Origin of the sequence: Dietzia sp. Die43 (genome assembly GCF_024519835.1) — a bacterium.
GTDB lineage: Bacteria > Actinomycetota > Actinomycetes > Mycobacteriales > Mycobacteriaceae > Dietzia > Dietzia kunjamensis.
Window position 1 is genome coordinate 1 of sequence record NZ_JALJRF010000010.1, and the last position, 163,139, is coordinate 163,139.

Genomic DNA, 163,139 nt, shown 5'->3' on the forward strand with positions numbered 1-163,139 from the left:
GCTTGAGACGCTCGATGAGCTCCGAACACGCCGCGAACGCCTCGGCCCGATGCGGCGCCACGGCGACCACCACCACCGCGACCTCGCCCACCGGCAGAACGCCCACGCGGTGGACGGCCGAGACGCGGACCGTACGCCCGGAATCGGACGCCGAGGTGTGCTCGACCGCGACCTCGTCGCAGAGCCGGGCGAGAGTGTCCCGGGCCGTGGGGGGAGCGGAGTGTGACCTCGAGCTGCTCGAGAGCCGTACCCTCGACGGCCGGATCCAGGAGCTGATCTACCGGCCCACCCTGCACGCCCCACCCGGCTGACCACCCTGAAATGCAGACCAGGTCAGTGGCTCGGAAGCCACTGACCTGGTTGCTGAGCTCCCCCAATTGGACTCGAACCAATAACCCTTCGATTAACAGTCGAATGCTCTGCCAATTGAGCTATGGGGGATCACTGCTGGCGCCCGGCGGTGATGCCGGATACCGAGAACTCACCTTAGTGCGCCGCAGGCCGACGAACCAAATCGGCTGGTCAGGCGATATCCGGAGTAGCGCCGACCGCCTGGTTCAACAGGCCGCGCCGGTACTCCTCCAGAGCCACCAGATCACCGAACAACGCGGAATAACCCTCCGGGTCCTCGGCGGGGCTCATCCGCTGCACCTTGGACTTGAGGTCCGCGATCTGACCCGAGACCCACACCTCCTGCAGACGCGCCAGGACACCGGAGATGTAGCGGGGCAACGCCTCCTCGGACACGCGCAGCGTCTCCACCGCGAGGCTCCCGACCAGTCGGCGCAGCCCGTCGTCGCCCAGCCCCTCGGAGACCTCGGAGACCCAGTTCGCGCCGCTCTTGCCGGCCGCGCACCCCCCAGCCTTCGACAGCGCCTGCGCGATCGTGGCATAGGCGGGGTGGGTGTAGCACTCCTCCGGCAGCGAGTCGAAGAGCGGCCCGGCCAGCCCCGGGTACTGCAGGGCCGCCTTCACGGCCTCCCGCTGGGGCCACAGCACCGGGTCCGCGGCGGCGGGGATGGGCACGCCCGCCGGCACCTCCGGCGTCTGCGGAGCTGCGCGGCCGCCGGCCTCGTCGTCGTCGTATCCCCCACGTCCACGACCCGCGCCGCCCCCACGCTCGGCGGTGTCCCACCCCGGTCGGGCTCCCCCGCCCGGTCCACCGGGGGCACGCTTGCGCAACCCGGGACCCGACCCTGCCGACCGCGCGCGGCCCTTCTTGCGCGCCTCCTCGCGGACGCGGCGCACCACCGTCGCCGGGTCGTCCCAGCCGACCCAGCCGGCGAGCTGGCGAGCGTACTCGTCACGCAGCGTCGAATCGCGGATGTCCGCCACCACCGGCACCGTGCGACGCAGTGCCTCCACACGCCCCTCGGCGTGGTCGAGGTCGTAGTCCTCGAGCATCGAGCGGATCGCGAACTCGAACATCGGCACCCGCGCGGACACGAGATCCCGCACCGCCGCGTCGCCCTTGTTCTGACGCAGGTCGCACGGATCCGTCCCCGGCGGGGCCACCGCCACGAACGTCCGGCCGGAGAACTGCTGATCCCCCGAGAACGCCCGGAGCGCGGCCTTCTTGCCGGCCTCGTCACCGTCGAAGGTGTAGATGATCTCGCCGCGGAAGTAGTTGTCGTCCAACATCAGGCGCCTCAGCGTCGACAGGTGGTCCTCGCCGAACGCGGTGCCACACGCGGCGACCGCGGTCGTGACGCCGGCCGCGTGCATGGCCATGACGTCAGTGTACCCCTCGACCACGACCGCGCGGCGCTGCGAGGCGATCTCCCGCTTGGACAGGTCCAGACCGAAAAGCACCTGCGACTTCTTGTAGAGCATCGTCTCGGGCGTGTTCATGTACTTGCCCAGCGTGTCGTCCTCGAACAGCTTGCGCGCGCCGAACCCGATCACCTCACCGCCGAGATTGCGGATGGGCCACAGCAACCGGCGGTGGAAACGGTCGATGAGGGTGCCACGCGAACTCGTCTTGGACAGCCCGGCCGCCTCCAGCTCCTTGGGCTCGAACCCCTGGCGCATGAGGTGCTTGCTCATGGTGTCCCAGCCGGCGGGCGCGTATCCACAGCCGAAGTGCTGGGCCTGGGTCATGTCGAACCCGCGGTCGGTGAGGAAGGTGCGCGCCGTCTCCGCCTCCGGGTCCTGCGCCAACCGCTCGGCGTAGAACTTCTGCGCGGCCGCGTTGGCCTGCGCCAGCCGGGACCGCGTGCCGCGATCGCGCTGGATGACCTGCCCGCCACCCTCGTAGGAGATGCGGTAGCCCAGCCGGTCGGCCAGCTGCTCCACCGCCTCGACGAAGCTGATGTGCTCCATCTTCATGAGGAACGCGAAGACGTCGCCACCCTCACCCGTCGAGAAACAGTGGAAGTAGCCGTGCTGCGGACGCACGTGGAACGAGGGGGTCTTCTCGTCCTTGAACGGGGACAGCCCCTTGAGCGAGTCCGCGCCACCTGGTTTGAGCGCGACGTACTCGCCGACGATCTCCTCGATACGGGTGCGTTCGCGGATCGCGGCGATGTCCTGCTCCGGAATCCGCCCTGCCATGACGCCCAGAGTAGCCGCCTCCGGCGAGGACCGGCGTGCCCCCTGTTCGGGGCCGATACGCTGGGGCCATGATCGCCGCCCAACTCCCGCCCGCCGCCGCCCGGCGACCCCGTTCCCGGTTCAGCCAGGCCCCGGTGACAGCGCTCGCGACGGTGGTCGCGTTCCTGGCCTTCGCGCTGGTGTGGGCCGCCCCCGGCGCCTCCGCCGAGCCCCCGTCGAACCTGCAGCAGCAGCTCACCGACTCCGCGGGGGTCCTCGGCGGCGACACCCCCGAGGTGGAGAGCAGACTGGCCGAACTGCGCTCGACCGACCAGATCCAGCTGTGGGTGACGTTCGTCGACACCCTCGACGGCATCCCGGTCGAGCAGTGGACGCAGCAGACCCGGGAACTGTCCGACCTGGGCGCGTCCGACGCACTGCTCGTGGTGGCCGTGGACGAGGGCAGGTACTGGTTCGAGTTCGACGACCCCGAGGCCTCGCCCACTGCCGATCAGCTGACCGCGCAAGAGATCGCCGACCGCGACATCGAACCGCGCCTCGCCGCCGGCGACTGGGCCGGCGCCGTCACCGGCGCGGCCGACGGGCTCGAACGCCAGGGCTCCGGCTCGGAGATCTCGCCGTTCGCCATCCTGGCCATCATCGTGGTGATCATCGCCCTCGTCGCGGCCGTGGTCCTGTTCGCCCGCCGGCGCCGCGCCACGCGGACGGCCAGGCAGGCCGAGGACGCCCGCGACATCCCCGGCGACGACACCGCCCGAATGTCCGCCCTGCCGGTGGAGGTCCTCGACGCGCGCGCCCGCTCCGGGTTGGCCGATGCCGACCAGTCGGTGGACGCCTCCACGGACGCCCTCGAGACCGCCGCAGGCGAGTTCGGCGAGCTGCGTACCCGGCCGTTCCGCTCCGCGCTCGACTCGGCACGAGCCGAGGTCGCCGCCGCGCACGCACTCGTCCAGCGGCTCGACGACGACATCCCCGAGACGCCCGACCAGCGCAAGGCCATGCTGCTCGAGGTGGCCGCCCGCGCCGAACGCGCCGAACGCGGCCTCGAGGGACAGGCCACGGCCTTCGCCGAGATGCGCGACCTGCTCATCAACGGCGCCGCCTCCGTCGACACGCTCACCCGCCGCGCGGTCTCCCTGCGCGCCCGGCTCCCCGAGGCCGAGAAGACCATGGCGGACCTGCGCGAGCGGTTCCCGTCGGCCGTGCTCTCCTCCATCTCCGACAACCTCTCGCTGGCCGGTGAACTGCTCGACGCCGCGGAAGGCGAGACCGTCCGCGCCCGCGCGGCACTGGCCCGGCCGGTGGGCGAACAGGGCGAGGCCGTGGACGCCATCACCTCCGCCGAAGGCGAGCTGTCCCGGGCCGAGAAGCTGGTCAACGGCGTCGAACACGCCGCCGACGACATCGCGACCGCGCGCCGCGACCTCGACCCGCTGATCGAGGAGGTCGAGGAGGAACTGACCATGGCCTCGCGGCTGCTGGCGTCGACCGACGTCAGTGACACCTCCAGCCAGACCCTCACGCAGGTGGCCGCCGCGGCGCGCGAGGCGGTCGACGCGGCCCGCCGCGACGGTCAGACCGATCCGCTGGGGACCTTCTCCCACCTCATCGACGTGGACCGCGACCTCGACGAGGCCCTGGCCGCCGCCGGGCACGAGGCCGAGGCCGCCAACCGCGCCCGTGCCGCCCGCCGGGCCGCGATCACCCGCGCCGCGGGGGCGGTCCGCGAGGCCGACGACTTCATCGGCAGCCGCTCGTACGTGATCGGCCAGGCCGCCCGCACGCGCCTCGCGGCCGCGAAGAGCTCGCTGGCGACCGCCGAGGGCACGGTCGGCCCGGCCGCGTTCCCTGCCGCCGAGCGCGCGCTCAACCTCGCCCGCGAGGCGCTCCGTCTCGCGCAGAGCGACGCCTCCCGGCCCCAGTACTCCGGCGGCTACGGCGGGTACGGCGGCCGGGGCGGCCCGTACGGACGCGGCGGACGGCGCGGGTCCAACACCGGCGCGATGGTCGGCGGCATGGTCGCCGGCGCGCTCATCCAGGGGATGCTCCGCGGCGGCGGTGGCGGTTTCGGATCCGCCCGCGGCTTCGGCGGCGGCGGCCTCGGTGGCGGATTCGGCGGTGGCTTCGGAGGCGGTGGCGGCGGCTTCGGCGGTGGCGGCGCGGGCGGGCGGTTCTGACCCCATGACACGTCGTCGGAAAGTTCTCATCGCGGTGGTCGCGGTGGTCGCGCTCCTCGTCGCAGCCGTGGTCGCGGTGGGCGTCTGGTACCGGCCGATGCTGCTCACCGGCACCGGGTACGCCGCCCACAACGCCTGCGCCCTGCACTACCTCGTGGGCCGCGAGGACTACGACACCGACCTCCCGCCCAATCCGCTGGTGCCCGTCATGCGGACATCGGTCGACGAGGAGGCCGGGACCGCGACCGCCTCGGTGCTGGGGGTGGGCTTCCGGCAGACCGCCCACGTCTCCGAGCACGGCTGTGCCCTCGGTGACCGCGCGGCGGGATCGCAGGGCAGTGAGCCGCCCCCGCCGCTGCGCGGGGATGGCCCTCAGGGCATCCGCCTGGCAGAGGCGTCCGACGCACCGGACGAGGTCTCGTCGGCACTGGATGAGGCCGCGGCGCAGGAGGGGACGCGGGGCCTCGTCGTCGTCCATCGCGGCGAGATCCTCGGCGAGCGGTACGCCGACGGTTTCGGCCCCGACACCCGCCAGCTCGGCTGGTCCATGGCCAAGAGCGTCGCCGCCACCCTGGTGGGGCGCGCGCAGGTCGAGTTCCGCGACGCCGACCTCGACCCCGCCACCACCGGCCTGCGCCCCGAATGGACCGACGAGCGGTCGCAGATCTCGCTGGACCACCTGCTGCGCATGACCTCCGGCCTCGACTGGGACGAGGAGTACGACCTGGGCACACCCATCACCCGGATGCTGTTCCTCGAACCCGACATGGCCGCCTTCGCCGCCTCCCAACCGGCCGCCCACGCCCCCGGCGAGTTCCGCCAGTACTCGTCCGGCACGAGCAACATCGTCTGCGACCTGCTGCACGAACGCACCGGGCTGGGGCCGGAGATGGCCGCGGAACTGCTCTTCCGCCCGCTCGGGATGCGCAGCGCCGTCCTCGAGGCCGACGCCTCGGGCGGGTCGGTGTGTAGTTCGTACCTGTGGGCGAGCCCGCGCGACTGGGCGCGGTTCGGTCAGTTCGTGCTCGACGACGGCGAGGTGGACGGACAGCGGCTGCTGCCCGCGGGGTGGATGGATTACGCGACGACCGGGGTCCCGGCGGGCGGCGAGCCCGAACCGTACGGCGCCCAGTGGTGGCTGAACACGGCCGGTGACGGGACCCCGCTCCGGTTCACGGACATGCCGACCGACGCGTTCTGGGCCTCCGGGCACGACGGGCAGTACGTCGTGGTGGTCCCCTCGGCCGATCTCGTGGTGGTCCGCACCGGCTTCTCCCCCGGCTCGACCCTCGACGCGGTGGGCGTGGACCGGCTGGTCGGCGAGGTCGTGCGCGCGGTCGGTTGACGGGCGCCGAGGGCGGGCGGCTCAGCCCCAGGCGGCCTGGATGCCGGCGCTCGCCCGGTCGACCCGCTCGAGCCGGCTCTCGGTGTACAGGGCGATCTGGTCGACGATCACCCGCATCCGCGCGGCGTCGTCCGGCGCCGAATCCCACAGCGGGCGGAGGACCGGGTCGAGGCCCGCGGGCGCGGACTGGGCGAGGAACTCCGCCACCCGATGGATCCGGTCCCGCTGGCGGTCCTGCCGGAGGCGGTGGCCGGGGTCGCTCATGACGTAGCGCACCGCCATCGTCTTGAGCATCACCACCTCGGCCTCGACTTCCACCGGCACCTCGAGACCCGCGCTGTAGCGGCCGTGCGGCCTGGCCCCGTGCACCTCGCGGGTGGCGTGGATGGCGGGCATGACGAACCGGCCCACCAGCTCACTGGTCAGGGCCTTGAGCGCCACGAACCCGGTGAAGCTCTCGGAGAACGGCTGCACGGCGCGGACCACCTCGAGCGCACCGAGACGCCCGGCGGCCTGCTCCAGCTGATCGGCGTCCGGACCGCGGAACTCCTCCGCGCCCAGTTCCGCGAGCGCCGCGACCTCCGACCGGTCGGACAGCGAGCGCAGGTCCAGCCGGCCGGCGACGATCGCGTCTTCGACATCGTGGACCGAATAGGCAACGTCGTCGGAGAAGTCCATGATCTGGGCCTCGAGGCACCGGGTGTCCCCGGGAGCGCCCTGCCGGATCCACGCGAGGGTGTCCGCGTCATCGGCGTAGGCGCCGAACTTCCGCGTCCCCTCCCGCGGCAGCCACGGGTACTTGGTGGCCGCGTCCAGCGCGGCGCGGGTGAGGTTCAACCCCACCCCACGGCCGGAGGCGTCGACGACCTTGGGCTCGAGCCGCGACAGGATCCGTACGGTCTGAGCGTTGCCCTCGTAGCCGCCGAACCCGCGCGCGACCTCGTCCAGCGCCCGCTCGCCGTTGTGGCCGTAGGGCGGGTGTCCGATGTCGTGGCTCAGGCCCGCCAGGTCCGCCAGGTCCGGGTCGCTCCCCAGCCCGGCCGCGATACTGCGGGAGATCTGGGCGACCTCGAGCGAATGGGTGAGGCGGGTCCGCGGGGTGTCGCCGTCCCCGGGGCCGACCACCTGGGTCTTGTCGGCGAGTCGGCGCAATGCGGCCGAATGCAGGACGCGGGCGCGGTCCCGGTCGAACGGGCTGCGTTCGCTCGCCTTCCCGCGGGCGCGGCCGGAACCCTCGTCGACCCGGCGCTCGGCGTCCGCGGCGTCGTACGCGTATCCCGTCATCCACTTCTCCTCCGGGCGTCACCGCCCCGTCATCCCTGCGGCAGGCCGCATCCGCACGCGCGACCCGCCCCGGCGGTTCAGTCCGGGAAGTCCACACTGCTCCCGGCGAGCCGGTGGTACTGGTACCAGAGCACCGCGCCCGTCTCCCGGATGATCCCCATGATCTGGTTCTCCCGGGTCCACACCGCCGGCCCGTGGCGGGTCGGCGAGGTCCACGCGTCCAGCCCCGCGTCCCGCGCCATCATGCGCGAGCGATACGAGTGCGTGGGGTCGCTGACCAGCACCACCGACTGCCCGCCCTGGTCGCGCACGGTCTGGGCCGCGGCGTCCAGACTGCCCTCGGTGTTGGTCCCGGTCTCCACCGCCAGGATCACCTCCGGGGGCACGCCGAGGCGGGTCAGATAGGCCCGCCCCGACCCGGCCTCCGTGTACAGGTCACCCGGCTGGCTACCACCGACCGTGATGACCTGGGGCGCGACCCCCTCCTCGAAGAGCAGGGCCGCGTGCTCCAGCCGGGCCTGGAACACGGGGGTGGGGATGCCGTTGTACTGCGCCGCGCCCAGCACCACGATCGCGTCGGCCGGAGATCGATCGTCGACACGCGCCACGGACCACACCCGGAACGAGATGAATCCGGGTATGACCAGGCACAACAGCAGTGCGATGGCCAGGAGCCAGCCGACGGCCCTGGACACCGCACGGAGCGGGGACCGGGTTGTTCTTCTCACCCGACCAGTGTGCCAGGGGAGTCCGTCAGCACCCGATCAGGCGCTGGGCGAGGTACCCCTCGACCTGGTCGATCGCCACGCGCTCCTGCGCCATGGTGTCTCGCTCACGGATGGTCACGGCCTGGTCCTCCAGGGTGTCGAAGTCGACCGTGATGCAGAACGGGGTGCCGATCTCGTCGTGGCGGCGGTAGCGGCGACCGATGGCCTGGGCGTCGTCGAAGTCGACGTTCCAGTTCTTGCGCAGCTGGGCCGCCAGATCACGGGCCTTGGGCGACAGGTCCGCGTTGCGCGACAGCGGCAGCACCGCGGCCTTGACCGGCGCGAGCCGGCGGTCGAGCTTGAGCACCGTCCGGGTGTCCACTCCGCCCTTGGCGTTGGGCGCCTCGTCCTCCGTGTAGGCGTCCACGAGGAACGCCATGAGCGAGCGGGTCAGGCCGAAGCTCGGCTCGATGACGTAGGGGATGTACTTCTCGCCCGAGGCCTGGTCGAAGTACTGCAGGTCCTCACCGGAGTGGGTCTGGTGCTGCGTGAGGTCGTAGTCCGTGCGGTTGGCGATACCCATGAGCTCGCCCCACTCGTTGCCGGAGAACCCGAACTTGTACTCGAAGTCGATCGTGCCCGCCGAGTAGTGGGCGCGCTCGTCCTCGGGGACGTCGAAGCGACGCAGGTTCTGCGGGTCGATCCCCAGGTCCACGAACCAGTCCCAGCAGTCCTCGACCCACGTCGTGAAGTACTCGTCCGCCTCGTCGGGCTTGACGAAGTACTCGATCTCCATCTGCTCGAACTCGCGGGTGCGGAAGATGAAGTTGCCGGGGGTGATCTCGTTGCGGAACGCCTTGCCGATCTGGCCGATACCGAACGGCGGCTTGCGACGCGCGGTGGTCATGACGTTCTTGTAGTTGATGAAGATGCCCTGCGCGGTCTCCGGACGCAGGTAGTGCAGGCCGGTCTCGTTGTCCACGGGGCCGAGGAAGGTCTTCATCAGGCCCGAGAACAGCTGGGGCTCGGTCCACTGGCCCTTGTTCCCGCAGTTGGGGCAGGCGATCTCCGACATCGGGGCCTCGGTCGGGTGATCCAGCTTCTTCTTGGCGGCGTACGCCTCCTGGAGATGGTCCTGACGCAGCCGGGTGTGGCAGGACCTGCACTCGACCAGGGGGTCGGTGAACGTCTCGACGTGGCCGGAGGCCTGCCACACCTGGCGGGGCAGGATGATCGACGAGTCCAGGCCCACCACGTCGTCCCGGCCGGTGACGAAGGTGCGCCACCACTGCTTCTTGATGTTGTCCTTGAGCTCCACACCCAGGGGGCCGTAGTCCCACGCCGAGCGCGTACCGCCGTAGATCTCGCCACACTGGTACACCAGTCCTCGGCGCTTGCAGAGGTTGACGACGGTGTCGATGACGGAAGCTGAGGCTGCCACGTCGGGGGTTCTCCCTTGGTGAGTCGGTTGGCGGAGGCGTCGGATGGACCACCTCGGCGCGGGCCGGCGCCCGGGCACTTTCACCAGGGTATCCGGTCGGGCCCCCGGGTCTGGGATACTGGGGTCCCCTACCCGATACGACGCCGGCGGCGACCGAGCCCGGGAGCGAGCCCGGAAGGTGGAGACGATGCACAGCGGACCCCGATCGACCGGATCCGACCCGGTCACGGACGTCCACGACGCCGACCACCGGGCCTCCCCGGTCCCCCTGCCGCCCGAGCGGGTGGTGTCCGCGGCCGGGGAACTGCTCCGGGCCCTGTCCGCCCCGCTGCGTATCGCGATCGTGCTGCAGCTCCGGGACGGTCCCCGGTGCGTGCACGAGTTGGTCGACGCACTCGGCGTCACCCAGCCGCTGGTCAGTCAGCACCTGCGCATCCTCAAGTCCTCCGGCGTGGTCTCCTCCCACCGGCAGGGTCGGGAGATGCGCTACGAACTATTGGACGAGCATCTGCTCGACATCGTCGAGGCGGCCGTCGGGCACGCCGGGGAGCAGTAGATCCATGACGACACCGGACAAGCCGATCGGCGTGCGGTCGACCCGACAGCGCAGCGCGATCTCCGCTCTGCTCGACGAGTCCAAGGGCTTCCGTTCCGCCCAAGACCTGCACGCCGAACTCCGTGAGCGCGGGGACACGATCGGGCTGACCACCGTGTACCGGACCCTGCAGTCGATGGCCGACGCGGAGGCCGTCGACGTGCTGCGGACCGACTCCGGGGAACTGATCTTCCGCAAGTGCTCCGACTCGCACCACCATCACCTGGTGTGCCGCGTATGCGGGTTCACCGTGGAGGTGGAGGAGCCGGGGGTCGAGGTGTGGGCCCACCGCGCGGGCCGGGCACACGGGTTCACCGACGTCAGCCACACCGTCGAACTGTTCGGCCTGTGCGCGGAGTGCGCGGCGGGCCAGGCGGGCTGACTGACCGGGCGTCCGAGTGTCAGGGGCTGGTGACGCCGCCGAAGCGCCGGTCACGCTCGGCGTACTCCAGGCACGCCGCCCACAGGTCGCGGCGGTCGAAGTCCGGGAACAGCGTGTCCTGGAAGACGAACTCGGCATAGGCGGCCTGCCACAGCATGAAGTTGGACGTGCGCAGCTCCCCGGACGGCCGCAGGAACAGGTCCACGTCCGGCATGTCCGGCTCGTCGAGGAACTGGGAGAAGTTGTCCTCCGTCAGGTCGTCGGGCGAGAGTTCGCCGGCGGCCACGCGGCGGGCGAAGTCGCGGGCGGCGTCGACGATCTCGGCGCGACCCCCGTAGTTCACGCACATGGCCAGGGTCATGACCGTGTTGTCGCGGGTGAGCTCCTCGGCCTCCTCGAGTTCCGAGATCACCGACCGCCACAGCCGGGGTCGCTGCCCCGCCCACCGGACCCGCACCCCCAGCGAGTGCATCTCGTCCCGGCGGCGGCGCAGGACGTCCCGGTTGAAGCCCATGAGGAATCGGACCTCCTCGGGACTGCGCTTCCAGTTCTCGGTCGAGAAGGCGTAGGCGGACAGGTACGGGATACCCATCTCGATACAGCCCTGCACGACGTCCATGAGCACGGCCTCGCCGCGCTTGTGCCCCTCGGTGCGGGGCAGACCGCGCTCCTGCGCCCAGCGGCCGTTGCCGTCCATGACCAGCGCGACGTGGCGCGGCACGAACTCGGCCGGGATGGCCGGCGGGCGGGCACCCGACGCGTGCGGGGTGGGTGGCCGGACCGTGGTCGACCGCGGGGCGGGACGCTTACGAAATCTGGGTAGTCCGGGCACGGGACTCCTCTACTGGCTCGACGGGGCCGACCGTGCCGCGGTCGACCAGGGGCAGGCTGCGCAGGTCTCGTTCGAGATGCCACTGCAGGTGTGCGGCGGCGATGCCGGAGGCCTGCCGCACGACGGCGGGCGAGGACACCCCGACGGCGTCCCACTCCCCCGCCAACAGCGCGGACAGGTGCTCGGCGACGCCGGGTGAGAGCATCGCGCATCCCTGCGGGCGGCAGTGCACGCACACGGTCCCGCCGGACGCGACGTGGAAGGCCCGGTGCGGGCCCACCACGCCGCAACGCACGCAGCAGTCCAGGACGGGCTCCCAGCCGGAGGCGGACATGGCGCGCAGGAGGAACGCGTCGGCCACCAGGCCCGGCTCGCGGCGGTGCTCGGCCAGGGAGCGCAGGGCGTTCACGGCGAGGCCGAGCAGCCGCGGGGTGGGCGCCCCCTCCTCGCCCGCGAGGCGCTCGGCGGTCTCCAGGACCACGCACCCGGAGGTGTACGCCGGGTAGTCCGCCACCAGCGGACGAGCCAGGGACTCACGACTGCTGGCCTGGCGGACGGTCCCGAGCCCACTGCGACCACGGCCCGGGGCGATCTGCACCTCCACCACCGCGAACGGCTCGAGGCTCGCGCCCATCCGGGACCGGGTGCGGCGTACGGCCCGGGCGACGGCGCGGACGAGCCCGTGCCGCTCGGTCAGCAGGGTGACGATCCGGTCGGCTTCCCCGAGGTCGTAGGTGCGCACGACGAGGCCCGTGTCGGTGAAGGGATGCATCCGGGCCTCCTTCCGGGGCGATGTCCGGGCGGGCGCGCACGCGGGTGCGTGCGCGCTCAGGTGTCCAGTGTCCCACGGGCCAAGAGCCGTGGAGAGGCTAGAAGCCCAGGCGTCCCAGCATCTTGGGGTCGCGCTGCCACTCCTTGAGGACCTTGACGTGCAGGTCGAGGTAGACCTTGGTGCCGAGCAACTTCTCGATGCCGGCCCGGGCGGTGGTGCCGACCTCGCGCATCCGCGAGCCGCCCTTGCCCAGGACGATCGACTTCTGGCTCTGTCGTTCCACGTACACGGTGGCGTGGACGTCCACCATGTCGTCGCGGCCCTCGTGCGGCAGGATCTCCTCGATCGACACGGCGATCGAGTGGGGCAGCTCGTCGCGGACGCCCTCGAGGGCCGCCTCGCGGATGAGCTCGGCCATGCGGCTCTCGTCGGACTCCTCGGTGATGATGTCGTCGGGGTAGAACTGGGGCCCCTCGGGCAGCAGGGTCGCGATGACGTCGGCCACCACGTCGACCTGCTCGCCGGACGCGGCCGACACCGGGACGACCTCCGAGTCCGGTCCGAGGAACTTCGATACGGCCACGAGCTGCTCCATGACCTTCTTCTTGGAGACGGTGTCGATCTTGGTCACCAGCCCGAGCACCGGCGTGGTGGGGCACAGCTTGCGGACCTGCTCGAGGATCCAGCGGTCCCCGGGGCCGATGCGCTCCCCGGCGGGGATGCACAAGCCGATGAGGTCGACATCGGAGTAGGTGTCCTCGACCAGCGCGTTGAGCCGCTCGCCGAGCAGGGTGCGGGGGCGGTGCAGTCCGGGGGTGTCGACCAGGATGATCTGGGCGTCCGGCCGGTGCACGATCCCGCGGATCGCGTGCCGTGTGGTCTGCGGCCGCGAGGAGGTGATGGCGATCTTCTCCCCCACGAGCGCGTTGGTCAGGGTGGACTTGCCCGTGTTGGGTCGGCCCACGAAGCTGACGAACCCGCTACGGAAGTTCTCGGGAGTGCTCATCGGTTGTCCTCGCGCTGGGGGTCGTCGTCGTTGTCGTCGTTCTTCTCGGTCCGCTCGGCCACCACGGTGACCACCTTGACCCGTCCGCGCCGGTCGTGGCCGCCCTCGGCGCGCAGGTCGAGCCCGGTGGACGCGACGTGCGCGCCGGGCAGCGGGACGCGCCCGAGCTCCAGGGCGAGCAGCCCGCCCAGGGTCTCGACCTCCTCGGTCACCTCGTCGGCGAACTCGACGTCGAACAGCTCGGCCACCTCGTCCAGTCCGAGCCGGGCGGACAGGCGGTAGCGCCCGTCACCGAGATCCTCGACGGGCGGCACCTCGGTGGTGTCGTACTCGTCGACGATCTCCCCGACGATCTCCTCGAGGATGTCCTCGATGGAGACCAGCCCGGCGGTCCCGCCGTACTCGTCGACGAGGATCGCCAGGTGGTTGTGGTCCCGCTGCATCTCGGCCAGCAGGTCGTCGATCCGCTTGGCGTCGGGCACGAACACCGCGGGGCGCATCACGTCGGCCACCGGGGCGGCGCGCCCGTCCGGGTCGTCGAGCCGGGCGACGATGTCGCGCAGGTAGACGACGCCCACCACGTCGTCGGAGTTGTCCCCGTCGACCACCGGGATACGCGAGTACCCGGACTTCACGGTGAGCCGCGCGGCCTGGCCGACCGTCTTGTCCGACTCGATCCACACCATCTCGGTGCGCGGGGTCATCACCTCGCGCGCGGTGGTGTCACCGAGTTCGAACACCGACTGGATCATGCGGGACTCGTCGTCGGCCACGACCCCGCGCTCGCGGGCCATGTCGACGATCTCGAGCAGCTCGATCTCGGAGGCGAACGGTCCGTTGCGGAAACCGCCGCCGGGGGTGACGGCGTTGCCCAGGCCGACGAGCAGGGTGGCGACGGGGCCCAGGACGAACCCGGTCACGGTCAGCGGGGTCGCGGCGCCCAGGGCGAGGGAGTAGGCGTGTTGTCGGCCGAGGGTGCGGGGTCCGACCCCGGCCACGATGTAGGCGGCGACGGTGGTCACCACGACGGCGACGGCCAGCGCCCAGCCCGTGGAGTCGATGAGGTCGTTGAACACGACGGTGAACAACACCGCCGCGGCCACCAGGCTCAGCATGTGGAGCAGGACGGTGACGTTGATGTACCGCGGCCGGGTGGCGAGCATCTTCGACAACCGCGTCGCGCCGTGACGGTTCTCCTTGTCCATCTCCTCGACGCGGGCCACCGAGACCGTGCTCAGGGCGGCGTCGAGGGCGGCGAACAGTCCGGCGACGGGGATGAGCACCACGGCCGCGACGGCCGTGAGGATGGTGGTGTCCACGTCTCAGGCGTCCACTCTCGGGGACTCGTCGCGGTGGTCGTACCACTCGCCCAGCAGTTCGTTCTGGAGGCCGAACATCTCCCGCTCCTCGGCGGGCTCCGCGTGGTCGTACCCCAGCAGGTGCAGGCACCCGTGGACGGTGAGCAACGCGAGTTCGTGGGCGAGGGGGTGCCCGGAGCTGGCGGCCTGGTCGGCGGCGAACGCCGGGCACAGGACGATGTCGCCGAGCATGGCCGGTCCGGGTTCGGGCAGGTCGGGTCGGCCTCCGGGCGTGAGCTCATCCATGGGGAAGCTCATGACGTCGGTGGGGCCGGGCAGGTTCATCCACGTCACGTGGAGATCGGCCATCGTGTCCTTGTCGACGAGGGTGATCGACAGTTCGGCGGCCGGGTGGACGTCCATCCGGGCGATCACGAACGCGGCCACGTCGATGAGTTCTGCCTCGTCGACCTCCACGCCCGACTCGTTGGCGACCTCGATGCTCATCGGCGGCGCTGCTCCCTGTTCTTGTGGATGGTGGGTCGCTCGCCTCGTTCGAGGCGCGCTTCGTGCTTGGCGTAGGCGTCGACGATCCGCCCGACCAGCGCGTGGCGGATGACGTCGCGGGAGGTGAGTTCGGAGAAGTGGATGTCGTCGACCCCGGTGAGGATGTCGCGGACGACCTTCAGGCCCGAGCGCTGCCCGCCGGGGAGGTCGATCTGCGTGATGTCCCCGGTCACGACGATCTTCGAGCCGAAGCCGAGCCTCGTGAGGAACATCTTCATCTGCTCGGGCGTGGTGTTCTGCGCCTCGTCGAGGATGATGAACGAGTCGTTGAGCGTCCGCCCGCGCATGTACGCCAGCGGCGCCACCTCGATCACCCCGGCCGCCATGAGCTTCGGGATGGCCTCGGGGTCCATCATGTCGTGCAGCGAGTCGTACAGCGGCCGCAGGTACGGGTCGATCTTCTCGTGCAGGGTGCCGGGCAGGTAGCCCAGGCGTTCACCGGCCTCGACCGCGGGCCGGGTGAGGATGATGCGGCTGACCTCCTTGGCGCGCAGCGCGGCGACGGCCTTGGCCATGGCGAGGTAGGTCTTGCCGGTGCCGGCGGGGCCCAGTCCGAACACGATCGTGTGGTCGTCGATGGCGTCGACGTATCGCTTCTGGCCGAGGGTCTTGGGCCGGATCATGCCGCCGCGGCGCGACAGGACGTCGGTGCCGAGCACCTCCTCGGGCGTGAGCGGCCCCGAGTCGGCGAGGATCTCCACCGAGCGGCGCACCGAGGCGGGGGTGATCTCCACTCCCCTGCGGGCCTGCCGCAGCAGGTCGGACACGACCCGGGAGGCACGGTCCACGTGGGGCGGATCGCCCGAGATGGTCATGGTGCCACCCCGCACGTGCAGGTCCGCGTCGAGCAGGTCCTCGAGGGCGCGGAGGTTGGCGTCGGCGGTGCCGAGCACCGCCATCGCCAGGTCCGGGTCCAGCTGGACGGCCGTGCGGGCGGAGGAGTCGCCGGTGTCGCGTCGGACGCCACCGGTGTCGGTGGCCGTGGCGGGATCCCGGTCGTTCCCGGTGGGACGGTCGTTTCCGGTGGCGCTGTCGCTTCCTGCGGTGCTTACGTGGATCACTTCCCGTGTCATGGTGAGGTTGGATCGAGTGTAGACCCCGCGGGCGACCATCTCGGTGTGAGAACGCCGAGTGCGGCCAGCGCCACGGTGGCGGCGGTGGAGGTGCGGAGCACCTCCGGGCCCAGGACGACGGGCCGGGCGCCTGCCGCGGTCAGTGCGTCGAGTTCGGCGTCGGAGACCCCGCCCTCGGGGCCGACGACGACGAGGACCCGCGTCGCCGGCGGGCCCGCGGTGACCGCGTCGGCGAAACCGGCGGCGCCGTCCTCGTGCAGGACGAGTACGCGGGCACCTGCGTCGACCTCGGAGGCGACCAGGGCGGCGAGGGCGGTCGAGTCGACGAGGTCGCCGATCTCGGGCTCCCACGCCCGCCGCGACTGCTTGGCTGCGGCGCGGGCGGCGTTGGTCCACTTGGTGCGGCCCTTGTCGACCTTGGGGCCGGTCCAGCGGCTCACGCAGCGGTCGGCCTGCCACGGCACGATCCGGTCGGCTCCGGCCTCGGTGGCCAGCTCGACAGCCAGCTCGGACCGCTCGGACTTGGGCAGGGCCTGCACGACGGTGACCTCCGGGGTGGGGCGTGGGACGTCGACCCGGGTGACGACCTCCGCCTCGACCCTGCCGGAACTCGTCGTCATCACCACACAGTCCGCCACCACTCCCCGACCGTCACCGACCCGGACGGCCTCCCCCACCCGGACGCGGAGCGCGGATCCGGCGTGCCGGCCCTCCGGCCCGTCGAGCACCAGTGTCTCGCCGACACCGGGGACCGTCCCGGCCCGGAACAACGACGGGGTCACGGGCGCCTCAGTGCCCCGCGACGGCGTCGCGCAGGCGGGAGAACAGGCCACCGCGGCGGGCGGTGTCCTCGTTGACGACCTCGGCCGAGTCGCCGTCGAGGCGGCGCAGCTGCTCGACCAGGTCGCGGCGCTTGCGGTCCAGCTTCTCCGGGACCACGACCTCCATGTGGACCGTGAGGTCGCCGGCGCCGCCGCCGCGCACGCGGGGCATCCCACGGCCGGTCAGCGTGACGGTGTGACCGGGCTGGGTACCGGACGGGATGTCGATCGTCAGGGGCTCGCCCACGACGGTCTCGAGTTCGACCTCGCCGCCCAGCATGGCGTCGACGACGGGCACGCGGACGGTGCAGTGCAGGTCCTCGCCGTCGCGGACGAACACCGGGTGGTTGCGCTCGTTGACCTCGATGTACAGGTCGCCGGCGGGACCGCCACCGGGACCGACCTCACCCTGCCCGGACAGGCGGATGCGCATGCCGCCGCCGACGCCGGCGGGGATCTTGGCCGAGACGGTGCGGCGCTTGCGGACGCGGCCCTGGCCGGTGCACTCACCGCACGGGTCGGTGATGATCTCGCCGGTGCCCGCGCAGGTGGGGCACGGGCGGCTGGTCATGATGTTGCCGAGCAGCGACCGCTGGACGGACTGGATCTCGCCCTGGCCCTGACACATGCCACACGTGGCTGGCGGCGTGTCCGTGGCCGACCCCTTGCCGTGGCACTTCTCGCACAGCACGGCGGTGTCGACCTGGATCTCCTTGGTGACTCCGGTGGCGCACTCGTCCAGGCCCAGGGTCACGCGGATGAGGGCGTCCGAGCCGGGCTGCACGCGGCTGCGCGGACCGCGGCCGCCGCCGCCTCCCCCGCCGCCGCCGAAGAAGGCCTCGAACACGTCACCGAGGCCGCCGCTGCCGAAGCCACCACCGAAGCCGCCGCCGCCGTAACCGGCGCCGGGCGAGGAGTCCAGCGGGTCGCCGCCCATGTCGACGACCCGGCGCTTCTCGGGGTCGGTGAGCACCTCGTAGATCGCGGTGATCTCACTGAACTTCTCACGCGCCTCGTCCGACGGGTTGACGTCGGGGTGGAGCTCCCGGGCGAGCTTGCGGTAGGCGCGCTTGATCTCGGATTCCGAGGCGCCCCTATCGACCCCGAGGGTCCCGTAGTAGTCGCGTGACACGTGTGGCCTTTCGTCGAGAGGAAGTTCTGGCTCCGGGAAGGAGCGTACGGACGTCAGCGCCCGGTGATGAGCTCGCCCACGTAGTGGGCAACAGCGGCGACCGAGGCGATTGTTCCCGGGTAGTCCATCCGTGTGGGCCCGAGCACCCCCATCCCACCGAATGTCTGGCCCTCCGCCCCGTACTGCGAGGACACCACGGAGGCGCCGCGGATCTCGGCGGCCTGGGTCTCCGCCCCGATCTGGACGGTGACACCCCCCGGCCCTCCCCGGCCCACCGAGTGGGCCGCGGTGAGCAGTCGCAGGATCACGACCTGCTCCTCGAGCGCCTCGAGGACCGAGCGCAGGGAGCCGTCGAAGTCGGCGGCGCTGCGGGTGAGGTTGGCCGTGCCGCCGAGGACGATCCGGTCGTCGGGATGTTCGACGAGCGTGCCGACCAGGACCGCGACGCAGCGCTCGACCGCGTCGCGGATCTCGGGACGGGCCCGGTCGCCCGTGGAGGTCAGGGCCTCGGAGGCGTCGGGCAGGCGTTTGTCGGCGACGGCCTCGGACAGCAGGGTCCGCAGTTCCCCGAGGAGCTCGTCGGTCAACGGCGCGGCCAGCTCCACCGTCCGTTGATCGACGCGGCCGGTGTCGGTGATGAGGACCAGCAGCAGGCGGGTGGGGCTCAGGCTCACCACCTCGAGGTGGCGCACCGTGGAGCGACCGAGGACCGGGTACTGGACGACGGCGACCTGACGGGTGAGCTGGGACAGCAGCCGTGCGGCCCGCCGGAGGACGTCGTCCAGGTCGACGGCGCCCTCGAGGAAGGCCTGGATCGCCCGGCGTTCCGCGCGCGACAGCGGGGTGATCTCCTCGATGGAGTCGACGAAGTGCCGGTAGCCCTTCTCCGTGGGGACCCGACCGGAACTGGTGTGGGGTTGGACGATGAACCCCTCGGCCTCGAGCACGGCCATGTCGTTGCGGATGGTGGCGCTGGACACGCCCAGTGAGTGCCGGTCGACGAGGGCCTTGGACCCGACCGGTTCGTGGGAGGCGATGTAGTCTGAGACGATCGCGCGTAAGACGTCGGTCCTACGATCGGCCGTACTCGACATGCTCGCTCCTCCCTGTCCTCGTCGTGGCGATTCTATGCCACTTCCCGGGCCGACGGTTCAGACGAGGACGTCGCGCACGACCCCGTCGGCCAACAACCGGCCCGCCTCGGTGAGCGCGTAACCGGGGCCCGCGGGATCGCCGGCCGGCCGTCGCCGGAGCAGTCCGGCCGCCACCTGGGTGTCGGCGCGGGTCCGCTCGTCGGCGGTGAAGGCGCCGTCGCCGAGCCCCTCGGCCAGTCGGAGCCCGGTCATGATGCGCTCGATGTGGCGGTCGGTGTCGGTGAGGAGTTCCCCGCCGTCCACGGGCAGCCGGCCCGCGTCGCACTCGGCGGCGTAGCGGGCGGGATGCTTGACGTTCCACCACCGGGCCCCGGCGACGTGCGAGTGCGCGCCCGGCCCGATGCCCCACCAGTCGCCGCCGCGCCAGTAGCCCATGTTGTGGCGGCAGTATCCCGAGGAATCGGTGGCGAAGTTGGAGACCTCGTACCAGTGGAACCCGGCGCGGGCCAGACGCTCGGCCACCTGCTCGTAGCGGTCGGCCAGGACGTCGTCGACCGTGCCCGGCATCTCACCGCGGCGGATGCGGCGGGCCAGCGCGGTACCGTCCTCCACGATCAGCGAGTAGGCGGAGACGTGGTCGACCCCGGCGTCGACGACCGCGTCGAGCGTCCGCGCCAGGTCGTCGTCCGTCTCCCCCGGGGTGCCGTAGATGACGTCGAGGTTGACGTGCTCGAACCCGGCCCGCAGGGCCTCGGCCACCGCCTCCTGCGGTCGTCCGGGGGTGTGGGTCCGGTCGAGGACGCGCAGAACGTGGGCGGCCGTCGACTGCATGCCCAGGGAGATGCGGGTGAATCCGCCCTCACGCAACCGGGCGAAGAACTCCGGCGAGGTGGACTCCGGGTTGCTCTCGGTGGTGACCTCCGCGCCGGGCGCCAGTCCGAACGCCGAGTCGATGCGCTCGAGCAGGCCCACGAGGACGTCCGCGCCGACCAGCGACGGGGTGCCGCCGCCGATGAAGACCGTGTCGACTTGCGGGGGCGTGCCCGTCGCGGCCAGGGCCTGCGCGGCCCGGTCGATCTCGATAGCCGCGGCCCGTTCCCAATCGACCGGGGAGGTCGCCGAGCCGAGTTCGCCGGCGGTGTAGGTGTTGAAATCGCAGTATCCGCACCGGGTGGAGCAGAACGGCACGTGGAGGTAGATGCCGAAGGGCGCCCGCGGATCGCGGGTCGGGGGCGCACTCGCCAGTGTGGCGGGGTCGTGGGGCGCGGCGGTCACACCTGACCGGTCTGGGTGTCCGATGAGGTCTCATCTCCAGTCGGGTCCGGGGCGGGCAGGGTCTCGATCGGCGGGGTCGGCGTCGCCGAGATCTCGTCGTCGCCAAGGACTGTAGCCGCGGGCGCGCTGTAGGTCGGTGCCTGGGCGGCATCGTCGGGGGTACCCGGTCCCGCGGGAGCCTCCGGCGCGGTTGTCCGACGATCGGGCCCGGCCGCGGTCTGCGTGGGCGCGGTCTGCGTGGGCGCGGTCTGCGAGGTCGCGGCCGGTGTGGAGGCTGCGGGCTTGGACCCGGTCGGCTTCGCCGCGCGCTTCTGCTGCGAACTCGTCGTGGCCGGGGTCTTTCTTGCCGAGGTCTTTTTTGCCGGAGCCTTCGTCGCCGGTGCCTTTTTCGCGGGCGCCTTTTTCGCGGGCGCCTTCTTCGCGGGAGCCTTTTCCGCCGAGACCTTCTCCGCGGGCGCTTGCTTCGCGGCCGCCTTCTTGGCCGGGGCCTTCTTCGCGGGCGCCTTCTTGGCCGGAGCCTTCTTCGCAGGCGCCTTCTTCGCAGGCGCCGTCGTGGCACCCACCTCTCCGGCGGCGGGCCGCGAGGCCGCGTCCGCGCCGGACTCGTCCTGCGTGGCCTCCCGGGTCGAAGCGCGCTCGCGCCCGGTCACCGCCGTGGCCTTGGACCCCGATTTCGCGGACTCCTTGGACGCCTGGCGGGCAGCACTGCGCTGCTCCTTTCGCTCCTGCGCCAACTCGCCCGCCGATTTGCGCGCGGCGGTGGGGGTGCCGCTTTTCTCCCGCTCCTCCGCCGCGACCACGAACTCCGCCAGAGCGTCCTCGACCGCGTTCGCCAACGGCCAGGGATCCGGGACGAGGTCACGACACCCGATGAACCCGAAGTGCAGACTGCCGTCCAGCGACATCACGGTGCAGTTGAGGCCCGCGCCGTGGAAGACCGGGCCCAGGGGCAGCATCTTCTCGATCTTCGCGCCGAGGAAGTACAGCGGGAAGTTGGGGCCGGGCACGTTCGAGATCACGAGGTTGTGCACCACGGGGTGGCGCTCGGAGAGCCGTAGGCGCGAGTACATCCGGACCGCGGAACCGAACACCGAGGGCGCCGCGAACTGCGCCCAGTCGGTGAGCAGGTTGGCGTCCAATGCGTCGGTGTGGTCCTTGGCGACGGTGTTGGCGTCGCGGATCGCCTCGAGCCGGCCGACCGGATCGTCGATGTCGGTGGCCAGCGACATGAACATGCCCGAGACACGATTGGTGCCGGGGCGGGACTCCGCGGCGTGCACGGACATCGGGACCATGGCGATCAACGGCTTGCGCGGCAGTGCGTCCCGGTCGTCGAGGTACTTGCGCAGGGCGGTCGAACAGACCGCGAGTACCACGTCGTTGACCGTGGTGCCGAACGCGTTCTTGACCCGCTTGATGTCCTCCAGGTCCACGCTCGCGTAGGAGATCGACCGGTGCCCGGTGATCGTGCGGTTGAACGGGGTCCGCGGGGCGGTGAACGGTGCGGGCATCGCCAGACCCTTGCGGGCGCGGTTGATCCACGACGGGAGCACCCCGACCGTCCCCGGCAACAGGGAGGCGAGTCGCCATGGCGTGGCCAGGCGCGACAGGGCGCCGCCGACGGCGAGTTCCAGGGCGCCGGACCCACCGGCGGTCTCCTCGACCAGCTCCTCGTCGAGCTCCGGCTCGTCCGGTGAGAGGGTGCACAGCTGCGACAGCATGTTCGCGCCGGTGACGCCGTCGACGGTCGAGTGGTGCATCTTGGCGAAGACCGCGACCCGACCGTCCGGCAGTCCCTCGATGACATACATCTGCCACAGCGGCATCGACCGGTCGATCGGCTGACTGCCCAGGTGGGCGCACAGTTCGGCGAGCTCGTGGTCCCCGCCGGGCTCCGGTATACCGACGCGGTGGAGGTGGTGGTCGATGTCGAAGTCCTCGGCCTCGACCCACACCGGATGGTCCACGTTGAGCAGCGAGTCGTGCAACTTGCGCCGGAACGGTGGCATGGCGGTGATCCGACGTCGGAGCTCGGTCCGCAGGGCCTCGAAGGAGTACCCGTCCTCCATTCCGGAGACGTCCAGGACGATCAGCCCGCACACGTGCAGGAGCTGGGACCTGGTCTCGAAGTAGAGAAAGCTGGCATCGAGCCCACTCAAGCGCTGCATGTCGAGGAGTGTACGGCCGGACGGCGCCGCGTGGCGGTGGTTGGAATTCCGCGGCGATCGCGGAAATGTCGCCGTGGAACGGGGGTCAGAGCACCTCGACGAGGACCCATGCGATCACGACGAGCGCGATCAGCAGGACCAGGGCGAGTGTCACACGCGACCGGGGCATCAACGGACCTCCTTCCGGGTCTCGACGGTTCTCGGGGCGACGAGCGCCCGGAACCGGTGGACGAGGACATCCGCGGCCTTCTCGACCGCCACCGCGACGAGGAAGAACAGCGGGAGCCCCATCACGAGCAGGATCATCACCTGCAACGGGAACGGCAGGGTGGCGAGCCAGAGCTCGACTCTGTCCCAGAACTGCAGGAACGCCGTCACGTCCCGATCCTACGACCGCCCGGCGGTGGCGGCCCCGTGGCCTCCCACCACCGAGGAGTCGAGCCCACGCCGACGCAGCAGCGCGGCGGTGCTCGGCTCCGACCCCCGCATGCGGCGGTAGGCGTCGAGGAAGTCGATGGCCCCGCCCCGCGACAGCACCTCGCGCCGCATCCGCTCGCCCGAGGACCGCGTCAGGCCCCCGCTCTCGACGAACCACTCGGTGGCGTCGGCGTCGAGCACCTCGGCCCAGAAGTAGGAGTAGTACGCGGCGGAGTACCCGCCCGCGAAGATGTGCTGGAAGTACCGGGACCGGTAACGCGGCTCGATGCCGGGGACGTCGAGACCTGCCTCGGCGAGGACCCGGGCCTCGAACTCGTCGACGTCGGTGACGGCGTCGGCCTCCTCCGGCGACAGGGAGTGCCAGGCCAGGTCGAGCAGTGCCGCTCCGAGGTACTCCACGGTCGCCTGCCCCTCACCGAAGCGCTCGGCCTCCCGCATCCGCTCGACGAGGTCCTCGGCGATCGGTGCCCCCGTCTCCACGTGCCGGGCGTAGTGCGCGAGCATCTCCGGTCGACGCGCCCACATCTCGTTGACCTGGGAGGGGAACTCGACGAAGTCCCGGGGCACGGAGGTGCCGGAGAACACCGGGTACTCCACGTCCGACAGCAGCCCGTGCAGGGCGTGCCCGAACTCGTGGAACATCGTGGTGACCTCGTCCATCGTGAGCAGCGTGGGCTGCCCCACCGCGGGACGGGCCAGGTTCATGACGTTGACGACGACGGGCCGCGAATCCAGGAGCCGGGACTGGTCGCGGAACGAGCTCATCCACGCACCCCCGCGCTTGGTCGGGCGGGCGTAGTAGTCCAACAGCAGGAGACCCACGCCGGCGTCGGGCTCGGCCCGCTCGTCGTCGAACACCTCGATGACCCGGACGTCGGGGAGGAAACCGCGCAGGTCGTTCCGCTCGGCGAAGCGCAGCCCGTACAGCTCGGATGCCGCGTGCATCACCCCGTCACGCAGCACCCGCTCGAGCTCGAAGTAGGGACGGACGGTCGCGTCGTCGACCTGGAACCGCTCGGCCCGCAGCCGCTCGGACGCCCAGGCCCAGTCGGCCGGGTTCAGGTCACGGTCGTCGCCGCCGAGCAGGTCCTTGGCCTCGTTGCGGGCGTTGGTCACCGCCGCGTCGACCACGTCGAGCAGCAGCCCGCGAGCCGCCTCGGGCGATCCGGCGGTCTCCACCGCGAGGACATGCTCCGCGTGGCATCCCAGACCGAGCAGCCGCGCCCGCTCGGCGCGTAGGCGGACGATCTCCAGCACGACCGGGGTGTTGTCGTGGCCCGGCGTCGCGCCCCGACCGAGTGAGGCCTCCATGACGCGGTGTCGCAGACCGGCGTCGTCCAACAGGGCGCTGATCGGCTGCACGGTGGGAAGCCCCAGTGGAATCAGCCACCCCTCTCGCCCCGACTCGGCGGCGACCGCGGCGAGCGTGGACCGCATGGAGTCCGACAGTCCCGCGAGTTCGGCCTCATCGGTGACCGGGACGGCCAGTTCCGTGGTCGAGGCCAGCAGGTTCTCGCCGAACTCGGTGGTCAACTCGGCCAGCCTGGTGTCGATGGCGGTGAGTCGGGCCCGGCCGGCTTCGTCGAGGGCGGCGCCCGCGCGCAGCAGGTCGCGGTGGTGGCGGCGCACGAGCCGCTCCGTCTCGTCGTCGACCTCCAACTCCCCCGCCTCCAGCGCGGAGAGCACCGCGTCCACCCGGCCGAACAGGACCGGGTTGGTCATCACCGCGGAATGGTGCGCGGCCAGCAGCGGCGAGACGACCCGGTCCACGTCGAGGCGCGCCTTGGTGGCGTCCGGGCCGAGCAGGCCGTAGAACACCGAGAGCACCCGGTCCAGGGCCAGGCCCGAGCGCTCGAGCGCGACCACGGTGTTGTCCACGGTCGCCGACTCCGGGTTGGCGACGATCGCGGCGACCTCGGCCGCGTGGTCGTCGATCGCGGTCCGGATGGCCGGCTCCAGATCCTCCTCCCGGATGGCGGCGAAGTCCGGCAGGCCGTACGGCAACGGCGACTCGTCGAGCAGCGGATGACGGGAGGCCTCGGGGGTCGGAAGGGTCATGTGCGGGAGTCTACGTCCGCCGGCGGTCGCGTCGGCGCCCGCCGCGGCGGGCCCCGGGGTCACAGCCACTGCGTGGCGGTCTCCCAGGCCAGTCTCACCGCCAGGATGCTGATGACCACGAGGAACACGGTGCGGATGAACTCGTTGCCGTGCCGCATCGCCATCCGCGCCCCGAGGAACCCGCCGGCCAGGTTGGCCAGCGCCATGCACCCACCGATGATCCACAGCAGTTCACCGTGGAGGCCGAACACCAGGATCGAGGCGATGTTCGTGGTGAGATTGGCGAGCTTGGCCGCCACGGTGCCCTGGAGGAACCCGAACCCCAGGAACGCGACGATCGCGATGACGAAGAACGACCCCGTCCCCGGGCCGAGCACCCCGTCGTAGAACCCGATCACCCCACCGATGAGCGCCGAGCGCCACGTCCGCGACCAGCCGGTGTGCCGTTCCTCGTGGACCCGCCCCATGGTCGGCGTGAAGTAGGTGTAGGCGCCCACCGCCACGACGGCCACCAGGACGATCGGCGTGAGGAGCTCCTTGGGGATGAACCGGGCCACCGAGGACCCGGCCGCGGATCCCGCGAAAGCCGCCACCACCAGTGGGAGCACCATCGCCACCGGCACACGGATCTTCCGGAGATAAGTCAGGGTCGCGACCAGGGTGCCGGCGACCGAAGACAATTTGTTGGTGCCGAGGATCTCCGGCGTCGAGGCCTCCGCCGGCAGTGCGATCACCAGCGCCGGCAGCTGGATGAGCCCTCCCCCGCCGACCACCGAGTCCACCCACCCGGCGACGAACGCCGCCAGGACGAGCGCGGCGAGCACCCAGACGGACACACCGAGTGCGGGGAACGCGGCGACGGCCGCGAACGATGAGGGCATGCCGATCACTGTGCTGTAATCGGTTTGTGTATATCAACCCTTACGGGGCCGATCCGGTCACCCTGGCCGCCGACCTGGCCAATCGCCGCCCCCGCACCACCCGCGAACTGGTGGACCGCTGTCGCGAGGCGGGGGTGACCATCGATCGGAGCGCCTCGGACGCGGACCTGGACGAGGTCGACACCTTCCTGGACGCGTGGCTCGTCGTCGTCGACACCACTGCGCCGCACGGGCGCGCCGACGCCCTCAACGCCCTCCTGGCCGAGCACTCGGCACCGCCGCGCCTGACCGACCACGACGGCCACTGGCACGTGCACTACCGCGCCGACGACGTCTCCTTCGCGCGCCTGCTCACCGCCATGTTCGCGGTGGGCACCGCACTGCACCTGACCTCGCGGGGCATCGACCGGCTCGCGCGGTGCGCCGCCGACGATTGCGACGCCGTCTTCGCCGACACCACCCGCAACGGACGCAAGACCTACTGCTCGACGCGGTGCACCAACCGGTGCGCCGTCCGCCGACACCGCGCGCGGACCTGAGTCACGCGCACGGTGCGGGGACCTACTTCTTGTCCGCGCTCGAATCCGCCGACAGTGCCGCGACGAAGGCCTCCTGCGGCACGTCCACCCGCCCGATGGACTTCATCCGCTTCTTGCCCTCCTTCTGCTTCTCCAGCAGCTTGCGCTTACGGCTGATATCGCCGCCGTAGCACTTGGAGAGCACGTCCTTGCGGATCGCGCGGATGTTCTCGCGGGAGATGATCTTCGCGCCGATCGCCGCCTGGATCGGCACCTCGTACTGCTGACGCGGGATGAGCTCCTTGAGCTTGCCCGTCATCTTGTTGCCGTAGGCCTGGGCGTAGTCGCGGTGCACGATCGCGCTGAACGCGTCCACGGCCTCACCCTGCAGCAGGATGTCGACCTTGACCAGATCGGAGACCTGCTCGCCGGCCTCCTCATAGTCCATCGACGCGTAGCCCTTGGTGCGGGACTTGAGCGAGTCGAAGAAGTCGAAGATGATCTCGCCCATCGGCATGACGTACCGGAGCTCGACGCGGGTCTCGGACAGGTAGTCCATGCCCTTCATCTCGCCGCGCTTGGACTGGCACAGCTCCATGACGGTGCCCACGTACTCGCTGGGCACGATGATCGTGCACTTGACGATCGGCTCGTAGATCTCGCGGTGCTTGCCCTCGGGCCAGTACGACGGGTTGGTGACCTGATGCTCGCTGCCGTCCTCCGCGACCACCCGGTACACCACGTTCGGGGCGGTGGAGATGAGGTCGAGGTTGAACTCGCGCTCCAGCCGGTCCCGGGTGATCTCCATGTGCAGCAGTCCGAGGAAGCCGCAGCGGAAGCCGAACCCGAGCGCGACCGAGGTCTCCGGCTCGTAGTCCAGCGAGGCGTCGTTGAGCTGGAGCTTGTCCAGGGCGTCGCGCAGGACCGGGTAGTCGGACCCGTCGATCGGGTACAGCCCGGAGAAGACCATCGGGTTGGGCTCGGCGTACCCCGCGAGCGGCTCCTCCGCCCCGCCGCGGGCGGTGGTGATGGTGTCGCCGACCTTGGACTGGCGGACGTCCTTGACGCCGGTGATGAGATAACCGACCTCGCCGGGCCCGAGCCCCTTCGTCGCTTTGGGCTCCGGCGAGATGATGCCGACCTCGAGCGCCTCGTGGGTGCTGCCCGTGGACATCATCCTGACCTTCTCGCGCGGGTTGAGCGAGCCGTCGAACACCCGGACGTAGGTGACCACACCGCGGTAGGTGTCGTACACCGAGTCGAAGATCATCGCGCGGGCCGGCGCGTCCGGATCACCCACGGGCGCCGGGATCCGCTCGCACACCCTGTCCAGCAGCGCCTCGACGCCCATGCCCGTCTTGCCGGAGACCCGCAGCACGTCGTCCGGCTCGCACCCGACGATGTGGGAGATCTCCTCGGCGAACCGGTCCGGGTCCGCCGCCGGCAGGTCGATCTTGTTGAGCACCGGGATGATCTCGAGGTCGTTCTCCATGGCCAGGTAGAGGTTGGCCAGCGTCTGGGCCTCGATGCCCTGCGCGGCGTCGACCAGCAGGATCGCACCCTCGCACGCCTCGAGCGCGCGGGAGACCTCGTAGGTGAAGTCCACGTGGCCCGGGGTGTCGATCATGTGCAGGACGATCTCCTCGCCCTGGTGGGGGCCGGACCGCGGCACCCACGGCAGGCGGACGTTCTGCGCCTTGATGGTGATGCCGCGCTCGCGCTCGATGTCCATCCGGTCGAGGTACTGGGCGCGCATGAGCCGCTCCTCGACCACGCCGGTGAGTTGCAGCATGCGGTCGGCGAGCGTCGACTTGCCGTGGTCGATGTGGGCGATGATGCAGAAGTTCCTGATCCTGGCGGGATCGGTGAACGTCGTCTCTGCGAAGTTGGGAATCTCGATCACTCCTCGGGCGGGCCCGGGCGTGGCTGGGTGCGGTCCGACCGGGCGATCACCCCATTGTCACACGCCCGCGCCGGGAACTCCCATCACGTACCGCCCTGTGGGGACGGCGTCCACCGTGCCGTCGTCGAGGAACCGTCCGGTCGAGGCGGTCATGGCCTCGATGTTGGCCGCCATGCGCGCGTCGTCACCGCCGGCGTCGAAGAACACCCCGAGGTCCTTCGCGGCCTCGATGGGGAAGACCTCCTCCACGATCCCGTCGATCACCGGTGCGTCGGCGGTCAACGCGCGGACCACCACGTGCTGGGTGTAGGCGGTGGTGGACTGGGTGTCGATCGCGACCTGCGTGTGCTCCTCGAGCCAGGTGCGCAGCCACTCCTCCCGGCCGATGCGCTCCGGCCGCCGCAGGAACGCCAGGTTGGCCATCCCCTCGCACCGGCCGTCCGGCCCCGGTCCGGCCGCGGGCAGCGGCTCGGAGGCGGTGACCGACCAGGCCGACACCGGCCCCAGCTCGCGCAGTGCCTCCATCAGGTCGGCGCACGCGGAAGCCGAGGCGACCGGCACGCGGGCGCGCAGCGCCGCCAGCACCGGCCGCGGCGTGACCCGGACGTCGATCATCGCGCCCGAGACCGCCTCGTCGCGCACGTTGAGCAGGTACTCGTCCACCCCGAGGGCGGCCAGCGGCCCCTCGACGGCGTCCGCGATCCGTGCCCGCAGGCCCGCGGCGTCCGCAGGATCCACCGGGACGTCGTCGTCCGCCCACACCACTGCCAACAGCATGTCCATGTCGAGATCATAGGGCGGTTACGCTGACGCCCATGGCTATCGACTGGGCCCGGGTGGGTCGAACGGCGGTCCGCGTGGGCCGCAGGTATGGACCGACCGTCGCGCGCGAGGTACGCAGGCGGCTGGACGACCGTGGGGTCTCCCCCGCCCTGTCCCCGGAGGTCGGCGGCGGGGGACGGCCCGCCACCACCGGCACCGCCCCCACCTCGAGCCGGGCCCGCAGGATCGCCTACGCGCCCGACCTCGACGGCCACGCCGACCCCGGCGAGATCGTGTGGACCTGGGTCGAGTTCGAGGAGAACGACGGTCGCGGCAAGGACCGTCCGGTCCTGGTGGTGGGTCGGGACGGGGACCGTCTGCTCGGCCTCCAGCTCTCATCGCAGCACTCCAGGGACGACGACGAGGGGTGGCTCGGGCTCGGATCGGGCCCCTGGGACCCCGAGGGCCGACCGAGCTGGGTACGCCTCGACCGCGTGCTGGACGTTCCCGAACAAGGCATCCGTCGCGAGGGCGCGATCTGCCCGCGGCCGAGGTTCGAGGCTGTCGCCGATCGGCTCCGCGCCGACTACGGCTGGCGCTGACGTCGATAGTCGCGGGCCGAGAGCCCGAGCGTGGACCGGAAATCGGCCGCCAGGTGCGACTGGTCGGCGTACCCGAGTTCCGCGGCCACGCGCGCGACGGTCAGCCCGGGGTCCTCACGCAGGCGCAGGGCCGCCTCCTGCAGCCGGTAGCGCCGGATGATCCGGAGCGGTGACAACCCGACGTACTGCTTGGACAGTCGCTGCAGTGCCCTGGTGGACATGCCCATCTCGCGGGCCAGCTGCCCGACCCCGACGATCGCCGGATCCGACTCGACTATCCCGATCATCCGATCGGCGAGCACCGCCCCCTCGGGGATCGGCTCCCCCCAGCGCGCGTCGATCCCGGCCAGCCACGCGGACATCACGCGCGCGGCAGACCCGCTGTCGCCCGCGGCCATCAACTCGGCGACCCCGGTCGCCAGGGCGGGATCGGGGAAATCGACCTCCTCGTCCACGATCTCCGCAGGAGCGGACCCGAGCGCAGCCGACCCCGCCGCCCGGAGCAGTACCCCGAACGCCCAGCCCCGACCCGTCAGATCCCGGCCGGAGGCGGCGGTCGTGGGCCCGGACAGGGTGATCCCGTCAGGTCCGACGACGAGGTTCGATGCGGGGAACGGCAGCAGCGACTGCGTGGACACCAGTCCGTCGGGCAGGTCCCACTGCGCTATCCAGTACCACCGGGCGAGGTGGGCCGACCCGGCCTGCACCTCACGCCGATGGAACCTCGGGAGCGCGTCGGGGAAGAGGAGGCCGCGCGCGTCGTCGAGATCACCCATCCCGTGCCCCGATCCGTCGGTCGACTCCTGTCGCGAATCTACAAGTCGCCGCCGGGATCGCGCTCCTAACGTCATCCCCGTGACCACATCGAACGGAATGACCACATCGAACGGACCGGCCGGCGCGACCGGCGAGCACACGACCGACGGCATCCCGCACGGACGGACCAGCCTGACCCCGTTCCTGGCGCTGCACGACCCGGCCGGGGCACTCCGCTTCTACGCCGAGGCGTTCGGAGCGCGGATCTGCGGGGTGACCGAGATGGGCGGGACCGTCGTCCACGCCGAACTCGACTTCGGCCACGGGCGCCTGCAACTCGGCGCCGTCAACCCCTCGTACCGTCTCGTCCCCCTGCCCGATGGCGACGACGACTGTTACTCCCTGGGTCTCTACTGCAGCGACGTCGACGATGTCGTCACCAGGGCCGTGGCCCTGGGCGCCACCATCCGCGAGGAGACCGCTACGTTCGTCTCCGGGGATCGCTACGCGTCTCTTCGGGACCCATTCGGCGTGCGGTGGTCCGTGATGACCCGCGTCGAGGATCTCTCCGACACGGACAGCGACCGCCGGGTGGCGGACTGGGCGGCGTCGCAGTAGCGGCGGAGGCGTCGTCGCACGTTTTGGCCGGTGACACCCCCGCTGGTAAAGTGGGCCGTCGGTGTCCACCGGAGCACGTTGTGCACGTGTCCGCGCGGACGAGACGACAAGACATCCGATCGGCGGGATCCCCTCGTGGAGCCGTCGACACACGACAAAAAGGTGTGACGAGTGGCCAACATCAAGTCCCAGATCAAGCGGAACCTCACCAACGAGCGCAACCGCCTCCGCAACCAGTCGACCAAGTCGGGCCTGCGTACCGCCATCCGCAGCCTGCGTGAGGCCACCGCGGCCGGTGACAAGGAGAAGGCCGGCGCCCTGCTCGTCGCCACCTCCCGTCAGCTCGACAAGGCCGCCAGCAAGGGTGTCATCCACCCGAACCAGGCCGCCAACAAGAAGTCGGCGCTCACCAAGGCTGTCAACAGCCTCTGAGCACCCCGGTCCCTCCCCTGACCGGGAGGCACCCAGCCCCACGTCTGCTCGCCTGACGTGACGAGGCTCCGAGGGCCCACCCCGCACCACGTGCGTGAGGTGGGCCCTCGTCGTATGGGTGGCTGTCGTGTGTGGGGCCTGCGTGTGAGTGGCCGACGTGTCCCCGATGCGGGTCCGCTCACGTCCCCGCTGTGCGGGCCCGGTCAGCCGGCGGACGCGAGCGTTCCGACCGCGCGGACGGCGCGCTCGAGGGCGTAGGACGTGTCCTCCGCCCCGCCCTTGACCTCGCCGTTGAGGGTGGCGACGACCTGCAGCGCGCTGCCCAGGGTCTCGATGGACCAGTACCGGGTCTGGGCGGTGACCTTCTTGACCTTCCACGGCGGCAGGCCCTGCCGGGCCAGGTCGGCCGGCGGCACGCCCCGCTGGGTACCGACCAGGGCGATGGAGTTCACCGCGTCGGCCAGGGCATCCGCGAGCACGACATGCGGGACGCCGGTGTGCATGGCCCACTCGAGTGCCTCGATCGCGCCGGCCACGTCCCCCGTGACCGCGCGTTCGGCCACGGTGAACCCGCTGACCCCCACGACCCCCGAGTGGTAGCGCCGCACCGCCTCCACGTCGACCTTGCCGCCGGTGTCGGCCACGAGCTGCCCGCACGCCGACGCCAACTGCCGCAGGTCCGTGCCCACCGCCTCCACCAGGGCCTCGCAGGCCTCGGGCGCGACCCTCACGTCGAGTGTCCGGAACTCGGACCGGACGAAGCCGACCACGTCCATGTGCCGGGTGAGCTTGCCGGCCGCGTGTTCCTCGGCCCCCGCCTTGCGCAGGTCCGCCACCAGGGCCTTGGCGCGGCCGCCACCGGTGTGCTGGACGACCAGAACCGTCTCGGGGGGCAGATCACGGGCCGCGCCGAGCACCGCGGACTGGGCGTCCTTGCCGAGCTCCGCCGCGCCGGTGATCACCACGATGCGGGCTTCACCGAACAGGGACGGCGAGAGCAGTTCGAACAGCTGCGGGGCGGTGACCTCGGGCCCACCGAGCCTCGAGACCACCGGCGGGTCCTGCCCGGCCGGGGTCGTCGCACGCACCGTCGAGACGACGCCCGTGGTGGCGCGTTCGGTGAGGAACTCGTCCTCGCCCAGCACCAGGTGCAACACAGCCGGTGCGGACCCCGGTGCCATCTGCGCTCCTCGTCGTCGTCGTTGTTGGTGTCGTCGTTGTCGTCTATCCCAGTCATCGTGCCACGCCGCGCCGACAGGCCCGCACCACCACCGCGCCCGACCGGTCGACCCCGCCCGCTCCCGCACGTATTTTCGGGGCCACGAGCCAATCCGACCGCGACGCCGACGCGAAGCGCCACCATGCGCGGTGTCCGGGCATCGAAGGGAACGACATGAGCGAGAACCAGGACGCCGACACCGAGACGACCGACCAGCTGACGTTCCAGAACCCGGCGAACCGCTACCCCTCCATCGAACCGCCGGTCCAGCACCAGGACGAGCCGGGATTGGACGCCGACCTCGAGCCCAAGGCCGACCTCGGCGAGCACTCCTACCGCGGGACCGGTCGGCTCACCGGCCGCAGGGCGCTCATCACCGGCGGCGACTCCGGCATCGGGGCCGCGGTGGCGATCGCCTTCGCCCGCGAGGGTGCCGACGTGGCCATCCACCACCTGCCCGACGAGGAACCCGACGCCCGCGCCGTCGCCGAGATCATCGAACGCGAGGGCCGCACCGCCGCGCTCATCCCCGGCGACCTCACCGACCGCGCGTTCTGCGAGAGCCTCGCCGACACCGCCGTCGAGCGGCTCGGAGGCCTCGACATCCTCGTCAACAACGCCGGCAAGCAGGTGGTCTCACCCGCGCTCGAAGACCTGCCCGACGAGCAGCTCACCGACACCTTCGAGGTCAACATCGTGGGGATGTTCCGGGTGACCAGGGCCGCGTTGCGCCACCTGGAGCCCGGGTCCACGATCATCAACACGACCTCCGTGGTCGCCTACATGGCGCCGCCGAACCTGCTGGACTACGCGTCCACCAAGGCCGCGATCAACAGCTTCACCAAGGGGCTGGCCCAGCAGCTCGCCCCCAAGGGCATCCGGGTGAACGCCGTGGCACCCGGCCCCATCTGGACACCTCTACAGGTGTCGGACGGGCAACCCAAGGACGAGCTGCCCGAGTTCGGGCACTCCACCCCGCTCGGCCGTGCCGGGCAGCCCACCGAGTTGGCACCCGCCTACGTGTTCCTCGCCTCGCCCGAGTCCAGCTACGTGATCGGCGAGACGCTCGCGGTGACCGGCGGCATGCCGACGCCCTAGCCGTCGGGGATACTGGACACGTGGATCTGCTGCTCGAGGTCGTGTGCCGTCGGCGCCGGGACGGTGGGCCCGGTACCGGCCTCGACGCGTCCGCGCCCCGATGACCGGCCTGGTCCTGGCAGCGGGCGCCGGCAGACGGTTCGGTGGCCCCAAGGCCCTCGTCGACTTCCGCGGTGTCCGCCTGGTGGACCGCGCGGTGTCCCTTCTCCACGCGGGCGGTTGCGACCGGGTTGTGGTGGTCAGCGGCGCGGTCGAGCTGGAGGTGCCCGGCGCCGAGGTGGCGCACAACCCGGACTGGCCCACCGGCATGGGCTCCTCCTTGCGCGTCGGGCTCACCGCGGTCGGGGACGAGGACGTGGTGGTGGTCCCCGTCGACATGCCGTGGCTGGGACCGGAGTCGGTCCGCCGGGTCCTCGCCGCCGAGGCGTCACTGGCGGTCGCCACCTACGGCGGGACCCGTGCGCACCCGGTCCTCCTCGGTGCGCCACACCTCCCCGGGATCATCGCCACGGCGGCCGGAGACGCGGGCGCCCGTCACTACCTGCGGGCACACCCCCACCTCGTGACCGAGGTGCCGTGCGACGACACCGGGTCACCGCGCGACATCGACCACCCCGGCGACCTGGATGCCCCCGACGGCCCACCCCGGGACGGTTGAGCGGCCGGTGGGTGCGAGCACGACCAGCCGGGGGCGCGTCCGGTGGGACCACCCCGCCTGGTGCGCTTACGCTCGACGATCCGGGACCATCCCACCGCGGGCAGCCCGACCGCGACTCGAGAGGACGCACACGTGACGACGACCCGGGCCGAGGCCACCGATCCCCACGAGGTGGCGCGCCGCGTCTTCGGCTGGGACGACCTGCGCCCGCTGCAGGCCGAGGCGATCGAGGCGGCGGTGGGTGGTCGCGACGTGCTGGCGGTGCTGCCCACCGGCTACGGCAAATCGGCCATCTACCAGCTCGCCGGGATCATGGCGGACGGGCCGTGTGTGGTGGTCTCTCCGCTCATCGCGTTGCAGAGCGACCAGTGCGAGGGGCTGAACTCGATGGCGGACTCCGCGCCCACCCGGTCGCTGGCGATCAATTCCTCGATGGGCGTGCGACAGCAGGCGGAGGCCTGGGACGAGGTCGTCGCGGGGCGCGTCCACTTCGTGTTCCTCACCCCCGAGCAGCTGGCCAAACGCGAGGTCCTCGAACGGATCCGTGCGGCCGGGCCGAGCTTCCTCGTGGTCGACGAGGCGCACTGCGTCTCCGCCTGGGGCCACGACTTCCGGCCCGACTACCTGCGGCTGGACGCCGCCCGCCACCGGATGGGGTCCCCCACCGTCATCGCGCTCACCGCCACCGCCTCGACCCCGGTCCGCGAGGAGATCGTCGACCGACTCGCCATGACCGACGCCCTGGTGCTGGCCGGCGGGTTCGACCGGTCGGAGCTGCACCTCGCGGTGAGAAGGCACGTCGAGGACGACGGCAAAAAGGACGCGGTCGTGGAGCGGGCCGTCGAACTCGCCGGCCCCGGCCTGGTCTACACCGCCACCCGCCGGTCCACCGAGGAGTACGCCGAGCGGATCGCCGCACGAGCGGCCGACTCGGATCGCCCGCTGAGGGTCCGTGCCTACCACGCCGGCCAGAAGTCGGCCGACCGGGAGGAGACGCTGGGCGCCTTCCTCGACGGTGGCCTCGACGTGGTGGTGGCGACGAGTGCGTTCGGGATGGGGATCGACAAGGAGGACGTGCGGTTCGTCCTGCACGCCGACATCCCCGACTCACTCGACACGTACTACCAGGAGGCGGGACGGGCCGGACGCGACCGCGAGCCGGCGACGATCGAACTCCACTACCGCAGCGAGGACCTCGGCCTGCGCAGCTTCTTCTCGTCGCACAGTGCCGACGAGGAGGTCATCCGCGCGGTCATCAAGCACCTGCGTCGCGCCGACGGCCCGGTACGGCTGACCCGGTTGAAGAAGTCCCTCGACTTCGGCCCGAGGCGTGTCACGGGCGCGGTCAATCTGCTCGAGGCAGCGGCCCTCGTCGAGTCCGGCCGGAAAGGGCTGGAACTCGTCGAGGACGTGCGGCCCAAGGAGGCGGTCCGGCGGGCCGAGGAGACCTCGGAGATGTTCGAGCGGATCGATCGCTCGCGGATCGGGATGATGCGCGGATACGCCGAGACCGACGGGTGCCGGCGCCAGTTCCTGCTCGGCTACTTCGGCGAGGAGCTCGCGGACCCGTGCGAGAACTGCGACACCTGCGACGCCGGCACCGCGGTCGACCTCACCCACGACGCTGCGGACTTCCCCCTGCAGTCCGCGGTCGTGCACCGCGAGTGGGGATCCGGGATCGTCATGAGCGTCGACGACGACCGGCTCACCGTGTTCTTCGAGGAACAGGGCTACCGAACGCTGTCGCTCGACCTGGTGCGCGACCAGGAGCTTCTCACCCGGGCATGACGGGTGGCGAGCCCGGCAGCCCGGCAGCGATGTCGGCGACGGTCTCGAGCCACCACAGTGCGGGGGCGCAGGCCGCGGCGAGCAGGACCGCACCGCCCTCCCACACCGGACCGAGCGTGGCCGCCGCCGTACCGAGCACGGTGATTAACGGGACGGCCGGAGCGACGGCGATGTTCGCTGGCAGGGCCCACGGCCCCTGACCCAGCCCCGAGGCCACGAGCACCGGAAGCGTCGCCAGGTGGGCGACGACGCAGACCGCCAGGATGTCGGCGACCGGGCCGGGCATCCACGGTCGACGGATCCGCAGGGCCACCGGCCTCGCGGCCAGTACGAGAGCGGCGGTCGCGGTGACGGACAGGACGAAGCCCGTCCCGGTGGCGGTGGCGGGATCGAGGAGGGCGACGACGAGGACCACCGCCGCCAGGGCGGCCAGCGGGCGGCCGGTGCGGTGGGCGCCCAGCGCCGCCAGACCGATGGCCCCGGTGCCGGCGGCCCGCAGAACGGCCGGCTCCGGGCCGACCACGGCCACGAACCCGCCCAGGGCGAGTCCTGCCGCCACGATCCGCCCGCGTCGCCCCACCCCGAGGGCCGCCGCGGCGAGCAGGACCGCCCCCACGACGTAGGCGGTGTTGGCGCCCGAGACCGCCGCGAGATGCGCCAGCCCCGCCGCTCGGAACTCGTCCCGGGTCCGGGCGGAGACTCCTCCCTCGTCGCCCAGGACGAAGGAGGGGAGCAGCCCGGCGGCCTCTCCCTCGAGTGCGCGGCCGGAGACCTGCCGGAGCCGCTCCCGCACCGCCGCCGGGATCCGTCCGGACCATCCGGGTGGGCCCGTCACGCGGGGCGGGGACAGCGCCCGGAGTGCAGGTGGTTCTCCCGCGGATCGCGGCTCCACCACCGCCACCGATGCCTCCACCCGGGTCCCCGGCGGGAGCCCCCGCCAGCCGTCGCGGGCCAGCAGCACCACGTCGAGTTCGGCCTCGCGCGCCGAGCTCCCCGACCCGGTGGACTCCACCCGGACCGGCACCATCACCCCGCCGCCGCGGATCGGCCGGTCGAACCCGGTCACCACCGCCTGTACCCCTGTCCGCGCGCCCACCAGATCGTTCAGCGGGTGCGCGGACAGGGCGTGCACCCGGGCGGCCTGTACCCCCGCCGCGACCGCGCCCGTCGCGCACACCACCGCGAGGACGCCCAGCGCGGCGCGGTCGAGTCGCTCACGCACCCCGTGCCCGGAACCGGTCGACCCGCCGACGGACCACAGCGCGGCGACCACCGCGGTCGCCGCCAGCACCACCGCGACGGCGGCGGCGAGAGCCGGGCGGACACCGCCTGTTGCGGCCGTGGCCGCGAACACGGCGAGCGTCGGCACGACCAGCCGCAGATCCCGCGCCGAAGGGATCCGGCGCCGTGACGTGTCGACCGGGTCGCTCACACCGTGACCAGCGGCCGGAGCCGTGCCAGGGTCGCCGGCCCGATACCGTCGACCTCCACCAGCTGGTCGACGCTGGTAAACGACCCGTTCGCGGCCCGCCACGCCAGGATCGACGACGCGGTCACCGGCCCCACGCCGGGCAACGACTCGAGCGCCGCTGCGTCGGCGGTGTTGAGATCAACCAGACCCCCGCCTGTTCCCGGATCCGGTGTGCCGCCCGCTGGCGCGCCGGTCCCCGCCGTTCCCGGCCCCGCACCAGAACCCGGCCCCGGGCCGGGGCCCGGTCCGATGATGTCGCTGCGCGGACCTCTCGGTCCGTCCGGGCCGGGGGCCGACCCGACGAGGATCTGTTCGCCGTCGGAGACCTTGCGCGCCAGGTTGAGCCCGTCCCGGTCCCCGCCTTCCAGGACACCTCCCGCGCTGTCGAGCGCGTCGGCGACGCGCGCGCCGGGCGCGAGGGTGACCAGTCCGCTGCGGCCGACCAGCCCGACGACGGAGACGACGAGCGGTTCCCCGGCGGTACCCGCTTCCCCGCTCCCCGACCCCGGGGACGGCGGGGCGGGCCGGGTCGAGGCGCCGCCCTCGTCAGTGGCCGCGTCGGCGGGATCGGCGGGATCGGCGTCAGGCTCCCCCACCTGCGCCAACGGGAGGTCGGGCACCGCAGGCCCCTCGGGGACGGACGAGATCAGACGGTGCACGGAGAACGCGCCGAGACCCAGCACGAGCATCACCAGGGCGATCCCGGCGAGCCGGTCGGGCGCCCACCGGATGCGACCCCACCACGGCGGGTCGGCCCAGGCGGCCGCATCCGGGTACTGCGGCGGGATCCGCTCCGGCCGGTCACCTGCGGGGTCGAGGTCGGCCCACGGCACCGCGGCCGGCCGGCCGGGCCCACCACCGGTTGCCGGAGGGGCGTCGCCCGGGGCCGGACGTTGATCGACCGCGGCAGGACGGTCGGCGTCCGGCGGCGAGAGTGCGCTGGCGAGTCGGTGCAGGGCGGCCGCCCGCGCAGGGTCCCGGTGGGAGTCGACGGGGCCGCCGGATCGTGCCGGGGTCTCGGTTCGCATGGCGCGAAGCTAGCCCGGCACATCCCCCGCGGTGGCCCCGATCGCGGCCGTCAGTCCGCCGGCTGTGGAGAGGGGGGAAGGATGGGGAATTCGGTGTCGACCAGGTCCGTCACCGAGACACCCACTGTTCCCGGCCCCAGGTGCCAGGCGAGGACCTCGTCGAATTCGACGATCATGACCCGCTCCGGGAACTGGGTCTCCTTGCGGATCTCGGTGGCCATCTCCTCTGCCCGCTCGCGCGCCTGGTGGTGGTGGACCACCACCAGCACGTCACCGCGCGCCACGTCGTCGCGCAGCAGGGATCGCAGTCGCGCATGCGCCTTGGTGGTGGTGCGGGCCTTGGCCGCCAGGTCCACCGATCCGTTGCGCAGCACGATCACCGGGCGCATGGCCAGGGCGCTACCGAAGAGCGCGGCGAGCGCACTGATCCGGCCGCCTCTGCGCAGACTCTCGAGTGACTCCAGTGCGGCGTACGTCGAGGCTCCCCGGCAGAGCCGCTCGGCGAGTTCGTAGGTCGCGGACAGACCGAGCCCGTTTCCCGCCGCCCACGCGCACTGCGCGACGGCGGCCCCGAACGCCATGCCCGCTCCGCGGGAGTCCGAGACCAGCACCCGGCCCCCGAATCTGGTCGCGGCGTCGGCCGCCGACTGCCAGGTACGCGAAAGCTCGCGGGACAGGTGCACCGACACCACCCCTGTGCAGTCGGGATCCGCGAGCAGTTCCTCGTAGATCTCCGCCAGTTCGTCGGGCGTGACCGCGGCCGTGGACACCGCGCGGTCGTTCTCCTCCACGACGTGCAGACCCACCACCGTGATGCCGAACTCGCGGACCCACTCGGCCGGCAGGTCGGCACTCGAGTCGGTGACCAGGCGGATCGTCATGACGAGCCCACCGGGGGCGTGATGCCGGCGTTCCACTGGTCCAGGCGCCACAGGACACCTCGGGCGGCCTCGGTGGTGGGGCCGACCTCGGGCTCGGGAAGCTGCGCGGCCGTGCCCTCGGGGCGGACATGCGCCGACAGCTGCACCCAGCAGGTGTTGCCGAGTCCGTTGAACACCGAGTACTGCTCCACCGGCAGCTCGAGCAGCGACGCGGTCAGGGCCGCTATCGCGCCGCCGTGGGCGACGATCACGGCGGGGTGCTCGCTCCAGTCGGGCGACGCCTCGACCAATTCGTCGACGACCTCTCGGGTCCGCCGCGCCACGTCCAGACGGCTCTCGCCCTCCGGCGGTGACCACCGGGGACTGCTGCGCCACCGGACCCGGGCGTCGGGCCACTGCCCGTCGACCTCCGAGTGGCTCATGCCCTGCCACGTGCCCAGGTGCGTCTCCCGCAGCCGCGGGTCGGTGCGGACGTCCAATCCCACCTCGGTGGCCAACGCCTTCGCCGTCTCGTGCGCCCGCTGCAGGTCCGAGGACAGGATCGTCCACGGGCGACGCGGTGCCAGCACGCGGCCGACGGCGTGGGCCTGCCGCTCACCCAGCTCACTGAGCTCGGTGTCCAGCTGTCCCTGCATCCGCAACGAGGCGTTGTAGTGCGTCTGGCCGTGACGCAGGAGGATGAGACGTCGGGTCACCGGGTGGTTCAGAGCTCCTGATCCCGCTGTGGCTCCTCCGGCGCGAGCGAGTCGTCGGCGTTGCCGGCGTCGTCAGCGGACCGTCGCGACGTCTCGACGCCCTCGATCTCGACGACCGGGCAGTCCTTCCACAGGCGGTCGAGCGAGTAGTAGTCGCGCTCGTCGACGTGCTGGACGTGCACGACCAGCTCGTTGTAGTCGAGCAGCGCCCACCGGCCCTCACGGGTGCCCTCACGACGCAGCGGCTTGTGGCCGGCCTCGCGCAGCTTGTCCTCGATCTCGTCGACGACGGAGTTGACCTGCCGCTCCGTGTCGGCGGACGCCAGGACGAAACAGTCGGTGATGATGAGCTGGCCGGAGACGTCGATGACGACGATGTCGGTCGCCAGTTTGTCGTCGGCGGCGCGGGCCGCGATGGCGGCCATCTCAAGGGCCTCGGGGCTTGCGGTCACTGGGGATTCTCCTCGGGGTGGGGTTCGGTGGGGACGGGCACCCGGTGTACCGGGGCCGTCGCTGCGGGGGTGCCGTCCAGGCGGGTCGAGCCCTCGGGCCGGTAGAGATTGCGTTTCGCGATGTACTGCACGACACCGTCCGGCACGAGATACCACACGGGCGCGTCCTCGGCCGCCCGGCGGCGGCACTCCGTGGACGAGATGGCCAGCGCGGGGATCTCGAGCAGGTGGACCCGCCCGTCCCGGATCTCGGTGAGGTGCGTGTCGGACAGTTCGAACCCGGGCCGGGAGACCCCGACGAACGTGGCGAAGTCGAACATCTCCTCCCACCCGCGCCACGTGAGGATCTTCTCCAGCGCGTCGGCGCCCGTGATGAAGTACAGATCGGTGTCCGGGTGCTGGCGCAGCAGGTCCTTGAGCGTATCGAGCGTGTAGGTCGGCCCGTCGCGGTCGATGTCGACGCGACTCACCGAGAATCGCGGGTTGGAGGCCGTGGCGATGACCGTCATCAGGTACCGGTCCTCGGCCGGGGACACCTCCCGGCCCCGTTTCTGCCACGGCTCGCCGGTGGGGACGAACACCACGTCGTCGAGACCGAACCGGTGGGCGACCTCGCTGGCCGCGACGAGGTGACCGTGATGGATGGGGTCGAAGGTCCCGCCCATCACTCCGATACGGCGTCGAGCGCCGTCGGTGGTCCCCGTCGTGGTCATGGTCGGTGAGTCTATCGGTCGGGGGTGGCGCCCAGTCGTCTGCCGCGCCCCGCCGCCGCGATCACTCACACGGGGAGCAGGCTCGCGACGACCGTCGTGAGCTGTTCGACGTTTCGGCACTCGTGCATGGGGACGTACTGGGAGTACAGCCTGGCGGCCGAATCGCCGGTCCCCCACTGCCGCTTGGGCTCCGGGTTGAGCCAGTGGGTGTGTCCGACCCGCTCGCTGACGAACTCGAGTGCCTCGACGGACGGATCCCGGTAGTTGTTGCGGCCGTCCCCCAGGATGAGCAGCGACCCCGTCCTGGTCAGGGTGTGGGCGTACCGGTCCGCGAAGCCCGCCAGCGCGTGACCGTAGTCGGAGTGACCGTCATAGGTGACGATCTCGGCCTCGCGGACCATCCGGCTCATCGCGGAGCCGAGGTCCGACCCGGTCTCGAAGAACGAGGTCACCTCGTCGGTGGTGTCGACGAACGCGAACACCCGCACCCGGGAGAACTGCTCACGGAGCGAGTGCACCAACTGGAGGGTGAAGTGGCTGAACCCGGCCACCGAGCCGGACACGTCGCACAACACGACCAGCTCCGGCCGTGCCGGGCGGGGCTTGCGCAGCACCAGTTCCACGGGGACGCCGCCGGTGGACATGGACCGACGCATGGTCTTGCGCATGTCGATCGCACCGTGCCGGTGACGACGTCGGCGGGCCGCCAGGCGGCTGCCCAGCTGCCTGGCCAGCGGACCCACCCTGCGGCGCAGTGCCTGCAGGTCCTGGTCGTTGGCCCGCAGGAAGTCGACCTGTTCGGCCGCGGGCCCCACCGCGTACTGTGCGACGCGGTCGCGGCCCACGGTCTCGGCGGTACGGCGGCGGGTCTCGTCGGCGACCTCCCGCAGGAAGCCGCGGACCAGGTCGGCGGCCGAGTTGGCGGCCGCCGTCTTCTCGGCGTGCCGCTGGGAACCGTCCGGGTCGAAGGGGTCGGCGCCGAGCAGCCCGTCCAGGATCCGCTGCATGATCGAGTTGGTGTCGAGCGGGCTCAGTGCCTGGTAGGCGGAGTAGCGCGGTCCGTTCACCGAGTCGTATGACCCGAGCTGCTCGACCAGGAGTTCCGCCAACGCCCGGGCCTTGGCCCGCGACTCCTCGGTGTCCTCGAGCAGGAGCGACGCGATGAGCTCGTTCAGTGCGTCCGGATCCACCTTACCGTCGTCGTCGGTCGGGATCTCCACCTCGAGCGTCACCGCGTCGCCCGCGGTGTGGGACCCCACGGCGGCCGGGAACCACAGGTCGAAGAGCTGGTCGAATACCCCACGGTGCGTGGACTTGTGCAGGATCGTCGAGGCCAGCGCCTCGCGCAGCGCGGCGCGGTCGAGCAGGTCGACGTGCACCATCGCCGCGGCGGCGTCCACGGCCTCGCTCGGGCCGACGGGGATGCCCTTGCGGCGCAGTGCGTCGACGAAGTCGACGAGGTGACCGGACATCCCGCCCGGGGCCCTCTCGGTCATTCCACCCACCTCCCTGTCCCCCACGGCCCTAGTTGAGCCGGAGCTCGGCGGCCGCGCGCAGCTGGTCGGACTGGTGCTTGAGCACCACGCCGAGCGTCTGCAGGACCACCTCGTCGTCGATGGTGTCCAGGCCCAGCGCCACGAGCGTGCGACCCCAGTCGATCGTCTCCGACACGCTCGGCACCTTCTTCAGCGCCATCGCGCGCAGGACGCCCACCACGCGTACGAGCTGCTCGGCCAACCGGTCGTCGAGTTCCGGCACCCGGGAGGCGAGGATCTTGCGCTCCAGCTCGGGCGTCGGGAAGTCCAGGTGCAGGTAGAGGCACCGCCGCTTGAGCGCCTCGGACAGCTCGCGGGCCGCGTTGGAGGTGAGCACCACGAACGGGCGTCGGGTGGCCTCTATGGTCCCGAGTTCGGGGATGGTCACCGCGAAGTCGCTGAGGACCTCCAGCAGCAGGCCCTCGATCTCGATGTCGGCCTTGTCGACCTCGTCGACGAGCAGGACGGTGGGCTCGCTGCGCCGGATGGCGGTGAGCAACGGCCGGGACAGCAGGAACTCCTCGGCGAACACGTCGTCGCGCGTGGAGTCCCACCCCTCGCCCTGCCCGGCCTGGATCCGCAGGATCTGCTTGGCGTGGTTCCACTCGTAGAGCGCACGGGCCTCGTCCACGCCCTCGTAGCACTGCAGGCGGATGAGTTCGGCCTCCGTGGCGGCGGCGACGGCCTTCGACAGCTCCGTCTTGCCGACACCGGCCGGGCCCTCGATGAGCAGCGGTTTGCCCAACCGGTCGGCGAGGTAGACCACCGTCGCGGTCGATCGGTCGGCCAGGTACCCCTGTCCACCGAGGGCCTCGATGACGTGGTCGATGCTCTCGAATGCGGGTCGCTGGGCGGTGCGGGCTCGGTCCATCGGGTGGGTCCTTTTCGGTTCGGGGTCGTCGGTGGCGGGCCGGCGGGCGGCGCGGGCGCGAGTGCCTCTACGGCCGCACGTGCCCCTTGCCGTGGGCGATCCACTTCGTGCTGGTCAGTTCCTCGAGCCCCATCGGGCCGCGGGCGTGGAGTTTCTGGGTGGAGATACCGATCTCGGCGCCGAAGCCGAACATCTCCCCGTCGGTCCAGGCGGTGGAGGCGTTGACCATCACCGCCGCCGCGTCGACGCGGGCGCAGAACCGGTCTGCCACGTCGATGCTGCGGGTGGAGATGGCCTCGGTGTGTCCGGAGGACCAGCGGTCGATGTGCTCGATCGCCTCGTCCACCCCGTCGACCACCTTGAGCGCGATGTCCATGCTGAGGTATTCCTCGCCCCAGTCGACGTCGTCGGCGGGGACGAGGCCCTCGCGGTCGCCGTGGACGGTGACGCCGGCCGTCCTCAACGCCCCCACGACGCGGTCCACGGCCGCGTCGCCGAGGGCGGAATCGAGCAACACCGTCTCGGTGGCGTTGCAGACGCTGCAGCGACGGGTCTTCCCGTTGAGCAGCAGGCTGATGGCCTCGTCCAGGTCCGCGTCTCCATGGATGTAGAGGTGACAGTTGCCGGTGCCGGTCTCGATGGCCGGGACCTTGGCGTTCTCCACCACGGTCTGGATCAGACCAGCGCCGCCGCGGGGGATGACGACGTCCACCAGACCGCGCGCCTGGATGAGGTGGGTGACCGACGACCGGTCATCGGACGGCAGGAGCTGGGCCGCGTCCACGGGCAGGCCGTGCTCCGCGAGGACACCGCGCAGCACCTCGACCAACGCCTCATTGGAGTTGCGGGCCGAGCGCGACCCCCGCAGCAGTGCTGCGTTGCCCGATTTGAAGGCGAGCCCGAACGCGTCGACGGTGACGTTGGGGCGACCTTCGTAGATCATCCCGACCACCCCGAGCGGGACTCGGACCTGTCGCAACTGCAGCCCGTTGGGGCGGGTTGAGCCACGCGTGACGGTGCCGACGGGGTCCGCCAGACCGGCCACCTGACGCAGGCCGCCGGCGATGCCCTCGATCCGCTCGGCGGTGAGCCTCAGCCGGTCGAGCATGGCCTCGCCCATACCGGCCTCGGACTGCTCGGCGAGGTCCCGGGCGTTGGCCTCGAGGATCGTCGACTCCGCCACCACGAGGGCGTCGGCGGCCGCCTGCAGCAGTGCGTTCTTGCGGTCCGCGGTGAGCAGGGCCAGTTCGCGCGAGGCGGACCGGGCCCGGCGGGCGGCGTCGTGAACGGCGTCGCGGGTCGGGTCCGCGGCGGGCCCGGCGTCCGTCTGGCCAGTGAGGTCGGAAGCGTCGAGGTGGCTGGCTGTCATGCGTTCCAGCTTACCGATGCGGCCGGCGGGGCCACTTCCGACGAGTCAGACCGTCGGGACGGCCCCGGTCTCGCGCACGGCGAACTCCCGGAATCGGCGGGCCAGGTCCGGGTCCCCGGCAGGGCCCGATCGCTCGCCGGGTCCGGGCGGGCCCGCGATCTGTCGGAAACCCGTCGGTCCGATGTACGACGCCGGCGGCAGATCCTCCGTCGCCGCGTACAGCAGCGGGCGTGCCCCATCGGCGGCCGTGGGCACGATCCGCCGGCCGAGCAGGTTGAGCACGGCATTGACCGGCGGGAACGAGGTCGGGTCGAGGATCGAGGTGGCGGCGAACCCGGGGTGCGCGAGCTGTACGTCCACCGCGGAGCCCGCGGCGGCGAGACGGGTCTGCAGGTCGAGTCCCCAGAGCATGCACGCCAGCTTCGACTGCGCGTACGCCGCCGCCATCGAGTAGGGGCGCTGTCGGAAGTGGGGGTCGGCGAAGTCGATCCGCCCCTTGGCGTGGGCCATGGAGGCCGTGATCACCACCCGCTCCCGGATTCGGGGCAGCAGGAGTTCGGTGAGCAGGAACGGCGCGAGGGCGTTGACCCCCAAGTGCAGCTCGAAGCCGTCCGCAGTCTCCCGCCGGGTCTTGCTCATCAGACCGGCGTTGTCCAGCAGGATGTCGACGGGGTCCGTGTACGAGCTCGCGAACTCCCGCACGGCGTGCAGGTCACTCAGGTCCAGCTCGTGGACCTCGGTGGAGCCGCCGATCTCCGCGGCCGCCGCCTCCCCCTCGGCGCGGGTGATGGACGGGAGCACGACGTGGGCGCCCCGGCGCGCGAGTTCACGCGCGGCTTCCTTCCCGATGCCGCTGGTGCCGCCCGTGACCACGATGGTCTTCCCGGTCAGGTCGGGCAGGTCGTCGACGGTCCACGCCGCGGAGCTCACGAGGCGGCCCCGTCGCTGCGCACGAGGACGGTGACCATGAAGCCGCTGTCGTCGTCGAACGGCAACAGATCCCACGTCGACCAGCGCTGCTGCACCCGCAGCCCGGCGCGGTCGGCGTCGCGGTCGAACTCCTCCCGGGTCCAGCCCCGGTCGAGCCCGAAGCCCACGACCAGGCGGCCGGCCCTCCCCTCGGCGCCCTCGTCCGCCGTGGCGAGGCGGGCGGCGAGGTTGGTGAGCACGGCGCCGCGGCTGGCGGGGTCGACGAAGGCCAGGACGTTGCCCGCCGACACGGCGAGGTCGAACGGCCCGCGGGGCCAGCCCTCGTCGGCCAGGTCCGCGACCTCCCACGACGCTTCGGGGCACAGCTCCCGCGCGCGCTCGATCAGGTGCGGGTCGAGGTCGACGCCGGTGACGCGGTGTCCACGCGAGTGCAGGTAGGCGCCGGTGCGCCCCTGACCACAGCCCACGTCGAGGATCCGGGCACCGCGCGGGACCATCGCGTCGATCAGCCGCGCCTCGCCGTCGATGTCCACTCCCTCGGCCACCATGTCGTCCCACCGTCGGGCGTACCGCCGGGAGTGCTCGGGGTCTGCCTCCACGATCTGCTTCCATGTCTGAGCCATGCGGCCCAGTATGGCCGCAGGGAGCGACATATGTCGCGGAGGACGACGACGACGAGGGCGGCCGCCGCCGGGCCGGCGGAACGCGGCGGTCACGGGCCGATGGCGCGGAGGAGGCGGAAGGTGGGCAGATCGGCTCCCCTGGTCTGGTTGACGAGGGTGACCGCAAGGGTCCCGCCGACGGTGTCGACGACGGCGATCGACCGGAACCCGCCGGTGCCGCCGTTGTGCCACAGGGTGCCCGGGCCGGCGCGATGCCACCCGAGCCCCATCCGTTCGGGCCCGGACGGCGGCGTGGCCTGCGTGAGTCGGACGGCGTCCTCGAGGTCGGTGGTCGACGGATCGAGGTGCGCGGCGAGGAACCGCGTCATGTCGGCCGCCGTGGAGCGCAGCGCTCCCGCGCCCGGCATTCCGCGCAGCGGCCACGGTTCGGCGCCGCGGCGGCGGCTGCGGTGCCCAAGGGCCGTCCGCCGCCGCTGCTCGTCGGTCATCTGATCCTCGGTCACGGTGTCGGGCATGCCCAGTGGTCCGCAGATCCGGTCGCGGACGAGCGCCCCGAAGTCGGCCCCGGTCGCGCTGGTCATCGCGATGCCGAGAAGGCCGGAGCCGAGATTCGAGTACTTCGGCGTGCCCTGCCCCGGGTGCCGACGCGGGCGGAGGCCACGGAGTCCGGCGAGGACGTCCGATTCCGTGAGGTCCGCATAGGGATCCGCACCCGTGCGCACGTAGGCGAGGTTCTCCCGGAGCCCCAGCCGGCCGGGCGTCCTGGGGAGCCCGGAGGTGTGGGTCGCGAGGTGCTGCAGCGTGATCGGGTCGTCGTCACCACCCGGCAGGTCCGTGCCGGTGGGGAGCAGGTCCCGGACCGGGGTGTCCAGCCGCCACTGCCCCCGGACGACACCGTCGGCCAGCAGAAGGGCGGTGAACACCTTCGTGATGGAGCCGATCTCGAAGAGCGTGTGGGCGTCCGGGGTGGCGCCCCGACCGGTGTCCCCGCGGGTGGCGGTGTGGACACCGCCCGGTGGCCCGGCAGCCATCACGACCCCGACCCGCCGCCGCGACAGTCGGTCCGTCGCCCGCTCGACCTGCCCCGCGATTCCCTGCCCACCACTGGTCACGGGACCGAGTAAACGCTCCCGGGCTCCGCTCCGCAGGGGAGCTGTCGGAGCGGTGGGGCACGATGGGCCCATGACCTCGACAGCGGACCGTCCCTCTTCCGACGACCCGGCCACCGGGGACCGGGCCCCCGGTGACCGGGCCGCGCTCCGGGCCCGCGCCGACGAACTGCTCAGCGCTCTCGCCGGGGCGGGCGCCGTCCTGCGCGAGGACCAGTGGGTCGCCATCGAGGCCCTGGTGGCGGACCGGCGGCGCGCGCTGGTGGTCCAGCGCACCGGCTGGGGCAAGTCGGCGGTGTACTTCATCGCCGCCCGGTTGCTCCGCGAGCTGGGATCGGGCCCCACCGTGATCGTCTCGCCGTTGCTCGCGCTCATGCGGAACCAGGTCGAGGCCGCCGCCCGGGCCGGGGTGCGGGCGGCCACCATCAACTCGGCCAACATGACCGAGTGGGACGAGGTCCGCTCGGCGGTCCGGGCCGGTGAGGTCGACGTACTGCTGGTGAGCCCGGAGCGTCTCAACAACCCCGATTTCCGCGACACGGTCCTGCCCGCGCTCGCGGCGGACGCCGGCCTGGTGGTGGTGGACGAGGCCCACTGCGTCTCGGACTGGGGTCACGACTTCCGGCCGGACTACCGGCGTATCCGCACGCTCCTCGCCGATCTGCCCCAGGGCGTGCCGGTCCTGGCCACCACGGCCACGGCCAACGACCGGGTGGTCCGCGATGTCGCGCAGCAGCTCGGGGTCGGTGAGTCCGCCTCGGAGGACACCCTCGTCCTGCGAGGCGGACTGGACCGCGAGTCGCTGCGGCTGTCGGTGGTGGATATCGACGACTCGGAGAAGCGCGCCGCCTGGCTCGTGGAGAACCTCGAGTCGCTGCCGGGCAGCGGCATCATCTACAGCCTCACGGTCGCGGCGGCCGAGGACATGGCCGAACTGCTCACCTCGGCCGGGCACCGTGTCAGCTCCTACACCGGTCGCACCGACGCCGGTGAACGCGAGGAGCTGGAGCGCGCGCTGCTCGACAACGAGGTCAAGGCCCTGGTCGCCACCTCCGCGCTGGGCATGGGGTTCGACAAGCCGGACCTGGGCTTCGTGGTCCACCTGGGTGCCCCGCCCTCCCCCATCTCCTATTACCAGCAGATCGGCCGCGCCGGGCGTGCCGCCGACCGCGCCGAGGTGGTCCTGCTGCCCGGGCCCGAGGACCGCGCGATCTGGAATCACTTCGCCTCCCTGGCGTTCCCGCCCGAGGACGTGGTGCGGCGGGTCCTCGACGCGCTGGAGCCCGACCGACCGCAGTCCACGCAGGCGCTCGAACCCGCAGTCGACCTCGGCCGCAACCGGCTCGAGATGGTGCTCAAGGTCCTCGACGTCGACGGCGCGGTCCAGCGAATCCGGGGTGGCTGGGTGGCCACCGGGCGGCCGTGGCACTACGACGCCGAGCGGTACGCGGGGCTGGCGGAGGCACGGCAGTCCGAGCAGCAGGCGATGCTGGAGTACCAGCGCACCGGGTCCTGCCGCATGGAGTTCCTCCGCGGCCAGCTCGACGACCCCACCCTCGACCCGGCCTCCGACGGCTGCGGTCGCTGCGACAACTGCACGGGTCAGCGCCGCACCACGGACGTCGACTCCGGGGCCCTGACCCGCGCCCGCGAGGCCCTCGAACGGCCCGGCGTGGTCCTGCCGCCCCGCCGCCAGTGGCCCACCGGCCTCGCCAAGCTCGATGTCCCGCTCAAGGGCAAGATCGCCGACGGCCCCGCCGAGGGCCGGGCTCTGGCCCGCCTGACCGATCTCGGCCTGGGCCAGAAGCTGCGCGCCCTGCTCGCCGAGCCCGACCAGGACGCTCCGGATTGGCTCGCACGCGCGTGTATTCCCGTCCTCCGCGAGTGGGGATGGGCCGACCGGCCCACCGGCGTGGCCGCCCTCCTCACCGGCGAGCACCCGCAGCTGGTCACCACTCTCGCCCATGCCCTGGCGCAGATGGGTCGCATGGAACATCTCGGGGAGATCTCCCGCGATCCGGCCCTTCCCGCGGTGACGGCCCAGAACTCCGCGTACCGCGTGGCTCAGTTGTGGGGCACGTTCTCCGGCCCGTCGACACCGTCCGAGGGCCCCGTCCTGCTGGTCACCGACCTGCTCGGGACGGGGTGGACGATCACCGAGGCGGCCCGGCATCTCCGCTCCTCCGGGGTTCCCGCCGTCCTGCCCCTGGCCGTGGCCACATCCGGCTAGGTGTGATGTCCGGCTAGGTGTGATGTCCAGGGAGGTCGCCGCCCGCGCATCGACAGACCGGAGTCCGGCACGGGATCATCGACCCATGGGTAACTCAACGAGACCGTCACCGTCGGCCGGGCCGGGGTTCACCACGATCCGGTCGGACCCGTCATGAGCGCCCTCACGGTGCTCGCTCTCGCGGTGGGATTCGTCCTGCTCATCGGCGGCGGCGAGGTGCTGGTGCGAGGCGCCGGCGGTCTGGCCGCGACCCTCGGGATCTCCCCGCTGGTGGTGGGACTCACCGTCGTCGCCTTCGCGACCTCCGCGCCGGAGTTCGCGGTGAGCGTCGACGCCGCGCTGAGCGGATACCCGGGGTTGGCCGTCGGCAACGTGGTGGGCAGCAACATCGCGAACATCCTGCTCATCCTTGGACTGACAGCGATCGTTGCCCCGCTGGTGGCGACGTCCCGCATCGTGCGGGTCGACATCCCCATCATGGTGCTGTTCTCGGTGGTCGCGCTGCTGGTGGCACTCGACGGCACGATCAGCTTCCTCGACGGTCTGCTGTTGTTCGCCGGCCTCGTGGCGTATGTGGTGGCGACGATCGTCATCTCGCGCAAGCAGGATGGAGGCCGGGTCGCCGCGGCACCGGAGGACCCGGTCGCTGACGGCCCCGGTGGTGGCGACGCCGCCGTCGACGGCGCGGGTGATGGCGACGCGGGTGGCGCCAGCGCGGGCGAGACGCGGTCGTCCGGCGTCGCGTCGTCACACCCGGTTCTGGTCAGCAGCGTCTTCGTGGTCGTCGGTGTGGCTCTGCTGGTGGTCGGCGCGCGACTACTCGTCGCGGCGGCGAGTGATCTCGCGTCGGCATGGGGAATGAGTGACCTGGTCATCGGTCTCACGGTGGTGGCGGTCGGGACGTCGCTACCGGAGCTCGCCACGAGCGTGGTGGCGGCGATCCGCGGCGAACGGGACCTGGCCATCGGCAACATCGTCGGTAGCAACATGTTCAACATCGGTGCCGTTCTCGGGATGACCTCGCTCATCACGCCCATCGACGTCGCCCCCGGGGCCGTCCGCTTCGACCTGCCGATCATGCTCGCCGTCTCGCTGGCCCTGCTCCCGATCGCCTTCACCGGTATGGCGATCAAGCGGTGGGAGGGACTGCTCTTCACCGGCTTCTACGCCGCGTACGTCGTCTACGTGGTGCTGCAGGCGGCCGACCACGACGCGTTGGATCCGTTCAGCGCCGCCATGCTCTGGTTCGTCATCCCCATCACCGCGCTGTGGCTCATCGTGCTGGCCACCTATGAACTCGGCGTACTGCGGGGGCGCCGACAGGCGCGGGAGCGGCGAGTCGCGGCGGGGGCGCGCGTAGCGGACGAGGAGGACCCGACGGAAGGGGTGACCCGCGACGGGTGAGCGCCCTCGCCGGGCCCGTTCGCCGAGGACCTCCGGTTCACACGGTGAGTCGGAGGCTCCGGAGGCGACGGACCAGAAGACTCTGGTGCCATTCGGTCCGCGAGACGTCGATCTCGAGGTCCCCTCCGATCTCGAGGAGGAAGTCGAGTGCGGCGCGGGATTCCATGCGCGCCAGGGCCGCACCCAGGCAGAAGTGGATGCCGCGCCCGAACGACAGGTGCGAGCCCTCATCGCGGTCCGGTCCGAACCGGTCCGGGTCCCCGTACCGGTGGGGGTCCCGGTTGGCGCTTCCCCAGAGGAGGAAGAGGTGGGTGCCCGCGGCGAGAGCGGTCCCACCGAGTTCGGTGTCCGTGGTGACGTGGCGGCAGTGCCCCCGGAAGGGCGCATCCGTTCTGAGGGTCTCCTCAATGAACGACGAGCGGCGCCCCGGGTCCGACCGGAGTCTGTCGAGGTGCTCCGGGTGCTGCCCCAGGCGCCGAACCAGGGTGCCCAGGTGGCCCACGGTGGATTCGATACCCGCCGCCACGAGCTGGACGAGGACCTGCACCGCGGCGTCGTGGGAGATCTCGCCACGCTCCAGCTCACGGGCGAGTGCCCCGAGCACCGAGGCGCCCTGCCCGGCCTCCGCCGCGGTCACAGCGGCGGAGAGGTGGTCGACCAGCTCCCCTGCCGACCGGAGCGAGTCGTCGAGCTCGTCGGCCGTGACCATCCCGTCCAACATCCTCGTGCTGGCGAACGCCCACTCCCACAGGCGGTCGGCATCCTGTGGCGGCAGTCCCATGAGTTCCGCGATGACGGCGGGCGGGAGACGTTCGGCGATGTCCGCCACCCAGTCGATCCCGCCGTCTCGCCAGCCGTCCGCCCACAGTTCGCGCAGTCGGCGGTCGACGAAGGGCCGCCAGGCTCGCAGTGTGCGCGGGGAGAGGGACGACGCGACCACGCTCCGGTGGGCCCGGTGCACCTGCCCGTCAGCGGTTGCCAGCGCGTGGACGGGGGATCCGAGTTCGGCGACGGGGAACTCGGTCACCTCCCCGCCAGGGCCCACCACCATCGTCGCGGTGAGGTTGGACGAGAAGTCCTCGACCCTGCTCGCGGCCTCCACGATCAGGTCCCATGACCGGACGGCGTAGAAGCCCGAGTCCCCCACCCGCTCGATTCCCGGCGAGGTCCTCGAGGGGTCGAACAGGTCCATGATCTCGTGCGCATCCCGCATACCCGCCACACTCGCGGACCGGTACCCGGCCCACATCGGAATCGCAAATTCCGGTGGTCACTCGGCGGGCGCGGGCGACCGTCGTGGGGCTCCGGGGGCCCGGAGCAGCACGACACCGCTGACCCCCGAGACCGCGGCGGAGGCGAGCAGTAGTGCACCGAGGCCCAGGGACGGTATGACGGCCCCGGCGAGCGCCGGCGCGATCACGGAGCTCACGGCGCCCACCACCAGGCACGCCGTGAACGCCGCCCCCGCGCGATCGTGGGCCAGCTCCGCCGTCCACACGGCGAGGACCGCCGAACCGGTCATGTACCCCACACCGAAGACGCAGGCGGAGATCACCGTCGCGACCAGGGAGTTCCCCGCCTGACCCAGCAGCGCCAACGAGACCGCGACGGTCACCAGGCACATCGCCGCGACCCGGGCACTGCCCCACCGTTGCGCCATGGCGCCGGTCGCCAGTGCCGTCAGGCCACTGGCACCGATCAGGACGTAGGCCACCGGGACGGCGAGCTCCGGCAGGTCCGTGCGGTCGAGGACGTCGGAGGCGTAGGTGAAGTAGATGATGACGACCGCGAAGTAGACGACCGAGTAGCCGGCGGGCACGGGCAGGACCCTGGCCAGGTCCGCGAGCCCGCGCTGACCCCGCGGGCGCGCCACCGGGTCGGTCCGCGGTACCAGGCGCAGGTTGACGACCGCGGCCGCGGCGACCCCCGCCCACACCAGACGCCAGGATCCCTGGACGGCGAGGACGGCCAGCCCGCCCAGGGCGATCAGCCCGACGCCCGTGCCGGTGGTGATCATCGCCAGGGCCCTGGGCTGGTGGCGGGCGGTCACCGTCCGGGTGACTATGTCCGAGTACGGCGCCCAGACCCAGCCACCCGCGCTGCCGGCCAGCACCGGGCCCACCGCGAGCAGCCACGGCGACTGCGCGGTCACCACGATGGCGGCACCGAGCGCGCCGCAGACCCCGCCCACGGTGGTCGGTGCGCGCGGTCCACGCCGGGCCGCCAGGGGTCCCGCGAGCAGCAGGCCGGCCAGGTAGCCGACGAACGTGGCGCTGGCGACGAGCCCGAGCACCAGCTCCGGCAGACCGCTCCTCGCCGCCGCCCGCGCCGATCAGGCCTCCCGCGTCATCGCCCGGCCCGCCTTGAGCCCGGAGAAGATGCACCCGCCGAGGAACGTCCCCTCCAGCGAGTTGTACCCGTGCACGCCGCCGCCGCCGAAGCCGGCGACCTCGCCCGCCGCGTACAGGCCCGGGAAGGGCTCGCCGTCGCGGGTCAGGCACTGGGAGTCGAGGGTCGTCTCGATGCCGCCGAGCGTCTTGCGGGTCATGAGGTGCACCTTGACCGCGATGAGCGGGCCGCCGGAGCCGGCCGCCGAGCCCGTGCCCTGCCCCGAGTCCCTGAGCAGCCGGTGTGGCTTGGCCATCCGGGTGAGCTTGTCGGTGAGGACGCGCCGGGCGTTGTGGATGGCCTGTACCTGGGCGTCCTTGGCGAACGGGTTGTCCATCTGCCCGTCCATCGCCAGGACGAACTCGCGCACCCGCTCCACGTCGAGCTCCGGCTCCCCGTCGCGCAGCAGCGAGTTCATGCCGGCGACCATCTCCTCGAGGGTGTCCGCGACCACCCAGTCGACGCCCTTCTCGGCGAACTCGGCGATCGACGGCGGCAGTCCGCTGCCGGCCTTGGAGGCGAACTTCTTGATGCTCTTGTCCGTGAGCTCGGGGTTCTGCTCGGAGCCGGAGAGGATGAACTCCTTGCCGGCGATGGCGGAGTCGAGGATGAACCAGGAGTAGTCCCGGCCGGTGCGGCGGATGGCCTCGATGGACGCCGTGGTGTGGAACCCCGGGAACAGCGGTACCGGCATCCGGTCGCCGTTCGCGTCCAGCCACAGGGTGGACGGCCCGGGGATGATGCGGATCGCGTGCGAGGGCCACACGGGCGCGTAGTGCTCGACGCCCTCGGTGTAGTGCCACATCCTGTCCCGGTTGATGAGGTTGGCCCCGGCCACCGCGGAGATCTCCAGGATCCGGCCGTCCACGTGCTCGGGCACCCCCAGGATCAGGCGCTCGGGAGCGTCGCCGAGCCGGTCCGCGGGCCAGTACCGACGAACGAGGTCGGGGTTGCCGCCGATACCGCCGGAGGCGAGGAGCACCGCCCCGGCCCGGAACTCGAACGCGCCGGTCTCCTCGCGCGGAGAGGCCACACCCCGGTCGTGGTCGCAGGGCACGAGGGTCGCGCCGCGCACGCCGACGGCGCGACCGTCCTCGACCACGATCTCGTCCACCCGGTGACGTACGGCGAAGCGCACGAGCCCGGCCCGGGCGGCCTCCAGGACGGGTTCCTCGAACACCCGCACCACCTCGGGCCCGGTCCCCCAGGTCACGTGGAAGCGCGGGACGGAGTTGCCGTGCCCGGCCACGTCGCCGCCGCCGCGTTCGGCCCAGCCGACGGTGGGGATGATCCGCAGGCCCAGGTCGTGGAGGTACCGCCGCTTCTCCCCTGCGGCGAACTCGACATAGGCACGCGCCCACTGCCGCGGCCAGTGGTCCTCCGGCCGGTCGAACCCGGCGGAGCCGAGCCAGTCCCGCCACGCCAATTCGAGCGAGTCGGAGATCCCGATCCGCCGCTGCTCCGGGGTGTCCACGAGGAACAGTCCGCCGAGGGACCAGAACGCCTGACCGCCGAGGTTCTTCTCGTTCTCCTGGTCCACCACGAGCACCTTCTTGCCCGCGCGGGTCGCCTCGTGGGTGGCGACCAGTCCGGACAGACCGTGCCCCACGACGATCACGTCCGGGGTGAAGCCCGGCTCCGGCGCGGGAAGCGGTCCGGTGTTGGCCGCCCGTGACGCCGATGGCGGCTGCCACTCCGGGTAGACGGGGTGGACGGGCCGGGCCTCGCCGGTGGTGCGGTGCGTTCGGGACTCAGAGCGGCTCATGCGCCCCAGTGTGCCCGGTCACTCCAGCAGGTGGCGCAGATACCGTTCCGGCGCGTCGAGATAGCGCCGGTGGTGGTCGACCATCGCCAGATCCTCCCAGCGGGTCCGGTGCATCCCGGCGTCGGAGAGCTCGTACACCGCGGCGCCGGGCACCGAGGCCAGGATCGGCGAGTGGGTGGCCATGAGCACCTGCGCCCCGCGCCGGTCGGCCAGCTCGAGCAGCAGGGCGACCAGCCTGAGTTGGGCGTCGAAGGACAGCCCCGCCTCGGGCTCGTCCAGCACGAACAACCCGCCGCCGGAGAACCGCGAGGTGGTGACGATGTCCCAGAAGGCCTCGCCGTGGCTTCGCGAGTGGAAGTCCTGCTCCGGGCCCGAGGACTGCAGGTAGGTGAACATGCCGTGCATGGTCTCGGCGCGCAGGAAATACCCCCACTTCGACGCGCCCCCGCCCCGGACCAGCCGCAGTGAGTCGTGCAGCGGGGACTCCGACTCCCAGGTGACGTCACGGCCGTTGACCGACCCGCCCTCGGCGCCGAGTCCGTACGCCATGGCGACGGCCTCGACAATCGTCGACTTGCCGGCGCCGTTCTCGCCCACGAGCACGGTGAGATCATCGAGTTCGAGTCCCTCGCGCAACAGCTGGGCCACCGCCGGGATCGAGTACGGCCACCGCCCCGCCCCGGCCGCCACGGGATCGACCCACTCGGCCACGCCCGCGTCGCGCTGCCGCTCGACGCGGACCACCGGTCGTGGATCGAGCACTCCACCTGCGGCCATGCCACGCACCCTACCGTCGGTCGGTACCGTTTCTCCCATGCGGATCCACCAGCTCAACTGCGGCACGATGGGGGGCCTCGTACCGACGCGCGTCCTGCTCGTGGAGGCCCCGGACGGGCTCGTGCTGGTGGATTCCGGGATCGGGTTGCAGGACATCGCCGATCCGGCCGGCCGCCTCGGTGCGATGCGTCACGCGCTGCGCCCGGCGCTGCGCACCGGCGAGACCGCGGTCCACCGCATCGAGGCGCTGGGCCTGGATCCGCGGGACGTGCGGCACATAGTGCTGACCCACATGGACGCCGACCACATCGGTGGGCTCGCCGACTTCCCGGAGGCACAGGTGCACGTCGCCGCCCAGGCGCTGACGTGGGCGGTGCGCACGCCGCGGTTCGTCGAGCGCCGCCGGTACCGCCGCCCCCAGTGGTCGCACGGGCCGCGGTTCGTCGAGTACTCCTACGGGACCGACCGGTGGGAGGGCTTCCGGGCGCACCCCCTGGACCACGTCGCCGAGGGGATGATGCTGGTGGACCTGCCGGGCCACGCGGTGGGTCACGCCGGGGTGTTCGTGCCCGGCGGCGGCCGCGGCGGTGGTGGCGGTGACCACGGCCGCGTCCACGGCAACGACGACGACAAGGACCTCCTCCACGCCGGGGACGCCTTCTACCACCGGGGACAGATCGGTCCGACGGGTCGCGTGCCGCGGCCGATCCCCGTCCTGGAACGCGCCCTGGCCCTGGAACCGGGCGCGGTGTCCCTGACGCACGCCAGGCTCGCCGGGTTGGCCCGGCGTCGCCGCGACACCCTCGACGTGGTGTGCGCGCACGACCCCTCGGGGCCCGGGGGCCTGTAGATGGTCAGGATCCGTGAGACCGCCTGGACGCCGGCCGAGCGCACGGAGGCGGATCCGGACCTGCCCGACCGCGCGGCCGCACTCGCCGAACTCCTCCGGGGCCGGCGGGCGGTGGCGCTCACCGGCGCCGGCATCTCGACCCCGTCGGGCATCCCCGACTACCGCGGGCCCGATTCGCCCGGCCGGACCCCGATGACGTTCCAACAGTTCGTGGGCGACCCCGCGTTCCGTCGGCACTACTGGGCGCGCAATCACCTCGGTTGGCGGCACATGGAGGCCGCGCGGCCCAACGCGGCGCACCTCCTGCTCGCCGACTGGGAGCGGCGCGGCCTCGTCACCGGGGTGATCACCCAGAACGTGGACCTGCTGCACCTCAAGGCGGGCAACCGCCGGCTCGTGGACCTGCACGGGACCTACGCCGTGGTCATCTGCCTGGACTGCGGCCTGCGACAGAGCCGGTGGGCTCTGCACGAACAGCTCGAACGCCTCAACCCCGGCTTCATCGAACGCGTGACCTCCCGCGGGGCGATCGAGGTGGCGCCGGATGCCGACGCCGTCCTGGCCGAGACCTCCGACTTCCGCATGGTCGATTGTCGGGCCTGCTCGGGAGTCCTCAAACCGGACATCGTCTACTTCGGAGAGAACGTCCCCGCCTCCCGTGTCCACGCGGCGAACGACCTCGTGGACTCCTCTGACGTCCTCGTCGTCGTCGGCTCCTCCCTGACCGTCCGGTCCGGATACCGGTTCGTACGACGTGCGGTGACCACCGGCACGCCCGTCGCGGTGGTCAACCGCGGCCGCACCCGCGCGCACGGCGAGGCCACCCTGACGATCGACGGCGACTGCGTGGAGGTCCTCGAGCTGACAGATGCGGCCCTGCCGCACCACGGGTGAGCGTCGAGGAGCAAAATAGGGCCATGCAGATCGCAAAGACACCGGAGACCGTACTGGCCCGACTACTCCGCGGCAACGCCCGCTACGTGGCCGGGGAGAACCTCAACGAGCACAAAGACCCCTCTCGGCGCACCGAGCTCGCCGGCCAGCAGAATCCGTTCGCGCAGGTCTTCGGCTGCGCCGACTCACGGGTGCCCGCCGAGGTCGTCTTCGACCAGGGGCTCGGCGACCTGTTCGTGATCCGCAACGCCGGACACATCGTGGACTCGTCGGTACTCGGGTCGATCGAGTTCGGGATCGAGGCCCTGAACATCCCGCTGACCCTCGTGCTGGGACACACCTCGTGCGGCGCGGTGGGCGCCACGATCACCGCCATCGACACGCACTCCACCCCGTCCGGTTACCTGCGCGACGTGGTCGAGCGGATCTCGCCGGCCGTGTTCGAGGCGCGGCGCGACCCGGACGCCGGGTACGACGACGTGGTGGTGGAGAACGTCCGCCACACCGTCACCGCGATCCGGCAGAAGTCGGCCGTCGTCGACCGCGCGATCACCGAGGGCCGCACCGCGATCGTCGGCGCGATCTACAACCTCGAGGAGGGGACCGTCACCCCGGTCCACACCGAGGGGACCGTCACGGACGGCTGAGCGAGGGCCGACCGGGGCCGCCGGCCGGACCAGCGCTGGTCAGACCGGGACGAGGTCGTCGGCGTGCACCAACGGGCGCCCCTGACCGGAGCCGGTGCCGCCCGCCGCCCGGTCGGCCAACCGGGCGCGGACCTCGACCGAGTCGTACTGGGCGATCCCGCGGGCGACCACCCGGCCGTCGACGTCGTGCATCTCGATGACGTCGCCGAAGTGGAACAGCCCGTCCACCCCGGTCACCCCGGCCAGCAGCAGGGAGCGCCGCGAGCCGGTCACCGCCCGAACCGCTCCGTCGTCCAGCAGGACCGCCCCGCGCGCGTCCGCGGCGTGCCGGACCCAGAAGCGCCGGGCGGTCATCCGCTCGGGCCGGGCCGCGAAGACCGTGCCCACCGTCGGGTCGGTGGCGAGGGCCTGCGGCGCCAGCTCCGCGGCCGTGAGCAGGACCGGGATACCCGCGTCCGCGGCCAGACGGGCGGCGGCGAGCTTGGAGGCCATGCCGCCGGTCCCCAGGGCCCCGCCGGCACCGGCGATCACGCCGTCGAGGTCGCCCTCGCCGCCGACCATGGTCACCGCGCTGGCCCCGCCCTTGCGCGGGTCGGAGTCGTACAGGGCGTCGACGTCCGAGAGCAGGATGAGGGCGTCGGCGCTGATGAGGTGCGCGACCAGCGCGGCGAGCCGGTCGTTGTCGCCGAACCGGATCTCGTTGGTGGCCACGGTGTCGTTCTCGTTGATCACCGGAACCGCGTGCAGGGTGCGCAGGCGGTCGAGGGTCCGCTGGGCGTTGGCGGCGCTGTCCCGCCGGCCGATGTCGGCGGCCGTGAGCAGGACCTGGCCAACCACGCGGTCGAAGCGGGCGAACGAGTCGCCCCACGCGCGCGCCAGCTCGAGCTGGCCGACGCTGGCCGCGGCCTGCTTCGCGGACAGCGTGCCGGGGCGGGTGGTCATCCCCAGAGGGGCCATGCCGGCGCCGATCGCACCGGAGGAGACGACGAAGACGTCCGACCCCGCGGCCATCCGGGACTGGCAGACGTCGGCGAGTGCGTCGAGTTCGGCCCGCCGGATCCCGCCGTGGAAGCTGGTGATGGCCGACGAGCCGATCTTGACCACCACGCGGCGGGCCGCGCCGATACGACGGCGCAACTCCCGCTCCGTGGTCACTCCAGGATCTCCTCGTCCGGGTCGATCAGGCCGCGGCGCACCCGTTTGCGGTACTTGCGCTCGGTGGCGCCGATCCGCTCGTCGGACTCGAGCCTGATGTCGGTGCCACGCCCGGTGCGCATGAGGTCGACGCCGGCCGGGGTCTGCGGCTCCCACTCGAACGAGACGTCACCGATGGTGACGGTGCAGCCCTCCGTGGCGCCGGCCTTGATGAGTGCCTCCTCGACCCCGATCCGGGCCAGCCGGTCGGCGAGGAAGCCCACGGCCTCGTCGTTGTCGAACTCGGTCTGGCGGATCCACCGCTCGGGCTTGGCCCCGGTGACGATGAACGCGCCGCGGTCGGCGGGATCCGGGCGGACGCGGAACTCCTCGACGTCCACCGCCTTGGGGCGGATGACGATCCGCTCGGGCGCGGCGGGCGGGTTGGCTTTACGGTGTGCCTTGATCAACTCGTACAGGCCGTACCGCAGCTCGTCGAGCCCCTTGTGGGCCACCGCGGAGATCGCGTAGACGGGCCACCCCTTGGCCTCGAAGTGCTCGCGCACCATCTCCGCCATGTCGGCGGCGTCGGGCACGTCGATCTTGTTGAGCACGACCACGCGGGGGCGGTCTGCCAGGTCGCCGATCCCGGCGTCGGTGAGTTCGGACCGGTAGGCGGCGAGCTCGGCCTCGAGGGCGTCCACGTCGGAGATCGGGTCCCGGTCGGACTCGAGGTTCGCGCAGTCCACCACGTGGGCCAGCACGGCGGTGCGCTCGATGTGACGCAGGAAGTCCAGACCCAGGCCCCTGCCCTCGCTGGCGCCGGGGATGAGGCCGGGCACGTCGGCGATGGTGAAGGTGTCGTCGCCGACCGAGACCACGCCGAGGTTGGGTGCCAGGGTCGTGAAGGGGTAGTCGGCGATCTTGGGCTTGGCCGCCGAGAGCACCGAGACCAGGGAGGACTTCCCGGCGGACGGGAAGCCGACCAGTCCGACGTCGGCCATGGACTTGAGCTCGAGCGTGAGGTCGCGGACCTCGCCGGGCTCACCGAGCAGCGCGAAGCCGGGGGCCTTGCGGGCCCGGGAGGCCAGGGCGGCGTTGCCCAGCCCGCCCTTGCCGCCCTCGGCGGCAACGAAGCGGGTGCCGACACCGGTGAGGTCGGCCAGCACCTCGCCGTCCTCGTCGAGCACGACGGTGCCGGGCGGCACCGACAGCACGAGGTCGGCGCCCTGGGCTCCGTTGCGGTTGGCGCCCATACCCGGCTGGCCCCGGCCCGCGCGGGCGTGGGGCCGGAAGTGGAAGTCGAGCAGGGTGTGGACCTGGGGGTCCACGACGAGGACGACGTCGCCGCCGTGCCCGCCGTTACCGCCGTCGGGGCCGCCGAGGGGCTTGAACTTCTCGCGGTGCACCGAGGTGCAGCCGCGGCCGCCGTCCCCCGCTGCGAGGTGGAGCACTACGCGGTCGATGAATCTCGACATGGTGGGGACTCCTCCGGGTGACGGGTGGTGACGGGCGGGGTGGTGCAAATACTCTCGGGGGCCGGGTGTGAGGTCTTGACGACCCCGCCCGGCCCCCGAGGGCTGTTCATGAAAGTGGTCGGCTGGGAGGCTCAGGCCTCGGCGCCGGCCGGCACGATGTTCACGGTCTTGCGACCGCGCTTGGTGCCGAACTCCACCGCACCGGCGGAGAGGGCGAACAGGGTGTCGTCGCCACCGCGGCCGACGTTGACGCCCGGGTGGAACTTGGTGCCGCGCTGGCGCACCAGGATCTCACCGGCGTTGACCTCCTGGCCGCCGAACCGCTTGACGCCGAGGCGCTGTGCGTTGGAGTCACGACCGTTACGGGTGCTGGATGCGCCCTTCTTACTTGCCATGTCCGAGTCCCTCCTTCAGGGAGCACGCCCGAGGGCGCTGAGCTGGTGGCCTGAGCGGCCGGAGATGGATTACTTGATACCGGTGATCTTGACGACCGTCAGCTTCTGACGGTGGCCCTGACGCTTGTGGTACCCGGTCTTGTTCTTGAACTTGTGGATCCGGATCTTCGGACCCTTGGTCTGCTCGACGATCTCGCCGGAGACGGTGACCTTGGCCAGGGCGTCGGCGTCGGAGGTGACGGCCGAGCCGTCCACCACGAGGATCGGGGACAGCGACACGGAGGTTCCGGCCTCGCCCTCGATCTTCTCGACCTTGACCTGGTCCCCTTCGGCGACCTTGTACTGCTTGCCGCCGGTCTTGACGATCGCGTACATCGAGGGCTTCCCCTTGCTTCTCGGGTGTGCGGCCGCCGGGGCGACCGCACCTGGTGTGCGGTGTTCTCTCATGCTCGCCGGCTCACGCCGGTCGGAGGTCGTCGGCCACGCCGGTCCGTGTGGACCGGGCCCGCGACTCCTCGCGCGGCGACATAGCGCCGCGACGAGCGACCTGTCAAGGTTACGGTCCGGCGGCGCAGCAGGTCAAACCGACCGTGCCGCCGGCCCGCGGCCAGGTGCGTCAGTCGCCCGCGGGGGCGGTCGTCGTCCTGGTGGCACGTCGCCTCGCGGGCCGCGTGCGCGGCTCGGCGACCACGGTGGTGGGTGCCTCCGCCAGGGGCGCGGCCTCGACCTTCGCCACCGGATCGGCAGGTGCGGCCTGCGGCGGGGTATCGGCCCCGGCGGCGCCCGCCTCGCGGCGGGTGGACCGCCTGCGGGGGCGACGCCCGCCCGGGGCCTGACCCGTCGGCCCGGAGTCCGGACCCGCCGTGTCCGGACCCGCCGTGTCCGGACCCGGGGTGGAGACCTGCTCCACGACGGTCTCCGCCTCGGCCACCACGGCGGCCTCGGACTGCGGGGTGTCGGTCACCTCGGCCGCAGCGGCGTCCTCGGCCGCTGTCGTCGGCGCCAGAGCACTGCTCGTGGCCCGCCTCGCTGCCCGGCGGCGACGCGCCGGCCGCGTGGTCCCGGCGGCGTCCGCCGAGTCGGGCTCGGCGGTCCCCGGCGTCGGCGTCGGCTCGGCGGTCTGCTCCGCGGTGGGAGCGGTCGGCGTCTCCGCGGTCGGCGCGGTCACGACCTCGGGGGTCGCGGCCCCCCTGGCATCGGCTGCCTCGGTCCCGGCTGCCGGGGTCTCGGCTGCCCGGGTCTCGGGCGCCGCGCCACGGCCCCCGTCGGTGCGGGTGCCACCCTCGGCGTGCGACCCGGCCGCGCTGTCCGCGTCGGCGTCGGCCTCGCCGTTCTGCCGTGAGATCGCGAGCGCGGCCGGGTGCGCGGCCGGCGCGGGGCCGTCCTTGCGCGGGGCCTGCTTGGGCGCGGGCGCCTCTGACTCCCCTGAGCCCTTGCCGTTGCCACCCTTGCGACGGCCGCGGCGGCCACCGGGCTCATCGGCGTTGTGCGACTCGGTGTGCAGCGGGTCCGCGTGCACGATCAGCCCGCGGCCCTGGCAGTGCTCGCACGGGGTGGAGAACGCCTCGACCAGCCCGGTACCGAGCTTCTTGCGGGTGAGCTGCACCAGCCCCAGCGACGTGACCTCGGAGACCTGGTGCCGGGTGCGGTCGCGCCCCAGCGCCTCGGTGAGGCGCCGCAGCACGAGGTCGCGGTTGGACTCGAGCACCATGTCGATGAAGTCGATGATCACCATCCCGCCGACGTCGCGCAGGCGCAGCTGGCGGACGATCTCCTCCGCGGCCTCGAGGTTGTTCTTGGTGACGGTCTCCTCGAGGTTGCCGCCGGACCCGGTGTACTTGCCGGTGTTGACGTCGATGACGGTCATCGCCTCGGTGCGGTCAATCACCAGGGAGCCGCCGGAGGGCAGCCACACCTTGCGGTCGAGCGCCTTGGCCAGCTGCTCGTCCACACGGTAGGTGGCGAACACGTCCACATCCGGGTTGTCGTACCGCTCCACGCGCTCCGTCATCTCGGGCGCGACCCGCGAGACGTAGTCGTGCACCGTGTCCCAGGACGTCTCGCCCTGGATGACGAGCTTGGAGAAGTCCTCGTTGAACAGGTCGCGGACGACCTTGACCAGCAGGTCCGGCTCCTCGTACAGCGCCACGGGCGTGCCGGCCCCGGAGCCGGTGCGCTTGGCGGCCGCCTCCGAGATCTCGGTCCACTGGGCGGCGAGACGCTCGACGTCGCGGCCGATCTCCTCCGCGCTGACGCCCTCGGCGGCGGTGCGGATGATCACGCCGGAGCCCTCCGGCACGACCTCCTTGAGGATCGCCTTGAGGCGGCGACGCTCGGTGTCGGGCAACTTGCGCGAGATGCCGGTGGAGTTGCCGTCCGGCACGTACACGAGGAAGCGCCCGGCCAGCGAGATCTGCGTGGACAGGCGGGCACCCTTCTGCCCGATCGGGTCCTTGGTGACCTGCACCAGCACCATGTCGCCGGACTTGAGCGCCTGCTCGATCCGCCGGGCCTTGCCACCGAGCCCGGCGGCCTCCCAGTTGACCTCGCCGGCGTACAGGACGCCGTTGCGGCCGCGCCCGATGTCGACGAACGCCGCCTCCATGCTGGGCAGCACGTTCTGCACACGGCCGAGGTAGACGTTGCCGACCATCGAACGCGCCGATTCGGTGGTGACGAAGTGCTCCACGAGGACCTTGTCCTCGAGTACGCCGACCTGGGTCATGACGCCCTTGCCGTCGCCGCGCTGCTTCTCGCGGACCACCATGACGCGGTCCACGGCCTCGCGGCGGGCGAGGAACTCGGACTCGGAGAGGATCGGCTGGCGACGACGACCGGCCTCGCGGCCGTCGCGGCGGCGCTGGCGCTTGGCCTCGAGCCGCGTGGAGCCGGTGATGCCCTGGACCTCGTCGGACGACGTACCCGGGCCCTGTCCCCCGCGTCCGGAGCGACGGCGGGCCTCGCGTTCGTGGACCTCGGTCTGGGGCGGGTCGTCGTTGGACGTCTGGGTGTCGTCGGAGCCGGAGCTCCCACTGCGACGACGACGACGGCGACGGCGCCTCGAACCCGACGGACCGTTCCCCGAGTCGTCCGAATCGTCACCGTCGGCGTCACCCGGACCGGACTGCCCGTCGGAGTCGTCGGCGGACCGGTCGTCGGTCTCGGCGGCGGAATCGGGACGGGCGTCGGAGCTCCCGTCATCGCTGCCGGAGGTCTCGTCCGGGGCGTCGTCGCGCTGGTCGCTGTCGCGCTGGTCTCCGTCGTCCGACGACTCGGTCCCGGTGTTCTCGCCGTTCTGGTCGTCGCCGGCCTCGCCGCGACCGCGCCCACGCCCACGACGGCCCCGACGGCGACGACGGGCCCCGCCGTCACCGGAGTCGGACTGGTCCGTGGCGCGGCCGTCGTCGGATCCCTGCTCCTGCCCGTCCTGCTCGACCTGCGCGTCCTCGGCGGGAGGGGTGGGGGCGGTGTCGGGGGCGGTCTCGGTGCGGGCCCGGCCCTGGGTCTGGCCCTGGGTCTGGCCCTGGCCGCGGCGGCCGCGGGGCTCGTCGCCCGAACGGGTGTCCGCCTGCGTCTGCGCGGGAGCCTCGTCGGGCGAGAGGAACAGTGGAGAGAACGACGGGGTCGCGGTGGACCGACGCCGACGGTTGCCCGACTCCTCCGACCCCACCTCGCCGGTGACGATCGCGATCTCGGGCAGCGCCGGGCGGTTCCGACCGCTCGTCCCGCCTCCCCCGGTCCCTGCGGACTCGTCCGCGGAGCCCTGCACGGACTTCTTCCCGGTCCTCGTGCCGGACTTCTCCGCGGACCTGGAGGCGGACTTCTCGGCGTCCGTGGCCTTCTCGGCGGTCTTCTCGGCTGTGGTCTTGCGCGCCGGGCTCTTCCTGCCGGACGCCTTCTTCGCGGGAGCGGTCTCCGTCGCCGACTCTGCAGCAGGCGCCTCGGCCGGCGTCTCGGCCGGCATCGTCTCAGCGGCGGTCGGCTCAGCCGACGCCGGGTCGGCGGGCACCTCTGCGGTGGGGGTCTTCCCGGCGGTCTTCCCGGCGGGCGCCTTGGCCGCCCTCTTGGCGGCGGCCTTCTTCGCCGGGGCCTTCCGGGCGGGGGCGTCGGTCGCGGACGCCTCGGCCGCCGGCGCCTGGGCACCGGTGTCCCCTGCCGGCGCGACACCGGACGCCGTCCCCGTGTCCTGCCCGCGGCTGGTGAACCAGTCGAACAGCACCTGCCTGGTCACCCCGGACTGGGCGCTCTTGATCTCCACGCCGATCCCGGCCATGGCGGTCAGGAATTCCCTGCTGCTCATGCCCACGGCCCTGGCGGCCGCGTGCGCGCGCATCCTCTCGGGAAGCGCGTTGATGTCGTCGATTGTCAGGTTCGGATCCGACACGTGTCTCCTCCGGCCGGACTCCGGGCGCGATCACGTCACCGGATACCGGTGACCCACGCCGCCGCACGGGGTCGGGCGTCTTCTTGTCTGGGCCCCACCGGGGTGGGGCGACGTCTTGTGGTCCGCGGCACCGGGACGAACCGGGCCACGGGTGGCGGGCGCCCGTTCCGGGGCGGACTGGTGGTCCACTCGCCAGGATGGGCTTCGACCATTCTCCCACACCCGCCGCCGAAACGTCGTCGCCCGGCACCACCGAACGCAAACGCGCCCGCCGGGCCTCAGGGCCGACGGGCGCGCGCAGCTCGATCACTGCGGGAGGACGGGGGATCTACAGACCGGGGAACCAGAGCGCGATCTCACTGGCGGCGGACTCCTCGGAGTCCGAGCCGTGGACGAGGTTGAACTGGGTCTCGAGACCGAAGTCGCCACGGATGGAGCCGGGCGCGGCCTTCTCCACCGGGTCGGTGCCCCCGGCGAGCTGACGCCACGCGGCGATCGCCCGGGGCCCCTCGAGCACGCCGGCGACGACGGGACCGGAGGTGATGAACTCGAGCAGGTCCCCGTAGAACGGACGCTCGGAGTGCTCGGCGTAGTGCTCGGCCGCCGTCTCCCGGGACACCTGACGCATGTCCATGGCGACGATCTTGAGGCCCTTGGCCTCGATACGGGCCAGGATGGTCCCGGTCAGCGCGCGCTCGACACCGTCGGGCTTGATGAGGAAGAAAGTTCTCTCGGTCACGAGGGCGATCCTACAAGCCCGGTGTCCACGCCGACCGTCCGGAGCCGTCAGTCGTGCTGGCTGGGCAGATAGCCACCGGCCATCCGGCGGGTCAGGTCCCGGCGCAGGTACAGGATGTACGCCCAGACCGCGGCGAACATCAGGCCGCAGACCCCCATCGACCAGTGCACGGCCCAGCCGGCGACGGCCAGACCCGCGAGCGTGAGGTTCAGCGGGATCGCCCAGGGCTTGCGCTGGAGTCCACTGGCCACGAGCATCGCGACCGCGAGGAGGCTGACGAACCACACCTTCCACGGCTGGAAGTGGGCGCCGCCGTCGAGCCGGGCGATGACCGTCAGCACCAGACCGATCACGATCGCCTCGAGCACGAGGGTGCCGGCCATGATGCCCCGCAGCCCCTTCCACGGGTCCACCGAGGGCTCGTGCGCGGCGCCCCGGGGGCCGGGGGTCGGGTCGGTCACTGTGCGTCCTTTCCGAACAGGCTGCGGGCGGCCCCGGCGGTCACCACGGAACCCGTGATGAGCACGCCGACGCCCGAGACGTCGTCGTCCGCGGTCGGATCCGGGACCCCGACCAGGTCGAGGGCCGCGCTGACCGCGTCGGGCAGGGTGTCCACCACGTGGACGCGCTGGGCGGTGAACCGTTCCTCGGCGATGCGTGCGAGGTCGCCCGGGTCCATCGCGCGAGATGAGGCGGCCCGGGTGACGACGACCTCCTCCACCACCGGCTCGAGTGCGGCGAGAAACGCGTCGGCGTCCTTGCCGTCGAGCATCGCGACCACGGCGACCAGCCGCTTGAAGTCGAACTCCGAGGTGACAGCCTCGGCGAGTGCGCGTCCTCCGTGCCCGTTGTGGGCGGCGTCCACCAGGACGGTGGGGCTGGAGCTGAGCCGCTCGAGGCGCCCGGGATTGTCGACCGCAGCGAAGCCGGCACGGATGAGTTCCGGGTCCAGGGCCCTGTCCGGGCCCGCGCCGAAGAACGCCTCGACGGCCGCGAGCGCGGTCGCGGCGTTCTCGGCCTGGTGCTCCCCGAACAGCGGGAGGAACACCTCGGGGTACTCGCCACCGAGGCCCCGCAGGGTGAGCTGCTGGCCGCCGACGGCGACCCGCCGCTCGACCACGTCGAACTCCGAACCGAGGCGGGCGACGACCGCGCCCACCTCCACGGCGCGACGCAACAGGACGTCCATGGCCTCGGGCTCCTGGCGCCCGATCACGGCGATCGGGTCCCGCGGCAGCAGATCGTCCTCCGGGCCCGGCTGGATGATCCCGGCCTTCTCCCCCGCGATCGTCGCGAGGTCCTCGCCCAGGTAGTCGGTGTGGTCCAGGCCGACGGGGGTGATCACGGCGACGGCGGGCCGGACCACGTTCGTGGCGTCCCACGTCCCGCCCATCCCCGTCTCCACGACCGCCACCTCGACCGGTGCGTCGGCGAACGCGGCGAACGCCATCGCGGTCAGCACCTCGAAGTAGCTCATGCGTGGGCCGCCGGCCTCCTCGGACCGCTGGTCGACGAGCTCGAGATAGGGCTGGAGTTCGCGGTAGGTGTCCACGAAGGTGCGGGCGGTGACCGGCTCCCCGTCGAGCGCGATGCGCTCGGTGACGCTCTGAAGGTGGGGGCTGGAGTTGCGTCCGGTGCGCTGGTGCAGGGCCCGCAGCAGCGCGTCGACCATCCGCGTGACCGATGTCTTGCCGTTGGTGCCCGCCACGTGGACCACGGGGTACGCGTGTTGCGGGTCGCCGAGCACGGACATCAGCTCGGCGATCCGGTCCAGGCTCGGCTCGAGCCGGGACTCCGGCCAGCGGGTCGTCAGTTCCTCCTCGACCGCGGCCAGGTCGGCCGCGTCGGCCTGCCATTCGGGGCTGCCGACCTCGGGGACCGGGCGCGGCGGCAGGTGATCGTCGCCGTCGCCGTCCTCGTCACCCGGGATCGGACCACCGAGCGGGACGCCCGAGACGAGGCCGTCCTCGCCGAGCATCTCGGCGACGTCCTCCTCGGTCGGGGTGTCCCACCCCTCGCTCGGGTCGTGCGGTGGGAGCCACTGTCGATCGCTCACGCGGGGTCACTTCCTACCGGCATCGACTCGAGCCGGGCGGTGATCCGGGCGACCTCGGCCTCGGCGAGGTCGCGGCGACCGCGGATCTTGTCGACGACGTGGTCGGGCGCCTTGCCCAGGAACGCCTCGTTGCCGAGTTTGGCACCGGTGGTCTCGAGTTCCTTGCGGGCGGCGACGAGATCCTTCTCCAACCGGCGTCGCTCGGCGGCGAGGTCGATCGTCCCGGAGGTGTCGATCTCCACGTCCACCGTCGACAACCCGAGCCGGACCTCGAGCGAGGCCGTCGCGGTGAAGTCCTCGGCGGCCGGGGTCAGCCGGGCGAGTGCGCACACCTGGGCGAGCAGGTCCGCCGGCAGGTCGGCGGCGTCGACGCCGGAGATCCGTGCCGGCACCCGCTGACCGGGCTTGAGGCCCTGGTCGGAGCGGAACCGCCGGATCTCCGTGACGAGGGTCTGGGCGTCGGCCACGCGGCGGACCGGCTCCGTGGCGTCATCGGCCGGCGCCACGTCGGTGGGCCAGTCCGCGACCACCACGGACTCCCGCTCGGTCAGTGCCGTCCACAGCGTCTCCGTGACGAACGGGATGACCGGGTGCAGCATCCGCATGAGGACGTCCAACACGTGTCCGAGGACGAGTCTCGTGTTCTCGGCCCGCTCGGACGCGCGCGCGGCGTCGTCCGAACCGAACTGGACCTTCGCGAGCTCGAGGTACCAGTCGCACACCTCGTCCCAGGCGAAGTGGTACAGGGCCTCGCACGCCTTGGAGAACTCGTAGCGGTCCAGCGCGTCGTCGACGCCTACCCGCACCTCCCCGAGGCGGTGCAGGATCCACCGGTCGGCGTCGGTGAGCGCGGACGCGGCGGGCAGCTCGCCCACCTTCGCCCCGTTCATCAGCGCGAAGCGGGTGGCGTTGAACAGCTTGGTGGCGAAGTTGCGCGACGCCTGGGCGGCGTCATCCCCGACCGACAGGTCGCCGCCCGGGCTGGCCCCGCGGGCCAGGGTGAAGCGCAGGCCGTCGGCGCCGAAGCGGTCCACCCAGTCGAGCGGGTCGATGCCGTTGCCCTTGGACTTGGACATCTTCTGGCCGTGCTCGTCGCGCACGAGGCCGTGGAGGAAGACGTCGGTGAACGGAACCTTCCCCGGAGCGGCCTTGTCGCCGGTGAGGGTCCGGCCCACGAAGGTGCCGAACATCATCATCCGCGCCACCCAGAAGAAGAGGATGTCGTACCCGGTGACCAGGACGGACGTCGGGTAGAACCGCTCGAGGTCGGCGGTGCGATCGGGCCAGCCCATGGTGGAGAACGGCCACAGTCCGGAGGAGAACCACGTGTCGAGCACGTCGGTGTCCTGGGTGTATCCGGCGGGCGGCTCCTCGCCTGGTCCCACGCAGACCACGTCGCCGTCGGGGCCGTACCAGATCGGGATGCGGTGACCCCACCACAGTTGGCGGGAGATGCACCAGTCGTGCATGTCGTCGACCCAGTCGAACCAGCGCGGTTCCTGGCTCGTCGGGTGGATCACCGTGTCACCGTCGCGCACGGCGTCCCCGGCCATCCTCGCCAGTTCCTCGACCCGCACCCACCACTGGAGCGACAGCCGCGGCTCGATCGGCTCGCCGGACCGTTCGGAGTGGCCCACCGAGTGCAGGTACGGACGCACCTCCTTGACGATGCGCCCCTGCTCGGCGAGGTCCTCCCGGACGGCCTTGCGGGCGTCGAAACGGTCCATGCCGTCGTAGCGGGTCCCGGTCCCGGTGATGTGGCCGGTGGCGTCCATGATCGTGGGCATCTCGAGGCCGTGACGCTGGCCGATCGCGAAGTCGTTGGGGTCGTGCGCGGGCGTGACCTTCACCGCGCCGGTCCCGAACTCGGGATCGACATAGTCGTCCGCGACCACTCGCATGGTCCACCCGTCCCGGAACGGGTGCGGGATCTCGGTGCCCACCAGGTGCGCGTAGCGCTCGTCGGAGGGATGGACGGCGATCGCGGTGTCACCGAGCATCGTCTCGAGCCGGGTCGTGGCCACGACCAGGTGCGGCTCGGAATCGTCCATCGAGCCGTAGCGGAAGCTCACCAGCTCGCCCTCGACGTCCGCGTACTTGACCTCGATGTCCGAGATCGCGGTCTGCAGGGTGGGCGACCAGTTGACCAGTCGCTCGGCGCGGTAGATCAGACCGCTGTCGTAGAGCTCCTTGAAGATGGTCTGCACCGCGCGCGACAGTCCGTCGTCGAGGGTGAACCGCTCACGCGACCAGTCGACACCGTCGCCGAGGCGACGCATCTGCTCCCCGATGGTCCCACCGGACTCGCGCTTCCATTCCCAGACCTTCTCGATGAACGCGTCGCGGCCGATCTCGTGGCGGTCGATCCCCTCGTCGCGGAGCTTGCGGTCCACGAGGGTCTGCGTGGCGATCCCGGCATGGTCCATGCCGGGCAGCCACAGGACCTCGAAGCCCTGCATGCGCTTGCGCCGCGTGAGCACGTCCATGAGGGTGTGGTCGAGCGCGTGGCCCATGTGCAGGCTGCCCGTGACGTTGGGCGGCGGCAACACCACCGAGTAGGCGGGCTTGTCGCTGGACGGGTCGGCCTCGAAGTAGCCGGCCTCCACCCAGCGCTGGTACAGCCCGCCTTCCACCTCACCTGGGTTCCAGGAGGCGGGCAGGGCGTCCGCGCGGTCGGTGTTCGGGGAGGCAGAAGCTGGAGTCGTCACCCGACCATCCTAGGCCGTGGACGCCGGGGCCCGGCACACGCCGTCAGCCCCGGTGCACCCGAGGTCAGTCGGCCAGTCCCAGTCCGTGAACGGCGTCACGCTCCGAGACCAGCTCCGCCACCGACGCGTCGATGCGGGCTCGTTGGAAGTCCCCGATCGCCAGTCCTTCGACGACCTCCCACTCCGCGCCGCGGCTGCGGCAGGGCAACCCCGTCACCACACCCGGCACGGTGCCGTACTGCCCCTCCGACGGCAGTGCGACCGTGGTCCAGCTCTCCCCACTGGTGCCGTGCACCCAGTCGCGCATCTGGTCGACCGCCGCGCCGGCGGCCGAGGCGGCCGACGACGATCCGCGCACCGAGATGATCTCGGCTCCCCGGTTCGCGACCCGTGGGATGAACGTGTCGGCCAACCACTCCTCGTCGAGCCCGGAGGTGACCGGCTCGCCTCGTCGCGTCAGGTACGACACGTCGGGGAACTGGGTGGCCGAGTGGTTGCCCCAGACCACCACCCCGTCCAGGTCGGCGACCGGCGCTCCCAGCCGGGTGGCGAGCTGGCTGAGCGCGCGGTTGTGGTCGAGCCGCATCAGGGCGGTGAAGCGACCGGCGGGGACGTCGGGCGCGTGTCGGTGGGCGATGTAGGCGTTGGTGTTGGCGGGGTTGCCCACCACCACCACCCGCACGTCGTCGGCGGCGTGGGCGTTGATGGCGCGGCCCTGTTCCCGGAAGATCGCCCCGTTGGCGGTGAGCAGGTCGGCGCGCTCCATCCCCTTGCCGCGCGGCCTGGCGCCCACCAGGAATGCCGCGTTGGCGCCGTCGAACGCGGTGTCCACGTCGTCGGTGATCTCGATCGACTCGACCAGCGGGAGAGCGCAGTCCTCGATCTCCATCGCGACGCCCTCCGCCGCGACCACGGCCGACGGGATGTCGAGCAGACGCAGGCGGACCGGGGTCCCGGGCCCGAACACCAGCCCGGAGGCGAGACGGAACAGCAACGAGTAGGCGATCTTTCCGGCGGCGCCGGTGACGGTCACGGTGGCCGGGGTGGCGGTGACCGGGGTGGAGGTGCTCATGTGGGACGGACCTTCCGGGGACGACGACGGGGTCGGTTCCCACAGTAGTGAGAATCCGACCCCGCCTCCCGCCTCCGCGGGCGGTGTACACCTGACGTCCACCCGAGCGTCGACTCAGGCGTGGATCTCGGCGCCCGTCTTCCGGCGGACCTCGTCGATGGTCACGTCCGGCGCCAGTTCGACGAGTCGGAAGCCCTCCGGCGCGATGTCGAGGACGCACAGGTCGGTGACGACCCGCTGGACGCAGCCCTTGCCCGTGTACGGGAGCGTGTTCTCCTGCATGAGCTTGAGGTCGCCCTTGCGGGTGACGTGGTCCATCATCACGATCACGCGGTCGGCGCCGTGGACGAGGTCCATCGCACCGCCCATGCCCTTGACCATGGCGCCGGGGACCATCCAGTTGGACAGGTCGCCGGACTGCGAGACCTGCATAGCGCCGAGGACGGCGACGTCGACGTGACCGCCGCGGATCATGGCGAAGGACTCCGACGACGAGAAGAACGCCGCCCCCGCCTCGGCGGTGATGGTCTCCTTGCCTGCGTTGATCATCTCGGGGTCGAGCTCGTCGTCCGTCGGGTACGGCCCGACGCCGAGGATGCCGTTCTCCGAGTGGAGGGTCACCTGCACACTCTCGGGAAGATATCCGGGGATGAGGGTGGGCATACCGATACCGAGGTTGACGTACTGGCCGTCGGTGAAATCCGCGGCGATGCGAGCCGCCATCTGCTCGTGGGTCCAGCTCATGGCTCAGGCCTCCCTGGTGGTGCGGATCTCGACGCCGGTCTCCTGGCGGCCGACCTCGACAATCCGTTGGACGAAGATGCCGGGGATGTGGACGTTGGCCGGGTCGATCCCGCCCGGCTCGACGACCTCCTCGGCCTGCACGATCGTGATCCGACCGGCCATGGCCACGTCCGGGTTGAAGTTGCGAGCCGTCCCACGGAACTGCAGGTTGCCCACGGTGTCGGCCCTGTGGGCGTGGACCAGGGCGAAGTCGGTGACGATCCCGCGCTCGAGGACGTACTGTTCGCCGTCGAAGACCCGGACCTCCTTGGGCTCGGACGCCTTGGCGACGCCCCCCTCGCCGTCATAACGCAGCGGCAGGCCCCCGTCGGCGACCATCGTGCCGACGCCGGCCGGGGTGTAGAAGGCGGGGATGCCGGCGCCTCCGGCCCGCATGCGCTCGGCGAGCGTGCCCTGCGGCGTGAGCTCCACCTCGAGCTCGCCGGAGAGGTACTGGCGGGCGAACTCCTTGTTGGCGCCGACATACGAGGCCGTGGTCCGGGTGATCCGGTGCGATTCCAGAAGCTTGCCCAGGCCGAAACCGTCGGTGCCGCAGTTGTTGCTCACCGTGCTCAGGTCGGTGGCGCCCTGCTCGAGGAGCGCGTCGATGAGGACGGCGGGGATGCCGACCAGACCGAACCCGCCCACGGCCAGGGAGGCACCGTCGGGGATGTCCGCGACCGCGTCCGCGGCCGACGAGAAGATCTTGTTGGTCATGTCACGAACCCTATCCGGTGTTCGCATCTTGTACAAGTGTTCGCCCTTCGCACGATCTCCGCGTATCGTGGTCCCGAACCGGAAACCAGACGCACGAGAGGACCGACACCATGCCCGCCACCCTGTCCCACGAGGTCAGCGGACCCCGGTCCGCCGACACCCCCGTCCTCGTCCTCCTCGGATCACTCGGGTCCGACCGTTCGATGTGGGACGCGCAGGTCCGGGACCTGTCCCGCGACCACACCGTGGTCGCGGTGGACCACCGGGGCCACGGCACGTCCGAGGTCGTCCCCGGGCCGTGCACGATCGCCGACCTGGCCGCCGACGTTCTGGCCCTGCTCGACTCGCTCGACGTCGACCGGTTCCACGTGGCCGGGTTGTCGCTCGGTGGCGCGGTGGCCCAGTGGCTCGCCGTCCACGAGCCCACCCGCGTGCTCTCCACCGCCCTCCTGTGCACCGCCGCGAAGTTCGGTGAACCGTCCGGCTGGGCCGATCGCGCCGCCGCGGTCCGCGAGGGCGGGACGGCCGCGGTCGCCGACGCCGTCGTCGCACGGTGGATCACCGCCGCGCGGGCCGAGGCCGAGCCCGAGCTGGTCGCCGGGCTCCGTGAGATGGTCCTGGGCACCCCGGCCGAGGGATACGCCTCCTGCTGCGACGCGCTGGCCGGCTGGGACAACCGCGCCGAGCTGGGTCGGATCTCCTGCCCCACCCTCGTGCTCGCCGGGGAAGAAGACCCCTCCACTCCCCCGGAGGTACTGCGCGAGATCGCCGACGGGGTGCCCGGAGCGGACTTCGTCGTCGTCTCCCCGGCGGCCCACGTGCCCACCGTCGAGATCCCGGACCGCATCACCGACGTGCTCCGCCGACACCTCGACGCCGCACGGAACACGGGCGCGGCGTGACCCGCCCCGACGTGGTGTCGACCCCGGCCGGGTCCGTGGACGACGGCGGGGACCGCCCGGCCTCCCCCGACTTCGTCCAGTCGCTCGCGCGCGGCCTGGCGGTCATCCGGGCATTCGACGCCCGCCAGCCCCGCCAGACCCTCAGTGACGTCGCGCGCAACACCGGCCTGACCCGGGCGACCGCCCGCCGCTTCCTCCACACCCTCGTCGAACTGGGCTACGTGGACACGGCCGACTCTGTCTTCTGGCTCACCCCCCGGGTCCTCGACCTCGGGTACAGCTACCTGTCGGCGCTCCCGCTGACCGATCTCGCCCAACCGCACCTGGAGAAGCTCAGCTCGCGGCTCGGCGAATCCTCGTCCGTGGCGGTCCTCGACGGCCCCGACATCGTCTACGTGGGGCGCGTCCAGGTGCGTCGCATCATGACCATCGGCATCACCATCGGAACCCGGTTCCCCGCCTACGCCACATCGATGGGGCGGGTCCTGCTCGCCTCGCTCCCCGCCGAGGACCTCGACGCCTACCTCGCCGCGACGGACCTGCGGGCGCTCACCCCCCACGGCCTCGCCGACGAGTCAGCGCTCCGCGCGGAGCTCTCGCGGGTGGCCGAGCGCGGGTGGTGCGTCGTCGACCAGGAACTCGAGCCCGGCCTGCGCTCGGTGGCCGCCCCGGTCCACGACCGCCACGGCGCGGTCAGCGCCGCCCTCAACGTCTCCACCCACGCCGCCCGCTACTCCCCCACCCAACTCGACGACGAGGTCATCCCCGAACTGCTGGCCACCGCCCGCGCACTGTCGGCGGACCTCGCCATAGTCAACCGCTGAACCCGAACGAAGGAACCCCATGCGTGACGTCGTCATCTGCCAACCCCTGCGCACCCCCGTGGGACGCTTCGGCGGGGTGTTCCGCGACCTGGACGCGAACACCCTGGCCACCGACCTGCTCACCGCCCTCGTCGAGCGCACCGGCCTGACCGGAGCCGACGTCGACGACGTGGTGCTGGGACAGGGCTCCCCGAACGGCGAGGGGCCCGCCATCGGCCGCATCGCCGCACTCGACTCCCCCCTGGGGATCGACGTGCCGGGCATGCAACTCGACCGGCGCTGCGGCTCCGGACTCCAGGCGATCATCACCGGCGCACTCCAGGTCGCCTCCGGCGGCATGGACCTCGTGGTCGCCGGCGGCGTCGAGTCGATGAGCCAGGTGGAGTTCTACGCTTCCCCGAGCCCCCGCTGGGGCATCCGCGGGGACGGGATCTCGCTGGTCGACCGTCTCGGCCGGGCTCGCACGACCGTCGGCGGACGCTCGCACATCATCGACGGCGGGATGATCGAGACCGCCGAGAACCTCCGTCGTGAGTACGGCATCAGCCGGGACGAGCAGGACCGGTTGGCCGTGCAGTCCCACCAGCGGGCCGTGGCGGCGCAGGAGTCCGGGGCGTTCGCCGAGGAGATCGTCCCGGTGACCGTTCCGCAGCGCAAGGGTGAGGACCTCGTCGTCGACACCGACGAGCATCCCCGTGCCGACAGTTCCGTCGAGGCGCTGGCGCGCCTGCGACCCATCATGGGCCGCACCGACCCCGAGGCCACCGTGACCGCCGGGAACGCCTCCGGCCAGAACGACGGAGCCGCGATGTGCATCGTCACCACCGCGGACAGAGCCGCCGCCCTCGGACTGACCCCGCTGGTCCGCCTCGCCTCGTGGGCCGTCGCGGGCGTGGCACCGGAGACGATGGGCATCGGGCCGGTCCCCGCCACCGCCAAGGCGCTCGACCGGCTCGGCCTCACGCTCGCCGACATGGACGTCATCGAGCTCAACGAGGCGTTCGCCGCGCAGGCCCTGTCCGTGATGCGCGAGTGGGACATCGACCCCACCTCCGAGCACCTCAACCCGCACGGCTCCGGCATCTCCCTGGGCCACCCCGTCGGCGCCACCGGGGCGCGCATGCTCGCCACCCTGTCGCGCGAGATGGTGCGCCGCGACGCGCAGTGGGGCCTGGAGACCATGTGCATCGGAGGCGGCCAGGGGCTCGCGGCGGTGTTCGAGCGCGTCTGACCGACCACCAGCCGCGCCACGAGGCCGCCCGCCCCGATCGGGGCGGGCGGCCTCGTCTTCTTCCGCGGGACGGGAGTTCCCGGGCGGTCAGTCCGGCGCGATCACTCGATCCGCGACGGGTGCCGAGTCAGGGCCATGACCTCGATGTCCATGTACGGGAACAGCGGCAGCCCCTGGAGGATCTCGTGCAGTTCGTCGCCGGACCCGACATCGAAGATGCTGATGTTCGAGTACTGGCCCACGATGCGCCACAGCTCCCGCCACGTGCCGGAGCGCTGCAGCTCCTGGCTGTAGGCCTTCTCACGGGCCAGGGTGTCGGCGCGGACCTCGGGGTCCAGGTCATTGGGGATGGTGACGTCCATGCGGACGTGGAACAGTGCCATCGTCGGACTCTCCTTCTCGTGTGGTGCCGCGGTCAGCGGCGGGTGAACTTGTCGACGGCGTCGTGGTCGAGCTCGACGCCCAGCCCGGGCCCGGACGGCAGATGGACCCGGCCGGCCTCGTAGCGGATCGGGGTGGTCACGTAGGTCTCGGCGAGCAGCAGCGGCCCGAAGAGCTCCGAGCCGTAGTTGAAGCCGGGCTCGGCGCACGCGAGATGCAGCGAGGCGACGGTCCCGATCGGCCCCTCGAGCGACGTGGCGGCGTGGCAGGCGATCCCGGCCGCGCGGGCGATCGCCACGACCTCCTTGCCCCGGGTCAGTCCACCGAGCTTGGTGGTCTTCACCGCGATCACCCCGGCCGCGTCCCGGCGTGCCACCTCGAGGGCGTCGTGCGGGGATTGGACCGACTCGTCGGCCATGAGCTGCACCGGCAGCGAGCGGTTGAGCTCGGCGAGCACCTCGATCTGCTCGGTGGGGGTCGGCTGCTCGATCAGCTCGATGCCGGCCTCGACGAGCGCCGGGAGGTGGACGTTCGCGGTGAACCGGTCCCAACGTGCGTTGATGTCCACCCGCAGGCCCGCCCGCCCGTCGAGGCGCTCGGCCAGCGCCGCGATGCGGGCGACGTCCTCTGCCGGGTCCAGGGCGCCCATCTTCAGCTTGAACGTGCGGTGCCGGTCCGCGGCGAGGAGCTCGTCGATCTCCTCGACCATCTCCTCGAGCGGCATCGCGCCCAGGGCCCACGTGCACTCGATCGAGTCGCGGACCGCTCCGCCGAGCAGCGAGCGCACGGGTACGTCAAGCGACCGGGCCCACGCGTCGAACATGGCGATCTCGAGGGAGGCCTTGGCGAAACGGCCGCGGGCCACCACGCCCTCCATCGCCTCGAGGACGGCGGGGATCTCGTCGACCCGCCGACCGACGGCCACGGGGGCCAGGTACTTCTCCACCAGGACCTGCATGGTCTCGGCGGACTCGCCTCCCCACCAGGGGCCGCCCGGTGTGACGCCTTCGCCGTAGCCCACGACCCCGGACTCGGTGGTGACCGCCACGAGCAGGATCGACTGGGCGGTGGCGGTGGTGGTGGCGAACTTGTGCGGCCTGATGAGCGGCACGTCGAGGATCCGTGTCTCCACGGAACGGATGGTCAGGTCAGACATCGTCGAGCCCTTCGTGTTGGTGGTCCGGCCGGATCGACCGCCGACGCCCCGGCCGCTCGTGGCGGCCGGGGCGGGCGGGGATTGCAGACGAGGTCGTCGCCGGTCAGGCCACGAAACGCTTCTCGGAGACGGGGTCCAGGACGAAGTCGTAGACGACCTCGTCGATCCCGTCCGCGTTGGGCTTCGGGTCCAGGATCAGCTCGGGCTTGACGGCCCCGGCCACGTCGTCCTCGACCCACTTTCCACCCTGGAAGTACAGCTGGGTGGTGATGAGGCGCTTGCCCGGGGCGGTGACCTTCAGGTGCAGGTGCGCCGGACGCCACGGGTGGCCACCGTAGCTGGCGATGAACTCGCCGGTCGGGCCGTCGTGCGGGATCTGGTACGGCGCCGGCTGGACCGTGGTGATGTGGAAGTTGCCCTCGGCGTCCGTGGTGAAGGTGCCGCGCAGGTTCCACTCCGGGATGCCCATGCCGTCGTCGAACTGCGAGTAGTAACCGTCGGCGTCGGCGTGCCACAGCTCGACGGACGCGCCCTCGATGCCCGTGCCGTCCAGGTCGCGGACCTGGCCCTTGAACACGAACTGCGTGCCCTTCTCGTCCTCGCGCATCGGCATGACGCCCACGGCGCCGAGGTCCGGGGCGTTCGGCACGTAGTAGGGGCCCTCGATGGAACCCTTGGTCCCGTTGAAGATGCGGCTGTTGGAGTCCTCGATGAAGTGCTCCAGGAAGACGTCCAGCCAGAGCGGCCACTCGCCACCCTCGCCGACCTCGATGAGCCACTGCTTGAGGACGCGGTACTCGTCGTAGGTGACCTCGTGCTCGAAGATCACCTCGGACAGCTTGGTGAGCACGTCCTTGTAGATGGCGGCCGCACGCTCGGTGCTCGTGTCGGACGTGAAGCGGCTGCCCTTGAACTTGTCCGTCGCGGCGGAGCCGGAGCCGGCGGCGGTGGGCACTGCGGTGCTGGTCATGACGCTCCCTCTGGTGGGGTCGGGGTGGGGGTCGGATCGGACCGGTGGGGCCCGGTCGATGTCCCTACTGTGCGCCGGATTCGATGTGCCGTCAATCACCGCACACAACGTCTGTAGAGGACCTTTCGTGCGCGAAGCGAACACTTTTCAGGCAATAGCGCAGGTCTCGCGCCTGATGCCTCCACAGTGTTCGCATTGCGAACGCAACACACCTAGGTATGACTAGGAGGTGCCCTAGTGTGATCGAACCCACAGTAGGGCACCGTGGAGGAACACCGGCAGCAGGCCGCATCGTCGCGGCCGGAACCGACCCCACGCTAGGAGCCCTCGATGTCAGATCGACTCGACCACGTCCAGGCCACCCTCGAGACCGCACTCGAGGATCGGCCCGCGGACGGCATCATCCGCGCCAACCGTCGCATCTTCACCGACGAGGAGATCTTCGAACTCGAGATGAAGCACATCTTCGAGGGCAACTGGGTCTACCTGGCGCACGAGAGCCAGGTCCCGGAGGTCGGCGACTACTTCACCACCGACATCGGCCGCCAGCCCGTCGTGATCACCCGCGGCAAGGACGGGCAGCTCAACTGCCTCATCAACGCCTGCTCCCACCGCGGCGCGATGCTCTGCCGGCGCAAGACCGACAACCGCACCACCCTGACCTGCCCGTTCCACGGCTGGACGTTCTCCAACTCCGGAGAGTTGCTCAAGGTCAAGGACCCGCGGGACGCCGGGTACCCCGAGCAGTTCAACACCGACGGCTCGCACGACCTGCGTCGCGTGGCCCGCTTCGAGAGCTACCGCGGGTTCCTGTTCGGTAGCCTCAACCCGGACGTGCTCCCGCTCGAGGAGCACCTGGGAGACAGCCGCACAGTCATCGACATGCTGGTCGACCAGTCCCCCGAGGGACTGGAGGTCCTGCGCGGCTCGTCCACCTACACCTTCGACGGCAACTGGAAGCTCCAGGCCGAGAACGGGGCCGACGGTTACCACGTGTCGGCCACCCACTGGAACTACGCGGCGACCACCGCGCGCCGCTCGTCGGGTGAGTCCAAGAACGAGACCAAGGCGATGGACGCCGGCACCTGGGGCAAGCAGGGCGGCGGCTACTGGTCATTCGAGCACGGCCACCTGCTCCTGTGGATGTGGTGGGGCAACCCCGAGGACCGGCCGCTGTGGGACCGCCGCCAGGAGCTCGCCGACCAGATCGGCACCAAGAAGGCCGAGTTCATGGTGGGAGCCTCCCGCAACCTGTGCCTGTACCCGAACGTGTACCTGATGGACCAGTTCTCGAGTCAGATCCGCCACTTCAAGCCCGTCTCGGTGGACAAGACCGAGGTGACGATCTACTGCATCGCCCCCAAGGGTGAGAGCGCCGAGAACCGCGCGGCCCGGATCCGACAGTACGAGGACTTCTTCAACGCCACCGGGATGGCGACCCCGGACGACCTGGAGGAGTTCCGGTCCTGCCAGAAGACCTACCTGGCCGACGTTGCGCCGTGGAACGACATGACCCGCGGCAGCACCCACCAGATCACGGGCCCGGACGAGACCGCCCGCGGCCTGGGCATGGAGAACGTGTTGTCCTCCGGGGCCAAGACCGAGGACGAGGGGCTGTACCCGATCCAGCACGCCTACTGGCTCGAGACCATGCAGCGCGCGCTCGAGGCCGAGACCGCCGCCCGTGATGCCGCCGAGGCCCGCGCCCGCGAGGACGACGAGCGTCGGGCCCGGCAGCGCACGACCGTCCCGGCAGACGCCTGACCCGGCCCGAGTCGACCGCACGCCCCACCCCCGCCCCACGAAAGGCCTGACCATGACCGCCCCCGCCGTGGCGTCGATCTCCGTCGACGAGATCTCCGCTTTCCTGTTCCGCGAGGCACGACTGCTCGACGACCGCCAGTTCGAGCAGTGGATCGAGTGCTACCGCGAGGACGCGATGTACTGGATGCCCGCCTGGGACGACGACGGTGAGCTCACGACCGACCCGTACTCGGAGATCTCGTTGATCTTCTACCCGAACCGGGCCGGTATCGAGGACCGGGTGTTCCGCATCCGGACCGAGCGCTCCTCCTCGACGTCACTGCCGGAACCGCGGACGAACCACCTCATCAGCAACATCGAGGTGCTCGACCGCCGGCCCGGAGAGGTCGACATCCGCTTCAACTGGCTGTCGTCGTACTTCCGGTACAACACCACCGACCAGTACTTCGGCACGTCCTTCTACACCCTCGACGTCACCGGTGAGTCCCCGCTGATCACCTACAAGAAGGTGGTCCTGAAGAACGACTACATCCACCATATCGTGGACGTCTACATGGTGTGATCCCACACCCACGCCGGCGCCCGCCCAGGGCGCCGGCACCCACCCGGTCGCGTGCGCGGCCGACACCGCCAGCGACCTGGAGTGAGACCCCATGAGCTATTCAGTGGCACTGGCCTTCGAGGACGGCGTGACGCGCTTCGTCAACTGCGGTCCGATGGAGACCGTCGCCGACGCCTCGTACAAGGCCCGGATCAACATCCCCCTCGACTGCCGCGACGGAGCGTGCGGGACGTGCAAGTCCCTGTGCGAGTCCGGCGACTTCGACGGCGGCGACTACATCGACGACGCCCTCACCGAGGACGAGGCCGCGGCCGGATACTGCCTGCCCTGCCAGATGGTCCCGCGATCCGACCTGGTCGTGCAGATCCCCACCACCTCCGACGTGGCCAAGACGGCCGCCGCGGCGCACCCGGCGACGGTCATGGCCGTCGAGCGCCTGGCCGAGGGTGCGTTCGCGCTGTCGGTCGAGTTGGATGACCGCGACGCCCTGGCGTTCCTGCCCGGCCAGTACGTCAACATCGCGGTTCCGGGTACCGACCAGACGCGGTCGTACTCGTTCTCCACCGGAGCGGACTCGCGGCACCTGTCGTTCCTCATCAAGTACGCCTCCGGCGGCGCGATGTCGGAGTACCTGGCCCAGCGCTGCGCCGTGGGCGACCGCCTCGAGCTGACCGGTCCGATGGGCAGCTTCTTCCTCCGCGAGTCCAGCCGCCCCCTGCTCCTGCTGGCGGGCGGCACCGGCCTGGCGCCCGTGCTGTCGATCCTGGAGACCCTCGCCGCCGCCGGCACCACCGACCGGCCGGTCCACCTCATCTACGGCACCTCGTTCGACACCGACGTGGTCTACACGGACCTGCTGGACGAGTTCACCACCCGGATCCCGGGCATGACCTGGGACCTGGTCGTCGCCGACCCGGCCACGACCCACCCGAACAGCGGGTACGTCACGGGGCTGATCCGCCCGGAGCACCTGCATGACGGGACGACCGACATCTACCTGTGCGGGCCTCCCCCGATGGTCGAGGCGGTGCGCGGATTCCTCGACGACGAGGGCCTGCAGGTGACGCACTTCTACTACGAGAAGTTCACTCCCGCGACCGCGGTGCCCGACCAGTCCGCCGAGCCCGCCGCGGAATCGGCGGAGCCGACGGAGGAGGCCGCCCTCGTCGTCGACACCTCCCCCTCCACCCCGGAGACGGAGCCCGCGGCACCCGCCGCGGCCACCACGGCCCCGGCCGCACCACACGGGCCGGCCCGGATCATCTCGCGCCGCCCCGGGGACCCCGTGCCGGCCATCGAGGCCCGACCGGTCGGCTACACCCCGCCCGCCCCCGGCGGACACACGGCGCCCGCCACCCGGACCGCCGAGCCGGTGACGAACATCGCCGCGCGCCCGGTCGGTTTCACCCCGCCGACCCCGGGCGGGCACGCCGTGCCCGCCGACCGCGCGACCGAATCTCCCGCGCCCATCGCCGCACGCCCGGTCGGTTACGTCCCGCCGCAGGTCACGCTCGCGCCCAGGTCACCCGCACCCACCGCGGGCACCACGACCACGGTGTCCCTGGCCGGCGGGAACCGCTCCGAGACCATCACGTCGGCCCCCGGCGTCGTCAGTGGCGAGGTGCATCCCGCGATCCGCCACTCCGACGCCCAGTTCGACGCCCGCATGGCGCTCGAGCTCGGCGTGATCGAGCTGACCATGGGACGTCTCGACGGCGCCCGCCTCGCCGAGTTCCGGATGCTCGCCGAGTCCGCCAACCAGTACATCGAGGGCGATCGGTTCCTCGACCCCGAACGGTTCACCGCCGCGAACGCCCAGTTCCACGAGTTCCTGTTCCGCTGCACCGGTAACGACTCGCTGCTGCAGGCCTACCGCATGCTGGAGGTGACCCAGGTGATGAACAGCGTCCTGCCCGACGCCCGCTGGGTGTCCGAGGACATCGTCCCCGAGCACCTGGAGATCGTCGCGGCCTTCGAGACGGGCGACCGCGACGCCGCCCGGTACCTCATCCGTCGGCACAGCGAACACGCCAAGGCCACCATGCGTACCGCACTGGACCAGAAGGCCGTGGAGGCGGCGTCGTGAGCGCGCCCGTCGGCGAGTACGACCCCGTCCCGCCCGTCGTCTCCCCCGGTCGCTTCGCCGGCCGGTCGGTGCTCATCACCGGCGCCGTCCAGGGGATCGGACGCACCGTCGCCGACCGGGTGGTCCGCGAGGGCGGGCTGGTCACCGTGGTGGACCGGGCCGACCTCATCACCACGGTCGCCGGGGAGCTGACCGCGGTGTCCCCGGACGGCCACCGGGTCGTGCCCGTGGAGGCCGACCTGGGGACGTTCGAGGGTGCCGAGTCGTCGGCCCGTGCGGCGTTGGACGCCCACGGCCGGATCGACGTGCTCATCAACAACGTCGGTGGCACCATCTGGGCCCGGCCGTACCACGAGTACTCGGCCGAGCAGATCGAGGCCGAGGTCCGCCGCTCCCTGTTCCCCACGCTGTGGATGTGCCGGGCGGTCCTGCCGTCCATGGTCTCGGCGGGCGCGGGCACGATCGTCAACGTCTCCTCCGTCGCCACCCGCGGCGTCAACCGTGTCCCCTACGCCGCGTCCAAGGGCGGCGTCAACGGCCTCACCTCGGCGTTGGCGCTGGAAGCCGCGCCGCACGGGGTGCGGGTGGTGGCCACCGCCCCCGGCGGAACCCTCGCCCCCGAACGACGGATCTCCCGCGGCGGCGACGCCCGCACCGACCAGGAGAAGACCTGGTACTCGGAGATCGTCGAGCAGACCGTCGACTCGACCGTGATGGGCCGCTACGGCACCCTCCACGAGCAGGCCGCGCCGATCTGTTTCCTCGCCTCCGACGAGGCCTCCTACATCACCGGATCCGTCCTCCCCGTCGCCGGCGGCGACCAGGGCTGAACCGCCTGCCACCCCGGGGCTGACCGCCCTGCCACCCCGGGGCTGACCGCCCTGCCACCCCGGGCTGACCGCCCACACCTCTCCCCACCCCCCACCGAACGGAGCCCTTCCGTGTCCTCGAGCACCCCTGTGCCTTCCAGCCGCCCCGTCCCCTCCAGCCCACCCGGGACGACCGCCCCCGCCTCCGAGGTGTGGGAGTCCCCCGCCCACCGCCGCACGGTCTACGGTGTCCTCGCCGTGGTGGCGCTCGCCATCCTCTTCGACGGCTATGACCTCGTCGTCTACGGCGCCGTCCTGCCCACCCTCATGGCCGACCCCACCCAGATCGGCGCCCTCGGCGCGGCTCAGGCCGGCGCACTCGGCTCGTACGCCCTCGTCGGAGTGATGATCGGCGCCCTCACCGCCGGCGCGGTCGGTGACCGCATCGGCCGACGCCGGATCATGCTCGGCGCCATCGCCTGGTTCTCCGTCGGGATGGCCGCCACCGCGTTCGCCCGCGACATCACCACGTTCGGCGTCCTTCGCCTGCTCACCGGGCTGGGGATCGGCGCCATCGTCGCCACGGCCGGTGCGATCATCGCCGAGTTCGCCCCCGCCGGGCGTCGCAACCTTTTCAACGCGGTCGTCTACAGCGGGATCCCCGCCGGCGGTGTCCTGGCCTCCGCGCTGGCCATGGTGCTGCGGGACCACATCGGATGGCGCGGCCTGTTCCTCATCGGCGCCGTCCCACTGGTGCTGGTCCTCCCCTACGCCTGGTTCGCGCTCCCCGAGTCCCCGCGGTGGCTGGCCTCCCGCGGCCGCACCCGCCAGGCCGCCGAGGTGTGTGCCAGCAGGGGCCTGCCGCTCGAGATGGCCGCGGCGCCGGGCGCGCCCCGCACCGCCGACACGACGCCTCGCGATGACCGCAACGACGACAAGGTGGCCGCCCGCACCGGCTTCGCCGCCCTGCTGTCCCCCGCCTACCGCCTCGGCACCCTGCTCCTGGGGTTCATGAGCTTCGCCGGCCTGCTGCTCACCTACGGCCTCAACACCTGGCTGCCGACGATCATGGAGAACTACGGCATCGACGCCAAGAGCTCCCTCGGCTTCCTGCTCGTCCTCAACGGCGGCGCGATCGTGGGCGGTCTCGCGGCCTCGTGGCTCGCCGACCGGCACGGGCCGCGCGTGATCGTCGCCTGCTCGTTCGTCCTGGCCACCCTGGCCCTGGTCGCCATCACCGTGTCCCCGCCGTTCGTCCTGGTCGTCGCCCTCGTCGCGGCTGCCGGCATGGGCACGATCGGCACACAGGTCCTGCTGTACGGGTTCGTCTCCAACTACTACGAGACGGGCGCACGCGCCGCGGGTGTGGCGTGGTGCGCGGGGTTCGGACGCCTCGGCGGCATCCTCGGTCCCGTGATCGGCGGCTTCCTCGTCGCGGCCGGACTGGAGGCGGACACTTCCTTCCTCGTGTTCGGCGGGATCGCCCTCGCCGGCGCCGCCCTGACCCTGGCCGTGCCCCGCTCGCCCGCCCAGTCCGAGCCCGTCGCGGTCCCCGACGAGGTCACGCCGCTGGACTTCGACCCGCCGGCCGCCGCGGTGGCCGGGGAGCCCGTCGCCGCGGAACCGGTCGAGCACGCCGGGTCGGATCTACGCTGACCGCATGACCTTCGCCCACCCCGTCCCCCGCTACGGTCACCACCGCGCCGCGGATCGTCTCCATTCGATCCACGACGCGGTGGCGGGCAAGCGGTCGACGACCGTGCTGGTCACCGCCGCCGACGGTGGGGGCAAGAGCCACCTCGTCGACTCCGTGGTCGCCGAACTCGCCGGGGTCACCTCGGTGCTCGTGCGGGCGCTGCCGTGGGAGAAGGACACGAAGCTCGTCGTGGCCGCCCGGGTCCTCGAGCGCCTGCCCCGGCCCGACGCCGAACCACCACGTCGCGCCGCGGCCGCAGAGACGGCCGGGGTCGCGGGGGTCGCAGAGACGGCCGGGCCGGTCGGTGACGTCGTGCTCGTCGAGGCCCTGGCCCGGGCGTTCGTCACCGCCGGCCCCGGCGCGGTGGTGGTGATCGACGACGCGGAGTACTCCGATCCCGACTCCCTGCGTGTCCTGGCCTCCGCCGTGGAGGCGGCCGGCCGGGCCTCCGTCATGCTCGTGCTGACCCTCGGCAGCCCCGCGCACGGCCCCTCCGCCGAACTGTGCGCGGAGTTGGCCCGCGAGACCGTGCGGCTGGGAGCCCTGGACCAGTCCGAGATCCGGAGGCTCGTCGCGACCCGGACCGGGCGCGAACCGTCCGCGGCGGCGGCCCGGCGTCTACTGGACTACACCGGCGGCGAGGCGGGTGCCGTGGCGACGGTGGCCGATCAGGCGCCCGGCTCGTGGTGGATCGCCCCCTTCTCCGTCCCGCCGCTGCCCGCCTCCGTCGAGCGGGAGACGGCGGCGCTGCTCGACGCGATGGAGCCCGGGCAGCGGGAGGTCATCGAGGCTGCCGCCGTCCTGTCCCCACCGGTCACGCTCGAGTCGCTGACCGCGCTCATCTCCGCGCGGGGCGGGGTCGTACCCGGCCCCGCGCTCGTGTCCGCCGCCCTGGACGCCGCCCACACGGCGGACCTGGCCCAGGTGGACCTCTCCCCCGGCGCCGCGACCGTCCGGTTCCGCTCCCCACTGTTGCGGACGGCGGTCCTTCGCGGGGTACCGCCCAGCGAACTGCTCCACCTGCATACGCTGGCCGGCCGCGTCGCCGAGGCCGCCGACGACGTCGACGGCGCGCTCGACCACCGCGCCTCCGCGTCGACGGGGCCCGATGCGGACCTGTCCGAGACGCTGCGCGCCCGCGCGCTCGTGCACGCCCGCGCCGGTCGATGGAGCTCGGCCGGCCACGCCTACCTCACCGCGGCGGCGCTCACCCCTGACGGCGACCGCGCCCGCGACCTGCACATCGACGGGGTCGACGCACTCATCAACGCGGGCCGCATCAGTGAGGCCCGATCACTGGCCCAGGGACTGGAGCGGGTGCGGTCGGATCCCCGGCGGGACGCCGTACTGGGATCCCTCGCGGTGCACCTCGGGCACGCCGGAGAGGCCCAGGTCCTGCTCGACCGCGCCCTCGCCGCCCGCGAGGGCGGCGTCCCGGGTTCTCCCGCCGCGGACCCGGTCGCCCTGGCCCAGAAGTTCGTCGTCCACTCCCTGTGCGAGTGGCGACCGACCCGCATCCGCCACTGGACACGGGTGGTCACCGGCAGCGGGCGCCCGGACCAACCCGAGGTCGAGGAGGCCCGGGCCATCGAGATGCTGGGCCGCGCGATCGAGGGCGGCCCCGACGCGTCCCCCGCCGTCGAGGACCGGCTCGCCGGTCTCGCGCCGGCCGTGGCCCAGCGCTTCGAGATGGCATCGGGGTGGATCGCCCTGGCTCGCGACGACCTGGAGACCGCCCGCCGGCACCTGGGGTCCGCGGTCCCCACGGCGGACGTCTCGGGCTCCGCACGCATCTCCATCTGGGCCCAGGCGTGGCTCGCCCGCACGCTCCTGCTGCGCGGCGACTGGGATGACGCCCTGCGGGTGGTGGACACCGCCGCCCGCAGGGTCGACGACCTCGAACTGGACCTGCTCGCCCCGGTCGTCCACTGGCCCGGCGCCGTCATCCGGTCGATGCGGGGAGACCACCTCGGGGCGGCCGCCCACCTGCGCAATCTGACGACCAGCACCGACGCCTACCCGGTCCAGGTCATCCCGTCGGCGATGGCGCGGATGCAGGTGGCGGCCTCGTCCGGTGACTACACGTCCGTGCGTCTGGCCGCCGAGCCCCTGGTGGCCCTGTCCCGTGAACTCGACATCGATCAGCCCGGGTACTGGCCGTGGCACGACCTGTACTCCCACGCACTCGTCCTCGCGGGTCGGCTCGACGAGGCGGAGGACCTCATCGGTCCCGCCGAGGCCCGCGCCGAGCGCCGGGGCCACCGTTCCACCCTCGCCCGGCTCGGAGCGGTGCGCGCCCGTATCGCCGCGGTGCGCGGGGACGTCGACGAGTGCAACCGGATCTTCCGGCGCAGTCTCGACCACCTCGACGGCCTGGCCATGCCCTACTACTCCGCGCGCATGCACTTCGGCTACGGGCAGACCCTGCGCAGGGCCGGCCGACGCCGGGAGGCGCACCTCGCGCTGGGCACCGCCCGCGACATCTACGAGCAACTGGGCGCCCGCGCCTACGTGGAGCGGTGCGATCGCGAACGACGCGCGGGCGGTGTGGACGTGGCCAGGACGGGGGGCAACAGCACCCTGACGCCTCAGGAGAGTGCGGTCGCGACGCTCGTCGCCGCGGGCCGGACCAACGCCCAGGCGGCCGAGGAGTTGTTCCTGTCGGTCAAGACCGTCCAGTACCACCTGACCCGCATCTACTCGAAGCTCGGAGTGAGCGGTCGCACCGAGCTGGCCGCACACGTCTCCCGCAGCAGCGAGCCCTTCCGTACCGACTCGCCCCGTATCGATTCAGCGCGTACCGACCCCGACCCCACGGGAGACCTATGAGCAACGGAACCCCGGACGACACCACCGTCCGCCCCGCCGTCCGCCCCGCCGACCCGACCGCGACCGGCCAGCCGCCCGCGCGCGGCCGCCGACGCGACTCCGCCCCGGTGGCGCGCCCCTCGCCCCGCCGGGTCCTCGCCGACCTCGGCCCCCGCGAGTTCGCCAACGCGCTGATCGCGCTCGTGTTCTCGGCGACCGGCCCCGTCGCCGTCATCCTCGCCGCCGGCGGGCAGGGCGACCTGTCCCCCGCACAGTTGTCCTCGTGGATCTTCGGCGTGTTCTTCGCCAACGGACTGCTCACCATCCTCATGAGCTGGGTCTACCGCACGCCGCTGGCGTTCTTCTGGACCATCCCGGGCACCGTGATCGTGGGCAACTCACTCGGGCACCTGCGGTGGTCGGAGGTCCTGGGGGCCTACGTCGTGACCGGGGTGCTGATCCTGCTGGTCGGGCTGACCGGCCTGGCCCGCCGGCTCATGGACTGGATCCCCATGCCGATCATCATGGCGATGGTCGCCGGGGTGTTCCTCCGGTTCGGGCTGGGACTGGTCGAGGCCGTGTGGGCCTCCGTCGCGGTGGCCCTGCCGATGGCGATCGCGTTCCTCGTCGTCGGCGCCGTCCCCCGCCTGGCCAGGGTGGTACCGCCCATCCTGGCCGCGATGGTCGTGGGGATCGTCGCCGTGGTCCTGTCCGGCGGGCTGTCGCGCGGCGTCCTCGACGACGGACTGATCGCCGCCCCCATGCTGCAGGCCCCGGAATTCACCCTCCGGGCGATCGCCGAGCTGGTCGTCCCACTGGCCATCACCGTCCTCGTGGTGCAGAACGGTCAGGGCATCGCGGTCCTGCGCGCGAAGGGCCACCACCCCCCGGTCTCGGCGTGCGCGGTGGCATGCGGCGTCTGGTCTCTGCTGGTCTCGGCGGTCGGCGCGGTCTCGACGTGCCTGACCGGACCGACGAACGCCCTGCTCGTCTCCTCAGGTGAGCGCGACCGCCACTACGCCGCCGCGATCGGCAACGGCGGCCTGGCCCTGGTGGTCGGCGTCTTCTCCCCGGCCTTCGTCGGGCTCATCCTCGGCACGCCCGCAGCGTTCATCGCCGCCCTGGGCGGGTTGGCGATGCTCGCGCCGCTGCAGTCGGCGTTCGTCACCGCGTTCCGGACCGACCGGGCACTCGGACCGCTCGTGTGCCTGCTCGTCACCGTCGCGGACGTGTCGTTGCTCGGGATCTCGGCGCCGTTCTGGGGCATCGTGCTGGGGATGGCCGTCTCGGCGCTGCTGGAGCGGCGCGCGGCGGCCTGACCCGGCGCCCGCCCGGGCCGGAGCCGAAGGAAGGCCCCCGCCGAGTGGCGGGGGCCTTCTCGCGGGTCCGGTGTCAGGCGGAACGCTCGCGCAGCTCCTCGTCGGAGAAGGGGACGATCGTCGGCAGGACGTTGTCGCGGACCGTCTCACCGGTGACCACCACGCGGGCGACGTCGTCGCGCCCGGGGATGTCGTACATGACCGGCAGGAGGACCTCCTCCATGATGGCGCGCAGGCCACGGGCACCGGTCCCCCGCAGGATCGCCTGGTCGGCCACGGCCTCGAGGGCGTCCTCGGTGAACTCCAGCTCGACGCCGTCCATCTCGAACAGCCGGGCGTACTGCTTGACCAGCGCGTTCTTGGGCTCGGAGAGGATGTTGACCAGGGCCTCGCGGTCCAGGCTCGTCACGGTCGCCACGACGGGCAGGCGGCCGATGAACTCGGGGATCAACCCGTACTTCACCAGGTCCTCCGGCATGACCTCGCTGAAGTTGTCGGTCGTGTCGAGGTCCTTCTTGCTGGCGACCTCGGACCCGAAACCCATCCCCTTGCGACCCACGCGGTCGCCGACGATCTTCTCCAGGCCCTGGAAGGCACCGGCCACGATGAACAACACGTTGGACGTGTCGATCTGGATGAACTCCTGGTGCGGGTGCTTGCGGCCGCCCTGCGGCGGCACCGACGCCTGCGTGCCCTCGAGGATCTTCAGCAGCGCCTGCTGGACGCCCTCACCGGAGACGTCCCGGGTGATCGACGGGTTCTCGGCCTTGCGGGCGATCTTGTCGACCTCGTCGATGTAGATGATGCCCATCTCGGCACGCTTGGTGTCGAAGTCCGCGGCCTGGATGAGCTTGAGGAGGATGTTCTCCACATCCTCGCCCACGTAACCGGCCTCGGTCAGCGCGGTGGCGTCCGCGATCGCGAAGGGCACGTTGAGCATCTTGGCCAACGTCTGGGCGAGGTAGGTCTTGCCACAGCCGGTGGGGCCCAGCATGAGGATGTTGGACTTGGCCAACTCGACACCGTCGCCGCGGCCGAGGGAGGCCCCCACCCGGATGCGCTTGTAGTGGTTGTAGACGGCCACCGCCAGGTTCCGCTTGGCGGCGTCCTGCCCCACCACGTACTCGTCCAGGAACGCGTGGATCTCGGACGGCTTGGGCAGCGTGTCCGGACCCGTCTCCTGCGCATCGTCGACCTCGGACTCGATGATCTCGTTGCACAGCTCGATGCACTCGTCGCAGATGTAGACGCCGGGACCGGCGATCAGCTTCTTGACCTGCTTCTGGCTCTTCCCACAGAAGGAACACTTCAACAGGTCGCCGCTCTCACCTACACGCGCCATGAGTTCTACGTCCTCGCATTCCGGGGGCGCCGATGTCACGCCCCGTAGTCGACGGTACGCGGTGACGGCCGTAAATCCGACCCCGCGTGATCAGTTCATTGCACCCGACGGCGCACCGCTACCCCCAGCGGCGCGCCGCCGTCGGCTCAGTTGCTCGTCGACAGTTTGCGGTAGTCGAACACGGTGTCGATGATGCCGTAGTCCTTGGCCTCCGCGGCCGTGAGGATCTTGTCGCGATCGGTGTCCTTGCGGACCTGATCGGCGGTGCGCCCGGTGTGCTGGGCCAGCGTGGTCTCCATGAGGCGACGCATCCGCTCGATCTCCGCGGCCTGGATCTCGAGGTCGGAGACCTGGCCCTGGATGCCGCCGGTGGCCGGCTGGTGGATGAGCACGCGGGCGTTGGGCAGCGCGGCCCGCTTGCCCTTGGTGCCCGCCGCGAGCAGTACCGCGGCGGCCGACGCGGCCTGGCCGAGGCAGACCGTCACGATGTCCGGCCGCACGTACTGCATGGTGTCGTAGATCGCCATGAGCGAGGTGAACGAGCCACCCGGCGAGTTGATGTACATGGTGATGTCGCGGTCCGGGTCCTGACCCTCCAGGACCAGCAGCTGGGCCATGATGTCGTTCGCCGAGGCGTCGTCGACCTGGGTGCCCAGGAAGATGATGCGCTCCTCGAAGAGCTTGTTGTAGGGGTTGGACTCCTTGACGCCGTAGCTGGAGTGCTCGACGAAGGACGGCAGGATGTATCGGGAGGTCGGCATTGAGGTCATCGGTGACTCCGTGGTGGTGTGCGGGGCTGGGTGGGCTGCGGGAGCGCTCCCGTGGGCGGAGGGCTCGATCACGACGGCGAGGTCCCGCCCGTCTGGGACGCACGCGAGATCACGTGGTCGACGAACCCGTACTCCTTGGCCTCCTCGGCGGAGAACCAGCGGTCACGGTCGGAGTCCTCGGTGACCTGCTCGAACGTCTGGCCCGTGTGAAAGGCGATGAGCTCGGCCATCTCACGCTTGGTGGCGGCGTACTGCTCGGCCTGGATGGCGATGTCGGCGGCCGAACCACCGACACCGGCCGACGGCTGGTGCATCATGATCTTCGCGTGCGGCAGGGCGTAGCGCTTGCCCTTGGTGCCCGCGGTCAGCAGGAACTGACCCATCGAGGCGGCCAGGCCCATGCCGTAGGTGGCCACGTCGCACTCGACGAACTGCATCGTGTCGTAGATCGCCATGCCGGCCGTCACGGAACCACCGGGCGAGTTGATGTACAGCGCGATGTCGCGGGTGGGGTCCTCCGCCGCGAGCAGCAGGATCTGCGCGCAGAGGCGGTTGGAGATGTCGTCGTCGACCTGGGAGCCCAGGAAGATGATCCGCTCCTGCAGGAGGCGCTCGTACACGGAGTCGCCGAGGGTGAGTCCGTGCGACCCCGGCGAGCTGAGTGCGGGCTGCGTCGAACCGGGCTGAGCCGCTGAACCGTTCTGGGCCACGGGGAACCTACCTTCGCTCATCGTCTTCACCGCTAGCGCGGCGCCCGGCCGACCGGTGGCCGGGGAACCGTTACGTCAAACACTAACCAACACCGACGACGGAACCGTCCCGCCGGGGCGGGTGTTCGCTCTCAGCGTCGGGCCACCAGCATCGTCCGCGGGGGCCACGACGACAGGGCCGGGGCCGCGTGGTGCGGTCCCGGCCCTGTCGGGGGTCGATCAGGGGACGATCAGGCGTCGGAGTCCTTCTCGTCCGCTGCCGTCTCGACGACGTCGGACCCGGCCTCATCGGCGTCCTCGGCGGAGTCCGCCTCGACGGTGCCGAAGAACTCGCTGGTGTCGACGACGTTGCCCTCGGTGTCCTTGACGGTGACCTTGCCGATCACGTCGGCCAGGGCCTTGGACCGGCGGACGTCGGAGAACAGCGAGCCGAGCTGACCGGCCTGCTGGATCTGCTGCACGAACTGGTTGGGGTCCATGCCGTAGCGCTGGGCCTGGAACAGGATGTGCTGGGTGAGCTCCTCCTGCGAGACGTCGGTCGAGTTCTGCTCGGCGACGGCGTCCAGCAGCAGCTGGCTGCGGATGGCGCGGGCGGCGCCTTCACGGGTCTCGGCCTCGAAGGTCTCGCGGTCGGTGCCCTCGGCGGCCAGCGCCTGGTCCAGGATCGACGCGTCGCCACCGAACTGGTCGATGAGCTGGTGCATCTGGGCGTGGGCCTCGGAGGCGACGACCGCCTCCGGGGTCGGGACGTCGGTGGCCTCCATCAGCGCGTCGAGGACCTTGTCGCGGATCTCGCCCGCGAGGCCGGCCTTGGCCTGCTGCGCGACCTTCTCGGTGAGGTCTGCCTTGAGCTCGTCGAGAGTGTCGAACTCGCTGGCCATCTGCGCGAACTCGTCGTCGGCCTCGGGCAGCTCGCGCTCCTTGACGGACTGCACGGTGACGGTGATGACCGCCTCCTTGCCGGCGTGGTCACCGGCGACGAGCGAGGAGGTGAACTCCTTGGACTCGCCGGCCTTGAGACCCGCCGCCGCGTCGTCCAGGCCCTCGACGAGGGTGCCCGAGCCGAGCTCGTAGGACAGGCCTTCGGTTGAGGCCTCGTCGACGGGCTCGCCGTCGACGGTCGCGGCCAGGTCCACCGAGAGGAAGTCGCCCGTGGTGGCGCCGCGCTCGACGCCCTTGAGGGTGCCGAAGCGGGCACGCAGGTTGTCCAGCTCCGCGTCGACGGCGGCCTCGTCGGTCTCGGGGGCCTCGACGGTGACCTCGAGGTCCTCGAAGGTCGGCAGGGTGATCTCCGGGCGGATGTCGACCTCGGCGGTGAACTCGACGACGTCGTTGTCCTCCAGCTTGGTCACCTCGATCTCGGGCTGGGCCAGCACGACGAGCTCGTGCTCGTCGACGGCCTGGCTGTAGCGCGACGGGATCATGTCGTTGATGACCTGCTCGAGGACCGCCGGGCGACCGATCCGCGACTCGAGGAGCTTGGCCGGGGCCTTACCCGGGCGGAAGCCCGGGATGTTGACCTGGCCGGCGAGCGACTTGTAGGCCTTGGCGAAATCCGGCTCGAGCTCCGCGAACGGCACCTCCACGGTGATCTTGACCCGGGTCGGGTTGAGCTGCTCGACAGTGCTCTTCACGGTGATGTTCTCCTAGGAAGTCATGTGGGGTTCGTGTCTTTCGGCTCCGCTGGTCGGGATGACAGGATTCGAACCTGCGACCCTCCGCTCCCAAAGCGGATGCGCTACCAAGCTGCGCCACATCCCGGTGAGTCGCGCGGCCGACCATCCCGCGATCATGCACAGGACATCCGCCGGGCCGCAAACCAACTCGGCCAGTGTACGACAGGGCCATCCGCCCGCCGATTCCGACTTGTCGGACCGGGAGTTGGGAGCGCCGCCAGGGTCCGGTAGTGTTGTCCGGGCGTGAGCGTGACCGTGGATGAAACGCCAGGTCAGGCCGCCGACGCGGGTGTAGCTTAATGGTAAAGCCCCTGCCTTCCAAGCAGGCTACGCGGGTTCGATTCCCGTCACCCGCTCCACCGGATGCCCTGCCCCGTCAGACACTGACGAGGCAGGGCATCGTCGATTTCCCGGCCGGAGTGCCCACGGACGGCGACTCGCGCGAGCGCCTGTCCGATCAGCCCGCGGCCTCAGCGCGGTCGGCCCGCCTGGCACGTCGGGCACCAGAAGAGCGTCCGGGCGTCCATCGTCTGCAGGGCGATCTCGTCCCCGCACACCCGGCACTCCCAGCCGTCGCGTTGGTAGACGTAGTTGCGCGGTCGATCGGCGCCCCGGCGGGGCACGTCGCCGTGGTCGTGCTCGGGCCGGATCGTGTGGATGGCGCCGGTCTCCACCCCGACCTCCATCAGCTCCACGAGGTCGTCCCAGAGCGCCCGGTACTGACCCTCGCGCAGCTCCACCCCGGGGAGGAAGGGGTTGATCCCGTGCCGGAAGAGCACCTCGGCGCGGTAGACGTTGCCGACGCCGGCCAGCACCTTCTGGTCCATGAGCAGCGCGCCGATCGCCCGCGAGCTGCGACTGATCCGCGCCCACGCCCGTACCGGATCGGCACCGGGATCCAGCGGATCCGGGCCCAGTCGATCTCGTACGTCTGCGACGCCCGCCTCGGCGATCACCTCACAGCGGGTCGGGCCGCGCAGGTCGACGACGTGGGCGGGCCCCTCCCCCGCCGTCGCGCGCACCCGCATCCGCACCTGCCCGACCGGGGCGGGCGGGTCCTGCCCCTCGGGGACGAGGTGCGTGTCGAAGAACCCGTACAACCCCAGGTGGACGTGGACCGCGAGGCCGCCCTCGTAGTGGTGGAAGAGGTGCTTGCCGACGGCCGTCGCGCGGTCGAGGTGCCGTCCGTCGACGATGACGTGGTCGGCGAACCGCCCCTGCGGGCTGGACACACGAACGGGCCCGCCTACGAAGTACTGGGTGTGCAGGCGGGCCAGCCGGTGAAGGGTGTGCCCTTCAGGCACGGGGACTCAGGCGCCGGGGACGGGCGGGGCCTCGTGGGTGGCCTCGTACTCGGCGAGGATGTCGATGCGCCGCTGATGGCGCTCGACCCCCGACCACTCCTGGTCGAGGAAGGCGTCGACGATCGCGAGGGCCTCCTCCTCCGAGTGCATGCGGCCCCCGATGCCGATGAGCTGGGCGTTGTTGTGCTCACGCGCCAGCCGCGCGGTCTCGACGCTCCACGCCAGCGCGCAGCGGGCGCCGGGGACCTTGTTGGCCGCGATCTGCTCGCCGTTACCGGAGCCGCCGAGCACGATCCCGAGGCTGCCCGGGTCCGCGACGACCTTGGCTGCCGCGTCGATGCAGAAGGCCGGGTAGTCGTCCTCGGCGTCGTAGGTGTGGGCGCCGCAGTCGACCACCTCGTGCCCGGAGGCCTTGAGGTGCTCGGCGATGGCGTTCTTGGTCTCGAAGCCGGCGTGGTCCGCCCCCAGGTAGATGCGCATGACCGCGATTCTGCCACGCGCGACCGCGACCCCACCCCCGGGTCTCAGTCGAACTGCGGGTCCTCGGTACGGCTGCGCTTGAGCTCGAAGAAGTACGGGTAGTCGGCGAGCATGGCGGCGCCGTCGAAGACCTTGCCGGCGTCCTCGCCCCGGGGGATGCGGGTGAGGACGGGACCGAAGAACGCGGTGCCGTCGACGTGGAGGACCGGGGTCCCGACCTCGTCGCCCACCGGGTCCATGCCACGGTGGTGGGAGGCGCGCAGCTCGTCGTCGTACTCATCGGTCCCCGCGGCGGCGGCGAGGTCGGCGTCCAGGCCTGCGGCCTGGAGCGCCTCGGTGATCACGGTGGGGTCCTCGATGCCGCGGCCCTCATCGTGGATGCGGGTGCCCAACTCGGTGTACAGCGTCCCGAGGACCTCCGGACCGTGGAGCTTCGCCGCGGCGATGGCCACGCGCACCGGCCCCCAGCCGCGCTGCATCAATGCCGTGTACTCCTCGGGCAGATCGCGGCCCTCGTTGAGCACGGACAGGCTCATGACGTTCCACGTCAGAGAGATGTCGCGGACCTTCTCCACCTCGAGGATCCAGCGGCTGGTGACCCACGCGAACGGACACAGCGGGTCGAACCAGAAGTCGACGGAGCGGGTAGCGGACCGGGTAGTTGATGTCATGACCCCATCCTCCCCGTCTCCGGCGGCCGCCGCCACTGCGGCCGCCTCGGCTCCCCACCGGGTGGTAGGACTGGTGCGGTAGCCGAACCCCCCACCGAACCGAGGTCCTCACCGATGCGCTCGCTCAACCTCACCCGCGCCGACGCCGCCGCCCGGTCGGAACTGCTCGCCGTCGAGTCGTACGACGTGGAGATCGATCTCACCGACGGCCACGGCGGGCCCGGGACCGACACCTTCCGTTCGCGCACCGTGGTGCGGTTCTCCTGCTCGCGTCCGGGTGCGGAGACCTTCATCGACCTCCGCGCGGCCGTGATCCGGTCGGCGACCCTGAACGGCCGGGAACTATTCCCGGCCCCCGGCGACGAGCGGTACGACGACGAGCGATACGACGACGAGGACGGCATCACCCTGCCCGACCTGCAGGCGACGAATGAGCTGATCGTGGACGCCGATCTGGCGTACACCACCACCGGTGAGGGCCTGCACCGGATGGTCGACCCGGCCGACGGGGAGGTCTATCTCTACTCGCAGTTCGAGACGGCGGACGCCAAGCGCGTGTTCGCCTGCTTCGACCAGCCCGACCTCAAGGCCCGCTACACCCTGACGGTGACCGCGCCCGAGCAGTGGGTGGTGGTGGCCAACACCCCGGCCGAGGAGTCCCCGGCCCCCGGCGGTGGCGTGGTGCACCGCTTCGCGCCCACCGAGATCATGTCGACGTACCTGGTCGCCCTCATCGCGGGCCCGTACCACGTGGTGGAGGACGCCTACACCGACGAGCACGGCACCATCCCTCTACGCCTGCTGTGCCGGGCGTCGCTGGCAGAGTTCCTCGACTCGGAACGCCTGTTCGCCGAGACCAAGGAGGGCTTCGGCTTCTACCACCGTGAGTTCGGCCTGCCGTACGCGTTCGGCAAGTACGACCAGATCTTCGTCCCCGAGTTCAATGCCGGTGCCATGGAGAACGCCGGTGCCGTGACGTTCCTCGAGGACTACGTCTTCCGCTCCCGGGCAACCGGCTACCGCTACGAGCGGCGCAACGAGACGATCCTGCACGAGATGGCCCACATGTGGTTCGGCGACCTGGTGACCATGTTCTGGTGGGACGACCTGTGGCTCAACGAGTCGTTCGCCACGTTCGCCTCGGTGCTGGCCCAGGTCGACGCGACGCAGTACACGGACGCCTGGACGACCTTCGCGATCGTGGAGAAGTCGTGGGCGTACCGCCAGGACCAGCTGCCCTCCACGCATCCCGTCGCCGCGGACATGACCGACCTGGAGACGGTGGAGACCAATTTCGACGGGATCACCTACGCCAAGGGCGCCTCGGTGCTCAAGCAGCTGGTGGCCTACGTGGGCCGCGAGCCGTTCCTGGCCGGTCTGCGCGCGTACTTCGCCGAGCACGCCTTCGGCAACGCCCGGTTCGACGACCTGCTCTCCGCACTGGAGACGTCGTCGGGGCGCGATTTGTCGGGGTGGGCCGACCAGTGGCTGCGCACGACCGGCATCAACCCGATCTCCGTCGAGGTCACGACCGGTGGCGACTCCCGCACGATCGACGGCCTGACCGTGGTCCAGGGCCCGGCGTCCCCGGGCGCCGGCGAGCTGCGCACCCACCGGCTCGGCGTGGGCCTGTACAGCCGCGACGAGTCCGGTGCGATCGTGCGCACCGAACGGGCCGAGCTGGACATCTCCGGCGAGCGGACGCCCGTCTCCGCGCTCGCCGGGCAGCCCGTGCCCGATCTGGTCCTGCCCAACGACGACGACCTGACCTACTGCTCGGTCCGGCTCGACGAGCGGTCCCTGGCCACCGTCCTGGAGTCGCTCGAGGACGTCGCGGACCCGCTGGCGCGGACGCTGTGCTGGTCCGCGCTGTGGGAGATGACGCGGGAGGGGCGCCTGCCGGCCCGCCGGTTCGTCGAGGTCGTGGCCCGGGCCGTGCCGCGTGAGTCCCACATCGGCGTGGTGCAGAGGGTGCTCACCCAGGCCCAGACCGCGCTGGCGCGCTACGCCGACCCGGCCTGGGCCGCCGCCACCGGCTGGAAGACGTTCTCCGCGGCCATGCTCACCGCGGCCCGCGACGCCGAGGCCGGGTCCGATCACCAGCTGGCGTTCCTCACCGCCCTGTGCGCCTGCCCGGTCGGTGTCGATCAGGGGCGCGTGCTCGCCACGCTCCTCGACGCCGGAGCCGACGAGGCGGGACTGCCCGGCCTCGTCGTCGACACGGACCTACGCTGGACCGTGCTCACCGCGCTGGTCGCCGCCGGCGCCGCGGACACCGACAGCATCGAGGCGGAACTGGCCACCGATGACACCGCCGGCGGAGCCCGGCGGGCTGCCACCGCGCGTGCCGCCCGCCCCACCGTCGGAGCCAAGGAGGAGGCAGAGCAGCTGCTGCTGGAGACCGGCGCCGACGCCCCCACCAACGCGATCGTGCGCGCCACGCTCCTGGGTGTCGACCTGCCCGGTCAGGAGCACCTGCTCAGCGGGCTCTGCGAGCGCTACCTGGATGACGTCACGGCGCTGTGGAGGGCACGACCCGGCGATCTCGCCCAGACCGTCGCCGAGGGGATCTTCCCGTCCTGGGCGGTGGACCGCGACACCGTCGAGCGCTTCGAGCAGGTCATCGCGGACGAGACCCACCCGTCGGCCCTCCGGCGGATCATCGCCGAGCAGACCGCCGACATGGTCCGGGCCCTGGACGCCCGCGCCGTCGACGCGGCCGAGGCCGGCTGACCGGCCGCCACTGAGACCAGCCGCCGCCGAGACACGCCGACACCGACACTCCACCCACTCCGACACGACAGCGTCTCCAACTGCCCCGATAAGTGGACTCACATCGGCGTCGTGGAAGAATTCCCGGTCTGAGTGTCGGCGCAGTCGTGCGGGCCGTGAGTGACGGGATGGCCTGTGAACGACAACCGACCTGAGGGGCGCTCCCGCCGGGGACCCGTCGCGGTGATGGCCGCGGCCGCCGCCCTCGTGCTCCTGGTGAGTGGGTGTTCCGCCGACGCCGAGCCCGCCGACGCCGCCGGGGACCGCGGGGCTCCGGGTCCCGAACCGGTGCTGGTGGGCGAGTTGCTCGCCGATCCGAGTTCGATCGCCGTGCGGCCCGGCACCGCGGAACTGTGGATCACCAACGCCGCCGACGACTCTCTGACCGTGGTCGACCCGGCCGACGCCTCCTCGGCGCGCACGCTGCGGGACGGGTACGGGGAGCACTTCACGGCCAGGCCCTCCGGGATCGCCTTCAACGAGGACGGGGCGTTCTTCGCCGTGTCAAACGACTCCAACAACGAGGTGCGCGACATGGAGTTCGTGCTCAACCCGGAGCGCGATACGCATTTCCGCGACAACAACTTCATGGGCCCCTCGCTCTTCTCCCCGGAGACCTTCGCCCTGGCGGGCCAGAACAAGCCCTATCTCGCCGACTGGCCGCAGCCGGGGTTGAGTCACGATCCGCCGGACGAAATCCCCGAGCACCAGTGCCCGGCCGAGTACTGGTCGGACACGATCTCGCGGTGCGTGTGGCCCCGTCAGGGCAGCCACCTGGACATGCTGCACGGCAACCCGCTGAGCACCGGGATCCTGCACGACGCCGTCAACGCGTACTACGTCCTCGACGGCTGCGGGGTCGGTGACACCGAGGGCGGGTGCAGCGGGCCGGGGCACGTGGCCCGCGTGGACTTCAACCGCGACCACCAGGAGGGCAACGGTTTCCACGGGGACGGCACCACCCGGCGTTACATCGACCTGCCCTACGAGCGCGTCGAGGGCGTCCCGAGCGGGATGATGGCCCACGGCGGCTGGGTCTACTACGCCGACACCGGCGCGGGCGTGGTCCGCAGGTTCCAGCCGGACAGCGGGCGCACCGAGGTCATGGTCTCCAACTGGAACGGCTCCCCCGCCGGCCACGGCGAGCACGGCCCCGGCGTGATCGACTGGAGCCACCTCCCCGGCGGCCCCGGCGACGGCGACGACCCGGAGACCGTCCGGACGTGGGTGGACGAGCACGGGAACCGCGACGCCATAGACGCCGCCGGGGACCGCTGGATCATGCCGCGCGAGACCCTCGCCGAGTACTCCTACGTGTGGGACGCCGCCGTCGAGGACGCGGGCCCGGCCATCGCGGAGCGCCCGTCGGGGCTGGCGGCCGGCGCCGACTCCTGGTTCGTCGCCGACAACGCCACCGGCCGGGTCCTCGAGTTCGCCTGGGACGGCTCCCCCGGCCGGGTCTTCGAGACCGGCATGGCCGGTGTCACCGGGCTGGCGGTGTCCGAGGACGGGCGCACCCTGTATTTCGCCGACACCGGATCCGACGGGGTCTACAGCCTCGCGCTCGGCTGACCCCGGCGACGGGGGCCCGATCGCCTCAGGCGGCGTCGAGGTAGAGGTAGTCCTCCCAGTGCGGGCCGATCTCCCGCAACTGGGACACCAACCGCCAGGTCCGGCCCCGCGGGGCGGCGAGGGGCACCCGCAGCTCCCAGCCGAGCTCGGAGAGCAGCTTGTCGGCCTTGCGGTGGTTGCACGGCGCACAGGAGGCCACGCAGTTCTCCCACCCGTGCGCTCCCCCGCGGCTGCGCGGGATGACGTGGTCGACGGTGGTGGCCTTGGCGCTGCAATAGCCGCACCTGTGTCCGTCGCGGTGCATGAGCGCCGCGCGGGTCATGGGGACCTGCGAGCGGTACGGGATCCGGACGTATTCGCGTAGCCGGATCACCGACGGCACGCGGATCGCGGTGTCCACCGAGCGGACCAGGAGCTCGACCGGGTGGTCATGGACCACGTCGGCCTTACCGCCGATCAACATCACCACCGCGCGGCGGGCGGGCAGGGCCGTCAGGGCCTCGTAGCTGGCGTTGAGCAGCAGGACGCGCGGGGCGGACGCGAGCGGGACGTGCCGGTCCGGGACCGGTTCCAGCCGGGAGGGGGATCGTGAACCCCGTTGTCGGTACTCCGTGTTCTCGCGCACTGCAGTGCCCATGGTCGGTCTCCGCTCGTCTGCCCCGAGCCCAGTGCATCAGCCGTGTCCGGGCTCGTCGTGAACCTCGCCTGCCACGATGATGCACCTTCGGTGAACACTTCGTGCGGCTAACGCGTAGCAGAAGGTGGCCGACCCCGCCGGTTCGGCCCGGCGGGCGGGCGGATCCGGGTCGCCGTCGCGGGATCTCGTCGTCGTCGTCCCCTGGGGGGTCCGGCCACCACCGCCCACCCGTCACCACCTGCCCAGGGGCCCCACGAGCGCCTGGGCAGGCATGATGGGAGGCATGAGCAGCAGCACCTTTTATGACGAGATCGGTGGAGCGGAGACGTTCCGGAAGATCGTCCACGAGTTCTACCGCCGGGTGGCGGGCGACCCCGTGCTGCGCCCGATGTACCCCGAGGAGGACCTGGGGCCGGCCGAGGACCGCCTGCGGATGTTCCTCGAGCAGTACTGGGGAGGGCCCACCACCTACTCCGAGCAGCGCGGGCACCCGAGGCTGCGGATGCGGCACAACCCGTACGTCGTCGACCGCGCCGCCCACGACGCCTGGCTCACCCACATGCTGGCCGCCGTGGACACGATCGACCGCGAGACGCTGGACGACGAACACCGGGCCGCGCTGGTCGACTACCTCACCCGCGCCGCGGCAATGATGGTCAACACCGCGGAGATCGGGTGAGGCCTCCCTCCCACGCGACGCGCCGGTGGGAGGACATGGTCCTCTACCAGATCTACCCGCGGTCGTTCGCCGACTCCGACGGCGACGGCGTCGGTGACCTGCAGGGCGTGATCGACCGCCTCGACCACCTGGACCATCTGGGCGTCGACGGGGTGTGGTTCTCCCCGATCATGCGCTCCCCCGGCGCCGACCACGGATACGACGTGTCCGACCCGCGGGACGTGGATCCGCTGTTCGGCAGCGTCGACACGCTGCGTGAGCTCCTCGGGCGGCTCCACGCCGCCCGCAAGGTGCTCATCATGGACCTGGTGCCCAATCACACCAGCATCGAGCACCCCTGGTTCGCCGCCGCGGTCGCCGCCGGACCGGGCAGCCCGGAACGCGCGCGCTACCTCTTCCGGGACGGCCGCGGCGAGGACGGCTCCGAACCGCCGAACAACTGGCCGTCGGTGTTCGGCGGACCCGCCTGGACCCGCGTCACCGAGCCCGACGGCACGCCTGGCCAGTGGTACCTCCACCTCTTCGCCCCCGAACAGCCGGACCTGGACTGGACGAATCCCGAGGTCGCCGACGATCTCGAGCGGACCCTGCGGTTCTGGCTCGACCTGGGGGTCGACGGCTTCCGGATCGACGTGGCCCACGGGCTGGCCAAACCCGACGACCTGGCGGACCTACCCGACGACGTGGAGATCGCCCAGCTCGTCGTCGACCCCCGCGACGCGCGCTGGGACCGACCCGGCGTCCACGACATCCACCGACGGATCCGCCGCGTCCTCGACGACTACCCGGGCGCCGCCACCTTCGGCGAGGTGTGGGTGGGACCGACCGACCGGTTCGCCCGCTACCTCCGACCCGACGAGCTGCACTTCGCGTTCCACTTCGCCCTCACCGGCGCCCCGTTCGACGCGCGCGCCCTGCGCGAGGCGATCGACTCCACGCTCGAGGCCGCACGGGTCTCGCGGGCGGCACCCACATGGGCGCTGTCGAACCACGACGTCGTCCGCGAGGTGACCCGCTACGGCAACGGGGCCGTCGGTACGGCCCGGGCCCGCGCCATGCTCCTGGTGACGCTGGCGCTGCCGGGGATCGCGTTCCTCTACAACGGTGCCGAGCTCGGCCTGCCCAGCGATTTTGCGATCCCCCACCATCGACTCACCGACCCCACCTGGGAACGGACCGGCCACGCTGAGATGGGCCGTGACCACTGCCGCGTGCCGATCCCGTGGGAGGGCGACCGGCCCCCGTACGGGTTCTCGACCGCCGACGGCACCTGGTTGCCGATGCCCGAGGGATGGTCACACCTCACGGTCGCCGCCCAGCGGGAGGACCCCGACTCCGTGCTGTCGCTGTACCGGACGGCGATCGGGATCAGGCAATCCTGGCCGACGGCGGACACGGAAGCGATCGTCTGGGAAAGTGAACTTGACGGGTGTCAGGCGTTTCGGCGCGAAGGCGGCGGGATCCTGTGCATGATCAATACATCCCCTCGGACGGTGCCCCTGCCCGACGGCGAGATCCTCCTCGCCTCCGGCCCACTCGACGGGAGGGATCTGCCACCGGACACCGCCGTGTGGCTGCAGGACTCCTGAAGGGCTTCGACGTGCGACTTTCCGACAAGACCGCGATCGTCACCGGCGGTGCCGGCGGGATCGGCCGCGGCATCACCCGTGCGTTCGTCAAGGAGGGCGCCAACGTCCTCGTGGTGGACATCAATGACGACGCCGGGGACGCGCTCGCCGCCGAGCTCGGTGAGCAGGTGCGCTACCTCCACTCGGACATCTCGTTCGAGGCCAACGCCGCATCGATCGTCGCGGCCGCCGTGGAGGCGTTCGGGCACCTGGACGTCCTGGTCAACAACGCCCACGCCTCCCGACAGGCGCCACTGCTCGAGACCACCGGCGACATGATGGACCTGTCCTTCTCCACCGGCTTCTACCCGACATTCTGGCTGATGAAGGCCGCACACCCGCATCTGGCAAGGCGGGACGGGTCGGTGATCAACTTCGCCTCCGGCGCCGGCATCGACGGCAGCCCCACCCAGGCGTCGTACGCCGCGGCGAAGGAGGCGATCCGCGCGATCAGCCGGGTGGCCGCCAACGAGTGGGCGCGCGACGGGATCAACGTCAACGTCATCTCCCCCCTCGCGCTCACCGAGGGCGTGGAGGCCTACATCGAGGCGAACCCGGGGATCGAGAAGCGGCTCCTGTCCGGCACCCCGATGCGCCGTTTCGGGGACCCCGAGTCCGACATCGGACGGGTCGCGGTCTTCCTGGCCAGCGACGACGCGTCGTACATGACCGGCCAGACGATGATGGTCGACGGCGGCGGGCTCATGCTCCGCTAACCGTCGTCAGAGCCGACTCGCAACCTCGGCACCAGCACGTCGCGGACCGTCTCGGGGTTGCGTTCGACCACCACCCAGCGCCGGCCCAGCGCACGAGCCGCGACCGCCGTGGTCCCGGACCCGGCGAACAGGTCCACGACCAGTTCGCCGGGGTCGGTGGCCAGTTCGACGACCCGCCGCATCAACGCCTCAGGCTTGGGGGTGCGGAACCCGTCGACCCCGGCCGCCCTCAGTTCGGCTCGCGCGGTGTCCGTCGAGCCGACCTCCTGGGACAGCCAGATGGTCTTGAGCTTCTTGATCCGACCCGCCTCGAACCGGTCCCGTTGGTAGATGTCCACCCGGGGGCCCGAGCGGCCCTTCACCGTCCGGCACACCAGGTCGCCGACGCGTTCCCGCGCCCGCTCTCGCGACCACCGCCACACCGCAGGGGTGAGATCGCCGAACACCGGGAGGACCTCTTCCAGTCCCTCGCCCGGCTCCACCGACACCTCGCCGGTGCCCGGGTCGCCGTAGAGCGGGTACGTCATGGTGGGCGTGGTCCGCGGGTTGAAACGCTTGTTGGTGTTGCGCAGCGGCAGGAGCCGGTAGCTGACCCCGTCGATGCCCCGGTGCGGGAAGTCCGCCGGATCGACCGCCGAGGCCACCCCGCCCGCCAGCCGTACCTGCTCGGGGTCACGGGCGTACACCATCAGCCGGTCGTGGGAGCCCGCGAAGAAGCGGTCCAGTTGCCGACCCTTGGGGTTGCTCTCCACCGTGAGGTCCGCGATGAACGCGTCGGCGCCGAAGATCTCGTCGAGCAGGCAACGCACCCGGTGGGCCTCGGCGTCGTCGAGGTGTACCCACACGGTGCCCGTCTCGGCGAGCAGGTCGCGGGCCACCACGAGCCGCGCCTCGATGTAGTCGAGCCACTCGTGGCGCGGCATGTTGTCGTGGTAGGCGTCGAACCGGCCCCCACGGTTGTACGGCGGGTCGAGGTAGACCACCTGCGCGGCGCCGCACGGCGCGAGGCCGTGCGCGGCCAGTGCGTCGTGGGCCTCGGCGATGCGCGCGCCGTCACCGACCAGCACGGCCCCCTCGGCGACGAACCCGGCCCCGTCGGCGCGATCCGCGTCGCCGGTGACGAGGGCCTCGATCCGCGGGACCGGGCCGTCGGCGCCCGGGGCCGCGGCGCGGCCCCGCCCGGGCCAGGAGATGGAGAAGTCGGGAGCGGTCACCGCAGTGGTTCGAGGGTGAGTGAGTCGGTCCGCCTGAACACAGTGCCGTACCGGGCGTCCAGACGGAGCCAGGCGCCGCGTTCGCTCACGCGGACCGGCTCGCCCTCCGGGGCGGAACCGGCCTTCTCCGGCACGAACCCGCACATCACCATGGAGAACACCGTCCGCATGTCCACGCCGACGGGGTGGGCGGTGTCCGCACGGACGGTCAGGGCCACCTGGTCGAGCAGCGACGGCGGCAGGCCGGCGGGGCCGGCGTTCTCCCGCGCGGCCTCCCGACCCGACCGGGTGAGGTCGAGCAGCACCTGGGCCGGCACGTCCTCGACGGGCTGGAACCCGTCGGTGGGCGGCAGCAGTCCCTGCCATGCCGAGAGCAGTGGCATACCGGGGTCGATCCGACCGTCGATGTCTCCGCGCGGCAGGACGTCGAGTTCGGTGAGCAGATGGTCCGCACCTGCAACGACGTCGCCGCCGGGGCAGTCGCCGCCGAGTCCGCGGACGACCAGTGCCCCGAAGGGAGTGCGGGCCCACACGCGCATCCGGCCCCCGGCCCCGGAGGTCAGCCGCACCACGGCGGCCTCATCGAGGCGGAGGATGCGGCGGAGGAGGGTGCGCAGGTCGTCGCGGTCGGCGGGGTCGGGCACCCGGATCATCCCGGCGTCCGAACCCGGTGCCGTCACGCCGGGTCCTCGTGCCGGAACTCCAGCAGATAGTCGCGCTCGGCGCGGGTGAACCGACGCGGGCGCTGGGTTGCCAGGTCGAACGCGGCGATGGTGGCCGTGCAGTCCACCGCGGGCGACGCCGAGTCCGGGGTGGTGCGGCCGCGGACCTCGTGCCGGGCCACGAACATCGCTCCCCCGACCTTCTCGCACCACATGCGCACGCGGATGGGGCCGTCGGCGTGCTTGACCTGGCCCCGGTACTTCACCGACAGGTCGGTCATCACCGCTCCCGCGGTGAGCGTCGCGGTGGGCATGCCCTCGGAGAAGAGCCACGGGATCCGCGCCTCCTCGATGAGCGTGATCATCCGGGCGTGGTTGACGTGATGGTAGAGGTCCTGGTCCGACCACCGGACCGGCATCGCCGAGGTGAACACCCGGCGACCCGGCTGTCCGGACACGCCCAGGGGGCCGCCGGTCTCGTAGACGAGCTGGTCGGTCACGTGGCGGGCCCCTGGTCGGTGATCGCCGCCGGCTGTGTGGCCGCCTCCAGCACGTTGCGGACACCGGAGGGAATCTCCACCGCGGTCGAGGTGGAGGAGTCGTAGGCGACCATGACCACCCGCAGCGTGCAACAGATCTCGCCCGCCGCGTCCAGGATGGTCTGGCGGATCTGGTACGACGTGGTCCCGACGTGTTCGACGTCGATCTCCACGTCCACCGAGGTGGAGTCACGCAGGACGGGCCGCAGGTGGTCGATCTCGGTGCGCCGCACCACCTGGGGCAGGTTGCCCAGGCCGAACGGCCCGAATCGGCTGCGGATGAACAGGATCCGCGCCTCCTGCGCGTACTCGAGGTACTTGATGTTGTTGACGTGGCCGTACTGGTCGAAATCCGCCCACCGCACCTGCAGGGTGCAGCGGAACGTTCCGGCGTCCACGGCGTCGCGCATGGTCATCCCGCCTCCTCCCGGTCCCCGAGCAGCGCCGCGCGCTCCTCGGGGGTGATCTCCAGTGTCGTGGTCTCGTCAGCCGCGGTCACCACCATCACGGTGTCGACCACCGCGCAGGGCTCGGAGCCGGTCGACTCGGAGCCGATCAAGGTCCGCATCGTGAACGAGGTGCGGCCCACCCGCACCACCTGCACGTCCACCCACACCTCGGGCACGCCCATGGCGATGGTGCGACGGAAGTCGATCTCCATCCACCGCGCCAGCGCGCTCGGCACCCGGGAGCCCGGCACCCCGAACTTCTCGCGGAACCACATCAGGCGGGCGTCCTGCGAGAACTCCTGGAACCGCACGTTGTTGACGTGCATGCCCACGAAGTCGGAGATGCGCAACGGGATCCGGACCCGGTGCACGGCCCCCGCCACGGTGGCGGCCCCGGGTGAGGTTCCGGTGGTCGGGGCGTCCGAGCCCTGGGTGGTCGGCGTGGCCATCTGCGGTCAGTCCCTGGTGAGCTTGCGGTGCGTGACCCGGTGCGGGCGCGCCGCGTCGGGGCCGAGACGCTCGACCTTGTTCTTCTCGTAGCCCTCGAAGTTGCCCTCGAACCAGTACCACTGCCCCTCGTCCACGTTGCCCTCCCAGGCGAGGATGTGGGTACAGGTGCGGTCCAGGAACCAGCGGTCGTGCGAGATGACCACGGCGCAGCCCGGGAAGTCCTCGAGTGCGTTCTCCAGGCTGCCCAGCGTCTCGGTGTCGAGGTCGTTGGTGGGCTCATCGAGGAGGATCAGGTTGCCGCCGACCTTGAGCGTCAGCGCCAGGTTGAGGCGGTTGCGCTCACCACCGGACAGGACGCCGGACTTCTTCTGCTGGTCCGGGCCCTTGAAGCCGAAGGCGCTGACGTAGGCACGCGAGGGCATCTCGTTCTGGCCGACCTCGATGTAGTCGTTGCCCTCGGAGACGACCTCCCACACCGATTTCTCCGGGTCGATGTTGGCGCGGTTCTGGTCGACGTAGCTCAGCTTCACCGTGTCGCCCACCTTGACGGTGCCGGAGTCCGGCTCCTCCAGGCCCACGATGGTCTTGAACAGCGTCGTCTTACCGACGCCGTTGGGGCCGATCACGCCGACGATGCCGTTGCGTGGCAGCGTGAACGACAGGTCCTTGATGAGGACGCGGTCGTCGAAGCCCTTGGTGAGCTTGTCGACGTCCACCACCACGTTGCCGAGCCGCGGCGGCGTGGGGATCTGGATCTCCTCGAAGTCGAGCTTGCGGTGCTTCTCCGCCTCCGCGGCCATCTCCTCGTACTTGGCCAGACGGGCCTTGGACTTGGACTGGCGCGCCTTGGCACCGGAGCGCACCCACTCGAGCTCGGCCTTGAGCCGCTTCTGCAGCTTCTGGTCCTTCTTGCCCTGGACCTCGAGGCGCTCGGCCTTCTTCTCGAGGTAGGTGGAGTAGTTGCCCTCGTAGGGGTGCAGCTGACCGCGGTCGACCTCACAGATCCACTGCGCGACGTGGTCGAGGAAGTACCGGTCGTGTGTGACGGCCAGGACGGCGCCGGGGTAGGCGGCCAGGTGCTGCTCCAACCACAGGACGGACTCAGCGTCCAGGTGGTTGGTGGGCTCGTCGAGCAGCAGCAGGTCGGGCTTGCTCAGCAGCAGCTTGCACAGCGCCACCCGACGCGCCTCGCCACCGGACAGGTTGGTCACCGGCGAGTCGCCCGGCGGGCAGCGCAGGGCGTCCATGGCCTGCTCGATCTGGGAGTCCACGTCCCAGGCGTCCACGGCGTCGAGCTGCTCCTGCAGCCGACCCATCTCCTCCATGAGCTCATCGGTGTAGTCGGTCGCCATCTCCTCGGCGACCTCGTTGTACCGACGCAGCTGCACCATCGTCTCGCCGAGGCCGTCCTCGACGTTCTCCTTGACGGTCTTGGACTGGTCGAGCTCCGGCTCCTGCAGCAGGATGCCGACGGTCGCCTCGGGATCGAGGAACGCCTCGCCGTTGGAGGGCTGGTCGATCCCGGCCATGATCTTGAGGATGGAGGACTTGCCGGCGCCGTTGGGGCCCACGACGCCGATCTTCGCACCGGGATAGAAGGACATCGTGACGTCGTCGAGGATCACCTTGTCCCCGTGCGCCTTGCGTACCTTCTTCATCGTGTAGATAAACTCGGCCATTCTACCCTCTCACCTGCGCAGACAGTTCACTTCGCCGCGGGTCGGCCGCGGGCACGACCCCCATGTTACGTGTCCGCCCGCGGCCCCGGCGTCCGCGGCGGACGCCGGCCCCACCCCCGGGAGCATCAGGCGCCGGCCGCCCCCACGAACTCGTCCGCCTCGCTCTGCTCGGACCCCGGCTCATCCGGGTCCAGCGACCCGAGCGCCATGGCGTCGGAGTCCTCGGCCGCTCCCCGCAGGCCGCCCTCGTCGACGCCCGCCCCGTCGACACCCGCCCCGTCGACGCCGGCCCCCTCGGCCGGCGCGTCCGTCCTGGCGCGGCGCACGGTGACGTCCATGCGGGACAGGTCGGGCCCCACGGCGCTGACCCGCATCTCCAGGTCGCGCATGATGCGACCGTCGCGTTCGTACTCGTTGGTGAGCAGCCGGCCGTGCAGGATCACGCCGTCGCCCTTGCACAGCGCGCCGGACGCCCGTTGCCCGAGGCGTCCCCAGCAGTTGGCCGAGAAGTACAGCGTGCCGCCGGTCTTCCACTCGCCGGTGAGCCGGTCCTGGTAGCGGCTGTTACTGGCCACCCGGAAGGTGAAGACCTGGTCGTCGCCCACCCTCCGGGTGGTGGGGTCGGTGATCACGGTTCCGCGGACGGTCGTGTGGGTCTCGTTCATGGGCTCACTCCTGTCACGTTCGGCCGACCGTGCGTCGGCCTCGTGACTTGCAGCGTGCCTCACCTCGTCGTCGTCACCCCTCGTTCCCACCGCCCGCGGTGGCCGCCCTGTGGAGGGGGGCGGGGGGTGTGGAGAACCGGCGCCTGTGACGACGACGAGGTGTTCGGTCTCAGGGCCGGCGGTCGGCGCGGGACATCTCCCGGAGCATCTCGTTGTAGGCCTTGAGCTCGGCATCGTCGTCGCGGTCGGCCTGCCGCTCGCCGCGCCGCGCCTCGCGCATGTCGCTCTGGTACCACTGCCACGCCAGGGCCAGCATGACGATCACCAGCGGGATCTCCCCCGCTGCCCACGCGACGCCACCGCCGACCTGCTGGCTCTGCAGCAGATCCGGGATCCACGGCAGGCCGATGCCCGAATACCAGGGCTCGGCCAGCACGGTCTTGGTGTTCATGAGCAGGATGCCGAAGAACGCGTGGAAGGGCAGCGAACTCAGCAGGACCATGAGCTTGTACATCGGCGAGAAGTGCCGCGGCGCGGCGTCCACGCCGATGATCACCCAGTAGAACAGGTAGCCGCTGATGAGGAAGTGCACGTTCATGAACATGTGGCCCAGGTGCTCCGAGGCCAACGTCTGATAGAACCCGCCGAAGTAGATGAGGTAGAAACCGGCCACGAACTGCACCGACGCCACGATCGGGTGGGTGAGGAAGTGCGAGAGCGGGTTGTTGATGAACTCGACCAGCCACTCGCGGGGCCCGGGCGGGTTGCCGCGGCCGGCGGCCGGGAGTGCGCGCAGGGCCAGTGTGAACGGGCCGCCGAGCGCGAGGAGGACCGGCACCAGCATCGAGATGAGCATGTGGCCCACCATGTGGCTGGCGAAGTCGGCCATCATGTACATCCCCATGCCGGAACTGGTGGTGAGGAAGAGGATCACGCAGCCCGCCACCCAGAACGCGGTGCGGCTCAGGGGCCAGGCGTCCCCGCGGCGGCGCAGGCGCACCAGGCCCCAGAGGTACAGGCCGAGCAGGATCACCGCGGCCAGCCCCAGGACCAGGTCGAAGCGCCAGGTGCCGAAGACCGTTCCGAACGCGAAAGGCCCGGGCAGCTCGAAGCCCAGTAGCGCCTCCTGCCTCGTGGGCACGTACAGCGGCGCCGGCGGCGGGGTACGGCCGAGCGAGACCGACAGACCCAGCGTGCCGGCCATGACGACGGCCTCCACCACGATGATCCGCAGCAGCGTGGGCCGGTCGACCGGCGCATTGGCCCCCGTCGACTCGATCTTGACGATGATCCGGCGGCGGATCGCCAGACCGAACAGCGCCAACAGGCACAGCGCCAACGCCTTGGACACGACCAGCAATCCGTAGGTGGAGGTGAGAAGGTCACCCGGGTGCAGGCGGACGAGCGCGTTGATCACGCCCGTGAACCCGAGGGCGACGATCGCGACCGTCGCCACCACCGAGTAGCGGCGCAGGGCCAGGGCGACGCGCGAGCCGCCGCGCCACGTGTGGATGATCAGCGCGATGAGCCCACCCACGTAGAACGCGGCGCCGAACAGGTGGATCATCAGCGAGTTGGTGGCCAGGTCGTGCGCGGTGCTGCCGGACGCGTGGCCCGTGGCCGCCACCGGAAGCAGCGAGAGGGCGGTGACGCCGAGCCAGATGACCGACCAGCGCCAGCTCAGCGTGAGTCGCTGCCCGATCCCGGCGACCAGCGCGATGATCGCGGCCCACCGCCACGAGGACGCGATGTCGATCTGGTTGATCGCGACCAACCACTGGCCCGGCGGGAGCGACTGGAGGAAAGTGCGCCCGGAGACGTCCGACAGGGTCAGCGGGATGAGCAGTGCCGCGGCGATCGCCCAGGCGATGTTCGCCCACGACGAGATCTGCTGCATGCGGTAGCCGTCGACGTCGAGGGTCTTGTCCTTCTGCGGCGGGGTGAAGAACGCCGCGAACAGCGCCGCCCCCACGGCCACGGCGGCGAGGAGCTCGGCGATCGACCGGAGCGCCGGGAGGCCGGCCGTGGTGAGCGGACCCGGATCGGGCACGCCCACCAGCTCGAGCGCCACCTCGGCGGACATGGCCGACAGTGGGATCACCACCGCGGCCGCCACCGCCGCCAGGAGCAGTACCAGGGCGACGATGTTGCGGGTTCCGAACCGCCCGGCGGTGGCGGGGGCGGTCTTCGACGACGTCATGACCACCATCGTAGGAACCGCGGCGCCCCCGGGCCGATTCGCCACTGTCGGACCCACCCCCCGGATCGGTTACCATTCTCCCGGCGACGCCCCACGCGCGCGTCGCCAGGCCTCCGTAGCTCAGTGGATAGAGCATCCGGTTTCTACCCGGCTGGTCAGGGGTTCGAATCCTCTCGGGGGCGCACTCACGCCGACACGGGCCGGCAATCCGCTCTCCACTGACGGCGGCCCGCCCGCGCCTCGCTCCAGCCATGGACGCACATCAGATCCCGAGACGTGCCGGTGGTACGTTCGGACTTCGAGCTGATTCGCAAGATCAGCTTCGATGACACGGGGTGCCCCTACCGAACGGGGCTGAGATCACACCCGCTGAACCTGAACTCGTTCACACGAGCGGAGGGATGTCAGATGCGCTGGCATGGGCTTTCGTGAGCCGCCCAGGAACCACGGCAGTGGCGTTAAATGGATTGGGACACACCTATCCGGGCGCGCTCCGCCCGGTTCTCGCAGACCTCAACCTGTCCGTTCCGGTAGGCGAGCACATCGCCGTTGTCGGACGCAGCGGATGCGGTAAGTCGACGCTGCTGTCGGTGATCGCCGGCCTCGTCGAACCGACCACCGGGACCGCCGCCGTCCTCGATGACCGCCGGCCCGCACGACGCCTGGAGACCTGCGCGTTGATGCCCCAGGGCGACAGCCTGTTGCCCTGGCTGTCCCTGCTCGACAACGTCGCGATCAGTCTCCGCAACCAACGAGTGCGCCGGCGCGTGGCCCGATCCGAGGCCCAGCGCATGCTGGACCGTGTGGGACTGGGCGCCTGGTCCGATGCCCGTCCCTCAGCCCTCAGCGCGGGCATGCGCCAGCGCGCCGCTCTCGCGCGGGCTCTGCTGGCGCGCAAACCCGTGCTGCTGGCCGACGAGCCGCTCGGTGCGCTCGACGCGATCACCCGTGCGGAGGTCCAGCAGTGGCTCCGCGACACCATCACCCACACCTCGGCCAGCCTCGTCATGGTCACGCACGACGTCGATGAGGCGCTGCTCCTCGCCGAACGCGTGGTCCTGTTGGCACGAGACCAGGCCGACGCCCCGGCGCGTGTGGTCCGCACCTGGCCGGGATGGTTCGGCGACGACCGCCCCCGAGAGGTCCTCCTCGGCGACGAGGCGTTCGCGGCAGCCCGCAGGGAAGTGCTCCGGGCACTGGCCCGGGAATCCCACCTGACCGGAGGCGGCACCGCCCCATGACCGTGCGATTCCTCCGCTCCGCCGGCCCTGCCTGCGTCACGCTCCTGCTGGTCCTCGCCGCGTGGATCACGGTCACCACGCTCGAGCTCGTGCCCGAGTACGTCATTCCCTCACCCCTCGCCGTGCTCGACTCGCTCGTATCCACCTGGCCCGACCGGCTGGGCTCGGCCACATTGCTGACCGCCACGGAGACCGTCGTCGGGGTGGTCCTCGGAGTGGTCGTCGCGGTGACCGTGGTCGTCATCAGCGGATTCGTGCCCGCCGTCGGTCAGGCCATGACCCCCCTGCTGGTCGCCTCCCAGGCCATCCCGGTCATCGTGATAGGCCCACTGTTGACGATCTCCCTCGGCTACGGCATGGCGCCGAAGGTCATCGTGGTGGCCCTGCTGTGCTTCTTCCCGGTCGCCCTCAATCTCCTCTCCGGAATCCGCTCGGTCGACGCCCGGATGATCGACACCCTGCGGAGTCTGCACGCCACCAGGTGGTCGCTCTTCTGGCGGGTGCGTCTGCCCTTCGCCGCGCCTCGCGGCTTCGCCGGGCTGCGCGTCTCGGTCACCTTCGCGCCGGTGGCCGCCGTCTTCGCCGAGTACACCGGCTCCACCAACGGCCTGGGCTACCTCATGCTCCAGGCGATCCCCCGGCTCCAGACCGATTTCGTCTTTGCCCAGGTGGCGGTGCTGACGATCATGTCCAGCGTCCTCCTCGCCAGCGTGACCATGCTCGAACGCCTGATCTGCCCGTGGAACACACCCACCCGGGAAAGGAACCCATCATGACGGAAACACGACCCAGCAGGATCCGACGCCGGACTCTCACGCGCCCCGGCGCCCGCATGCTCGCGATGGTGGCCGCAGCCGCGGTGGCTCTGACCGGCTGCCAGGCATCCTCGGACAACGCCGAGCCAGGCGAGACCGGCGCCGCCCCAGTCAGTGTTCTGCTCGACTGGAGCCCCAATCCCGACCATGTGGCCCTGTACACCGCGCAGCACACCGGCACCTACGCCGACGCCGGCGTGGACGTGACGTTCACGACGCCGTCCAACACGGCCGACGCCGCCCGGGAGGTGTCCCTGGGGCGGGTCGACCTGGCCATCTCCTACGAGCCCGACACGCTCATCGCCCTCGAACAGGGACTCGACGTGATCTCGGTCGCGGCACTGATCCCGACGTCCTTGACCTCCCTGATCGCCAGGACGGAGTCCGGCATCACCTCCGCAGCCGATCTGGAGGGCAAGACCGTGGGGTTGTCGGGGCTGGCCTCCCAGGAACCGACCCTCGACTTCATCGCCCGTGAGGCCGGAATCGATCCTGACTCGATATCCACCCCCAATGTGCAGCAGAGTCTCAACCAGTCGCTGCTCACCGACCAGGTGGACGCGATCTTCGGGGCGTTCCGCAACATCGAAGGCGTGGAACTCGGCGCCCGGGGCGATGTCGAGATCATGCCGGTCACCGAACTCGGGGTGCCCGACTACGCGGAATTGGTGATCATCGCGAACCCGAACCGGCTCGCCGGCGACGCCGACTATGCCGAGCGCGTGGGCGACTTCCTCACCGGAACCGAGGCCGGGCAGCAGGCCGCGTTGGCGGACCGCCGGATTGCCCTCGAGTCCCTCACCCCGGTGACCGAGGGCTCCTACGAGCCCGACATGCTGGAGAAGATGATCGACGCCACGCTGGCGCTTCTACCCGAGGAGGATTTCGGGCGGCAGACAGCCCGGGACTGGGCGGCCTACGCGTCGTGGATGCATGGCAACGGACTGCTGGAGACCGAGGTCGACGGCGCCGCAGCCATGACCAACGACTACCTGCCCCTGTCCGGCGGCTAGATGGTCTGGTCACGCAGATCGTGGCCATGACGTCTGCGGCCGCGTTCCGCACCGGGCAGGCGCCGTTCCTACCGGTCGGGACGCGTCCGCATGGTCCGGGGCGACGGGCCTGGTGGAACTCACTCCTGCGCCTCCCCGAACCGGGCGCGGTAGGACGACGGTGTCGTCGAGTACTTCCTGTCGAAGTTCTGCCGGAACGTCACCGCGCTGCCGAACCCACAGTCGCGGGCGATGTCCTCGATCGAGCGGGTCGTGGTCTCGAGCAGCGTCCGCGCGTGGTCGAGCCGGCGCGACAGCACCCATCGCCCGGGGCTCGCGCCGGTGGTCGCCCGGAACTTCCGGGCGAAGCTGCGTCTGCTCATGCAGGCGTGTCCGGCGAGGTCGTCCACCGAGAGCGGCCGGTCGAGATTGGCCAGCGCCCAGTCGATCGTCTCCCCGATCTCCCCGTCGTCTCCCCCGTCGGGCACCGGCAGTTCCACGTACTGCGCCTGGTCACCCTCGCGGTGCGGCGCCACCACGATCCTGCGGGCCAGCACGGCGGCCTTCGCGGCACCGAGCCGGGATCGGACGATGTGGACGCACGCGTCGAGCGAGGCGGCCGTCCCCGCGGAGGTGATCACATCCCCGTGGTCGATGTACAGGTCGGACGAGCGGACGTCGACCGCCGGGTACCGCAGGGCGAGCTCCGCCGCACCCTCCCAGTGGGTGACGACGGTACGACCGTCCAGCACTCCGCTCGCGACCACGGGATAGGCACCGAGGCACAACCCCGCCACCAGGCTGCCCCGGGAATGGGCGCCACGCACGATCGATAACAGGCACGGATCCCGGTCGGGGAGTTCCGGAGACCATGAGGGGAAAACCAGTATGTCGGCCTGCTCCGCCGTCGCGGGCCCGTCGAGGTCGCCGAGCACGATCCCCTCGGCGGTGTTGACGTCTCCGCCGTCTGTGCTCCAGGTGTCGACCTGCCACCCGTCCGCGAGTCCGAGCCGGGTCACCTCGCCGAAGACGAGGAGGGGCGCCGCGAGGTGGAACATCGTGATGCCGTCGAAGACGTGAACGGCGATACGCACAGGTTGGCCCATTTCCATCGAAAGTGTTCCTTTGTGCCGCTCACGGTAGCGCAGTCGGTCCGCGAGGATCGGGGTAACGGCCGAGTTCCCGGCCGTACCGCCTATCCGGAGGATCCACATGAGTTCGCAGAATCGCGCGTTGATCGTCGTCGACGTACAGCAGGAGTACTTCGACGGTCCGCTCGAGATCCAGTACCCACCCCGTGACGAGTCGCTCGCCCAGATCGTCCGTGCGGTCGACGCGGCGAGCGAGGCCGGCATGCCCGTGGTGGTCGTCCAGCACGACCTGCCGGAGGGCGCTCCGGTGTTCGCGAACGGCAGCGCCGGGTGGTCCCTGCACGCGGACCTCGAGAGCCGCCTCCAGCCGCAGTGGAAGCGCGTGACCAAGAGTTATGCCAGCGTCTTCGACGGCACCGGGCTGGTCGACTGGCTTCGGGAGCAGGGCGTCGACCGGGTGACGCTCGTCGGCTACATGACCAACAACTGCATTCTCGGCACCGCCGTGACCGCGGAACCGCTGGGCATCGCCGTGGAGGTCCTCTCCGACGCCACCGGTGCGATCCACATCTCCAACTCCGCCGGGTCGGTCCCGGCACAGCAGGTCCACGAGACGCTGATGGCAGTGCTCAACTCGAATCTCGCCGCGGTCGCCACGACCGACGCCTGGGTCGAGTCCGTCTCGTCGGGGGCCGAGCTCACCGGCAGCGATCTGGGCAGTTCCGCCATGCAGGGCCGCGCCGAGCACTGACCGCGGGACGTCGCGAAGGGCCCGGCCGACCGAGGCACTCGCCCCGGCCGGCCGGACAGCCACTGCGTGGCCCCGCGATCAGCCCGCGGCCTCCCGCAGCCGCGCCAGCAGCGGCTCGGCCGCCTCCTCGAGGAACCGGTCGAGGGTGGAGTCGCCGATCTGGATCAGCGCGATGTCGGTGTACCCGGCCTCCCAGTAGGGCCGCACCTTCTCGACGATCGCGTCGAGGTCGGGCCCGCACGCCAGCTGCTCCCCCACGTCCTCGGGGCGGATGAACTGGGTGGCGGCGGCGAACCCGGCGGTAGTGGGCAGGTCGGAGTTCATGGCCCACCCGCCGGCGAACCACCGGAACTGGTCGTGCGCGCGCTCGACGGCGGCGGACTCCGAGTCGGGGTCCCAGCTGATGGGGATCTGTGCGATCGCGCGGGCGCCGTCACCGATCCGGGTCTGGCCCTCGAGGCCGTTCCACTTCTCGATGTAGCTGCTCTCGGGCTCGGTGGCGATGAGGTGGTCGCCCAGCGGTCCGAGGTGCGCGAGGGCCTTCTCGCCGCCGGCGGCCACGCCGATCGGCACGCGCTTATCTGGTAGGTCCCACAGTCGGGCGGAGTCCACGCGGAAGTGCTCGCCCGAGTAGGTGACCAACCCGCCGTCGAACAGTTCGCGGATGATCTCCAGCGCCTCGACGGTCATCTCGTGGCGCTCATCCACCGACGGCCAGCGCTGCCCCACGACGTGCTCGTTGAGGTTCTCCCCCGCGCCGATGCCGAGCATGAACCGGCCGTCGGACATGATCTGCATCGTCGCGGCCTTCTGCGCCACCACGGCCGGGTGGTAGCGCAGGATCGGGCAGGTCACGTAGGTGCACAGGTCGACCCGCTCGGTAACGTGCGCGACCGCTCCGAGCACGCTCCACACGTACGGCGCGTGCCCCTGCGAGCTGAGCCAGGGGAAGTAGTGGTCCGAGGCCACCTCGAAGTCGAACCCCGCCTGCTCGGCCTTGGCCGCGTAGCGCACGAGTTCCTTGGGGCCGGACTGTTCGGTCATGAGGGTGTATCCGAATCGCGTCATGCCTATCGATCGTGCGCGCGGCCGTCCCGCGATGCCACCGGTCCCCGCGTCGGATCGACGCCGCCGCACGTGCCTGGCTCCCCACACCCCCAAGCGGTTGCCGCCCGGCCCGGGGCGCGGCACCGTCGAACACATGACTACCCAGCGCGCTCTTCTCCTCGACGTCGACGGCACTCTCGTGGATTCGACCTACGTGCATGTCTGGACCTGGGTCCGCGCTCTCGCCGAGGCCGGTGCGCCGGTGCCGTTCGTGGACGTCCACCGTCGGATCGGCAAGGACGGTTCGACGATCGTGGAGGAGCTGCTCGATATCGCGGGGATCGACGACGACGAGGAGCGCGAGAGCATCGCGGGCCGGGCCAAGGACCTGCACGGTGAGTACTACGCCGAACAGGCCGAGTCGCTGCGAGTGCTCCCCGGTGCCCGCGACCTCGTACGCGGCGCCAAGGAGCAGGGGTGGATCACTGTGCTGGCCACGTCCGCGCCGCCGTCGGAGTTCGCCGAGGCCCGCGAGTTGCTCGACATCGACGACTACGTGGACGCCGTGACGACCGGTGAGGACGTCGACCGGGCCAAGCCCGATCCCACGATCGTCGAGATCGCCCTGGAGCGCTCCGGTGTCGACGCCGCGGATGCCGTCATGGTCGGCGACGCGACCTGGGACGCGATCGCGGCGACCAAGCTGGGCATACGTTCGGTCGCGGTGCGCACGGGCGGCATCGGCGACTCCGAGTTCCGCGCCGCCGGGTTCTCGGAGATCGTCGACGACGCCGCCGCGGTGCTGGACCTGCTGAATGCCGGCCGGCTCTGACCGCACTCCCCGGCCCTTTCAGCGTGCGGGCTCCGCGTCCTCCCAGGTGCTCTCCGCCTCGGCGCGGCTCGGGGTGCGCACCGGCAGCAGCAGGAGTAGCCCCACCAGCAGTACCAGCCCGATCCCCGCGATGCCCGCGCGGTCGGCCGAGAAAGCCCACGTGAACAGCCCGAACAGGGCGGGTGCGAGGAACGAGACCGCGCGCCCGGTGGTGGCGTAGAGCCCGAACATCTGGCCGTCGCCGCCGGGCGGGGCGAGCCTGGCCAGGAACGACCGGGACGCGGACTGCGCGGGCCCCACGAACAGGCACATCAGCAGCCCGAAGATCCAGAACATGCCCGTGCCGTCCACGACCAGCAGGACGGTCATGGTCGCGATCATCGCCACCAGCGACCCGATGATCACCGCCTTGGGGCCCACCGTGTCGTCGATCAGTCCCGCGACAGCCGCCCCCAGCGCCGCGACGACGTTGGCCGCGACGCCGAAGATCAGGACGTCCCCCGGGGCGAGTCCGTAGACCGTCACGGCCAGGATCGCCCCGAAGGTGAACACCCCCGCCAGCCCGTCCCGGAAGATCGCGCTCGCGAGGAGGAACCTCACCGTCCGCGGATCCCGCCGCCAGAGAGCCTTGAGGTCGCGCCAGAGGATGCGATACGACTCGAGGAAGCCGGGCTCGTCGTCGTCGCTGTCGAGGGCGTCGTCGTCGCTCCTCCCCGCCCCCGGGCGGTGCTCGGGCACCGACCGCAGCACCGGTAGCGCGAAGAGTGCGAACCACACGGCGGCGACGAGGCAGACCAGTCGCACGTTGAGTCCGCCGTCGGTGGTGACGCCGAATACGCCGCGCACAGGGCCGTCACCGTAGATGAAGCCGACGAACGCCGCGAGCAGCAGGAAGATCCCGCCGAAGTACCCCATCGCCCAGCCGAACCCGGACACGCGGCCGACGGTGGACGGGGTGGAGACCTGCCGCAGCATCGCGAAGTACGCGACCTCGGCGAATTCGAACGTGATCGACCCGACCGCCAGCAGCACCAGGCCGACGAAGAACCACGGGTACGGCGAGTCGGCGTCGACGAGGAACATCAGCGCCGTGAGCAGGACCGTCGCATACGTCCAGAGGCCCAGCGCGCGGCGACGCCGGCCCCCGCGGTCGGCGCGCTGCCCCATCACCGGCGCGGTGAGCGCGATGACCAGCCCGGCCACGGCGATGGAGATCGACAGCCACGTGGCCGCCGAGAACGGCCCGTCGAGATCCGCGCCCACCGAGTCGGTCAGGTAGACGGAGAAGACGAAGGTGACGATCACCGCGTTGAACGCCGCCGACCCCCAGTCCCACATCCCCCACGCCAGGACCTGCCCGCGGGCGACGCCACGGCGCGATGGTGACGACGAGGTGGTCGCTGACGGGGGCGGTGTTCCGATGCTGCTCACGCCGATCAGGCTAGGACCTCCACCACGCTCCGGAGGGCGGCACGCGGGTAAGGTCAGCGCTGCCACACCCGCCGTACGCGGGCGAGCCGAGTGGAAGACCCGAGGAGCCCTATGTCCCTGCCCACGCCCACCGCGTCGAACCGAGCAGTCGTCACCGGCGCCTCCTCGGGGATCGGCATGGCCCTGGCTACCGAACTCGCCCGGCGTGGGCACTCGCTGGTCGTGGTGGCCCGACGCGAGGCCGTGTTGCAGAAGCTGGCCGCCCGGCTCGAGGGCGAGTTCGGCGTGACCGTGGAGGTCCGCGCGTGCGACCTCGCCGACCCCGCCGCACGGCAGCCGCTGCTGGACGAGCTGGCCGGGCGCGAGATCTCGGTCCTGTGCAACAACGCCGGCATCGCCACCTTCGGCCCCGTCGCCTCGCTGGACCCGCAGTACGAGAAGCACCAGGTGCAGGTCAACGCCGTGGCGTGCCACGACCTGGTGCTGGCGGTGCTGCCCGGGATGGTCGAGCGGCGCTCCGGGGCGATCCTCAACGTCGGCTCCGCGGCCGGCAACATGCCGATCCCCAACAACGCCACCTACGCCGCGTCCAAGGCGTTCCTCAACACGTTCTCCGAGTCGCTGCGGGGCGAGCTCAAGGGCTCCGGCGTCAACGTCACGCTGCTCGCGCCCGGCCCGGTGCGCACCGAGGAGATCGCCGAGGAGGAGAAGACCTTCGTCGACCGCCTCGTCCCCGACCGGCTCTGGGTGGACACCGAGTACACCGCCCGCGTGTCGCTGGATGCGCTCGCCCGCAACAAGATGCGCATCGTCCCCGGCCCGCTGAGCCAGGCGATGTCCGTGGCCGGGAACTACACGCCGCGCGGGATCATGGCTCCGATCGTGGGCAAGTTCTACGCCAAGCTCGGCGAGGGTCAGCAGGAGGGCTGATCGTCCCGCGCGGGGGCCGCGATCCTGCGGCGATATAGTCGAGTGATGCCAGAGCCGACCTCCGCCGAGACCCCTGCCCCCACGTCCTCGCCGACGCCCCACCAGGAGTCCAAGAACGACCGCATCGTCTGGATCGACTGCGAGATGACCGGCCTCGACACCTCGTCCGATGCGCTCGTGGAGATCGCCGCGCTGGTGACCGACTCCGAGCTCAACGTGCTCGGCGACGGGATCGACATCGTCATCCACGCCCCCGACGCCAAGCTCGACGCGATGGTGCCTGTCGTGCGCGACATGCACGCCTCCTCCGGCCTCACCGAGGAGATCCGCGAGTCCACGGTGACGATCGCCGAGGCCGAGGAGCAGGTCCTCGCCTACATCCGCGAGTGGGTCCCGGTGGCGGGGTCCGCTCCCCTGGCGGGCAACTCGATCGGCACCGACCGCGGGTTCCTCGCCCGGGACATGCCAGAACTCAACTCGTACCTGCACTACCGGATGATCGACGTCAGCTCCATCAAGGAGCTGTGCCGCCGCTGGTATCCGCGCATCTACTTCGGCCAGCCGGAGAAGGGCATGTCGCACCGCGCGCTGGCGGACATCAAGGAATCGATCCGCGAGCTGGCGTACTACCGGGCGACCGCGTTCGTGCCCCAGCCCGGCCCGACCAGCGACGAAGTCAAGCGGGCCGCCGCCGATCTGCCCGCGGTCGACTGACCCCCGCCCGGCCCCTCACGACCGACCCCACCTGCGGATTTCTCGGCGACGGGGCCCACGGGGTAAAGTCGTCAGCGCTGTCCGCAAGGACGGCGGTGGTGGCTGTAGTTCAGCTGGTAGAGCACCAGATTGTGATTCTGGATGTCGCGGGTTCGAGCCCCGTCAGCCACCCCGAGCGCAGGGCCCGGACCTCACGGTCCGGGCCCTGCTCCTTTCTGCCGATTCGCCTCACGTTCTCGAGGGTATCGCCGCTCCGGCTGCTACCAGCGGTTGCGGGACTGCTCCGCCCAACCGACCAGCCCGTCTAGCGAGACCTGCGACCCGTCGTCCAGCACCCCGGTTCCGTGCCAGACGCCGAACGCCTGGTGCGTCTTCACCGCCAGCACTCCGAGCTCGGTGATGTCGCGGCGTAGATGGAACGGCGTGAGCGTCGCGTCGAGGCGCTCACCCCGCACCCGCCAGGGCCCCGCCGGATCCGTGAGGTCGTAGCTCCACCGCAGGTCCTCGCCGAGCTTGTGCATCCGGCCGTCCACCAGGATCCCGTTCTCGGTGGACCCTGTGCCGTCCGTCCACTTCCCACCGACCTGGATCGCGCGTGTCGAGCCGTCCACCACCCCACTGCCGGCGCCCCAGTTCCAGGTGGTCGCGTAGCGCCAGCGGCCACGCCCGCGGTCCAGGACCGCCCACCCCGTGCCGAGGTCGTGCGTCGTGCCGTCCAGGGTCACCGTGCCGGTGACGGGATTGGCGAGATCCTTGAGCGTGTACTGGAACCGGCGCTCACTCCACGGCACCACCACCGCGAGACTGTCATGGCCCGCGCGCTCGACCTCCAGGCTCACCTGCAGTCCCCGCGCCTGCACACGGATGGAGGTGCGCCCCTCGTCGTCGTCGTCGACCTCGATCCCCACGCGCCCCGCACCCACGCCGGCCGACGCGTGAAGGGTCCCGTCACCGGGGTCGTCGCCGAAGCGGGGCCGGTGCAGGGGCCGGATGCCGCTGCGGGTCGTCTCCACGCCCGTCCGGCGGTCCAGCACATAGACCGCGCAGTTGGCCAGGTAGTCCAGACCCGCCACCGTCAGCCCCACCACGAACCGGTCGGTGACGATCCCCCAGTACTCCCAGCGCTTGGTGCGGCCCCAACCGGCGATCCGTGTGCGGTGCACGGGCGACCGGGACCACCCCACCGCCTCCGGGTTGAGCCGGCGGCCGCAGGCCAGGTCGACGGGCCGGGTGATCTCGCGCTCGGTCATGGGATCACTCTTGCAGGTGCCTGCGCCGCGACGGGCGGAGGGCACGGATGCGGAAGCGCCCGGGCTCTCCTATGGTGCGGGGTGATCCGACTGACCCGGGGAGGAACCGTTGTCCACGCTCGATGTGTTGCTGGCGATCGTCGGGGCGCTCGGGGTGGTGATCGTGGCGTTCTCCGCACGACTACGCCAGTGGCCCGTGACGGAGCCACTGCTCGCGCTCGTCGCCGGGATCGTCCTGGGGCCGGCAGTCCTCGGGGTGCTCGACGTGCCCGACATCGTCGCCGAACATTCGACCCTCCACCACGGCGCGGAGATCCTCCTGGCCATCTCGGTGATGGGCGTGGCCCTGCGGTACCCCTTCTCGGCGATCAGGACCCACTGGCGTCGACTCGCGTTGCTGCTGGTGCTCGTCCTGCCCGGGATGGCGCTCGTCTCCACCGGGCTGGCGATGTGGGTGCTCGGCATCCCCTTCGCACTCGCCCTGCTGTTCGGAACCGCCATCTGCCCCACCGACCCCGTCCTCGCGTCGAGCGTCGTCACCGGAGAGGAGGCCGAGGAGGACCTGCCGGAGCACGACCGCCAACTACTGTCGCTCGAATCGGGCGCGAACGACGGACTCGCCCTCCCCCTCGTCCTGGTCGCCCTGGCGGTCGCCACCCCGCTCACCGCCGGGCAGGCGGCTGGTGAGGCCGCCTGGCAGATCGCGGGCGCCCTCGTCGTAGGGATCATCGCGGGCGTGGCGGCCGCCACAGCGCTGCACTTCTCGGAACGACACCACGACACCGAGACCGGGCCGATTCTGCTGTACACACTCCTCCTGGCGCTGCTCGTCCTGGGAGTATCGGGCATCATCGGGGTCAACGGCATCTTCGGCGCGTTCGTCGCCGGACTCGCGTTCAACGTCACCAGCTCCGGCAGTGAACGTCGGACCGAGGTCGAGATCGACGAGGCCGTCAACCAGTTCGCGGTGATCCCCTTCTTCGTCGCCCTCGGCGCGATGATCCCGTGGGTCGAGTGGGGCCGGCTCGGATGGGGCGCGGTGTGGCTCACGGCCGCGGTGCTGCTGCTGCGCCGGCCGCCACTGATCCTCGCCGTGATGAAGCCGCTGGGGCTGAAGCCTCGGGGCGCCGCCTACCTCGGCTGGTTCGGGCCCGTCGGCGTCGCGGCGGTCTTCTACCTGACGGAAGAGGCCTCCCGCGCGGGCGCGGACCCGGTGCTCCTCGGTGCGGGCACGCTGATCGTCGTGGCCAGTACCGTCGCGCACGGCCTCACCGCCGCACCCGGACGCGCGCTGTTCCGGGCGGCCGCCGAGCGCGATCCGAGTTCGCCCACCTCGTCGTCGTCGTCCTGAAGTTGTCCTGAACCCCGCCACGGGGCTCTCACCCCTGCCCTCGGGGCCCGCCGGTCACCCGGCGGCTCTACTCGAGGTCCCGGCCGTCGTCGGTCCCCGCGTCGAGCTCGTCACCACCCGGGCCGCGTGACTCGCGATGAGCGGCCTCCACCGCCCAGATCATGACACCGACCGACGGGCCCAGGGCCACGCCCAGCCCGATGTTGTCCAGCGCGGCACCGAACGCCACGCCGATCCCCATCCCGATGCCGATCCACAGGCCCAGCCGGGAGGAATCCATCGGCTCAGGCCGCGCCCTGATCGGCGTTGCCGGCCTTCCAGGTCTCCCACGGGACGTTCCAGTCGCCCAGGCCGTCCCATCCCGGCAGCGTGTCGCCCACCGTGCCGGTGACCTCGAAGACGTCGCCGCGCTTGGCGTTGTCGTAGAACCACTTCGCGTCCGCCGTGGTGACGTTGAGGCAGCCGTGGCTCGTGTTCTGGCTTCCCTGCGCCCAGACCGACCACGGCGCGGCGTGGACGAAAATGCCGCTGTACGACATCCGGGTCGCGTACTGCACCGGGGTGCGATACCCCTCGGCCGAGTCCACGGCCACGCCGTACGTCGACGAGTCCATGATCATCGAGGCGTGCTTCTCACCGATCACGTAGACCCCGTTGGGGGTCGGGGTGGCGGCCTTGCCCATCGAGGTGGGCATGGTCTTGACGACCTCGCCGTTGCGCTCGATGACGATCTGCTTGGTCGAGTCGTCCACCCGGGAGATCACGGCGTCGCCGATCTCGAAGCTGCTCTGGGCGTCCTGCTGGCCGTACATCCCGCCACCGAGGTCCTGGCCGTAAATGTCGACGTGGACGTCGATCTTGGTGCCGGGCGCCCAGTACTCAGCCGGACGCCAGCGGACCTCCTGGTCGGAGACCCAGTAGAACGCGCCCTCGACCGCGGGCTCGGTCGTGATGTGGATGTTGTCCTGAGCCGCCCGACGGTCCGCGATCGGCTCGTCGAACATCACCGCGACCGGCTGCCCGATACCCACCACGGATCCCTCACCCGTGGTCAGGTAGGCCGCCGTCATGATGTTGGGCGTCAGCGTGGAGAAGCTGGCGTTCCTCCGGGTGACCAGGCCGGCCTCGTCCGTGGCGGTCGACTCCAGCGTGTACTGGCGGCCGTAGCCGAGCTCCTCGGTGGTGCGCCACTCGGTGAACTCGGGATTGAACTCGCCCTCGACCTGTTGGCCCTCGGGATTGCGCATCACCACCGAGTCGAACCGGCCGTCCCGCGCAGTGAGCACGATGGGCTCGACCGGGTTGGCGTCGGTGGAACCCTCCGCCACCGACAGGTCGATCACGGCAGAGGGCTCCGCAGGAGCCTCCGCGACCTGCGTGTCCTGCGGACCGCCGTCGCCGATGGTGCAGCCCGTGAGCAGGAGCGTCCCCGTGAACACCGCGGCCAGTCCGAGGCGGGCCTTCGACCGGATTCCGGTTGCTCGCCGCCCCGTCCGATCCGTTGTGCTCACGTTCACTGATGCCCCTTCCGACGTGCGCTTCCCCCCGGACGCAGCCGCGGCCGAGAAGATGTCCCCCCCAGTATGCCTGGTCACATCGCCGCACTCCATATCGAAACACCAGGGCAGGCAGTGTCCACAACCCCGATTCACCCCTCGTGAACAGGCGATTTCGTGAACCGACTCGGCTGCTGTTACTGTTTCTCTCGCACCAAGCAAGCGCCATTAGCTCAATTGGCAGAGCAGCTGACTCTTAATCAGCGGGTTCGGGGTTCGAGTCCCTGATGGCGCACAACAGAGAAAGCCCCGGGTCCACGACCCGGGGTTTTTTCGTGCGCCGGGCCGCCTGAGGCGCGCCGGATCGCCTCGCCAGAGCGGGACTCGACTGGTGCCCGGTCGGACGGGGCGATGCGGGTAGCCGAACGGAAACGACGAGAGCGTCCCGCACACGCCCCCGGTGACGGGGGTGGGCGGAACGCTCTCGGGAGTCGGGCGGGGATGCCCCTGCCGGGCAGGGTCCCCGGGCGGGGCTCCGGACGCCCGGGGGAGGCCAGTCGCCTCAGAGGGCGCGACGGGCCGCCAGGTAGGCCTCGATGCGCTGACGCTCCTTGCGCTTGTTGACCATTGACACGGTGATCCCGCCGACGACCAGCGTCGCGATACCCCCGAGCACCGCCAGGACGCGCGGGTCCTTGAGTGCCGCGGTGGCGCGCTCCTTGCCCTCGGACGCGAGGTTCTTCGGATTCACCCGGTCGATGATCTCGTCCAAGGTCGTCGCGAGATCGTCACGCGCCTTGGCGATGTCGCCTTCGATGCTGTCGTAACTCCTGGACACGAGACCTCCGTCGATCGCTCGTCCGCGGGGCGCCCCGCGGGTTCTTGACCCCGCCCACGCTACTGCACCCGGCGTGGATCCGCGCCCGTGCACCGAAGCATCGGATAGGTTGGGATGGTCCGCCGCCCCGACCCGACCCCCAGGAGCACCGGTGACCGCACCACGGCTCGAGGTGGGCCAGACGGCCCCCGCCTTCACCCTCCCCGACGCCGACGGCACACCCACGTCGCTCCGGGAGCTCCTCGACGAGCACGGGAAGGTCCTCGTGTACGCCTACCCGGCCGCGATGACACCGGGCTGCACCACTGAGACCGTGGACTTCGAGAACGCGCTGCAACAGTTGAACGACGCCGGCCTCGGCGTGGTCGGCGTCTCCCCCGACGCCCCCGAGAAGCTGGCGCGGTTCCGCGACAAGTACGGCATCACGTTCCCCCTCCTGTCGGATCCGGACAAGACGATGCTCACCGAGTGGGGAGCCTTCGGCGAGAAGAAGAACTACGGCAAAACGGTGATGGGCGTGATCCGCTCAACCTTTGTCGTCGACTCCGACGGCACCGTGTCGATGGCCCGGTACAACGTCCGTGCCAAGGGTCACGTCGCGATGGTCGCCAAGCTGCTCGAGATCGAGTTGCCCGAATCCGATCCCGCGGAGGGCTGACCCACCCATGACCACCGACCCGTCCGAACGCGCGCAGGAGCCGCCGCAGGATCCCACCGACGAGGCCGTCCAGGACGAACCGAACATCCTCGTCCCCCGCCGCCGGCCCATCCAGGAGCGCAGCCGCAAGAAATTCCAGGCGCTACTGTCCTCGGCCCGGGAAGTGCTGGTCGAGGTGGGATTCGACTCGTTCACCTGCGAGGAGGTCGCCTCACGTGCGGGCGTTCCGATCGGGACGCTCTACCAGTTCTTCGCCAACAAGTACGTGCTGGTGTGCGAGCTGGACCGCCAGGACGCCCACGGGGTGATCGAGGAGGTCGAGCGGTTCGCCCAGAAGATCCCGGCGCTGGACTGGCCCGAGCTGCTCAACGATTTCCTGGACCACCTGGCCGACCTGTGGTTGCGCGACCCCTCCCGTCGGGCGGTCTGGCTCGCGACGCAGGCCACTCCCGCCACCCGCGCCACGGCGGCGGTGAACGAGCGCGAGATCGCCCGGATGATCGCCAGCGTGCTGGCACCGCTCATGCCCGCCACCGAGCGTGAGCGCCGCGCGTTCATGGCAGAGGTCCTGGTCCACGTGGCGTACTCGATGCTCAACTTCTCGGTCAGCGCCGGCCACGTCCCCCCGGGCCCCGTCACCAGCGCGGACCCCGGGGATGGCAGCGGGGTCTCCTCCGGCGCGAGCAGCGGTTCGGCCGGTGGCGAGGACATCCACGACGCCACCGTCACCGAGCTCAAGCGGATGCTCACCGCCTACCTCTGGCTGGCGGAGAAGGAAGCAGCCCAGAGCGACTGACCCGCCTGGCGGCGGCCCGACGGGCCTGTTCCCGCGGGTGGGCGCTACCGACCCGGTGGCGTCGCACCGACTCCACCGACAGGTGCGCGCCCGGAATGGATTATTCAGAGCGCACGGCCCCTCCATCTGCGAGCAGACCGGACGCACAAGCCGAAGAGGACGCGTTAGTCGCCGGCGCGGCGGTGGCCGGGCGCAGGCGGTGGCCGGGCGCAGGCGGTGGCCGGACGCAAACGGCAGCCCGGCGCGCACAGCGGCTGGCGGCCGCGCTACTAGCCGCCCGGGCCCTCGAGCACCACGAACGCGATCGCCGATCCACCGTCGTGACTGAGTGAGACGTTCCAACGAGCGCCCTCGCCGATTGTCGCGGCCACCTGACGGGCCACCTCTCCCCCGAGCCGCACGGAGGGTCGACCCCAGTTATCGCACACGGTCTCGATCTCGGACCACCGCAGCAGGTCCGGAGCAATGGGCGGGGGCTCGCCATAAAGCGCCGCCGACCATGCCTTGACGACCGCCTCCTTCGCCGCCCAGCGGGCAGCGAGGTGACGCGCCAGCGGGTCCTCCCGGCGGGCGGGCGCCGGCCCCGAGGTCGCTGGCGCCGAGGTCCCAGGCGCCGAGGCCCCCGACGCACCTGACGACGACGACACCGTGGCCTCCCCCGGTCTCGCCCCGCGGGATTCGGCGCGTTCGCGGCACTGCCTGCGCTCGGTGGCCGAGAACGCCCTGGTGAGCCGCGTGCCGGGTTCGGCCAGAGACGCGGCGAAGGCGCCGAGGTCGACGATGTCGACCCCGACGCCTCTCACCCCGGTCGTCACTGCTCTGCCGTCACTGCCCGGCCGTCACCGGCCGGCGGTCTGCGCAGACGCGGCTGTCTCCGCGGACCCGGTGTCCGTGGACCCCGCAGCGGCGAGGATGCCGTCGGCGTCGAGTCGCGCGGCCGGATCGAGCAGGACCGCGGCCTCGCGCTCCTTGACCTCGTCGGCCGAACCCTCGCCCAGTCGACGCGCCTCGGGACGGGCGTAGAGCGCCTCCCCGCCGTAGATGGCATCGGTCAGGCGACGGGCGCCCTCACGCTCGCGCCGCAGGCCGGCCTCGCGGATGCGCTCGGACTCGTCCTGCCCGTACTCCGCGGCGACCGCCCGGTGGAAGGCCTCCGGGTGGGCGACGGCGATGAGGCCCGAGACGTGGCCGAAGCCCAGCGAGGTCAGCAGACCGGCCTTGAGCGGCAGGTCACCGCCAAGCTGCAGGGTCTCCCGCAGCCACACCAGGTGGCGGTGGCGGTCCAGGACGTCGTCGACGCAGTCCAGGGCGCGGTTCGGCGGCAGCGTGCCCGACCGCAGCATCTGGGTCAGCCCGATGAGCTGGAATGCCGCGGCGCCACCCTTGGCGTGCCCGGTGAGCGACTTCTGCGACACCACGAACAGCGGGTTGCCCTCCGACCGACCGATCGCGGCGGCGAGCCGCTCGTGCAGGTCGGACTCGTTGGGGTCGTTGGCCTTGGTCGAGGTGTCGTGCTTGCTCACCACGGCCACGTCGTCGGCGGTCAGGCCGAGCTGCGCGAGCCCGCGGGCCAGCGGCGAGCGCTGCCCACCGCGACCGGCACCGAGCGCACCCAGGCCGGGGGCCGGGATGGAGGTGTGCGCACCGTCCGCGTACGACCCGGCCCAGGCCACGACGCCCGTGACCGGCAGGCCCATGCGGGCCGCGACGTCGCCGCGCGCCAGCAGGATCGTGCCGCCGCCCTGCGACTCGACGAACCCGCCGCGCCGCCGGTCGTTGGCCCGGCTGTAGTGCCGCTCGTCGATCCCCTTGGCCGCCATGGCCGCGGAGTCGGCGGTCGCGGACATGTCGGCGAAGCCCTGGATGCCCTCGGTGGACAGGTCGTCGAACCCGCCGGCCACCACGAACTCGGCCTTGCCGGCGCGGATCTTGTCGAAGCCCTCCTCGACGCTCACCGCGGTGGTGGCGCAGGCCGCCACCGGGTGGACCATCGAGCCGTAGCCGCCGACGTAGGACTGCATGACGTGCGCGGCCACGACGTTGGGCAGCGCCTCCTGCAGCGTGTCGTTGGCGCGGCTGCGGCCGAGGATGCCGTCGATGTACAGCGAGCGCATGCTCGTCATGCCGCCCATACCGGTGCCCTGCGTGTTGGCGACGTCGGCCGGGTGGACGTGGGCCAGCAGCTCCGCCGGGGTGAAGCCCGAGGAGATGAAGGCGTCCACGGTGGCGACGAGGTTCCACGCCGCCACCCGGTCGATGCCGGAGACCATGTCGGCCGGGATGCCCCACGCCGTGGGGTCGAAGCCGGTGGGGATCTGCCCGCCGACCACCCGGGTCAGGGTGGCGCGGCGCGGCACCCGGATCTCGGTGCCGGCCTTGCGGGTGACCGTCCACTCGCCGTCCTCGCTCTGGGTGACGACGGTGTTCTCCGGGTCGTCGGACTGGTAGGCGCGAGCCTGGGCCTCGTCGTCCACCACGAAGGACAGGTCCTCCGGCAGGAACACCGAGGTGAGCTGCGGCGAGGTGTTATCAAACATCTCCGCCCGCGAATCGTTGGCGTAGGTGCGCACGCCCACCCGGGCGAGGACCTCGTCATGGAAACGCTCGGCGATGTCGGCCTCGTCGATCGGGTCACCGGAGGAGGTGACCGTCCAGCCGGCGCGCGGCGAGTCCTCCCAGGTGATGAGCCCGGTCGACCAGGCCAGCTCGACCACGCCGGCGGCGGTGAGGTCGCCGGTGGTCTCCACCTCGAAGCGGGTGCGGGCACTGCCGTAGGGGCCGACCTCGCCGGCGCCCACCATCACGACCATGTCCTCGAGCTGCTGGGTGACCTCGCCCCACTCGGGACGCTCATCGGCGGTGACCGTCGGCAGCGAGGGCAGCGCGGCGATCGTGCCCGCGGCGTCCTCGGTCGAGGCCTCGGTGGGGGCGGCCGGACGGTCCGCCGCGAGGGCCGACATGTCCAGGTCGGCCGTGCCGAGTCCGCCGGTGAGGTCGACGGTGACGGGGGCGTCACCGGCCGCGGAACGGAAGTCCGGGGTGCACCAGCGCAGCAGCTCGGCAGCCATCTCGGCCGTCGACCAGGTGGACACGCCCGCGGCCTCGACGGCCTCGACGAGCGGGTCGTTGTGACCCATGAGTCCGGTGCCACGGACCCAGCCGATGATGGCGTGGACGAAGGTCACGCGCTCCGACCAGGACTTCTCCGAGCCCCACTTGGCGATCATGGCGTCCAGCGCGGCCTTGGCCTCGCCGTAGGCGCCGTCGCCGCCGAACATGCCCCGGTTGGGCGAGCCCGGCAGGACCACGTGCAGTCGGGAGTCGACGTCGGTGTCGGCACCGATCGCACCGAGTCCGGCGACGAGCTTCTCCACGCCCCACAGCAGGACGCGCATCTCGGTCTCGGCGCGCGGGCCGGCGTCGGCCATCGAGCCCTGGACGCGGGGGGCCGCGAACGGGAACAGCAGCGTCGGGGTGAGGGCCGGCTTGAGCACGGTGGTCTGGCCACCGGCCGATTCGGCGTGCTCGGATCCGACCCACTCGACCAGCGCGTCGACGTCCGAGTAGGAGGTCAGGTTGGCCGGCAGGACCCACAGCGCCGCGCCGCCACGGGCGTTGCTGCGGTACAGGTCCTTGAAGAAGGCCAGCTTGGACTGGTCCAGGTTGGAGGTGGTGGCCACCACGGTGGCGCCGCCCGCCAGGAGGCGTCCGGTGACGGCGGCGGCGATGGAGCCCTTGCCGGCGCCGGTGACGACGGCGACGTCACCCGCGTACTCGCCGACGAACTCCTCGGCCGCGACCTCCGAGATCTCCCGGTAGGCGCTCGCCAGGGCGTCGCGGCGGGCATCGGTCGCCCGGGCCGCCCACCAGCGGGCCTGCTCGGCGACGATCTCGCCGGCACCGCGGAAGGCGTCCGCCGCGTCGGCGGGCACGTCGGACCGGGTCCACAGGCGGGCCAGGTCCTCGCGGGCCGAGGCCCAGCGGTCGTCCATGAGGACGGCGCGGCCGGCGTCGAAGGCCGGGGCCACCACGCGGCGCCAGTCGGCGCCGAGTTCTGCGGCCACGAGGTCGGCCAGCTCGGAGTCCGGGTCGGCCTCGGCGAGCAGGTCGACGGTCTCGGGCTCGAGGTGTCCGAGGCGGGTGAGCACGCCGCGTGCGGCGCGGGCCAGGACACCGTCGACGCCGGTGATCTCGTCGGCGAACTCGGTCAGCGCGGCGGAGTCGACGACTCCCCCGCCTCCGGCGCCGGACGACGGCATCGCGACGGCCACACCGTGCGCGGCACCGACGGCCGACACGGCGGCGTCGATGAGCGAGTCCAGGCCTGCCACGTCCTTGACGCCCGAGGCGTCGAGGGTGGCCAGGTCGCCGCCACGGATGGAGGCGCCGTCCCGGGTGCCCAGCGCGATCTCGGCGATCACGTGCTGGGCCCAGCCGGAGCCGAGCTCCCAGGGGCCGGTCACGCGCTCGGTGATGTAGGCGGCCCGCTTGCCGGTGCGGCCGAGGACCGCGCGCAGCGCCTCGCCGACCGCGTCGGACAGGACGGGGCCGAACGGGGCGTACCCGCGCGCCAGTCGTGAGACCTGGTCGGCCAGGGTCGGGAAGTCCGCCTCGGCGGCGCCGTCGATGGCGCCCAGGCTCAGCTCGGTGCCCAGGTCCAGCAGCAGCTGGTTGCGGCGCGAGGACACGCCGTCGCACAGCGTCTCGATGGAGTCGCCGGACGCGATCTGCTCGGGACGGACCTTGGTGCGCAGCGCCACCAGCATGCGGGTGGCGGCGGGCGCGCCGAACTCGAGGTCGTCCGGGCGGGGTGCACCGGGGGCGGCGGTCGCGGCCGGAGCCGCGTCTGATCGGTCCGCACCGGCCGTGCCGGGGGTGTTGACGGCCGGTGCGGGGTCTGTGGGGGCTGCCTGGTCGGCAGCCGCGGTGTTGGTCGAACCAGTGGTGGTGGATCCGGTGGAGGCGGAGCCGTCGCCGGCGTCCAGCTCGTCGTCGTCGACCTCCACGCTGGGCGGCAGGGTGCCGTACAACGTCGCCGCGTCGCGCTCGACGTTGATCACCTGGGCCCGGGGGCCGCGGTGCGTGGGCAGGTCGAGGGTCTTGGAGGCGAGGTTCGCGACGGTCGGGGCGTTGGAGACACCGACCTCGATGAACTGCTCGATACCGAGTCCGCCACGCTCTACGGGCGTGAAGAACAGCTCCTGGGTCTCGATCCACCGGACCGGGCTGGCGAACTGCCAGGCCAGCAGCTCCACGAGCAGCAGGCGACCCAGTCGCGTGGGGGTGGCGGCCCACTCGTCCCAGTTCGCGAGGACCTCGGCCAGCGACTCGGCCGGCACGAGATCGGCGATCTCCTGCACGAAGTCGCGCTCGAGGCTGAACAGGCGCGGCACGAGGTTCGGCACGTAGCGACCCACGAGCACCGAGATGTCGATGTCGTGCGGGATCAGCTCGTCGAGGGTGGCCCGGAAGTCCGGGACGCCTCCGCGCAGGACGGTGGAGTGGAACGGCACGTCGATGCCGGGCACCAGGATGAAGGCGTTCTTGCCGCCCGAGACCGCGAGCTCCCGCTCCACGGCCTTCTCCAGTGCCTTGCACCCGGCGACGGTCCCGGCGAGCGCGTACTGCGAGCCCGCCAGGTTGTAGTTGACGATCTCGATGAACTCGCCAGACTCGCGGGACACGCCGGCCACCCAGTCGGCGACCTCGTCATCCGAGATCCCCATCTGGGACGGACGGATCGCGGCCATGCGGTAGTCCGAACGGCCGTGGGCGTCACGCGGCACCAGCTGGTGCATGGTCGACCCGCGCTGGAAGACGATCTCCAGCAGCGGCTCCAACGCCAGCACGCCGGAGATGGCGGCCAGGGCGTCGTACTCGCCGATCGAGTGACCCGCGAAGTAGGCGTCCTCGATGAGCAGGCCGTCGGCCTCGAGCTCGGCGCGCTGCGCCACCGCCAGGCAGGCCATGGCGACCTGGGTGAACTGCGTCAGGTAGAGCACGCCGTCGGGGTGCCGGTGGACCTCACCGCGGACGGTGACCTCGGTGGGGTTCTCGCGGACGAGCGCCAGGATCGAGAAGCCGAGGGCGGAGCGGGTGTGCTTGTCGGCACGGTCCCAGATCTCGCGGGCGGCGGGGCAGCGGGTGCGGCCCTCCATCCCCATCCCCTTGGCCTGGATGCCCTGGCCGGGGAAGGCGTAGACGGTGCGCGGGGCCTCGGTCAGCGCGGTGGCGGCCATGACGGTGGCCCCGTCGACCGTGCACGTGACCTCGAGGACCTGGCCGCCGGCGTGGCGGCCGGTCTGCACGGCACGGACCTTGATGTGGTCGCCCGGGCGGACCGGGGCGAGCATGCGGGCGGTCCAGCCGGCGATCCGCAGGGCGGGGGTCTTCCCGTCGGAGGCCTGTACCGCGTGCTGCGCGGCGGCCGAGAGCCACATGCCGTGGACGATCACGCCGCCCAGTCCGGCCAGTTCGGCCGCCGTGTCGGAGACGTGGATCGGGTTGTGGTCGCCCGAGACCAGAGCGAACGCGGTCATGTCGTGCGGCGCGGTGATCGTGGTGGACACGCGCGCCTGGCGGGAGGTCTCGGCGGGCTCCGCGGCCCCACCGGACGCGGTGACGAGGGCGCCGCCGGCGGGGCGGGGGTCGCCCACCTCGGCGCGGCCCGTGCGGCCGCGGATCGCGAACCGCTCGGACAGGGTGCACAGCGGGGTGCGGGTGCCGTCGGACTCCTCCGCGGCCACCTCGACCGACACCTCGACCACCCGACCGAGGTCGGTGTCGCGGACACCGCCGGACCGGGCGACGACGACGAGGTCGGTCTCCTGCTGCGGCAGCGCCGCGTGCATGCGGACGCCGTGGTCCAGGTGGACCAGATCGAGCAGCCCCTCGACGACCGTGCCGGTGCCGCGCGCGCGGCGCGTCTCACCGAGTACGGCGAACACGGCCGGCCACGCGGCGCCCACGAGGGCGTCCGGGACGCCGGCGGACGGCACGACCGAGGTCGGCAGGCTGCCCGCGGTGACGCCCGTGTGGTCGATTGCGAGGGTGGGCTCGAAGGTGAAGCGGGCCGTGGCGATGTTGCCGTCGACCTCGGGGAGGGCGTCGATCGCGGCACCCCCCGCACCGCCGCGGCCGACGCCGGCGGCGGTGGCGAGCAGGGTACGCATGGCCGCCTCGGCGGCGGCGTCGGTGACGACCGGCGCGGCGCCGGTGGCCACGGCGTCGCCGAGGGTGATGGTGATGGTCATCTCGGTCGGGCCGATGGGCAGCGTCAGGTCGACGGTCTGCCCGTCGGCGGCCGGGGTGAGCACGGCGCCGGAGACCGGGTGGCGGCCGACGCCGTCGGCGTCGATCTCCCAGGCGTGGAGCACGCCGAGGCGGTGGACGGGGCTGATGACGAGACGGCCGGCCCAGGTGACGTCGGGGCTGTTGAGCACGTCCGCGACGGGCCCGGAGGCGGTGGTGACGATCCCGCGGCGGCGGCTGCTCACGGCCTCGGTGGAGGGCATGTAGCCGGACACGCGCTCGGCGGTGGCGGCCTCGAAGCGGTCGAGGAGGTCACCGACCGGCTCGTCGACGCGGGTGATGCCGGCGACGGCGGTCGTGCCGGGGATGATGCACACGGCGTCGGCGTCGTAGCGCGGATCGTGGGCCTGCCACAGCGAGTCCGAGCGCCACCAGCGGCGCACGTCACCGTCGATGACGGGCACGAACGGCACGGGCTTGCCGGGCATACGGCAGATGTCGAAGAACTCGGCGGCGTCGGCCGGGTGCAGCACGGCGTCGGCGAGCCCGGGGTACCGGGCGGCGAGGGCGGCGATCACCTCGGCCGGGCGCTCCATGGACTCCTCGCGAGGGAACGCCGAGACGATGCGACCGGTGTCGGCGGCGTCGAGTCGTGCCTCGGTGCGCTGCACCATGCGGTGGAAGCGCTCGCGGATGGTGGGGTCGAGCCACACCGAGCGGGTGCAGTCGGCCACGTCGCCGCCGAAGTCGGCGCCCAGGTCGAAGTCGTCCGTGGTGTGGGTGCTCGACCCGTCGACGGAGGCGCCGGGGGCGAGGGAGAGCTCGACGAAGCGGCGCAGCCACTGCTCGTAGGTCATGGAGTCGAGGTCGCCGAAGTAGGGCTTGGCGGTGCCGTTGATCGCGGCGATGATCTCGTCGCGGCGGGCGGCGACGGCGTCGGCGTCACCGGCGACCTCGTCGAGGAGGCGCCCGGTGCGCGCGGCGGTGTTGTCGATCTCGTGGATGTCCGCACCGAGCTGGCTGCGGCCGGAGGCCATGCCGCCGTCGGCCTGGCCGGCACCGACCCAGGCGTCGACGCCCACGGTGTCAACGAGCATCTGCTTGACCTGGGGGCTGGTGGTGGCCTCGAGGGTGGCCATGGCCGCGGTGCCGACGAGGATGCCGTCGACGGGCATGGCCGGGTAGCCATGGGCGTTGGCCCAGGACCCCGTCAGGTAGTCGGCCGCCCGCTCGGGGGTGCCGATGCCGCCGCCGACGCAGAGGACGACGTTGGGCCGCTCGCGCAGCATGGCGTAGGTGGCCAGCAGGAGGGCGTCGAGGTCCTCCCACGAGTGGTGTCCGCCGGCGCGGCCGCCCTCGACCTGGACGATCACCGGCATGTGGGGGACCTCGGCGGCGATGCGCACGACCTGGCGGATCTGGGCGACGGTGCCCGGCTTGAAGCTCACGTGCCGCAGTCCGGCCTCGGTGAGCTCCTCGATGAGGGCGACCGACTCGTCGAGCTCGGGGATGCCGGCGGTGACGATCACGCCGTCGAACGGCACGCCCGCGGCGCGGGCACGCTGGACGAGGCGCTTGCCGCCGACCTGCAGCTTCCACAGGTAGGGGTCGAGGAACAGGGAGTTGAACTGGGCGCTGCGTCCGGGCTCGAGGAGCTCGGTGAGGCGCTGGGTGTTCTCGGCGAAGATCGCCTCGGTGACCTGGCCGCCGCCGGCGAGCTCGGCCCAGTGGCCGGCGTTGGCCGCGGCCGCGACGATCGCGGGATCCACGGTGGTGGGCGTCATTCCGGCGAGAAGGATCGGCGAGCAACCGGTGAGGCGGGTGAAGGAGGTCTCCACGTGGACGCTGCCGTCGGGCAGGGTGACCAGCTGCGGCTGGAACGCGGTCCACGGCCGCTCGATCGGCGGGGTCGCACCCGGGGTGAAGAGGTTGCGCAGGCCGCCGCGGGTGGCGGCGGCGACCACGCCGACGCCCTGGCCGCGGATCACGGAGCGGTTGAGGCGGGTCAGCGCCTCGCCCGGGCCCATGTCGAGGATCCATTGGGCCCCGGCGTGCAGGGTCTCGGCCATCTCCTCGACCCAGTCGACCGGCTCGGCGAAGACCTGGCGGGCGAGGTGGGCGGCGCGGTCGGCGTCCAGGCCACAACGCTCCGCCCAGCGGGAAACGACGTCGACGGCCGGGGCCATCGCGGGGTGGTGGAACCCGACCTCGACGTCGAGCGGGTCGAAGACGGGGGCGAAGATCTCGCCGCCGGTGAGCTTGGCCTCGCGACGACGACGCGACTCGGCCTCGAGGTCGGCGCAGTGGCGACGCAGCTCCTCGAGATCGTCCGGTCGACCGACCACGACGTGGCGGCGCTGCGCGTTGCGGATGGAGACGGTGGGGCGGATCGTGGCGTCGACGCCGGCGAACAGCTCGTCGACCAGCGTGCGCAGGTCCTCGCCGTCGATCCCCGACACGCCCACCATGGGGCTCGCCTCGCCGCGGCGGAACAGACCGACGCGCCGTCCGACCAGGGTGGCGGCGGCGCCGATGAGCTCGGCGACGGCCAGCAGCCGGTCGTCGATGGACCCGAAGGTCTCCACCGACTCGACGGCGAGGATGCCCTGGGAGTGGCCGACCACGGCCGCGGGGGTCGTGTCATTGACGTCGAAGCCCTCGGCGGCAAGAGCCCGCAGGGCACCCATCTGCGTGAGCAGCACCGCGGGCAGCGAGACCGCGGCAGCGGAGAGGGAGGCGTCGTCGGGCAGGTCCGCGCCGTCCTCGTCCTCACCGGTGGTGGTGTTGGCCCACTCGATGGGCCGGAAGCCGTGCGTGCGGACGACGGCGATCTCGTCGTGGACGGGCTCGGTCAACGCGACGGAGGCGTCGACCAGGTCCTGGAGCTCCGGTCCGATACCCGTGCCGTCGATGAGGTCGCTCAGCGCGTCGCGCCACGCGATGCCCTGTCCACCGAAGGCGAGCGCGTAGGCCGTGCCCTCACGGAGCTCGTCTGCGAGAGCGGGGGCGCCGCGGCGGGCGGCGAAGCCGGTCTCGAGCGGGCGGGGGGTGAGGTCGCGGTCATCGATCGTCACGTGGGGAACTCCTTGGGCACTGCGTCAGGGACATCGCGTCGGCCGGCCAGCGGTTACGGCGCAGGACACAGATTGCCACACGAACTTGAGGGGTTCCTCAGCTTGAGGGGGTACGCGCGACCGAAACACGCGACCCGGTGACCGCGCGCCATGTGATCCGTGTCACATCCGGACATGACGCGAGCCTCATATCAACAGGTGAGGGGGGCCTCAGGTTTGCCGACGGTCCCGTTACCTGATCGTTATCTCGTTCTCAGGCGTTCCTCGACCCCCCACGGCGTGTCGCGGACGCCCCCCACGGCGTGTCGCGGACAGCGACCGGTTGCGTCAGGCGCCGCAGCGCAGGATCGCCATGGCGACCGCGTCGAGGCCTTCCGTGGGACACAGATCGGCGGAGAGGCGTCGCGGCCCCGACGTCCACTCGACATGCGCCGTCCGCACCGGAGCGCCGAAGGCGATGGTCACCAGTCCCCCGATGCCCGGTGTCCCGTCCGGCCCCAGGGCGCCGGCGCCGACCGTCTCGACACCCACCACTTCTGCGACGGTGGCGGGCCCCGGAGCGGGGATGAGGCTCACGTCGATCCGGGTCCCGTCGAAGGCCCCGACCCACACCGCGAAGGTTCCCGTCCCGTCCGCGCGAAGATCCAGGGTGTATCCGTGCGCGAACCACGACCCCGTCTCCTCCACGAGGTCGGCCGGCACCGGGACCGGCGCCACCACGGGATCCTGCGCCGCAACGGGGGCCGGTGAGCCGGCCGGGCCTGTCGGGCTCGGAGCGGAGGCGATCGCCGGATTCACCGCCCCCACCGCGAGGACACCGGCGACGACCGCCGACGCCACCGCGCGGAATGCAGACGTGCGATTTTCCGCGCTTCGTGTGCCGATATCGGTCCTCATGGGCTTACCGTATTCCCACGAGTCACACATCTCGATGCAGCGATTGCGTCGATCCGGTCACCAACACGCAACGGCCGGGCTAGAAGTTGGTACACGCCGGGGACGCACGCACCGTCCCATGACAGGACCGCGCGGGCCCGCGGGCCCGCCCGTCGACAAGGAGTCGTCCCATGACACGACCAACCACCCGAAGCGGGGTGAAGCCGCGGGAGACGTTCTCCCGTCGCTCCGTCTTCGTCTTCGCCGCCATCGGCTCCGCCATCGGCCTGGGCAACATCTGGCGCTTCCCGTTCGTCGCCTACGACAACGGTGGCGGCGCCTTCCTGCTGCCCTACCTGGTGGCACTTCTCACCGCGGGTCTCCCCCTGTTGTTCTTCGACTACGCCATCGGTCACCGCTTCCGCGGATCCGCCCCGTTGAGCTTCCGGCGGATGAACCGGTTCGCCGAACCCATCGGGTGGATCCAGGTCCTGGTCTCCTTCGTCATCGCGGTCTACTACGCGGTCATCATCGCCTGGGCCGCCAGCTACGCCTGGTTCTCCGTCGATGAGCGGTGGGGCTCGACCTACGAGGAGTCCGCGACCTTCTTCGCCGAGGACTTCCTCCGCGCGGGCAGTGGGTTCGGCATCGATTTCGTGCCGGGCATCGCCATCGTCCTCGCGGTGGTCTGGATCGTCACCCTCGGCGTCCTCCTCGCCGGCGTGCAGAAGGGCATCGGACGAACCGCGATGTTCTTCGTCCCGCTCCTGGTCGCTCTGTTCGCGGCCCTGGTGGTCCGCTCCCTCTTCCTCGACGGCGCGCTCGAGGGTCTCAACAACTTCTTCACGCCCGACTGGGGCGTCCTCACGGAGCCGTCCGTGTGGATCGCCGCCTACGGTCAGATCTTCTTCTCCCTGTCGGTCGGCTTCGGCATCATGCTGACCTACTCGTCCTACCTCAAGCGCAAGACCAACCTCACCAGCTCCGGTCTGGTCGTGGGCTTCTCCAACTCGGCGTTCGAGGTCCTCGCGGGCATCGGCGTCTTCGCCACCCTCGGCTTCCTGGTGACCACGTCGGCGGGAGCCGGCTGGGACGATGTCGGGGGCGGCCCGGGCCTGGCGTTCATCGCCTTCCCCGCCCTCATCTCGCAGATGCCGGGCGGGCCGATCTGGGGCGTCGTGTTCTTCGTCTGCCTCATCCTGGCGGGCCTCACGTCCCTGATCTCCATCACCGAGGTGGTCATCTCGTCCTTCCAGGACAAGATCGGGTCCTCGCGCACCGCGGCCACGCTGGCGGTGGGTGTCCCGATGGCCGCCATCTCCCTGCTTCTCATGCCCACAGAGACCGGCCTGCAGAATCTCGACATCCTCGACAAGTTCGTCAACAGTCTGGGCATCGTCGGCATCTCGCTCATCGCGTTGGTCGTGGTGATCTTCGGCATGCGCCTCGCCCCGCAGTTGCGTGACCACCTCAACTCGGTGTCCTCGTGGAGGGTGGGCACGTTCTGGATCGTGTGCCTGGCCGTCATCACGCCGCTCGTGCTCGGCTACTCCCTCATCCGCGAGATCATGACCCTGATCTCCGAACCGTACGAGGGGTACGAGGCATCCGTCCTCGGCGTCTGGGGTTGGGGCATGATCGCCACGATCCTCGTGCTGTCGGTGGTCCTGTCCCTCCTGCCGTGGCGCGGGTCCCGTCAGCTCGACGGCCCCCCGACGGTCGACGACGATCCGAGCGACTTCGCCTACGAGGAGGGCCTCACCCCTCCCGCCGCCGACCGCCCGTCCGGTGCGACGGCGTCCCCCCGCAAGACCAAGGAGGCCTGAGCAATGGATGCTCCCGCGATCATCATGATGGTCCTGTTCCTGCTCGTGATCTGGGGCGGACTCGTCGCCAGCATCGTCCACTACGTGAGCCACCCCGACGGGGTCGACGAGGGTGCCGTCCGAGAAGCGGCGGAACGCGGCAGGGGCTGACCCCGCCCAACCGCAGCTCCCGGCCCCGGTTCCGCCCACGGACCCGGGGCCGGGTCATTCCCGGCGGTCGCCCACCGCCGGGCCGTCGGAACCCGCCTCGTACTCCTCGAGCGGGACCCCGCCGGCCTCCCACGCCTCGATCACCGGAGTGAGGATCCGCCAGCACTCCTCGGCCACGTCACCGCGGACCGTCAGCAGTCGGTCGCCGTCGAGGATGCGTCCGAGGACCTCCCCGTACGGCAGCAGCTCGCTGTCCCCCAGGTCAGCGGCCAGGCGGGTGCTCTCGAGCGTGAACCGGTCGTCGGCCGCGTTCGTCGCCAGGTCGAGGGACACCCGGTCGGGCGCGATCCCGATCGTCAGCCGGGTCGGCGGAACACCCCCCGAGAACGCCCCGGGCACGTGGCGCGGCGGCCGGAACGCCACCGTCACCCGCATCGAGTCCTCACCCAGCGCCTTGCCCGACCGCAGGAACACCGGCACCCCGGCCCACCGCTGGTTCCGTATCTCCAGGACGACCTCGGCGAACGTCTCGGTCCCCCGAGCCGGGTCGACGCCGTCCTCATCCGCGTAGGACACCACGTCCCTGCCACCCGCCCGCCCGGCGGTGTAGCGGCCCCGGCGCGAGGAGACGAGCGGATCGCCATCCCACACGCGCGTCGCACGCAGCGTGGTGACGATGAGGTCGTGGAGTTCGGTGGCGTCGAGGCGCGCGGGTGCATCCATCGTCGCCAGCGCCATCACCAGCAGCAGGTGGGACTGGAGCATGTCGACGAGCGCGCCCGCGGAGTCGTAGTACCCGGCGCGGCCCTCGAGGGCGAGCGTCTCGTCCGCGACCACGTCGATGCGCTCCACGTGTTCCGCTGTCCACACCGGCTCCATGATGCGATTGGCGAACCGCATGCCGAGGATGTTGAGCACGGTCGCCTCCCCGAGGAAGTGGTCGACCCGGTACACGCGGTCCTCGGGCACGAGGTCGGTGAGCAGTGCGTTCACCCTGCGCGCCGAGGCGAGGTCGTCGCCGAACGGCTTCTCCAGCGCGAACCGCACGTCGTCGCGCAGTGGGCGCCCGCGCAGGCCCTCACACGCTGCGGCCGTGACGGCCGGTGGGAGGGCGAAGTACAGCACCACCGGTCCGTCCAGCCCGTCGATGAAGTCGGAGAAGGCCTCGGCGTCCGTCACGTCCAGTTCGACGAACCGGGTCGAGTCCACGATCCCGTCGACCTGCTCCGGGGAGCGGTCTCCGGCGCGCAACGCACCGCGGACGAGGTCGCGCCAGTCACCGTCGTCCATCCCGGAACGCCCGGAGCCGATGACGGTGACGTCACGGTCGGGATCCGTGGCGAGCAGGGTCCCCAACCCGGGGAGCAGGAGTCGCTCGGTGAGGTCGCCACCGGCTCCCAGGATCGCGAGGGTGGGACGGTCGGTCGTGGTCGGCGACATGCCGCAGACGCTACCCGCGGGGCGGCGCCGCAGTAGCGTGTGACCATGGACACCAACAGCCCCGATGTCACGACCGACGCCCCCGCCGCCGCGCCCGCCGGGCAGGCCCCCGAGGAGATCCGTCACCTCATCCAGCAGTGGAAGCGCCTCGACGAACTGCTCGCCGGGCTCAAGAGAGACGACTGGATCGCACCGACCCCTCTGCCGGGGTGGACCGTCCGAGATGTCGTGGCACACGTGGCGGGCACCGAGCACATGCTCGCCGGTGAGGCGGTCCCGGACATCGAGTTGCCCGCCTCCGCCCGCGAGTACGTGCTCAACCCGATCGCGGAGCTCAACGAGAAGTTCGTCCAGGAGGCGCGCCCGCTGGCTGTCGAGGACGCATTCGAGGACTTCCGCGACGTCGTCGCCGAGCGCACGGAGCAGCTCTCCGAGATGAGCGCCCCAGACCTCGAGGCCGAGACCGACTCCCCCGTCGGCCGCGTCCCGTTCCGCCGCTTCATGGGTGTGCGGGTCTTCGACTGCTGGATCCACGAGGACGACATCCGGCAGGCCATCGGGATGCAGCATCACCTCGGCGGCGACATCGGCCGGTTCGCGGTCGGGGAGATCGTGACTGCCCTGCCCCGCATCGTCGGCAAGAAGGCCGCCGCGCCGGACGGCTCCCGGGTCCGGTTCCGCGTCACGGGTGAGGCGGGCACCGATCTGCCGCTGGCCACCGATGTCGTCGTGGACGGACGCGCAGCCCTCGCCGACGTCGACGACACCGCGCAGCCCACCGTGGAACTGGTCTTCGACACCCCGACCTTCGTCCGCGCGGCGACCGGCCGGATCGTCGCCGAGCCGGGCAGCGGCGTGGAGATCAGTGGCGACGAGGATTTGGGCCGGACGATCCTCGGGTCGCTGGCCTTCACCATCTGACGCCGTCGTCGCCCGTGTCCGGACCTCACATCGTCGTCATGGGCGTCTCGGGCGCCGGGAAGTCGACGGTCGCCCGTGTGATCGCCGAACGCCTCGGTGCGCCGTTCCTCGACGCCGATGACGTGCATCCGCCCGCCAACCGCCGGAAGCTGAGCGCCGGTGAGCCCCTGACCGACGATGACCGCGCGCCCTGGCTGGCCGCGGTCCGGGACGGCATGCGGGAACGCGACCGGTCGACGGGCAGCGGCCCGGGGCTCGTCGTCGCGTGTTCGGCGCTGCGACGTGCCTATCGCGACACGCTGCGGCAGGTGGAGCGCCCGGTGTTCTTCGTCGAACTCGGCACCGACCCCGAGCTCATCGCGGCCCGACTCGCCGCCCGCCGGGGGCACTTCGCGTCCCGGCGAATCCTCGAGTCCCAGCTGAGCACCGTGGAGCCACTCGAGGCCGACGAGAACGGGCTCGTCTGCCCGATCACGCTGCCGGCGTCCGAGATCGCGGACGAGGTCCTCGCCGCTCTCTGACCCCTGTTCTGGCCCGCTGGCGCGCCCCCTCGCCGGCGGGTCAGTCCGCGTCGCGTCGCGGCCACCCCGGGACGTCGTCGAGAACGGAGCCGTTGCCCAGCTGCGAACCGGTGATGACGCTCCTGCTCCCGTCGCTCTCCAGGATGACGGCGACGGCCTCGCCGAGGTCCCCGATTCCCGAGGAGCGGAGGGTCTGGCGGATGTCGGCGTGCGTGAGCCGGTGCCGCGCCAGCTGGTCGTCGAGGATGACCCCGTCGCGGACGAGCAGAGTCGGCTGTGCGGTCAGGGCCTTACGCCCGCCCGGCAGTCGCCTCAGCTGGGAGACGACGTACTGCAGCAGGACGAGCAGCGCCAGTGCGACCGCGCCCTCGGCCCACGACACGTCGGAGCTGAGGATGATGGTCGCCAGCGTCGAACCCAGCGCGACGGTGACGATGAAGTCGAAGGCGTTGAGTTGCGCGAGGGTGCGCTTGCCGAACGCCCGGATCGCCACCACGAGGAAGATGTACGCCGCGGTGCCCACGAGGAGTATCCGGAGGATGTCGGACCAGTTGTCGAACCACATGCCCGAACCGTACCGACCACGACGGTTCCCTCTACCTCTCCGACATCGGAGTGGCGAAGTGCTGGACGTAGAGATGAGCCTCCGGGAGACCCTGGTACGCGGCCGTCCGCAGGCAGACACCCACGCGGGTGAGGTCCGGGTCGAGGATGTTCTCCCTGTGGCCCGGGCTCTGCATCCAGTTGGCGACCGGATCCGGACCGCCCGTGGACGAATAGAACAGATTCTCGGCAGCTCTGGAGTAGTCGACACCGGCCTCCCGGAAGAACGTGGACGGGCCGCCGCTGCCGTCAGGCGCGGTGTGCCCCCAGTAGTCCCTCGCGATCATGTCGTCCGCTTTCGCACAGGCGCTGTCGCGGAGCCTCTCGCTGGCGTCCAGGGGCGGAAGGCCGTTCTCGCTCCGCTGTACGTTCGTCTCCGCTTCCACCGGGGACGGCTCCGCCGGGGGCTCGACCGCAGCCTGATCCCCGGGGGCCTTCGACGAGAGGCCCCGGTCCACCGCGACATCCACCTGCGCGCAGCCGGCCACCGCCATCGAGACCGCCAGGATCAGCGACGCGGCCGCTGCTCTCGCGGCCATCCGGTTCCTCATCCTGATCACCCGATCCGAGTGGAAAGACCAGTGCGCCCGGGGAGACTTGAACTCCCACGTCCGTAGACACTGGAACCTAAATCCAGCGCGTCTGCCAATTCCGCCACGGGCGCGTCACCCGGGGGTACCGGGCGAGATGAGTTTACCGTGTGGTCAGCGGTACCGTGGAGGCGTGTCCGACACCCTTGGCTCCCACGCGACCGGAAGTGCCACGGCTTCCGGCGACCCGGCGCGGACCAGGGTCAAGCACCGCCCGGCGTGGATCGCGTTCGTCGTCCTGGGGGCGATCTTCTGCATGGGCATGGGGCTGTGGCAGCTCGCCCGCTACCAGGAGGCCACCGGGACCGCGCAGAACCTCGGGTACACGTTCATGTGGCCGTTCCTCGCCGGGTTCCTCGTCTACGCGTACCTGAAGTACGTGCGCATGGAGGCCGACGAGGGTGACCGGATCGCCGCCGCGGACGGCGTCGACGGGGGTCACCGCGCGGGGGACGACGCGGAAGACGACGAAGACGGCGACGACGAGGTCGGCCGGCCCTCAGGGGTCACTGCGACCACCGGGAAGAACCGAACCGGCCGGCGCCGCGGCCCCGTCATGACGGAGATCCCCTCGGACCTGCTGCCGACGCGTCGACCCGCCCGGGACGAGGCGGTCCGGGACGAGGGCCTGGACGCCTACAACTCTTATCTCGCCGAACTCGCCCGGAAAGACCGGGCCGACAGCACCCATCAGGAGAAGCCTGCTTCATGACCGCCGCAGCCACCCAGCAGACCGACAACCGCAAGCCGGATCCCGGCGGCAAGATCGCCGGGGCGCTCAAGCGCTACCGCGTGCTGGCCTGGATCACCGGTGTCTGGCTCCTGGTGCTCACGGTGGAGATGATCTACAAGTACCTGATCCTGGAGAACTCGTCGGACGCCCCGGACTGGTTCACCTACATCGGGCAGGCGCACGGCGTGTTCTACATCCTGTACCTGTTCATGACGCTCGACCTGGCGATCAAGGCCCGTTGGCCCGCGTCGCGCACCCTGCTCACCGCGCTGGCGGGGACGATCCCGTTCCTGTCGTTCTGGTTCGAGAACAAGCGGACCCGCGACGTCCACGCCGAGTACGCGGTCTGATCCGCCCGTGATCTGACGCGATGCCGACCAGCCGTGACCGTGACCTCAGATGACGGTGCTGGTCTGACATGCCTGTGATCGCCGCGGCCAGGCGCCTGCCCGGGACTACGGTGCAGCGCGTCGGCCTGGCGCTCGCCGTCCTGGTCCCGGTCGCGGTGTTGTTCGCCGATCTCCCGGGCCTCGACCCGCCCGCCCAGCGCATGCTGGCGGTGTTCTCCGTGGCGGTCATCCTGTGGGTCACCGAGGCGATCCCCCTGGTCGCCACGGCGGTCCTGGTGATCTTCCTGCAGGTCCTGCTCATCTCCGACGAGGCTCTGGTCGGCTTCGGTGACACCGCGTTCGAGGCACCCACGGCGGAGTCGATCTACGCCACCCTGGCCCACCCCGTCATCATCCTGTTCCTGGGCGGCTTCCTCCTGGCTGACGGCGCCGCCAAATACCGACTGGACCGCAACCTCACCGCGGTGATGCTGCGGCCGTTCCGCGGCAACCTCCGGCTCACCGTGTTCGGACTGATGTTCATCACCGCCGTGCTCTCGGCGTTCATGTCCAACACCGCCACCACCGCCACCATGCTCGCGGTCCTCATCCCCGTCCTGGCGGTGTCCCCGTCCCCCGCCGCCCGTGCGGGGCTGGCGTTGAGCATCCCCGTCGCCGCCACGGTGGGTGGCCTGCTCACCCCGGTCAGTTCGCCGCCCAACGCGATCGCGGTGGGCACCCTCGCGGACCAGGGCATCCGCATCACCTTCGTCGACTGGCTGCTGGCGACCGGACCGTTGGTCATGGTCCTGCTGGTCGTGGCATGGGCCGTGTTGTCGGTCCGCTACCTCGACCGTGGCGTGGCCGTGGACATCGACGTGCGAGTGGACCTCGACACGCGTCCCCGGGCGGTCCTGTTCTACGTGGTCGCCGGACTCACCGTGGTGCTGTGGCTCACCGAGGCCGCGCACGGTATCCCGGCGGCGACGGTGGCGTTCCTGCCCGTCACCGTGCTGCTGGCCACCTCTGTGATGACCGGCGAGGACCTGCGGCGCCTGCAGTGGCCGGTGCTGTGGTTGGTCGCCGGCGGGATCGCGTTGGGCAGCGGGGTCGCCGCCACGGGGCTCGACGAGTGGATGATCGGGCTGGTCGACTGGGCGACCCTGCCGGGGCTGGCAGTCACACTGGGATTGCTCACCCTGGCCCTGCTCCTGGGCACGCTCATCTCGAACTCCGCCACGGCCAATCTGCTCATCCCGCTGGTGCCGGGCCTGGCGGTGACCGTCGGCTCGGATTCGGTGATCCTGGCCGTGGCCCTGGCCGTCGTCTGCGGCCTCGGTATGGCTCTGCCGGTGTCCACCCCGCCCAACGCGATCGCCTACGCCACCGGCGAGATCCGTACCAAGGACATGGCCGCGATCGGCATCGTCGTCGGCGTGGTCGGGTTGGTGCTGGTGGCGTTCGTCATGCCCGCCTGGTGGTCCCTGACAGGCCTGACATGACCGCCCGCGACACGACCCCGCCGCGCCCGATCACCCGTGACGAGGGCCGGCCCCTCCGGCCGATTCTGGTGGTGGGCCACGGCCCGGTCGCCGCCGCCGTCGCCCGCGAGATCGACAGCGCGGCCAGCGCGGCCAGCGCGGGTACGGCCAGCCCGGCCGGCGCGGATGCGGCCGAGGTGATCGTCCACCGCGCCGACGATCCCGCGGCCGCGTCCCGGCTCGTCGCCGCGCTCGGCGGCACCGCCGCCGGTCCGGAGGTGGTGGTCGCGGTAGGCGACGAGCACCATCCCGACGCGATCCTCAGCGCGGTCGTCTCCGCCTCCGGGCCGGAGGATCCGCCGCCGCGACTGCTCGTGGTCACCTCCGGCGCCACGGTCACCGGGATCGAGCGGGCGGTCGACGCGGGCCTGCTCGACGGCGTCGTGGCGGTGCCGTGGGCGCCCGGCGAACTGGGCCCGCGGATCCTCACCTGGTGGGCCAGGCTGGACGTCGGGCGCCGCCGGGACGCCGAGGGCGGGCCCGAGCACGCCGCCCTGCGCCACCGCGCCCCCACCGGGATACCCGGAGTGCACCCGCGGGCCGCCGAACTGCTGCCGTCGCTGCGGGGCTCGCGGCGGACCGCCGTCGCCGAACTCGTGGACGCGCTCGAGGAGTCCCTCGGCCCCCGCCCGCGGATCGAGCTTCCGCCCGGCGTCGTCCTGTCCCGCCGCGACGCCCGGCTCGGTGGGCTCTACATCCTGCTGCGCGGCGAGGTCGAGGTCCTCATCCCGGGCCGCCCCTTCCCCGAGGGCCAGAACCCCTACCGTGGCGGCCCGTTGATCGGGCTGCCGGGCCTCGTCGGCGACCGCACCGCCCTGCACACCACCCGGACCCTCACCGACTGCGCGCTCGTGCACCTGTCCGAGGAACAACTCGTCACCGCCCTGACCCGCAGCCCCCGCGTCGGGACCGCACTGGGCGTGGCCGCCGTCCACGGACTCGACGACCGGCTCCGCCACGCCGAGTCACAGCGCCTCACCGAGACCGAACTCGCGGTGCGCCTGCACGAGGAGCGCGAGCGGCTCGCCGACGCCCTCGACGCCCTGTCCGAGGCCCGCGTCGAGCTCATGAGCCAGGCCTCCGCCGCCGCGATCGGACAGATGGCGGCCGGGCTGTTCCACGAGCTCAACAACCCGCTGGCCGCCCTCGAGGGCGCCCGCGACCACCTGCTGGCCGACCTCGAGACCCTCGTCGCCCGCGGCGGGGACGCCGAGCTGGTGACCAGGGCGCTCCGCCGCGCGCGGACCGCGAAGGCGCGCCCCACGGCCGAACTGCGCAGCGCGCGCCGGCGGGTCCGTGCCGTGCTGCCGGACGCCGAGACCACCCGCAGGGTGGTGGCCGCCGGATTGGACGACGACGAGACGCTCCGGGCCCTCTCGTCGTCGTCACCCGGTACGCGCGAGGCCGTCGTCACGGCGGCGGCGATCGGCTCGGCGGCCCGCAACCTCGACCTCGCGGTGGATCACATCGCCGACCTCGTGTCCTCGCTGCGCTCGTCCATGCGCCCGCTCGACGCCGCCTACGTCCCCACCGACGTCGCCACGACCATCGACGACGCGCTGCGCATCACCGCCCACCGTCTGCCCGGGGTCCAGGTGGTCCGCGACATCGCCGAGGGCCTGCCGGACGTCACCGCCCACCCAGGCCAGCTGACCCAGGTGTGGATCAACCTGCTCACCAACGCCGCCGACGTCCTCACCGGCCCGCAGGCCCCGCCCGACCCCCGGGTCCGGATCGGTGCCGGGGCCTCGAACGGCGGCGAGGTGATCGTCACCGTCACGGACAACGGCCCCGGCGTGCCGGACGAGATCAGCGACAAGATCTTCGAGCCCCACTTCACGACCAAATCCGGACGCATACGCTTCGGGCTGGGCCTGGGGCTGGGGATCAGCCACCGGATCGTGCTCGACCACGACGGCGTGATCGACCTCGACTCCCGGCCGGGGCACACCGCATTCCGGGTGACCCTGCCCGCCGCCGACCACAGCGAGGAGCCCCTGACGTGACGCACGCCCGATCCGCCCGAGCCGTCCCCGACCCGCGACTCACGATCCTGGTCCTCGAGGACGAACTCGAGGTCCGCGAGGCACTCGAGGCCGATCTCGCGCCGTTCGCCGACATCGCCCGCGTAGAACCCGCCGAGGACGTGCCCGACGCCCACGCCGTGCTGGACGAGGTCGCGGCTGACGGCGACGTGCTCGCGTTGGTCCTGGCCGACCACCGGCTGCCCGGACGCTCCGGGACCGACTTCCTCGTGGAGCTCATGGCCTCGGGCCGGCACCCACACGTGCGGACCGTGCTGGTGACCGGCCAGGCCGACCACGCCGACACCATCCGCGCGGTCAACGAAGGCGGGCTGGACTATTACGTCGCCAAGCCGTGGAACCCCGACGACCTACGAGCACTCGTACGTCGGCAGCTCACCGAGTACGTCCTGTGGTCGGGCGCCGACCCGGTCCCCCACCTGCGCGTGCTCGAGACCGAGCGGGCACTGGAGGCCGTGCGCGGACGCAGCGAGCTCTAGTCGGCACCGGCATCCGACCGGCGCGCGTCGGCCAGCGTGCGCCGGTCGGATGCCGCCGTCAGGCCCGCTCGGCGAGTACCCGCAGCGCCGGCACCAGGGCGCGCAGGGCCCGGCCACGGTGCGAGGCCGCGTCCTTCTCCTCCGGGCTGAGCTCGGCGGCGGCGCGGTCGGACCCCTCGGGCATGAACAGCGGATCGTACCCGAACCCGCCTTCACCACGCGACTGCCGCAACACGCGGCCCGGCCAGCGGCCCTCCTGCACGATCTCGCCCACCCCGTCCTGAGCAGCAGGCGAGCCCGCAGCGTGCGGGACGCCCTGACCGACCAGCGCGCACGCCGAGACGAACGCCGCTCCCCGGCGCTCCTCCGGCACATCCGCCAGCTGCGCGAGCAGGAGCGCGTTGTTCGCGGCGTCGTCGCCGTGCCGCCCGGCCCAGCGCGCCGACAGGACCCCGGGCATGCCGTTGAGGGCGTCCACCGCCAGTCCCGAGTCGTCCGCCAGGCACGGCAGGCCGGTCGCCTGCGCACCGGATCGGGCCTTGATCAGCGCGTTGTCCGCGAAGGTGGCGCCGTCCTCGGGCTCCTCCGGGTACTCCGGCACCTCGTCCAGTCCCACCGGCTCGATGCCGACGATCCCCGCCGACTCCAGCACCCGGCGCAGCTCGGCCAGCTTCTTGGCATTGCGGCTCGCGACCACCAGGCGAACGGTCACGACTACCGCCCTCGGTTCCGTGCAGCCGGCGGCGACGGCAACTCGCCCGGGTAGGGCGCCGCGAGGGCCTCGCGCTGCATCTCGAACAGTCGCTCGCAGCCGGCCTGCGCCGAGTCGAGCATCGCGTCCAGCAGGTCGCGGCCGAACGCCGCGCCCTCGGCGGTCCCCTGGACCTCGATGAGCTTGCCGCCGTCGGTGCACACCACGTTCATGTCCACCTCGGCCCGCGAATCCTCCTCATAGGGCAGGTCGCACAGGACGCGGCCGTCGACGACGCCGACGCTCACCGCGGCGACCGCCCCGGTGAGCGGGTTGCCGGTGACCGCGCCCTTGGCCTGCAGCCACGTGATCGCGTCCGCCAGGGCCACGTACGCGCCGGTGATCGCCGCGGTCCGTGTCCCGCCGTCGGCCTGCAGGACATCGCAATCCAGGGCGATCGTGTTCTCCCCCAGCGCGGACAGGTCGATGCAGGCCCGCAGGGAGCGGCCCACCAGGCGGCTGATCTCGTGGGTGCGTCCGCCCACCTTGCCGCGGACCGACTCCCGGCCCGAGCGCTCGTGGGTCGCGGCCGGCAGCATCGCGTACTCCGCCGTCAGCCATCCCAGGCCCGAACCCTTGCGCCACCGCGGCACGCCCTCGGTGACGCTGGCCGTACACATGACGCGGGTCTGCCCGAAGGTGACGAGGACCGACCCCGCCGGGTGCGAGGTGAACCCCCGCGTGATGGTCACGTCCCGCAGGTCGGCGTCGCCGCGTCCGTCTGCTCTGCTGCTGTTCGATGAGGTCACGACCGCCGATCCTAGCCGCGCCGCCCCCCCCGTCGACCGACTGCTAGACGGTGATCCGCAGATCCGGCTCCGCCAGCAGGATCTCCCCGCCGAACTCGACGGCCGCCTCCGCGCGGACCGCCTCGCGGTCCACCCACGGCGGGATGTGGGTCAGCACGAGACGACCCACGTCGGCGCGGTGAGCGGTCAGGCCCGCCTCCGCCCCCGACATGTGGATGCCCGGCGGGCGCCCCTCCTCGTGCGTCCAGGACGCCTCACAGAGCAGGACGTCCGCGCCGACCGCCAGCTCGACCAGGGCGTCGCAATAGGCGGTGTCCCCGCTGTACGCCAGGACCCGGCCGCTACGGGAGGTCAGGCGCATTCCGTACGACTCCGGAGGATGCTCCACCCGGTCGGCCCGCACGCTCAGGGCCACCTCGTCGTCGTCGCCCCTCATCTCCACCTCGGGCGCGACGTCCCACGTGGCCACGTCGAACGTGTCCGACAGGTCGTCGACCGTCCCCGGCTCCTCCGCCGACGCCACCCCGATCCGGTAGGCCGTCCCGGACGGCCCGACCAGCGGCACGCGGCCCGCGCCCTTCGCACCGGGGCCGAAGCGCCGCAGGACCAACAGACTCGGGACATCCAGGCAGTGGTCGGCGTGGAGGTGGGACAGCAGGACGGTCGCGTCCTCGGGGGCCACGTGTCGTTGCAGTGCGCCGAGGACACCGGGCCCCATGTCGATCACCACGGGGGCGAGACCGTCGACCTCGACCAGATACCCGGACGCCGGCGAGGTGGGTCCACCGATACTTCCCGAGCACCCGAGGACAGTCAGAAACATGGGCGCCATCGTGCCACGCCGCACCGCGTGTCGTGGTGTTCGCGGTTGTGCCCGCGATGCGTGTCACCGTCCATCAGTCCGACTCCGCCCGCCCGACGGTCACCAGACCGGGGCCGAGGAACCGTGACGCCACCCGGCGGAAGGCGTCGGGATCACCGGTGACGAGGTACTCGTGGGTCGCCGGCTCGGCCGCATCGTGTGGCCTCAACAGGTCCTGCGCGGTGAGTACCCGCAGCACGTCCTTGGCGGTCTCCTCCGCGCTCGAGACCAGCGTGACGTGGTCCCCCGCCGCCAACTGCACCACACCGGACAGCAACGGGTAATGGGTGCACCCCAGCACCAGGGTGTCGACGTCGGCGTCGCGGATCGGGGCGAGATACCCCTCCGCCAACCCGAGCACCTGACGGCCACTGGTGATGCCGCGCTCGACGAACTCGACGAACTTCGGACACGCCACCGACGTCAGCTCGATCCCGACGGCCGCGGCCACCGCGTCGTCGTACGCCCGCGACGCCACTGTCGCGCGGGTGGCGATGACCCCGATCCGGCCCGAGCGGGTGGTGGCCACCGCGCGCCGGGCCGCCGGCTGGATGACCTCCACGACCGGTACCGGGTAGCGCTCGCGGGCGTCGCGGAGCATCGCCGCCGACGCCGTGTTGCACGCGATCACCAACACCTTGACCCCGCGGTCGACGAGTTGGTCCGCCACCGCGAGGGCGTGCGCCCGGACCTCGGCCAGCGGCAACGGACCGTACGGCCCGTTGGCGGTGTCACCGACGTAGACCACCGACTCGTCGGGTAGCTGGTCCACGATCGCCCGGGCCACCGTCAGACCGCCGGCGCCGGAGTCGAACACCCCGATGGGAGCCTGCGGGTCGGGGTGCGTCACCTCCGCGGTCCGGCGGACCACCGCGGCTGCGTGGCGAGCTGCCGCTGCTGCGGTTTCCGGTCGCGCTTGAGGCCGTACGCCGACGCCACGCCGCCGATCGCGCCCCCGAGATGACCCTGCCAGGACACCCCGTCCAGCATCGGCGACAGGCCCGCCAGCGCCTCGAGCCCGTAGTAGAAGCCGATGACCAGTCCGATCACCAGGTGCAGGATGCGCCGGGAGAAGAAGCCCCGGACGATGACGTAGAAGATGTAGCCGAACACGATCCCGGAGGCCCCGATGTGGACGGTCCCGGTGCCGCCGAGCAACCAGGACACCACTCCCGAGATCAGCCACGACACGAGGGTGACGCCGACCAGCGGTCGGATCCCGGACAGGGCGATGATCGACCCCAGCACGAGCAGTGCGATCGAGTTACCGATCAGGTGCGCCCAGTCCCCGTGCAGCAACGGCTGGAACACGATGCCGAGGAGCCCGTCCGTCGCCAGCGGCTGGACCCCGTAGCCGTCGAGCACCTGGGGCTCCCCGGTGACCCGCAGCAACACCTGGTCCGCCGCCTCGACCACCCACATCAGGGCGACGAACGACCACAGCAGGACCAGGGCCGGCCAGCGCCGCGGTCCCGGGTCCGCCGGGCGGGTCGGTCCGGCGCCGGTACCCGGCCACGGCGAACGGGGGTCTCGGTTCACGATGTTCTCCTCATAGCCCGTCGTCTCACAGCCCGTCGTCTCACTGCCCGTCCAGGGCCGTGCACAGGGAGTCCTGCATGAAGGTCAGCCAGTGGTACACGTCCAACTGGGCGGACCGGGGGTCATCGTCGGGCACGTACTCGGGGATATCGGTGGCGGCGACCCCGTCGGACGAGCCCGCCTCCAGCAGGACCGCGCCCAGCCCCAGTCGCACATCATTGAGACACCGCATCCACGAGTTCGCCTGCTCGAGGGTCAGCGACACCGTCCCGCCCCGCGACGGCAACGAACGCAACACCACGCCCGCGCAGCCGAGTTTCGCGTCGATGATCGCCGGCTCGTGGATCATCCGCATGCCCGAGTTGTGGGCCCGCGCGACGGCCGCACCGTCCGTGTCGGACCCGTCCGCACGGTCGGCCGCCTCAGGGCGGTGGAAGTCCGGCAACAACCGCGCCAGGGGCGCCTCGGCGGGCACCTGCGAGTGGCCACTGCGCATCCCCGTGATCTCGGCCAGCTCATCGCGCGGGGCGGAGTCCCGGCGCTGTTCGAGCATGTCCACCACGTTGGAGACCAGGGCGTGCAGGATCTGCACCTCATGGTTCTCCATGACCGACTTGATGCGCGCCCCACCGAGGGACGCCTTGCGCTGCCACGCCTTCACCGCCTCACGCATCCCGCTGCATCGTGGCCCACAGTCCGGCCTCCTGCAGCTTGCGGACGTCGTTCTCGACCTTGTCGCGGCTGCCGGACGACACCACCGCCCGACCGTCGTTGTGGACCTTGAGCATCAGGCCATGCGCCTTCTCCCTGCTGTAGCCGAACACCCGCTGGAACACGTACGTCACGTAACTCATCAGGTTCACCGGGTCGTCCCAGACCACGGTGAGCCAGGGGCTGTCCACCCCACCGTCGAGGTCCGCGTCCGTGGACTCCACGGGCGCGGCCGACGGCATCGCCATCACCGGGGCGGTGCTCCGGACGGCCGCAAGCGGTGTCGTCACAGGGTGCATGGAACCCAGGATACGGGTTCCCGCCGGGTAGGCCACGCCGTAGAGTCGCCCCCGTGACCCCGCCGACTCCCTCCCATGTCACGCCCCCCACCGGGCGACCGTCCACCGCCCTGCTCACGGACAAGTACGAGCTCACTATGATCCGGGCGGCCCTGGCGGACGGCACCGCCGACCGGCCGTGTGTGTTCGAGGTCTTCGCCCGACGCCTGCCCTCCGGCCGTCGGTACGGGGTGGTCGGAGGCACCGGTCGGCTCCTCGAACGCGTGGCGGACTTCCGGTTCGACGACGAGGAGATCGAGGCGCTGTCGGATTCGCTCGACGAGCGGACCACCGACTGGCTCCGCGACTTCCGCTTCACGGGTGACGTCGACGGCTACGCGGAGGGCGAACTGTTCTTCCCCGGCTCGCCCGTGCTGAGCATCCGGGGCGGGTTCGCGGAGTGCGTCGTACTCGAGACCCTGGTCCTGTCCGTGCTCAACCACGACAGCGCGATCGCCTCCGCCGCCGCGCGGATGACCTCCGCGGCGTACGGCCGCCCCATCATCGAGATGGGGTCCCGCCGCACACACGAGGAAGCAGCGGTCGCCGCGGCCCGGGCCGCCTACCTCACCGGGTTCGACTCCACCTCCAACGTGGAGGCGACGCGCCGGCACGGCGTGCCCTCCGCCGGGACGTCCGCCCACTCGTTCACCCTGCTGCACACCGGCCCGCAGGGTCCGGACGAGGCGGCCGCCTTCCGCTCGCAGGTGAAGACCCTCGGTGTGGACACCACCCTCCTGGTGGACACCTACGACATCGCGACGGGCGTGGCGACGGCGATCGAGGTCGCCGGGCACGGACTCGGCGGCGTCCGTATCGACTCCGGCGACCTGGGGGTGCTCGCCCGGCAGGTCCGCAGCCAGCTGGATGCCCTCGGCGCCCGCAACACCCGGATCGTGGTCTCCGGGGACCTCGACGAGTACGCGATCGCCGCTCTGCGCGCTGAGCCGGTCGACGTGTACGGCGTCGGCACCCGGCTCGTGACCGGCTCGGGCGCCCCGACCGCCGGCATGGTCTACAAACTCGTCGAGGTCGACGGGATCCCCGTGGCCAAACGCTCCGCACAGAAGGAGTCCCTGCCCGGAGCCAAGCGCGCGGTCCGCCACCACCGCCGCTCGGGCACCGCCGTCGAGGAGTTGCTGCTGCCGTGGTCCGGGGACGCCCCCGAGGAGCCCGGTCTCGAGACGCGCGATCTCATGGTCCCGCTGATCCGGGGCGGCGAGACCGTCCCCGGGCTCCCGACCCTCGAGCAGTCACGCGCCCACCACGCCGCCGTGATGGTGTCCCTGCCGTGGGAGGGGCTCGCGCTGAGTCAGGGCGACCCCGCCATCCCCGTGAGGGTCATCCCCCCGGCCACCCGCTGAGCGGAGCTGTCGGTCGTCCGCCGACGCATCCGGGTGGGCCTCGAGCCGACCGGGTCTGCCCCCGAGCCGGCCAGGTCTGCCCCCGAGCCGCCCGGCGGCCCGGGCCACTGTCCGGTGCGGCCGCTAGGGTATCCGCGTGACCGACTCGCTCCCCCCCGTCTCCGACCTGCTCGCCACCGCGGTCGCGGGCCTGGGCGGCAGCGAACGCACGGGCCAGGTGACGATGGCCGAGGCCGTGGGCAACGCCCTGGCGACGGGGGAGCACCTCGCAGTCCAGGCCGGGACGGGCACCGGTAAGTCCCTGGCCTACCTGGTGCCGGCGCTGCGCCACGCCGTGGCCACCGGGAACACCGTGGTGGTCTCCACCGCGACCATCGCGCTGCAGAACCAGCTGGTCGACCGCGACCTGCCGCGGCTGTCCAAGGCGCTCCGCCCGGAACTCGGCGTGAGTCCCTCCCACGCGATCCTCAAGGGCCGGGGCAACTACCTGTGCCTGCACCGGGTGAGCTCGGGGCCGGTCGACGAGGCCGACCCGGAGGAGGTGGAGACCGAGGAACTGTTCGACCTGCCCCTCGGCGGCGAGTCCACGGCCGCGCGCACCCCACGTGAGGCCACCCCCCGGGACACCGGCCCGAGCTCGTGGCTGGGCCGCGAGATCGCCCGCCTGCACGACTGGGCGCAGGACACCGACACCGGCGACCGCGACGACCTGCCCCGCGGTGTCTCCGACGCGGCGTGGCGGCAGGTGTCGGTGACCAGTCGCGAGTGTCTGGGGCAGGTCTGCCCCGAGTTCTCCGAGTGCTTCGCCGAACTGGCACGCCAGGAGGCCGGCCGCGCCGACGTGGTGGTGACCAACCACGCGCTGCTCGCGATCGACGCCATGACCGATGTCTCCGTGCTGCCCGAACACGACGCGGTGGTGATCGACGAGGCCCACGAGCTGTCCGACCGGGTGACCGGCGTGACCACCGCCGAACTCACCGGCGCGGCCGTGATCCAGGCCGCGCGCCGGGCGGCGAAGCTCGTCGACCAGCAGACCGCGGACCGCATGGTCGCCGCCGGGGAGGGTCTCGCCACGCTGCTGGAGATCTGTCCCGAGGCGCGATGGGACCTCATGCCCGAGGGCGCGGACCTCGCGCTGGCCGCTGTCCGCCACACCGCCGAGAACTGTCGCAGCGCGGTCCCGGGTCCCAAGCCCGGAGAGGCCGCCGGTGACCCACAGGGTGCCTCCGACCGTCAGAAGACCCTCGCCGCGCTGGACGAGATCGCCGACGCCGCAGACCGCATCCTCTCCTCGTTCGAGCGGCCGGTCACCGAGCGCCTAGAGATCGTATGGATGAGCGTGGAGGAACGACGAGGACGGATCCTGCGCGTCGCTCCCCTGTCCGTCGCCGGGCTCCTGCGTGCCCGCCTGTTCGCCGAGTCCACGGTGATCCTCACCTCCGCGACCCTCACCACGGGCGGGAAGTTCGACGGGCTCGCCGCCACCTGGGGACTGCCGCCCGCCTCGTCGGCACGCCCGGACACCGCGAGCGCGGTGTCGCTCGAACCGCCCTCCGACGACGACGCGAGCGCCCTGCGGTGGACGGGCCTCGACGCGGGATCCCCGTTCGACTACCGGCGCAACGGCATCCTCTACGTGGCAGCTCACCTCCCCGCGCCCGGCCGGGAGGGCCCGTCGCCCGCGGCCGAGGAGGAACTGGTCGATCTCATCACCGCCGCCGGGGGCCGCACGCTCGGACTGTTCTCGTCGATGCGCGCGGCGAAGGCCGCCGCCGAACTGCTCCGCGAACGACTCGACACCCCCGTCCTCTGCCAGGGCGAGGACTCCACGGCCAACCTCGTCGCGACGTTCGCCGACGACGAGGAGACGACCCTCGTGGGCACCCTGTCGCTGTGGCAGGGCGTCGACGTCCCGGGACGGACCCTGTCGCTGGTCGTGATCGACCGCATCCCGTTCCCCCGTCCCGATGATCCGCTGCTCTCGGCGCGTCAGCGTGCGGTGGCGGCCCGCGGGGGGAACGGGTTCCTCGCCGTCGCCGGTAACCACGCCGCCCTCCTGCTCGCACAGGGCGTGGGCCGGCTGCTCCGCCGCACCGAGGACCGCGGCGTGGTGGCGGTGCTCGACTCCCGTCTGGTCACCGCGCGGTACGGCGGATACCTACGCGCTTCGCTGCCGCCGTTCTGGCAGACCACCGACAAGGACGTCGTGACCGGCGCCCTGGAGCGCTTGCGCGACGCCTGAACGCTCCCCGGGGCGCCGCTCAGGCGTCGACGGCGATGACCGTGAGCGACCCCGGCGCCACCTCGGTGTAGCCGGCGTCCACCACCGCGGCGACTCCCGGTGTCCCGGCGGCCACCGCCTCGGCCAGGTCCTGCCACCGGGAGGGATCGGCTTCGCGGACGGCGACCGGGAGCCCGTCGGCCAACCAGCGATCGAGACGATCGCGTTCCATCGCGGCGATGAGCAGCATGACCCCGTGGCCGACCTGCGCCGCCGCCTTTCCCGTCGACATCTCGAGCGCACCGTCGATCCACACCACCGGCGTCCCCTCGGGCGGCGCGCCGGGCTCGTCACGCTCAAGGTCGGTGCCGCCGATCTGCAGCCTGGCCAGCCGCGGGTCCACCTCGTCCACCGGGCCGGGGACGAACGCCCTCGCGGCGGCGCCGTCGATCTCCCGGGTCACCCCGGGGACCTCGAGCGAGGCCCGCCACTGGGCGCCGCGGGCACGTCGGGCGATCTTGCGCATCCGGGCGTCCAACCACGCGGCGTAGGCCTCGTGCCACGGCCCTCCCGGCGCGACCCGTTCGTCGAGGCACAGCGCCGCGACCGCGCCGGCCACCGACTCGAGCAGCGGGGTCCGGGCCGGAGGGTCCGCCTTGGGCAGGTGCAGCACGATCGGCATCGACCGAACGGTCGCACGATCCTCGGGGTCCTCCGCGCCGGCCGAGCCCGCCCGGAGCCGGGCGTGGCACCAGTCGAGTGCGGCGCCGGTCGCCGGGCCGCCGATCACGGGCCCACCGGTCTCGGGACCGCCCTCCCCCGCCCCGGGCGTGCCGGTCACGTCAGGGGGACGCGGCGGTACGTGCCGGCGGCGGTGTCCGCGGCCTCGATCTCGTCGCGGGTGATCCCCAGCACGAACAGAACGGTGTCGAGGAACGGCTTGGACAATGACGCGTCCGCCACCTCGCGGAGGGCGGGCTTGGCGCAGAACGCGATTCCCAGCCCGGCGGTGGTGAGCATGTCGATGTCGTTGGCACCGTCACCGACCGCGACGGTCTGGCTCAGCGAGATACCGACCTCGTCGGCGAACTCGCGGAGGTAGGCGGCCTTCGCCTCGCGGTCCACCACCTCGCCGACCACCCGGCCGGTGAGCGTGCCGTCCACGATCTCGAGGGTGTTGGCGCGGGCGAAGTCGAGTCCCAGCTCCTCGGCGAGGCCGGAGATCACCTGGATGAAGCCGCCGGAGACCACCCCGCAGCGGATCCCCAGCCGCTTGAGCGTGCGGATGGTGGTGCGGGCCCCGGGCGTGAGCACGATGCTCGAGGCGACCTCGTCCAGCACGGTGGCGGGCAGACCTGCCAGCGTCGCGACACGCTCGTGCAGGGACTGGGCGAAGTCGAGCTCTCCGCGCATGGCACGCTCCGTGACGGCCCGGACCTCGTCCTCCTTGCCCGCGTGCGCGGCGAGCATCTCGATCACCTCGCCCTGGACGAGGGTGGAGTCCACATCGAACACCACCAGTCGCTTGGACCGACGGCCGAGCCCGGCCCGGTCCACCGAGATGTCGACGCCGTGGGCGTCCGAGAGGGGGGCGAGGGTCTCGCGCAGGCGGGCATCGTCGGCCGAGTCCCGGCCGGCGGTGGACACGTGCAACTCGATACCGGTGACCGGGTAGTCGGCGATCCCGCGGATCGTGTCGATGTTCGCGCCGATGGAGGCCAGCGAGCCGGCGACGGCCGAGAACGCGGAGGCCGGGACGGGGCTGCCGAGAATCACGACCGCGTGCGTCGAGGGCGGGGCCGCGGGGGCGATGTCGTCGAACTGGACCTCGAGTTGCATCCCGAGGTCGTGGACCTGCTCGGTGAGCTCCCGCACGACGGTGACCACATCGGCGCCGTCGTCCACCCGGACCATGAGCCCCAGGGACAGATGGCCGTTGACGACGACCTGCTCCACGTCGACCAGATCGGCGTGGTGGGACGCGAGGACGGACATCACCCGCGCGGTTACGCCCGGGCGGTCGGGCCCGGTGACGGTGAGGAGAGCCGGGGTGCCGGTGGTGCTCACATGTACTCCTGACAGGTGATCGGGGAGGGCGGTGCTGATGTTGCGGGGCCTGACAAGCGGAAACCCCGCCGGTGGACGAGCCGCCGACGGGGTTCCCGGGACCTACGCCCGTGGGTGAGTACGGGCGGGCGATCAGCCCTTCTGCGGGGATGGTCCCCGGTCGGCCACATCCTTGGCCGAGTCCGGGTCCTGTGCCTTGCGACGGCCCCCGACGTGGGCCTCCGCCCGCATCCGCTCGCTCATGTGCG

Annotated in this window: 142 protein-coding genes, 7 tRNA genes, 3 pseudogenes and 1 riboswitch; of the genes and pseudogenes, 57 read left to right on the forward strand and 95 right to left on the reverse strand. The window is 71.5% G+C overall.

Going from position 1 to position 163,139, the window contains the following annotated elements; genetic code table 11:
* Window positions 1-157: pseudogene (locus tag NR111_RS09775) on the reverse strand (molybdenum cofactor biosynthesis protein MoaE); the annotation flags it as partial.
* Window positions 158-209: 52 nt separating this feature from the next.
* Between NR111_RS09775 and NR111_RS09780 the strand changes: the two are divergent.
* Window positions 210-311: pseudogene (locus tag NR111_RS09780) on the forward strand (deaminase); the annotation flags it as partial.
* 57 nt (window positions 312-368) lie between these two features.
* On the opposite strand, the gene NR111_RS09785 reads toward NR111_RS09780, so the two are convergent.
* Window positions 369-441, reverse strand: a tRNA-Asn gene (locus NR111_RS09785).
* An 81-nt stretch (window positions 442-522) separates the two neighbouring features.
* Window positions 523-2,553: a DNA primase gene (gene dnaG, locus NR111_RS09790; RefSeq protein ID WP_067719591.1), complete on the reverse strand. Its 2,031-nt coding sequence runs from the start codon at window positions 2,551-2,553 to the stop codon at window positions 523-525.
* Window positions 2,554-2,621: 68 nt separating this feature from the next.
* Between dnaG and NR111_RS18520 the strand changes: the two genes are divergently transcribed.
* Window positions 2,622-4,730 (forward strand): YgcG family protein, encoded by a 2,109-nt coding sequence (locus NR111_RS18520; protein WP_067719594.1) that lies wholly within the window; start codon window positions 2,622-2,624, stop codon window positions 4,728-4,730.
* 4 nt (window positions 4,731-4,734) lie between these two features.
* Window positions 4,735-6,075, forward strand: coding sequence for a serine hydrolase (locus NR111_RS09800; RefSeq protein WP_067719914.1), 1,341 nt, complete (start codon window positions 4,735-4,737; stop codon window positions 6,073-6,075).
* Between the two features lie 21 nt (window positions 6,076-6,096).
* On the opposite strand, the gene NR111_RS09805 is transcribed toward NR111_RS09800, so the two are convergent.
* The 3 genes from NR111_RS09805 to NR111_RS09815 all read right to left on the reverse strand — a co-directional run bounded on the left by NR111_RS09805 (window position 6,097) and on the right by NR111_RS09815 (window position 9,507).
* Window positions 6,097-7,359: a deoxyguanosinetriphosphate triphosphohydrolase gene (locus NR111_RS09805; protein WP_067719597.1), complete on the reverse strand. Its 1,263-nt coding sequence runs from the start codon at window positions 7,357-7,359 to the stop codon at window positions 6,097-6,099.
* 77 nt (window positions 7,360-7,436) lie between these two features.
* On the reverse strand, window positions 7,437-8,054 hold the full coding sequence (locus NR111_RS09810) for a YdcF family protein (RefSeq protein ID WP_256820742.1): 618 nt from the start codon (window positions 8,052-8,054) through the stop codon (window positions 7,437-7,439).
* Window positions 8,055-8,112: 58 nt separating this feature from the next.
* A complete protein-coding gene (locus NR111_RS09815) occupies window positions 8,113-9,507 on the reverse strand; it encodes a glycine--tRNA ligase (protein ID WP_256820669.1) in 1,395 nt (464 codons plus the stop codon).
* Between the two features lie 187 nt (window positions 9,508-9,694).
* On the opposite strand from NR111_RS09815, the gene NR111_RS09820 reads away from it, so the two are divergent.
* Both NR111_RS09820 and NR111_RS09825 read left to right on the forward strand, forming a co-directional pair.
* Window positions 9,695-10,063, forward strand: a complete 369-nt coding sequence (locus NR111_RS09820; protein WP_067719606.1) for a helix-turn-helix transcriptional regulator — start codon at window positions 9,695-9,697, stop codon at window positions 10,061-10,063.
* A 4-nt stretch (window positions 10,064-10,067) separates the two neighbouring features.
* A complete protein-coding gene (locus NR111_RS09825; RefSeq protein ID WP_067719609.1) occupies window positions 10,068-10,484 on the forward strand; it encodes a Fur family transcriptional regulator in 417 nt (138 codons plus the stop codon).
* Window positions 10,485-10,503: 19 nt separating this feature from the next.
* Here the strand turns inward: NR111_RS09825 and NR111_RS09830 are convergent, their stop codons facing one another.
* The 14 genes and pseudogenes from NR111_RS09830 to NR111_RS09895 form a co-directional block, all read right to left on the reverse strand.
* Complete coding sequence (locus NR111_RS09830; RefSeq protein WP_119192831.1) at window positions 10,504-11,316, reverse strand: isoprenyl transferase; 813 nt, start codon at window positions 11,314-11,316, stop codon at window positions 10,504-10,506.
* A complete protein-coding gene (gene recO, locus NR111_RS09835) occupies window positions 11,291-12,088 on the reverse strand; it encodes a DNA repair protein RecO (RefSeq protein WP_096905746.1) in 798 nt (265 codons plus the stop codon). The genes NR111_RS09830 and recO overlap by 26 nt, the downstream gene beginning before the upstream one ends.
* A 97-nt stretch (window positions 12,089-12,185) precedes the next feature.
* Entirely contained in the window at window positions 12,186-13,094 is a 909-nt protein-coding gene (era, locus tag NR111_RS09840; RefSeq protein WP_069389266.1) for a GTPase Era, read from the reverse strand.
* On the reverse strand, window positions 13,091-14,413 hold the full coding sequence (locus tag NR111_RS09845) for a hemolysin family protein (RefSeq protein WP_256820674.1): 1,323 nt from the start codon (window positions 14,411-14,413) through the stop codon (window positions 13,091-13,093). Before NR111_RS09845 ends, era begins: the two co-directional genes overlap by 4 nt.
* Window positions 14,414-14,416: 3 nt before the next feature.
* Window positions 14,417-14,899, reverse strand: a complete 483-nt coding sequence (ybeY, locus tag NR111_RS09850) for an rRNA maturation RNase YbeY (protein ID WP_007626431.1) — start codon at window positions 14,897-14,899, stop codon at window positions 14,417-14,419.
* Window positions 14,896-16,020, reverse strand: coding sequence for a PhoH family protein (locus NR111_RS09855; protein WP_374210708.1), 1,125 nt, complete (start codon window positions 16,018-16,020; stop codon window positions 14,896-14,898). Before NR111_RS09855 ends, ybeY begins: the two co-directional genes overlap by 4 nt.
* Before the next feature lie 8 nt (window positions 16,021-16,028).
* Window positions 16,029-16,814: a 16S rRNA (uracil(1498)-N(3))-methyltransferase gene (locus NR111_RS09860; RefSeq protein ID WP_256820676.1), complete on the reverse strand. Its 786-nt coding sequence runs from the start codon at window positions 16,812-16,814 to the stop codon at window positions 16,029-16,031.
* 7 nt (window positions 16,815-16,821) lie between these two features.
* Window positions 16,822-17,985 (reverse strand): molecular chaperone DnaJ, encoded by a 1,164-nt coding sequence (gene dnaJ, locus NR111_RS09865; protein ID WP_119192828.1) that lies wholly within the window; start codon window positions 17,983-17,985, stop codon window positions 16,822-16,824.
* Window positions 17,986-18,038: 53 nt separating this feature from the next.
* Complete coding sequence (gene hrcA, locus NR111_RS09870; protein ID WP_132061978.1) at window positions 18,039-19,079, reverse strand: heat-inducible transcriptional repressor HrcA; 1,041 nt, start codon at window positions 19,077-19,079, stop codon at window positions 18,039-18,041.
* Window positions 19,080-19,136: 57 nt separating this feature from the next.
* Window positions 19,137-20,324 (reverse strand): radical SAM family heme chaperone HemW, encoded by a 1,188-nt coding sequence (gene hemW, locus NR111_RS09875; RefSeq protein WP_256820743.1) that lies wholly within the window; start codon window positions 20,322-20,324, stop codon window positions 19,137-19,139.
* Window positions 20,325-21,133: 809 nt separating this feature from the next.
* Window positions 21,134-22,522: pseudogene (locus tag NR111_RS09880) on the reverse strand (wax ester/triacylglycerol synthase family O-acyltransferase); the annotation flags it as partial.
* Window positions 22,523-22,690: 168 nt separating this feature from the next.
* Complete coding sequence (locus NR111_RS09885) at window positions 22,691-22,900, reverse strand: hypothetical protein (RefSeq protein ID WP_067719646.1); 210 nt, start codon at window positions 22,898-22,900, stop codon at window positions 22,691-22,693.
* A gap of 9 nt (window positions 22,901-22,909) precedes the next feature.
* Window positions 22,910-25,018, reverse strand: a complete 2,109-nt coding sequence (locus tag NR111_RS09890; protein WP_256820677.1) for a M3 family metallopeptidase — start codon at window positions 25,016-25,018, stop codon at window positions 22,910-22,912.
* A gap of 59 nt (window positions 25,019-25,077) precedes the next feature.
* Window positions 25,078-25,899, reverse strand: coding sequence for a TSUP family transporter (locus tag NR111_RS09895; protein WP_154830427.1), 822 nt, complete (start codon window positions 25,897-25,899; stop codon window positions 25,078-25,080).
* Window positions 25,900-25,925: 26 nt separating this feature from the next.
* Between NR111_RS09895 and NR111_RS09900 the strand changes: the two genes are divergently transcribed.
* A complete protein-coding gene (locus NR111_RS09900; protein WP_120286292.1) occupies window positions 25,926-26,438 on the forward strand; it encodes a CGNR zinc finger domain-containing protein in 513 nt (170 codons plus the stop codon).
* A gap of 22 nt (window positions 26,439-26,460) precedes the next feature.
* Here NR111_RS09900 and lepA read toward each other — a convergent pair whose 3' ends face one another.
* Together lepA and NR111_RS09910 are read right to left on the reverse strand one after the other, a co-directional pair.
* Window positions 26,461-28,320 carry a translation elongation factor 4 gene (gene lepA, locus NR111_RS09905; RefSeq protein ID WP_132061991.1) on the reverse strand — a complete coding sequence of 620 codons (1,860 nt, stop codon included), beginning with the start codon at window positions 28,318-28,320 and terminating at the stop codon, window positions 26,461-26,463.
* A 57-nt stretch (window positions 28,321-28,377) separates the two neighbouring features.
* On the reverse strand, window positions 28,378-29,103 hold the full coding sequence (locus NR111_RS09910) for an EthD domain-containing protein (protein WP_256820683.1): 726 nt from the start codon (window positions 29,101-29,103) through the stop codon (window positions 28,378-28,380).
* Between the two features lie 32 nt (window positions 29,104-29,135).
* Between NR111_RS09910 and NR111_RS09915 the strand changes: the two genes are divergently transcribed.
* Window positions 29,136-29,684 (forward strand): type II toxin-antitoxin system PemK/MazF family toxin, encoded by a 549-nt coding sequence (locus NR111_RS09915; protein ID WP_069389692.1) that lies wholly within the window; start codon window positions 29,136-29,138, stop codon window positions 29,682-29,684.
* On the opposite strand, the gene NR111_RS09920 is transcribed toward NR111_RS09915, so the two are convergent.
* On the reverse strand, window positions 29,669-30,460 hold the full coding sequence (locus NR111_RS09920; protein WP_256820684.1) for a helix-turn-helix domain-containing protein: 792 nt from the start codon (window positions 30,458-30,460) through the stop codon (window positions 29,669-29,671). The genes NR111_RS09915 and NR111_RS09920 overlap by 16 nt on opposite strands.
* Before the next feature lie 97 nt (window positions 30,461-30,557).
* Here NR111_RS09920 and NR111_RS09925 point away from each other — a divergent pair, with 97 nt between their 5' ends.
* Window positions 30,558-31,058 (forward strand): glyoxalase/bleomycin resistance/extradiol dioxygenase family protein, encoded by a 501-nt coding sequence (locus NR111_RS09925; RefSeq protein WP_256820744.1) that lies wholly within the window; start codon window positions 30,558-30,560, stop codon window positions 31,056-31,058.
* A 171-nt stretch (window positions 31,059-31,229) separates the two neighbouring features.
* Window positions 31,230-31,490: a 30S ribosomal protein S20 gene (gene rpsT / locus NR111_RS09930; RefSeq protein ID WP_067719663.1), complete on the forward strand. Its 261-nt coding sequence runs from the start codon at window positions 31,230-31,232 to the stop codon at window positions 31,488-31,490.
* 203 nt (window positions 31,491-31,693) lie between these two features.
* Here the strand turns inward: rpsT and holA are convergent, their stop codons facing one another.
* Window positions 31,694-32,671, reverse strand: coding sequence for a DNA polymerase III subunit delta (gene holA, locus NR111_RS09935; RefSeq protein WP_067719666.1), 978 nt, complete (start codon window positions 32,669-32,671; stop codon window positions 31,694-31,696).
* A gap of 212 nt (window positions 32,672-32,883) precedes the next feature.
* On the opposite strand from holA, the gene NR111_RS09940 reads away from it, so the two are divergent.
* The 3 genes from NR111_RS09940 (at window position 32,884) to NR111_RS09950 (ending at window position 36,253) form a co-directional block, all read left to right on the forward strand.
* On the forward strand, window positions 32,884-33,807 hold the full coding sequence (locus NR111_RS09940; protein ID WP_256820685.1) for an SDR family oxidoreductase: 924 nt from the start codon (window positions 32,884-32,886) through the stop codon (window positions 33,805-33,807).
* A gap of 100 nt (window positions 33,808-33,907) precedes the next feature.
* On the forward strand, window positions 33,908-34,465 hold the full coding sequence (locus tag NR111_RS09945) for an NTP transferase domain-containing protein (protein WP_067719671.1): 558 nt from the start codon (window positions 33,908-33,910) through the stop codon (window positions 34,463-34,465).
* A 132-nt stretch (window positions 34,466-34,597) separates the two neighbouring features.
* Window positions 34,598-36,253, forward strand: a complete 1,656-nt coding sequence (locus NR111_RS09950) for a RecQ family ATP-dependent DNA helicase (protein WP_256820686.1) — start codon at window positions 34,598-34,600, stop codon at window positions 36,251-36,253.
* Here the strand turns inward: NR111_RS09950 and NR111_RS09955 are convergent.
* From NR111_RS09955 to NR111_RS10010, 12 genes are all read right to left on the reverse strand, one after another.
* Window positions 36,240-37,685 carry a ComEC/Rec2 family competence protein gene (locus tag NR111_RS09955; RefSeq protein ID WP_256820687.1) on the reverse strand — a complete coding sequence of 482 codons (1,446 nt, stop codon included), beginning with the start codon at window positions 37,683-37,685 and terminating at the stop codon, window positions 36,240-36,242. The genes NR111_RS09950 and NR111_RS09955 overlap by 14 nt on opposite strands.
* Window positions 37,682-38,752 (reverse strand): ComEA family DNA-binding protein, encoded by a 1,071-nt coding sequence (locus NR111_RS09960; RefSeq protein WP_256820688.1) that lies wholly within the window; start codon window positions 38,750-38,752, stop codon window positions 37,682-37,684. Before NR111_RS09960 ends, NR111_RS09955 begins: the two co-directional genes overlap by 4 nt.
* Window positions 38,753-38,802: 50 nt before the next feature.
* The gene (locus tag NR111_RS09965) at window positions 38,803-39,633 is read right to left on the reverse strand and encodes a DegV family protein (protein ID WP_256820689.1); all 831 of its coding nucleotides are present in this window, start codon (window positions 39,631-39,633) and stop codon (window positions 38,803-38,805) included.
* Window positions 39,630-40,328 carry a histidine phosphatase family protein gene (locus NR111_RS09970; RefSeq protein WP_256820690.1) on the reverse strand — a complete coding sequence of 233 codons (699 nt, stop codon included), beginning with the start codon at window positions 40,326-40,328 and terminating at the stop codon, window positions 39,630-39,632. Before NR111_RS09970 ends, NR111_RS09965 begins: the two co-directional genes overlap by 4 nt.
* An 8-nt stretch (window positions 40,329-40,336) precedes the next feature.
* A complete protein-coding gene (gene rsfS, locus NR111_RS09975) occupies window positions 40,337-40,780 on the reverse strand; it encodes a ribosome silencing factor (protein WP_120286302.1) in 444 nt (147 codons plus the stop codon).
* A complete protein-coding gene (gene nadD / locus NR111_RS09980) occupies window positions 40,777-41,493 on the reverse strand; it encodes a nicotinate-nucleotide adenylyltransferase (RefSeq protein WP_256820691.1) in 717 nt (238 codons plus the stop codon). The genes rsfS and nadD overlap by 4 nt, the downstream gene beginning before the upstream one ends.
* A gap of 65 nt (window positions 41,494-41,558) precedes the next feature.
* On the reverse strand, window positions 41,559-42,989 hold the full coding sequence (locus NR111_RS09985) for a VWA domain-containing protein (RefSeq protein ID WP_256820692.1): 1,431 nt from the start codon (window positions 42,987-42,989) through the stop codon (window positions 41,559-41,561).
* 28 nt (window positions 42,990-43,017) lie between these two features.
* Window positions 43,018-43,899: a MoxR family ATPase gene (locus tag NR111_RS09990; RefSeq protein ID WP_067719692.1), complete on the reverse strand. Its 882-nt coding sequence runs from the start codon at window positions 43,897-43,899 to the stop codon at window positions 43,018-43,020.
* 67 nt (window positions 43,900-43,966) lie between these two features.
* Window positions 43,967-45,268, reverse strand: coding sequence for a glutamate-5-semialdehyde dehydrogenase (locus NR111_RS09995; protein ID WP_256820694.1), 1,302 nt, complete (start codon window positions 45,266-45,268; stop codon window positions 43,967-43,969).
* 45 nt (window positions 45,269-45,313) lie between these two features.
* On the reverse strand, window positions 45,314-46,198 hold the full coding sequence (locus NR111_RS10000) for an SDR family NAD(P)-dependent oxidoreductase (protein WP_256820695.1): 885 nt from the start codon (window positions 46,196-46,198) through the stop codon (window positions 45,314-45,316).
* Window positions 46,195-46,821: a class I SAM-dependent methyltransferase gene (locus NR111_RS10005; RefSeq protein WP_256820696.1), complete on the reverse strand. Its 627-nt coding sequence runs from the start codon at window positions 46,819-46,821 to the stop codon at window positions 46,195-46,197. The genes NR111_RS10000 and NR111_RS10005 overlap by 4 nt, the downstream gene beginning before the upstream one ends.
* Before the next feature lie 89 nt (window positions 46,822-46,910).
* Window positions 46,911-47,933 carry a serine hydrolase domain-containing protein gene (locus NR111_RS10010; RefSeq protein ID WP_256820697.1) on the reverse strand — a complete coding sequence of 341 codons (1,023 nt, stop codon included), beginning with the start codon at window positions 47,931-47,933 and terminating at the stop codon, window positions 46,911-46,913.
* Between the two features lie 70 nt (window positions 47,934-48,003).
* Here NR111_RS10010 and NR111_RS10015 point away from each other — a divergent pair, with 70 nt between their 5' ends.
* Together NR111_RS10015 and NR111_RS10020 are read left to right on the forward strand one after the other, a co-directional pair.
* Window positions 48,004-50,160, forward strand: a complete 2,157-nt coding sequence (locus NR111_RS10015) for an ATP-dependent DNA helicase RecQ (protein ID WP_256820698.1) — start codon at window positions 48,004-48,006, stop codon at window positions 50,158-50,160.
* A 153-nt stretch (window positions 50,161-50,313) separates the two neighbouring features.
* Window positions 50,314-51,564, forward strand: a complete 1,251-nt coding sequence (locus tag NR111_RS10020) for a calcium/sodium antiporter (protein ID WP_067719705.1) — start codon at window positions 50,314-50,316, stop codon at window positions 51,562-51,564.
* Between the two features lie 37 nt (window positions 51,565-51,601).
* Here the strand turns inward: NR111_RS10020 and NR111_RS10025 are convergent, their stop codons facing one another.
* From NR111_RS10025 to NR111_RS10040, 4 genes are read right to left on the reverse strand one after another with little or no spacing between them, the layout of a single operon-like run.
* Window positions 51,602-52,777: a cytochrome P450 gene (locus tag NR111_RS10025; protein WP_067719929.1), complete on the reverse strand. Its 1,176-nt coding sequence runs from the start codon at window positions 52,775-52,777 to the stop codon at window positions 51,602-51,604.
* Window positions 52,778-52,834: 57 nt separating this feature from the next.
* Window positions 52,835-53,869, reverse strand: a complete 1,035-nt coding sequence (locus NR111_RS10030) for an MFS transporter (RefSeq protein WP_067719707.1) — start codon at window positions 53,867-53,869, stop codon at window positions 52,835-52,837.
* A gap of 27 nt (window positions 53,870-53,896) precedes the next feature.
* Window positions 53,897-55,717 carry an FAD-binding dehydrogenase gene (locus NR111_RS10035; protein ID WP_256820699.1) on the reverse strand — a complete coding sequence of 607 codons (1,821 nt, stop codon included), beginning with the start codon at window positions 55,715-55,717 and terminating at the stop codon, window positions 53,897-53,899.
* Between the two features lie 18 nt (window positions 55,718-55,735).
* The gene (locus tag NR111_RS10040) at window positions 55,736-56,494 is read right to left on the reverse strand and encodes an AAA family ATPase (protein WP_256820700.1); all 759 of its coding nucleotides are present in this window, start codon (window positions 56,492-56,494) and stop codon (window positions 55,736-55,738) included.
* 37 nt (window positions 56,495-56,531) lie between these two features.
* Between NR111_RS10040 and NR111_RS10045 the strand changes: the two genes are divergently transcribed.
* Genes NR111_RS10045 through NR111_RS10055 form a run of 3 tightly spaced genes read left to right on the forward strand, consistent with a single transcriptional unit; the run spans window position 56,532 to window position 58,885 of the window.
* The gene (locus NR111_RS10045) at window positions 56,532-57,344 is read left to right on the forward strand and encodes an MBL fold metallo-hydrolase (protein WP_256820701.1); all 813 of its coding nucleotides are present in this window, start codon (window positions 56,532-56,534) and stop codon (window positions 57,342-57,344) included.
* Window positions 57,345-58,238, forward strand: coding sequence for a Sir2 family NAD-dependent protein deacetylase (locus NR111_RS10050; RefSeq protein ID WP_256820702.1), 894 nt, complete (start codon window positions 57,345-57,347; stop codon window positions 58,236-58,238).
* Between the two features lie 23 nt (window positions 58,239-58,261).
* The gene (locus NR111_RS10055) at window positions 58,262-58,885 is read left to right on the forward strand and encodes a carbonic anhydrase (protein ID WP_256820703.1); all 624 of its coding nucleotides are present in this window, start codon (window positions 58,262-58,264) and stop codon (window positions 58,883-58,885) included.
* 39 nt (window positions 58,886-58,924) lie between these two features.
* On the opposite strand, the gene proB is transcribed toward NR111_RS10055, so the two are convergent.
* The 12 genes from proB to NR111_RS10115 all read right to left on the reverse strand — a co-directional run bounded on the left by proB (window position 58,925) and on the right by NR111_RS10115 (window position 74,351).
* The gene (proB, locus tag NR111_RS10060) at window positions 58,925-60,040 is read right to left on the reverse strand and encodes a glutamate 5-kinase (protein WP_256820704.1); all 1,116 of its coding nucleotides are present in this window, start codon (window positions 60,038-60,040) and stop codon (window positions 58,925-58,927) included.
* Window positions 60,037-61,497, reverse strand: a complete 1,461-nt coding sequence (gene obgE, locus NR111_RS10065; RefSeq protein ID WP_067719726.1) for a GTPase ObgE — start codon at window positions 61,495-61,497, stop codon at window positions 60,037-60,039. The genes proB and obgE overlap by 4 nt, the downstream gene beginning before the upstream one ends.
* 131 nt (window positions 61,498-61,628) lie before the next feature.
* Window positions 61,629-61,892 (reverse strand): 50S ribosomal protein L27, encoded by a 264-nt coding sequence (gene rpmA / locus NR111_RS10070; RefSeq protein ID WP_007626965.1) that lies wholly within the window; start codon window positions 61,890-61,892, stop codon window positions 61,629-61,631.
* A gap of 69 nt (window positions 61,893-61,961) precedes the next feature.
* Entirely contained in the window at window positions 61,962-62,267 is a 306-nt protein-coding gene (gene rplU / locus NR111_RS10075; protein WP_007626967.1) for a 50S ribosomal protein L21, read from the reverse strand.
* A gap of 241 nt (window positions 62,268-62,508) precedes the next feature.
* Window positions 62,509-66,276, reverse strand: a complete 3,768-nt coding sequence (locus NR111_RS10080; protein WP_256820707.1) for an Rne/Rng family ribonuclease — start codon at window positions 66,274-66,276, stop codon at window positions 62,509-62,511.
* Between the two features lie 328 nt (window positions 66,277-66,604).
* Window positions 66,605-67,015 (reverse strand): nucleoside-diphosphate kinase, encoded by a 411-nt coding sequence (gene ndk, locus NR111_RS10085; RefSeq protein WP_067719736.1) that lies wholly within the window; start codon window positions 67,013-67,015, stop codon window positions 66,605-66,607.
* A gap of 47 nt (window positions 67,016-67,062) precedes the next feature.
* Complete coding sequence (locus NR111_RS10090) at window positions 67,063-67,476, reverse strand: DUF4233 domain-containing protein (RefSeq protein WP_067719739.1); 414 nt, start codon at window positions 67,474-67,476, stop codon at window positions 67,063-67,065.
* Window positions 67,473-69,071, reverse strand: coding sequence for a folylpolyglutamate synthase/dihydrofolate synthase family protein (locus NR111_RS10095; protein ID WP_172812194.1), 1,599 nt, complete (start codon window positions 69,069-69,071; stop codon window positions 67,473-67,475). The genes NR111_RS10090 and NR111_RS10095 overlap by 4 nt, the downstream gene beginning before the upstream one ends.
* Window positions 69,068-71,779: a valine--tRNA ligase gene (locus NR111_RS10100; protein WP_256820708.1), complete on the reverse strand. Its 2,712-nt coding sequence runs from the start codon at window positions 71,777-71,779 to the stop codon at window positions 69,068-69,070. The genes NR111_RS10095 and NR111_RS10100 overlap by 4 nt, the downstream gene beginning before the upstream one ends.
* Before the next feature lie 64 nt (window positions 71,780-71,843).
* Window positions 71,844-72,851, reverse strand: a complete 1,008-nt coding sequence (locus NR111_RS10105; RefSeq protein WP_067719743.1) for a malate dehydrogenase — start codon at window positions 72,849-72,851, stop codon at window positions 71,844-71,846.
* Between the two features lie 114 nt (window positions 72,852-72,965).
* Window positions 72,966-73,595 (reverse strand): 3-oxoacid CoA-transferase subunit B, encoded by a 630-nt coding sequence (locus NR111_RS10110; protein WP_067719746.1) that lies wholly within the window; start codon window positions 73,593-73,595, stop codon window positions 72,966-72,968.
* 3 nt (window positions 73,596-73,598) lie between these two features.
* Entirely contained in the window at window positions 73,599-74,351 is a 753-nt protein-coding gene (locus tag NR111_RS10115) for a CoA transferase subunit A (RefSeq protein WP_067719751.1), read from the reverse strand.
* Window positions 74,352-74,461: 110 nt separating this feature from the next.
* Here NR111_RS10115 and pcaD point away from each other — a divergent pair, with 110 nt between their 5' ends.
* Genes pcaD through NR111_RS10130 form a run of 3 tightly spaced genes read left to right on the forward strand, consistent with a single transcriptional unit; the run spans window position 74,462 to window position 77,308 of the window.
* A complete protein-coding gene (gene pcaD, locus NR111_RS10120) occupies window positions 74,462-75,253 on the forward strand; it encodes a 3-oxoadipate enol-lactonase (protein ID WP_067719754.1) in 792 nt (263 codons plus the stop codon).
* A gap of 35 nt (window positions 75,254-75,288) precedes the next feature.
* Window positions 75,289-76,077 (forward strand): IclR family transcriptional regulator, encoded by a 789-nt coding sequence (locus NR111_RS10125; RefSeq protein WP_119193199.1) that lies wholly within the window; start codon window positions 75,289-75,291, stop codon window positions 76,075-76,077.
* Between the two features lie 19 nt (window positions 76,078-76,096).
* The gene (locus NR111_RS10130) at window positions 76,097-77,308 is read left to right on the forward strand and encodes an acetyl-CoA C-acetyltransferase (RefSeq protein ID WP_256820709.1); all 1,212 of its coding nucleotides are present in this window, start codon (window positions 76,097-76,099) and stop codon (window positions 77,306-77,308) included.
* A gap of 101 nt (window positions 77,309-77,409) precedes the next feature.
* Here the strand turns inward: NR111_RS10130 and catC are convergent, their stop codons facing one another.
* From catC to catA, 3 genes are all read right to left on the reverse strand, one after another.
* Window positions 77,410-77,691, reverse strand: coding sequence for a muconolactone Delta-isomerase (gene catC / locus NR111_RS10135; RefSeq protein ID WP_120286324.1), 282 nt, complete (start codon window positions 77,689-77,691; stop codon window positions 77,410-77,412).
* Between the two features lie 32 nt (window positions 77,692-77,723).
* Window positions 77,724-78,845, reverse strand: a complete 1,122-nt coding sequence (locus NR111_RS10140; RefSeq protein ID WP_256820710.1) for a muconate/chloromuconate family cycloisomerase — start codon at window positions 78,843-78,845, stop codon at window positions 77,724-77,726.
* A gap of 103 nt (window positions 78,846-78,948) precedes the next feature.
* Window positions 78,949-79,815: a catechol 1,2-dioxygenase gene (gene catA / locus NR111_RS10145; RefSeq protein ID WP_256820711.1), complete on the reverse strand. Its 867-nt coding sequence runs from the start codon at window positions 79,813-79,815 to the stop codon at window positions 78,949-78,951.
* A gap of 330 nt (window positions 79,816-80,145) precedes the next feature.
* On the opposite strand from catA, the gene benA reads away from it, so the two are divergent.
* From benA to NR111_RS10180, 7 genes are all read left to right on the forward strand, one after another.
* Window positions 80,146-81,579, forward strand: coding sequence for a benzoate 1,2-dioxygenase large subunit (benA, locus tag NR111_RS10150; RefSeq protein WP_256820712.1), 1,434 nt, complete (start codon window positions 80,146-80,148; stop codon window positions 81,577-81,579).
* A 52-nt stretch (window positions 81,580-81,631) separates the two neighbouring features.
* On the forward strand, window positions 81,632-82,141 hold the full coding sequence (gene benB, locus NR111_RS10155) for a benzoate 1,2-dioxygenase small subunit (RefSeq protein WP_173674771.1): 510 nt from the start codon (window positions 81,632-81,634) through the stop codon (window positions 82,139-82,141).
* 91 nt (window positions 82,142-82,232) lie between these two features.
* Entirely contained in the window at window positions 82,233-84,227 is a 1,995-nt protein-coding gene (benC, locus tag NR111_RS10160; RefSeq protein ID WP_256820713.1) for a benzoate 1,2-dioxygenase electron transfer component BenC, read from the forward strand.
* Window positions 84,224-85,057 (forward strand): 1,6-dihydroxycyclohexa-2,4-diene-1-carboxylate dehydrogenase, encoded by an 834-nt coding sequence (locus NR111_RS10165; protein ID WP_256820714.1) that lies wholly within the window; start codon window positions 84,224-84,226, stop codon window positions 85,055-85,057. Before benC ends, NR111_RS10165 begins: the two co-directional genes overlap by 4 nt.
* A 129-nt stretch (window positions 85,058-85,186) precedes the next feature.
* Entirely contained in the window at window positions 85,187-86,692 is a 1,506-nt protein-coding gene (locus NR111_RS10170) for an MFS transporter (protein WP_374210711.1), read from the forward strand.
* Between the two features lie 4 nt (window positions 86,693-86,696).
* Window positions 86,697-89,561 carry a LuxR family transcriptional regulator gene (locus NR111_RS10175; RefSeq protein ID WP_256820715.1) on the forward strand — a complete coding sequence of 955 codons (2,865 nt, stop codon included), beginning with the start codon at window positions 86,697-86,699 and terminating at the stop codon, window positions 89,559-89,561.
* Window positions 89,558-90,859, forward strand: coding sequence for a benzoate/H(+) symporter BenE family transporter (locus tag NR111_RS10180; RefSeq protein WP_256820716.1), 1,302 nt, complete (start codon window positions 89,558-89,560; stop codon window positions 90,857-90,859). Before NR111_RS10175 ends, NR111_RS10180 begins: the two co-directional genes overlap by 4 nt.
* A gap of 73 nt (window positions 90,860-90,932) precedes the next feature.
* On the opposite strand, the gene clpX is transcribed toward NR111_RS10180, so the two are convergent.
* From clpX to NR111_RS10205, 5 genes are all read right to left on the reverse strand, one after another.
* Window positions 90,933-92,201, reverse strand: coding sequence for an ATP-dependent Clp protease ATP-binding subunit ClpX (gene clpX / locus NR111_RS10185; RefSeq protein WP_096905794.1), 1,269 nt, complete (start codon window positions 92,199-92,201; stop codon window positions 90,933-90,935).
* A gap of 146 nt (window positions 92,202-92,347) precedes the next feature.
* Window positions 92,348-92,971 carry an ATP-dependent Clp protease proteolytic subunit gene (locus tag NR111_RS10190; protein WP_119192402.1) on the reverse strand — a complete coding sequence of 208 codons (624 nt, stop codon included), beginning with the start codon at window positions 92,969-92,971 and terminating at the stop codon, window positions 92,348-92,350.
* A gap of 68 nt (window positions 92,972-93,039) precedes the next feature.
* The gene (locus tag NR111_RS10195; protein ID WP_119192410.1) at window positions 93,040-93,702 is read right to left on the reverse strand and encodes an ATP-dependent Clp protease proteolytic subunit; all 663 of its coding nucleotides are present in this window, start codon (window positions 93,700-93,702) and stop codon (window positions 93,040-93,042) included.
* Between the two features lie 209 nt (window positions 93,703-93,911).
* Window positions 93,912-95,315: a trigger factor gene (gene tig / locus NR111_RS10200; RefSeq protein WP_256820718.1), complete on the reverse strand. Its 1,404-nt coding sequence runs from the start codon at window positions 95,313-95,315 to the stop codon at window positions 93,912-93,914.
* 50 nt (window positions 95,316-95,365) lie between these two features.
* A tRNA-Pro gene (locus NR111_RS10205) sits at window positions 95,366-95,442 on the reverse strand.
* 200 nt (window positions 95,443-95,642) lie between these two features.
* Between NR111_RS10205 and NR111_RS10210 the strand changes: the two genes are divergently transcribed.
* A tRNA-Gly gene (locus tag NR111_RS10210) sits at window positions 95,643-95,716 on the forward strand.
* A gap of 111 nt (window positions 95,717-95,827) precedes the next feature.
* On the opposite strand, the gene NR111_RS10215 is transcribed toward NR111_RS10210, so the two are convergent.
* From NR111_RS10215 to NR111_RS10225, 3 genes are read right to left on the reverse strand one after another with little or no spacing between them, the layout of a single operon-like run.
* Window positions 95,828-96,661, reverse strand: coding sequence for a DNA-formamidopyrimidine glycosylase family protein (locus tag NR111_RS10215; RefSeq protein ID WP_256820719.1), 834 nt, complete (start codon window positions 96,659-96,661; stop codon window positions 95,828-95,830).
* A gap of 6 nt (window positions 96,662-96,667) precedes the next feature.
* Entirely contained in the window at window positions 96,668-97,141 is a 474-nt protein-coding gene (locus NR111_RS10220) for a ribose-5-phosphate isomerase (protein ID WP_096905799.1), read from the reverse strand.
* A 44-nt stretch (window positions 97,142-97,185) separates the two neighbouring features.
* Window positions 97,186-97,812: a DsbA family protein gene (locus NR111_RS10225; protein WP_119192399.1), complete on the reverse strand. Its 627-nt coding sequence runs from the start codon at window positions 97,810-97,812 to the stop codon at window positions 97,186-97,188.
* A 114-nt stretch (window positions 97,813-97,926) separates the two neighbouring features.
* Between NR111_RS10225 and pepN the strand changes: the two genes are divergently transcribed.
* Together pepN and NR111_RS10235 are read left to right on the forward strand one after the other, a co-directional pair.
* Window positions 97,927-100,545 (forward strand): aminopeptidase N, encoded by a 2,619-nt coding sequence (gene pepN, locus NR111_RS10230; protein WP_256820720.1) that lies wholly within the window; start codon window positions 97,927-97,929, stop codon window positions 100,543-100,545.
* Window positions 100,546-100,719: 174 nt separating this feature from the next.
* Window positions 100,720-102,156 (forward strand): hypothetical protein, encoded by a 1,437-nt coding sequence (locus tag NR111_RS10235; protein ID WP_256820721.1) that lies wholly within the window; start codon window positions 100,720-100,722, stop codon window positions 102,154-102,156.
* A gap of 25 nt (window positions 102,157-102,181) precedes the next feature.
* On the opposite strand, the gene NR111_RS10240 is transcribed toward NR111_RS10235, so the two are convergent.
* Window positions 102,182-102,793 carry an HNH endonuclease gene (locus tag NR111_RS10240; protein ID WP_120286337.1) on the reverse strand — a complete coding sequence of 204 codons (612 nt, stop codon included), beginning with the start codon at window positions 102,791-102,793 and terminating at the stop codon, window positions 102,182-102,184.
* Between the two features lie 283 nt (window positions 102,794-103,076).
* On the opposite strand from NR111_RS10240, the gene NR111_RS10245 reads away from it, so the two are divergent.
* The 3 genes from NR111_RS10245 to NR111_RS10255 are packed head-to-tail and all read left to right on the forward strand — an operon-like array spanning window position 103,077 to window position 105,816.
* The gene (locus tag NR111_RS10245) at window positions 103,077-103,472 is read left to right on the forward strand and encodes a globin (protein ID WP_096905802.1); all 396 of its coding nucleotides are present in this window, start codon (window positions 103,077-103,079) and stop codon (window positions 103,470-103,472) included.
* A gap of 35 nt (window positions 103,473-103,507) precedes the next feature.
* Window positions 103,508-105,061, forward strand: a complete 1,554-nt coding sequence (locus tag NR111_RS10250; protein WP_256820746.1) for a glycoside hydrolase family 13 protein — start codon at window positions 103,508-103,510, stop codon at window positions 105,059-105,061.
* Between the two features lie 11 nt (window positions 105,062-105,072).
* A complete protein-coding gene (locus NR111_RS10255; RefSeq protein WP_256820747.1) occupies window positions 105,073-105,816 on the forward strand; it encodes an SDR family oxidoreductase in 744 nt (247 codons plus the stop codon).
* On the opposite strand, the gene NR111_RS10260 is transcribed toward NR111_RS10255, so the two are convergent.
* From NR111_RS10260 to NR111_RS10295, 8 genes are all read right to left on the reverse strand, one after another.
* A complete protein-coding gene (locus NR111_RS10260) occupies window positions 105,813-107,030 on the reverse strand; it encodes a site-specific DNA-methyltransferase (RefSeq protein WP_154830476.1) in 1,218 nt (405 codons plus the stop codon). The two genes, NR111_RS10255 and NR111_RS10260, sit on opposite strands and share 4 nt — an antisense overlap.
* Window positions 107,027-107,710, reverse strand: a complete 684-nt coding sequence (locus NR111_RS10265) for a hypothetical protein (RefSeq protein WP_244294303.1) — start codon at window positions 107,708-107,710, stop codon at window positions 107,027-107,029. Before NR111_RS10265 ends, NR111_RS10260 begins: the two co-directional genes overlap by 4 nt.
* On the reverse strand, window positions 107,707-108,192 hold the full coding sequence (locus tag NR111_RS10270) for a thioesterase family protein (RefSeq protein ID WP_154830477.1): 486 nt from the start codon (window positions 108,190-108,192) through the stop codon (window positions 107,707-107,709). Before NR111_RS10270 ends, NR111_RS10265 begins: the two co-directional genes overlap by 4 nt.
* Window positions 108,189-108,647, reverse strand: coding sequence for a thioesterase family protein (locus NR111_RS10275; RefSeq protein ID WP_067719802.1), 459 nt, complete (start codon window positions 108,645-108,647; stop codon window positions 108,189-108,191). Before NR111_RS10275 ends, NR111_RS10270 begins: the two co-directional genes overlap by 4 nt.
* On the reverse strand, window positions 108,644-109,129 hold the full coding sequence (locus NR111_RS10280) for a thioesterase family protein (RefSeq protein ID WP_241261441.1): 486 nt from the start codon (window positions 109,127-109,129) through the stop codon (window positions 108,644-108,646). Before NR111_RS10280 ends, NR111_RS10275 begins: the two co-directional genes overlap by 4 nt.
* Window positions 109,130-109,135: 6 nt before the next feature.
* Window positions 109,136-110,809: an energy-dependent translational throttle protein EttA gene (ettA, locus tag NR111_RS10285; RefSeq protein WP_067719805.1), complete on the reverse strand. Its 1,674-nt coding sequence runs from the start codon at window positions 110,807-110,809 to the stop codon at window positions 109,136-109,138.
* 125 nt (window positions 110,810-110,934) lie between these two features.
* Entirely contained in the window at window positions 110,935-111,474 is a 540-nt protein-coding gene (locus NR111_RS10290; protein WP_256820722.1) for a single-stranded DNA-binding protein, read from the reverse strand.
* 169 nt (window positions 111,475-111,643) lie between these two features.
* On the reverse strand, window positions 111,644-113,674 hold the full coding sequence (locus NR111_RS10295) for a cytochrome c oxidase assembly protein (protein ID WP_256820724.1): 2,031 nt from the start codon (window positions 113,672-113,674) through the stop codon (window positions 111,644-111,646).
* A 109-nt stretch (window positions 113,675-113,783) separates the two neighbouring features.
* Here NR111_RS10295 and NR111_RS10300 point away from each other — a divergent pair.
* The 4 genes from NR111_RS10300 (at window position 113,784) to NR111_RS10315 (ending at window position 116,743) form a co-directional block, all read left to right on the forward strand.
* Window positions 113,784-113,856: transfer RNA gene (locus NR111_RS10300), tRNA-Arg, on the forward strand.
* A 139-nt stretch (window positions 113,857-113,995) separates the two neighbouring features.
* A riboswitch (TPP riboswitch) is annotated at window positions 113,996-114,093 on the forward strand.
* Window positions 114,094-114,126: 33 nt separating this feature from the next.
* On the forward strand, window positions 114,127-114,915 hold the full coding sequence (locus tag NR111_RS10305) for an ABC transporter ATP-binding protein (RefSeq protein ID WP_256820725.1): 789 nt from the start codon (window positions 114,127-114,129) through the stop codon (window positions 114,913-114,915).
* Entirely contained in the window at window positions 114,912-115,691 is a 780-nt protein-coding gene (locus NR111_RS10310) for an ABC transporter permease (RefSeq protein WP_256820726.1), read from the forward strand. The genes NR111_RS10305 and NR111_RS10310 overlap by 4 nt, the downstream gene beginning before the upstream one ends.
* Window positions 115,688-116,743, forward strand: coding sequence for an ABC transporter substrate-binding protein (locus NR111_RS10315; RefSeq protein WP_256820727.1), 1,056 nt, complete (start codon window positions 115,688-115,690; stop codon window positions 116,741-116,743). The genes NR111_RS10310 and NR111_RS10315 overlap by 4 nt, the downstream gene beginning before the upstream one ends.
* Before the next feature lie 119 nt (window positions 116,744-116,862).
* Here NR111_RS10315 and NR111_RS10320 read toward each other — a convergent pair whose 3' ends face one another.
* Window positions 116,863-117,816 carry a GlxA family transcriptional regulator gene (locus tag NR111_RS10320; protein WP_163376849.1) on the reverse strand — a complete coding sequence of 318 codons (954 nt, stop codon included), beginning with the start codon at window positions 117,814-117,816 and terminating at the stop codon, window positions 116,863-116,865.
* Window positions 117,817-117,934: 118 nt separating this feature from the next.
* Between NR111_RS10320 and NR111_RS10325 the strand changes: the two genes are divergently transcribed.
* A complete protein-coding gene (locus NR111_RS10325; protein WP_119192386.1) occupies window positions 117,935-118,564 on the forward strand; it encodes a cysteine hydrolase family protein in 630 nt (209 codons plus the stop codon).
* Between the two features lie 78 nt (window positions 118,565-118,642).
* On the opposite strand, the gene NR111_RS10330 is transcribed toward NR111_RS10325, so the two are convergent.
* Window positions 118,643-119,632, reverse strand: coding sequence for a TIGR03557 family F420-dependent LLM class oxidoreductase (locus NR111_RS10330; protein ID WP_067719842.1), 990 nt, complete (start codon window positions 119,630-119,632; stop codon window positions 118,643-118,645).
* A 133-nt stretch (window positions 119,633-119,765) separates the two neighbouring features.
* On the opposite strand from NR111_RS10330, the gene NR111_RS10335 reads away from it, so the two are divergent.
* On the forward strand, window positions 119,766-120,443 hold the full coding sequence (locus NR111_RS10335; RefSeq protein WP_067719844.1) for an HAD family hydrolase: 678 nt from the start codon (window positions 119,766-119,768) through the stop codon (window positions 120,441-120,443).
* Window positions 120,444-120,461: 18 nt separating this feature from the next.
* Here the strand turns inward: NR111_RS10335 and NR111_RS10340 are convergent, their stop codons facing one another.
* Window positions 120,462-121,781: an MFS transporter gene (locus NR111_RS10340; RefSeq protein ID WP_256820748.1), complete on the reverse strand. Its 1,320-nt coding sequence runs from the start codon at window positions 121,779-121,781 to the stop codon at window positions 120,462-120,464.
* Window positions 121,782-121,985: 204 nt separating this feature from the next.
* Here NR111_RS10340 and cmrA point away from each other — a divergent pair, with 204 nt between their 5' ends.
* The 3 genes from cmrA to NR111_RS10355 all read left to right on the forward strand — a co-directional run bounded on the left by cmrA (window position 121,986) and on the right by NR111_RS10355 (window position 123,689).
* Window positions 121,986-122,804: a mycolate reductase gene (gene cmrA / locus NR111_RS10345; protein ID WP_256820728.1), complete on the forward strand. Its 819-nt coding sequence runs from the start codon at window positions 121,986-121,988 to the stop codon at window positions 122,802-122,804.
* Between the two features lie 45 nt (window positions 122,805-122,849).
* Window positions 122,850-123,518, forward strand: a complete 669-nt coding sequence (orn, locus tag NR111_RS10350; protein ID WP_154830489.1) for an oligoribonuclease — start codon at window positions 122,850-122,852, stop codon at window positions 123,516-123,518.
* A 98-nt stretch (window positions 123,519-123,616) separates the two neighbouring features.
* A tRNA-His gene (locus NR111_RS10355) sits at window positions 123,617-123,689 on the forward strand.
* Window positions 123,690-123,778: 89 nt separating this feature from the next.
* On the opposite strand, the gene NR111_RS10360 is transcribed toward NR111_RS10355, so the two are convergent.
* Window positions 123,779-124,768 (reverse strand): DUF2804 domain-containing protein, encoded by a 990-nt coding sequence (locus NR111_RS10360; protein WP_256820729.1) that lies wholly within the window; start codon window positions 124,766-124,768, stop codon window positions 123,779-123,781.
* 109 nt (window positions 124,769-124,877) lie between these two features.
* On the opposite strand from NR111_RS10360, the gene NR111_RS10365 reads away from it, so the two are divergent.
* Window positions 124,878-126,119, forward strand: a complete 1,242-nt coding sequence (locus NR111_RS10365) for a cation:proton antiporter (protein ID WP_256820730.1) — start codon at window positions 124,878-124,880, stop codon at window positions 126,117-126,119.
* A 67-nt stretch (window positions 126,120-126,186) separates the two neighbouring features.
* Here the strand turns inward: NR111_RS10365 and NR111_RS10370 are convergent, their stop codons facing one another.
* The gene (locus NR111_RS10370) at window positions 126,187-126,399 is read right to left on the reverse strand and encodes a hypothetical protein (RefSeq protein WP_256820731.1); all 213 of its coding nucleotides are present in this window, start codon (window positions 126,397-126,399) and stop codon (window positions 126,187-126,189) included.
* Window positions 126,400-126,403: 4 nt separating this feature from the next.
* Window positions 126,404-127,636: an Ig-like domain-containing protein gene (locus tag NR111_RS10375; RefSeq protein WP_256820732.1), complete on the reverse strand. Its 1,233-nt coding sequence runs from the start codon at window positions 127,634-127,636 to the stop codon at window positions 126,404-126,406.
* Window positions 127,637-127,837: 201 nt separating this feature from the next.
* Between NR111_RS10375 and NR111_RS10380 the strand changes: the two genes are divergently transcribed.
* Window positions 127,838-127,910 (forward strand) — tRNA-Lys (locus NR111_RS10380).
* Window positions 127,911-128,177: 267 nt separating this feature from the next.
* Here the strand turns inward: NR111_RS10380 and NR111_RS10385 are convergent.
* Window positions 128,178-128,453 carry a DUF3618 domain-containing protein gene (locus tag NR111_RS10385; protein WP_067719851.1) on the reverse strand — a complete coding sequence of 92 codons (276 nt, stop codon included), beginning with the start codon at window positions 128,451-128,453 and terminating at the stop codon, window positions 128,178-128,180.
* Window positions 128,454-128,604: 151 nt separating this feature from the next.
* Between NR111_RS10385 and NR111_RS10390 the strand changes: the two genes are divergently transcribed.
* Window positions 128,605-129,111: a peroxiredoxin gene (locus NR111_RS10390; protein WP_083249479.1), complete on the forward strand. Its 507-nt coding sequence runs from the start codon at window positions 128,605-128,607 to the stop codon at window positions 129,109-129,111.
* A 7-nt stretch (window positions 129,112-129,118) separates the two neighbouring features.
* A complete protein-coding gene (locus NR111_RS10395; protein WP_256820733.1) occupies window positions 129,119-129,907 on the forward strand; it encodes a TetR/AcrR family transcriptional regulator in 789 nt (262 codons plus the stop codon).
* Between the two features lie 269 nt (window positions 129,908-130,176).
* On the opposite strand, the gene NR111_RS10400 is transcribed toward NR111_RS10395, so the two are convergent.
* The 3 genes from NR111_RS10400 to NR111_RS10410 form a co-directional block, all read right to left on the reverse strand.
* Window positions 130,177-130,722, reverse strand: coding sequence for a holo-ACP synthase (locus tag NR111_RS10400; RefSeq protein ID WP_206474633.1), 546 nt, complete (start codon window positions 130,720-130,722; stop codon window positions 130,177-130,179).
* Between the two features lie 24 nt (window positions 130,723-130,746).
* Entirely contained in the window at window positions 130,747-140,232 is a 9,486-nt protein-coding gene (locus NR111_RS10405; protein ID WP_256820734.1) for a type I polyketide synthase, read from the reverse strand.
* A 327-nt stretch (window positions 140,233-140,559) separates the two neighbouring features.
* Window positions 140,560-141,129, reverse strand: a complete 570-nt coding sequence (locus tag NR111_RS10410) for a hypothetical protein (RefSeq protein WP_069389772.1) — start codon at window positions 141,127-141,129, stop codon at window positions 140,560-140,562.
* Between the two features lie 170 nt (window positions 141,130-141,299).
* Between NR111_RS10410 and NR111_RS10415 the strand changes: the two genes are divergently transcribed.
* Both NR111_RS10415 and NR111_RS10420 read left to right on the forward strand, forming a co-directional pair.
* Window positions 141,300-142,934 (forward strand): sodium-dependent transporter, encoded by a 1,635-nt coding sequence (locus tag NR111_RS10415; RefSeq protein ID WP_206474630.1) that lies wholly within the window; start codon window positions 141,300-141,302, stop codon window positions 142,932-142,934.
* 3 nt (window positions 142,935-142,937) lie between these two features.
* Window positions 142,938-143,084 (forward strand): methionine/alanine import family NSS transporter small subunit, encoded by a 147-nt coding sequence (locus NR111_RS10420; RefSeq protein ID WP_082924111.1) that lies wholly within the window; start codon window positions 142,938-142,940, stop codon window positions 143,082-143,084.
* Between the two features lie 54 nt (window positions 143,085-143,138).
* Here the strand turns inward: NR111_RS10420 and NR111_RS10425 are convergent, their stop codons facing one another.
* Window positions 143,139-144,524, reverse strand: coding sequence for a glucose-6-phosphate dehydrogenase (locus NR111_RS10425; protein WP_206474628.1), 1,386 nt, complete (start codon window positions 144,522-144,524; stop codon window positions 143,139-143,141).
* Between the two features lie 45 nt (window positions 144,525-144,569).
* Here NR111_RS10425 and NR111_RS10430 point away from each other — a divergent pair, with 45 nt between their 5' ends.
* Window positions 144,570-145,445, forward strand: coding sequence for a maleylpyruvate isomerase family mycothiol-dependent enzyme (locus NR111_RS10430; protein WP_206474626.1), 876 nt, complete (start codon window positions 144,570-144,572; stop codon window positions 145,443-145,445).
* 14 nt (window positions 145,446-145,459) lie between these two features.
* The gene (locus NR111_RS10435) at window positions 145,460-145,966 is read left to right on the forward strand and encodes a gluconokinase (RefSeq protein WP_256820736.1); all 507 of its coding nucleotides are present in this window, start codon (window positions 145,460-145,462) and stop codon (window positions 145,964-145,966) included.
* A gap of 40 nt (window positions 145,967-146,006) precedes the next feature.
* On the opposite strand, the gene NR111_RS10440 is transcribed toward NR111_RS10435, so the two are convergent.
* From NR111_RS10440 to NR111_RS10450, 3 genes are all read right to left on the reverse strand, one after another.
* Window positions 146,007-146,531, reverse strand: coding sequence for a DUF421 domain-containing protein (locus NR111_RS10440; protein ID WP_206474624.1), 525 nt, complete (start codon window positions 146,529-146,531; stop codon window positions 146,007-146,009).
* 31 nt (window positions 146,532-146,562) lie between these two features.
* Window positions 146,563-147,108 carry a CAP domain-containing protein gene (locus NR111_RS10445; protein ID WP_206474623.1) on the reverse strand — a complete coding sequence of 182 codons (546 nt, stop codon included), beginning with the start codon at window positions 147,106-147,108 and terminating at the stop codon, window positions 146,563-146,565.
* Between the two features lie 43 nt (window positions 147,109-147,151).
* Window positions 147,152-147,233, reverse strand: a tRNA-Leu gene (locus NR111_RS10450).
* Between the two features lie 59 nt (window positions 147,234-147,292).
* On the opposite strand from NR111_RS10450, the gene NR111_RS10455 reads away from it, so the two are divergent.
* The 5 genes from NR111_RS10455 to NR111_RS10475 all read left to right on the forward strand — a co-directional run bounded on the left by NR111_RS10455 (window position 147,293) and on the right by NR111_RS10475 (window position 152,286).
* A complete protein-coding gene (locus NR111_RS10455) occupies window positions 147,293-147,871 on the forward strand; it encodes a hypothetical protein (RefSeq protein ID WP_256820737.1) in 579 nt (192 codons plus the stop codon).
* Window positions 147,868-148,242, forward strand: coding sequence for a DUF3817 domain-containing protein (locus tag NR111_RS10460; protein ID WP_206474619.1), 375 nt, complete (start codon window positions 147,868-147,870; stop codon window positions 148,240-148,242). The genes NR111_RS10455 and NR111_RS10460 overlap by 4 nt, the downstream gene beginning before the upstream one ends.
* A 68-nt stretch (window positions 148,243-148,310) precedes the next feature.
* A complete protein-coding gene (locus NR111_RS10465; RefSeq protein WP_096905844.1) occupies window positions 148,311-149,723 on the forward strand; it encodes a DASS family sodium-coupled anion symporter in 1,413 nt (470 codons plus the stop codon).
* Window positions 149,720-151,768 carry an ATP-binding protein gene (locus NR111_RS10470; protein ID WP_256820738.1) on the forward strand — a complete coding sequence of 683 codons (2,049 nt, stop codon included), beginning with the start codon at window positions 149,720-149,722 and terminating at the stop codon, window positions 151,766-151,768. Before NR111_RS10465 ends, NR111_RS10470 begins: the two co-directional genes overlap by 4 nt.
* Window positions 151,765-152,286: a response regulator gene (locus NR111_RS10475; protein ID WP_256820739.1), complete on the forward strand. Its 522-nt coding sequence runs from the start codon at window positions 151,765-151,767 to the stop codon at window positions 152,284-152,286. The genes NR111_RS10470 and NR111_RS10475 overlap by 4 nt, the downstream gene beginning before the upstream one ends.
* 58 nt (window positions 152,287-152,344) lie before the next feature.
* On the opposite strand, the gene NR111_RS10480 is transcribed toward NR111_RS10475, so the two are convergent.
* From NR111_RS10480 to clpS, 7 genes are all read right to left on the reverse strand, one after another.
* Window positions 152,345-152,998 carry a non-canonical purine NTP pyrophosphatase gene (locus NR111_RS10480; RefSeq protein ID WP_067719897.1) on the reverse strand — a complete coding sequence of 218 codons (654 nt, stop codon included), beginning with the start codon at window positions 152,996-152,998 and terminating at the stop codon, window positions 152,345-152,347.
* Between the two features lie 2 nt (window positions 152,999-153,000).
* Window positions 153,001-153,786 (reverse strand): ribonuclease PH, encoded by a 786-nt coding sequence (gene rph, locus NR111_RS10485; RefSeq protein ID WP_096905846.1) that lies wholly within the window; start codon window positions 153,784-153,786, stop codon window positions 153,001-153,003.
* Window positions 153,787-153,829: 43 nt separating this feature from the next.
* Window positions 153,830-154,609, reverse strand: a complete 780-nt coding sequence (locus NR111_RS10490) for an MBL fold metallo-hydrolase (RefSeq protein ID WP_206474613.1) — start codon at window positions 154,607-154,609, stop codon at window positions 153,830-153,832.
* 73 nt (window positions 154,610-154,682) lie between these two features.
* Window positions 154,683-155,498, reverse strand: coding sequence for a glutamate racemase (murI, locus tag NR111_RS10495; RefSeq protein WP_206474612.1), 816 nt, complete (start codon window positions 155,496-155,498; stop codon window positions 154,683-154,685).
* On the reverse strand, window positions 155,495-156,187 hold the full coding sequence (locus NR111_RS10500; protein ID WP_067719902.1) for a rhomboid family intramembrane serine protease: 693 nt from the start codon (window positions 156,185-156,187) through the stop codon (window positions 155,495-155,497). The genes murI and NR111_RS10500 overlap by 4 nt, the downstream gene beginning before the upstream one ends.
* A 40-nt stretch (window positions 156,188-156,227) precedes the next feature.
* On the reverse strand, window positions 156,228-156,848 hold the full coding sequence (locus NR111_RS10505; protein ID WP_120286378.1) for a DUF2017 domain-containing protein: 621 nt from the start codon (window positions 156,846-156,848) through the stop codon (window positions 156,228-156,230).
* 4 nt (window positions 156,849-156,852) lie between these two features.
* Window positions 156,853-157,197, reverse strand: coding sequence for an ATP-dependent Clp protease adapter ClpS (gene clpS, locus NR111_RS10510; protein WP_067719971.1), 345 nt, complete (start codon window positions 157,195-157,197; stop codon window positions 156,853-156,855).
* Window positions 157,198-157,250: 53 nt separating this feature from the next.
* Between clpS and NR111_RS10515 the strand changes: the two genes are divergently transcribed.
* Window positions 157,251-158,600 carry a nicotinate phosphoribosyltransferase gene (locus tag NR111_RS10515; protein WP_067719906.1) on the forward strand — a complete coding sequence of 450 codons (1,350 nt, stop codon included), beginning with the start codon at window positions 157,251-157,253 and terminating at the stop codon, window positions 158,598-158,600.
* A gap of 136 nt (window positions 158,601-158,736) precedes the next feature.
* Window positions 158,737-160,845 (forward strand): ATP-dependent DNA helicase, encoded by a 2,109-nt coding sequence (locus NR111_RS10520; RefSeq protein ID WP_067719908.1) that lies wholly within the window; start codon window positions 158,737-158,739, stop codon window positions 160,843-160,845.
* Window positions 160,846-160,864: 19 nt separating this feature from the next.
* Here the strand turns inward: NR111_RS10520 and NR111_RS10525 are convergent, their stop codons facing one another.
* Window positions 160,865-161,614, reverse strand: coding sequence for a peptidyl-tRNA hydrolase (locus tag NR111_RS10525; protein ID WP_067719974.1), 750 nt, complete (start codon window positions 161,612-161,614; stop codon window positions 160,865-160,867).
* 47 nt (window positions 161,615-161,661) lie between these two features.
* Entirely contained in the window at window positions 161,662-162,891 is a 1,230-nt protein-coding gene (gene serB, locus NR111_RS10530) for a phosphoserine phosphatase SerB (RefSeq protein ID WP_067719911.1), read from the reverse strand.
* Between the last annotated feature and the right edge of the window lie 248 nt (window positions 162,892-163,139).

Bases quoted from the DNA above. Each gene is read 5' to 3' on its own strand.
- era (WP_069389266.1), bottom strand. From the start codon at position 13,094: ATGAGCACTCCCGAGAACTTCCGTAGCGGGTTCGTCAGCTTCGTGGGC.
- NR111_RS10490 (WP_206474613.1), bottom strand. From the start codon at position 154,609: ATGTTTCTGACTGTCCTCGGGTGCTCGGGAAGTATCGGTGGACCCACC.
- NR111_RS10395 (WP_256820733.1), top strand. From the start codon at position 129,119: ATGACCACCGACCCGTCCGAACGCGCGCAGGAGCCGCCGCAGGATCCC.
- dnaG (WP_067719591.1), bottom strand. From the start codon at position 2,553: ATGGCAGGGCGGATTCCGGAGCAGGACATCGCCGCGATCCGCGAACGC.
- NR111_RS09800 (WP_067719914.1), top strand. From the start codon at position 4,735: ATGACACGTCGTCGGAAAGTTCTCATCGCGGTGGTCGCGGTGGTCGCG.
- pepN (WP_256820720.1), top strand. From the start codon at position 97,927: ATGCGCTCGCTCAACCTCACCCGCGCCGACGCCGCCGCCCGGTCGGAA.
- NR111_RS10220 (WP_096905799.1), bottom strand. From the start codon at position 97,141: ATGCGCATCTACCTGGGGGCGGACCACGCCGGCTTCGAGACCAAGAAC.
- NR111_RS10465 (WP_096905844.1), top strand. From the start codon at position 148,311: ATGCCTGTGATCGCCGCGGCCAGGCGCCTGCCCGGGACTACGGTGCAG.
- NR111_RS10245 (WP_096905802.1), top strand. From the start codon at position 103,077: ATGAGCAGCAGCACCTTTTATGACGAGATCGGTGGAGCGGAGACGTTC.
- pcaD (WP_067719754.1), top strand. From the start codon at position 74,462: ATGCCCGCCACCCTGTCCCACGAGGTCAGCGGACCCCGGTCCGCCGAC.
- ybeY (WP_007626431.1), bottom strand. From the start codon at position 14,899: ATGAGCATCGAGGTCGCCAACGAGTCGGGCGTGGAGGTCGACGAGGCA.
- NR111_RS09805 (WP_067719597.1), bottom strand. From the start codon at position 7,359: ATGACGGGATACGCGTACGACGCCGCGGACGCCGAGCGCCGGGTCGAC.
- benC (WP_256820713.1), top strand. From the start codon at position 82,233: ATGAGCTATTCAGTGGCACTGGCCTTCGAGGACGGCGTGACGCGCTTC.
- NR111_RS10040 (WP_256820700.1), bottom strand. From the start codon at position 56,494: ATGGCCGCAGGTGGAGTGCTCGATCCACGACCGGTGGTCCGCGTCGAG.
- NR111_RS10035 (WP_256820699.1), bottom strand. From the start codon at position 55,717: ATGAGCCGCTCTGAGTCCCGAACGCACCGCACCACCGGCGAGGCCCGG.
- recO (WP_096905746.1), bottom strand. From the start codon at position 12,088: ATGCATCCCTTCACCGACACGGGCCTCGTCGTGCGCACCTACGACCTC.
- NR111_RS10310 (WP_256820726.1), top strand. From the start codon at position 114,912: ATGACCGTGCGATTCCTCCGCTCCGCCGGCCCTGCCTGCGTCACGCTC.
- benB (WP_173674771.1), top strand. From the start codon at position 81,632: ATGACCGCCCCCGCCGTGGCGTCGATCTCCGTCGACGAGATCTCCGCT.
- NR111_RS09990 (WP_067719692.1), bottom strand. From the start codon at position 43,899: ATGGACCGAGCCCGCACCGCCCAGCGACCCGCATTCGAGAGCATCGAC.
- NR111_RS10370 (WP_256820731.1), bottom strand. From the start codon at position 126,399: ATGGATTCCTCCCGGCTGGGCCTGTGGATCGGCATCGGGATGGGGATC.
- clpS (WP_067719971.1), bottom strand. From the start codon at position 157,197: ATGCACCCTGTGACGACACCGCTTGCGGCCGTCCGGAGCACCGCCCCG.
- NR111_RS10190 (WP_119192402.1), bottom strand. From the start codon at position 92,971: ATGACCTCAATGCCGACCTCCCGATACATCCTGCCGTCCTTCGTCGAG.
- NR111_RS10025 (WP_067719929.1), bottom strand. From the start codon at position 52,777: ATGCGGGATGCGCACGAGATCATGGACCTGTTCGACCCCTCGAGGACC.
- NR111_RS10015 (WP_256820698.1), top strand. From the start codon at position 48,004: ATGACCTCGACAGCGGACCGTCCCTCTTCCGACGACCCGGCCACCGGG.
- NR111_RS10360 (WP_256820729.1), bottom strand. From the start codon at position 124,768: ATGACCGAGCGCGAGATCACCCGGCCCGTCGACCTGGCCTGCGGCCGC.
- NR111_RS09915 (WP_069389692.1), top strand. From the start codon at position 29,136: ATGGCTATCGACTGGGCCCGGGTGGGTCGAACGGCGGTCCGCGTGGGC.
- clpX (WP_096905794.1), bottom strand. From the start codon at position 92,201: ATGGCGCGTGTAGGTGAGAGCGGCGACCTGTTGAAGTGTTCCTTCTGT.
- NR111_RS10055 (WP_256820703.1), top strand. From the start codon at position 58,262: ATGCAGATCGCAAAGACACCGGAGACCGTACTGGCCCGACTACTCCGC.
- NR111_RS10335 (WP_067719844.1), top strand. From the start codon at position 119,766: ATGACTACCCAGCGCGCTCTTCTCCTCGACGTCGACGGCACTCTCGTG.
- NR111_RS18520 (WP_067719594.1), top strand. From the start codon at position 2,622: ATGATCGCCGCCCAACTCCCGCCCGCCGCCGCCCGGCGACCCCGTTCC.
- NR111_RS10240 (WP_120286337.1), bottom strand. From the start codon at position 102,793: ATGGGCACTGCAGTGCGCGAGAACACGGAGTACCGACAACGGGGTTCA.
- NR111_RS10130 (WP_256820709.1), top strand. From the start codon at position 76,097: ATGCGTGACGTCGTCATCTGCCAACCCCTGCGCACCCCCGTGGGACGC.
- NR111_RS10045 (WP_256820701.1), top strand. From the start codon at position 56,532: ATGCGGATCCACCAGCTCAACTGCGGCACGATGGGGGGCCTCGTACCG.
- NR111_RS10445 (WP_206474623.1), bottom strand. From the start codon at position 147,108: ATGGCCGCGAGAGCAGCGGCCGCGTCGCTGATCCTGGCGGTCTCGATG.
- NR111_RS10315 (WP_256820727.1), top strand. From the start codon at position 115,688: ATGACGGAAACACGACCCAGCAGGATCCGACGCCGGACTCTCACGCGC.
- NR111_RS09995 (WP_256820694.1), bottom strand. From the start codon at position 45,268: ATGACAGCCAGCCACCTCGACGCTTCCGACCTCACTGGCCAGACGGAC.
- NR111_RS09910 (WP_256820683.1), bottom strand. From the start codon at position 29,103: ATGGACATGCTGTTGGCAGTGGTGTGGGCGGACGACGACGTCCCGGTG.
- NR111_RS10110 (WP_067719746.1), bottom strand. From the start codon at position 73,595: ATGAGCTGGACCCACGAGCAGATGGCGGCTCGCATCGCCGCGGATTTC.
- NR111_RS09960 (WP_256820688.1), bottom strand. From the start codon at position 38,752: ATGCGAACCGAGACCCCGGCACGATCCGGCGGCCCCGTCGACTCCCAC.
- NR111_RS09820 (WP_067719606.1), top strand. From the start codon at position 9,695: ATGCACAGCGGACCCCGATCGACCGGATCCGACCCGGTCACGGACGTC.
- NR111_RS10275 (WP_067719802.1), bottom strand. From the start codon at position 108,647: ATGACCATGCGCGACGCCGTGGACGCCGGAACGTTCCGCTGCACCCTG.
- ettA (WP_067719805.1), bottom strand. From the start codon at position 110,809: ATGGCCGAGTTTATCTACACGATGAAGAAGGTACGCAAGGCGCACGGG.
- NR111_RS10050 (WP_256820702.1), top strand. From the start codon at position 57,345: ATGGTCAGGATCCGTGAGACCGCCTGGACGCCGGCCGAGCGCACGGAG.
- NR111_RS09825 (WP_067719609.1), top strand. From the start codon at position 10,068: ATGACGACACCGGACAAGCCGATCGGCGTGCGGTCGACCCGACAGCGC.
- cmrA (WP_256820728.1), top strand. From the start codon at position 121,986: ATGTCCCTGCCCACGCCCACCGCGTCGAACCGAGCAGTCGTCACCGGC.
- benA (WP_256820712.1), top strand. From the start codon at position 80,146: ATGTCAGATCGACTCGACCACGTCCAGGCCACCCTCGAGACCGCACTC.
- NR111_RS10415 (WP_206474630.1), top strand. From the start codon at position 141,300: ATGACACGACCAACCACCCGAAGCGGGGTGAAGCCGCGGGAGACGTTC.
- NR111_RS10295 (WP_256820724.1), bottom strand. From the start codon at position 113,674: ATGACGTCGTCGAAGACCGCCCCCGCCACCGCCGGGCGGTTCGGAACC.
- orn (WP_154830489.1), top strand. From the start codon at position 122,850: ATGCCAGAGCCGACCTCCGCCGAGACCCCTGCCCCCACGTCCTCGCCG.
- NR111_RS09925 (WP_256820744.1), top strand. From the start codon at position 30,558: ATGACCACATCGAACGGACCGGCCGGCGCGACCGGCGAGCACACGACC.
- NR111_RS10250 (WP_256820746.1), top strand. From the start codon at position 103,508: ATGGTCCTCTACCAGATCTACCCGCGGTCGTTCGCCGACTCCGACGGC.
- NR111_RS10425 (WP_206474628.1), bottom strand. From the start codon at position 144,524: ATGTCGCCGACCACGACCGACCGTCCCACCCTCGCGATCCTGGGAGCC.
- NR111_RS09920 (WP_256820684.1), bottom strand. From the start codon at position 30,460: ATGGGTGATCTCGACGACGCGCGCGGCCTCCTCTTCCCCGACGCGCTC.
- NR111_RS09965 (WP_256820689.1), bottom strand. From the start codon at position 39,633: ATGACGATCCGCCTGGTCACCGACTCGAGTGCCGACCTGCCGGCCGAG.
- catC (WP_120286324.1), bottom strand. From the start codon at position 77,691: ATGGCACTGTTCCACGTCCGCATGGACGTCACCATCCCCAATGACCTG.
- NR111_RS09890 (WP_256820677.1), bottom strand. From the start codon at position 25,018: ATGACCCTTCCGACCCCCGAGGCCTCCCGTCATCCGCTGCTCGACGAG.
- rplU (WP_007626967.1), bottom strand. From the start codon at position 62,267: ATGTACGCGATCGTCAAGACCGGCGGCAAGCAGTACAAGGTCGCCGAA.
- NR111_RS09940 (WP_256820685.1), top strand. From the start codon at position 32,884: ATGAGCGAGAACCAGGACGCCGACACCGAGACGACCGACCAGCTGACG.
- NR111_RS10410 (WP_069389772.1), bottom strand. From the start codon at position 141,129: ATGAGGACCGATATCGGCACACGAAGCGCGGAAAATCGCACGTCTGCA.
- NR111_RS09945 (WP_067719671.1), top strand. From the start codon at position 33,908: ATGACCGGCCTGGTCCTGGCAGCGGGCGCCGGCAGACGGTTCGGTGGC.
- NR111_RS10105 (WP_067719743.1), bottom strand. From the start codon at position 72,851: ATGAGCACCTCCACCCCGGTCACCGCCACCCCGGCCACCGTGACCGTC.
- NR111_RS10005 (WP_256820696.1), bottom strand. From the start codon at position 46,821: ATGGCTCAGACATGGAAGCAGATCGTGGAGGCAGACCCCGAGCACTCC.
- NR111_RS10470 (WP_256820738.1), top strand. From the start codon at position 149,720: ATGACCGCCCGCGACACGACCCCGCCGCGCCCGATCACCCGTGACGAG.
- holA (WP_067719666.1), bottom strand. From the start codon at position 32,671: ATGGCACCGGGGTCCGCACCGGCTGTGTTGCACCTGGTGCTGGGCGAG.
- NR111_RS10020 (WP_067719705.1), top strand. From the start codon at position 50,314: ATGAGCGCCCTCACGGTGCTCGCTCTCGCGGTGGGATTCGTCCTGCTC.
- NR111_RS10460 (WP_206474619.1), top strand. From the start codon at position 147,868: ATGACCGCCGCAGCCACCCAGCAGACCGACAACCGCAAGCCGGATCCC.
- NR111_RS10115 (WP_067719751.1), bottom strand. From the start codon at position 74,351: ATGACCAACAAGATCTTCTCGTCGGCCGCGGACGCGGTCGCGGACATC.
- NR111_RS10180 (WP_256820716.1), top strand. From the start codon at position 89,558: ATGAGCAACGGAACCCCGGACGACACCACCGTCCGCCCCGCCGTCCGC.
- nadD (WP_256820691.1), bottom strand. From the start codon at position 41,493: ATGACCACGACGGGGACCACCGACGGCGCTCGACGCCGTATCGGAGTG.
- NR111_RS09895 (WP_154830427.1), bottom strand. From the start codon at position 25,899: ATGCCCTCATCGTTCGCGGCCGTCGCCGCGTTCCCCGCACTCGGTGTG.
- NR111_RS10195 (WP_119192410.1), bottom strand. From the start codon at position 93,702: ATGAGCGAAGGTAGGTTCCCCGTGGCCCAGAACGGTTCAGCGGCTCAG.
- NR111_RS09985 (WP_256820692.1), bottom strand. From the start codon at position 42,989: ATGACCGAGAGGGCCCCGGGCGGGATGTCCGGTCACCTCGTCGACTTC.
- NR111_RS10225 (WP_119192399.1), bottom strand. From the start codon at position 97,812: ATGACATCAACTACCCGGTCCGCTACCCGCTCCGTCGACTTCTGGTTC.
- NR111_RS10175 (WP_256820715.1), top strand. From the start codon at position 86,697: ATGACCTTCGCCCACCCCGTCCCCCGCTACGGTCACCACCGCGCCGCG.
- NR111_RS10290 (WP_256820722.1), bottom strand. From the start codon at position 111,474: ATGAACGAGACCCACACGACCGTCCGCGGAACCGTGATCACCGACCCC.
- NR111_RS10280 (WP_241261441.1), bottom strand. From the start codon at position 109,129: ATGGCCACGCCGACCACCCAGGGCTCGGACGCCCCGACCACCGGAACC.
- NR111_RS10440 (WP_206474624.1), bottom strand. From the start codon at position 146,531: ATGTGGTTCGACAACTGGTCCGACATCCTCCGGATACTCCTCGTGGGC.
- NR111_RS10330 (WP_067719842.1), bottom strand. From the start codon at position 119,632: ATGACGCGATTCGGATACACCCTCATGACCGAACAGTCCGGCCCCAAG.
- catA (WP_256820711.1), bottom strand. From the start codon at position 79,815: ATGACCAGCACCGCAGTGCCCACCGCCGCCGGCTCCGGCTCCGCCGCG.
- NR111_RS10430 (WP_206474626.1), top strand. From the start codon at position 144,570: ATGGACACCAACAGCCCCGATGTCACGACCGACGCCCCCGCCGCCGCG.
- NR111_RS10340 (WP_256820748.1), bottom strand. From the start codon at position 121,781: ATGTGGGACTGGGGGTCGGCGGCGTTCAACGCGGTGATCGTCACCTTC.
- obgE (WP_067719726.1), bottom strand. From the start codon at position 61,497: ATGTCGAGATTCATCGACCGCGTAGTGCTCCACCTCGCAGCGGGGGAC.
- rpmA (WP_007626965.1), bottom strand. From the start codon at position 61,892: ATGGCAAGTAAGAAGGGCGCATCCAGCACCCGTAACGGTCGTGACTCC.
- NR111_RS10420 (WP_082924111.1), top strand. From the start codon at position 142,938: ATGGATGCTCCCGCGATCATCATGATGGTCCTGTTCCTGCTCGTGATC.
- hrcA (WP_132061978.1), bottom strand. From the start codon at position 19,079: ATGTCGAGTACGGCCGATCGTAGGACCGACGTCTTACGCGCGATCGTC.
- NR111_RS10140 (WP_256820710.1), bottom strand. From the start codon at position 78,845: ATGTCTGACCTGACCATCCGTTCCGTGGAGACACGGATCCTCGACGTG.
- NR111_RS10325 (WP_119192386.1), top strand. From the start codon at position 117,935: ATGAGTTCGCAGAATCGCGCGTTGATCGTCGTCGACGTACAGCAGGAG.